We start from the raw sequence: 229034 nt of genomic DNA, 5'->3' as shown, positions 1-229034 counted from the left end.
CGCGTCGAGAGCGAGAGCGGGAAAGATCAGCCCGATCAGCAGGGGAACCGAGACCGATTCGGTCAGCGAAGACGCCACCAGGGCGGTGATCAGGCCCACGAGCGTCGAACGCACCAGGGTCGCGGTGTTCGCGGGGCCGAACCGTGCGGCGCCGCTGCGCCGCAACCCTCTGGTCAGCAGCGCGTTGGAGACGCCAAGGTAGAGGAGCCCGGCGATCCACCCGGCGGTGGACAGAGCATCCATCATCGAAACGATGATGAGGCCGATCGTGCCCCCGATGAACGACCAGAGCGGAGCAAGATGAACTTTCTGCATGGTCCGCCTCGTTTCCTCTGCATGGGTACCACTCATGACACGTGTTCGGCCCACCCGGCGGTTCAATCGCGGAGCGCGGCGGCATGACCGACCGCAAGGGAGCGATCGAGGCAGAGGCGTTCTGGGTCGAGGAGCCCGGTCGTGGTGCCCTCCGCACCGAGGAGATTCGCGACCGCGGTCCCGGCGAGGTGCTCGTGCGCACCCTGTACACGGGCATCAGCCGCGGCACCGAGGCCCTCGTCTTCCGCGGTGAGGTGCCTCCGAGCGAGCACGAGCGCATGCGCGCGCCCTTCCAGGGAGGCGATTTTCCCGGCCCCGTCAAGTACGGCTACCTCAACGTGGGCGTCGTCGAGCACGGTCCGCCCGAACTCGAGGGGCGGACCGTCTTCACCCTGTTCCCGCACCAGTCCCGATTCGTCATCCCCGCCTCGGCGGTCACCCTCGTGCCCGAGGGCGTTCCCGCGCGCCGGGCCGTCCTGGCGGGTGCGGTCGAGACCGCGGTGAACGTGCTGTGGGATGCGGCGCCCCTCGTCGGTGACCGGGTCAGCGTGATCGGGGGCGGGCTGATCGGCACGAATGTCGCGCTCCTGCTCGCCGGCATCCCCGGCATCGATCTCGTCGTCGTCGACGGCGACCACGCGAAAGCGGATCTGTGCCGCTCGCTCGATATCCGGTACGCACCGCCCGAGGCGGCCCCGACCGACCGCGACCTCGTCATCGAGACGAGCGGCTCGGGGGAGGGCCTGCAGCTCGCCCTCGCGTGTGCCGCCTTCGAGGGCGAGATCGTGGTGGCGAGCTGGTTCGGCGACCGCTCCGTGAGCCTTCCCCTGGGCGGCGCGTTCCACTCGCGGCGCCTGACGATCCGTTCCAGCCAGGTCGGCGCTGTCTCGCCGCGCCGCAGCGGCCGCCGCACCACCACCGATCGACTCTCGCTCGCGCTCGGGATGCTGGTCGACCCCCGCTTCGACGCCGTGCTCACCGGCAGCTCGCCGTGGCGCGACCTGCCGACCGTCATGTCGGCCATCGCCGCGGGGACGGCGCCCGGACTGTGCCACACGATCGACTGGAGCGACGCATGACCTATTCGGTGACGGTCCGGGATCACATGATGATCGCCCACAGCCTGGCCGGCGAGATGTTCGGCCCGGCGCAGGCGCTGCACGGGGCGACCTTCGTCGTGGACGCGACCTTCCGCGCCTCGACGCTCGACGAGAACGGCGTCGTCGTCGACATGGGTCGCGCCGCAGGCGAGCTGCGGAGCATCCTGTCGGCGCTCACGTACCGCAATCTCGACGACGACCCCGCGTTCAGGGGCAGGAACACGACGACCGAGATGCTGTGCGGCGCCGTGGCGGGGCGCCTCGCCGACGCGGTGCGAGAAGGGCGGCTGGGCCGGGCCGATGGGGTCACGGCGCTGGAGGTCACGATGCACGAATCTCACATCGCCTGGGCCTCGTACGAGATGACGCTATGAACGCGGTACCGGGCGGCGCCGTCTACTTCCTCGTGCCCGAGGGTGTAGACGATCCGCTTCGGGTGAGCGGCGGCAACGTCTTCGATCGGCGCGTGGCTGCGGGTCTGTCGGCGATCGGGTGGGACGTCCGTGAGATCGTCGCAGGATCGGCCGAGTCCGTCATGCAAGCCCTGGCCGACGTGCCGGATGGTGCGATCGCTCTCATCGACGGACTTGTCGCCGGTCGTGCCTCCGCGGCGATCGAGGGGAGCGCTGAGCGACTGCGGATCGTCGTCCTCGCCCATATGATCTCGGCGGCGTTCCCCGAGGCTGATCCGCACTTGATCGAGGGAGAGCACCGCGCGCTCCGCGCAGCGGCCAGGGTCATCGTGACGAGCTCATGGACCCGTGACGAACTCGTCGGCCGCGAGCTGATTCCGCCCGAGCAGATCACGATCGCCCTCCCGGGCGCGGACCGTGCCGAGGTCGGCGCGGGAACGAGGGGCGGCTGTGCCCTGCTGTGCGTCGGTGTCGTCGCGCCCCACAAAGGACAGGACATCCTGATCGAGGCGCTCGCCGGGTTGCGCGCCACCCCGACATGGCGGTGCACGATCGTCGGGTCTGCCGCCGCCGACCCCACGTTCGCGGCACAACTGGCCGAGCGCGTGGACGACCTCGGCATCGCGGATCGGATCACGATGGCCGGCGTCCTGGGCGCGAGCGACCTGGACGCCGCTTACCGGGGCACCGACCTCCTCGTCGCCCCCTCGCGCACCGAGAGCTACGGCATGGCCATCGCCGATGCGCTGGGCCGCGGCATCCCCGTCGTGGCCAGCCGGGTCGGGGGCATACCCCTCACGGTCGCGCCCGGCCGGTCGGCGGTGTTGGTGCCGCCGGAGCCGTGGGCGCTCAGCAGGGCGCTGGATCGATGGATGCTGGACGCCGGACTGCGCACCCGGTTGAAGGATGAAGCGCTGGCGGCACGCGATAGCCTCCCGCGCTGGAGCGACACTGTCGAACGGGTCGCTGAGACGCTCGGGGGGCTTCGGTGAGGTGGTCGCCGAGGATCCGTGCGCTCGTGCGCACGGCGATCGGCCTGGCCCTGATGACGGCGATCGCGGTGCACGTCGGAGCGGAGCCGTTCATCCAGGGTCTCACCGCGGTCTCGCCCCCCGCGATCGGGGCGGCGCTCCTTCTGGCAGCGGTCGCCACCGCTGCGGCATCGTGGCGGTGGAGGGTGATCGCCGCTCGACTGGGCGTGGGCCTCGGGTGGACCGAAGCGGCAACGTCGTATTACCGCTCGCAATTCCTCAACACCGTGCTGCCCGGCGGTGTGCTCGGTGACGTCGACCGCGCTGTCTCCCACGGGCGCAGCACGGGGCAGATCGCCCAGGCTTCGCGTGCTGTGGCGATCGAGCGATCGGCGGGAATGATCGTGCAGCTGGTGATCGCCGCGGTGGCGCTGGTATCGCTCGGACTGTCGGCATACGCTCCCGCTGTGGGAGTGCTGCTGCTCGTACTCGTGGTCGCCTCCGGGGCCGTGGTCCTCACGGCGCGCGCGAGCGCGCGCGTGCGCGCCGTGCTCGTGCGCGAGCTGGCGATGCTCCGCGTCGCCCTGGGCGACCTCCGGACGCTCGTGACCGTGAGCGCAGCATCCACCGTCGTCGTGGCGTGCCACGTCGCGACGTTCGTCGTCGCGTGCCTGGCGGTCGGGGTGGCCGCGGGCCCCGTGCAACTGGCAGCGGTCGCGCTCATCGCCGTCGTCGCCGCGTCGATCCCGCTCAATCTCGGGGGGTGGGGTCCCCGCGAAGGAGCAGCTGCGTGGGCCTTCAGCGTTCTCGGACTCGGCACGGCGACCGGGATCGCCGCCTCGACGGCATTCGGTGTGCTCGCGATGATCGCCGTCGCCCCGGGTCTGCTCGTGGTCGCGGCATCCGCCCTTCGCCGTCGACGCGCGCGCGCACGCTCACGCGACACGAGGCTGGTCGCGCCGTGAACCGCCCGTACGTCACGCTCAGCTGTGCGATGTCGATAGACGGCTACCTCGACAGTGAGGCGCCGCGCCGGCTCGCGATGTCGAACGCGGCCGACTTCGACCGTGTCGACCAGCTCCGTGCCGAGAGCGACGCCGTCATGGTCGGCGCATCCACCGTCCGTCGCGACGACCCGCGGCTGCTGGTCCGCAGCGAAGAACGGCGGATGCTCCGCCGCGCGTCCGGGTTGCCGTCATCGCCAATGAAGGTGACGGTGACCTGCAGCGGGGATCTGCCCCCCGCATCCGCGTTCTTCCAGGTCGGCGACGGCGACAAACTCGTCTACTGCCCGCGGTCCGCCGAGCGCCGCCTCCGCGGCGAAATCGGCGATCTGGCCACGGTCATCCCGCTCGGCGAGCAGGTCACGATGCCGGCTGTTGCCCACGACCTCGCCGGGCGGGGGGTGAGCCGGCTGCTGATCGAGGGCGGTGGGCATGTCCACACCCAGTTCCTGGTCGATGACCTGGTCGATGACCTGCAGCTGGTGATCGCGCCCTTCTTCGTGGGAGAGTCGCGCGCACCCCGGTTCGTCGGTGCCGGGAGATTCCCCTGGACCGCCGCGCGTCGTGCCGAGCTCGCCGACACGCGCCGGATCGGCGACGTCGTGCTGCTGCGCTACGCGCTGTCGGAACGGTTCGACCCCGCCGCCGGCCTGTGGGAGCAGGCCATCCGCGTGCACGCGGGCGCATGATGCCGACAGGGGGACATCGGTCTGCCCATCGCCCATCAGCGTCGGTGGCGACGGTCGTTGCGCTCGCGGTCCTCGTGATCGTGCCGCTGCTGCCGGACGCTCTCGGCGCCCTGCCGGCCGGCGCGATCGTCGGGTTCCCGGGGGAATCGATCGCCGTCGTGCTGCTGCTGCTCGTGGTCCCATCGATGATCGCGCGCCGCATCATCGCCGGCGCCTTCGGCGCCATCGTCGTGCTCGCGATCCTGGTCGCCGCGCTCGACCTCGGGTTCGAGTCGAACGTCAACCGCCCGTTCAACCCCGTGGATGACTGGTCGGGAGTCATCAGCGGCGCGGGTGTCGTCGGCGATGCGACCGGCGTGGGTGGCCTGATCCTGATCGTGATCGCCATCGTTGTCGTTGCGGTGGGCGTGGCTTACGCGCTGGCACGCGCCGCTCTGCGGGTCGCTCGGGTGATCTGCCGATGCGGCCGTGACGGCAGCATCGCGGCGACGGTCGTCACCGCGACGTGGGTGGTCTGCGCGGTGCTGGGTGCCCAAGTCGTTCCGGCCGTGCCGGGCATTCCGGTCGCAGCATCCCCGATCACGCGGACGCTCGAGAACGTCACGTCGCAGACGGCGGCGAGCATCCGCGAAGACGCGCAGTTCCGCGCAGCGCTGGGCTCAGATCCGGCGGTCAGCATCCCGTCCGGTGATCTGCTCTCGGCGCTCGCCGGAAAGGACGTCGTGGTTGCGTTCATCGAGAGCTACGGAAGAACCGCCGTTCAGGGCACCCCGTTCTCGGCGGGAGTCGACCGCGTGTTGCAGGCAGGTGGCGCCCAACTCGCCGCTGACGGATACTCATCGCGCAGCGCGTTCCTCACCTCGTCCACCTTCGGCGGGATCAGCTGGCTCGCGCACTCGACGCTGCAGAGCGGAACCTGGGTCGACTCGCAGCAGAAGTACGACACTCTGACCTCGAGCGACCGCCTCACCCTGACCCGGGCGTTCGGGCAGGCGGGCTGGCGCACCGTCGCGGTCGTGCCCTCGAACGAGGAGGACTGGTCCGTCGGCCATTCGTTCTACGGCTACGACAGCATCAGCGATTCACGCAACATGGGCTACGCCGGGCCCTCCTTCAGCTACGCGCACATGCCCGACCAGTACACGTGGCAGCGCTTCTACGACCAGGAGCTCGCCCACCCGCACGCGCCGGTCATGGCCGAGATCGACTTCGTGTCGTCGCACACACCGTGGACTCCGCTGCCTTCCCTCGTACCGTGGCCCGAGGTCGGCGACGGCTCGGTGTTCGATCCGCAGCCCGCCGAGGGGCTCTCGCCCGCGCAGGCGTGGACCGATCCGCAGACCGTGCAGAGGTTGTACGGGCAATCGGTCGAGTACAGCCTCTCGGCGCTGATCTCATTCCTGCACACGTACCCGCAGCCGAACCTCGTGCTCGTGGTCCTCGGCGATCACCAGCCCGCACGCATCGTGAGCGGTGCGGATGCCGGCTACGACGTGCCGATCACGATCATCGCCCAAGACCCGAAGGTGGTCGGCCTCACCGATTCGTGGCAGTGGGAGGACGGCATGCTCCCCTCGCCGGATGCACCGGTCTGGCGGATGGATCGCTTCCGTGATCGGTTCCTCGACGCGTTCAGCGGCGCTCGCAGTCCTTGAGGAGTTGGCATACTCCGCGGAGCGACGTGCGGGCGTACCCCTGCATCCCAAATTCAACTCCCGCACGGGACAGAAGGGCATCGCGTGTATTGATGGAGCGCTGCTGAACAGCCATGCCGCTTTTACCTCTCGCTACTTCGACTCGAAGCCACGACGGCCGGTCGAGCCGCCGGGTCGTGGCCCGATCGAGCTCTTCCGTCAGAGCTGAGAGCCGACCTTCGAGGGCAACTGGACTAGCTCGCAGCGCGCAAAAATATATCACAATACCGAAATCGTTCCGCGGGATGAATGGGTAGCAAGGGTCGAGGCCTCTCCGCCTACAGCCCGCGAGCGTGCGGGCAAGCGGCTCGGCATAGGCTGAAGCGGTGCGCATCCGGCTCGACATCGCCTACGACGGCACGCACTTCCGCGGCTGGGCCACGCAGCCGGGTCTGCGCACCGTCCAGGGCACGCTCGAGCCCGCGCTCGCCCGCATCCTCGGCGGGGCACCGCGCCTCGTGGTCGCCGGGCGGACGGATGCCGGAGTCCACGCCACCGGTCAGGTCGCCCACGTCGATCTCGACGACGACCAGGCGGCACGCCTGATCCGACCAGGGCGGGAGGCAGCATCCCTCGAAGGGAATCCGCACATCGCAGCGCTCGCCGGCCGGCTGCGCGGCGTGCTCGGCGCGTACGCCGACGTCACCGTCACGGCCACGAGCCTCGCCCCCGAGGGTTTCGACGCGCGCTTCTCGGCCGTGTGGCGCCGTTACGAGTACCGGCTCGCCGATGATCGCACCGGCTACGACCCGCTCGAGCGCCATCGCACCACGAGGGTCCGCGGCGTGCTCGACGAGAGGGCGATGGATGCCGCCGCTCGCTCGCTGATCGGACTCCACGACTTCGCCGCCTACTGCAAGCCGCGCGAGGAGGCGACGACGATCCGCACCCTGCTGGACTACTCGTGGACACGCGGGGCCGACGGCACGCTCACCGCAGATGTGCGCGCAGACGCGTTCTGCCACAGCATGGTGCGAGCGCTGGTCGGGGCGTGCGTCGCCGTCGGGCACGGGCGCCTCGCCGTCGACGACGTCGCCGTGCTGCGCGACGAGGCCGTGCGCACGAGCGAGTTCGCCGTACTCGCCGCTCGCGGTCTCACCCTCACCGCCGTGGGCTACCCGGCCGACGATCTGCTCGCCTCGCGTGCCAACCAGACGCGCAATCGCCGCGACCGTGAATAGCCGGAAACGACACCTCGACGTTGCCTGTGGAGTATCGATGATTCGGGATGCTGTCACCCGCGCGAGCCCGGACGGTTCTAGGCTGGGGGCGCTATGAAGGTCATTTCGTACAACCTCCGCAAGCATCGCGCCGCAGGAGAGCTCGCCGGACTGGTCGAGCGTCACGCGGTCGATGTGCTGTGTCTGCAGGAGTGCGACACGACCGACATTCCCGACGAACTCGCCGGGCTTCGACTGGCGGATTCGACCCAGCGCAACCGCCTGGGGCTGGCGGTCTACTACCGCGAAAATACGTTCCGCGCGGTCGAGGTGCGCGCGCTCGCACTGAAGAAGTCGCTGCACGACTATGTGCTCAAGCCCGCAGAGGAACGACTCCTCGGCGTGCGGCTGCACGACATCGACGCGGGTAAAGACGTGATCGTCGCCTCGTTCCACGCCGCGCCGCTGACGGCGCTGAACTCGCTGCGCCGGCACCAGATCCGCACAGCGCTGACCGAGCTCGGCGCGCTGGGCTCCGGCATCCCGATCCTGATGGTCGGCGACTACAACTACCCGGTCTTCAAAGAGAACCTCGGGCAGAAGGTGCGCGAGCACGGGTATGAGCTGACCTTGAGCGACGCACGCACGTACACGCGATACCGGTTCTTCCGGGGGCACTACGACTTCGCCACGTCGGTCGGGTTCGAGATCGACAAGGTGCGCACGCTTCCGCAGGGGCTCAGCGATCATCTGCCGATCCTCGTGACCGCCCAGATCGGCGCGACGTCAGGCGAGTCGGTCGCCGCAGGCGTGGCCTGACCCGCCGCGCCGGCGTTCCGCGATCAGCGTGAGGCGGTTGTGCAGACGGCCTCGGGCGCGGACGTCGACGTGATCGTCGGCGTCACGTCTGCGATGAGCCGCGGAGCGCTCGGGCCTACGGTCCGCACTGCGACGGTCGCCGTGGTCGAGGCGCCAGGGGCCAGGTCGGTACTGAACGTCAGAACTTGCCGCCCGTCGTGCGTGGCCGTGCCGAAGCCTCCGCCCGAGCTCAGCGTGGAATCGGTCACGATGAAGCCCTGCGGGAGGTAGATGTACCCCACGGTGCGTGCGACGCCGGGTGCGAGACCGAAGACCCCGCCTCCCGTGATGTACGAGGGCAGGTTGGCGGCGTCGGCAGGTGCCCCGTTGGCGAGGGTCAGAGTGAGGGTGGCGGTTCCCGTGGCGGTGCCGACAGCATCCAGAGTGCACGAATTCCATGTGAGCTGCGTGTCGGCGGTGACGTAGTAGTCCATCTTCGAACCCGTGCCGTCGTTGAGGTAGGCGCCGAAGGTGGCGGTCTGCGCGTTCGTTTCGGGCAGTGCCCCGGCGAGCGTCGTCTCAGCGATGCGCGCCTGCTCGTCGGGGTGCGCGCTCCACATCAGCAGGCGGTGCTCGGAGCCGGCCCGCGTGAGGGCCGTGAGCAGCGCGACCGGGTCTGCTCCGCCCTGCGACAGCGCTGCGAAGACCGATGACGCAGCCGCGGCGAAGAAGGCGTCCTGCTCTGCCGGGTCTTCGTAGCGCAGGTACACCTCGTTGAGGAGGAGCGAGACGGCGTTGTCGGACGTGAGTACGTCGCCCGTGGGCAGCGTTACGGGGCCGGTCGCCTGCAGCAGGTAGGAGAGGGCGACGGGGTCGAGCGCGAGCACTCCGTCGACCTGTTGCCCGAACTCGCGCGCCCACATGGCCTGGGCGAGGGGAGCGGCGACGGTGAAGTCGGGCACCTGCGTGACATTCTGGATCCACCGGCCCGGCCGCTGCCCGTAGATGGCCTCCACTTCGGGTGGCAGCGGAAGGATCGACTCGTCGTACCGCGGGAAGTTGCCCGATGAGGCCTGCCGGCTGAGGGTCATGGCTCCGTCGTCGGTGTGGATGACGGCCATCGCGCCCGGGATCCCGCCGAGCGATCGCCACTCGGCGTTGTTCTGGAAGAGCACGAGGTAGTCGCGGGGCCCCGAGCCCCCGAGCATGCTCGGCAGCAGCTCTGTCGCTCGGGCGAGCGCGTCGGTGCCTGCGGCGGCCTCGTCGAGCAGTGCGGAGATCTCGTCGACCGACAAGCGCAGGGGTGCGACGAGCGGTGCCGTATCGATCGCGCGGACGGATGCTGCGGCTGTCGTGATGCCTTCTGCGCCGGTGGTCGCGGCATCCTGGATCGAGACGAAGCTGCTCACATCGATGCGTCCGCCCTGCGGTCGGATCGAGTCGGCCGAGAAGGTCGCGGCGACATCTGCCAGGGGAGTGAGCGACGTGCTGACGACGTCGTCGAGCGATGCGGCGACGGTCGAGAACGCGGAGAGCTGCGGCCCCAGCCACGGTGTCAGCTCGGCGAGCCGCCAGATCGGATCGCTCGTGAGCGAGTGTGCCGCCGACGTGTCGTCGCGGAGCCCGGCGATCGCCACGGCAGCGGTCTCGGGGTTGCTGAGATCGGCCCGGATACCGCTCGTGGCGGCTTGCGCGTCGCGCAGGTGCGAGTACGCGAGTGCGCCGCGGACCCCGACCCAGGCGATGATCGCGACGGTGATGATCAGCAGCGCGCCGAGGATGGCGGCGACCACGATCCCCGCGGTGCGCGCAGGGCGCGGCAGCACAGGTTCGCTCATGCGACAACTCTAAAGGCCGTGCCCGCCGCGCCCTGCCGCAGGCCCAGGCCTCACAGCACCCTCCAATGGTGCGTGCCTAGCGTGAGGGGGTGACTCTTCCGCTCCCCGAGCCGACGTTCTCCGCGACTCTGTCTGAGATGCGGGCGATCCGCGACGAGTTCCAGCGGTTTCTGCTCGAGTACCAGTTCGGGCTCAAAGAGGTCGAGACCAAGATCGCGATCCTGCGCGACGAGTTTCTGCACATGCACGACTACAACCCGATCGAGCACGTCTCGAGCCGGGTCAAGTCGCCCGACAGCATCGCCGAGAAGGTCGAGCGCAAGGGCATCGAGCCGGACTTCCCCTCGATCCGCGAGAACATCACGGATGTCGCGGGCATCCGCGTGACCGTCAGTTTCGTTGCCGACGCGTACCGGCTGTTCGGTCTGCTCACCCAGCAGGACGACATCACCGTGCGCACCGTCAAGGACTACATCGCAGAGCCGAAGGCCAACGGCTACAAGAGCCTGCATGTGATCGTCGAAGTGCCCGTCTTCCTCTCGACCGGCCGGGTGGATGTGCCCGTCGAGGTGCAGTTCCGCACGATCGCGATGGATTTCTGGGCCAGCCTCGAGCACAAGATCTACTACAAGTTCGATCGCCAGGTGCCCGCGCATCTGCTGGACAGCCTGAAGGATGCTGCCGACACGGCCGCCGAGCTCGACTCGCGCATGGAGCGCCTGCACCGCGAGGTGCACGCCGCCGAGCAGTTGAACCCGCGAACGCTCACGGTGTAGCTGTACTGCCCGCCCAGGCCGTACATCTCGTGCGACGCGCTCCATCAGGCGGATCAGCGACCGGCGGCATTTCCGGGCGCCTGGGGTAGAGTTGCGAGCCATAGCTGCTGGGGAGCTGCTGAATGGACACGCTGGGGTGGGTAATCCTGGGCGTCGGCCTCTGGGTCGTCGCCTCAATCGTCGTTGCCGTCTTTATCGGCCGGGTGATCGCGCGGCGCGACCGGCGTGAGCCGCCGTAGATGTAAGACCCTACGCAGACCCCTCGTCGACCGACCCAGCTTCAAACCCGGATCGAGTCCACATGTTCGCGATACCAAGCCACGGTGCGCTCAAGACCTTCGGACAGCGAGATCTTCGAGGTCCACCCTGCATCAGCGAGTTTCGACACGTCGAGCAGCTTCTGCGGGGTTCCATCGGGTTTGGACGTATCCCAATGTGTCTCGCCATCGAACCCGACCACGTGGGCGATCGTCTCGGCGATCTCCCGAATCGTGACGTCAGAACCAGTCCCCACGTTCACCTGGCCGGGCCCGTCGTAGTGCTCTAGAAGGTGCAGGCACGCGTCGGCCATATCGTCGGCGTGAAGGAACTCGCGGCGAGGCGTTCCGGTGCCCCAGTTCGTGACGGCTCCCGCACCTGATCGAGCAGCTTCGTCGTAACGGCGGATCAATGCCGGCAGCACGTGTGACCCCGCGGGCGAGAAGTTGTCGTTCGGGCCATAGAGATTCGTCGGCATGGCCGAGATCCAGGGCAACCCGTACTGGCGGCGCACCGCCTGAGTCTGCAGGATTCCCGCGATCTTCGCGATCGCGTAGGAGTCGTTCGTCTCTTCGAGATGTCCGGTCAGCAGCGAGTCTTCGCGGATCGGTTGCGCGGCGAACTTCGGGTAAATACACGACGAACCAAGGAAGAGTACGCGCTCGACGTCGTTCTCGAGCGCTGCATCGAGCACGTTCACCTGAATACGCATGTTGTCGCTGAGAAAGTCGACGGGATAGGTGCTGTTCGCGAGAATCCCGCCCACCTTCGCCGCCGCCAGCACGACGTACTTCGGCTTGATCTCGCCCATGTAGGAGAAGACGGCGTCGCGATCCTTGAGGTCGAGTTCGGCTGACGGCTTGCCTACCAGACGGTCGAAGCCGGATGCCTCCAGCTTGCGCCAGATCGCCGAGCCGACGAGCCCGCGGTGGCCCGCGACGTAAAACGTCGCGTCGCGGTCGAGTTCGGCAGGCGTATATTCCACCCCGTCTGCGGCGCTCATACCGTCGCCCAATCCGTCAGCGCGACCTTGTCGATCCAGGGACGGCCGGCGTGCTCAAGGGCTTCGATGTCGGCATCGACCATGAGCGTTGCAAGCTCACGGCCGTCGACGGTGGGCACCCAACCCAGCTCGTCGCGTGCCTTCGAAGGGTCGCCGATGAGGGCATCGACCTCGGTTGGCCGCAGGTACCGCTCGTCGAAGCGGACGTGCTTCTCCCAATCGAGACCGGCATGGCTGAACGAGATCTCGAGGAACTCCCGCACAGTGATGCCGACGCCGGTAGCCAGTACGTAGTCATCGGGTGTGTCGGACTGCAGCATGCGCCACATGCCCTCGACGTACTCGGCGGCGTAGCCCCAGTCGCGGACCGAGTCGAGGTTTCCCATGTAGACGACGTCTTGTTTGCCCGCCTTGATCGCCGCCACTGCGCGTGTGATCTTTCGGGTCACAAAAGTCTCGCCACGCCGCGGCGACTCGTGATTGAACAGAATGCCGTTGACCGCGAACATGTCGTACGCCTCGCGGTAGTTCTTGGTGATCCAGTAGCTGTAGAGCTTGGCTGCGGCATAGGGTGAGCGCGGGTAGAACGGGGTGGTCTCGTTTTGCGGCGGCGGCGTAGCGCCGTACAGTTCCGACGACGAGGCCTGGTAGTAGCGCGTATGGATGCCCGAGAGGCGGACTGCTTCGAGCAGTCGGATGCTGCCGGTACCCGTCGTGTCGGCGGTGTGCTCGGGCTCGTCGAATGAAACTCGCACGTGCGACTGGGCAGCCAGGTTGTAGACCTCGTCGGGATTGATCTCCGCCATGAGCGTGACTAGGCGCGCACCATCGCTCAGATCCCCGTAGTGCAGGAAGAGCCTCGCGGAAGGGTCGTGTGGGTCGACGTAAAGATGATCGATCCGGCTTGTGTTGAAGGTGGAGGCACGGCGGATGAGGCCGTGCACTTCGTAGCCCTTCGCGAGCAGCAGTTCGGCGAGGTATGAGCCGTCCTGTCCAGTGATTCCAGTGATGAGGGCGCGTTTCGGCATGAGGGGAACTCCGAACGATGGGGTGGGGGAGGGTCGTGCGTATTCGGTTTTGGGGGAAGCGAAAGTGAGTGGCTAACTCCGCGGAGTCCGAACATCCCCATCGATGAGCCGTTGGAGCATAGTAGCGAATCGATCGATCGCGCATGTTTCATTCCGCAAAGTGCGTCGGTTCCGCGGGCCGATCCGACGGGGGAGGCAACGTCGATTGAGCTCTGATCGGTGCATGCGCCTGCACCTCATTTCAGTCAGGGAAACCATAGGCTCTGAGGTGCTGGTCGGCTGCAAGCTCCCAGTCTCGTGCGCGCAGGTCGGGTGCACCACGCATGAATCTCTGGTCTGTCGCTTGGATGGCACGTAGCAGATCGGCCCCCGTGAGGGCGCCTGCGTACATCTGAACCCATGACGGGCCAACCTCTCGCGCGAGCTTCTCGTTGGTCTGATTCCGCGGAACGAGAACGGGCCTGTCAAGCGACAACGCGGTGAGCACGGCTCCCGAATTCAGCATCCGCTCATAGGGGAGGACGACGAGTTGCGCTCGTTCGATTCGCTCCGTGAGCTCGGGGTCCTCGAGGAAGCGCAGCTCGGCGTGCAGGCCAGGAATCCGTGACTGAGCGTCTTCAATTTGAGCTCGTAGCGCTTCATCCTGGGATGCGCCCGCAATGCACAAGGAGATCGACGAGTCGGTCGGGATCTCTTCGAAGGCCTCAATCAGTCTTTCCACCCCTTTGTAGGGTCGCACTTGGCCGAAGAGGAGCAGCGATCCACTCAGCGCAACGCTATCTGCGGCCCGCCAGGGCCCGTACCAGTCGATAAAGTGCCCGTGCGGGATTGCCGTGATCTGATCGGCCGGGATGCCCAGAGCATCCACCGTCTCATCTTGGTTCAACACGATCCATCGTGTGGTCGCGCGATCGAGAAGGTGCAGCACTCCAGACTCGAGACGCGACCCGGATTCGTGGGGAGAGACGTTGTGCAGTGTGCGAACGATGGTCACGCGAGCAAGACGCAGTCGACACACCAACGCAGCGAGCAGGATCGAGGAGGCGAAACGTCGCCACTTGCTCCGTCCTCGGACCAACGTTTCCGGCCAGTGAACATGGAATACGTCGTAGCTCCCAAAGAATGCCGTCTTCCATCCGAAGTACAGGAGCACTGCGCGCTCGACCAGGGCCCGCGAGAGCAACTGAACGTAGGGATTCGACTCTGACGAAGGGGTGCGGAATGAGAAGAGAACTCGCACTCTTCGATCCGTCATCAGAGACGCCTCTGCGAGATATCGCGCAAGTATTTCGCGTACTGCTTCGCGTACGCCCGCGGATCCGTTCGACGAATCGCTGCGTCTCGAGAACGTTCGATCAGTTCGATGTCGGCGGTCAACGCGTTTTGGATGGCGTGAGCGGCTGCTCGGTCGTCTGCGGGATCGAAGACGTACCCCGTCTGCCCGTCGACCACGAGTTCGGAAGCTCCACCGACAGAGGGGACTGCCACGGGGACGCCCCTGAGTTGAGCTTCGAGGATTGTTCTTCCCAGCGCTTCGCGCCCGTTCGTAACAAGCAACGCGTCGATGCCATCCATGGCAGTGCTGTTGTTCACTCGCCCGGTGAAAATGACGCGATCACCCAGAGTCGTTTCCGCGAGACTCTTGAAGGCACGTTCGTACGCGGTGCCGGCGGAGCTCGCAGTGCCTTTGATAATGAGCCGCACTGTTTCGGGGAGCCTGGCTAGCGCGCGGAGTGCCAATTCGAGATTCTTATCGGGATCGATTCGGCCGACGATGCCGACCCGACCGCGGTCTGGCTCGGCAGAGCGGCGGGACACGGTCGATTCAGAGTCCGCTATCGGACGGCCGAGAACGGCGGTGCTGGCGCGAGGCTGCAACTGGGACGCCGCAAACGCACTGATCGCGATCACGCCGTCGAAAGCGGAAGCCGCGACTTTGAGTTTTAATCTGCCTGCTCGGGTCGGGAGGAAGTCGTGGAGATCAAGCACCGCCGCCGGCCGCCCGCGTCCGAAAATGCCCATAGCGGCAAGCGGTGCCAGATCGATGCTGAAAATGACCTTTACATCAGGTCGCGCAGCTGTGGGATCCACGCTGTCAGCGTGACGCGCCCACCACAATGCGTCCGCGATCCGGCCACCTTCCGCCGGCGGCATCAATTGGGCAGGGGCGCCGACCTCGCTCACCCACCGCGTCACCAGGTTGGCATTCCGAGTCCACAGCGTGGGCACCACCCCGAAGTCGGGCAAGTATCGAGCGAGCGTAAGGAGACTCTCCTCGGCTCCCCATGCATCGACGGCGCTGGACACGAAGGTCGCCCTGACCAGCGTTCTTTCGAAGCTCACGACGTCCTCCACGGCTCACATGTGCGGAATACCTGGTCGCAGGCCTCCGCCGCCAGAGTAGACGGTGGATGTAACACGTTCGTTTCTCGCTCTGCGAGATCCTCCTAGACCAGGACGATCCTCCTTGCCCGGATCCGATCTTGAGGTTCCTGAAATCAATTCGACCAAAGGGCCCGGTATGGTGACCCCCGCACGGTTCGACAGGACGGAGGCAGTATGAGCGACGACATCGGAGCACCCGCGGCGATTTCGAAGGTATTCCTTGTGGTCGAGACATCTCCGTCCGCACAGGCACCAGGGAAAGCCCGCAGGCACGCACATATCGTTGCATGGCTGGCGGATCGAGATCAGACCACTGAGTCCCTTTCGCTGCTGCCTGAGACCGTCCGCAACGCAGGGCTGATCAGGCGATTCCTCGGCGTCCTGTTGGGGCTTCCCGGTGTCATCCGTCATACGAGACGAGGGGATACGCTCTACTTTCTCGGTCTGGGTGAGGTCCACTTGCTCATGGCAGCGGCGATCACTGCAATCTTCGGCCGGACGGTGATCTACGACGCATGCGACAGCTGGGTCTTGCAGCTGGCCGCCCGGGAGGAGGCTGGCGCTGGCGCGCGGGCGTTTATGTCGCGCGCGGGCGCCGCTCTGCAGCGGATCGCGCCGCGTCGGCTTGCAGTCTCATACATCTCGGCACGCGACGCCGACGCGGACCGGGCTGCCGGCATCCTCGCGCGGCGCGCGGTGCATGTGATCCCCCCGATGCTCCCCGAAACTCTACGAAACCTTCCTGAAGTCGTCCGCGGACGCGTGGACAGAATTGTGGCTGGGGTCGACATGCGGTCCTTCCATAACCTCTCCGGCTTCGAGGAGCTGCGCGAGGGATGGGAGAGTATTCGTGCAGAGAATCCTGGCGTGGTGCTGGAATTGTTCGGCCTGGGCCTTCCCGAGGTGATAGCCGAGGGAGTGATCGTGCGCGGCTGGGCACCGTCACTCAGCGAGCTATATGTCGGAAACACTGCGGTATTCATCACCAACCAGGGCGGGAGCGGCGTGCCGAACAAGCTTGTCGAGGCAGTCGCTGCTAGGCGGCCCGTCGTTATTCATCACCGGTCTATGGGGCTCGTAGAGCCAGGACCGTGGGTTTTCCCCTATGAGACGAACCTGGCGGAGCAACTTTCCAATCTCCTTCGGCTCGAACTTGAGCCAGACGCTTCGAACTACCCACGTCTCGCCGCGAGCATGGGGGACGATAGTGGGTCACAGGAATGAGCACCACCAACGCCACAGTCACCGTCGCCGCACGTCGATCGCCCGTCGCCACCATCGCGCCCGCCCAGCCGGTCGGGTCGATCAGGTCGGTGGTTGTGCTTGGTGTGCTCGTCATCGCGCTTCAGCGGATCGGGATTCCGGTAGGCGCCTTCTCGATTCCCGTCTCTGCGGTCATCGTTCTCGTTTTCGTCGTGGTCATGCTGTCGCGTCGTCAAGCGAGAATCTCGCCGACGCGGACCGTCATGATGCTCCTGTTCGCGGCGGCGGGCTTCGCAACCGCTATAGCGAACGATGGCGGTACCAGCATGATCTCCAGCCTCGCGTTCGCGCTTGCCCTCTGGACCCCCGCAATCGTCGTTGAAGCCCCAAGCGGGGCTGGGTCCGGCGCTATTCCGAGCTCCTTTGCCCTGGGCATGGTCGCCGCAACTGCTCTAGGCGGTGTACTCGGAGCGGTGCAGTCCGGATGGTCTCTAGTGACGGGCAACTTCTTCGATCCGCTCGCGGCGTTACCCGCAGCCCTTCTCATTCCCGGGTACAAGTCCGCGCAGTCAATCGACTACGGCGGAAGCTGGATGAAGGCGAACGGTGTCCTCTTCCTCGAGCCGTCGTTCCTGTCGCTCTTCTCGGCCCTCGCGCTGCTCGTCATAGTGGCAGGCATGGTCAAGCTGCCGCCCGGAGCGCGGGGCTGGACGGTGACGGCACTCATCGTTGGTCTGTTCACATCTGTCGCGATCTCTGGAGTGCTTGTCATCCCCGCCATCGTGATTGCGGTGCTCCGCTCGGTCCGGACCGTTCTCCTCGCCATCGTGGTCTCGATCGGTGTGTACTGCTTGGTCTCGGTCGTCCCGGTCGCGCAAGCGTTCATCAATCGACTCTTCTTTCTCAGAGGGAGCAATGACGCGCGACTGACGAGACCGTATGAGGAGTTGTTAGGCGTGTGGGTCGACGGTCCGATCTGGTTCGGATACGGTCCCGGAACGGCACGCGATCTCGCTGATCTTCTCACGGCGGGCAGCTGGCAGACGGAGGTCACCACCCCTACGATCGCCAAGCTCCTGTTCGAGTACGGGATTGTAGGTGGCGGGGTCTGGCTCGTGCTGGTCACATCAATACTGGTGATGTCCGGGGCGCCGTTTGCCGTGAAGCTCGGTTTCGGAATCGCATTGCTCATCCCGACAGATGGGCTTACAAGTCACGTGATCGTGCCGTCCTTTATCTTCATCTTGATGGCGATGGCGGCGCACAACTCCAGACACGTCGCGACGCGCGTCCCGCCTCTCATCAAAATGTCCCAGTCGCGGGCTCGAGTAACGCAGAGCCTCGAATGAACGCGTTGGATATCAGAGGGGTCGAACTTGTGCACTGGGACCCGCCCCGCAGACTCACGCGTGGCAGGATCGGACGACTTCTGCCCCCGGTCGGTCGAGTCAACAACTTCGGAGACAAGCTGGGTCCCGCTCTCGCAGGCCTTCTCGCGGCCGGACTTCCGGAGGCGACCGAGCCCTCGCGCCTGCTCACCGTTGGATCGATCATGCATTTCGCCCGCGACGGTGATGTCATCTGGGGCACGGGTGTGAACGGCAAGGTGCCCCGCGAACAAATCTCCGCGCGAAGACTCGATGTGCGTGCGGTGCGAGGACCGATCACTGCGAATTTTCTCAGAGGACTCGGGATCCGCGTGCCTGATGTGTTCGGAGACCCCGGATTGCTCGCGCCTGCGCTCCTCGGGATCAGCCGCGCGCATCAACCCGCTCTCGAGTTGACTTCCCTTCCAAACCTCCACGACGCGCGGCGTTGGCGGTCCCAACCCGGATTCCTCGACCCTCGCGGGGACTACGTGCGGATCATCCGTCGGATTGCCGAGAGCGCCCATGTGGTGACGTCGTCGCTCCACGGGATCGTGATCGCCGACGCGCTCGGTGTGCCCGTGTCCTTCGTCAAACCCGGCGAGGAAGATCTGCTCAAGTACGAAGACTACTTCGAGGGCACGGGCAGAAGACTGCCGTACGTGAGCGAGACGCCCGCGGACGCTCCGGATCACGCAGTACCTCCGCTTGAGTGGGATGCAGCAACCCTCTTGGAGTCGTTCCCCCGCGATCTCTGGCAGCGCCAAAGTGCCCACCAAACCTCCCCCGGCTGATCCTCGCAACACGTTCACTGCACCGCCCTCAGAAGGAGCCCCCCATCCTTTCCGCTGACATCGAATACCTGGACAGTCTGAGAGCCTCCGTCATCGACGCGCTCAAGGTCGCTATCGGAACATCCCGCGAAGTGGCGATCGTTGACGCTCCGAATCAACGAAACGTCGGAGACTCTCTCATCTGGGCCGGTGAGCTGGCCTTCCTCGCACGGATGGGGTTGCGCATAAAATACGTGGCCGATCTGTGGTCGTACGATCCGAGAGCGCTCCGCAGGGCGCTCCCTGAAGGCGGAGTCGTCCTACTGCACGGTGGAGGCAACTTCGGTGACCTCTGGATCGGGCACCAGCTGATCAGGGAAGAGGTTATCCGCGACCTCCCGGACTACCGGATCGTTCAGCTTCCGCAGTCGATCTACTTCAAAGACGAGGCGCGCGCCGCCGCCGCGGATAAGGTCATGGGCGCTCACCCTGACCTGCACATCCTCATCCGTGACAGCCTCTCCATGGAACGCGCGGAGAAGCAACTGCCTTCCCTCGACGTCAGATTCTGTGCAGATATGGCGTTGGGGTGGGATCCGCCCCAACGCCCGTCCTCCTCTGCGGAAAAGACCGATGTCGTGGTCATTGCACGCGAAGACATGGAGGCGTCGTCCGGTCTTGCGGAGATCGGACCCCTCTGGCTCGACGGAACGCCCGTACATGTGACGGACTGGTACCCACGGGGCGCGATGGCGGTGCAATGGCGGCTCGCTCGCGGGGGATCCCTTGCCTGTAGGACGTACGTCAAGATTCGGCGGCGAGTACCAGCCTTGCCCGCAGGGGCGCCGGACCGGGTTGGCGGTTGGGCACTTGACAACGTCAACCGCGTTAATGTCGCGGGTGCGGTAAAGCTGTATGGCTCTGCCCGAGCCGTCGTCACGGACCGGCTGCACGCCCATGTGCTCTCCGCCCTTCTGGGTGTGCCCCACGTCGCCTTGGACAACAGCTACGGGAAGGTGAGCGGCATTTATCGCGACTACACGGGCGGCTTCTCTACCGCTCACTACGCAAGAAGCCTGCCTGAAGCGCAGAGCTTGGCGCGGGAGTTGGTGGCACAGAAATGATCGCGTTCGTCACATCCATTCGTCATCCCGATAATTCGGCTTCATACAGCAGGGTGGAACACTTGCTCGAAGACACCCTGCGCTCAGTCGCCGGGCAGATCGATCAGGATTTCGTCGTCATCGTGGTGGGCAACCAAGCCCCGAGCTTCCCCCTTCCGGAGCGAACTGTGTTCGTTCCGGTGGACTTTCCCGCGCCCGCGCCACCGACTGGACCGCGCACCGCACGGGCTCCATTCGTGTGGGACAAAGGCACGAAGATCGGTGTCGGGCTCATCGCGGCGCGGAGTTACTCCCCGGACTTCGTCATGATCTTCGATGCGGACGACTTCGTGAGCCGGCGGCTATCCGGCTTCGTCAAGGATCATGCGAACGGTCAGGGATGGGTCCTCGAGAACGGCTGGATGTACTCGGGCTCCCGCGGCGTCTTCCGGGCGATTCCTCGATTCAATCGCACATGTGGGACATCCTTCATCCTTCCGTTCGATGCCTATTCGGTCCCCTCCGATGTCGGGGTGGGAGCAGACCAGCAGACCATTGCTGCCGCTTATGGAGAAATCCTCTTCACCATAATGGGCGCCCACCGGGACGCGGTCGAATGGCATGAAGCCCACGGACGGAATCTCCAAGTTCTGCCCTTCAGGGGCGCCGTGTACCACGTCGATACCGGCGAAAACCACTCAGGAAAGTCGATGGCCGGAATCGCTTTCCCAGCCACCAGAAAGCTGCTGCGTGAATTTGGCATCCGCGACAACCGAAGCCTGGTCAAACGTGCCTGGAGCTCATTCGGGCCAAGACCGATCGCGGAGACATCGAAGGCTATTGCGAGAAGGGCAACCCGAAGGTGACAAGCTCGCGCCGCCGAGCACGCGTATTGATCGGCGGGTGAAGCCTCTATGAGCGACGACGACGATCTCCGTCGACGGGCCACCCGATCGGTCGGATGGGTTGTGGCCGAACGGTGGTCGTCGCGACTTGTCACGGTTCTCGTGCTGGCCGTCTTGACCCGCCTCCTCACCCCGTCGGAATTCGGAGTGATTTCGCTCGCGACTTCGATTTTCGCCGTGCTCCAGGTCTTCGTCGACTCGGGACTGAGCAAGACACTCATCCAGAAGCGCAGACTCGACCCGAAAGATGCCTCGACGGCATTTTGGACCTCATTCGGCGTCAGTGTGATTCTCGGGACCGGACTGGTACTGACCGCTGCCCCGATCTCGAGCGCGTTCGGTGAACCACAACTCGCGCCTGTCCTCCAGGCGATGAGCGTTCTGTTTCCGCTGAGCGCCCTCTCGCAGGTTCCTGCGGCGCTCCTCGAACGCGAACTGGACTTCAAACCGCTCTCGATCAGGCAATTCATCGGGACCGTGTGCGGCGCTGCGGTCGCGATCCCGCTGGCTCTGGTAGGCGGTGGAATCTGGGCACTCGTGGCACAGACCGTCGTCAGTGCGCTCGCAGCCGTCATCGCGCTTTGGTCCTCTACGCCTTGGCGACCAAGGTTCGAGTACTCATTCGATTCACTCCGCTCGCTGTGGCGCATCGGCGGCTCGATTCTTGCGATCGACCTCCTTGACGCTATCCAAGCCAACATCGACAAGATCGTCATCGGGGCACTTTTCTCGCCTCAGGAACTCGGCTACTACTTCATCGCCCAGCGCGTCGGCACAATTCTGATAGAACTCGTGACGTCCGTCTTGTCGAGAGTGTCCTTCACGACGTTCTCCCGCGTGCAGGATGATCGAATACGTCTGAATCGCATCTTCCGGCAGCTGACCTTCGTTGCGGCAGCGGCGAGCATTGCGATCTTCGGCCTCGTCGCAACGCTCGCCCCGCAACTCGTCGCATTCCTGTTCGGACCGCAATGGACAGATGCGGTCCCGATCATTTGGATTCTCGCGCCGGGCTGGGCGTTGGGGGCGGTCATGTACTTCGACCGAAACGTGTTACTCGCAACGTCCCACGCGGGATCCGCACTTGTGCTTGCCATCGTTCAGAATGTGGTCGGTACTGCGCTCGTGTTCTTGCTGGCCCCGTTCGGCGTGCTGGGCATCGCATTCTCACGACTTGCGCGATTCATCATCTGGCCCGTGCGGCTCGTCGTCCTCAAACGCGCTGCCGGTGTGGACATCGGAAAGTACGTCTCGCAGTTGACGAGGTGCGTCGTGGCTTCCATCGTGCCGTTCGGTGTCATCATCGGTCTTCAGTTCACTCCGTGGGCGACTGCGCCAGCGCCATTCTGGACGTTTGCCTGCCCAGTCGCCGTCATCGCTCTTGTCGCTTACGGCGCCCTATTGTGGGTTCTCGCCGGAGAGGAGAATCGCACTGTTCTGCGAGCCGTCTGGGCTGACCTCACCGCACGACTTCGACGCCGCTAGCCGTGATCTCTCGTCTGTTGTGTAGGGGGAGCGGTCACTCGTGAAGAGCCATCACGAGGCCCTGATCTCATCCCGTCAAGCAACGCGAGAAACTTGGTGATCGCAACGTCTCGACCAAGCTGTTCTTGCCGATATCGCAATCCAGCCGCACCAAGAGCTGCGCTACGGTGTGGGTCACGACTGAGCTCCACGATCATTCGAACCAGTTCGTCGGGATTTCCGCCGTCGACGACGACCCCTCCGCCCGAACGCTCGATCTCTTCTGCGGTAACGCTGTCGCGGTGTGTGGAAGCGATCACAGGGAGGCCGGTGGCGAAATAGCTTGTGAGCTTGCTCGGTACCGACATCTCTCTTACGTCTGGCAGTTCGTTGACGAGTAGGGCGTCCGCAGCAGTCAGGGTGCTGAAGAACAGTTCATCGGGCAGCGGATCCAAGAACTGGATCGTCGACACCCCTTGCCCCATCTTCTCGAGGGTCTCGCGTTGATTCCCATCGCCGAGTAGCACGAATCGGATTGGAAGTGCACGCCGTTCTGCGATCTTTGCGGCTTCGACGACATTCGCGAGGCCCTGTTTGAGCCCTTGGTTTCCGGCGTGCAAGACAACGTACTCGTCGCGCCGCCAGCCAAGCGAGTCACGGTCGGCGGGGTCGGCTGCAGAAGCCTGAATGTGGGACCAATTCCGAATCGTGGCTACCTTAGCGTCGCTGACACCCAGGCTGTCGATCACGAAGCGAGTGAATCGTTCGTGGATCGAAACGACCCGGTCGGCTCCGCGCAGCATCGACGACTCGACGCGCGATATCGCCGCGGCTGCCCGACCACCCGCTGTGCCAGTCTCTTTGACTCCCAGTGTGTAGAGGTCTTGAACCCAGACCACCCACGGTGCGCGAGAGCGTTTGGGGCGCCACGAAAGTCGCCGTGAGGCGAGAGCTGCGTGAAACATGGCGGGCGACACGAAAATTGCGGCATCGGCGCCATGAAGGCCCTCTACAAATGCTGCAGCGCCTGCGGTCAGCTCGGAAATCAGTCGCTTCAATGCCGTGGGGCGTGCCGGAATGTAGTGCCGGAGCCGAATCACATTCACCCCGGAGTCATTCGTCGCGGAGCGCCCCGGACCGTAACCTTTATATCGTTGCCAGCCTGGGTAGAACGGCTGGGAGGTAATCACCGTCACGTCATGTCCCGCGGATGCCAGCCCATTCACAAGGTCAGCCACGTAAGGGGCATTTCCGGTCGGCTCCGGGGCGTAGTGGAGTGAAACCACAGCTATTCGCATACTTTCGGGGTGCTTTCATACGTTGTGGTGGCGAGATCGGAAGCAGGTCTCAGAGGAAGTGGCTAGTGAGCGCTCTCGCCCGGTAGAAGAACTGCTCTTGCGGTCTTGGCCAAGATCGCGACATCGCCGATCAAGGTCCAGTTCTCCACGTAGTAGAGGTCGAGACGCACCGTCTGTTCCCAATCCAGCGTGCTGCGACCACTTACCTGCCACAGCCCTGTGATGCCCGGCCGGGCGAGCAGTCTTCTTCGGGCCGCGCTCGTGTAGAGAGCCACCTCGGCCGCGATCTGGGGTCGTGGTCCGACCAGGCTCATAGAGCCGCCAAGTACGTTGAACAGCTGTGGCAGCTCGTCGAGCGAGTACTTGCGGATCACCTTTCCGATGGGGGTGATCCGGGGATCGTTCTTCACCTTGAAGAGGGGGGTTTCACTCGTCCCCTGCGCCGCGAGAAGCGCGGCGAGCTCTTTGTCAGCCCCGACACGCATGGACCGGAACTTGAGCATGTGGAACGGCGCCCCGTTGATCCCCACACGTTCCTGCTTGTACAGAAGGGGTCCCTTGCTCGTGAGCTTGACGGCAGCCGCGACCATGAGGAGAACCGGCGAGAGCAGGAGAGTGATGACCGACGTGACGATCACGTCGAAGGATCGCTTGGTGAAGCGTTGCCCGTTCGTGAAACGCGGAGTCTCGACGTGAATGAGCGGCAGGCCGGCGACCGGCCGAGTGTGGAGCCGCGGACCCGCGATGTCGGTGATGCTCGGAGCGAGGACCAGATGTTGCTTGCCGGCCTCGAGGCTCCAGGAGATTTCCTTCACCTTGTCGGGCGGGAGGTCATCCGTGCTGGTGACAGCGATGGTGTCGGCTCGGGTCGCCTGCATCGCCCGCTGGACAGCATCCACGCTTCCCATGATGGGAATATCTGTGCCTTCGATCGTCTCGGCCACCTTGCCGGACGGGACGCACGCCCCGACGACGTGATAGCCGGCGCCGGGTACGCGTCGCAGCTCGCGGGCGATCTGCGCAACGGATGCACGCGATCCCACCAGGAGGACCCTTGCCACGTACTTGCCCTGCACCCGCTGTACCAGCAGCCACTGTCGCCACAACCACCGTTCGAGAAGAAGTATCAGGACACCGAGCGGGAGGCTGATGAAGAGAAAGCCGCGTGCGAGGTCGACCCGGAGGAGAAATGCCGCGATCGCTACCAGTCCGAACAGGCGGAAGCTTGCGTTCACTATGCGGGTGTACTCGGCGAGCCCGGCACCGATCACACGATGGCTGCGTGAGTCGGCGAATGACAGTGCCCACATCCAGAGAATCACGAGGATTGCCGAGAACACCCAGTAGGAGATCTCGTCGAACCGGCTGTCGTCGCGCATCGCCACCTGGGCGTTGCCGGTGCCGAACCAGATGATCTGCGTGCCGTAGACGACCCAGATCAGGGCGAGCAGGTCGGTGACCCAGAGGAGGGTGCCGTAGCGCCGCCGCCACGGTGGTGCGGCCGCCCCGGCCAGATACGGCGCGGGCACCGACCCGGTGTCGGTGGTGCGCGCGGGCGACGCGTCGGTCTGGATCTTCGCAGCAGCTGCGAGATCGTCCGTCGCGTTCGTAGATGTTTCATCGGTACGCGGCGACAACGATGTCGCGTCAACCTGAAGATCCGGCGTCATCCCGACTCCTTCCCGTCGACGCCCAATCCCTTCCCCGCTGGCACGCTAGCAGGCGTTTGTGACACGCACGTGACGCACGGTGTCGGTGTGACGTCGAACGTCAGGTGACGGGTCGCTGCACGAGGAGTGGCGGGGCGCTGGCGGGCAGGACGAACACCACGATGCCGCGACGTGCGGTCGACCGTCGTGCTGCGTGATCCTCCCCAGGGGCGCTGCAGGGAGGCCGCGATCATGTCGCCGGGGGAGAGTCGGGGCGGGGGCGACGGCGCTCCGCGCGGCGCTCTGCGCGGCGCTCCGCGACCGGCGGCGGCGGTGTGGGGTCCGCGGTGTACCCGTACCCGTATCCGTACCCGTAGCTGTAGTACGAGTCGGGTCCGCGCGTGGGCACCATCGACATGACGACGCCCGCGACCTTCGCGTCAACGGTCACCAGGGCGTCGATCGCGCCCTCGAGCTGCCGCTTGTTGGTGCGGCCGGCGGCCACCACGACGATCGCGCCACTCGTGGTCCGCGCGAGGATCGCGGCATCCGTCACCGGAAGAAGCGGGGGAGCGTCGCACAGCACCACGTCGAAGTCGCGCTCGAACGCCTCGAGAAGGTTCTGCATCTGGCTCGAGCCGAGCAGTTCGCTCGGATTGGGCGGGATCTTGCCGGCCGGCAGCACGAACAGGCTGCGCTGGCCCCACGGCAGCATGACGTCGGCCACCGTGGCCCGACCGATGAGCACGTCGGTGAGGCCCGCTCCGCCCTCGATCCCGAGGTACTCGGCGACCTTCGGCCTGCGCAGATCGGTGTCGATCAGGGCGACCCGCTTGCCTGCGTCGGCCAGCGCGATCGCCAGGTTGATCGTCGAGGTCGTCTTGCCCTCGGTGGGCACGCTCGAGGTGATGACGAAGCTGGCCCGGCCGCCCATGTCCAGGAACTGCAGATTGGTGCGGAGAGCCCGGAACGACTCGGAGCGGGGGCTGTGCGGGTCGTCGTGCACGATGAGAGGCCGCTCTTTGGCTTTCGCGTCATACGCGATCGCGCCGATGATCGGGGCCTCGGTGACGTGCTCGACATCGCGCTGCGTGCGGATGCGGGTGTCGAGCACCGCGCGAAGCACCGCGAATCCGATGCCGAGCGCGAGGCCGATCAAGGCACCGAGCGCGATGTTGAGCGGCACGTTGGGGCTCGAGGGAACGGAGGGCGCCGTCGCATCCTGCACGCGGGTCAGCCGCACGGGGCTCGTGCTCCCGCCGTTGGGCGTCTCGATCTTCTCGACCTGCGAGGTCAGGCTCGCCGCGAGTGCGTTGGCGGTGTCGGCGGCGCGTACCGGGTCGGAATCGGTGACCGAGATCGTGATGAGCGTGGTGTTCAGCGGCGAGGTCGCGGTGATGTCTTTGCTCAGCGTCGCCGCCGTCTGGTCGAGGCCGAGCTCGGTGATCACCGGCTCGATGACGAGGGGCGTCTTGACGAGGTTCACGTACGTCTCGACGCGCGCCTGGGTGAAGTTGGATCCTTGCTGCAGCTCCTGGACGGTGCCACCCGCCTGAGTGGAGACGAACACAGTGCTGGATGCTGTGTAGACGGGCGTTCGTGTGAGGGAGAAGACGGCCGCGACACCCACCCCGAGGAGGGTGGCGATGACGATGACTGCCCAGTTCTTGCGGAGGATGCGGATGTAATCGCTGAGCTCCATGGTGCCTCTCGAGGTGCATCGCACGGGCGGGGGACCCCGTGACGTGCTGGTCATCCTGCCACACGCGTTTTCCGGGATTGTTACGAAACGACGCGTACGACGACCGGTGCCGCGCATCGTGACGGCATCGTTAGTCGCCCCTACCGCGGGTCGGCCAACCCGAGGCGAAGAGTGCGGACCACCGCATCCACCGCCGGAATCAGCTGTGCGGCGGCGAGTTCGTACGTGCGCATCGAGCGGCCGTAGGGGTCGATCACATCCTCGTCCTCGGGGACCACGGGGGTGGCTGCGAGGCCGCGGTATGATCCGACGAGCCCGGCGATCGCGCGGACGCGGGCGGCAGCATCCGGTCCCGCCTCACCGGTCACGCGGCGCACCTCGTCGTCGGGAACCTGCGCGGCGATACGGGCGAACTCGCGGATCGTGAACGTCACCCGCGTGCGGGAGGGCGCCAGCTCGACCACTTCGCGCCGATGGTCGCGAGTCATCGTGAGGATCAGATCGGGGCTCAGCAGCTGCGCCTCGGTGAGCGAGCGCGACCGATGGGCCTGCGCTTCGGCGCTCGCGACGCCCGACGCGACCGCGATCTGCACGGCCTCAGGCGTCATCGTCGCGTCGCGGAGGCCGCGTGTGCCCGCGCTCGAGACGTTCGCGGGCAGGGGCTTCAGCCGCTCGCGCAGCAGCAGCTCGGCCAGCGGAGAGCGGCAGATGTTGCCGGTGCAGACGGTCAAGAGCTCGAACACCCGGTGCCTTCCCCGAGATCGGCGCCGGGTAGCGTGGGCGCGTGTCCGAATACTCTAGCGACGCCGGCGAGACGGTCGACGCCACTCCGCCGGCCCCCTCGCCCGGTGCGGTGACGGAGTCGAAGAAGCGTGTCCGCACGCCGCGCACCGACTGGCGGCAGGGCGGGCGCACCGTGCTCGCGTGGCGCGACTGGCTGCTGGCACTCGCGCTGGTGTCGCTGGGCGTCGGGGTGATGGTCGGGGCTCTGCTGTCGGCCGCGTCGCCGTCGGCGGCGGGTTCCGTCGCGGCACTCGTGATCGTCTGGATCGGGATGCTGGTGCCCGTCGTGTGGGCGTTCACCCGGTCGCGACCGGCCGGACTGCTCCGCTTCCGCGCGATCGATCTGCTGTGGGGCGTCGGGCTCGCATTCGTGCTGCGGCTCGCGCAGGGCCGGCTGACCGTCGCACTCGGCGGATCCGCCGCGCTGCCGTCGTACCCCCTCGTCGACGGCGGGCTGTCGCCGGAGTGGTGGTTCACCGAGGCGCTCGGGGCCATCATCATCTCGCCGGTGCTCGAGGAGTTCTTCTTCCGCGCCGTGCTGATCGTCGCGCTCTTCACCATCCTGCGCCGGTCGATGGGCCGGCCGGTAGCGGGTCTCGTCGCGGTGCTCGTCAGCACGTTGGCGTTCGTGCTCGTGCACGTCGTCGACGGGGGTGGGGCTGTCGATCAGCTCGTGGCCACCGGAATCCTGGGGCTCGTGTGCGGCGCGCTCGTGGTGCTGACCGGGCGGATCTGGGGCGCGGTCCTGGTCCATGTGCTGTACGGCCTGAGCTTCGTCGCGCTCGCCCTGGCGGGCACGTTCCTGGGCTGAACGGCCCGGTTTCGCACCCGATCGTCTTGAGGTTCTGTTCATCTACCGGAGACGATTCGTTACATCCGCGAAACTGAAGATTTGGTGTGAGCGCCGACAACCTATGTACTGTGGATGCAGAGGGATCCGAACCCTTCGAGTGTTCCAGCGTCGTCGCAGTCTCTTGTCCGCACCCGCCAAACCACCCGGGGGATCTCCCAAAATGTTCAAAAAAACCGCAGCAGTACTCTTCGTGGCCGGTGCCCTCCTCCTGAGCGGCGCCGCAGCAGCCAACGCATCCACGTACCCCGTCGGGGCCGGCGGATTCGTGAGTGACACCACGCCCGCACCCGGTCAGCCCATCACTCTGACCGCCAACATCCCGGCCGACTCGCCTCAGGACTTCGCGGTCTTCACCCTCACGGGTGACCCGGGTGGAGCGACGCTCGCGTCGATCGTCCGCGCCGCGGCACCCGCCGGTCTGCAGAAGCCGGTCGTCAACGGCACCTCGTCGGCCGTCTTCACCGCCAACAACGAAGGCACCTTCACGGTCGCCGCGTTCGACTCGAACGGCCGCCAGGTCGCTTCGTTCGAGCTCGTCGTCTCGGCGGCCAACGCGGATGGCGGCCTCGGCTCGACCGACGGCGGCAGCGCCCTCCCCGCGACAGGTGGCGCTGTGCCGCTGACCGCGATCTGGATCGGTGTCGGCGCCGTGGGCATGGGCAGCATCGCTGTCGTGGCCGCGGTCGCACGTCGCCGCGCGCAGAGCAACCACTGACCCACGTGATGACGATGACCCCGGACGAGAGTCCGGGGTCATCGTCGCATCTCGTCCCGGCACCGGCCTATGCGAGGCCGTGGCCCGCACTCCTGGTCGCGGCCGTGGGATTCATCGCTGCGGCCCTTCTCATCGCGGGGTATCCCTCGATCCGGCTCGCGTGGATCACGACCCCGAGCTGGGTGCAATCGCTGCTCGACCTCGTGATCCTGTCGCTTCCGCTCGTCGTCGCTGTCTTCGCAGCCGCGGCCGTCGGCTCGCGTCTCGGTATCGCGTCAGCGCTCGGGATCCGCGCCTGGCGGTGGAGCGACGTCGTCGCCGGCGCGGGGATCGCGCTCGTGGTGCGAGCTGCCGTCGAGCTGATCGCACCGACGGTCGGGTCGATCACGGGACCGCTCAGCGGAGGGGATGCCGGAGCCCAGGCCGCGAACGCGATCATCATCGTCGTCGGGGCCGCGCTCATCTCGCCGGTGGTCGAAGAGACCTTCTTCCGCGGCGTGGTGGTGCGGGCGCTGGGCGACGGTCTGCGCTCCGTCGGCCCGGCGATCGCGGGAACCGTGGCGGTCGCCGTGTCGACCGGGGCCTTCGTCGCGCTGCACGCCGTATCGTGGGGCGCGAGCATACCGGTGGCGGCTCTGGTCGGGACGGCGGGAGTGGGGCTGGGCACCAGCATCCTGGTCGTGCTCACCGGCCGCCTCGGTGGGGCGATCATCGCTCACATCGTCTTCAATACCCTCGGGGTAGTTCTTCTGCTCCTCTAAGAGAGGTCGTACCTCATGGTCGCCAACCGCAAGGCCCTCCGCTGGACGGCCCCGCTCGCGCTGGCCGCCGCCCTGTCGCTGGCTGCGTGCAGCACACCGCCGTGGGCGACTCCTTCTTCTTCGTCGGCGACTCCCACCGCCTCGGTGTCGCCCGCGCAGCCCGTGCCCAACGATCTGTCGACCGGTGCGACCGCACGGTCGCTCACGACCGGCCCCCTGGCAGTGAGCATCAACTACTGGTCGACCCTGTCGATGGACAAGTGGAATCCGGGAGCGCTCAAGCCCGTGAGCCTGTCGCTCATCACGAAGATCACACCGAACGACGGCCAGAAGGTGTACCTGCAGCGCGCGACGATGATCGCGACGCCCGCGTCGGCGACGCAGACCTTCGACCCGCTGAGCCCCCAGGTCGACAGTGCGACTACCAGCCCTGGCTACCTCGTGCTCGATCCGTACAGCTATTCGCAGACGTTCACCGTGGGCCCCACCCCCGAGGGCGCCACGTACGTGACGCTCGACTTCACCTACGAGTTCCTCGTGCAATCGACGCCCACATCGACCGAATACGCGAAGCAGACGGCGACCGACACGATCACGGTCGCGGTCACGCCATAGGGGTCACGCCATAGGGGTCATGCCCGACCGGTCACGCCCGAGGGGTTGCGCGACCCAGCAGCGCTTACGCGGGTGATCGAGGAGTGCGCGCCAGCGAGCGTATCGAGATCGCGGTCGAGATCGAGATCGCGGTCGCGGTCGCGAAGCGCATCGGCTCCTCCCCAACACGGGTTCGACCGCCGGATTCTCCACAGTGGGTCGTACGTATGTTCGAGGGTGCGAGGTTTCTGAGACGATGAATCATGCGTTTTTCAGCCGAGCTCGAGGGGCACGTCACGACGCTCGTATCGCGCGTCGAGCTCAGCGTCGAGTCTGAACGGCTGCTCGATTCGGTGCGTCGGATGAGTGACGCCGATGTCGTCGCGACGGCGGGCGCAGCATCCGACCTTCTCCACTGCGGCGAGCGGCTGCTGGCGGTGACGGCCGCGGTGATCTCGGAGCGGTCGGCGCGCGAGCGCGGGTCGGACGGGATCGCGGCGGGGCGCGGCCATCGCTCTCCCGTGTCACTGGTGCAGGCGATCGCGGGGAGTACGCGTGCGGATGCGACGCGCGTGGTGCGGCTCAGTCGCTGCTCGAGGGTGGTCCAGCCGACGCGACCGAGCCCGCGATGGTGGCCGAGCCGAGTCGGCCGTGGGACGACGTGCTGCGCAGCGCGATGCTCGATGGCCGGCTTGCTCCGGCTCGTGTCGAGGCGATCCTGCGGGGGCTGGGTCGGCCGCCCGCGCGCGCTGACGCTTCGGATTCCGCGGCGGCCCGTGAGGTGTGGGCGCTGGCGGCGGAGCAGCTGTTGGCCGAGGCATCCGAGCTCCCCGTCGAGGAGGTGGCGCGGCGCGCGCGTCAGGTGCGGGACGCGCTGGATCCGGCGGGTACCGAAGAGCGCTTCGCGCGCCGTTATGCGCAGCGGGCGTTTCGGATGTGGACCGATGCCGACGGCGTGCATCACGGCCGCATCGCCTTCGACGACGAGGGCTACGCGTGGGTGCAAAGCATGGTGGATGCCGCGATGCGGCCTCGACGTGGGGGCCCGCGCTTCGTCGACTCCACCGAGCGGCAGGCGGCGGCCGGTTTGGCGGCCGACCCTCGCTCCAACGACCAGATCGTGTACGACCTCGCGATGGATGTGTGGCGCGCAGGCATGCTCGCGAAGGCGTCCGACGTGTACGGCGCGCGTCAGCCCGGTGTGCGGATGATCGTGGTGGCCGGTGCCGTCGGGCCGCGGGACGCGTTCGGGCGGCTGTTGGCCGCAGCGCACCTCGAAGACGGCGGCGACGCGCTACCCGGCACGGTGCTGGAGCGTTCGCTGTGCTCCACCGGGTACGTGGAGGTCACGGTCGACGGGTGCGGCAACCCGCTGGATGTCGGTCGCGAGCAGCGCGTCTATACGCCGAAGCAGCGCATCGCGCTCGCTGCTCGCGATGGCGGATGCGTGTGGCCCGGGTGCGGGGTCCCCGCGTCGTACTGCGAAGCTCACCACTGCGACCACTGGTGGCGTGACAAGGGGCGCACCGACATCGATCGCGGCGTTCTGCTGTGCCGATTCCACCACCTGCTGCTGCACAACGCGGGTGCGCGGATGACACGGGAGGGACGGGGTCCGTTCGTGCTCTGGCGGCCAGGATGTGCGCCCATGGAGCTGACATCGAGGTCGGCGGTGAAGTGGGCGTGGGATCCTCCACCTCAAACAGTGCGTGCGGGCTGGCGCGTGGCCCCGCCAACCCGTGACCCTGCGAACGCGCAGCCGGGAGGGTCAACGGCGCCGTGATCGAGCAGCCAGGGCCGGTGAGGGTTTCGAGATCGCGGAAAGGGCGGTCGTCATACGGTCGGCGTGCGGGTATCCACGCGAACCCACCGGTCGCCGCCCTGAAGCTGCGCTTGTTCGGTGGCGCGCGCGGCGGCCTCGGTGACCGTGGGGTAATCATCGACCTGCGGGTCGATCTTGATGATGCCGGCGCTCGCCGTGATGCGAAGGGTGGTCGGACCGCCATCCGGCGGCGCTCCGATCGAGTTGAGCACCGACCGGACCCTCAAGCGCACCGCTTCGGACGGCTGTGCGACGAACACGGTGACATGCCCTGGTGCGATCCGGAACAGATCGGCATCGGCCGGAAAGGCGTCGGCGACCGTATCCTCGAGGCGCCGCACCATCGTGGAGAACGCGGCATCGCCCGTCGCCTCGCGAAGGTCCACGACGTCATCGAGCCGGATGTCGACGAACGACCAGTTCTGCTCCGACCGCTTTGCGGCACGCAGCAGCTTCTCGCGAACGATCGGGCGCATGACCACCTCGGGGAAGAAGTCGTCGACCGCCTCGAGGATGTCGGCCGCGCCGGCACGCCTATTGGCGAGGAACAGCAGACTCACGGTCACGCAGATGATGTAGCAGGTCGTCGCCAGAACCACTCCGCGGACGAAGTCGAGGTCACCGGTCGAGCCCGCAGCCAGGGTGGAATGGATCACACCGACCAGGCCCAGCAGGAGCAGGACGGCAGACCCGGCGACCAGCGGTACCCCGAATCTCGAACCGCGGAATGCCCCATGAAGGACCTCGACCGCACCCAGGCCCGCCCCGATCGCGGCCGCCAGGATCAGAACCGTGAAGACGACGAAGCCATAGGGCTGCCCCGCGGTCGCCCACAGGATCAACACGGAGGCGAAGGACTGCACGATACCGGTCCATACGAACGCGCGCTTGCCCTGCAGCACGCGCAGGCCCGACCAGACGAGGGCCGGAAGACCGAAACTGAGCCCGATCGCCACGGGCTGCAGCAGCACGTCCGCTCCGAGCGCCGCGGAGGTCATCGATCCGTACGATGCGAGCAGGGCGAGGAGATACCCGTATGTCCAGTAGCGGGTCGCCCTGCCCGGGCGGGCGAGCAATCCGAGCCAGATCATGAGCGCGACGCACACGGTGACCACGCCGGTCTGCATGACCACGAGGTCGCTCAACTCGTTCACAGCATCAGGCATCCGTCGTCGTCCTTCCCTGCGGATCCTCGACGGTGAGTCCGGGGTGGTCGAACTCGATGGCCGGATCGTCATCAAGCCCGATCCGGTCTGCGGGAATGGTGACGGTGACCGTGGTGCCGCGCCCCGGCATGCTGCGCACGTCCAGCGAGCCGTCGTGCTGCGCGACGAGCGACTGCACGATCCCCATGCCCAGACCCGTTCCGATGATGGTGCTGGCCTGCGCCGCCGCGGAGCGGAAGTAGGGCTCGAAGATGCGAGCCACCTCATCGGGTTCCATGCCCATGCCGGTGTCGCTGATGCGCAGCACGGCGAGCGGGCGGCCCGACGGGTCGGCGGCGATGTCGGGCTCGGCATCCGCCGCGACAAAGACCTCGACCGTGACCCGGCCACCCTTCGGCGTGTACTTGACCGCGTTGCTCACGAGGTTGTCACTGACCTGCCGCAGGCGGAACGCGTCGCCCTGCACGAAGACGTCGGGGTCGGCGGCGAACGTCAGGTGCACGCCCGACGCCTCGGCGGTGGGAACGAAGGAGTCCACGGAGTCCGAGACGACCTTCGCGAGGTCGGTCGTCGACATCGCCGCCTCTTCGAGTTGGGCGTGACGACCCGCGCCCAGCATCTGGCCGGCCAGGGTCATCATGCGCTCGGCCGCCGAGTTGATCGCCTCGATGCGCTCGCGCACACGAGGGCCGATGCTGCCGTCTTCGAGCACGAGATCGGAGTAGCCGATCACGGTGGTGAGCGGATTGCGCAATTCGTGCGATACCCGCGTGGCCAGGCTGTCGCGCGCTCGTTCGGCGCTGACCATCGCGGTGATGTCGTGGGCGATCAGGAGGGATTCACCCGAGGCGAGCCCCCGATCGTCCGCGAGGCGGAGCGACGTGAGGGACAGCGCCCGCCATGAGCCGTCCGCGCTGAACAACCACGTGCGAACGTCGTCGAACTGCTTGCCGCCCCGGGCGCGCATGATCGGACGCTCGGGATTCGTGAGCGGCGATCCACGATAGTCGTCGTACTCCACCGAGCGGGCCGCGAACGTGGTGTCGGCCGGGTTGATGTCGTAAAGGGTGCGATAGGCCGGGTTCGCCTCGAGGATCTCGCCGCTCGCCGAGAGCCGCACGACGCCGACGTCGAGTGTCCCGAGCATGCGAGAGAGCTCGCGCTCCTGGCGTGTCGAGCGGATGAGCGTCTCGTTCAGCTTGTTCGCCTCGCGACGCAGCAGTCGCTTGAACGCGCGCGTCTGTCGAGCCGCCAGCTGGGTGCTGATCGCGATGAACGAGAGCGAGAGGGCGACGACGACCAGTCGCAGCGTGCCGCTCGAGTCTTCCGGATGCTGGATCTCTTCCAGTCCGATCATGACGATCACCGTGCCCAGCGCCGTCCCGGTGGCCCCCAGCGGGAAGTGCGACGCGATCCATGTCACGGGAAACAGCCACAGGAACGCGAGGGCCTGTGTCGTGTCGTGCGTCATGATGCCCACGGCGACGATGTCCAGGAGCGGAACCACGAGCACCGCGAGGGGAGGCAGGTTCTGCCACGGCAGAGCCAGCGCGACAGCGGTGATGACGACGATCATCGACACGCCGATCGTGAACGTCAAGTGGTTCAGCGTCTCCGGCGTGAGCGTCTGCACGAGCAGCACGACGACCACCACCACGATCCCGAGGAGAAGCTGCGAGAGCCAGATCGAGTGGGTGCGAGTGTCGAGGGGCGTGCGGTCGGCCATCCTGGTCACCTCGCCTGGAACGCGGTCACGCGACGCGCGGCTGCGCGGGAGCGCCGGGCGAAGCGATGCAGGTCTGCGGGATCCTTTATGTCGAGCCTCTCCACGAGCAGGTCGGGCGGCTCCGTGGGTGCCCATCGGGGGAGGGCGCGCTCATACGCCGCCTGCAGCCGCGTGCCGATGGCCTCGAGGTCGAGGCCCGAGCCGAATTGGATGGTCACGAGCACCTTCGGTGCCGCCCTGCCGATCACGCTTCCGTCGGGCATCGTGGCGACGGTGGCCCGAGTGAGCGCATCGGTGATCGCGAGCGCCCACGCGCGCCCGAACGCCGCGCGGTGAAGCGTGAGGTCCGGCACCGATGTGGCGATCGTCGTGAAGGCACTCCCCTGAGACATGAGTGCGTCGATCCAGTCGGTGAGGGCGTCGGCGCCGACGACCTGCGAGGGCTGCGCATCGCCCGAACTGCGGAGGATCAGGATCACGCCGATCGTTGTCGCCGCAACGGCAGCGGCGGCGACGATCGTACTCGTCGCCGCGCCGAGAGTGTCCAGCACGAGCGCCGAATCGGCACCCGCGATCGCCATCGCGCTGAGGCGCACGAGGCAATAGAGGCCGTATACCCCTGCGCTGCCCCCGACGAGCCATCGAGCCGCGAGGGGCAGGGTCGTCGCACGCGCACACGTGAGAGCGATCACGGCGCTGAGGAAGGTGAGCACGACGAGCTTCGCGAAGGTGCCGGCGTCCGGAGAGACGAAGAATGTGATCGCACCGACGCCGACGGCGAGCAGAGCGATCGGGGCGATGAAGGTGCGCCCTTTGCCGGCAGCTCGACGGATCGTGGCGACCATGAGGCCGAGCGCGAGAGGCATCGTCACATCGGCGATCACGAGGGGGACGATGAGATCGAAGTCGGAGCCCGACATCGCGTACGAGAGCGTCGAGAGCGTCGCCGCGCACGCGGCGAGAACCGCCAGACTCTGCATCCTCAGCCAGCCTGCGTCGGCCGAGCGTGAACCCTTGTCCGTGGAGAGCACCACGGCCAGGGCGATGCAGCACGCCACCGTGAGGGCGACCGTGTACACCGTGATCATCCGTCGCCCCCGAGCTGTCGTGTGTTGGGTCGGACGCGAGTCGCTCGCTCGGCGGCGGGCGAACCGCGCTCAGCAAATCTTGAGGATTCGTTGAGGCCGCCTCGGCAGAGAACGCACGCTACGTGGAGGTCAGCATAGCAAGATCGGTATCACGAGAGATGCTCCGGCATCCACCTCCGGTACGGGCTGACGATGCCCCGGACCCTCCCCTTCATTCCGCGCCACATCGCCTCCGACCGAGAGACTCGCCATGACCAGCACTCCTGAACTGCCCGCTGTCAGCCGCAGCGAGCTGGCTCTGCGTTCGCGCTCGAAGGCTCCCGTCGTCGTTCCTCAGGAGCCGGTGTACAGCCACGCGTTCCCCGAGGACTTCGACTCGGTGTTCGAGGGATCCTCGACCCAGCGGTCGACGATCGGATGCGTCATACCGGCCTACAACGAAGAGGAATCGATCGCCCAGGTGATCGAGGGCCTCCTGTCGCAGACCCGCGTGCCCGACGTGATCCACGTGGTCGTCAACAACACCACAGACAAGACCGTCGCGCTCGCCTCGCAGTTCGCCGGCCCGCACGAAATCACCACCGAGCTCGGTGAGCAGTTCACCGAGGTCTTCGTGCACGACATCGGCAAGAACCCCGACAAGAAGGTGGGCGCGCTCAACTACGGCTACTCGCTCGTCGAGGGCTACGACTACCTGCTCGGCGTCGACGGAGACACGATCGCAGAGAACCACGCGGTCGAGAACCTCGAGACCGAGATCATCTCCGACACCCGCATCGGCGGCATCTCGGCGATCTACACGATCGACAACAAGCCCTTCAAGGGGCTCGCTTCGTTCCTGATCAGCGGCCAGCGCTCGCAGTTCGCGGCGTTCAACCTGCAGAACCTGCTGCGCGGCCGCAACATGGCCGTCCTCGGTGGGCAGTTCTCGGTCTTCTCGACCCAGGCGCTGCGCGAGGTGATGGAGGCCAACCATCAGTCGACGCCGTGGGTCAAGGACAGCGAGGTCGAGGACTCGCTCCTGTCGCTGCAGATCAAGAGCGCCGGCTACCTCACCAAGATCAGCCCGATCGCGCGCGCGGACGTGGGCGGGATGACGACCCTCAGCGGCCTCGACGCGCAGCAGGTCAAGTGGACGTACGGCGCGATCGAGCTCATGTGGCCCGGTCAGCGAGGCGACACCAAGGGCCAGCCGTTCCACCCGAACCTGCGCATCCGCTGGTTCGAGAACTTCGGCATGCTGACGAACCTGTTCGTGCGCCTCGCGTTCATCCTGCTGCTGGCCGGTTCGCTCTCCCTGAACGCGTTCGTGTTCTCGCCGATCTGGCTCGTCCCGATCGCGATGGCCGTGCTGCTGAACCTGCGCATGGCGTTCACGATGCAGTCCCGCACGCGCAAGGACGTCTTGTTCGCACTCCTGATCGTGCCCGCCGAGCTCTACATGTGGATCCGGCTCTCGCACTTCGCACGCGCATGGACCCGCTTCCTCTCGAAGAAGAAGGTCGACAACTGGGCGATGCAGGCCAAGGCCGAGAAGGGCGGCGGCCTCGGACACTGGACGCCGTTCGTCGTCACCGCCGCCGTGCTCGTCACGATCGCGATCATCTGGATGATGCTCGGCCCCGTGGTTCAGTCGACGATCCTCTGGATCGGCTGGCCCATCGTCGGTGCCGTCACGGTCCTGCAGACCCTCATGATGTTCACGAAGCTGGTGCGCCGCCAGCACGGATATAAGGTCTGAGCGGACACATGTAAATAGAATCGCTCACTGCCGGGCGGAGTCTCTTACTCGGGGGAGGAATGAGACGGCCGCAGCGTCATACCGGGGGAGGTGTGACGTCGGAAGTGAGTCGGTAACCGACGCCCCGTACGGTCTCGATGAATCGAGGCTGTACGGGGTTGTCGCCGATCTTGCGCCGCAGATTCGTCATGTGCGCTTCGATCGCCCGCTTGTCCGCATCGCCGACGAAGTAGGTCGTCACGTACGACTCGCCGCGCAGCACCAGCGTGAGATCTGCCTTGCTGCGCACGCGACGCCGCGATTCCATCAGCGCGGCGAGCAGGTCGAACTCGGTGCGGGTGAGATCGATCTCCTCACCGTCGATCAGCACGATCCGGCTGTCGAGGTCGAGGCGCAGATTGCGGTGCACGAGCCAGTCGCCGTCACCGTGGTCGATCACGCCGACGGCTCCGCTCGTGCCCGAGTCGCCGAACACCGCGGATTCCTGCGGGCCGGCTGTCGACGGTACGACGACCGGGGCAGCGGGGCGCTGAGCTGCGCCGCTGATCTCGGACGTGCTGATGCTCGCGGTCGCCGTGGACGGCCGCGCGCCGGGGAAGGACGGCCCGGCGCTCTCCTGCGTGCGCACCGGCGCGGCGACCGTGGCGCCGGCTCCGGCACGGGGCCGACGCAGCATCGCCTCGACGCGGGCGCGGAACTCGCGCGGGCGGAACGGTTTGGTGATGTACTCGTCGGCTCCGGCGCTCAGGCCGAGTACGACATCCGCCTCTTCGCCCATCGCGGTGATCATGATGATGTACGTGTCGCTCTGAGCGCGGATGCGGCGTGCGGCCTCGATGCCATCGAGACCGGGCATGTTGACATCGAGCGTCGTGATCAGAGGCTGGTACGACAGGACCGCACGGATGCCGTCGATCCCGTTGCCGACGGACACGGTCGAGAAGCCGGCGGCTTCGAGCACCTCGACGAGAAGGTGACGCAGATCGGCATCGTCTTCGACGATCACCGCGGTGCGGCCTGGAGGGCTCGTATCTGTCATTCAGATGCTCCATTCAAGCAAGTTCGGCGCCGGGGGAGGCTCGGGCTCTGGGCCCTCCGCTGAAAGGGAAAGGAGTGCTGGAATTCGAATTCTTGCACACCTGAGCGCGCCGGTCGGATGTGTCCCCCGCATGGGGGACACGGTCATCGAGCGGTGTTGCGGGTCAGCTCGACGGCGGACTGCGCCCACCACGTCCCGGCCGCGGGGCCGCCATTGCACGTACCGTCGCTTTCGCCCGGCGGTTTGATCCAGAGGTTGAGGTCGACGACATCGTCGCCGCTCGTGCCGCCCGCTTCGCCGATGAGCCGGCCCGACGGATTGCACCATTCGCCGTTGGACCCCGCTCCGTTGCGCGATGTGTCGATCACCGCGTGGGCTCCGTCCAACAGAGCCGACACCTTGTGCGCATAGGCGACCTCGTCACCGAGGGCGTTGTAATTCGAGACATTGGTCGCGAAACCGCGGACGCGTTCGACCCCGGCCTGCCGCAGGAGATCCGCCATCTGGTCGGCGGGCAGCCAGGAGGAATGGCCTCCGTCGAGATAGATCCACGTGTTGTCGGCGACGAGGTCGCCGATCGCGGACTGCAGCTGGGTCACGCGGGCATCGACATTTCCGCACTGCGGTGCGAGGGCGAGCGAGTCGGGTTCGAGCATGACGATCGTCGTGACCTCGGGTACCGCCTTCAGCGCGGTGCCGATCTCGGCGACCCAGGTCTCGTAGTCGGCCGGCGCGAGACCGCCGGCGGAGTACTGTCCGCAGTCGCGCTCCGGCAGGCCGTAGACCACGAGCGTGAGTGCGGCATCCGCCGCCTTGGCCTCGTCGAGGAGCGCAGCGACGGTCGCGCCGACGGCACCGATCCCACTGTGCTCGGGGGTCAGCCATACGGCAGTGGGCTGAGCGGCGAGGTAGGCGGCCGCGGTGGCGGCATCCGTCCCCTTCGGTGCCGTGGCGGATGCTTTCGCCGCCGCGGTGTCGGAGGGCACCGAGAGCGCCATCCCGGGGTGAGGAGCCTTCGACGCCGCGGGCTGCGAGGCCGCCACGACGACGCCGATCACGACCCCGATGACCGCGAGGATCGCGACGACGAGGACGGCGAGGATGATCGCGCGCCGGCGCCGCCGTGCGCGGCGCGGCCCTGCGGGCGGCGCCGGCGCCCACGCATAGCTCTGCGCCGGGGTCTCGGACTCGCCGTTGGTCACGAGGTCGAGCCTACGGGCGGCCCATGCCGTAGTAGGTCCAGCCGGCGGCGCGCCAGGCGGCAGCATCCAATCCGTTGCGTCCGTCGATCACGATGCGTCCGGTGGCCAGCGAGCCCGCGTGCGACGGATCGAGCTCGCGGCGGTACTCGTCCCATTCGGTCACGAGGATGATCGCGTCGGCGCCGCGGATGGCCTCGTCGCGATCGTGCACGTAATTGAGCTGCGGGTGGATGCGGCGCGCGTTCTCGATCGCGGCGGGATCGGTCACGGTGACCCAGGCGCCGAGACCGTGGAGGCGGACGGCGACATCCAGCGCCGGCGAGTCGCGCACGTCGTCGCTGTGCGGCTTGAACGCCGCGCCGAGCACGGTGATGTTCTTCTTGAAGACGCCACCGCCGAGTGAGGCGACGGCCAGTTCGACCGCACGCTCGCGGCGGCGGAGGTTGATCGCGTCGACCTCGCGGAGGAACGCGACCGATTCGCCGCGGCCGAGTTCTTCGGCGCGGGCCGCGAAAGCGCGGATGTCTTTCGGCAGGCATCCGCCGCCAAAGCCGATGCCGGCGCCGAGGAAGCGACGGCCGATGCGGGCGTCGTGCCCGATCGCGTCGGCGAGCTGGGTGACGTCGGCGCCCGTGACCTCGGCGATCTCGGCCATCGCGTTGATGAACGAGATCTTGGTGGCCAGGAACGCGTTGGCGGCGACCTTGACGAGCTCGGCCGTCGGGCGGTCGGTCACGATGAACGGCGTGTTCTTCGCGACGGCGGGGTGGTAGACCTCCCGCAGGATGTCCGCGGCGCGCTCGCCGTCGCTGTCGGGCGTTCCGGTGGTGGGGTCGATCGTGACGCCCACGACGAGCCGGTCGGGGTCGACCGTGTCCTGCACGGCCCAGCCCTCGCGCAGGAACTCGGGATTCCACACGAGCGTCGCGCCGGTGGCCTCGATGCGCGGGGCGAGTTCTGCCGAGGTGCCCACCGGGACGGTCGACTTGCCCGCGACCAGGTCGCCCTCGCTCAGATAGGGCAGCAGGCCGTCGATCGCGGCGTTGACGTACGTGAGGTCGGCGGCGTAGCCGTCCTTCTGCTGCGGCGTGCCGACGCCCACGAAATGGACTTTCGCGCCCTTCGCCCGAGACATGTCGGTCGTGAAGGTCAGTCGGCCCGACGCGATGCCCTCGGTCAGGATCTCCTGCAGGCCCGGTTCGAAGAACGGCGCCTCACCCCGGCTGAGGGTGTCGATCTTTCGTGCGTCCACGTCGATGCCGACGACGTCATGCCCGATCGACGCCATCGCTGCCGCGTGCACGGCTCCGAGATACCCACAGCCGATGACCGACATACGCATGAAAGCTCCTCGATAGCTCGTGAGTGCTGGTGCAGTTGCTACTGAACGAGTTCCCTTACTACCAGAGTCGTGTTTCATGCGAGGTTCGCCTGCGTCGCGGCGCGACGCTTCCGCGGACCCCGGAGGTCGCTCGCACACCGGGGCATACACTCGGCCCATGGACGAAGCCGAACAGATGGCCCACCAGCTCGAACGCCTGGTGGGAGACCCCATCGCCGATGCGGTGCAGGGCTTCGTCCGCGTCGTCTCGGTGAGCGAGCCCGTGGGCCGCTTCGGCTATCTCAGCTGCACGATCCGGCTCGCGACCGAGGCAGACGGCATCCCCGAGACCTTCATCGACACCGAGATCGCCACGCGGCGCAAGTGGTGGCCGAAGGTCGGGCAGCGGCTGCCGGCCCGCATCGCGAGATCGCAGCCCGATCGGGTCGACATCAACTGGGATGCTCTGGCCCCCCGCTCCGAGCGCTAGCGCCCCCGCCTCCCCATTTCTTCCCGCGAGACCGGATAGGTGCGACGAGACGGTGGGGATCTGCGGCGGTCTCGTGGCGTCCATGCCGTCTCGCGGATGAGTGCGACGCTCAGCGGAGGGAGGCGGGGTCGGGATCGTTCCAGTTCTGGATCGATTGCACCACCCAGAACGCCAGGAACAGCAGAAGCGCGATCACCTCGCCGACCAGCACCCCGTACGTTCCGCCCGACCGCGTCGCGCCGAACACCGCCAGCACCAGCACGTCGATGACAAGCGCGATGGAGATCACGATGTACGACCCGCGCACCCACCCCGCGACCGGCCGGCGCCCCGCAGGCCAGAACGCCTCGGCGAACGCGACGGCCGCAACAAGCGCGAAGAACACCGCCGCCGCGACATAGTGCGCCCACTGCAGGAACTCCGCACGCCACAGGCCCCACGTGAGACCGACGACGGCCAGAACGATGACGGCGAGGGTGAGCGACAGCATCCCTCCCGCCCGGTCGACCTGCCCGAAGGCGATCAGCACACCGGCGAGCACCGCGATCATCGCGCCCACGACGAGGTAGGTGATGACGCCGTTGTCGGCGTCCGCTGCCCACGCACTCGGCACGCACCCGCTCGCGCACGCGACCGCGACGCCCGGCACCTCGCCCGGCGCAATGACGGTCGGCACGATCGCGATGAGCGGCACGAACAGTGCGGCCGCGTCGAGCAGTACACGCTGGACCCCTCTGCCGGAGAGTGCGAAGAGGAGGGCGGATGCTGCCACCAGCGCCCCCGCGAACATCGTGTGCGCCGGCGTGTAGGCGTAGTGGCTGAGGGAGCGGAGGACCCCGAACTGAGGGATCTCGACCGCAGCGGCGACGAGGATGACCACGACGGTCAGCGCGATCGCGATCCGCAGGTAGCGGTAGGTGCGCTGCAGCGACGTGGTCGGTCCGAGGATCATGGGCCCCACGATCCCCGAGGGCGAGGGTTGCGTCAAACGCGCGAGCGGAAAAGTGAAGCGGCCCGGGGGTCTGGGGGAGCCACGGGCCGCTCTTCCGCGGATCAGGTAACCCGATTACCGTGATCGTGCGGGTGAAATGAGAGCAATCTGGGGGATGCCCTCGATACAACCGTAGATGGACGTCAACATCCTGTCTGTCCCCACTTCGGTGGACACGTGGGGGCGTGGTCGGGATCTCGATACGCTCGCCGGGTGCTCGCTCACCGATCACCCCGTCGAGAGCGGTTTGGATCGGGGATCCGCATGCCGTAAGCTTGACCCTTGGTGTCTGCGCCCTGCTGGCCAGCACTGCGAACGTGAGCCCTCCACTGGCGTGTTCCGTCGCATCTCGACAGGCTCGATGACCGGAAATCGGCTCGACGGCCGCGAGTGCGGAGAACCACCCCGGAGCGGGATTCACGAACATCTCCGTTCGAATCAAGAAAGCAGCACTATTGTGACGCGCACGTACACCCCCAAGGCTGGCGAAGCCCAGCGCGAGTGGTTGATCATCGACGCCACCGACGTCGTTCTCGGCCGACTCGCGAGCCACGCGGCAGCACTCCTTCGCGGCAAGCACAAGGCGACCTTCGCCAACCACATGGACATGGGCGACTTCGTCATCATCATCAACGCCGACAAGGTGGCGCTGACCGGACAGAAGCTCCAGAAGAAGAAGGCCTACCGCCACTCAGGCTACCCGGGCGGCCTGAAGTCGGTCACCTACGAAGAGCTCCTCGCGAAGAGCCCCGAGCGCGCCGTCGAGAAGGCAGTGCGCGGCATGCTTCCGAAGAACAGCCTGGGCGCTCAGCAGCTCAGCAAGCTCAAGGTCTACCGCGGCGCGGAGCACCCCCACGGTGCCCAGCAGCCCAAGGCCTTCATCCTCGACCAGGTCGCCCAGTAAGCGCCTCCCAGACTGACTAAGGACATACTCGTGGCGAAGATCACTGATTCCGTCGACAGCGCGGACACCACCGAAGCACCCGAGAGCTACTCGACCGAGACCCCGGTCGACCAGGAAGCGGTGAGCGCCCCGCGCCCCGTGCTCAGCGTTCCCGGCGCAGCCGTGGGCCGCCGCAAGCAGGCCATCGCCCGCGTGCGCATCGTCCCCGGCTCCGGCACCATCACGGTGAACGGGCGCACGCTCGAGGACTACTTCCCGAACAAGCTCCACCAGCAGCTCATCAACGACCCGTTCACGGTGCTCAACCTCGCGGGCGCGTACGACGTCATCGCCCGCATCTCGGGTGGTGGCCCCTCGGGTCAGGCCGGCGCGCTGCGCCTCGGCATCGCCCGTTCGCTGAACCAGGTCGACGAGGAGAACAACCGCGCGACGCTGAAGAAGGCCGGATTCCTTTCGCGCGACGCGCGCGTCAAGGAGCGCAAGAAGGCCGGTCTCAAGAAGGCGCGCAAGGCTCCTCAGTACTCGAAGCGCTGATCGGCTCCGTTCCGATGCCGCTGTTCGGCACGGACGGCGTGCGGGGGCTGGCCAACGGCCCCCTCACCGCCGACCTCGCGCTCACCCTGGCCCAGGCGGCAGCTGTCGTCCTGGGCCAGGGCCGCACCGCCGAGGCGCGGCGCGCGGCAGGCAAGCGGCTCACGGCCGTGGTGGCGCGCGACCCGCGAGTCTCGGGCGAGTTCCTCGCTGCCGCCGTGTGCGCCGGTCTCGCCTCGTCCGGCGTCGACGTGCTCGAAGCGGGCGTCCTGCCCACCCCCGCACTGGCATTCCTGATCGCCGACCACGACGCCGACTTCGGCGTCATGGTCTCGGCATCGCACAACCCCGCGCCCGACAACGGCATCAAGATCTTCGCGCGCGGCGGAGTGAAGCTCCCCGACATCGTCGAGCAGCGCATCGAAGCGGCGCTGGGCGCACCCAAGCTGCAGCCCACCGGCGCCGGCGTCGGGCGCATCCGCCGCTTCGCCGACGCCGAAGACCGCTACGTCGTGCACCTGCTGGCGTCGCTCCCGCACCGCCTGGACGGGATCCATGTGGTGCTCGACTGCGCGCACGGCGCAGCATCCGGTGTCTCTCCCGAGACCTTCCGTGACGCCGGCGCGCGCGTCACCGTGATCGGCGCCGACCCCGACGGCTGGAACATCAACGACGGCGTCGGCTCGACGCATCTCGACGTGCTCTCGGCCGCGGTGCTCGAGCACGGCGCCGACGTCGGCATCGCCCACGACGGCGACGCCGACAGGTGCCTCGCGGTCGACGCCACCGGCAAGGTCGTCGACGGCGACCAGATCATGGCGATCCTCGCCGTCGCGATGAAACAGCGCGGGCACCTCGTGGACGACACGCTCGTGGCCACGGTCATGAGCAACCTCGGCCTGCACAGGGCGATGGACGACCACGGCATCCGCGTGCTCCAGACCGCCGTCGGCGACCGCTATGTGCTGGAAGAGATGAATGCCGGCGGCTACTCGCTCGGCGGAGAGCAGTCGGGGCACGTCATCATGAGCGAGTTCGCCACGACCGGCGACGGCCTGCTCACCGGCCTGCACCTCGTCGCCGAGATGGCGCGCACCCGCTCGTCGCTGGCCGAGCTCGCATCGGTCATGACGGTCTACCCGCAGGTGCTCATCAACGTGCGCGACGTGGATCGCACCCGCGCCGCGACCGATCAGGGAGTGGCGGACGCTGTCGCCGCCGCAACCGCCGCGCTCGGCGACACGGGCCGCGTGCTGCTGCGTGCGTCCGGAACCGAGCAGCTCGTGCGGGTGATGGTCGAGGCGGCCGACGTCCACGCGGCCCAGACGCACGCCGATGCGCTGGCGACTGTCGTGCGGGAGCGACTCGCCCTCTGAAGCCGCCGGTGAGCCTCAGTCGACGGTCTCGAGGTAGCGCAGCAGCACACCTTCGCGCAGCGCCCACGGACTCACCTCGAGCTGCTCGACATCGAGCGCCTTCATCGCCGCGTGCAGCACGACCGCACCCCCGACGATCTGGAACGTGCGCTCCGGGGTGATTCCCGGCAGCTGCTGGCGCGCTTCGGCGGGCATGGCCGCCATCCGCGGAATCCAGCTCTTCAGCGCCGCACGGGTCAGCACCATGCGGTCTTCGTCGGCCCACCCCGGCTGCACGGTGCCCGCGAGACGTGCAAGGGAGCGGATCGTCTTGGACGAACCGACGACATGATCGTGCGAGGGATGCTCCGCCAGCGCGTCGCGAACGACGGCGAGCTGTTCACCGGCGTAGGCGCGAAGTCGTCGGAGCTGCTCATCGGAGGGCGGGTCGTCGGGCAGGAATCCGACCGTGACACGGCCGGCGCCGAGCGGCACCGACAGGGCGACGTCGGGAACCTCGTTCGCCCCGACCGCGACCTCCAGCGAGCCGCCCCCGATGTCGAGCATGAGGATGTCGCCGGCCGACCACCCGAACCACCGCCGGATCGCCAAGAAGGTGTAGCGCGCCTCACCCGGGCCGTCCAGCACCTGCAGGGGGACGCCGGTGAGCGCCTCGATGCGCCTGATCACCGCGGGGCCGTTGGTGGCTTCGCGCAGGGCCGATGTGGCGATCGTGAGGAAGGCCTCGACCCCCTCGGCCTCGGCCGCTGCGCGCGCCTCGGCGGCAGCATCCTCCAGAGCGGCGATACCCACGGCGTTGATGGCGCCGTCGGGGTCGAGGAAGCGCATCAGCCGCAGCACGCGCCGGAACGAGGTCGAGGTCACGGGGCGCACCCCCGGGCGAGCGTCAGCGACGAGCAGGTTCACGGTGTTGGAACCGATGTCGAGGACTCCGAGGCGCACGTGATGATCGTACTGGCGGCCGTCGGTGCGCTCAGCCGGGCGGGCAGGGGGTGAGCGCGGCCTTCACGAATGCCGTCGACTGGTAGAGGTACTGGTACGCCCAGGCCGAGAGCGTCAGGTGCTCGTCGATGCCGACGACGGTGACCTTCCCCGGGTAGCACTTGTCGAAGATGTACCGGGTGCGTGCGACGTGCGGCGTGAAGGTGATCACGATCACGGTCTGCACGTCGTGGTCCGCGGCGTACGCGGCCAGCATCGCTGTTTCGCCCTTCGTCGTGAAGGGGAGCGGACTCTCGCACGTGACTGCGAGGTCGGTGCAGACGGCCAGGTCGGCTGCCGACTTCCGGTCACCCGGCGGCGAGACCGAGATCAGGGCGGCATCGGCGATTCCGTCGTGTCGCATCGCTTCCTCCAGAGCGATGCGTGCGGGGCTCGGGGGTCCGATCACGTAGATCAGATCGGCCTTTTCGGCGGTCTCCGCCGGAGGGAACACGTACAGGGGGAGGCCCGCCAGTGCGATCAGGACCACACCTGCGACGGCGGTGAGGAGCAGCGAAGGGATGCTCCGCAGCGCCCGAGGATCGATCCAGCGCACGTTCGACTTCATCCCTCCACCTCTCACAGGGACGACGACGGCCACGTACCGCCCATCGTAGGGCGTCACGGCGACCCGATCGTGCGCGGGTGACCGTGCGCGGCGGGCCGCGGCATCCGTCACCCGATACGATGGCGCGATGGCCGCCGAAGACGCCGCGACGGCGGCTCCGCCCGCGCATTCCCTGTACCGCGAGATCGACCGTGCGGAGTGGGCGCGCCTGGCGGCCGGCATCCCGCAGCCGCTGACCGAGACGGAAGTCGTCCAGCTGCGTGGCCTGGGTGACCGCCTCGACCTCGCCGAGGTGCACGAGGTGTACCTGCCGCTGAGCCGGCTGCTGAGCCTGTACGCCCTGTCGAACAAGCGGCTCGGCGTCGAGACCAGCGCGTTCCTGCGCGAACCCGACACGACCACGCCGTTCGTCGTCGCCGTCGCGGGTTCGGTCGCCGTGGGCAAGTCGACGATCGCCCGTCTTCTGCGCGAGCTCATGAGCCGGTGGCCGGACACCCCGCGGGTCGAGCTCGTCACGACCGACGGATTCCTCTACCCCAACGCCGAGCTCGAGCGTCGCGGCATCATGGACCGCAAAGGCTTCCCGGAATCGTACGATCGGCGCGCGCTCCTGTCGTTCCTCACCGAGGTCAAGAGCGGTGCGCCCGAAGTGCGGGCGCCGTTCTATTCGCACATGAAATACGACATCGTGCCCGACGCGCATGTCACCGTGCGCCGCCCGGATGTCGTGATCGTCGAGGGGCTCAACGTGCTCGCCCCGCCGCCTACGCCCAACGACGTGGCGGTGAGCGAGCTGTTCGACTTCTCGATCTACGTGGATGCGGCGACCGAGCACATCACCTCGTGGTTCGTCGACCGATTCCTCGCGCTGCAGCAGGGCGCGTTCAACAACCCCAGCTCGTTCTTCAACGTGTTCGCGCATCTGTCGGCAGACGAGGCGGTGCAGACCGCCCTGGGTTACTGGAACGACATCAACCTCCCGAACCTCGAAGAGAACGTGCTGCCGACGAAGCACCGCGCGACCCTGGTCCTGCAGAAGGCTGCCGACCACGCGGTGGAGCGTGTGCTGCTCCGCAAGGTCTAGCCACGCTCGCGCGCTTCTCATCTCATCGCCGCGAGACCGGATGTGCGCCGCGAGACCGAGGTGAACCGTCACCCTCTCGTCGCGCCTATCCGGTCTCGCGGGCTGGGCGGAGGGGCCGGGATTCGTTCAGGCTCCTTGCATACCCCGGCTCGTACCATGGAGGCCATGTGCGGAATCGTGGGATACGTCGGGCCTCGGCAGAGTGAGAGCATCCTCCTGGCGGGCCTCGCTCGTCTCGAGTATCGCGGGTACGACTCGGCCGGCATCGCCGTGATCGACGGTGACGGGCACCTCGGGATGCGCAAGCGTGCCGGCAAGCTCAAGGTGCTCCGCGACGACCTCGGATCGGATCCCCTGCCCGACGGCACGACCGGCATCGGCCACACGCGGTGGGCGACGCACGGCGGACCCACTGACGGCAACGCCCACCCGCACCTCGCCGACGACGACAAGCTCGCGCTGATCCACAACGGGATCATCGAGAACTTCGCCGAGATCAAGGCCGAACTCGTCTCCGAGGGCTACGCGTTCCGCAGCGAGACCGACACGGAGGCCGCCGCGATCCTTCTCGGCCGCGAGTACCACGCGGCCGGCGAAGACCTCGAAGCCGCGTTCCGCGCCGTGGTCACCCGGCTGGACGGGGCCTTCACCCTCCTCGCGATGCACCAGGACCACCCCGGTCTCGTCGTGGCCGCCCGGCGCAACTCGCCGCTCGTGATCGGCCTGGGCGAGGGCGAGAACTTCCTCGGCTCGGATGTCGCGGCGTTCGTCGAGCACACGCGCAACGCGCTGGCGATCGGCCAGGATCAGATCGTCGCGATCACGCCGGGCGGCGTGACGGTCACCGACTTCACCGGCGAGCCGGTCGAGGTCGAGCCTTTCGAAGTGCTGTGGGATGCTGCAGCCGCCGACAAGGGCGGCTGGTCGAGCTTCATGGCCAAGGAGATCAGTGAAGAGCCCGAGGCGGTCGCCAACACGATCCGCGGGCGCGTGAAGGACGGCCAGGTGGTCATCCCGGAGCTGGACGGTCTGGACGAGCTCTTCTCCGGCATCACCCGAGTCATCATCATCGCGTGCGGCACGGCCGCGTACGCCGGCCAGGTCGGCAAGTACGCGATCGAGCAGTGGGCGCGCGTGCCGGTCGACGTCGAGCTCGCCCACGAGTTCCGCTACCGCGACCCGGTGATCGGGGACGACACGCTGATCGTCTCGATCAGTCAGTCGGGCGAGACGATGGACACCCTCATGGCGGTCAAGTACGCGCGCGAGCGCGGCGCCAAGACGCTGTCGATCTGCAACACCCAGGGCGCGACGATCCCGCGCGAGTCGGACGCGATCGTCTACACCCATGCCGGCCCCGAGGTCGCTGTCGCTTCGACGAAGGCTTTCGTCGCGCAGATCACCGCGCTCTACCTGCTCGGGCTGCACGTCGGGCGCGTCCGCGGATCGCTCGGAGCGACCGAGGCCGCACAGCACGTGCTCGAGCTCGAGAGCATCCCCGACAAGATCCGTCAGATCCTGGAAGACGAGCAGGGCCACATCGAGCAGCTCGCCCACTGGATGGCCGATACCCGCTCGGTGCTGTTCCTCGGTCGCCATGTCGGCTACCCGATCGCGATGGAGGGCGCGCTCAAGCTCAAGGAGCTCGCCTACATCCATGCCGAAGGCTTCGCCGCGGGCGAGCTCAAGCACGGCCCGATCGCCCTCATCGAGCCCGGACAGCCGGTGTTCGTCATCGTGCCGTCGCCCCGCGGGTCTGCGGTGCTGCATCCCAAGGTGGTCTCGACGATCGAAGAGATCCGGGCGCGCGGAGCGCGCGTGATCGCGATCGCCGAGGCGGGCGATGCCGCGGTGCTGCCGTACGCGGATGAGGTGCTCCGGATTCCGTTGGCCGGTCCGCTCTTCGAGCCGCTCCTGGCCGTCGTGCCGCTCCACATCTACGCGATGGGCCTGTCCACAGCCAAGGGACTGGACGTCGATCAGCCGCGCAACCTGGCCAAGTCGGTCACCGTCGAGTAGCGGCATCCGCGGGTCGTCCGCGACCGTTGTCCGCGCGCAGACCTGCACAACGCAGGATCGATGTGGCCGACGTACGCGCCGAGACGCGGAATTCCGGCGGTGGTCTTCTCCGCGCGGGCCGGTCGTCCTGCGTTGTGCGCGCCGGGCGGACGATAAAGTGGCGGAGGCCGCGACCGCGGCGGAAAGCAGGGGTGCGATGATCGTCGGCATCGGCGTGGACCTCGTCGACATCCCCCGATTCGAGCGGTCGCTCGCACGGACCCCGAGGCTGCTCGAGCGGCTCTTCGCCCCCGCTGAACGCGTGCTTCCGCCACGCTCGCTCGCCGCGCGATATGCCGCGAAAGAGGCCCTGATCAAGGCGCTGGGCGGCTCGGAGGGCGTGCACTGGACCGAGATCGAGATCACGCCCGAGCCATCCGGACGCCCGTGGTTCACGCTCACCGGATCGACGGCCGCGGTCATCGAGGAGCGGGGGATCTCGAGCATCCATCTGTCGATGAGCCACGACGCGGGGCTCGCGACCGCCTACGTCGTCGCAGAGTCGGCGGGGGTGAGCGCATGAGCCGCCTGCCCGACGGGGTCATGCGCGAGGCCACCATCGATGTCGGCGCGATCACCGCGAACGTGCGGCAGCTCCGGCGGCTCACCCAGGCCGAGATCATCGCCGTCGTCAAGGCCGACGGCTACGGTCACGGCGCGGTGCGCTCGGCCGTCGCCGCGCTCGCCGGCGGCGCGAACCGCCTCGGAGTCGCCGACATCGCGGAGGCTCTGGCCCTGCGCCGCGCGGGGATCAGCGAACCGATCCTCGCGTGGCTCCACGCCCCGGGCGCCTCGTTCGCCGAGGCCGCGGGCGCCGGTATCGAACTGGGCATCTCGACCTTCGACCAGCTGATCGCCGCGGCGGCCGGCGCCTCGCACGACCGTCCCGTCGGCGTGCACCTCAAGCTCGAGACCGGTCTGTCGCGCAACGGCATCGCGCCCGAGGACTACCGCATCGTGTTCTCGGAGGCCGCACGCCTGGAGCGGATCGGCAAGCTCCGCGTCATCGGACTGTTCAGCCACCTCTCCAACGCATCGGCTGACGACGACCGAGCCGCGCTGCGACTGTTTCACGAGGGGGCGGGGGTCGCGGCATCCGCAGGGCTCGCGCCACCTCTTCGGCATATCGCCGCGACGCACGCCGCCCTCGCCCTGCCCGAGTCGCGCCTCGGCTGCGTGCGGATCGGCCTCGGGATCTACGGTCTGTCGCCGTTCGCCGACCGCACCTCCGCCGACCTCGGTCTTCGTCCCGCGATGACGGTGCGCGCCGCAGTCGCCGCCGTGCGGCGCGTGGGGGCGGGGCAGGGCGTCTCGTACGGCTACGACTACCGCACCGACCGCGAGACGACGCTCGCGCTCGTGCCTCTCGGCTATGCCGACGGGATGCCGCGGCAGGCGTCCGGCGCGGGCCCCGTGATGATCGGCGGACGCACGTTCCGGGCCGCGGGCCGCATCGCGATGGACCAGTTCATCGTCGACGTCGGGGACCACCCCGTCGCGATCGGCGACGAAGCCATCGTCTTCGGCGATCCGACGCTGGGCGTGCCCTCCGCCGAGGCATGGGCGGATGCGGCGGGCACGATCAACTGGGAGATCGTCACGCGCATCGGGCCGCGGGTGACGCGCCGGCAGGTCTCGGCGTGAGCCTCGACGCTCTCGCCGGTACCCGCGAGATCTCGACGGCGGCCGAGATGGAAGCCTGGGGCGAGCAGCTCGGACGGATGCTCCGACCCGGCGACCTCGTCGTGCTCACCGGCCCGCTCGGGGCGGGCAAGACCACGCTCACGCGCGGGATCGCAGACGGGCTCGGCGTGCGCGGACCCGTGCAGAGCCCGACCTTCGTGATCGCCCGCACCCACCCGTCCCTCGTGGGCGGCGCACCGCTCGTGCATGTCGACGCGTACCGCCTGGGCTCGGCGCTGGAACTGGACGACCTCGACATCGACGTCGAGTCGTCGGTCGTGATCGTCGAATGGGGTCGGGGGATGGTCGACGGCCTCCGCGACACGTGGTGGGAGATCAAGCTCGAGCGCCCGGTCGGTGGCCGGGGGGCCGACACCGCGTGCGGTGACATCTCGCGGGCGGCGGCCGCGCTCGACGCCGATGTCCCGCGCGTCGTGACGCTCAGTCGGCGGCCGTAGGCTGGGCCGCCCTCGCACGACGGGCCGGTCATGTCGGTGAGAGTTCGTGGGGCGGGCGTGTCTGCCAGCTGGCGGACACGGGGTGCGGGTTCACATGGAGATCAGATCGCGCGCCGGCAGAGACGCTGCATCCGCCGCAGAAGCAGGCGCCTGCCGACGCATGCCCGCCAGCGCGGAGATCACGGCAAGAACGGCCGCGGGGCGTTCGACCTGCGCGAAATGCCCCGCGTCGTCGAGGGCGACCTCGTGGAAGCCCGGAATGAAGGCGGCGAAAGTCGCCGCATCCGCCGCTCCCGCGAAGACGTCGACGACGCCACGGACGGCTCCCACCGGGCAGGTGATCCGGCGCCACGTCGACGTGTCGTAGGTGCCAGCGAGGGCTGCGGCGCGAGCGAACGCGGAGGGACGCACCTCTGCGGCGAGGGCGTCGATCACCGAGGAGTGGACGGTCGACGGGTGCGCGAACAGCGGCGCTGACAGGTGGCGCAGAGCGCCGACGCGGTTGAGAAGACGGACCACCGCCCGGCCCGGGCGGCCGAGGAGTGCGAAGAGTCGCATCGTCAGCAGCATCCCGGCGAAGGGTGCGAGACGGAGTCCGCCGCGCACCGGGCGCCGCACGGCGTCGATCACTCCGGCCCCGCTGGGTGAGATGAGCGCGACGCTCAGAGTGGCGGCCGGCGCCGCAGCGGCGAGGTCGAGCGCGACGAACCCGCCGAGGGAATGGCCGACGACGCGCCACGAGGTGTAGCCGAGGGCGCGGGCCACGTCGATGATGGCCTCAGATACGTCGCGAACCGAGGCGGTCGACGGCAGGTCGCCGCTCTCGCCCCACCCGGGCAGGTCGGGGATGATCACGTCACCCAGGGGCGAACCCGTGCGGTCGGATGCGGCGAGCAACGGCGTCCACGTGGTCCACGAGCCCGCTGCGCCATGGAGGAGGATCGTCGCGGTCGTGGTGTCGGGGGTCCGTCGTCCGGCGCGGACGACGATCCGGCCGACGCGGGTCGGCACCGTCGCGCGCCGCAGTCCGAGGGAACGCTCATGGTCGGTGAGAGCGGGGGAGCGGCGCGAGGTGGGCATGTCTGTTGTTCGGCGCGGACGGCACAGCGGTTTGGCTCGCGGGAGTTCGCCTGCGCGTCGGGGATGCGGGAGGTCGAGGAAGCGCTGTGGAGCGCGACTACCCTGGGAGGGTGAGTCTCAGCCCGGCATCCGCGAACCCGCCCGCAGGCTCTGCGCGCCCGGCATCCGCGATCCTGAGCATCGACACGTCGGTCGGAACCGCGGTGTCGATCGTCGAGTCCGACGGAGTCGTCCTGTCGGTCGCCGCGAGCCCGAATCCGCTCGGCCATGCCGAGGTGATCGGCGGATTGCTCGTGCGGGCGCTGGCGGAAGCATCCCTCACGGCGGCCGGCATCGCCCATGTCGCCGCGGGCATGGGGCCCGGGCCGTTCACCGGCCTGCGGGTCGGGATCGCCGCCGCCCGCACCTTCGCCCAGGGCCGGGGGGTGCCCGTCGTGCCGGTCGTGAGCCATGACGCGATCGCCCTCGAGGTCTTCCTCGCCGACGCGCTGACGGATGCTGAGACCCCGCGTTTCGCGGTCGTCACCGATGCGCGACGCCGCGAGTTCGCGTACTCCGTCTACGACGGCATCGACGACGACGGGCTGCCGATCCGCTCTGCCGGCCCTGAGCTCATCGCCCGCGATGCTCTCGACGAGCGGCTCGCGGCCCTCGGCGCCCGGCGCCACGATGCCGCGGCGGTTCCCGCGGCGATGCTGGGGCTCGCCGCATCCCGTGCGCTCGGGGCCGGCCGCACGATCGGACCCGACGACGCCCTGTACCTGCGCTCGCCGGACGTGACGGTGTCGGCGGGGCCGAAGCGGGTCACACCGTGAGCATCCGGAGGGCAACGACTGCCGACCTCGGGGCGATCATGACGCTCGAGCGGGCCTCGTTCCCGACCGACGCCTGGTCGGACGCGATGATGCGCGAAGAGCTGTCGTCGCCGCACGGCTGGTACGTCGTCGATGAGTCGGCCGGAACTGTCGTGGGGTATGCCGGGCTCCGTGCACCGCGCGGGTCGTCCGACGCCGACGTGCAGACGATCGCGATCGCCGAGGCATCCAGGGGCCGCGGCCGAGGCCGTGCCCTGCTGACCGCGCTGCTCGCGGAGGCGGCAGAGCGCGCGGTGAAGCAGGTGTTCCTCGAGGTGCGCGCCGACAATCCCGTGGCCGAGGCGCTGTATGCGTCGGAGGGATTCGCCGAGATCGGGCGGCGGCCCCACTACTACCAGCCCGATGACGTCGATGCGATCGTCATGCAGCTCGACGTCCGCGTCTGGGTGCACGCCCGGGCCGGTCGCACGGCCGAGACCACTCTGAACGACACCGGCGCTGAGAGGGCGGAAGCGCCCGAATCTCCCGGCGCTTCGACGCCGGCGGACGGTGACCGGCCCAAGTCCGACGCGGGAGCGTGCACGTGAACCGCGACGAACCCCTCGTGCTCGGCATCGAGACGAGCTGCGATGAAACCGGGATCGGGATCGTCCGCGGCCGGACGCTCTTGAGCAACACGATCGCCAGCAGCATGGAGGAGCACGCCCGCTACGGCGGAGTCGTGCCCGAGGTCGCCGCCCGCGCCCACCTCGAGGCGCTGCAGCCGGCGATCGCGGCGGCGCTCGCCGAGGCATCCGTCTCGCTCGACGAGCTCGATGCGGTCGCGGTGACGAGCGGGCCCGGCCTCGCCGGTGCCCTCATGGTCGGCATCGGGGCGGCCAAAGCGCTCGCCGTCTCGCTCGACCGGCCGCTGTACGCGGTCAACCACCTCGTCGGGCACATCGCCGCCGACATCCTCGACGCCGACGCACCCCCGATCGAGTACCCCACCGTCGCGCTGCTCGTGAGCGGGGGGCACACCTCGCTGCTGCTGGTCCGCGACCTGACGACCGACGTCGAACTGCTCGGCGAGACCGTGGACGACGCCGCAGGCGAGGCGTTCGACAAGGTCGCGCGTCTGCTGGGGCTTCCCTACCCGGGAGGTCCCGAGATCGATCGGGCGGCTCGTGACGGCGACCCCACGGCCATCCCGTTCCCGCGAGGCCTTTCGCGCGCGTCCGACATGGACAAGCACCGCTACGACTTCTCGTTCTCGGGGCTCAAGACCGCCGTCGCCAGATTCACCGAGCAGCAGCAGGCCGCGGGGGTCGAGGTCCCGGTCGCCGACGTCGCGGCGAGCTTCCGCGAGGCGGTCGTCGATGTGCTCATCACGAAGGCCCTCGACGCGTGCGCCCGCTTCGATGTGCCGCGCCTGCTGCTCGGCGGGGGCGTCATCGCCAACCGGCGTCTTCGCGAGGTCGCGACGCTGCGAGCGGATGCTGCGGGCGTCGCCCTCCGGATCCCCCCGCTGTCGCTGTGCACCGACAACGGGGCGATGATCGCGGGGCTCGCGGCCGAGCTCATCCGGTCGGGTCGTCCGGCGTCGACGCTGGGGTTCGGCGCGGACTCGACGCTGCCTGTCACCGAGATCCAGGTGGCCGAAGACCTCGACGCGGGAGGGGGCCGATGAACGACCCCGACGGCGTGCCGGCCGCAGAGCCGGGCCCACCGCCTCGCCTCCGTCGGGATCTCAGCCCCGCGCCCCGCCTCGATCCTCCGCTGCTGGACAGCCCGAGCGCCGACGTCGAAGCGGCCGCCCAGACCTCGGTGCTCCCCGGTGAGCACCGAGGCGGCTTCTCGCGGCTCTTCACCGCCCCGGTCGGAGTGGCCGAGCAGGCGCACGTCGACCCCGACGAGCAGGAGGAATGGGAGACTGTCGAGCCACCGCGCCTCTACCGTGGGATCGCCGGCTGGGCGCTGGCCTGCTCGATCGTCGCCCTGATCACGTCTCTCTTCGTCGGCTGGGGCTTTCCGGTTGGCGTCATGGGGGTGATCGCAGGGATCGTGTCGCTCCGCCGCCCCGTCGAGAGCCGCGCCGTCGCGATCTGGGCGGTCGTGCTCGGGAGCGTCTCGGTGCTGTACAGCGCCGGCTGGCTGGTCTGGGCCGCGATCCAGCTGCAGGCGGGCTGATCTCGATACGCTCGCAAGCTCGCTGCTCGATCACCGCGGGTATCGCGGTCACGCCGCGATTCGGTCGGCGAGGATCGCCGTACGCGTGCCACCGACGCGCGTGAGGAGGAGGGTCGCCGACGCGTCACCGCGCAGCTTGAGCGTCTTGCGGAGCGCGGCGGGGTCGATATCCACTCCGCGCTTCTTGATCTCGAGGATGCCGATTCCGCGCTCCCGCAGCGTGGCGCCGAGCGCCTTCGTGTCGGCGGGCAGCACCTCGCGCACCCGGAACGATGAGACGAACGGGCTCGTGAGGGCCTCATCGCCGGTCAGGTAGGCGATGCCCGGCGCGAGCATTCCGGCTCCCAGCGCCCGCGCGACGTCGCCGATCAGGCGAGCCCGGATGACCGCGCCGTCGGGCTCGTGCACGAACGCGCCGAGCGCGCGCACCGGCTCGTCGAGGGCATCCGCTGCGCTCGTCAGCTCCCACGAGCGATCACCACGGGTCACGAGCGCCGCGCGACCCACCCCTGGTCTGGCCAGCGCCCCCGACCACAGCACGAGTTCGATCGTCGATCCGTCGGCGCTCACCCACTGAGCCTCGACGCCGTCGGGAATCGCTCCGCGATCGAATCCCGGCCCGAGCTTGATCCCGGTCGGCACCCGCGCCGCGAGCGCGAATGCCCACTCGAGCGACGGCGTGTAGTCCTCGGCGCGGAGCCGCGTGGTCTCGGAGTGACCGGCCGTACGCCGAGCCGGGTCGAGCCAGATACCGCGTGACGCGGCGGATGCGGTCGCCTCGGCCTCCTCCGCACGCCCCTGCTTCACCGTCACCGCGTCGCCGAACGGAGCCAGGTTGTACGCGGCGATCGCCGCAGTGACCTCGTCGGCGTCGACCGCTTCGACGCGCAGGCCGAGCCCGGCGAAGCCGAGCGCGTCGCCGCCGATGCCGCACCCCAGGTCGGCGACGGTCGTGATGCCGGCATCACGGAACCGCGCTGCGTGGCGCGCCGCCACCGAGAGGCGGGTGGCCTGTTCGAGCCCCGCGCGGGTGAACAGCATCCGCTCGGCGAACTCGCCGAACTTGACGCGCGCACGCACGCGCAGCCGCGCCTGCCCCACGACGGCCGAGACCAGGGCGGGCGGGTGGCCGGCCGCGCGCAACCGCGAGACGGCCCGTGTGACATCGGCGGCGGATTCCACGGGGGGCAAGGCGTCCAGCAGTCGGAGTCCCTCGGGGGTCAGCAGCGCTGCGAACTCTTCGAGGTCCATCCCGCCAGCCTATGCGCGTTGCGCCCGGGGGAACGAGGCCGCCGCCGGGCGAGAGCGGAGCCGAAATGACGGCCGAACACCACAGCCGAACATGACAGTGAATTGGCACTCGCGTTGCACGAGTGCCAGCACTTGCCTACACTGGCGTTAGCACTCTCATGCAGTGGGTGCTAATCAGACTTCGTGTCAAGATCTCAAGAAAGCAGAGGTAGACCGTGACGGTTTCCACTCAGGTTTCCATCAAGCCGCTCGAGGACCGCATCGTCATCCGTCAGGTCGAGGCTGAGCAGACCACCTCCAGCGGTCTGGTCATCCCCGACACCGCCAAGGAGAAGCCCCAGGAGGGCGAGGTCGTGGCGGTCGGCCCCGGTCGCATCGACGACAACGGCAACCGCGTTCCGCTCGACGTCGCGGTCGGCGACCGTGTGATCTACAGCAAGTACGGCGGAACCGAGGTCAAGTTCGGCGCCGACGAGTTCCTCGTGCTCTCCGCTCGCGACGTGCTCGCCGTGGTTGTGCGCTGACCCGCGATAACCCGTAGACAGAAGGACCCGGATGCTGCGGCATCCGGGTCCTTCTTCGTTCGGCGGCCTGCCGCCCGCTGGCGGGAATCGAGCGACCTTCGGCAGAGACCCGACGTCCGGCCTCTCTCCGGACGGGCTCGCAGCCGTCGGTCCGCCCTAGTGTGGAAGAGTGACCGTCGACACCGCTCCCGCTCGGGAGAGGACTCTCGGCGGCGCCTACGCCCTCCTGGCATACGTTCTCTGGGGCTTCCTGCCCCTCTACTTCCTCGCACTCGCACCGATCGGGCCGTTCGAGCTCGTCGCGTGGCGCGTGCTCCTCTCCCTCGTCTTCTGCGCGCTGCTGCTGACGGTGACCCGCGGCTGGGTGGCCCTCGGGCGAATCATGCGCCAGCCGCGCCTGCTCGGACTCACCGCGCTCGCCGGGGTCCTGATCTACATCAACTGGCAGGTCTTCGTGCTCGCGGCCCTGTCGGGGCATGTGATCGAGACGAGCCTCGGGTACTTCGTCAACCCGATCGTGACCGTGCTCCTTGGCGTCCTCCTGCTCCGCGAGCGACTGCGGACCCTGCAATGGGTCGCGATCGGGATCGCGGCGATCGCGGTCGGGGTGATCGTGGTCGGCTACGGCACCTTCCCGTGGATCGCGATCGCCCTCGCCCTGTCGTTCGGCACGTACGGACTCGTCAAGAAGACCATCGGACCCTCCGTGGACGCGGTCAGCGGCCTGACCCTCGAGACCATGTGGCTGATGCCCGTCGCGGTCCTGACGCTGGTCGTGGTCTCCTCGATCGGCGGGATCACGGCGTTCTCGGAGGGTCCGTGGCACATCGTGCTCCTTCTCGGCGCCGGAGTCATCACCGCGGTGCCCCTGCTGCTGTTCGCCTCGGGCGCGCGACGCGTGCCGCTCTCCGTCATGGGACTGCTGCAGTTCGTGACGCCCATCATGCAGTTCGTCATCGGCGCGTGGCTGCTCGGTGAGCCGATGTCGCCCGAACGCTGGGTCGGGTTCGGGCTCGTGTGGCTCGCCCTCGTGCTGCTGACCGTCGACTCGCTGTCGGCATCGCGCCGCCCGCGCACAAGGACCGATGCGTCGGACGTCGCCGAACTGACCTGAACGATCTCGCCCCGTGCTGCGCCGGGCAGCAGCATCCCGGTCTGCGAGATTCCTCCTTCATAACGATTTCGTCGCAGATCGTGAACGATTGCCCGAGTGAAACATGTTTGTGACACATGCGGGATAGCTTGGCGCGCAAGCGGACGAGGGGAAGTGGTTCCTGCACGCCGCGCACTCACCCGAAAGGACAGAGCCACATGGTTCATCCCAAGAAAGCCCTCGTGGCGGCGGCAGCCCTCGTGGGCGCCGCAACTCTCGTGCTGGCAGGATGCTCGAGCTCGAGCACTCCGACCAGCAGCGGCAGTGCAAGCTCGACGGCCCCGGCACAAGCCGATCCCGCCGCCGCGTGCAAGCCCGGAACGGTCGGCACCGGACCCCTCACGGTCGCGACGATCCTCCCGCAGACCGGCTCGCTCGCGTACCTGAACCCGCCCGCCGAGGCAGGCTACGGCCTTGCCGTGCAGGACATCAACGCCGCGGGCGGCGTGCTCAGCCAGCCGATCGTCGTCGCACCGATCACCGACTCGGGCGCTTCGAGCGACCTGTCGATCTCGACCGCTTCGGCGGCCCAGATCGCCAGCTCTGACGCGCAGGTCGTGCTCGGCGCCGAATCGTCCAGCGTCACGCTGAACTTCGTCGACACGATCACCTCCAAGTGCAAGGTGCAGATCTCGCCGGCCAACACGGCGACCGCGCTCAGCGGCTACTCCAGCTACTACTTCCGGACCGCACCGCCGGACACGGTGCAGGGTTCGGCTCTCGGCAACCTGATCGTCGGCGACGGCGTCTCGAACGTCGCGTTCATCGTCTTCAACGACGCGTACGGCACCGGCCTGCGCGATGTCGCGGAGAAGACGATCACGGACGCGGGCGGCAAGGTCGTCTACGGCGCCAAGGGGCAGGGCCAGGAGTTCGCCCCCGGCCAGAAGACGTTCTCGTCCGAGGTCTCGGCCGCCATCGCAGCCAAGCCCGACGCGATCGTCATCCTCGCGTTCGACGAGACCAAGCAGATCGTTCCCGAGCTGCAGGCGCAGGGCTGGGACATGTCGAAGGTCTACATGGTCGACGGCAACACGGCTGACTACAGCAAGGACTTCGCCGCCGGCACCCTGACGAACTCGCAGGGCACGATCCCCGGTGCGCAGCCCGACCCCACCTTCCGCCAGGCGCTGATCGACTTCTACAAGACGTCCGCCAACGCTGATCTGAAGGACTTCTCGTACGCTCCCGAGTCGTACGACGCCATCGTCCTGGCGGCGCTGGCCGCCGAGAAGGGCAAGGGCACGGACGGTCCGACGATCCAGGCGAACCTCGCCGCGGTCTCGGGCGACACGAACGGCGAGAAGTGCACCGACTTCGCCGCGTGCCTTGCGCTGATCAAGGCAGGCAAGGACATCTCGTACGTCGGAAAGGCGGGCATCGGCCCGTTCAACGACCAGAACGACCCGTCCAGCGCCTACATCGGCATCTACAAGTACGACGCGAACAACGTGCCGGTCTTCCAGAAGTCGGTTCAGGGTTCCGCTGAGTAACTGATCTGAACGACGGAGGGGCGGGTGCTTCGGCATCCGCCCCTCTTTCGTGCCCGGGCTCCGTGGCGGGGACGCACATCCGGGAGGACGGGAGGGATGGGGAAGGGCTCAGGGGGCCTCAGGACCGCACAGCGGCACCATCGGTCCTCCCGGATGTACGCCGCGCGGGGAACCCGGAGACGACGGAGGGGGCGGATGCCGACAGCATCCGCCCCCTCCGCCGTTCAGGGTCAGTGACCCGCGGCGTCCTCCACGTCGGTGGCGAGGGTGCCGAGGTACAGCTCGATGACCTTCGGGTCTTTGGCCAGGTCGCGGCCCGTGCCCTCGTACGCGTTCCGGCCCTGGTCGAGGACGTACGCGCGGTCGCAGATCTGGAGACAGCGACGCGCGTTCTGCTCGACCATGATGATCGTCACGCCGGTCTTGTTGATCTCACGCGTGCGGATGAAGGTCTCGTCCTGTCGAACGGGCGAGAGGCCGGCGCTCGGTTCATCCAGCAGCAGCACCTTGGGGTTCATCATGAGCGCCCGCGCCATCGCCACAGACTGCCGCTCGCCGCCGGAGAGCGAACCGGCGCGCTGACTGCGCCGCTCGCCGAGGACCGGGAACAGCTCCCAGATCTCGGAGACGCGCTTGGTGAACTCCTTGGGCTTGAGGTACATGCCCATCTGCATGTTCTCTTCGATCGTGAGCGACGGGAACACGTTGTTGGTCTGCGGCACGAAGCCGATCCCCGCGCGCACGAGGCTGTTGGCCTTGTGGTTGGTGATGTCTTCGCCCGCGAGCGTGACGGTGCCGCTGGTCACGGTCACCAGGCCGAAGAGGGCTTTCAGGAGGGTCGACTTTCCTGCGCCGTTGGGGCCGATGATTCCCACGAGCTCGCCCTGGAATGCTTCGAGGGTGCAGTCGTTGAGGATGTTGACGCCCGGGATGTACCCGGCGATCAGGCTGTCGGCCTTGACCACCGGCGTGCCGGTGTGCGTCGTGGATGTGGTGGCCGCGTCGGTCATCGCGATTCCTCCTCGGCTTCGACCTCGGCCTCGACCTGCTGCTCGATCTTGTCGATCAGTCCGGTGGTCAGGGCGGCATCGTCACCCAGATCGGTGTCGTGGTAGGCGCCGAGGTAGGCGTCGATCACGGCGGGGTTCTTCATCACGAGCTCGGGGGCGCCCTCGGCGACGATCTCGCCCTGGGCCATCACGACGACCCAGTCCGAGATGTGGCGGACCATGTGCATGTCGTGCTCGACGAACAAGACGGTGGTTCCGTCGTCGCGGAGCGCCCTGATGTGCTCGAGCAGGCTCTGCGTGAGTGCCGGGTTCACCCCGGCCATCGGCTCGTCGAGCATGATCATCAGGGGGTCGCTCATGAGCGCCCGGGCCATCTCGAGCAGCTTCTTCTGGCCGCCCGACAGGCTCCCCGCCATGTCGTCCCGCTTCGTGTCGAGCTTGAATCGCGACAGCAGCTCTTCGGCCTTCAGCGTGTTCGCCTTCTCGGCCTTCGACCACAGCGCGGGAATCAGGCCCACCGCGAGGTTCTCACCCGGGTTTCCGCTCGCTCCGATCAGCATGTTCTCGATCACCGTCATGCGAGACAGCGCCTTGGTGAGCTGGAACGTGCGCACCATTCCGGCACGCGCGACTTTGGATGCTGCGGTGTTGCCGAGCGTGCGGCCGTCGAACGACCAGCGCGCGGCGTCTTCGCTGGGCGGACCGCCGAACAGGCGCTTGGCGCTCGAGGGTTTGTCGAACCCGGTGATGAGGTTGAAGAACGTCGTCTTCCCCGCCCCGTTGGGCCCGATGAGCGCGGTGATCGCGCCCCGCTGCACCTCGAGGTGGTCCACGTCGACGGCCGTCATGCCGCCGAAGTGGCGCGTGATGTTGTCGACGACCAGGATCGGGTCGGGCTTGGCCGAGCCGGGCGTCTCGGGGACGGTCGACAGCTGCGCGCGGATCGATGTGGTGATCGGGCCGAGGTCAGGCATTGAAACTCAGCTCCTTCTTGTTTCCGAGTATGCCCTGTGGTCGGAAGATCACCAGGAGCATGAGGGCGACGCCGATGAGAACCCACGACATCGCCTGGGTCTGCTGGGCGTTCAGGACGGAGGCGGGCACGAATTCGCCCGCGACCTGCACGATCGCGACGCGGACCACGAAGAAGATGATCGCGCCCAGGAGCGGTCCGAAGATCGTCGCGGCACCGCCGAGGAGCATCACGGTCCACAGGTTGAAGGTCAGCGTGCGGCTAAAGCCGTCCGGCTGGACGGAGGCCGGAAGCACGATGAGCACGCCGCCGATGCCGCCGAGCACGCCGCCGATGATGAGCGACTGCATCTTGTAGGAGTACGAGCTCTTGCCGAGGCTGCGCACCGCATCCTCGTCTTCGCGGATGCCCTTGAGGACACGCCCCCAGGGGCTGCGCATCGCGAGGAACGTGAAGAGCAGGAACACCGCGACCAGGCCCCATGCGACGAGCCGCGTCCACCAGTCGTTGCCGCTGCCCGGGTCGGTGTTCGGGTAGTTGAACCACAGGATCTGCGTGTTGCCCGGGGGCAGCGGCGACAGGTCGGTGAACGGACCGCGGTAGGTCGGTCCGACCAGGCCCGTCGATCCGCCCGTCACGTTCGCCAGCGCCGCGAGCCGCCCGACCATTCGCACGATCTCGGCCGCGCAGATCGTCACGATCGCCAGGTAGTCGCCCCGCAGGCGCAGTGTGGGCACACCGAGGATGAAGGCGAAGGCCACGCACGCCACGATCGAGACCAGGAGGGCGAGCCAGAACCCGCCACCGGCGATGACGGTGAGGGCGAAGCCGTATGCGCCGAGGAGCATGAAGCCGGCCTGGCCCATGTTCATCAGCCCGGTGAATCCGAAGTGGATGTTCAGGCCGATCGCGGCGATGACGTATGCCGCCGTGACCGGCGCGATCGCCGTCTCGGACAGCTGCATGAAAAGGGAACCCCAGAAGTCCATCTCTGTTCCTCCTTAGCCGACTCGCTCGCGGCGGCCGAAGATGCCCTGTGGTCTGACCAGCAGGATGAGAATGAGCAGCGCAAGCGCCGTCGCGTACTTGAGATCGCCGGGCAGCCAGATGTTGGTCAGCTCGACGATGAGGCCGATGATCATGGCGCCGGCGAAGGCGCCGAACGCCGTACCGAGGCCACCGAGGGTGACGGCCGCGAACAGGAGCAGCAGCAGCTGGCCACCCGTCTCCCATCCGACGCCGTTGAGGACCAGTCCCAGCAGCACGCCCGAGAGGCCCGCAAGGCCCGCACCGATCGTCCAGACTCCGCGGATGACCCGATCCACGTCGATCCCCGACGCCGATGCGAGCGCCGGGTTGTCCGACACCGCACGGGTCGCCCGCCCGAAGCGAGTGAAGAGGAGGCCGAGTCCCACTGCCGCGATCGCGACGATCGCGATCGCCATCGCGATGTACGACTGGACCGTGAGGGTGATCCCGAGCAGGGTCACCGTCTGCGGCGTCGACCGGTCGATGCGGACGGTGCCTGCGCCGATCCAGAGCTGCAGGACGTACTGGAGGGCGATCGACAGGCCGATCGAGACGATCATCATCTGCGTCAGGCTGAGGCGCTTCTTTCGCAGCGGACGCCAGAGTCCGGCATCCTGAACCCATCCGAACCCGGCCATCACCACCACCGCGGCCAGGCCCGCGAGCCACAGGTTCTCCCCGAAGATCGGCATGAAGAACCAGGCCAGCACGCCGCCGAGGCTCACCATCTCGCCCTGGGCGAAGTTGCTGAGGCCGGTCGTTCCGAAGACCAGGGACAGGCCCAGCGCTGCGAGGGCGAGCAGAAGGCCGAGCCGGATGCCCTGGGCGAACTGCTGCCAGAACCGCTGCCAGTCGAATCCGCCGGACGAGGCGGCGGCGCCGTCGGCGCTGTTGCTCAGGTTGAAGATGGCGGAGGAGTTGGACCCGAGCGCCGCAGCGACCGTGCGGGTCTCGTCGCTCGCGAGGAACTGCCCGTCGGGAAGCGACTCCTTATCGATCTTCACGACGTAGGAGCCGTCCTTCGTCACGGCGAAGACCCATTTGCCGGTGTCGTCCGTCGTCGTGGACGGGTTCGTGGCGGCGGGACCGGTGATCGTCAGCTTCACCCCGCTCGCAGGCTTGCCATCGCTCGTGCGGATGGTGCCCTGGATGCAGGCGGTGGTGGCGTTGGCGGTGCACACCTCGGCCGCGCGCGCGGGGCTCGCGGGTACGAGGAGTGTGAGCAGAAGGCCTATGGCGACGACCAGAGCGGCGATGCCGGCCGCTCGGCGTCGCGATGAGACCAACCTGTGCGCAAGTTGCACGGTCATCGTCCTCCACGGGTATCAGAGAAAGCATGAGTGCAGGACGGCACGCGTGCTTGTCGAAGAACACTAGGACTCGCATGTGTCAGGGGTGTTTCGACCCTCCGCTCATTGGGCACCGTTCATCAGCATCGATGGCGCCGCCCTCAGGAGGAGGTGGGGGAATCATACCTACTCCGGACCCGATATCAGGACTCTGTCGGGAATACCTCCAAGCCTCGGCCGTTAGAATCGCTACGCGGGAAATCTCCGCGACTTCGCCCGTCTGACACCTCCGGTGTGGCCGTATTGGAGAACGCATGGATCAGCACGACCCTTTCGGATTCGTCGGACTCACGTATGACGACGTGCTGCTCCTTCCCGGCCACACGGATGTCATCCCGAGCGAGGCCGACACCTCGTCGCGCGTGAGCCGCCGGATCACGGTCGCGACGCCGCTCCTGTCCAGCGCGATGGACACCGTGACCGAAGCCCGGCTGGCGATCGCGATCGCGCGCGAGGGCGGACTCGGCATCCTGCACCGCAATCTGTCGATCGAAGACCAGGCGTCGCAGGTCGACCGTGTGAAGCGCAGCGAGTCGGGCATGATCACCGATCCGATCACGACCACACCCGATGCCACGATCGACGAGGTCGAAGCGCTGTGCGCCCAGTTCCGCATCTCGGGGCTGCCCGTGGTCGACGCCGACGGTCGCCTCGCGGGCATCGTCACCAACCGCGACATGCGCTTCGTCTCGGCCTTCGAGCGGTCGACCACCCTGGTCAGAGACGTCATGACCAGCGATGGCCTCGTGACCGCGCCGGTCGGCATCGGAGCCAACGACGTGATCGCGCTCTTCGCCAAGCACCGCGTCGAGAAGCTGCCGCTGATCGACGATGACGGCCGGCTCGCGGGCCTCATCACGGTCAAGGACTTCGACAAGAGCGAGAAGTACCCTCTCGCCACGAAGGACGAGCACGGGCGCCTGCGCGTGGGCGCGGCGATCGGCTTCTTCGGCGACGCCTGGGAGCGAGCCGAGGCTCTTCGTGATGCGGGCGTCGATGTGATCGTCGTCGACACCGCCAACGGGCAGTCGCAGGGCGTCATCGACATCGTCAAGCGACTCAAGGCGGATGCGTCCTTCGAGCACATCGACGTCATCGGCGGCAACGTCGCGACCCGGGAGGGCGCGCAGGCGCTCATCGACGCGGGAGTGGATGCTGTCAAGGTCGGCGTCGGACCGGGTTCGATCTGCACGACACGTATCGTCGCCGGCGTCGGTGTGCCGCAGGTCACCGCCATCTACGAGGCTTACCTCGCCGCGCGCGAGGCGGGCATCCCCGTGATCGCCGACGGCGGCCTGCAGTATTCCGGCGACATCGCGAAGGCGCTCGTCGCCGGCGCCGACACCGTCATGCTCGGGTCGCTCCTTGCCGGCACCGACGAATCGCCCGGCGAGATCGTCTTCCAGGGCGGCAAGCAGTTCAAGCTGTACCGCGGCATGGGTTCGCTCGGAGCCATGCAGACCCGTGGCAAGCAGACGTCCTACTCGAAGGACCGGTATTTCCAGGCGGATGTGCCCAGCGACGACAAGCTGATCCCCGAGGGCATCGAGGGGCAGGTCGCCTATCGCGGCCCCGTCTCGGCCGTCGCGTATCAGCTGGTGGGCGGCCTGCGTCAGTCGATGTTCTACGTCGGAGCGCGCACGATCGATGAACTCAAGGCGAAGGGCAAGTTCGTCCGTATCACGGCTGCCGGGCTGAAGGAGTCGCACCCGCACGACGTGCAGATCGTCGTGGAGGCGCCTAACTACAAGCGCTAGGCCGGCGCCCGCTACCGTGTCTTCATGGCAAAGGAGCGGCCGGCCCCGACGTACTATTCCACGGCACGCCTGGAGGCGTACACCGACGGCGTCTTCGCGATCGCGGCGACCCTGCTCGTCCTCGACCTGACCACGGCCGCCCTCGGGCAGATTCAGACCGATGCCGAGCTGTGGGCCGCGCTCGCGCGGATGTGGCCCAGCTTCATGAGCTTCGGCGTGAGTTTCGCGCTGCTGAGCGGGCTGTGGTTCATCCATCTCGGGCAGTTCCGCGGGATCGCCCGCGTCGACGTCACCCTGGTCTGGCTCAACGCCGCCCGGCTGCTGTTCGTCGTGCTGATCCCCTTCACTACGAGCCTGGTGTCGGACTATTCCACGTTCTACGCCGGACGGATGCTGCTTCCGATCAACTTCTTCTTCGCGGCGCTTTTCGGCCACCTCTCGTGGCGGTGGGCGGCGGCGCGGCACGGGCACCTGCTCACTCCGGACGCGGCAGCCGACATCCCCACGGAGGGAGCGGGGGGTCTGGCCGCCGTCATCTGCGGAGCGATCGCCGCAGTCGCCTCGCCCTGGCTCGGGTCCTGGGGCTTCTGCGCGTACTTCCTCAACGGCCCCCTCACGGCGCTCTTGCGACGACGTGCGATGCGACGTGCGGCGGCTGGGGCATCCTGACCCTCAGGTCCCGCGCACTGGCCGTGACACCGGGCCCCGGATAGACTGATCGGCTCGCCATCGCCGAGCCACCCACTCCTGATCGCGGGTGCGACGGACCGAAAGCATCGACGTGGGATACATCGACATCAACGGCGTCTCTTTCGTGCTCCCGGACGGACGCCCGTTGCTGGACGAGGTCACCTTCCGCGTCGGCGAGGGCTCGACCACCGCCCTCATCGGCCCGAACGGCGCGGGTAAGTCGACGCTGCTGCGTATCGTCCGGGGCGACGAACGCGCCCACGGCGGCGCGGTGTCCATCGGCGGCGGTCTCGGCGTCATGGACCAGTTCGTCGGTCACGGGCGAGACGGCACGACCGTGCACGACCTGCTCATCGAGGTTGCGCCGGTACGTGTGCGGGGGGCTGCGGAGGAGCTCGAGGCAGCCGAACTCGCCATCATCGAGCGCGACCACACCGACACCCAGCTCCGGTACGCGTCGGCGCTGGCAGATTATGCGGACGCCGGTGGGTACGAGCACGAGACCGTCTGGGACCGGTGCACGACGGCAGCCCTCGGGCTGCCGTTCGAGCGGGCTCGGTTCCGTTCGCTGTCGACGCTGTCGGGTGGCGAGCAGAAGCGACTCGTGCTCGAGGCGCTCCTGCGCGGACCCGACGACGTGCTGCTGCTGGACGAGCCCGACAACTACCTCGACGTTCCCGCCAAACGCTGGCTCGAGGCGCAGCTGAAGGCGACGCCGAAGACGGTGCTCCTCGTCTCGCACGACCGCGAACTGCTGGCGTGTGCGACCGACCGCATCGTGACCCTCGAGGCCGGCGCAGCCGGCAGCACCGCGTGGGTGCACGGTGGATCCTTCCGCACCTACGCCGCGGCCCGCGAGGAGCGGATGAGCCGACTCGACGAGCTGCGCCGGCGCTGGGACGAGGAGCACACCAAGCTCCGCACGCTGGTCGCGACCATGCGCGCCAAAGCGACGGCGAGCGACGAGTTCGCCTCGCGGTATCGAGCGGCACAGACACGCCTCGCACGCTTCGAAGCCGCGGGGCCGCCGGAGGAGCGCCCACCTGAGCAGGACCTCCAGCTGCGCCTGCGCGGCGCGCGCACCGGTAAGCGGGCCGTCATCGCCGAGAAGCTCGAACTCACCGGCCTCATGAAGCCGTTCGACCTCGAGGTGTGGTTCGGTGACCGCGTCGCGGTGCTGGGTTCGAACGGATCAGGAAAGTCGCACTTCCTGCGGATGCTCGCGCGCGGCGGCAGCGAACCGGACGCGCGGCTCGGCCATCGCACGAGCGTAGGTTCCGGCCTCGAGCCCGTCGCGCACACCGGGCGTGCGGTGCTCGGTGCGAGAGTGGTGCCCGGATGGTTCGCGCAGACCCACCGGCATCCGGAGTTCACGGGCAGGACGCTGCTCGATCTGCTGCACCGCGGCGACGACGACCGGCAGGGCATGGCGCGGGAAGCGGCGAGTTCGGCGCTGGACCGCTACGGGTTGGTCGGCCAGGCGCAACAGTCGTTCGAGACGCTGTCCGGCGGGCAGCAGGCCAGGTTCCAGATTCTCCTGCTCGAGCTGTCTGGCACGACGTTGCTGCTTCTGGACGAGCCCACCGACAACCTCGACCTCGCCTCCGCCGAAGCCCTCGAACTCGCGCTCGCGCGCTTCGAGGGGACGGTGCTCGCCGTCACCCACGACCGATGGTTCGCCCGATCCTTCGACCGATTTCTCGTCTTCGGAGCCGACGGCGACGTCTACGAGGCCGACGAGCCGGTGTGGGAAGAGGGGCGGGTCGCGCGAGCCAGGTGAGAAGGCGGTCGTGTCTCCCCGCCGCACGCCTCGACTTCTCTGCTCTCGCTCCTGCGTTTGTCGTGCACAACGCAGGACCGATCCCTCGATTAAGGGGCCCAGAGTGGCCTGGGGCTCGATATCGAAGGATCGGTCCTGCGTTGTGCACCGGCGGGAGGTGGAAGGAGCCGGGAGGTGGAAGGAGGCGGGAGGTGGAAGGAGCCGGTGACGCGGTGTCAGGCCTCGACGAGCGCCGGAGTGTCGGATGCCGGGGCCACCTCATCCTCCTCCGGCGCCGTCGAGCGGCCCGCGGGCAGCCACAGCGCCACGATCATGCCGACGAACAGCACCACGGCGCCCGTCATGACGGCCGGGCGGGCGGCGTCGACGTAGAGGTCGGGCGCGAGCTGCCCGCCGGCCCCCACGAAGATCGCGGTCATGACGGCGGTGCCGAGGGCGACGCCGATCTCGCGGACCGTCGAGTTGACTCCGGACGCTTTCGCGTGGTCGATGACCCCCAGCGTGGCCAGCAGGGCGGTCGCCGACGGGGCGAAGACCAGACCCATCCCGACGCCGGCGAGGATGAAGGGCACGACGAGGGCCGCGTAGTCCAGATCGGTCGACAGCACCAGCGCCAGCCAGGCCAGGGCCACGCCCTGCAGGAAGAGCCCGCTGACGAGCAAGAGCCTCGTTCCGACGCGGGGCGCGAAGATTCCCGCGAGGGGTGCGACGATCATGGGCGCCAGCGTCCACGGGGTGGTCTGCACGGCGGCCTGGAGAGGCGTGGAGCCCTGTACGACCTGCATGTACTGGATGAGGATGAAGATCGCGCCGAACGTGCCGAAGCTGAACGCGAAGCCGACGACGTTCGTGACAGAGAATGATCGGTCGCGGAAGAGCCGAAGCGGCATGAGCGGGGCCCGCGAACGTGTCTGCCAGAACAGGAATGCCGCGATCAGCACCGCGCCCAGGGCGAGCTCGGTCACCACGGGCACCGATGACCAGCCGTCGTCGTTGCCGCGGACGATTCCCAGAACGATGGCCAGCACCCCCGCGCCGGCCAGCGCAGCGCCGAGTACGTCGATGCGTTGACGGGCGCCGAAGTCGTTGCGCAGGGCGAAGAATGCGAGCGGGATGGCGATGACCGCGACAGGCACGTTGAGCCAGAAGATCGCCTGCCAGTTCCATCCCGACATGACCGCGCCGCCGACGAGGGGGCCGACCGCGACGCCGAGGCCCGAGATGCCGCCCCATATGCCGATCGCGAGCGGCCTGCGCTCGGCGGTGACACCGCCGGCGAGGAGGGCGAGGGAGAGAGGGAGCACGCCGGCGCCGCCGAAGCCTTGGACGGCCCTCGCGACGATGAGCTGGGTCGGATCGGTGCTCAGCGCAGCCGCGACGGACCCGGCAGCGAAGATGCCGATCCCGATCAGGAAGACCGTACGCCGCCCGAACCGGTCGCCGAGGGCGGAGGCGATGAGGATCGTGCTCGCGAAGGCCAGCGTGTATGCGTTGACGAACCACTGCAGCTGCTCGACCGTCGCGCCGAGCTCGGCGTGCAGCACGGGCAGCGCGTTGGTCATGACCAGGTTGTCGAGGGTCGCCATGAACATCGGGAGGGATGCGGCAGCGATGACGAGCCCGAACGGACGGGTCCTGCGGCCGTCCGCGGCGCGGGGGGAAAGGGACATGACTGATCCTTCTTCTCGTCTGGGGCAACCGTTGTAATCGGATGATTACTTGCTTCTGCTCAATGTAGTAATCGACTGATAACATGTCAAGCGTGAGTGAGAGAACCAGCCAGGATGCCTCGCGCCGTCTCAGTTCGGAGGAGCGTCGCGCGCAGATCATCGAAGCGGCGATCGCCGTGTTCGGCGCCCGCGGGTACGTCGGGACGACGACCGACGAGGTTGCTCGGGCGGCATCCGTCAGCCAGCCCTACGTGGTGCGACTGTTCGGCACGAAAGAGAACCTGTTCCTCGCCGCGCTCCAGGATGCGCTCGATCGTCTGCTGGCCGCGTTCCGCTCCGCGCCGCGCGGCGATGACCTGCAGGCTCGCAGTGACGCGATGGGCGCGGCCTACCTCGGGCTCCTCGAGGTGCGGGGGCTGCACCAGATCCTCTCGCACGCCTTCCTGCTCGGCTCCCACCCCGTGATCGGTCCGCGTGCGCGCGAGGGGTTCGCCCAGGTCTGGCGCTACCTGCGCGACGATCCGGCCGAGGGCGGGGCCGGGTTCTCGGCCGAGGAGGCGCAGAAGTTCCTCGCGGCAGGGATGCTCATCAACACGATGGTGGGGCTCCGCATCACCGACGAGTACGGCGCGGACACGGGCATGACCGAGCTGTTCAACGAGTGCTTCCCGGTGAGCATCGATTACGTGCTCGGCGTCGCTCCGCGCGTCGACGAGCTCTGGTGAGCGAACAGCCGGCTTGTCGGACCCGCACGGGTAGGCTGGTCGGGTGAGCATGGAGATCGAGGTCGGACGCGCCAAACGCGCCCGCCGCGCCTATACCTTCGACGACATCGCCGTCGTCCCGTCGCGGCGCACGCGCAACCCGGAAGACGTCTCGACCGCATGGACGATCGACGCCTTCTCGTTCGCGATCCCCGTCATCGGCGCCCCGATGGACTCGGTGGTCAGCCCCCGCACGGCCATCATGCTCGGACAGCTCGGCGGTCTGGGCGTGCTCGACCTCGAAGGCTTGTGGACCCGGTACGACGACCCCACGCCGCTGCTGGCCGAGATCGCCGGCCTCGAGAAGGCCGCAGCCACACGGCGGATGCAGGAGCTGTACTCCGAGCCGATCAAGCCCGAGCTGGTTCGCGACCGCCTCGCCGAGATCCGCGCCGCCGGCGTCACCGTCGCCGGTGCCCTCACGCCGCAGCGCACGCAGGAGCTCTACGAGACCGTCGTCGCCGCGGGCGTCGACCTCTTCGTGATCCGCGGCACCACGGTCTCGGCCGAGCACGTCTCGTCGGTGGATCAGCCGCTCAACCTCAAGAAGTTCATCTACGACCTCGACGTGCCGGTGATCGTCGGCGGCGCCGCCACCTACACCGCAGCGCTGCACCTCATGCGCACGGGCGCCGCAGGCGTCCTCGTCGGATTCGGCGGGGGAGCAGCATCCACCACTCGTGCCACCCTCGGCCTGCATGCGCCGATGGCCACCGCGGTCGCCGATGTCGCGGGCGCGCGGCGCGACTATCTCGACGAGTCGGGCGGCCGGTACGTGCACGTCATCGCCGACGGCGGCGTGGGCACCTCGGGTGACATCGTCAAAGCGCTCGCGATGGGAGCGGATGCGGTCATGCTCGGCGTCGCGCTCGCACGCGCGACCGACGCCCCTGGTCTCGGCTACCACTGGGGACCCGAGTCGCACCACCCGCAGCTCCCGCGCGGCAGGCGCGTCCGGGTAGACCAGGTCGCACCGCTCGAGGGCATCCTCTACGGTCCGGCGCCGGTCGCCGACGGCACGGCCAACCTGATCGGCGCACTCAAGAAGTCGATGGCCACGACCGGCTACTCCGACCTCAAAGAGTTCCAGCGGGTCGAAGTCGTCGTCGCGCCCTACAGCACGACATGACCCCCGCAGACCTCGACGCCTCGACGGGCGCGGCGACCTCGGGTCTGCCGGTGTTCCCGCCGACGCTGCGCGAGGTGCTGCTGCGGCCGCGATGGCTCGGGATGCTGGCGCTCTGCCTCGTGGTCGCGGGAGTGTTCGCGTGGCTCGGTCAGTGGCAGCTCGGCCGCGCCCTCCAGACCGACCCGACCCCGCCAGGAGCCACCGAGCAGGTCGAGCCCATCGCCGATGTCGTGGCGCCGGGCGCGTATCTGCCCGAGCCGCTCGTCGGCCAGCGCGTGACGGTCACCGGCACGTGGGTGCCCGGGGACTTCCTCGTCGTCGGCTCGCGCTTCAACAACGGCACCGAGGGTTACTGGGTGACCGGCCAGCTGCGCGTCACGCCCGATGCGAGCAGCACCGGACCCACATCGATCGCCGTCGCGATCGGGTGGGCGCCGAACCTGGATGTCGCGCACACCGCGATCGACGGCCTGCAGCGGGAGGCCTCGGCCCCCGATGCCGCGCAGAACCCGGTAGAGGTCGTCGGCCGGATCATCTCCGACGAAGGTCCGGCCCTCCCGCGGCATGACATCGACCCGCAGACGATGACGAGCATGTCGCCGGCCGCTCTCCTCGGGCAGTGGCACGACGTCGCCGGGCTCAGCGTGTACCGCCCCTACCTCGCGTCGCAGGTCGCGCCCCAGCCGCTCGCCGACATCGCCTCTCCGCCTCCGCCGACGGGGTCGACCGTCAACTGGCTCAACATCTTCTACGCCGCGGAGTGGGCGGTCTTCGCGGGCTTCGCGTTCTATCTCTGGTACCGGTTGGGGCGCGACGCCTGGGAGCGCGAAGTGGAAGAGATCGAGGATGCGGCGGACGCGGCATCCTCGGGCGAGGGCGCGGAAAGCCGCGGGTAGACTGGGTGGCATGGCCCGCGCCCCGAAACTCGCCTCGTTCCCGGCCATCCGCGGTGCGCTGAAGTTCTACCAGATCTGCTCGGTCATCACCGGCGTCGGTCTGCTTCTGCTGTGCACCGAGATGGTTTTGAAGTACACCCCGCTGCACGTCGAGCTGTTCCTCGGCGGGTCAGGCGGATTCCTGTGGTTCGCGCCGGTCGTCGAGGGTCCCGAGGGAATGGTCTCCACGGGAGATGGCGTCAATCTCTCACTCGGCATCCTCATCGTGCACGGCTGGTTCTACGTCGTGTACCTGTTCTCGTGCTTCCGCATCTGGAGCCTCATGCGCTGGCACTTCGCGCGCTTCCTGCTGCTCGCGGCGGGTGGCATCGTCCCGCTGCTGTCGTTCTTCATGGAGGCCCGGGTCGCCCACGATGTGAAGCGCTACCTCGCCGAGCGCGAGGCGGCAGAGCTGCACAGCCACGCGGAACACTCCGCACTGACCCACGCGATCCCCACGACGACAAGCACGGAGAACCAGCGTTGACCGACCATACCGAGACCGACCAGCGCCCCGTTCTCGTCGTCGACTTCGGCGCGCAGTACGCGCAGCTGATCGCGCGGCGCGTGCGCGAAGCCGGCGTGTACAGCGAGATCGTGCCGCACACGGCCACTGCTGCCGACATCGCGGCCCGCAACCCGGTCGGCATCATCCTCTCCGGCGGGCCGTCATCGGTCTATGAACCGGGCGCGCCCACCCTCGACCCCGGCGTGCTCGAGCTCGGACTCCCCACGCTCGGCATCTGCTACGGGTTCCAGGTGATGGCCCAGCAGCTCGGCGGCGAAGTGGCGAACACGGGCCTGCGCGAATACGGGGCGACGGACGCTGAGCTCACCGGTGACGGGGGCACGCTGCTGGGCGGCCAGCCGCCCGCCCAGAACGTCTGGATGAGCCACGGCGACCAGGTCTCCAAGGCGCCCGAGGGCTTCACCGTGCTGGCGTCGACGCCGGCCACGCCCGTGGCCGCTTTCGGTGACGATGAGCGTCGCCTCTACGGCGTGCAGTGGCATCCCGAGGTCAAGCACACCGACTTCGGCCAGCGCGTGATCGAGAACTTCCTGCACCAGGGGGCGGGGCTCGCCGCCGACTGGAACTCGGGCAACGTCATCGCCGAGCAGGTGGCGCGTATCCGCGAGCAGGTCGGCTCGGGTCGGGTGATCTGCGGCCTGTCGGGCGGGGTCGACTCTGCCGTGGCGGCCGCCCTCGTCCACGAGGCAGTCGGCGACCAGCTGGTGTGCATCTTCGTCGACCACGGTCTGCTGCGCAAGAACGAGCGTGAGCAGGTCGAGAACGACTACGTGGCCTCGACCGGTGTCCGCCTCGTCACGGTCGACGCACGAGAGCAGTTCCTGACCGCCCTGGCCGGCGTCAGCGACCCCGAGCAGAAGCGCAAGATCATCGGCCGCGAGTTCATTCGCACGTTCGAGGCCGCCGAGAAGGCCCTCGTCGCCGAGGCGGCAGCCGACGGCGAGCCGATCCGCTTCCTCGTGCAGGGCACGCTGTACCCGGACGTCGTCGAGTCCGGCGGCGGCACCGGCACCGCGAACATCAAGTCGCATCACAACGTCGGCGGTCTTCCCGAAGACCTGCAATTCGAGCTCGTCGAGCCCCTCCGCACCCTGTTCAAGGACGAGGTGCGTGCGATCGGCCGTGAGCTGGGCCTGCCCGAGGTGATCGTCGGCCGGCAGCCGTTTCCGGGGCCGGGCCTCGGCATCCGGATCGTGGGTGAGGTCACCGCTGACAACCTCGAGATTCTGCGTGAAGCCGACGCCATCGCTCGCGAGGAGCTGACCCGCGCCGGATTGGATGCCGAGATCTGGCAGTGCCCCGTGGTGCTGCTGGCCGGAGTCCGGTCCGTCGGCGTGCAGGGCGATGGCCGCACGTACGGTCACCCGATCGTGCTGCGCCCGGTCTCGTCGGAAGACGCGATGACAGCGGACTGGACGCGGCTGCCCTATGACGTGCTGGCCCGGATCTCGAACCGCATCACGAACGAGGTGCGCGAGGTCAACCGTGTGGTGCTCGACGTGACGAGCAAGCCGCCGGGCACCATCGAGTGGGAGTGACGCACCGTTGTCAGGAGGGAGAGGCCGTGCAGTGAAGCGTCACCTGGACCCAGTTTCTCTTGGATCCGTAGTTCTTCGCGGAGGATAGCCCGGCCCCCGCACCAACCCACGCTCCCCCGTCATTTGCGATCGCGTCGACATTGGCGTCTATTCCCTTGCCTCCGGTCCGGATCTCGACACCGAGTGGGAGGCGCCACCCGCTTTTATCGTTGTACCTCGTCTTGTTCAGGTACGGGGCGGCAACAGGGCAGAACACCTTCGGGAATCGCACTTCATCCCACTTGTTGAGGTAGTACTTCTCGCCTTCCACCGTGTATTCGACCGCGGCCTGGGCACCCTCGCTCGTGGGTGCGGCGGTCGCGGCCACAGGCAGTCCGCCGATGAGCACGGCAGCGATGAGCGCGCCGGCCCCCCATCGAGCAAAGAGAACTCTGTGAATCATGACGACTCCATCCTTTACCTGACTAATATATCAGAATGCTGGATGTGCTGCCACCCCCGCGACACCCGGCGATGGCCGGGCGAAGTCGTCAGACGGTGATCATCTGAAACGCGCCCGGTGCAAGGTCGACCTGCCGGGGAGCAGCGCCGGTGAAGTCGGTGGCCGCGAGGTTGACGGCCATGGGCGTGGGGTTCGCCTGCGTCCGCACGATGTAGCGCCCAGCGGTCAGGCTGGCGATGCTCGACCACTTGGTTTGATCGTCCTGTTCGAGACCGGTGCCGCTGACTCCGCTCATCATGCCGATGGGAATGTCGAAGTTGTTGAGCGCGTGCAGGCTGAGCTGCTCGAGGTTGTCGGCATCCGCCGCCGGTTTCAGGGTCATCACGTACGCCGTCGCGCGGAGGTAGCGACCCGCGCTCCCGGAGTCTCCGGGGAGGCCGACGAAGCCCTGACCCTGCGAGAGCGGTGCGAACTCGACGCCGTTGACCGTGACCGGAGCGGGGTTCGCGGCGGTGAGCCGAGGCATCGTCGATCCGATCTCGTTCTCGTGCCGCACCACGAGCACGCCGTCCCTCGACACGACGACGTCGTATCGTCGCCGCGTGTCGAGCCGCGCCGCGTCGGGTCGAGGTCATGTACGAATCAGCGCCGTGGGGCAGGATGGGACACGTGAGCACGCGCTATCTGAAGCCGACCGCCATGGACGCCGTCTTCAACCGCGCCGTCGGGTGGCTGACCCGGATCGGGCTCCCGCTGGCGGGTAGCCGCGTGCTCTCGGTGCGGGGGCGCACGAGCGGGGAGTGGCGCTCGACGCCGGTCAATCCGATCCGGCTCGCGGGGGAGCGCTATCTCGTCTCGCCCCGCGGTCACACGCAGTGGGTCCGCAACATCCGCGTCTCGGGTGAGGGGCGCCTGACGGCCGGCCGCCGGGTGGAGGAATTCCGGATCGAAGAGATCCCCGACGACCAGAAGCCTCCGATCCTGCGGGCGTATCTGACGGCCTGGGCGTGGGAGGTCGGCCGGTTCTTCGAGAACGTCGACAAGGACTCGCCCGACGAGCGCCTGCTCGAGATCGCACCGGGGTTCCCTGTCTTCCGGGTGCTCCCGCACGGCGCGTGACGACGACACCGATGACGGCGACACCGATGGCGGCCTTTCCGGACGCCGAGTACCTGATCCTCTCCAGCCGACTCATCCCCGACATGGATGGCGGCTACACGTTCGCGACGCTCGCCCGCGCACGGCAGATGGCGGCTGCCGGGGTCGACGGCGGTCGCGGACCGCTGCTCCTCACCGTCGATCCCGGCTCGATCACCGACCATGCCCGGCATCGCGCCGTCCTCGCCGGGCGCGACCTGCTGCTCGATATCGATCGCATGCGCAACCTGTTCGACGAGTCGGCCGATCCGCGCGGTGGCGCCGCCGAATGGCTGCGCGCCGCCGTCCATGCGGGTGACCCCGACCCGGCCCTGGAGTACCGCCGGGTCGCGGATGCAGAGGGCCGCCCCGTCATCTCGCTCCCGGTCATCGCGAACGACCCCGACTGGCACATCAGCACCGCCCCCGTCGCCGTGCACGCCGCAGACGGTGGGGTCATCGGTGTGCTCGACGGTTTCGGTGCCCTCTACCGCGCCTGGCTCGACCACGTCGTGGCCGAGGTGCGAGGTTCGGACTCGTCACGGCCCGTCGTGGTGCTGTGCGAATCGCGTCAGCTCGGCGAGCTCCTCGTCGGGTGGGACGACGCGCACGCCCGGCTGCTGCACACGATCCACACGAGCCACCTCGAGGCCCCGTACACGCCTGACGCACCGGTGAACGCGCTCTGGCAGCGGTGGTTCACCGTTGCCGATCGGTTCGATGCGGTGCTCTGGCCGACGACGGCGCAGCGCGACGATGTGCGCGCGCGGTTCGGAGGGGCCGACGCGCACGTCGTGGTGCCACAGGCCGTGGCGGCGCCGCATGGCGTCACCCCCGCCCACGAGCGCGTGCGCGGCCGGGTGGCGATGCTCAACCGGCTCGCCCCGGGCAAGCGCATCGACCAGGCGATCCGCGCCTTCGCCGGGGTGGTGGCCGCGGTGCCCGAGGCGACACTCGACATCTTCGGCGAGGGAGCCCTCCGCGGCCGGCTGCAGCAGCTCATCGACGATCTCGGGCTCGGGGCCCACGTCATGCTGCACGGAAACACGACTGATCCCGGATCGGTGCTGGACGAGGCATCCGTCTTCCTGTCCACCTCCGCGTACGAAGGCCAAGGTCTCTCGCTCGCCGAGGCGCTCGCTCACGGTTGCCCCGTGGTGGCCTACGACGTGCGGTACGGGCCGCGCGAGGCACTCGCCGGCGGGGGCGGCGTGCTCGTGCCCGACGGCGACGAGGAGGCGCTCGTCGCGGCGCTCGTGCGTGTGCTGAGCGACCCCGGCGAGCACGCGCGGCTCGTGGCCGAGGCATCCGATTCGGCCCGTCGCCTGGACCCCCCGCACGTGATGGATGCTCTGGCCACCGCCGTGCGCGACGCCCTCGCTCGCCCGATCAGGCGCTGAGTCCGTCCCTCGCGCTGCACAACGCAGGACGGATCCCGGGTCAGCGCGGTCGGCTCCGCGGAATTCCGGGACGGGCCCGTCCGCGCCGCGCCCTCGATCCTGCGTTGTGCAGCGGAGGGACCGGTCAGAGGGCTCCGGTGGCCGCCGTCTCGCGCACGCGCGGGGTGCCGTCGAAGATCAGGAGGCGGTCGGCGAGCTTGTCGATGAAGAACCGATCGTGGCTCACGACGACCACCGCGCCCGGGAAGTGCGCGAGTGCGCGCTCCATGACCTGCGTGCTCGTGATGTCGAGGTGGTTGGTCGGTTCGTCGAGCACGATGACCGCAGCGCCGGACAGCAGGCACTGGGCGATCGCGACGCGTGCGCGCTGCCCGCCCGAAAGCGTGCCGATGCGCTTCTGCAGATCGGCCTCGGAGAACTGCAGCATCGCGAGGAAGCGCGCGACGCTCTTCTTCGTCGCCGAGAACGCGAGCGAGTCGGGGTAGGCGTTCACCGCATGACCGACCGTGTCTTCGAGGTTCAACTCGGCGAACACCCGGTTGTACGACACGAACCGGGCGCCCTTGGCCCATCGCACCGTCCCTGAGTCGGGCGCGGTCTCGCCGGTGAGCACGTCGAGGAGGGTCGACTTGCCCGAGCCGTTGGATCCGACCACCGCGACCCGGTCGCCGCGATGCAGGCTGAAGGTGAGTGCTTCGAACAAGGGCTCGCCGCCGAACCCCTTGCCGAGGCCTTCGACGGTCAGCAGGTCGTTGCTGACGCGAAGCCCCTCGTAGATACCGGTGATGATCTGGTCGATCGGGCGCGGTGCCTGCTTCTTCTTGATGTCGGCCAGGCGCCGGGCGATCGCGTTCGCCGGGTTGCGGGCCGCCTCGCGGCGCGCGGCGCTCGCCGCCTGCTCGTAGGCGAGCAGCTCCTCCTCGTGGGCGAACTGCTTCTCGAGCATCTTGAGCCGCGACTGCTTCGCCTGTACGTAGTCGGTGTAGTCGCCTTCGTAGTCCTGCAGGCGGTTGTTCTCGATCTCGACGATGCGCGTGACCACGCCGTCGAGGAACTGCCGGTCGTGCGAGACGACCAGCACGGCACCCGCGAAGTTCTGCAGCCATCCCTCGATCCACGTGACGCCCTCGAGATCGAGGAAGTTCGTCGGTTCGTCCAGCAGCAGCACATCGGGGTTCTGGATGAGCAGCAGGGCGAGCGCCGCGCGGTTTCCCCATCCGCCCGACAAACGGCCGACCGGCAGCGCGCGTCGCTCGTCGTCGAAGCCCAGCCGGGTCAGCACCGTGTCGATCGTGTTCTCGTATGTCCAGGCGCCGAGGCGATCCATGGCCTCCAGCAGCTCGCCCTGCTCGGCGAGCACGCGGTTCATCTCGGTGTCCGTCATCGGTTCGGCGAACTGCAGGCCGATCTCATCGAGGCGGGCCTGCGTGCGGTGCACGTCGGCGAAGTGTGCGCTCAGAAGCTCGAGGATGCTCTGCTCGCCGTCCAGCTCGGAGAACTGCGAGAAGTACCCGATCGTCGTGCCGAGCGTGACATCGACGGTGCCGGTCGTGGGCTCCTGTCGCCCGAGGATCAGCTCGAGGATCGTGGACTTGCCCGTGCCGTTCTTGCCGATCAGCCCGACGCGGTCACCCGCGCGGAGCTTCAGGAACGCGTCGCGGACCACCACTCGCCCGTCGTAGTCCTTGCTGACGTCGTTCAGGCGGATGAGGCTCACAGGGGTCCAGACTACGTGCCGCCTACTCGCTCCCCGGCCAGGTCTTGCCCGCCCACGGGTCGTAGTCGGCCAGCAGCGTCCCCTGCTCGGGGCGCTGCGCCTCGGGGACGTGCTGCAGATTCACGCGTACGCGGTACCAGAGCGAGCTCGACCCGCGCATCCCGTCCACGAGCACGTCGGCGGGATGCAGCATCCCCGACACGGACGGATGCTGCGCCCGCCACTCCTCGAGGGCTCGGAGTGCCTCGGGCTTGGTCTTGGTGCGGGCGATTTCGATCAGCGGCATGGTCGACGCGCGCCGCCCGGACCCGTCGCCGGCGCGTGGCGGTTTCTCCGCAGGGCCCAGCTCCTTCGCCAGGGCGAGCAGGGCATCGAGTGAGCCGGCCGACTCGTCGATGCCGGAGTGCGGGTCTCCGATCGACGCGTAGCGTTCTGGCACGGTCAGCACCGTGAACTCCTCCGGGCGGCGCACCCGAACCTCGTCCCAGTCGAGCGGCGTCGACACACGCGCGTCGGCCAACGGGCGCACCGAGTACGCGGATGCCACGGTGCGGTCCTTCGCATTCTGGTTGAAGTCGACGAACACGCTCTCGCCGCGCTCCTCCTTCCACCACCGTGCGGTGGCGAGCCCGGGCGCCCGATTCTCGACCTCGCGCGCGAGGGTCTCGGCGGCAAGACGCACCTGCCGGAAGTCCCACTCCGGCCGGATGCGGACAACGATGTGCAGCCCCCTCGACCCGCTCGTCTTGGGCCAGCCGATCAGGCCGTGGTCATCGAGCACCTCGCGGGCGACCATCGCGACATCGACGATCTGACTCCAGTCCACACCGGGCATGGGGTCGAGGTCGACGCGCAGCTCGTCGGGGTGATCCAGATCCTCGGCGCGCACCGGGTGCGGATTGAGGTCGAGGCACCCGAGGTTGATCACCCACGCGAGACCGGCGGCATCCCGGATCACGGTCTCTTCGGCCGATGTCCCGCGGGCGTAGTGCAGCGTGGCGGTGTCGATGTATTCGGGATGGTTCTCGGGCACGCGCTTCTGGAAGAACGCCTCCTGCGTGATGCCCTTCACGAACCGCTTGAGCACCATCGGGCGACCGCCGGCGCCCCGCAGCGCGCCGTCGGCCACCGAGAGGTAGTAGGTGACGAGGTCGAGCTTGGTGAGTCCCGGCTCGGGGAAGACGATCTTGTCGGGGCTCGAGACGCGGACGTCGTGGCCCCCGACCTCGATCGTGGTGTCTTTGCGCGCAGCCGGGCTCACGCCTGCCACGCTAGCCGCAGACGGATGCTGCGGCCAGCGTGGCAGGCGCTCTGCCAATGCCGAACCGGCTTCAGAAGACGAGTACCCCCGCGGTCGCCTTCGAGCCGGCGACCGTGTCGGAGCCCGCGTACGTGACAGTCAGCGACTTCAGTCCCCAGCTCGAGAAGCCGGTGATCGATACGTTCGCCGTACCGTTCGTGAGCGTTCCGGTGCCGACGGTCTGGCCGTTGGATGTGATCGTCACCGGGCCATCGACGCGGACTCCGCCGTTCGCAACCGCCACGACGAGCACGTTCGAGGTCTGCCCCTTGCGCACGATGAGGTTCGTGTTCAGCGCGAACGTGGTCGACTTCGCCTTCGCCACCACGACGTCGACCGTGGTGGACGAGGGTGCGACGGTCGATGATCCCGCGTAGGCGACCGTCAACGTCTGCGTACCCGGAAGGAGGGCCTTGGCGCCGAGCGTCACCGTGGCCTTGCCCGCAGCCAGAGTGGCGGTGCCGAGAGTGGTGCCCCCGGCATCCGTCACCGTGACCGTGCCGGTCGGCGTCTGGCCCGGCGAGGCGACCGTCACGGCGATCTTCGCGCCCGTGCCGTATTGCGCGGGGGAGGCGGTCGCGGTGACCGTGCTCGCCGGCAGGCTGACCTGAAGGGGGATGACGGAGCGGGTGCCCGACGGTGCCGCATCGAGGATCAGGTAGCCCGCCCCCGATGCGGTGGTCGGCAGCGTGATCGACAGGGTCGCCGCGCCACCGCTCACGGTCGCCGTGCCCACGGGCACCGCACCGGTTCCGTCGGCCGACGTGCCGAAGCTCGCGGTGAGCGTCGTGTTCGCCGGTGCGCCCGAGCTCGTCAGATCGAGGTTCGACACCGAGAACGACTGCGTCGACCCTGCGGCCGGTGCGGTGTTCAGCCCCGACACCGATACGCCATGCTTGGCGAAGCTCGGGCTGACGGGCTGGTGCGACCCCAGGTAGGCGATCCATGCGTCACGGTCGATGAGACCCGAGTCGCGCAGGTTGGTCGCCTGCGTGAACACGCGGAAGTTGTCACCGCCGCCGGAGGCGGTCGTGCCGAGCCCGGTGAGGAAGGTGAAGGTGCCGATGCGGTACGTCGCCGCAGGATCGATCGGAGTGCCGTTGAGCATCATCGACGTGATCCGGCTGCCCTCGGGAAGAGCGGCGTCGAACGTGTAGGTGAAGCCCGAATTGGTTCCGAGCTGCAGGTACGAACGCGTGGGCACGTTGCCTGCCGCGTCGCGCTGCCACTGCTGCTCGAGCATCGTCTTGACCTGCGCGCCCGTCATGTCGACCGTGGCGAGGTTGTTGATGAACGGGAGGATGCCGTTGGCCTCTGCGTAGAGGATCCGGCCGTCGGCGTCGGCCGGGTTGGCCGCATCCTTCGCGTACAGCAGCTCGGCTCGCAGGCCTCCGGGGTTGACGACGGTGATCTGGGCACCGCCGCGGTCGGGTGGCGAGAGAGTGGCCAGCAGCGCGTCGGCGACCAGGTTCCCGAGCGTCGACTCCTTACCTCGATCGTCACGGTTCGTCGTCGCGATCGGGAGAGAGGGATTGGGTCTGGCCGTCGTGATGTCGGCGGACAGTGTGCCGACCGGCTGGTTGCCGATCACGGCGGCGGCGGCGAGGGCATTGTCGACGGTCGTCTTGACCGCGCTGAGGGACGGGTACTGGCTGATGAGGGTCGCATCGTCGGTCGTGACCCGCGGGACGTTCTTCACCGTGTAGCCGCTCACCGCCTTGGTGTCGCGCTCGACGGTCAGCTGGATCTGGCCCACGTTCGCGGCGTAGTTGCCGGTCTGGAGAACCGGCCGGGTCTGGCCCGTGGTCGATCCGGGGACGGGCGCCTGGTACGCGTACGCCTGGTGGGTGTGTCCGTTGATGATCGCCGAGACCTTCGGCGACGTGGTGTTCACGATGTTCGCGAAGACGGGGCTGATCGCCTCGTTCGCGGTGAGGGACTGAGCGCCATCGGTCGCGCCCTCGTGGAAGCTCGCGATGATGACATCGGCCTCGCCGTTGGCGGGGTTGCCGTCGGTGAGCTGGTCGGCGACGCGGTTGACCGCAGCGACGGGGTCGCCGAAGGTCAGGTCGCTCACACCGCTCGGCGAGACGAGGGTGGGCGTCTCCTGCGTGACGGCGCCGATGACGGCGACGTTGAGGCCACCGGCCTGGTAGATGCCGTACTCGGGGAGGGCGGGGGTGTCGGTGCCGGCGAGGTAGACGTTCGCGCCGAGGTAATCCCACTTCGCGTTGGTCCCGTCGTTGATGACGCGATTCTTCAGGTCGTCCCAGCCCTGATCGAACTCGTGGTTGCCGACCGCCGAAGCGACCATGCCGAGTTCGTTGAAGACATCGATCGTCGGCTGGTCCTGCGCGACGGCCGATGCGAACTCGGAGGCGCCGATGAAGTCGCCGGCTCCGACGAGCAGGGTGTTGGCACCGTTCGCGCCGTCTGCTGCGCGGAGGCCCTCGATCGTGCCCGCGAACTTCACGGTGTTGCTGTTGATCCGACCGTGGAAGTCGTTCACGGTCAGGATGTTGAGAGTGACGGGGTCGGCCGCCTGAGCGGGGACCGCGATGCCGGCCACTGCGATGCCTGCGACGATCGCGACGGCGCCTGCGCCGACCCGCAATCCTCTACTGCCTCTGGGAATTGCCATCGTCCTGCTTTCGTTCCGGTGCTGCTGGGGGAGAGAGGCCGGAGCATCGAAACGGGATGCGACGCGGGGTCGCGCGATGTCCGACCCGACCGACGCTAGCCAGATCCGCGGCGACCTACAAGGAAACGGCAGATGACGGGGCGGGGGTTGACACCTGCTCCTCCGCCGGAACGACGATGGGGCCGCCCTTTCGGACGACCCCATCGATGAAAACTGTCTAGTTGCTGCCCCTGGCAATCGCGAGGATGCGCAGGATCTCGACGTACAGCCAGACGACCGTGACCATGATGCCGAAGGCGCCGAGCCATGCGAACTGGCGCGGCGCACCGTTGCGCACGCCCTGCTGCACATTGTCGAAGTCGAGCACGAGCGAGTACGCGGCCATGATCACGACGAGGACGCCGATGATGAGTCCGAGCGGAATGCCGAAGACCTTGTTGCTCAGCAGGCCGAAGGCACCACCGGCGATCGGCACGTTGAAGATCATCAGACCGACGTTGATGAGCGAGAAGACGAGGTAGCCGATCATCGCGATCATGAAGACCTTCGTGGCCTTCTTGGATGCGCGGACCTTGCCGCTCGCGAACAGAGCGAGGGTGACGCCGACGACCGCGAAGGTCGCGAGCGTCGCCTGAATGACGATGCCCGGGTAGATCATGTTGAAGAACGCCGAGATGCCGCCGACGAAGAGGCCCTCGAATGCGGCATAGGCGAAGATCAGCCCGGGGCGGACCTTCTTGCGCGACGTGAAGATGACGACCATCGCGAGCACGAAGCCGCCCAGAGCGCCGACGATCCACGGGAGGATCGTGGGCTGGCCGGTGGTGGGGACGGTCGACATCGTCCAGATCCAGCCCGCAACCGCGGTCACCAGGAGGATCGCGAAGAGGCCGACGGTCTTCCAGACCGTGTCTTCGATCGTCATGCGACCGGTCTCGACCGCGCCGGCCGGCGGGGCGGCGAAAGCGCCCTCGAGCTGCGCGTTGGTCGCCGCATCCACCGTCGCGTGCTGAGCCGCGGCGGTCTGCGTCTGCGCGCCGTACGGGGCGGGCGGCGTGTTCGTCGGGTACTGCTGACCCGCCTTCGGCTCTTGGAAGGCCGGGTTGTTGAACGCGGGGTTGTTGAGGGCCACTGCTCTCACACTCCAAAGTAGGGTTTCACAGCCCTGTGCTGTATATCCACGATAGCCGAAGGCCGGCCGCAGAACGCAGGCGGCGGCTGGGAGTGGGCCCAGAGCGGGCATCCCGTTAGCCTGAAGCCGTGGCCCGCACCCGACCGCTCGTGATCGGTCATCGCGGCGCTCCCGGCTATCGCCCGGAGCACACCCGCACTTCGTACGAGCTCGCGATCTCGATGGGCGTGGATGCTGTCGAGCCCGACGTCGTCGTGTCGAGGGACGGCGTGCTCGTGGTGCGGCACGAGAACGAGATCGGATCGACGACGGATGTGGCCGAGCATCCGGAATTCGCCGACCGGCGCACGACCAGATCCATCGACGGTGAGGCATTGACCGGATGGTTCACCGAGGACTTCACGTGGGACGAACTGGTGACGCTCCGGTGCCGCGAGCGGCTGCCGCTCCTGCGGCCGGGGAGCGCCTCGCACGACGATGCGGAGCCGATGCTGCGACTGCGTGACCTGCTCGACCTCGTGCGAGAGGCGTCGTTCTCGCGAGGCCGAGAGATCGGCATCGTGCTCGAGATCAAGCACGCCACCCACTTCGGTGCGCAGGGGTGGGATGTCGCGGGACTCGTGGATGCCGAGCTGCGCGCGGCCGGCTGGGGGAGCGGAGCTCATCCTCTGGTCATCGAGTCGTTCGAACAGACGGTCCTCGAGCGGGTGCGTGACCGCGGTATCCGCGCGTCGTACGTCTACCTGCTCGCCGGTGAGGGGCGGCCGTTCGACCTTGTCGTGCGAGATGGCGACGCCGCTCCGACCTACGTGCAGACCGCGTCGCCCGCGGGGCTCGACCTGCTTGCGGGGAGGTTCGACGGCATCAGCGTCGACAAGGCCCTGATCGTCGATCACCCGGCGTCGCGCGTCGTCGACGATGCGCACGCGCGAGGTCTGCAGATCTACACGTGGACGTGCCGACCGGAGAACGCGTTCCTGAGTCCTCGGTTCCGTCGTCCGGGCGCGGACGCGGCGTTCGGCGATTACGAGGGCGAGTGGACGGCGATCCGGGATGCCGGCATCGACGGCGTCTTCGTCGATCACGCCGACCTCGGGGTCGCGTTCTTCGGAGGCTGACAGCATCCGGTGCCGGCTCCTCGCCGGCCCCGCTCAGCGCAGGCCGAGTGCGCTCGAGATCCGGGCCAGTGCCGGCAGCACGTCCGAGCTGGCCGGGAGCACCTGCACGCACACGTGATCCGCGCCGGCATCGAGGTGCGCGCGCACCGCGGTCGCGAGATCGCCCGCCGTGCCGTGCGCAACGATCTCGTCGACGAGGTGATCGCTGCCGGGGGCGGCGATGTCATCGTCGGCGAACCCGCCGCGCTGCATGTTGGAGGTGTAGTTGCTCATCTTGAGGTAGTTGGCGAGGAACCTGCGCGCGGTGGCCCTGGCCGAGGCGACATCCTCGTCGAGCACGACCGTCTGCTCCGGCGCCACGATCGCGTCGGGGCCGAGCGCGGCACGCGCCTCGGCGGTCTGGGCGGGAACGGTGAGGTAGGGGTGCGTTCCCGCGCTCCGCTCCGCGGCGACCCGGATCATCCGGGGACCGAGGGCCGAAAGCACCCGCGCCTCGACGGGCACGCCGTGCGCGTCGAGCACGTCGAGGAACGCGTTCATCGCCGCGATCGGCCGAACCCGTTCCGGCGTCGCCTCACGATGACCCGTGCCGATGCCCAGCAGCATCCGCCCGGGGTGACGCGCTTCAATGCGGTGGAAGGATGCGGCGAGCTCGACGGGGTCCGCCTTCCAGATGTTGACGATGCCCGTCGCCACCACGACGCGTTCGGTCGCGTCGAGGAGCTGTTCTGCGGCGTGGAGGTCGGCCGGGGGCGAGCTGCCCTGCCAGATCGCGCCGTAGCCGAGCGCTTCGACGGCGGCGGCCATCGGCGCGTCGATCGCGCTGTAGCCGCGCCACACTCCGACCGTGCCGAGAGGCAGGCTCACCGGTAGTTGACGAACTGCAGGTCGACGTCGAGGTCGGCTGCCTTCAGCAGCCGCTGGACCTCCTGGAGATCGTCGCGGCTCTTGGACTGCACGCGCAGCTCATCGCCCTGGATCTGCGACTTCACGCCCTTGGGGCCCTCGTCGCGGATGATCTTGCCGATCTTCTTGGCGTTCTCCTGCGAGATGCCATCCTTGATCGTCGAGGTGATGCGGTACTCCTTGCCGCTTGCGAACGGCTCACCCGATTCAAGGCTCTTCAGCGAGATGCCTCGTTTGATGAGCTTGGACTGGAACACGTCGAGCACGGCCAATGCGCGCTCCTCGGTGCTCGCCTTGATGAGCACCGACTCGCCGCTCCACTCGACCGAGGCGCCGGTGCCTTTGAAGTCGTAGCGCTGCTCGATCTCTTTGCGAGCCTGGTTGAGGGCGTTCTCGGCCTCCTGGTGATCCACCTTGGAGACGATGTCGAATGAAGAATCAGCCATGGCGGCAAGTCTAACGGCGGGGCCGGATGCAGCATCCGAGACTCTTCCTGTCATTCCACATGTTCGGCGAGCCCTCTGCCGGTAGCGTGAAGCGGACATGTTCCGCACCACCTCTGCCCTCGCGGCGCTCGCCGTCGTGGCGCTCGCGCTGACCGCATGTACGGCGCCGCCGCCGGTGCCCGCTGTCGCCGCGGACGCGCCGCGCGACGTCGGCGTGGAACTGTTCGAACTGCCGTGGACCTCGGTCGCGCAGGAGTGCGAGAAGACCGTCGGGCCGAACGGCTTCGCCTGGGTGCTCACCTCGCCCGCGCAAGAGCATGTCGCGGGCGATCAGTGGTGGACCTCGTATCAGCCCGTCGGGTACGCGATCGATTCGAAGCTCGGCACGCGGACCGAGTTCGCCGATATGGTCGCCCGCTGCACCGCGGCCGGAGTCAAGGTGATCACGACCGCTGTCGCGGTCGACGCCCCGCCCGCGTCCGGCGAGTCCGCGCAGATCGATGCCGATTCAGCGGCCCCCGGAGGATCCGCGACCGACTCGCCGACGTCGACGGGGTCGCCCACGGCGACGCCGTCGCCGAGCCCCGTGGTCGCGCCTCCCGAGCTCGTCGCCTACCTCGAAGACCTGCTGGCGCTGGGCGTCGCGGGGTTCCGCATCGAAGGAGCGTTCGGCGCCGACGGCATCGCGTCGGTGCCGGCAGACGAGGTGCAGGCCGTGGCCGACGCCCTGCCGTCGGGGACCATCCTCATGAGCGACCTCGCGAACGACGGTCCCGTGCCCCCGGTCCGGGAGACGTACTCCGGTGCGAGCCGGATCTTCGAGTACCAGTACGGCGGAGAGCTCGGCGCGCAGCTGTCGGTCGGCGCGTTGCACGACCCCGCGCTCGTGGATCCTCGACCCGCACATGTGCCGTCGGCATCCGCGGTGGTCTTCATCGATGACCACACCTCCGAGCGCGCAGACGCAGCGATCACCTACCGGGACGGGCCCCTGTACCTGCTCGCCAACGTGCTCGTGCTGGCGGATGACTATGGCATGCCCATGATCTCGTCGGGGTACGCGTTCGGATCGCGCGACGCAGGTCCGCCCACCTCCGCCGACGGCGCCGTGCTGCCCGCGTCGTGCGAGGGCCTGACCGAACCGCGCACGATGCTCTCCGACGGCGACAGGATCTGCCCCCAGGCGTGGACGGCGATCGCCGGGATGCTGGCCTGGCGATCGGCCGTCGGCGACGCACCGCGCGTCGCCGCGTCCAAGGGCGGCGACCTGTACGGCTTCGAGCGGGCGGGGCGAGGCGTCGTCGCCGTCAACCCGGGCGGGACGGAGGGCTGGGTCATCGTGCCCACCTCGATGCCCGACGGCGAGTACTGCGACGTGATCACGGGTGGGGCGGATGCTCTTGCCGACGGCGCCTGCGCGGGGGAGGTCTACAAGGTCGACAACGGCTCCGTGACGTTCCACCTACGCGCGCTGAGCGCAGCGGCGATCGACCTGAACACGCTGCTCCCATGACCGTGGATCCGGCGCGAGAGGGTGGCGGCAGCATCCGTCGTTCGTAGACTTGCTGCAGACGCGAGGAGGTCGCATGCGCCCTATGACGGAGGAAGACGTCCGGGAGTCGTTCGTCAACGCGAGTCAGGACGATCTTCGACTGGTCGCGGTCGCGCACGATTTCGTCTTGACCGACTGGGATCATCTCGACTTCCTGGCATGGCGCGATCCCGAGACACGAGGCCGCGGGTACCTCCTCATCGAGGTCGACGGGCGTGCGGTCGGCATCGTGCTGCGTGCGGCCCAGACGACATCGCGTGCACGCTCGGGCCTGTGCAACCTGTGCCACACGATGCAGCCCGCCGATCAGGTGTCGCTTTTCACGGCGCGCAAGGCCGGCGACGCCGGCAGGGATGGAGACACCGTGGGCACGTACATGTGCGCCGACCTCTCGTGTCACGAGAACGTGCGGCTGGCCGCGCCGCTGGCCCCGAGCGAGATCCGAACGAGCGTCGATCGGCGCATCGACGGTACCCGCCGCCGGACCGAGGCGTTCGTCGAGCGCGTGCTCGACTCGGTGCGGAGCGACGCGTGAGCGGGCGAGTCGTCGTCATCGGCGACGCCCTGATCGACGAGCTGCGCGACGACCACGGCGTGCGCGAGTTCGTCGGGGGCGCCGCTCTCAACGTCGCGGTCGGCATCGCGCGCCTCGGCGTACCGGCGACCCTCATCGCGATGGTCGGCGACGACGAGGCCGGTGCGCATATCCGCAGCTACCTGGCCGACTTCGACGTCGAGCTGCTCGCCTCGCCGTCGCCCTACGGATCGTCGCGCGCGGTGAGCGTGCGGGAAGGCGGCGCCGAGCCGCACTACGAATTCAACGAGGCTGCGCAGAACCGCGCCGTGCGCTTCGGAGATGCGGAACGGGCCGCGATCGCGGATGCTCCGGTCGTCGTGATCAGCTGCTTCCCCTTCGACGATGTCGCCCAGACACTGCAACTCGCCTCCGCGGTCGCCGGCGCGCACCTGGCGATCGATCCCAACCCGAGGTCGGACATGCTGACGGACCGGGTCGAGTTCGTCCGCGGGTTCGAATCGCTCGCGACCCGGGCGGCGCTCGTCAAGGTCGGCGATGACGACGCGGCGTTGCTCTACGACGCTCCGCTCGATGAACTGCGCGCCCGCCTCGTCGACCTCGGCGTCCAAGCCGTGGTGGCGACGCAGGGCGCGGGCGGGGCGTCCATCGAAGCCGGCGACATCGTCGTCACCCGCCCGATCTCGCACCTGCCCGGTGACATCGTCGACACGATGGGCGGCGGGGATGCTGTGCTCGCCGTCGTCGCAGCTGCGCTCGTGGGCGGGGCTCCCACCGATGAGGACGAGTGGGCGGGCGTGCTGAAGAACGCGATGGATGTCGCGGCGGCGACCTGTCGGTACGAAGGAGCGCTGCTGCGGCTCCCGTCATCGCTCAACGGGATCGACCTCGACCGGATCGGCACGTAGGCCTTGTGGAACGAGAAAGCCCCGGCGCTGCGATTCCGCAGCTGACCGGGGCTTTCTTCTGTCTGAGACAGGGTGGCGAGTGAGGGATTCGAACCCCCGAAGGCTACGCCGGCTGATTTACAGTCAGATCCCTTTGGCCGCTTGGGTAACTCGCCAGTGCGCACCCGCCCGGCTTTCTCAGTCGATCGGAGGCGCGACTAGCCATATTACAACGACTGGCGAGGTCGCTGAAATCGACTCCTCCCCAGGGTGGTGGCGTCGCGGCATCCTCCACTTCTTCGGGTGGGCCTCCCGTTCGTGAGAGGGCCCGTGACAGGATGATCGAGCGGGCGAAGGCCCGCATCGAGAGAGGATCGCCATGAGTGCGCCCGCCCCCCATCCCCCCGCGTCGCCCGCTGACGGCGCGCCCACGTCGCTCGTGCGCGTCGCGATCTGGGTCGCGATCGGTGCGCTCATCGCCGCCGCTCTCGTCTGTGTCGTCTGGGTGCTGGTCGGCTCGGCGAACGGCATCATCGGGCGCGCGTTTCTGACGATCCTGCTGCTGGCCGCGTTCGCGGGGGTAGCGATCCTCGACGCGCACCTGGCACCGCGCCGACCGGCATGGTTCGCACTGACGAGCATGATCGTCTGGGTCGTGACGCTGCTCATCGGGGCATTCATGATCTGGATGCCGCAGCCGCCGTACAGCTTCGGGCTCGGGCGCTTGTTCGCCTTCCTCGTGATCGTCCTGATCCTGCAGCTCGCGGTGCTGCACGTACGCCTCTACACGAAGTCGTTCCAGCGGCACGTCACCGCGTTCACGAGCACGATCGCCTACATCACGATCGGCCTGGTGGCGCTGCTCGCGCTCCTTCTCGTGCTGCCGCTCATGCTCAGCGACTACATCGACTTCGTCGACGGGTACTGGCGAGTCGTGGTCGCGATCACGATCCTCGCCGCCGTGGGTACCGCTCTGATCCCGCTCATGAACGTGCTGTTCGCGCCCAAGAAGCCGCACACTGCGCCCCTCGCGCCGCACCAGTACGCACCTGTGGCCTGGCCGACGTATGTCGACGGCATCACGCCGCTGCCCGTACTGCCCGACGGCACGCCCGACTGGAACGCGTACTACACCGGGCACCCCTCGACCCCGCCGCAGGCGATCGCCCCGCCGCCGTACGCAGCTCCGCAGACCGGTGAATGGCCGGCGCCGGCGGGTCAGCATCCGCCTGAGACACCGGCACCCGTTGCCGCTCAGCCACGTGCGGTCGCCACGGGCTGGGTCGCGCCGACCACCCCGGCTCCGGCTGCGCCGCCCGCGGCAGCGCCCGACGGTTACCAGGGCTACCCGCCGCCCCCGCCCCTCCCGCCCCAGCAGTAGCGGGGTACGGGGCCGGCCGCCAGAAGTTCGTGCCCGCACGCGCTTCAGCCCGCGAGTATCTCCAGGGCCGCCATCGCTGCGCTGTGCCCACCGAGCCCGCTGACGGCACCGCCGCGACGCGAGGCTGAGCCGCACAGGAGGATCCGCGGGTGCGCGGTTGCCACACCCCACCGCTGCGCAGGGGTCTCGAGCGGCTCATCGTCCTCCGCCCATGGCCACGACAAGGCGCCGTGGAAGATGTCGCCTCCGGTCATGCCGAGCGACTCCTCGAGGTCCGCCGTAGTCCGCGCTTCGATGCACGGCGTGCCGTCCGGCGCCTCGTATATGCAGTCGGCGATCGGCTCGGCGAGCACCGCGTCGAGCGAGCGCTGAGCGGACTGGAGGACGGCTGCGCGGGCGGCGGCAGCATCCGCTTCCTTCACGAGCCGATGCGGCACCTGGAGGCCGAACAGGGTGAGGGTCTGCGCGCCCTGCGCCCGCAGCTCCGGTCCGAGGATCGATGGGTCGGTGAGCGAATGACAGTAGATCTCGGCGGGAAGCGGATCAGGGATCGCGCCGCTGGACGCGGTGGCGAACGCCGCATCGAGCTGCGACAGGGTCTCGTTGATGTGGAACGTGCCGCCGAACGCGGCCTCGGGCGCGACCGACGTGTCGTGCAGGCGGGGGAGCCGGCTCAGCAGCATGTTGACCTTGACCTGTGCGCCCTCAGGCCCCGGTGCGTGATCGACCGGTGTTCCGTCGCCGGCCGCGAGAAGAGCGTCGAGAATCGTCGGGCCCACCCCGCTCAGCACGAGCCGCGCCTGGAACGTCGCAGGGTCTGCACCTCCCACGCGCACTTCGCCGTCTGCGGTGACCGATTCGACGGGCGAGCCCGTGCGCAGCTCTGCGCCGGCGCTCCGGGCGGCGCGCTCGAGCTCGCCGCTGACCCGCCCCATACCCCCGACCGGCACGTCCCAATCGCCGGTGCCGCCGCCGATCACGTGGTAGACGAAGCAACGGTTCTGACGGAGGCTCGCATCGTCCGACGAGGCGAACGTGCCGATCAGCCCATCAGTGAGCGCGATCCCCTGGGATATGTCGGTGCCGAGGTCGGCGCGCAGCATGCCGCCCAGAGGCTGCTCGAACACCTGCTCCCACAGCACCTCATCGCCCACGCGTGTCCGCATCGCCGAGCGCCGCACGAGCGGCTCGGTCATGAGGGGGAACAGTGCCGGACCGAGCGCTGCGATGCGGCGCTGGAAGTCGGTGAACCGCCCCGCCTCGGCCGCGTCTCCCGTGGTGCGTGCGAACGAGGCCGCGGTCGCTGCGCGGTCGGCGTTGTCGACGAGGATGCCGCGAGTGGGATCGGATGGGTCGGGGGTGTACGACGCGTAGCGCCGGCGGCGCAGTTCGATCGTCAGACCGAGATCGTCGATGATCCGCCGGGGGAGCAGACTCACCAGGTACGAATAGCGAGAGAGCGCAGCATCCACTCCCCGCCACGGGCGCTCCGAGACGGCCGCGCCGCCCAGGTGGTCGAGGCGCTCGAGCACCAGGACGCTCCGGCCCGCCCGGGCCAGGTAGGCGGCGGCGACCAGCGCGTTGTGGCCGCCGCCGACGATCACGACATCGTGCGTGGACGCGGTGGAGACCGGGCGAGTGCTCATTCGCCCACGCTAATCGGATGCCGCTGTTTCCTGGCAGTCCGAGCGATAGCGTGAGGGCATGCCCGCCGTCGAAGACCTCGAGTCGCTCGCCATCGAACTCGCTCGCGAGGCGGGTGAGCTCGCGCGCCGACGCCGGACGGAGGGCGTTGCGATCGCCGCGACCAAATCGGCGCTCGCCGACATCGTGACGGAGGCCGATCGCGAGGTCGAGGCATTGATCCGCGAGCGGCTCGCCGCCGAACGCCCCGGCGACGGGTTCCTCGGTGAGGAATCCGCGGCTGAGCGCGGGACCACGCCGTACACGTGGGTGGTCGACCCGATCGACGGGACGGTCAACTACGCCTATGGGATCCCCGCCTATGCGGTGAGCATCGCGGTCGTCTCGGGCGAGCCGGACCCCCAGCTGTGGACCGCCGATGCCGGGGTCGTGTTCGGCCCGGCGAGTGGGGAATTGTTCCACGCGGCGCGCGGCCGAGGCGCCTGGCTTCACGGGCAGCGGCTGGCGGTGAACGCTGAGCCCTCCGCCGCCGGTGCACTGCTGGCCACCGGGTTCGGGTACGACCCTGCCACGCACGCGGGCGACCTCGCCCGGGTCGCGCGGGTCATGCCGCTCGCCCGGGACCTCCGTCGCATCGGCAGTGCGGCCCTCGATCTCGCCTACGTCGCGGCCGGCCGTCTCGACGGCTATTTCGAGCGAGGGCTGAACCCTTGGGATCATGCCGCAGGCGCACTCCTCGTCGTCGAGGCCGGGGGAGTGATCGGCGGGTCGCCGGGAGGGCGCCCGGGTCGCGGCATGACCGTCGCGACGGGGCCCGCGCTCTTCGAAAAACTTCTCGAAGCCGCTCTCGCCGCATGATTCCGCGGCTCGACGGACGTATCCGTACTCTGACGGCCTCTCGCACATGACATTCTCAGTGTCAACCGGGTAGTGTTTATCCGATCGTTACTTTCGCTGCCCCGAACGGCGAACGGTGATCCGAAGCCCGAAGTCCGACCTCGTTGCCCCCCGAGCGACCACGACCTGAGAGCCCTTCCGCTTGTCTTTCGATCCCTCTCCGGCTGATGCTGCGCCCACCCGACGCTCCAGCCGCACCCCTTCCGCGGCCCCATCGGTGCCGGTAGAGGCTGCAGGGACCTCACGTTCCGCGCTGCGGCGTCGAGCGGGCCAGAGCGCTTCCGCCCGCCCCGCAGTCGTGTGGGGTCGCGCGACCGAGGCCGACGCGGTCGACGTCGATACGGTCGCCAGTGACATCGCAAGCGGTCATTCGACACCCGGTGAGTCGACATCCGGTCAGTCGACATCCGGTCAGTCGACATCCGGTCAGTCGACAGCCGCGGCATCCGTCGTGCCCGACCCGGTCTCGCTCGATGCCGTCACGCTCGATGCCGTCACGCTCGACACACTGACGGTCCCCGTCGCAGTCCCGGCGGTGACGACGGCGACGGACGACGCGATTTCCGCGCCCTCCCACACGGGGGTGCCGCTCAGCCGGCGTGCGCGCCGGGCCCCCGTCCAGGCGACGACAGTGCCCGAAGCCGTCCCCGATGCGCAGGCCGAGACCGCGACGAGCGTGGATGCCCGCATCTCCACTCCCTCCCCCGAGCCGGCCATCGCCGCCGATGCGTTCACGGTCGCAGGCGCGTCGAGCACCGAGGTTCCCGCGCCGGCGAAGGCCATGAGCGACACGCTCGACGCCGACGCGCTGGCGTCTTCGGCGATGCCCTTCGAACTGCTCGAGCCCGATTTCGCCTCGAGCACCGACGATCTGCCGGACGCGGCGACCACCACCTTCTCGGACGTGCGCGTCGACGAGCCCGATGCTTCGCACGTCGACGAGTTCGAGCGTGCAGCGCGTCTGTTCGCCTTCACCGGAGAGACCCCCGTCCAGTCTCCGGCCGCCCAGGCGACCGCGAACCACACCGCGAAGCGCCCGCACCGGAAGGTGCGTGGTGCAGCGTTCCGTCGGATGGCAACGGCGTCGTTCTCGGTCGGCGTGATGGGCCTCGTCGGACTCCTCGCGGTCGGCATGACGACCCCCGCCGCAGCCGTGGCCGCGGCGAGCGGCACGATCACTCCCGCATCCGTCGTCGCCCCGGCGGGCGATGTGGCGGGAGCGGGCGGGCAGATCCAGGCGTATGTCGCGCCCGCGGAGGCGCAGAGCGCTGCCATCCAGCGCGACGACAACTTCGAGACCGGCACCCTCGTCGAGATGGCCGGCGTCGCCGGTATCTCCAACCCGTCGAGCTCGGTCTTCACCAACAACCCCAACTGCCCGATCCAGTGGCCTTTCGCGGTCGGCGTCGGCATGAGCTACGGGTTCGGCATGCGTGACGGCACCATGCACGAGGGCATCGACTTCACCCCGGGCGACGGCGCGCACATCCAGGCCATCGACCACGGTGTCGTGCGCATCTCGACCGACAGCGGTGGCAACTACGGCGTCACGATCGTGATCGACCACATCGTCGACGGTGCGCTCGTCTCGAGCCGGTACGCCCACATGCAGTACGGCTCACGTCAGGTGCAGGTCGGCGACACGGTCGAGGTAGGGGAGTACATCGGTCGCACGGGCGACACGGGGTACTCGTTCGGAGCGCACACGCACTTCGAGATCCTGGCCGGCGGCACCACGGCGATCGACCCGCTGCCGTGGCTCAAGCAGCACGCCACGTGCTGACCTGAATTCTTGAGGACGCCGCGCCTCTGGTATTCTCTTCTGGTTGCCCGGGCTTGCCCGGGAACGCCCCGATAGCTCAGTGGTAGAGCACTTCCATGGTAAGGAAGGGGTCGACAGTTCAATCCTGTCTCGGGGCTCGGAGCCTCCGTTTCGACCACGGATGCTGTGCGGCGGGGTAGCTCAGTTGGTGAGAGCGCACGACTCATAATCGTGAGGTCGCGGGTTCAAGCCCCGCTCCCGCTACCGAAGAAGTCCCCGGTCGACGCGTCTTCATCAGCGACCTGAACCGGCGCCGGGACGGTCGCTCCGTCGCATGACGCCGACGACCGCCTTTCGTGGCTGTTCGCTCCCGCATTCAGGGCCCTCCATGACACGGGCCTCCGCGCATCCTGCGTGAGTTCTCGTGCCGGATCGTGTCGGCACTCTTCGTCGTCCCGCGAGGGGGACGCGGAGTGTGCCACGCGATCTTTCTCGTTGCGCCGCGACTCAGAAACATTTAGTCTCGTTCAACGAGATCTAATCTCGTTATACGAACACAGGATTACGAGGCACACAATGAGTTCGCATTCGCTCTCGAAGTCGGGGAACCCCGCTGACGGGCCTTCTCGTGCATGATTTCTGGTCGCCGCGGCATCGGCCCGCGTTTGGCCTGTGGATCAAACTCCCCGCGCCCGAGGTCTTGGAGGTGCTGGCTCCCTCGGGGATCGACTTCGTGGTGCTCGATGGAGAGCACGGAGCGCTCGACACACGGAGCATCTCGGCGATGATCGGCCTGGGGCGGGCCATGGGGCTGACGGTCTTCGTCAGGGTCGCCGGTCACGCGCGGGCCGACATTCAACCGGCCCTCGATGCCGGCGCCGACGGTGTGTTCGTGCCGCATGTCGACAGTGCGGCACTTGCCGCGCAGGTCGTCGACGTCTGTCGATTCCCTCCTGCCGGAAGTCGCTCGGCGAGCCTCGCCACTCGCGCCGGTGGGTGGGGTCGAATGCAGTCGGCCGACTATCTTCGACGAGGGTCGGATGTCATCATCGTCGCGCAGGTGGAGTCGCCGGCCGCGGTGGAAGCCGTCTCCGAGATCACCGCCGTCGCGGGGCTCGACGCGATCTTCGTCGGACCGTACGACCTTGCGCTGACGTCCGGATTGAGCCCCGCGGATCCGGAGTTTCACAGGCTGGTCGAGAGCGCGGAGAGCGCGCGAGGTCCGGCGGTGATCGGCAGCACCGCTGCGGGCGCCGACGAGGTGCGACTGCTCGCAGAGCGCGGCTACTCCTTCGTGGTGGTCGGTGCTGACACGTCCATTCTGGGTGCCGGCGCGCAGTCGCTCCTCTCAGAGTTCGGCGAGGGGGCTGCGGCATGAATGATCGTGCCGAGCACGAGGATGCGGTGCGCGCCCGACTGTCGGCCCTGCTGGCGGAGTTCTGGTTCGATGTCGACCACAACGGGGGTTCAGGGGCCGCGGGCTACTTCACCCCGGACGCACGCCTTCGCTTCGAGGAGGCATCGTTCCGAGGCACGGCCCAGATCGCCGAGGTGTACCGCGCCCGTGCGGCGAGAGGACCACGGGTATCTCGGCATCTCGTCACGAACGTTCATGTCCTCGAATCCGAGAGCGGCCGCGCACGCACGGTCTCCGCGCTCCTCCTCTTCGCTGAGGACGGCCACGCGCCACGACCGAGGATCCTTCCCGCGCTCGTCGCGGATGTCTGGGACGAGTTCGAGTTCATCGAGGGTCGGTGGCTCATCAACGCGCGCTGGATCCGAAACCAGTTCCTCGAATCGAGCGACGACCTCGCGGTGCCCGTGAAGTGACCAAGCCACGCCTGATGGGAAGTAAGAGATGCGATTGAACAAGGTGATCGGCCTGCTCGAAGCGGGCGACGTGGTGTTCGGCACGATCCCGAGCGACGACGAGAACGAACTCCGCGCGATCGGCAGAAGTGCGTACGACATGCTGATGATCGAGACCGAGCACACGGGCTTCAGCGGGCGGACGCTCCAGAGAACGCTCCAGGGCCTGCTCGACCGCCGCGAGCTGGTGGAGGGCGGCACGCTGGCGCCGCGAGTCACACCGTTCGTCCGCACGCCCGCCAATGCGCGCGAGCACAACGAGTGGCTCATCAAGCAGACGCTCGACGCAGGCGCATTCGGGCTCGTCCTTCCTCACCTGGACAGCGTCGAGGCTGCGCAGGCGGCCGTCGGCGCCGCACGCTACCCGCAGGCGAACGGGGTCGCCGATTTCGAGCCGCACGGACATCGGGGTTGGGCGGGTTCGATGTGCGCCGCGCCGTCCTACTGGGGGCTTCCCGCATCCGAGTACTACCGGGTCGCCGACGTCTGGCCGCTGGATCCGGCAGGTGAGGTCCTGCTCATGGGCATCGTCGAAAGCACGGAGGGCATCGAAGCGTTGCCCGACATTCTGCGCAGAGTGAAAGGCATCGGCGCCATCTGGGCGGGGATCGGAGATCTATCCGTCTCGATGGGCTTCGCGGGCGCTCCCACGAAAGAGGTCGAAGCGGCTTTGCAGCGGATCCTCGACATCTGCGTCGATGCCGGCGTTCCGTGCGCAGCTCCCACGAACGCGACCATGACCCCGGAGGATCGCATCGATCAGGGATTCCGCATCGTGTTGTCTCGTCCGAGCCTCAGCTTCGCCGCGCTCGATCGCGGAATGACGCACGTCGGGCGAGGGTGACGAATTGGATATCCGTGGCGAGACATACGAACTCGTCGTCGACTCCGTGACGCGGGAGGCGCGTGACGTCGTCGGCGTAAGGATGAAAGACCCCACTGGGGTGGAACTGCCGCCTTGGACTCCCGGGGCTCACATAGACATCTGCCTGCCGAGTGGGCTCATCCGGCAATATTCGCTGTGCGGCGACCCCGCCGATCGCACCTCCTACCGCGTTGCCGTTCTTCGCGAGGAGGCGGGAAGGGGCGGGTCCGCGGAATTGCACTCACTGGCGACAGCCGGAGGATCATTGCGCGTGCGCGGCCCACGCAATCACTTCGAGCTGGAAGAGACGCAACCTTACGTCTTCATCGCGGGCGGAATCGGAATCACACCGATCCTCAGCATGGCGGCGTCGATGCCGCCCGATGCCGATTGGCAACTCCACTACGCCGGTCGGTCCCGGTCCACGATGGCGCTGCTCGATGAGGCCCTCGCGCTCGGGGCGGAAAGGGTTCGCATCTACCCCCGGGACGAGGGGCAACGACTCGATCTCGACGGAATCCTTGCCGGAATTGACCCGACCGCGGCGATCTATGCCTGCGGGCCGCCAGGGCTCCTGAAAGAGCTCGAGCTCTGCAGGGATGCCCGTGCGCCCGGGGTCGCTTTGCACACCGAGCGATTCGTCCCGTCGGAGGAGCCGCGACAGGTGCCACCGGACGAGTCGGACGACACCTCGTTCGAGGTGGAGCTTGTTCGCTCGAACCTGACCTTGAGGGTCCCGATCGGGCGATCGGTACTGTCTGTCATCCGTGACGCGGTGCCGGGTGTGCCGTTCTCGTGCGAGGAAGGCTATTGCGGCAGCTGCGAGACGCGGGTCGTAGAGGGCATTCCTGACCACCGCGACGAGATCCTGACGGAGGACGAGCGAGAAGCGAGCAAGACGATGATGACCTGCGTCAGCCGCTCTTGCACTCCTCGGCTCGTCTTGGATCTGTGAGCTACCGCGGGAAACCATTCCATGGTAACTTCGCTCGAACGCACATAATGAGATGACGTCTCGTAATACGAGACATCCGAGATCCACGCGACGAAATAGCCCTTCCCACTCAAAGGAGAGAAAAGAATGAGCTTGACCCCCAGCACCACAGCAAAGCTCCGGCGCACTGCCCTGGTCGCGGTACTGACCGCCGCGATGTTCACGCTTGGCGCGTGTGCTTCGGCCGGCGCCCCAGCGCCGTCCGCCACGGGTTCGGGTTCCGTCCCGGATCAGAGCACGCCGGTTGCTGCGCTCTCGGTGGTCACACCGAACGCCGACCCCAGCACCGTCGCGAATCTGTTCCTCGCAAAGAACCTCGGCTACTTCGTCGACCAGAATGTGGATGTCAACATCATCAACGGGGCCGGTGCCGCCGGGGCGTCTCTGCTGGTCTCCGGTGAGGCAGACATGCTGTTGTCCTCGACGACGATCGGGTTCCCGCTCGCGGCGCAGGGGCAGCCGATCAGTGTCGTCTTCAGCGATGTCGGTGGCGGACTGGGAGCCGCGCTCTCCGTTGCGACAGGTTCTCCGGTCAAGAAGCTGCAGGACCTTTCCGGTAAGAAGGTCGGCACGATCGGCACAACGGGTGCGACGTACGGGTTCGCCAACTATCTGTCGAAGCTCGTTGTCACCGAGGGTGGGCAGCCCTTCGAACTCGTCGCATTCAACGACGCCGCGACGATGAACAACTCGCTCATTTCGGGGTCGGTCGATGCAGTGAGCTCCAGTACCGGCACGATCGCCGCTCTCGTGGCCAACAATCAGGCACGGATCATCGTCGACACCTCGAAGCTCGATCAGCGTGATGAATACATCGGCAGCGAGTACACGATCGACACGGGCTACATCGGATTGAAGGGAAATCTCGATACCAAGCGCGAGTCCGTGGTCCGGTTCCTCGAGGCCCTCACCCGAGCCAACCTCTACCTCAACACGCACACCCCGGAGGAGATATCCAAGATCCTCGCGAACGACGCGACGTTCTCGGCGCTCGACACGAGCGCGATCTCGGCATCCGTGATCGCCCGGTTCCCCTTCTACACGCCGTACAACGGGTACATCTCGGAAGAGGCGTGGGACGACACGCTCGCGTGGTTCTCCAAGTGGGACATCCCCACCCTGGGTGATGTGGCCAACAACGAGAGCTTCTCGTACGCGAACATCGTCGACATGTCCTACCTGACCGAGGCCCAGGATCGTCTCGGGCCCGACGCGCTGGCGCCCGAGGGGGGACCGGCGGCAACCCCGACGCCTACACCGAGCAGTTAGTCGAGGCCTCGCGAGGAGTCGCGTTCCTGCACACGTCCGGAACGCGGCTCCCTCGCAGTTCCCTCGAACGTCCATGCTTCACCTCAAAGGAGAGAGCCGATGAGCACGCACACAGACCTGAACCACACCACGGGCGGCTCCTCCGCTGGATCGCCCGATGGCTCCATTCCACCGGTGCTTTCAGTGAATGACCTGCGCTATTCCTATCCGGCGCGACGCTCACAAGCCCCCGTCCTCGCCGTCGAGAACGTCAGCCTCAAGATCGCCCCGGGAACGATCACCAGCATCGTGGGCCCGTCCGGGTGCGGCAAGTCGACGCTGCTCTCCTTGATCGCGGGGCTGCAGCCTCCCGACAGCGGAACCGTCGCCTGGACCCCTACCGAAACGCACGACCTCATTGCGAAGAAGCAGCGGCTCTTCACGATGGTCTTCCAGAAGGACACTGTTCTCCCCTGGTTGAAAGTCGACTCCAACATCGGGTGGGGACTGAGATTCCTCGACATGACCGCGACCGAGCGCGAGGCGCGTGTCGCGCAGCTACTCGAGCTCGTCGGGCTCACCGACTTCCGCAAGTCGTACCCCTACCAGCTCTCAGGCGGGATGCGCCGCCGGGTCGCGTTCCTCACCGGAGTGGCGCCGATGCCGCAGGTGATGCTCCTCGACGAACCGTTCTCCGCCCTTGATGAACCGACGCGCGTCAACATCCACGTAGAAGTCATGCGGATCGTCGCCGAACTGGGGATGGCCGTGATCCTGGTCACGCATGACCTCAGCGAGGCGATCACGATGTCGGACCGCGTGTGCATCCTGACCAAGCGACCGGCTCGAGTCGCGAGGGTCTTCGATCTGCCCTTCGGTCGCGACAGGGATGTGCGCGCACTGAGAGAGACCGACGAATACCAAGAGCTCTACAAGCAGATGTGGCATGAGCTGAATGTGCAGAGCGGGTTCGCGTCTCCGGCGGTCGCGTCGTGAGCATGGTTGTGCTCGAGCCGGAGGCCCGACCTCGTCGCAGGTCGCGATGGTTCACGCGACTGCGGGTCACTCAAGTGGCCTTCTTGATCGCGATCCTCGCGGCCTGGCAGTTCCTCCCCTCGATTGCGCCGCTGGCTGCTCAGTTCAGAGTGTTCAACCGGTTCTTCATCGGCTCTCCGCTGGGAGTCGTGGATCGGATCGGCGCTCTGCTGGCCGGGTCGCCCCTGTATCCGATGGCGCTCCCCTTGCTGGGCGTGACAATCCGCGACGCAGTGATCGGAATAGTCATCGGCGTCGCGTTCGGCGCGCTCGTCGGTCTGCTGTTGAGCGCCAGTCCGCTGGGGGCGAATGTCTTCCGTCCGTTCATCGCCACATTGTCGGCGGTGCCGCGGATCGCCTTCATTCCGATCGTGGTCGTGATCGCCGGACCCACGAGTCAGTCATCGATCATCGTTTCCGCGCTCGTAGTCTTCTTCGCCACATTCTTCAACGCGTTCGAAGGCGGTCGCTCGGTCAAACCGGAACTCCTCGACAACGTCTACCTGCTCGGCGCGCGTCCGTTCGAATCGATGATGCGCGTGCGGTTGCCATTCGTCCTCGCGTGGACCGTCGTCGCACTGCCCGCTGCGGCAGGATTCGGGCTGGTGGGGACCGTCGTCACGCAGGTGCTCACCGGGGTCCCGGGCATCGGTCAGCTCTTGATCACCTCGATGCAGGCTGCTGATGCGACAACGACGATCGCATTGGCGATCCTGCTCGGCGCCCTCGGTCTCGGCCTGACTGGGATCGCGACACTCTTGCGGCGAACGCTCCTGTTCTGGTGGGTGGAAGGGGCGGCATCGTGACCGTCATCGGAACAACCGATGCGCGCCCTGACGCGCGCGCCACCGACGTCCAGATCGCCACCCTGATCCCGAGCGTGCGCCGCAGGCGGCGCGGCGGAGAGCCCAGCCGTTCCCTCGTCTTGTCGATCCAGGTGGCCGTGATCGCCCTGTTCCTTGCGGCATGGGAGTGGCTTCCGACCATTCCGGCGATCAGCCAGAACATTCTCGTCCTCAACAGCGACTACGTGAGCTCACCGAGCCTTGTCATCGCACGCGTGGGCGAGCTGATGTTCGGCGAGGGCTCTGCGGTCCTCTGGTCTGCGCTCGGCACCACGCTGCTCGGCACCTTCTATGGACTCGTGGTCGGCACGCTCGTCGGCACGATCGGTGGTCTGCTCCTGAGTCAGAACCCCTTCGCGGCGCAAGTGGCGAGGCCGTACATAGCTCTCTTGAACGCGATTCCCCTGATCGCCTTCCTTCCGATCATCGTGGTCATCTTCGGGATCTCGATCACCGCGACCTCTGTCGCCGCCGGTCTGCTCGTGGTGTGCCTCGTGTTCTTCAATGCTCTCGAGGGTGGGATGTCGGTGCGTTCGGAGATCCTCTCCAATTCGACCCTGCTGGGGGCCGGGCCCGGATCGATCATGCTGCGAGTCCGTTTCCCGTATGTGCTCGCATGGGTGTTGGCGGTCCTGCCAGCGGCGATGTCATTCGCGCTCGTCGGCGTGGTCGCGACCGAATTCATGGTCGGCGTGCCGGGGATCGGCCAGCTCATCACGCTCGCTCTGTCCTTCGACGACACCACGCTCACGATCGCCCTCGCGGTAATACTCGGCCTGACCGGGGTCGTGCTGTACGCCGTGCTCACGGAGGTTCAGCGGCGTGCCATGCACTGGTGGGGCAAATAGCTCACGGTGTGGTCACTATGCGAGATATCATCTCGTAAAGTGAGACAATCGAGTGCAAGATTGATTCAATGGAGGATCGTGGACTACACACCGGAGACAGGTCACGGGTTTCCGCACGACCCGTTCAAGAGCCTCACTGTGCCGCGTCCGATCGGATGGATCTCGACCAGGTCGACGGCGGGGGTCGACAACCTCGCGCCGTTCAGTCATTTCCAGAACGTGATGGGCCGACCGCCGATGGTGATGTTCGCCGCCACGCAATCTCCGTTGGGAGGTCGCAAGGACACCGTCCGCAACGCCGAGGAGACTGGCTGGTTCGTCTGGAACATGGCGACGTGGGATCTACGCGACGCCGTCAACAGGTCGAGCGTCGCCGCGCCGTGGGGTGTGGATGAGTTCACGCTCGCTGGACTGACGAAGGCACCCTCGATCGAGTCGGCAGTCTCTCGCGTCGCCGAGTCTCCCTGCCATTTCGAATGCCGGTACCTTCAGACCATCCGTCTGCCGGGCGGCGGTGTGGATGCCGTAGACATGGTGATCGGGCAAGTGACCCGAGTGCACATCGCGGACCACGTCATTCAGGCGGACGGCAAGGTCGATATTCCGCTGATCAAGCCGCTCGCCCGCCTCGGATACTACGACTATGCGGTCGTAGAGAGCGTCTTCGAGATGAAGCCGCCCCCTGCCTACGCCCATGACACCCTGGGCGTCGTCGGAATGGACTTCTGAAGAGGGATGGTTGATCCGATGACCGAGAACGGCCCGACCACCTTTGTGTTCGTACATGGGTCCTGGCATAGCGGCGAGTCCTGGGAACGAGTGGCGCGTCCACTCCGTGCGGCCGGCCACACGGTGTTCGCGCCCGACCTCACCGGCCACGGGCGCCACGCCGCCGCGATGACGCCGAAGGTAGGACTGTCCACCCACGTCGATGACATCGTGCGGTTGATTCGCGATGAGGAGCTCAGGGACGTCGTGCTGGTCGGACACAGTTATGGCGGAGCGGTCATCACGTGTGCGGCCGAGGAGTTGCCCGAGCGCATCGCGCGGCTCATCTACATCGACGCCGTGGTACCTGAGAACGGCGAGAGCACAGTCGACGTCATGCCCGAAGTCTTCACGCCGTTCATCGAGGCAGCCCTCGTCTCGGCCGCGCCGTGGCTGATGCCGCCGCCCCAGCAGTCGCCCGCAGGACTGTTCGGAATCACGGACCCCAGTGACATCGAATGGGTCCGATCCACCCTGACTCCACAGTCCGTCCTCAGCTGGATGGAGCGCGCTCGTCTGGACAACCGGCGAGCGACGGCGATTCCGCGGTCGCACATCCACTGCGCCCTGCACCCGCGCGCAGACGCTCGACGTCCGGTGCCCCCGATCCAACCCAATGGCACTCCGGCCGATGTCTGGGAGATCCAGAGCGGGCACGACTGCATGGTCATCGCGCCCTCGGAGCTCGTGGAGTTGCTTCTGACCATCGCGACCGACAACCGATCAATCATGGAGAACCCGAGATGACCGTCATCTTCCTGCATCCCATCGGCCTCGACGGCCACAGCTTCCAATTCGTCACCAGCGCCCGGTTCGAAGATGCGGTGCGATACGACATGCTTTGGCACGGCGGCCGCGAACGGCCTTCGGATCCGCTCAGCATGAGAGCGTTCGCCGAGGATATCCTCGAGAACAACCCGGGTGAACTCGACCTGGTCGGCGTATCGATGGGCGGGTCAGTCGCCCAGGAGATCGCGTTGAACTGGCCCGAGCGTGTGCGCTCCGTCGTGATCGCGTGTTCGTCCGCCGGCGGCGGCGGTGGTGTCGTCCACAAGGAGCGCGCGGAAACCACCGAGCGCTTGGGGATGGAGGGGATGCTCGCCTCCACGCTCGAGCGGTGGTTCGTGCCAGAGGCTCGCGAGCTCGGAGCAGGGCACCCCGGTATCGCGTATGCGACCCAACGTCTGCTCAGCGATGATCCCGCGTCCTTCGCCGCTGCGTGGCGAGCACTCGGTGACGCCGACTTCGGACGGAGGCTGGGCGAGCTCAGCATGCCGATCACAGTCCTGCACGCGGCATCCGATGCCTCGGTGTCGCTGGAGCGCAACGAGAAGCTCGCCGCGGACATCCCGGGTGCCCGGCTCATCGTGATCCCGGGTTCGCACATGGTCCACCTTGCAGAACCCGACCTTTTCGCCGAGGCGGTTTCCGATCATCTCGACTGGGTTGCACGTGTCCGATGAACAACCGGTGGGGATCGGGCGACGGGCGTCGTTGCTGAGCGGCCTCAAGGTCGTCGATCTCACTCATTTCCTTGCCGGTCCATTCGGGAGCATGGTGCTCGCGGACATGGGCGCCGACGTGCTGAAGGTGGAGCAGATCACGGGTGACTCGACCCGTCGCACGCCTCCCTATTTCTTCGAAGGCGACAGCGCCTATTTCCTGTCGGTGAATCGAAACAAGAGGTCGATCGCCCTCAATCTGCGCGCAGCCGAGGGCCGCGCAGTGCTGCTGCGGATCGTTGCCGAAGCCGACATCATCCTCGACAACATGCGCTCGGAGCAGCGAGAACGACTGGGACTCACTTTCGAGGACCTGAAAGAGGTGAATCCCCGAATCATCAGCTGCTCGATCAACGGCTTCGGTTCGGATGGTCCGTACAATCGTCGCCCGGCATACGACATCATCGTCGAGGCACTCAGCGGCGTCATGAGTCTGACCGGCCCCGTCGGCGGACCGAGCGTGCGCGCGGGGGTGCCGATCGGTGACATCACTGCCGGGCTGTACGCCGCGATCGCCGCTCTCGGAGGGCTCGAACACCTGCGCCGTACGGGCCAGGGCCAGCACATCGATGTGAGCATGCTCGATTCTCAGATCAGTCTGCTCTCGTACCTCGCCCAGTATCACCTCACGGGTGGTCTCGTGCCCACGCACCAGGGCAGGGCGCACGTCTCGATACCGACGTACAACACCTTCGCCACGAAGGACGGCAGCGAGATCGTCATCGCGGCCAACACGCAGGAAATGTGGCGGGCGCTCTGCGTCGCTCTCGGCCGCCCCGACCTGGTCGACGATCCCCGTTTCGGCACCGGCGCCGACCGCCTCGTGCATCAGGGAGAGCTGCTCCCGATCCTCCAAGGCGAATTCATGAAGTGGACGGCGGAGGAGCTCGATAGGGCGTTGGTGGATGCCGAAGTGCCGGTCGCTCCCATCAACGGCGTCGACGTCGCCCTGGCCAATGTGCAGGTGCGTCACCGCAACATGGTCGTGAAGGTCCGGCATCGCAGCGGCAAGGACTTCCTCACGGTGGGAACGCCACTCAAACCCGACGACGCTCACGGGGAGGAGTTCTCGTCGCCACCGGCGCTGGGGGCCGACACCGCCTCGGTGCTCATGTCGCTCGGCTACACGAAGGACGACGTATCCGAACTCGCGCGCGACGGAATCGTCGGTCTCGTCGATGGCTGATCCCATGAGCATCGCGATCGCCGGGATCGGAGCCACCGAGCAGGGGCGTATTCCCGACGAGAGCGGCGATGCGATCGCGGTGCGCGCGGCGCTCTCAGCGCTTGCCGATGCCGGCCTCGATCGCTCGCAGATCGACGGCCTCGTGACGTGCAAACCGCCCCGCGCAGCGGTGCGCACGGGGGTAGACGAGGACATCGGCCACATGCTCGGCATCAACCCGGCCTTCTCTACGACGCTCGATTACGGTGCCTGCGGATTCTCTCTGCACGTGGCGGCGATGGCGATCCTCAGCGGTCTCGCTTCGACTGTGCTGCTCACCTACGGCACCAATCAGAGAAGCGCCGGGACGAGCTTCGCCGTGCCGATCGGAGGTTCCGCCGACTGGTCGGCCTTGTCGGGGTTCCTTCATGTGGCCGGGCCAGCGGCGATGGCTGCCAGGAGGCACATGCACCTCTACGGCACGACCGAGGAACAGCTGGGGTGGGTGGCCGTCGCCCAGCGCGAGTGGGCGGTCAGGAACCCCCGTGCGATCTTCCGCGAGGAGATGACCATCGACGACTACCTGGCCACCCCTTATGTTGTCGCGCCGCTGCGCCGCTCAGACCTCACCATGATCTCTGATGGTGGAGCCGCGGTGATCATGACCTCGGCCGAGCGCGCACGAGACCTGCCACAGATCCCTGTGTACATCGCCTCGATGGCACAGCAGTCAGCGCTTCGCGGCGATCAGAATCCGGACAAGCTGATGCGGCCATGGATCGCCGACATCGCTCGTCGGCTGTACGCACGAGTGGGGATGTCGGCCGCCGACGTCGACATCGCCTACCTCCAGGATGCGACGTCGGTGTGGGTGCTGCAGATGCTCGAGTGGTACGGCTTCTGCGGTCTCGGGGAGGCAGGTGCCTTCCTCGCCGAGGGTCACACGCGCCCCGGTGGACGATTGCCCGTGAATACGAGCGGCGGACAGCTGTCCGAGGCGTACATGTGGAACTGGCTCCATCTCCATGAGGCGGTGACGCAATTGCGTGGACGGGCGGGCGGTCGCCAGGTGCCCGGGGCCGGCGTCGCCCTGCACGCGCAGACGCACGACTTCTTCAAGGGTGCCGCGACCCTCCTGTCGACGGATCCGAACAGATGAGCGACATAGACAAGCCGCTCCCTCGCACGGATGACCCGCTCACCGCTCCGTTCTGGACAGCGACCCGCGAGCATCGGCTCGTCGTCCAGCGCTGCGCGGATTGTTCCTACCTGCGCTGGCCTCCCGCGCCGGTGTGCCCGGAATGCGGGTCCCCGAGCGCGACGTGGACCCCCGTGAGCACCGCCGGAACGCTCTGGAGCTACGCCGAGTACCACCGGGCCTTCAGCCCGGCGTGGGTCGGGGATCTGCCCTATACCGTCGGGCTGATCCAGCTCGAGGACGGTCCCAGGATGTACGGCACGATGATCGGCGAGCCGGGATCCTTGCGGATCGACGAGGAGACGCGTCCCGTCTTCGTCGACGTGACCCCGACGGTGACATTGGTGCACTGGCGGATGGCAGAGAGGAACCCATCATGACCATGGACACCGCAGGCTCCGATGTGACATCGGCAGCTCTGGAAGAACTGCTCGAGATCCGGGCCGGCGGCGCGCTCGAATCCGGCGAGGTGGTGATCGAAGGCGCAGACCCGTTCTTCCGCGTCCCTCACCGGGTCGGCAGCGCAACAGCGGCTGCTCTCGCTGCAGTGGGAGTCGCGGCGAACGATCTCTGGGAGCAGCGCACGGGCAGGCGCCAGCGCGTGGGTGTCTCCGTCGCCGAGGCCGCCGCCTCGTTGAAGACGGTCGACTACACGATGGAACGCGGGCCATCGGGTGAGTTCGAGCCGATCCCTCGTCCCGACGGACAAGCCCGCACCGCCGCGCTGATCAAGCCGTGGCCGACGCGGGACGGCCGCTGGTTCCTCCCGCATTTCACGCTCCCTCACCTCAGGGAGAAGGTTCTGGGGGTGCTGGCGTGCGAGGCGACGCCGGAGAGCGTCGGGGGGGCGATCGCGAAGTGGGATGCCGAAGACCTCGATCAGGCCATCGCCGATGCGGGTGCGTGTGGTGGCATCGTGCGCTCACCCGCCGAATGGCATCGCCATCCTCAGGGCGCTTATCTGTCCACGCTCCCGGTAGTGGAGATCGAGCGACGGGGGGAGTCGGCGGCGGAGCCGCTACCGGACGGGGACCGGCCGTTGTCCGGCATCCGCGTATTGGACCTGACCCGCATCCTCGCCGGGCCGATGGCCGGTCGTACGCTCGCGGAACACGGTGCCGACGTGCTCATGGTGACCGCGCCGGACCTGCCTCAGATCGCCGAGCACGTCCGCGATACGAGTCACGGCAAACGGAGCTCATTTCTCGACCTCAAGACGCGATCCGGCGTGGAGCGGCTCACTGAGCTCGTCAGGACCGCCGACGTCGTGATCGACGGCTACCGACCGGGCAGGGTCGGCGAACTCGGCTTCGACCTGCAGACCCTGTTCGATCTTCGACCCGGTCTGGTGCACCTCAACATCACCTGCTACGGCAACGGCGGTCCTTTCCGCGAGCGGGGCGGATGGGACCAGGTGGCCCAGGCCGTGTCAGGGATGTGTCACGAGAACGGTCGGCTGTCGGGCGCGGGGCGACCCGCGTTGAGCTTCCCCCCGACGTGCGACTACGACACGGGCTACCTCGGCGCCTATGGAGTCATGCTCGCCCTCGGCCGCCGAGGAAGGGAGGGCGGGAGCTACGCGGTCAACGTCTCGCTGTGTCAGACGGCACTATATGTGCAGCGGCGGGGGGTCGTCGACGGATTCGCCGACGCACCCAATGTCTTGTCCAGCGCTGGCGCAGACCGACGATACGTCATCGAGCCCGATACGAGCTACGGGACGCTCAAGACGCTGGGCCCGGTGCTGGACATGTCGGAGACCGCCCCGCATTGGTCGCGCCCGACTCCACGGCTCGGCGGAGATGAACCGAAATGGATGCCACGAGAGGAACGGCGATGAAGGCTGTGGTGATGGTGGATTACGGCGGTCTCGAAGTGCTGCGGATCGCGGATCTGGACGCGCCCGTCCCTGAGGCACACGAGGTGCTCGTCGAGGTGCACGCCGCCAGCATCAACGGGGCCGACGTCAAGCTCCGCAGCGGTGCCACGCGATATGACCAGATGTCGTTTCCGCACATCATGGGGCGAGACTTCGCGGGTGTCGTGAGGAAGGCGCCTTTCGGTTCTGATCTCAGAGTCGGCCAGGATGTGTACGGCGTCTGCCAGCGCGGCACAGATGGCGGCCAGGCCGAACAGATTGCGATCGAGGCTGCCATCGTGGCCCCGATGCCCCCCGGCATAGACCACACTCAAGCGGCGGCTATCGCCTTGACCGGCCTCACGGCGCTGTACGCCCTCGACGATGTGGGCGGCGTGTCTGCGGGTCAGCGTGTGCTCGTTCAGGGCGGCGCAGGCGGCGTGGGCAGCTTCGCGGTCCAGCTCGCCAAGCATCTCGGCGCGGACGTCACCACGACGGCGAGTGCGGCGAACCACGAATATGTCCGATCGTTGGGCGCGGACGAGGTGATCGACTACCGCGCCACGGACGTCGCCGACCTCGGCCGGCGATTCGACCTCGTCTTTGACACGGTCGGTGGTGACGTGCAACGCGGTTCCGCGGCGGTCGTGAGGCCCGGGGGAGCCCTCGTCCATTGCGCTGCCGGGCCGGAGGCGTCGTCGCCGAGCCGCTCGGACATCGCGGTGATACGCCCGGAAGTAGTCCGCGACCGCGCACATCTGGAACGGATCAGCGACCTCATCGGGGCCGGGGCCGTGCGTCCCCCTGCGATCACCCGATTTCCGATGGCCGATGTCGCCGAGGCCCATCGGCTGAGCGAGGGACGACATCTCCAAGGCAAGCTCGTGCTCGAAATGCGGTAACCCTCTGCTCTCAGTCTCGTGCCTTCCGGGCCGCGCGGTAGCGGTGCAGGATCGGCTCGGTATACCCGCTCGGTTGGTCGAGCCCGGCCAGTACCAGGTCGCGCGCGGCTGTGAACGCCAGACCGTCGAAGTCGGGGCTCATCGCCCGGTACGCGGGGTCGCCGGAATTCTGCATGTCCACGATGGTCGCCATGCGCCTCAGGGTCTGCTCGATCTGTTCGAGAGTGACCACCCGGTGGAGCAGCCAGTTTGCGACATGCTGCGAGGAGATCCTGCAGGTCGCGCGATCCTCCATGAGCGCGACACCATGAATGTCGGGAACTTTCGAGCATCCCACCCCCGCGTCGATCCACCGCACCACATATCCGAGGATGCTCTGGAGATTGTTGTCGAGTTCGGCTTGGCGTTGGTTGGAGGGCCACTCCGCCGGATCACCGAGCGGTATCGTCAGCAGGTCTCGCATGGTCGCGCGGCGTCCGCCGGCGAGCTGCCGCTGCCGGGCGTCCACATCCACCCGGTGGTAGTGGATCGCGTGCAGAGTCGCCGCCGTCGGCGATGGCACCCAGGCGCAGGTCGCCCCCGCCAGTGGATGAGCGATCTTCGTCTGCAGCATGTCGGCCATATTGTCGGGGGCCGCCCACATGCCCTTGCCGATCTGGGCTCGACCTCGAAGACCGCACGCGAGCCCGATGTCGACGTTGGAGTCCTCGTATGCGGCGATCCACTCCTGAGCGCGCATGTCGTTCTTGGGGACCATCGGCCCGGCCATCGTCGAGGTGTGGATCTCGTCCCCGGTGCGGTCGAGGAACCCCGTGTTGATGAAGGCGATGCGGTCCGCGGCCGCCCGGATGCACGCCTTGAGGTTGAGGGTCGTGCGGCGCTCCTCATCCATGATCCCGATCTTGATCGTGAGCGGAGCGAATCCGAGCACGTCTTCGACGCGACTGAGAAGCTCGACCGAGAGCGCGACCTCCTCCGGGCCATGCAGTTTGGGCTTGACGACGTAGATCGAGCCCGTGCGAGAGTTGGTGCCACGGGCCGCGCCCCGGAGGTCGTGCGCGCTCCCCAGCCCGGTCACGAGCGCGTCGAGAATACCCTCGGAGACTTCCTCACCGTCACGGTCCAGAACCGCGTTGGTCGTCATCAGATGGCCGACCTGCCTGATGAACAGCAGGGCTCGCCCGTGGAGCGTTCGTGCCTCGCCGTCAACGGATACGCAGGTACGATCCGGGTTCATCGATCGGTTGAAGGTCTGACCGTTCTTCGTCACGACCGCGGAAAGGGTTCCCTGCATCAGCAGAAGCCAGTTCCGATATCCGAGAATCTTGTCGTCGACATCCACCGCCGTCACGGAGTCTTCGAGGTCCATGATGGTGGACACCGCCGATTCGAGCACGATGTCGGCGACTCCCGCGGAATCTGCGGAGCCGATCGCGCTCGCGCGGTCGATGCGAAGCTCGATGTGAAGACCGTTGTTCACGAAGACGAGCACAGTAGGAGACTCACGCGAGCCCCGGTAGCCGACGAACTGGGATGGGTCGACGAGTCGGCTTTCGCGTCCGTCGACGATGACTCGAACGCCCTGCTCGTCGACCGCGTAAGACGTGGCCCGGGAATGGGAACCAGCCGGGAGGGGAACGGCGTCGTCGAGGAACTGGCGACCGCGACGGACGACTTCGGCACCGCGGACCGGATTGTAGGTCCGGCCCCGTGCGAGCTCCGCTGCGTCCGAGACCGCGTCGGTGCCGTACAGCGCGTCGTACAGCGATCCCCACCGCGCATTTGCGGCATTGACCGCGAACCGGGCGTTCAGGAGCGGCACGACGAGTTGCGGCCCCGCCTGCGAGGAGACCTCCGTGTCCACTCCGGCTGTCGTGACCTGGAAGTCTTCCGGCTCCTCGACGAGGTAGCCGATTCCGCGCAGGAACTGCTCATACTCTGCGGGGTCGGGAGCGCCCTGTCGTTCCCGGTGGTAGGAGTCGATGAGTTCCTGCAGAAGATTTCGGCGGGCGAGCAGGTCACGTATGCGTGGACCGAAATCATGGATGATGGCGTCAGCGCCCGCCCAGAAGGTAGCCGAGTCGACGCCCGATCCCGGGAGGGCCTCGCCTTCGATGAAGTGGTACAGCGGCTCGGCGACCTTGAGTCCTCCGACGTCGACGTGCGTCACCAGCGTGTCTGCCTAGGCGACCGGCGACGCGGACGGGCGGAGGAACGCCGTGCGCTTAGCCAGCCATCGCTCGGGGATCGCCGAGCCCCATTCGTCGACGGCGCGCTGATCGTCGAGTGACCACACCTGCGCCTCCCTCCACCGGGGGTCGTCGCCGATCGAGATCATCCCCGAGTCGAGCTCGACGAGCAGACCGGAGGCGTCCTCGGTGTAGGCGAAGACGCTGCCTCCTGTGCCGTGACGGCCCATGCCCCACACGAGGTAGTGCGAGTCATCCACGTAGTTGTCGACGCGAGCGATCAGACCTTCGACGGTTTCGTAGTCGAATGCGATGTGATGCAGCTTCGGTTCGCCTTGCAGGATCGCCACTCCGTGATGGGGCGCGTTGAAGACGGGGCAGTGCAGCCATGCGAGAAACGGGTCGTCCTTGCTTCCGATCCAATCGGAGGGCAGCAGGCCGAATGCGGCGGTGAAGAACTCCATCATCGGCGCAACCTCCGGCACGGCGATGTTGAAATGCGAGAACCGGAACGGGCGTTGCGGTGTGGTGGGGACCGGCGGGGGAACCGGGGCCATCCCGGTGTACAGCTTCACCCCGTATCCCGACGGTATCTCGAGCACATGAGCGGCATCCACGCCGGGATGGGCGAGGGGACCGATGTCGACCGCCCCCGCGGCGACCGCCGTCGCGACGTGCTCCGAGAGGTCCCCATCCACTTCGAGGTTGAGGTGACGAAGAGCCGCTTCACGAGTCGCGGACTGATGGAGGATGAGGTCGTGGTGGCGGGCGTCAGCGCGAAGGTATGCCGTGCTTCCATCTGACTCGGTCGCCTCGAGGCCGACCTTCTCCACGAAGAATCTGAGGGATGCTGACAGGTCCGGCACATCGAGTGTGATCGATCCGACGCGTGTGATCATTGACGGTTGCCCTTCGGCTCGGCAGGGCGACCGCCGACGACGGCTCCCACGCGGCGGTTCGGGCCGCGCCAGCCCATCATCACGCAGTTTTGTTCGCATTTCAAGATCTGGTCTCGCAGAACGAGACCATCTGTCAAGGAAGCACGGCGGTGATCTCGCGCGCCGCCGCCATGACAGCGCCCGCGGTGTCATCGATCGTGTCGTCCTGGTAGTGGTGTCCCAGGCCGGCGACGGAGATCGCACACACCAGCCCGCCGGAGCTGTCCCGCACGGGTACGCCGAGCGAGAGCACCCCCTCGGTCAGGGCGGCTCTATTGAGCGACCAGCCGCGTTGTCTCGCGACGGCGATATGCGACCTGATCTCGTCGTCGGAGACCACTCCGAGGCGAGTGCGGCGCTCGCCGCCCTGCGCGAGATATCGCTCCACTTCGGAATCGGGAAGAGCGGACAGGAGAGCCTCGGCGGCCGCACCGGCGTGCATCGGCAGCCAATCGCCGATCTTCCACCCGAAGACTTCGATCTCGGGACCCGGAATTCGGTGCACGTATCGGGCGCCGAATCCCTCTCGGACGGCGAGCGACACCGTCTGGCGTGTGACCGCCGAGAGGTGCCGCATGATGGGGTCGGCCAGGTCGACCAAGGCCATGCCCGCCCGTACCGCTTCCCCGTACTGCAGGAACTTGACACCCAGCCGATACCGGCCGGTGAGCGCGTCACGGTAGAGAAGTCCAGCTTGCTCGAGCGATGTCAGTAGCCGGAAGGCCGTGCTTCTATTCGAGTCGATCGCTGCTGCCGCATCGGTGGGCGTCAGCCCGTTCGGAGCAAGCATGAGTGCATCCAGTACATGCACTGCCTTGTCGATCACGGCGATGCGTGATCCGTTGGACCGCTCAGGGCTGTCAGGGCCGTCGACATACGACATCTTCCCCACACCTTCCTCATCAGTCGGTGCGAGTCGCCACCTCGCACATCCCTGTTGCACGACACTCCGGCTCGAAGTATATTCGGAGAGCATTGCGAGACGCCATCTCGTAATGCAAAACATACCTAAGGGGCCCGCCAATGACGTCAGACCGATCCACCGCCGCCACTGCCCGCGCGGTGCGACCTCCGCAGTTCTTCGAGTTCAGCGGTGAACTGCTCGCGGCGCATGCGGCCGGCACGCTGTCGCCGGGATGGACCTTCTCAGGCGAGCACTCGTGGATCTATCGCGCACAGAATTTCGTCGTGGACATCACCTGGCTGGACAAGGGGCAGGCCGAGGAGCGGATTTCAGGCCCGGAGGAACACGCTCTGCTGGTCGTGGACGACGTCGCGGTCAGCGTCGCATCCGGCGACGAGGCTGCGGCCACTCTCTCGGGACCGGTGCTCGCGATCGTGCCGCCCGGTCCGACTCATATTGAGTGCACGCGGCCGGGATTCATCGTGCGGGTGTACTCATGCCGCGACGAACGAATCGCTTCGCGCGCGCACAATGACGCCGCCTATGTGAATCCGAATCCTTCCGTTGCGCCCCTCCCGAGCGAGCCGACTCGGCCCATGTCCGCCGGCATCCGCGCATACGCGATGGACGACATCCCCCGCGACCCCGACCGATTCGGCCGCATCTTCCGAACGGAGACGCTCATGATCAACTGGTTCGAGCCCCAGATCGGCCCGCGCAGCACAGACCACCTCACCCCCCACAGCCACGACGACTTCGAACAGGCATCCGTCACGATGGTGGGTGAATTCGTGCACCATGTCCGCCGTCCTTGGAGCGAACGCCTCTCGGACTGGCGATCCGACGAGCACGTGCAGGTCAACAGCCCGTCGGTGACGATCATCCCTCCCGGCAACATACACACGACGCGTGCGGTGGGTCCCGGCGCACATCAGTTGATCGACATCTTCGCGCCACCACGGCGGGACTTCATCGACCGTGGCTGGGTGCTGAATCAGGCCGACTACGAAACCCTTCCCACTCTCAGCGAAAGGACGCCATCATGACCGGAGTCGTTCCCCCCGAGCCGACGATTCAGACGCTCAGCCCCTTCGAAACCGGACCGGACACTCCGGCCGGTCGCTGGCTGCGGGCCTTCTGGCAACCGGTATTCCGCTCCGAGGACCTCCCCGCAGGGGTTGCGAAGCCGATCACGATCATGAGCGAGGACTTCACCCTGTATCGGGGCGAGGAGGGGACCGCTGTCGTCACTCAGGCGCTCTGCCCCCACCGGTTGACGAAGCTGTCCATCGGCACGGTCGAGGGCGATTCCCTCCGATGCAAGTTCCACGGCTGGAAGTACGGGCCCGACGGACAATGCACCGAGGCGCCTCTGCAGGGCGAGAATCTCATCAGACGCATCCGGCTCACGACGTATCCCGTCACCGAGATCTACGGGCTGATCTTCGTCTACTTCGGTGACGGCGACGCGCCGCCGTTCCCTGACATCGAGAAGTTCTCGCGCGAGCACGGCCACGACATGATGTCGGCACCCCTCGTTTTCAACCGTGTCTACCGTCGGTATTGCAACTACTACATCAACACCGAGAACACGATCGACCACGCTCACGTTCCCTACACGCACGCGATTTCAGCCAACCCGACCCTCACCAAGGTGGGATTCTCGCCCGACCTCGCAGTTGTTCGCGATATCACGGTCGAACGACTGCCCTACGGCGTGCGCGTCGTCGACACCGATGACGGCCAGCACGCCAATTCGGCCGTGCTGCTTCCGAACGTCATGCACCTGCAGGTGGGCCAACGCATCGGCTGGCTCGAGAACCTCTCGTGGCGTGTGCCGATCGACGACGAGTCGCACCGGACGTTCTCGATCGAGGCCATCCACACCGACGAAGAGGGGGCCAAGGTCTGGCGCGAGCGGCAGGCGCAGCTGCAGCACGAGGTCGCCAAGTACCCGTTGACGGAGGACATCGCCGAGATGATCATCCGCGGCGAGAAGACGTTGATGGACTTCGTCGACCACCCCCGTCTGGCGAACATCGAGGACGCGCTCACCCAGCAGGCGATGCGGTTCATCACCGATGCAGACCGACAGAACCTCGCCCAGTCCGACAAGGGCGTGCTTCAGCTGCGCAGGATGTTCATGAGTCGCCTCGCCGACTTCATCGCGGGGGATCCATCAGCAACCGTGAGTTGGTGAAACGACAACGGGTCGCGTCGGAACTCATCTCGGTGATGCGAATCGGGATCACGGCATTGAGTCGGGTGTCCCGTCGTCCGGAGGAGGAGGAAAGGTGCCCCCGATCACAGAACGGACCCCTCGTCCCGGTGGCCTGGGGGACCGCGGGACGAGGGGGCCTAACCGGCCGGTTTAGGTCGACAATAGTGCCAGCGAGAGAGCGGAACTCTTCGAACGGTCGCGTGTCGTAGCGGCATAGTCCTCTCCGGCGGGACGCCTCAACGAACCCACCTCGGCGGGACCATTCAGCGCGGCGGCTCGATGAGGCTCAGGAACTCCCTCATCAGGGCCGATCCTCTCTCGGCGTGAGCGTACGCCGCGCTGACGGTCCAGACCGGGTCGCGCTCGTCGATCAGGCTCAGCGTATGGAGCTCGGCGGCGATCGCCTTGCGGGACACCGATTGCGGCACGATGGCCAGAGCGAGACCTCGGTTGATCATGTCGATGAGGGCGTGGATGTCGCTCACCGTGAAGGCCACGCGGCGGACGATCTTGCGCTTCGCGAGCAGTTCGTCCGTGACGACGCGGATCGCCCAGGTGTCGTCGAGGTCGATGAAGGTGCGATCCTGCAGTTCTTCCAATGACACCGACTTCTGCGACGCGAGCGGGTGATCGGGCGGGGTGAGCGCCACGAGGGGCTCGGTGGCGAGCGTCACATGATCGAGACCAGTGAGCCGCAGCCGGGCATCGGTCGTCTCCGGCGTGCCGGCGACGAATGCGAGATCGATCTCACCGTCGCGCATCTTCCTGAGCAGCTCGCCGCTCCCCGCCTGGGTGAACGTGATCTCGACCTCGCGGTGCCGGCGGTGAAACCGCTCGACGAGCTCGGGCACGTTCACCGAGCCGAGGCACTGCTCGGCCCCGACGCGCAATGATCCGGTGAATTTGCCCACCGTCGCCGTCACGGCGTCTCTGCCGGCATCCGCCTCCGCGAGCAGCCGACGCGCGTGGGGATACAGGGCGCGGCCCGCGGTCGTGAGCTCGACGCGGCGGGTGGTGCGCACGAACAGCTTCGCGTTGAGGTCGTGTTCCAGAGTCTTGATCGCCGCGGACAGACCGGACTGCGACACGCGCGTGAGCTCGGCAGCGCGCGTGAACTGATTCTCTTCAGCGAGTGCAACGAAGTACTCCATCTGCCTCAGATCCACTGTGCACCCCACATTCATGAATGATCGTTCTGGAAGAGACAATATTCTTCTGTTGGACAGATGACAAACGCGGTCGTAACTTGGGACTCGCAGGAATGAATCCGCAACTCTCGAGGAGAACCACGCATGAATAGTCGATCGATCGGCCCCGTATCCGTCAGTGAGATCGGGCTGGGTGGTATGCCGATGTCGATCGAAGGCCGCCCAGACGAGGACCGCGCGATCGCCACGATCCACGCGGCGCTCGACGCCGGCGTCACCCTGATCGACACCGCGGACGCGTATCACCGGGATGCGGACGAGGTCGGCCACAACGAGCTCCTCATCGCGAAGGCCCTGGCCTCCTACGGCGGCGACACCTCAGAGGTCCTGGTCGCGACCAAAGGCGGTCACCTCCGTCCGGGCGACGGCAGCTGGACGCTCAACGGGCACCCCGACTATCTGAAGCAGGCCGCGAAGGCGTCCGCGCAGCGGCTCGGCGTCGAGGCGATCGGGCTCTATCAGTTCCACCGGCCGGACCCGAGCGTCGACTACGCCGAGTCGGTGGGCGCACTGACCGACCTGCTGGACGAGGGCGTCATCCGCATGGCGGGGATCTCGAACGCGAACGTCGACCAGATCCGTCTCGCACAGGAGATCCTCGGCGGTCGTCTCGTGTCCGTGCAGAACCAGTTCTCGCCGGCGTTCCGGTCCAGCCAGGTAGAGCTGGAGCTGTGCGCCGAGCTGGGCATCGCGTTCCTGCCCTGGAGCCCGCTCGGCGGCATCTCGCGGGCGAGCACGCTCGCCGGCAAGGGCGCCGCGTTCGAGCGCATCGGCGCCGAACTCGGGGTCAGCTCACAGCAGGTCTGCCTCGCCTGGGAACTCGCGCTCGCCCCCGTCGTCATCCCGATTCCCGGCGCGTCGCGACCTGCCAGCATCCAGGATTCTGTGCGGGCGTCGGAGATCACGCTCACCGACGAGCAGATGCGGGAGCTGTCGGCATGAGCTCCACACCGCGGAAGGACGGCTATCGCACTCTCGGGCGGAGCGGCGCCGTCGTGTTCGAGCAGGCACTCGGGACGATGACATTCGGGGCCGAGGCAGACGAGACGACGTCGCACGCGATCATCGACGCCTACGTCGCGGCGGGAGGCAACTTCATCGACACGGCCGACGTCTACAGCTCGGGCACCAGCGAGCAGATCATCGGACGATGGATCGCCGCGCACCCGACCGACGCGGCGCAGATGGTCATCGCGACGAAGGGACGATTCCCGATGGGCGCCGGGCCCAACGACCTCGGAACCTCGCGGCGCCACCTGCGCGTCGCGCTGGACGATTCCCTGCGTCGCCTGGGCGTCGAGCACATCGATCTTTACCAGATGCATGCGTGGGATGCGATCACCCCCCTCGACGAGACCCTCCGGTTCCTCGACGATGCGATCACGCAGGGGAAGATCGGCTACTACGGGTTCTCGAACTTCACCGGGTGGCAGCTTACGAAGGCCGTGGCCCTCGCCGCGCAGCACCGCTGGAGCGCTCCGGTCACGCTGCAGCCGCAGTACAGCCTTCTCGTGCGCGGGATCGAGCACGAGATCGTGCCCGCGGCCCTCGACGCACACGTCGGGCTGCTGCCCTGGTCGCCTCTCGGCGGCGGGTGGCTGAGCGGGAAATATCGGCGCGACGTTCCGCCGACCGGCAGCACCCGACTCGGCGAGAACCCCGAGCGCGGTATGGAGGCGTGGAAGCAGCGCAACACGAGTGACCGAACCTGGCAGATCATCGACGAGGTCACACGCGTCGCCGACGCGCACGGTGTCTCAGCCTCGCAGGTGGCCTTGGCATGGCTGTCGGCCCAGCCGGGAGTGACCTCCGTCATCCTCGGTGCTCGCTCGGTCCAGCAGCTCCGCGACAACATGGGGGCGGTCGACCTCGACCTGGATCCCGCCGAGCTGGAGGCCCTCACGGTTGTGAGCGCACCTCCGGCCGACGACTACCCCTACGGTGCACCAGGGGTCGCTCAGCGGCACCGCAACATCCACGGCGGCCGATGACGGCTCGCGCCTGACGGCCTCTGAGGTTCGCCGCGACGTCGATGTCCGGTCTTCCGCGCGCACAACGCAGGATCGATCGGCGGTTGACCGGGCTGCGCGCGGCGTGTCGGCGTCTCTGAGGGGCATTGGTCCTGCGTTGTGCGCGAGTCCGGGCCCCGACACGCCCGCAGCTGGGCGGTCCGGCGCGAGGTCAGGACGAGGGGGAGCCCGCGGCGGAGGGCGGGGATGCCTCGCCTGCTCCCGCGCCGACGCTCACGCCCGAAGGTGAGTTGGCGGCCTTCACCAGATCGCGAAGGAAAGCGGGATCGAGGGGCTCGGCGACCGCGCCGTCGAACTCGAAGCGCAGCGCCATCGATGGCTGCAGCCACACCGTCGTGCGGTCGCCGTCCTCGGAGGGCGAATGAGCCCACGTCAGCGTGAAGCTCTCCCCGCGCCGGAACTTCGTGATCACGACGGCCTGCAGATGCGTGAGGAGTCTGTCCGGCAGGTCGATCGCATCCGTGTCGTCACCGTAGTAGATCGTGCCCATCAAGACCTCGCTCGCGTCGCACGCGGATCGACTCGCATGACTCCACATCCTATGAGCCGAGCGGGCGAAACGGCGGCCGTCACGCCCGCATCGGCGGAGCGTGGGGGATCGGGATGGGCTTGGTCCCCCCGGGTGATCGCGACTCCCACATCACGAGGTCGGTCATCGCGACCTCTGCGGTCGTGTACACGTGCGGCAGCGGAATCCCGGGCTGCCATGAGACCTCGACGTGGTCGTCTTCGGCCCTGACGATGACAGCGACGAGGTCGTCCCGCTCGGTCGCGATCTCCCACACGTCGCCGCCGCGCTCCACGAGCGTGAACCGGCCCTGGTGTGCAGGTGGCATCCGTTGCCTCCGGGCATCGTCGATCGCGGTTTCGTGTGAGAGGCGAGGTTTTGTGTGACGGGTCGACTGTAAGACGACCCCCATGCGGTGCCACCGGCCTTGACGAACTCGGCTCCGCGAGGTACCCGGGCGCGGCGAGCACCCGCATCAGAGGCGCTTGTCAAGTCCCCGTCTGAGATCCGAAGCGCGAACTACCGTCGCAATCAGGAGGTGGCTGACATGGCTACGACAGAGAAGGCGAAGACCCCGACCCGGCGCACGGCAGCGGGAGGTGCGGGAGCGAAGGTGACGCGACGCCAGAATGCGGAGAAGGGCTTCGTCGCCTCGAAGGCACTCGACGATCGGCTTCAGGCTGTGCTGGTCGACCTGCTCGAGCTTGCGATGCAGGGCAAGCAGGCGCACTGGAACGTCGTGGGCCGCAACTTCCGCGACACGCACCGCATCCTCGACGAGATCATCGAGGCTGCGCGCGAGTTCAGCGACACGGTCGCCGAGCGGATGCGCGCGCTGCACGCGGTGCCCGACGGCAGAAGCGATGTCGTCGCGGCCACGACCACGCTTCCCGAGTACCCGCAGGGCGAGATCGACACGAGCGAGACCGTCGACCTGATCACGGTGCGACTCGAGGCGACCGTCGGCACGATTCGCGGAGTGCACGACGACGTCGACGAAGAAGACCCGACGAGCGCCGATATCCTCCACGCGATCATCGAGAAGCTCGAGCAGTTCGCCTGGATGGTCAGCGCTGAGAACCGCACGCCGGCAGCGTCACGCTGAGATGCGGCCCGCGGTACGCGTTCCCGTGCTGACGCCGGGTGGTGAGCCGAGCCCTGTCGCGCAGTCCGTCACTGACAGCGCTCGGGGCGTGCCGGGGCTGGGGGCCGACGTCGAGACCACGCTGGAATGGTGTCTCGGGGTAGGCAGGGTCGCGCCTCGCGTCGGCGAGGGCGCGACCCCCGATCTGTGGGAGATCCTTGCCGGCATCGCGGCGATGGACGTGTCGGCGGCGCGGATGCTCGAGCCGCACCTCGACGCGCTGAGCATCCTTCATGAGGCGGGGGTCGATTTCGGGATCGGGGCTGACGAGTGGGGCGTTGCGGCGGTCGGCGCGGGCGACGAGTCCACGTGGGGAGTGTTCGCGGCCGAAGGCCCCGGAGTGCGGCTCGACGCGCGTCAGGTGGAGGGCAGCTGGCGGCTGACCGGCACCAAGCCGTGGTGCTCGCTCGCCTCGCACGTGTCGCACGCGCTGGTCACGGCGTTCGTCGACGACACGCATCGACGGCTGTTCGCGGTGGGGATGCGGTCGGCGGGGGTGCATCCGCGCCGCGGCGAGTGGTTCGCACGGGGCCTCCCGCACGTCGTGAGCAGCCCGGTCGACTTCGACGACGTGGAGGCGGTCCCCGTCGGGGCCGACGGGTGGTATCTGTCGCGCCCCGGTTTCGCCCGCGGGGGCATGTCGGTCGCCGCGTGCTGGTGGGGTGCGGCCGAGGGCGTCGCTGCGGCGCTCGTCGCTCCGGCATCGTCCGAGCGCGCCGATCAACTCTCGCTTGTATACCTCGGGCGAGTCGACGCCGCGCTCTGGGGCGCGCGTGCGACGCTCGCAGAGGCCGCCCGCGCGATCGATGATGATCGCGTGGGCGTGGACGAGAAGCTGCTCGCCGAAAGGGTTCGGGCGGTGGTGGCGGATGCCGCGACATCGACGCTGGCAGAGGCGGATGCCGCCCTCGGTCCGGCTCCGCTCGTGTCGGATCCCGACCACGCACGACGGGTCGCCGACCTCCACCTCTACCTCCGTCAGCATCACGGACTCCGCGACGTCGCCCGCATCGGTCGCTCGCTCGCGTCGGGGGGACGATGATGGCGTCGTTCAGCCATCTCGATCCGGGCACGGCCGAAGCCGTCTGGCTCGTCGACCGCCGGCTGAGCGCGCTTCCGGGAATCGATGGCGCACGCGGGATGCCGGAGGCGCATCCCGGAGACGCGGGCGGGGGAGAAGCGCCCGGATCGATCACCGCACTCGTCGTGGTCGCCGCCCATCCCGACGACGAGACGCTCGGAGCGGCCGGGCTCATGCGTGCCGTGGCCGAGGCCGGTGGCCGGGTGACGGTGGTGATAGCCACCGACGGTGAGCGATCGCATCCCGCGTCGCCGACGCACTCGCCGGCCGTACTCGCCGAGATCCGTCGGCGGGAGGTCGCGGCCGCGGTCGCCGTCGTGGCGCCGGCAGCCGAGATCCGCTTCCTCGGCATCGGCGACGGCACGCTGCGGCAGAACGCGGCACGCCTGCGTGACGCCGTGGCCGACATCCTGGACTCGTCGGCACCGGATGCTCGAACAGGCACGGTCGTCGTCGCGCCGTGGTCGGGCGACGGGCACGCCGACCACTCGGCCGCAGCGCAGGCGTGTGCCGAGGTGTGTGCGGGGCGAGGCATCACCCACCTCGGCTACCCGATCTGGCTCTGGCATTGGGGCAGCCGGGACGACGTTCCGTGGGCCGACGCGTTCGCGCTCCCGCTGAGCGCGGAGGCGCGCACGGCCAAGCGCCGCTCGATCGCTCTGCACACATCTCAGATCGCGCCGCTCTCGGACGCCGTGGGCGACGAGGCCGTCGTGCACGACGGGATGCGCGCGCACTTCGACCGCGATGTCGAGGTCTACCTGCGCGAGCACCCCGCCGAGTCGCTGTCTGGGGACTGGTTCGACGAGTTCTACCGACGCAACGACGAGGACCCGTGGGGGTTCGAGACGCGATGGTACGAAGAGCGCAAGCGCAGCATCCTGCTCGCGTCGCTGCCTCGGCACGACCTCGGCCGGGTGCTCGAGGTCGGGTGCGCCACCGGCCTGATCACGCGCCAGCTCGCTCGCCGCGCGAACCGGGTGGTCGCGCTCGACCCGGCGGAGGCAGCGCTGGATGTCGCGCGCGACCGCCTCCGCGATCGAAGCGCGGCCGGAGTCGGGCGCCGGGGCGACGTCGCCTTCGTACACGGTCAGGTACCGCGCGATTGGCCGACGGGCCGGTACGACACGATCGTGCTGTCGGAGGTGGGCTATTACCTCGATGCCGCCGATCTCGCCGAGACGATCCGCCTGATCGAGCGCGACCTGAGCGGCGATGGATTCCTCATCGCCTGCCATTGGCGGCATCCGGTGCGCGAATACCCGCAGACCGGTGATGCGGTGCACGCCGCGCTCCGTGCCGTGCGCGACTTGGAAGCGATCGCCCGGCATGAGGAGCGCGACTTCGTGCTCGAGGTGTTCGGCCGCGCACCCGCACGCTCCGTCGCCCAGCGCGAAGGGCTCGTATGAGCGTCGACGCCGTCACCCGCGTCATCGTCGTCGTGCCGGTGCACAACGAGGAGGATCTTCTCGACGCGTGCCTGGGCGCGCTGAGCGCCGCGGTGCACAGGACAGAGCGCGCCGGGCTCGCCTGCGACGTCCGCGTGGTGCTCGACGATTGCACGGATGCCTCGGCCACCCTCGCCCTCAGCTACCCCTTCACGGTCTCGACGATCCGCGCGTCGATGGTCGGCGCCGCGCGCGCCCACGGTGTGGTCACCGCGCTCGCCGACCTCGGCGACGTTGATCTGCATCGTGTCTGGATCGCGAACACCGATGCCGACTCGCAGGTGCCTCCGCAGTGGATCGTCGACCAGGTCCGCATCGCCGCTCTCGGCACGGACGTGGTGCTCGGTGGCGTGCGTCCCGACTTCGCCGATCTGACCCCCGTGCACCGGCGCCATTGGCTCCGCACGCACCCTCGGGGGGTCCCGACGGGCAATGTGCACGGCGCGAATCTCGGAATCCGGGCCGATGCGTATGTCCTGGCCGGCGGCTTCCCCGCCGTCGCCGAGCACGAGGATGTTCAACTGGTCGAGCGCGCGCGTGTCGCCGGCGCCCGCATCGGGACGAGTGCGCATGCTCCGGTGGTCACCTCGGGTCGCCAGATCGGCCGCACGCCCGGCGGCTACGCCGCGTTCGTCCGTACGCTCGCCGCCGATCTGGAGCGACGCACGGTCGACGCGGAGTGAGTCCCGGTCAGTCCTCCTTCGTTGGGCGCGTCCGCCTCTTGCAGACCTGACGCTTCTCGTCAATGGCCCCCCTCCTCGGGCAGGGGAGGCGAAGACTGAAGGCGAAGACGCGGATGCAGCGACAAGGAGTCCATGGTGAGTGCACGGTTCGGGTACACGTTGATGACGGAGCAGAGCGGTCCGCGGGAGCTCGTGGGGTATGCCACGGCGGCAGAGGCTCTCGGTTTCGACTTCGAGGTGTCGAGCGATCACTTCACGCCATGGCTCACGACCCAGGGGCACTCGCCGAACGCGTGGGTCACTCTCGGCGCTGTCGCGCAGGCGACCTCGACCGTGGAGCTCATGACGTACGTCACGTGCCCGACGATGCGCTACCACCCCGCGGTCGTCGCGCAGCAGTCCGCGACGCTCCAGCTCCTGTCGGAGGGGCGTTTCACGCTCGGGCTCGGGTCGGGTGAGAACCTGAACGAGCACGTGGTCGGCGAAGGCTGGCCCGCCGTCCAGGTCCGCCAGGCGATGCTCGAAGAGGCCATGCACCTGATCCGTGAACTGCACTCGGGTGAGCTCGTCACCTGGGAGGGCGACTACTTCCGCGTCGACTCGGCACGGATCTGGGATGCTCCCGACACGCCGGTCCCGCTCGCTGTGGCGGTCTCGGGCGACAGCTCGATCGAGCGGTTCAGCGATCTCGCCGATCACCTGGTCGCTGTCGAGCCCGACGCGGACCTGCTCACCGCCTGGGACGAGGCGCACGGACCCGGCTCCCGGAAGATCGGCCAGATGCCGATCAGCTGGGACCCCGACGAGAAGGCGGCCATCGCCCGCGCCCACGACCAGTTCCGCTGGTTCGCCGGAGGATGGTCGGTCAATGCCGACCTGCCCACGCCGGCCGGATTCGCGGGGGCCAGTCAGTTCGTGCGTCCCGAAGACGTCGCCGACGCGATCCCCTGCGGACCGGACCTCGACAAGATCGTCGCCGGCGTCAAGGAATACCTCGATGCCGGTTTCACGGACGTCGCGCTCGTGCAGGTCGGCGACGAGGCGCAGTCCCGATTCCTCGACGAAGCCGCCGGGCCCCTCCTCGAGAAGCTCCGCGCCCTCTGACCCGCCCGCACACCCACAACCCCACGACATCAGGAGAAACATGAAATCCTTCGGCACCTGGATCCTCATCATCGCGATCGGCGCGACAGCCTACGTGCTCGGCGCCAAGGCCGGCAGGTCTCGCTATCGCGAGGTGGTTCACGCCGCCAAGACGTTCTGGAACGACCCCACCGTGGCGAAGGCTCGCACGCGCGCCGTCAAGAGCGCGAAGAAGGCGACGGCGACAGCATCCAAGAATGCGGAGAAGGCGCGAAAGCGCGCGGTGAAGAAGATCCAGAAGGCACTCTGATCACCGGAGAAGGGGTGGGCCCCACCTGTCACGAGACCTCTGAACAGGCGATCGTCCTGCGTCCCATCCGCACGTCGGATGCGGGGGAGGTGCTCACCGTGCAGCGCGCGGCATTCGTCTCGGAGGCGCAGATCTACGGCGACCCCTCGCAGGGTCCGCTGGTGCAGACGCTCGAGCAGCTGACCGCGGAGCTGGAGGATGCGGGCGGCTTCGTGGCGCTTCTGGGTGAGCGCATCGTCGGTGCGATCCGCACGAGCGAGGGCGACGATGTGCTGCTGATCGGGCGCATCGCGATCGCACCCGACATGCAGGGCAGAGGAATCGGTCGGCGCTTGCTGGCCGAGGCGGAGGAATCGTCGACGAGCTCCGTCGCGGAGCTGTTCACCGGCAGCCTCAGTGAGGCGAACATCGCGCTCTACGAGAAGTGCGGCTACCGCGAGTCGACCCGGATCGACAACGGCGACGGCACAGCCCAGGTCTTCATGCGCAAGCCCCTGCGCACCCTCGCACCCCTCGCACCCCCCGCACCCCTCGTTCCCTCCCGCGAGACCGGATAGGCGCCGCGAGAAGGTAAGCGTCTGCCCCGGTCTCGTGCCGCATATCCGGTCTCGCGGGGAATATGCGGGCGAAAACAGAGCGGGTGCTCGGGATTCGGTTTAGAGTGGCTGCGGGGCGCACACCGATGGTGCGCCGGACGATCGCGGAGGTGCGATGGATCCCGTCAGTGCGCCGCGGGCCCGACGAGCGCGCGGGCCCTACGCCAAGACGGCTGCCACACGGGCGGCGATCCTCGATGCGGCACTGGAGGTGTTCGCCGAGGCCGGGTACCGCGGCGGATCGCTGCGCCACATCGCCGAACGCGTCGGGATGAGCGAGCCCGCTCTCATGCACCACTTCCATTCGAAGGCGGGGTTGCTGCAGGGGGTGCTCGACCATCGCGACCAGCGTTCGTATGCCATCGCACCGATCGACCGGCTGCCCGGCGAACAGTCGATCCGGGGACTCATCGCGCTCGTGCGCCACAACGCCTCGACGCCGGGCGTGGTCGAGCTCTATGCGATCCTCGCCGCGGAGGCGACGTCGGACTCCCACCCCGCTCACGGCTACTTCGTCAGTCGGTACGAGTTCGTGCGCGCGTCGATCGTCGATTCCTTCCGCCAGCTCGAAGAAGAGGGGCAGCTGGCGGCCGGGGTGACACCGCAGAGTGCGGCCGACGCGACGATCGCCATCATGGACGGACTCCAGGTGCAGTGGCTGCTCGATCGCGGCGCGCTCGACATGGCCGACGAGCTGGCCGCCTTTCTCAGGATCATCACGCGCCTCGAGCTCTGACCGGCACGCCCGGCCGTGTCGGGTAGCCTGCTGAGGCGCCACGCGCGGAAGGAACAACGGATGCCCCATCCCGACGCGGAATCGACCGCAGCCCCCCTCGGCGATGCCGAGTACACCGTCGCGACAGACGGAGCCTGCCAGCGCAACCCCGGACCTGCCGGCTGGGCGTGGGTCGGCGAAGACGGGGAATGGGCCGCGGGCTCGCTCCTGCACGGCACGAACAACATCGGCGAGCTGCTCGCGCTCCTCCACGCGGTGCGCGACCACGCGCACATCGCGCGGCTGCGGGTGCAGGCCGACTCCACCTATGCGCTGGACACGTATCGCTCGTGGATGGACAACCACGCCCGGCGCGGGTGGAAGACGACGACGGGTGCGCCGACGAAGAACGCCGACATCCTGCGCGAGATGATCGACGCGCGCGACGCGCGCCGGGCCGCCGGGCTCCCCGATGTGATCCTCGAGCACGTCCGCGGCCACTCGGGCCACCGCCTCAACGGATGGGCGGACGAGCGGGCGGTGCGCGCAGCGCAGCACGGCGCCGAGGGGCGCGAGGGCGTCTGGTACTCGCGCGGGGGTCACCCGCGCATCGACGTCACCGCGGACGCGCCGAAGGCGGGAGAAGACAAGCCCCGACGCGCACGGGCGTCGCGCTGAGCCGATCGCTCAGAGCTCGGCGTCGACGAACGTCCGGAAGAAGCCGCGCAGCTCGTGCGACATGTCCATCAGCTCGCGGTTGAGCAACCACTGCACCTGTAGCCCGTCCATCATGGCGATCGTCGCGATCGCCGCGCCTTCGGGCGTGACCCCGCGCAGGAGTCGGCGCTCGCCGTCGAGCACGCGGAACGCGCGCGTGAGCACGATCCGCGTGTTCTCGTAACGGGACGTGAAGTAGTCGTGTGCGGGGTGATCCGGCGCGGTCGCCTCGGCCGAGAGCACGCAATAGAGCTCCACCACGCCCGGAATGGTCGCGTTGTAGCTTGCGAGCTCGATCAGCCCTCGCAAGGTGAGCGTCCCCGCCTCTTCCTCCCCGGGGAGCATGCTCTCGGAATGATGGTCGCGCCGCTCCAGCACGGCCGCGAGCAGTTCCGGCTTGCTCGGGAAGTGATGCAGAAGTCCCGGTTCGCTCATCCCGACGCGGAGGGCGACCTCCCTGATCGACCCCGATCGGTAGCCGGACTCGGCGAACACCTCGAGCGCAGCATCCAGGATCGCCTCGCGCGTCTGCTTCGTCTTGGCGTATTCCCCGCGCGGCTTGCGAGTGCGGGGCGGAGTCTCGGGCTCGCTCATGATGAGGACACGATAGCGGTTTGATAACGAAAACCGAGTCATCTGAAGATTTTTGGCCTAAAACCTAGTGAACACTCGGGATTGGTGATAATTTCCTCGATCAGAGGCGCACCAGAGGCGGAGCGTCCAGGAGAAGGGACCAAGGATGTTCCGTTGGAAATCCACAGCTGCTGTTCTCGCGATCGCGGCGCTCGCGCTCACCGGTTGCGCCGGCGGCGGGAGCGGTGACGGTTCGGGCGGTAGCGGCGGCACGCTGACGCTCGGCGCGATCACCGCCCCCACGACGTTCGATCCCGCGGGGTCGGAATGGGGCAACCGCGCGCCGTTCTACCAGGCCGTGTTCGACACGCTCCTGCTCGCGACCCCCGAAGGCGAGATCAAGCCGTGGCTCGCGACCGACTGGTCGTACAACGACGACAACACCGTGCTGACCCTCACCCTCCGCGATGACGTCACGTTCACGGACGGCTCGAAGCTCACCGGAGACGTGGTCGTGCAGAACCTCGAGCGCTTCAAGGCCGGCACGTCGCCGGACGCGGGCTACTTCGCCGGGGTGTCGGGCTTCACCGCCCCGGACGACAAGACCGTCGTCATCACGATGAGCGCGCCCGACCCGGCCATGCTCAACTACCTCACCCGTGACCCGGGTCTCGTCGGCTCCGCCGCATCGCTCACGAGCGCGGATGTCGCGACCACCCCCGTCGGCTCGGGACCTTACATGCTCGACACCGCTGCGACGGTGACCGGCACCAGCTACTCGTACAAGAAGAACCCCGACTACTGGAACAAGGATGCGCAGCACTACGACAACCTCGTCATCAACGTGCTCAGCGACCCGACCGCCGCGCTCAACGCGATCAAGGCCGGTGAGGCCAACGGCGTCAAGCTCGCCAACAACGATGCGCTGACCGAGGTCGAGGCCGCGGGCTGGACCGTCAACTCGAACGAGCTCGACTTCCAGGGCCTGCTGCTCCTGGACCGCGCGGGTTCGATGGACCCCGCACTCGGCAACGTCAAGGTGCGCCAGGCGATCAACTACGCGTTCGATCGCGCCGGCCTGCTGAAGGCGCTCCAGACCGATCACGGCACGGTGACCACGCAGGTGTTCCCCGAGACGTCGGCCGCATACGACCCGTCGCTGGACAGCTACTACGACTACGACCCGGCGAAGGCGAAGGAGCTTCTGGCCGAGGCGGGTTACCCGAACGGGCTGACGATCGCCATGCCGACAGTCTCCGTGCTCGGTGCGACCACCTACACGCTGGTCGCCCAGCAGCTTGCGGACGTCGGCATCACGGTGCAGGCGACGGACGTCGCGGTGGGCAACTTCATCGCCGACATGCTGGCGCCGAAGTACCCGGCCACGTTCATGGCGCTGGAGCAGAACCCCGACTGGCAGCTGATCCAGTTCATGATCGCTCCCACTGCGGTGTTCAACCCCTTCAAGTACCAGGACCCGCAGGTCGACGACTACATCACGCAGATCCAGTACGGTGACGCGGCCACGCAGGCCTCTGTCGCGAAGGAGCTGAACAAGTACATCGTCGAGCAGGCCTGGTTCGCCCCCTTCTACCGTGTGCAGGGCAGCTTCGCGACGGACGCCAACACGACCGTCGAGATGCTCCCGACCAACGCGTACCCCGCGATCTACGACTTCGTCCCGAAGCAGTAGCACCGCGCCGGCCCGCCCGAGCGATCGGGCGGGCCGGCCCATACCCGTACCTCTACACAGGAGTAGGAGAGCGCATGCTCAGCTTCATTCTGCGCCGCGTGCTGTCGGGCATCGTGCTGGTCGTCGTGATCACGGTGATCGCCTTCACGCTGCTCTACCTCGGCAGTGGCAACATCGCTCGCACGATTCTCGGCCAGAACGCCTCCGACGAACTCGTCGCGCAGAAAGCCGCTGAGCTCGGGCTCGACCGGCCCCTGTACGTGCAGTTCTGGGACTGGCTCACCTCCGCGGTGACCGGAGACCTGGGCAGGTCATGGTTCAACGGCCAGCTCGTCTCGGTCCAGCTCGCCAGCCGGCTCTCGGTCACGCTGTCGATCGTGATCGGCGCGATCCTGCTCGCCGCGATCTTCTCCGTCGTCTTCGGCATCCTCGCCGCCCGCCGCGGCGGATGGGTCGACGGAACCGTGCAGTTCATCTCGATCATCGGCTTCGCGATCCCCGGCTTCCTGATCGCGCTCTTCCTCGTCCTCGTGTTCGCCGTCAATCTGCACTGGTTCAAGGCGACCGGATACATCCCCATAACGACGTCGTTCACGGGTTGGCTGAGCAGCGTCACGCTGCCGATCATCGCCCTCTCGCTCGGAGCGATCGCCTCGATCGCCCAGCAGGTCCGCGGCTCGGTGCTCGACGGCGTCAGCCGTGACTACGTGCGGACGCTCCGCAGTCGCGGCCTCAGCTCCAACCGCGTCGTGTACAAGCACGTGCTGCGCAACGCCGGCGGCCCCGCGCTCTCCCTCCTGGCCGTCCAGTTCATCGGCATGATCGGCGGCGCCGTCATCGTCGAGCAGATCTTCGCCCTGCCCGGCATCGGATCGCTCACCGTGCAGGCGACGACGTCCGGCGACATCCCCGTCGTGATGGGGATCGTCATCGTGACCGCGATCATCGCCGTCGTCGTCAACCTCGTGATCGACCTCGCACAGGCTGCACTCAACCCGAAGGTCCGACTGTCATGACCGCTATCGAAGTCCCGACGTCCATCCCCGCGACGAGCACCAGCCCGCACCTCTTCCGCAGGCTGCTGCGCAGACCGCTGTCGCTGATCTCGCTGATCTTCCTCGCGATCGTCGTCCTCATCGCCTTCATCGGCCCGCTCATCGCCCCTTACGACCCCAATCTCGCGTCGCTGCAGCTGATCCTGGCGCCCCCGAGCCCGGAGCACCTCCTCGGCGCCGACAGTGCCGGCCGCGATGTGCTCTCGCGTCTCCTCGTGGCCACCCAGGTCAGCGTCGCGGCCGCCGTCCTCGCCGTCGTCGTCTCGCTGGTCTTCGGTGTCACCTCCGGCCTCCTCGCCGGGTACTACCAGGGCTGGTTCGACAACGTCGCCTCGTGGTTCACCTCGCTCGTGATGGCTCTTCCCGGCATGGTCGTGCTGCTCGCGGCACGCGCCGTGCTCGGCCCCTCGGTGTGGATCTCGATGGTCATCTTCGGCATCATCCTGGCGCCGGCCTACTTCCGGCTCGTCTACACGTCGGTCACGGCCGTGCGATCGGAGCTCTTCGTCGACGCCGCACGGGTCTCCGGTCTCAGCGACGCCCGCATCATCGGTCGCCACGTGCTGTCGGTCGTTCGTGCGCCGATCATCATCCAGACCGCGATCGTGGCGGGCATCGCGATCGCGATCCAGTCCGGCCTCGAGTTCCTCGGGCTCGGTGACACGTCGGTCCCGACCTGGGGATCGATGCTCAACGATGCGTTCGCGAACATCTACAAGCAGCCGCTGCTCATGCTGTGGCCCTCGCTCGCGATCGGTCTGACCAGCGTCGCGCTGACACTGCTCGCCAACGGCATGCGCGACGTCCTGGAGCGCACGATCGTCGTCCGCCGCAAGCGTCGCAGGGCCGTGACCACCCTCACCGGCTCGGTCGCCGCGGTCACGACGGCGACGAGCGTCACCGACCTCGACGACAGTTTCGACATCGTGCTGGCTGACGGTGGCACGGCGGAGGGCGACCCGATCCGGCACGCCGACGACGAGCAGTCCGCCCTGCGCTCCCGCGAGGTCGTGCTCAGTATCAAGGATCTGCGCGTGGGCTACGGCCAGAGCGACGGCAGCACGACCGAGGTCGTGCACGGCGTCTCGCTCGAGATCCGCAAGGGCGAGGTGCACGGTTTGATCGGCGAATCCGGTTCGGGCAAGTCGCAGACCGCGTTCGCCGTGCTCGGGCTCCTCCCCAAGGGCGGAAGCGTCACGGGCGGAACGATCGAGTACGAGGGCACCCAGCTGCAGAACGGCTCGGATGCTGTGTACAGCGGCATCCGGGGCCGAAGGATCGCCTACATCCCGCAGGAGCCGATGTCGAACCTCGACGCGTCGTTCACGATCGGCAGCCAGCTCGTCGAGCCCCTGCGCGTCACCCTGGGGATGACGAAGAAGGAAGCGACCGACAAGGCGCTCTCGCTCCTCGAGCGCGTGGGCATCCCGCAGCCGCTGCGCACCTTCAAGGCCTATCCGTTCGAGGTCTCGGGCGGCATGGCCCAGCGCGTGCTGATCGCGGGGGCGGTCTCGACCGACCCCGATCTGATCATCGCCGACGAGCCGACCACCGCGCTCGACGTCACGGTGCAGGCCGAGGTTCTCGACCTCCTGCGCGATCTGCAGGCCGAGCGCCAGATGGCGATGCTGCTGGTCACGCACAACTTCGGGGTCGTCGCCGACCTGTGCGACCGTGTGACTGTCATGCAGAGCGGCCTGTTCGTCGAGACCGGTCCGGTGCGCGCCATCTTCAACCACCCCGAGCACCCGTACACGAAGTCGCTGCTGGACGCGATCCTGGACGAGGGTCCGGCTCGGCCGGCCCTCGCGGCGTCCGCCTCGAAGGGAGTCCGATCATGACCGATCCGCTGCTCACCGTCGACGACCTCGTCGTCGAATACCCGGGCAAGGGATTCCGCGCGAAGCCGTTCCAGGCCCTGAAGGGCGTCTCGATCGACATCCTTCCCGGCGAGACGCTCGGCCTGGTGGGGGAATCGGGGTCGGGCAAGACGACACTCGGTCGCGCCGTGCTGGGCCTCGCGCCCGTCACCGGCGGCACGATCACGTACGACGGCCAGGACATCAGCCATCTGGGCCGCCGCGACCGGCGCACGCTCAGCTCCGAGATCCAGGTCGTCTTCCAAGATCCGTACTCGTCGCTGAACCCGTCGCTCACGATCGAGCAGATCCTCGCCGAGCCGCTCCAGGCGCGCGGCGTCGCCGCCACTGCCGCCAAATCGCGTGTGCACGAACTGCTCGACCAGGTCGGCCTGCCGGGCGACGCCCGCAGCCGTCTCCCGCGCGAGTTCTCGGGCGGTCAACGCCAGCGCATCGCGATCGCGCGCGCTCTGGCGCTGGACCCGAAGCTCATCGTCTGCGATGAGCCGGTATCGGCTCTCGACCTGTCGACGCAGGCGCGCGTGCTGGACCTCTTCATCGAGATCCAGAACCGCACCGGCGTGGCCTACCTGTTCATCACCCACGACCTCGCGGTGGTCCGGCACATCAGCCACCGCGTCGCGGTGATGTACCGGGGCGAGATCGTCGAGACAGGTGACGGAGATCAGGTCACCTCCAGACCGCAGCATCCGTACACGCAGCGTCTCTTCATGGCCGCGCCGATGCCCGACCCCGACAAGCAGGAGAAGCGTCGCACCGACCGCCGCGCCTTCCTGGACGCCGAGAAGCTCGCCTCGTAGATCTCCCCGCATTCCACCGCACCGCGCCCGCACGAGAACGTGCGGGCGCGGCATCCCATCGCCCTTCACCGCTTCCAAGGAGCCCGCAATGACCGCGTCGACCGACCACCTGCTGCCGCTGCTGGAGCGATTGAGCCTCGAAGAGAAGGTGTCGCTCATCCAGGGCGCCGACTTCTGGACCACCGTGCCCCTGCCGTCGATCGGCCTGCGGGCCATGACCCTCTCTGACGGGCCGGCCGGCGTCCGCGGTCCGCGCTGGGACGAGCGCGAGCCCTCGCTCAACCTGCCGTCGGCATCGGCGCTGGCCGCATCGTGGGATGACGACATCGCCTATCGGTACGGGGCGGTCGCCGCAGCCGAGGCGCGGCGCAAGAACGTCGACGTCGTGCTCGGCCCGACGATCAACCTGCACCGCTCGCCGCTGGGCGGCCGTCACTTCGAGTGCTTCAGCGAAGACCCCGAGCTCACGGGTGCGCTGGCCGAGGCGTACGTACGAGGAATGCAGGACAACGGGGTCGCAGCGACCCCCAAGCACTATGTCGCCAACGATTCGGAGACCGACCGCTTCACGGTCGACGTGCGGGTGGATGAGCGCGCGCTCCGCGAGCTGTACCTCGCGCCGTTCGAGCGCGCGGTGAGCGCCGGAGCCTGGGCGCTCATGAGCGCCTACAACTCGGTCGACGGCGTCACGATGACCGAGAACGACCTGCTCGAGACGCCCCTGAACTCGGAATGGGGTTTCGACGGGATCGTCGTCTCGGACTGGACCGCCGTGCGCAGCCTCGACGCGATCTCCGCCGCGCAGGACCTCGCGATGCCCGGGCCCGCGCCGGCGTGGGCCGATGTCGTCGCGGCCGTGCGTGACGGTCGCCTGAACGAGGCCGATGTCGACCGCAAGGTTCTGCGCATGCTGCTCCTCGCCGAGCGCGTCGGCGCCCTCGACGGTGCGACACCCCGGGCGATCGCCCCTGTGGACGGCGTCGCGTTCACCCGCGAGGCCGAGATCGAAGGCACCGTGCTCGTGCGCAACGAGGGCATTCTTCCGCTGGATGCGGCATCCCTGCGTTCCGTCGCCGTGATCGGCCACAACGCGCGCGACGCCCGCACCCAGGGTGGCGGCAGCGCCACCGTGCTGCCCGAGCGCATCACGTCGCCGCTGGACGGCATCCGCGCCGCGCTCGCCGGAGCCGACGTGTCGTATTCGCTCGGCGCGATCGTGCAGGAGGGCGTGGCCGAGCTGCCGCTCGCGCGCATGCAGAATCCGGTCACCGGCGAGCCGGGAGCGCGGGTCGAGTTCCTGGATGCTGCCGGCACGGTGCTCTTCGCCGAAGACCGCCGCGCGACCGCGCTGGTGTGGTTCGGCGGCGACGCCCCTGTGACTGCGTCGTCCACGCTCGTCGTGCGCACGCGCTACACCCCCGAGGAGTCCGGCACGATCCTCCTCGGCTTCGCCGGCGGCGGGCACGCGAGGGTCTTCGTCGACGGGCGGCTCGTCGTCGATGACACCCCGATCATCACCGGCACGGACCTCGGCGCGGCATTCCTCAATCCGCCCTCGGCGACCGCCCCGGTCGCCGTCACCGCCGGCGAGTCCATCGAGATCCGTGCCGAATTCCTCATGGGGTCGAACGATTCCGCCCTGCAGGGTGTCTTCAGCGCCACCGTCGGCATCGCACCCGACGACTCCGACCCCGACGAACTCATCGCCCGTGCGGTGGCTGCGGCCGCCGCATCCGATGTCGCGATCGTGGTCGTCGGCACGAACTCGAAGGTCGAGTCCGAGGGCTACGACCGCACAGATCTGAACCTTCCCGGCCGGCAGGACGACCTCGTGCGGGCGGTGGCTGCGGCCAACCCACGCACCGTCGTGGTCGTCAACGCCGGATCGCCCGTCGTCATGCCGTGGCGCGACGACGTCGCGGCGGTCGTGCTCGGTTGGTTCGGCGGGCAGGAGTTCGGCGCCGCCCTCGCCGACGTACTCACCGGAGAGGCCGAGCCCGGTGGCCGCCTCCCCACTTCGTGGCCCGCCGCGCTCGCCGATGTGCCCGTCACCGGGGTGACACCCACGGACGGCACCCTCACGTACGACGAGAGCATCCACATCGGCTATCGCGCGTGGCTGCGTGCCGGGGCGACCCCGGCTTACGCTTTCGGGCATGGCCTGGGCTACACGACTTGGTCGTGGGATTCGATCGAGGCCGACGGCGACGGGGTCGTCGTGACGCTCACCAACACGGGTGACCGCGCGGGCAAGCAGGTCGTCCAGGTCTACGCCGAGCGGTCGCGGTCCGATGTCGACCGGCCCGTGCGCTGGCTCGTGGGCTTCGCCGTCGTCCGCGCGGAGGCAGGCCAGACCGTGACGGCCCGCATCACGATTCCGGAACGCCGGCTCGCGCACTGGAGCGGCGGATGGGTGGTCGAACCGGGCGAGTTCACGCTGCACGCGGGAGCATCGGTCGGCGAACTGCCCCTCCAGATCGTTCGCGCGACGGCCGAGGTCGCAGCGTGAGCACGCACGATCTGTCCGGCCCCGCGACGGGCATCGCCGACGATCGCCTCGGCGAGATCGCCCAGCGGCTGGACGGGATGCTCGCGGGCGACGCCGATCTGTCCGACTGACATGCGAAACGAGGAATCCGCGTGACCACGCTCCACAACCCCGTCCTGAACGGCTTTCACCCCGATCCGAGTGTCGTACGGGTGGGGGACGAGTGGTTCCTCGCGACCTCGAGCTTCGAATACCTCCCCGGCATCCCGATCCATCGCTCGCGAGATTTCGAGAACTGGGAGCTGATCGGGCATGTCGGTGCGACACCCGAGGTCTTCGGCATCGGCGATGTGCCGACGTCGGGCGGCGTCTGGGCGCCGACGATCCGCTATCGAGACGGGCTCTTCCACCTCGTGGTCACGGTCGCCATGGGCCGCGGGATGCTGCACTTCACCGCGACGGACGCCGCGGGTCCGTGGAGCGACGGTGACGTCATCCTGAGCGCGGACGGGGCGGGCAGCATCAACGGCATCGACCCCGACATCGCCTGGGCCGATGACGGCACCGCCTACATCACGTACTCCGGCCTCATCCTCACCGAGACTCCCGGAGGCCCCTCGATCGGCACGCACCTCGGCATCCAGCAGGTGAAGGTCGACCTCGACGACCACATCGCGCTCGAAGAGCCGCGGTCGCTGTGGTCGGGCACGGGCGGCCAGTTCCCCGAAGCCCCGCACCTCTACCAGGTGGGCGCAACGTGGTATCTCATGATCGCGGAGGGCGGCACCGAGCGCGGGCACAGCATCAGCATCGCCCGCAGCGCCGGCCCCGAAGGGCCCTTCGAGACCGCGCCGCAGAACCCGCTCGTCTCGGCGCGGTCGACCATCCGGCCCGTGCAGAACACCGGCCACGGCGATCTCGTCATCGGTCCCGGCGGCGAGTGGTTCTGCATCATGCTGGGTGTGCGTCCGCGTAGCGGCACGCGCGCGTTCTCCGCCCTCGGCCGCGAGACCTTCGTCTCGCCCGTGCAGTGGCACCAGAACGGCTGGCCGACGATCGCGCCGGTGCTGCTGAACCCCCGCCCCGGTACGCGGGTCGCGCTCGACTTCTCGCCCGACGCCGGGCTGGACGGCGAATGGCTGGCGATCCGACGCCCGACCTCGGCCATCGCTGACCTCTCCGCGCGCCCGGGCCGGCTGACCCTGCACGGTGACGGCTCGACGCTCGACGACCCTCGCCCCGTGTTCCTCGGGCGGCGCCAGGAGCATCTGACCAACAGTGTGACCGTGACGATCGACGCGTCGGCGGGCGTCGGCGGGCTCGGCGTGCGCTATGACGAGCGCTTCCACCTCGAGGTGGAGGTGGGCGGGGGAGCCGTCAGGGCCCGGGCGGTGGTGGGGGATCTCCGCCAGGAGTGGACGCATCAGCCCGCGAACGGTCCGATCGCTCTCCACATCGACTCGGTGAAGCCCGACGGGCAGGGTGGCTTCGTCCGCACGAGCGACCTCTTCCGCCTGGCGGCCACGATCGGGGGGCAGCGCATCGAGCTCGCCGAGGTGGACGGCAGATTCCTGTCGTCCGAGACGACCGAGTCGTTCACCGGCCGCGTGATCGGAATGTACGCCGTGTCCGGCGATGTATCGTTTCACTCCTGGATCGCCGAAGGAGACGACGAATGACTTCCGCACGCGTGGCCACCGTGCGCGCCGAACTGCGCGACGACACCCACCTGGTCGCCACGCCGCGCCCGCGCCTGACCTGGACGGTCGAAACCGACGAGACCGGCTGGGAGCAGGCATCCGTCGACGTACGCTGCACCGGGGGGAATGCCGGCGACGACGAAGTCACGATCGACGGCCGCGACAGCGTGCTGATCGACTGGCCGTTCACCCCGCTCGCGGTCGGCCAAGCGCGGGCGATCTCGGTGCGTGTGCGCGCGACGAGTGGCACGCAGACCGAGTGGAGCGCGCCGACCTGGGTCGAGGCGGCGTTCCTCGGTGACGACGAGTGGGTGGCGCAGCCCATCGGGCTCGCGGATGCCGTGCGCCCGGGGCAACCCGTCCTGCTGCGGACCGCGTTCCATCTCGACCGCCCTGTGGAGCGCGCCACGCTCCTGTGGACCGCACTCGGCTCCGCCGAGCCCGAGATCAACGGCAGCCCCGTGTCTGAGGACGTGCTCGCCCCCGGGTGGACGAGCTACCGCGACCGCCTGATCCACGAGACCGTCGATGTCACGGCCCTCGTCCGCGAGGGCGAGAACGTGCTCGCGGCGACGCTGGCGGGGGCCTGGTACACCGAGAAGTACGGCTTCTTCGTCTACACGGATCAGGTCTACGGCGACCAGCCGAGCTTCCTCGCGCAGCTGCGCGTCGAGTACTCCGACGGGTCGGTGCACACCGTCGCCCCCACCGGCGACGGCTGGCGGGCCCACGGTGAGGGCCCGATCGTCGACAGCGGCATCTACGCGGGCGAGCACCAAGACCTCCGGCGCGCGATCGGCGACTGGTCGATCCCGGGATTCGACGCATCGGAATGGCCGGCCGCCCGCGTCGGCGCAGTCACCCGGCCCGGGTACGAGAACGTGCCCGTGCCCGAGGCCCGCATCGCCCCGCCTGTCCGGCGCATCGAGACCCGCGCCGTCGCCGACGTGCTCACCTCGCCCACGGGCGGTCTCATCCTCGACTTCGGGCAGAACCTCGTCGGGCGACTCCGCCTGCGCGTCACCGCGACGGCGGGGCAGCGCGTCACCGTGCGGCACGCCGAAGTGCTCGACGAGGGCGAGCTCGCCCTCCGGCCGCTGCGCAACTCGGCCTCGACCGCCACGTTCGATCTCGCCGACGGCGAGCAGACGCTCGAGTCGCGGTTCACCTTCCACGGGTTCCGCTACGCGCAGATCGAGGGATGGCCCGGCGACTTCGATCCGGCCGACGTCGAAGCTGTCGTGCTGCACACCGACATGACCCGCACGGGGTGGTTCACGTCGTCCGATCCGATGATCAACCGGCTGCACGAGAACGTCGTGTGGGGTATGCGCGGCAACTTCCTGTCGATCCCGACAGACTGCCCGCAGCGCGACGAGCGACTGGGCTGGACGGGCGACATCCAGGTCTTCAGCCCCACAGCGGCCTACCTCTACGACAGCGACGCGTTCCTCACCTCGTGGCTGCGCGACCTCGCGCACGAGCAGTCGCACAACGGCGGCGACGTCAGCCTCGTCGTCCCCGCCGCCCTCGCGAGCCTCGGCGGGGGACTGGGCGCCACCGCGGCGTGGGGCGACGCCGCGACCGTCGTCCCCTCGGTGCTGCACCACTCGTACGGCGATCTCGGCGTGCTCCGCGACCAGTACCCGAGCATGAAGGCCTGGGTCGACTGCGTCGCCGCGCAGGCGGGGGAGTCGGGCCTGTGGGCCGGCCGGATGCAGCTGGGCGACTGGCTCGATCCGTCGGCGCCGCCCGACAAGCCCGGTCAGGCCAAGGTCGACGGCGACATCGTCGCGACCGCGTACTTCGCCCGCTCCCTGCGGCAGGTCGCCGACGCGGCCCGGCTGCTCGGTGAGACCGACGACGTCGCCCGCTACACGGCGCTCGCCGACCGGTCGCGCGACGCGTTCGTCGCCGAGTACGTCACTCCGGCCGGCCGCATGATGAGCGACGCCCCCACCGCCTACGCGCTGGCGCTCGAGTTCGGCCTGGTGACCCGGCCCCACCTGCGCGAGGCACTCGCACAGCGCCTCGCCGAGGTCGTCCGCGAGGGCGGCTATCGCATCGCGACCGGTTTCGTCGGCACGCCCCTGGTGACGGATGCTCTGGCCAAGGGCGGTCATCTGGATGCCGCCGCCCGGCTCCTGCTGCAGACCGAGAACCCCTCGTGGCTGTACCCGGTGACGATGGGCGCGACCACGATCTGGGAGCGGTGGGACAGCCTCCTCCCCGACGGGAGCGTCAACCCGGGCGAGATGACCTCGTTCAACCACTACGCCCTCGGTGCCGTAGCCGACTGGCTGCACCGCACCGTCGCGGGGCTCGCGCCGGAAGAGCCCGGATACCGGATGCTCCGCATCGCGCCGCGGCCGCTGACGGAATTCGACCACGCCTCCGCGTCGCTGCGGACCCCGTACGGCCCTGCCTCGGTGGCATGGCGACGGGACGGCACCGAGATCGTCGTGTCGGCAGAGGTGCCGCCCAACACGCGCGCGATCGTCGACCTGCCCGGCGGTGTTCCGCACGCGGTCGGCTCCGGAAACCACGAGTGGCGGTTCACCCCCGAGAAGCCCGCGGCCCGCAGCATCCGCTTCGATCTCGATTCGTCGCTCGCCGATGTGATCGACGACCCGCGCGCCTACCGCGCCCTCCTCGACACGCTCGCTGCGCACGACCCGGCGAAGGCCTCGAGCGTGCGGGACGAGACGCTCTGGGGCACGGGCCGGTCGGTCCGCACGGCGCTCATGTTCACTCCACCCGACCTGGTCGCCGCCGTCGAAGACGCGCTGGCGACCGTGCCGGCTGCGACCGATCGATCCTGAGGAGCACGATGTTCGACCGCGCATCCACATTCGGCGAGACGATCGACAGCCCCGGCGGCAGGGCGGTGCTGGAGACCTTCCTCCCCGGCGTCGCGGCGTCGCCGATGGCGCTGCAGTTCCGTGACATCCGGCTCGGGCAGCTGATCGCGATCGTGCCGGGGCTCGACGACCCCGACACGCGCGACGGCTTCTGGGCCGCCCTGGCCGACGTCGGCGACGGCATCGACTCCCGTGCGCCGTACAGTCCCGCCGTCGAGCCCGATCCGGACTACGAGGGCGAGGCGGTGGCCGCAGCATCCGCCCGTGTGACGATCCCCGCTCCGACGCCGCGGTGGGGCGTCGTCGAGGTGCGGATCGACGGACCGCGTCACGGCAATCCGTTCGTCGACGTCGAGCTCGACGCCGTCTTCCGGCACGGTGATCGCGAGCTGCGGGTGGGTGGCTTCTACGACGATGACGGCGTCTACCTGCTGCGCCTGCTCGCCGAGGAAGAGGGGGAGTGGACCTTCACGACCCGCTCCACCGCACGCTCTCTGGACGGGCTCACCGGAGCGGTCGTCGTCACGGCGCCCGCTCCAGGAACCCACGGTCCCGTGCGGGTCGACGGCTTTCACTTCCGTCACGCCGACGGCACACGGCACCGCCCGCTCGGTACGACCGCGTACGCCTGGACCCACCAGCCGGCCGAGATGCAGGAGCAGACCCTCGCCACCCTCGGAGCCGGCCCGTTCACCAAGATGCGGATGTGCATCTTCCCCAAGTCGTACCTGTACAACGCGAACGAACCGGCCGACTTCCCCTTCGTGGGCTCGCTCGCCGACGGGTTCGATCTCGAGCGCTTCGACGCCGCGCACTTCCGCAACCTCGAGCGACGGATCGCCCAGCTCGGCGAACTCGGCATCGAGGCCGACCTCATCCTCTTCCACGCATATGACCGGTGGGGGTTCGCCGATCTCGGCCCGGCGGTCGACGAGCGCTACCTCCGCTATGTCGTCCGCCGCCTCGCGGCCTACGCGAACGTGTGGTGGTCGATGGCGAACGAGTACGACCTGCTCTGGGCGAAGGACGAAGCGGACTGGGAGCGCCTGGCCGCCGTCGTCGGCGCCGAAGACCCGCACGGCCACCTCAACTCGATCCACAACTGCCGGCCGTTCTACGACTACTCGCGCCCGTGGATCACGCACTGCAGCGTCCAGCGCGTCGACGTGTACCGCACCGCGGAGAACACCGACGAGTGGCGCGAGCGCTGGGGCAAGCCGATCGTGATCGACGAATGCGCCTACGAGGGCGACATCGATCAGGGGTGGGGCAACATCACCGGCGAAGAGCTCACGCGACGATTCTGGGAGGGAGCGATCCGCGGCGGCTACGTCGGACACGGCGAGACCTACCTGAATGATCGCGAAGAGCTGTGGTGGTCGAAGGGGGGAGTGCTCGAAGGCACGTCGCCCGATCGCATCGCCTTCCTCGAGAGCGTCCTCGCCGATGCCCCGGACGGCGTGCTCGATCCGCTCCCGTCCGACTGGGACGTACCCTGGGGCGGGTCGGGCGAGGAATACCGGATCGGATACTTCGGGTTCAACCGCCCGCGCTTCCGCAACGTCGTGCTGCCGGCGGGACGCCGTTTCCACGTGGAAGTGATCGACACCTGGAACATGACGATCGAGCGCATGCCGGAGACTCAGGCCGACTCGGTGCGCGTCGAACTGCCCGGTCGGCAGTTCATGGCGATCCGCCTCATCGCGGCCTGATCGCGCGCCGATAGGGTGGGTTCAGCGTCGCACGCGGCGCAGGAAGCGAGGCGGTCATGACGACGACACCCCCCGGCTGGTACGACGACGGGCACGGCGCTCAGCGGTGGTGGGACGGCACGCAGTGGACCGCGCACGTGCACACTCCGGATGCTGCGGCCCCGCCGACCACAGGGACCTCCGCCGCTCAGGCCGGCTACCCCGTCGCCCCCGCCCAGGCCGGCTACCCCGCCGACTACTCCGGTGGCGGCGCCTTCATCGCGGCCACCGAGCCGCGCAGATCGAAGCTCTGGATCCTCTGGGTGGTGCTCGGCGTCGTGATCCTCGGGATCGTCGTCCTCGCGGCGATCCTCATCCCGATCTTCATCGGGATGTTCTCGCACGCCGTCTCGTCGGCCACCTCGGGCGCGACCTCCGGCGGTACGTCCACCAGTGCTCCGACGACGTCGAGCGCCGACCAAGAGGACGCCGTCGCGGCTGTGAAGATGTACGACCAGGCCTGGGCGACCGCGGACTGCGACAAGCTCTTCACGTCGACGACCACTGCGTTCCGCGACGCGAACCAGTTGTCGGACTGTCCCACGTTCCAGTCGATCTCGAACGACTTCACGGATACGAAGGACAACTACCTCCTCACCGTGGACGACGTCGAGTCGAGCGGCGCGACGATCATCGTCTACACGACCGAGACCTACGACGCGCTCTACGACGATGCGGGCAATCTGCTCGACACCCCCGAGCCGTACGGCAACTACTTCACCTACACACTCGTCCGCGACGGCGAGCTGTGGGCGATCGACACCGTCGAGTCCGTGACGAACTGACGTGACGGGAACCTCAGACCGCACGCCCCGCGCCCCCCGCACCGCCGGCTTCGTCTTCGCCTGCCTGGGGATCGGGCTGGCCGCAGGCCTCCTGTCCGGACTCTTCGGCGTCGGCGGCGGCACGGTCATCGTCCCCCTCCTCGTCCTCCTCCTGAAGTTCGACCAGCGCCTCGCGGCGGGCACATCGCTCGCCGCGATCGTTCCGACGGCGACGGTCGGGGTGATCTCCTACGCTCTGCACGGCTCGGTGGCCTGGATCCCCGCCGTGATCCTCGCCGTGGGTGCCGTGATCGGCGCCCAGATCGGCACGTGGCTGCTGCCGCGCATATCCCAGACTGCTCTGAGGTGGGGGTTCGTCGCCTTCCTCGCGGTGGTCATCGTGACGCTGTTCGTCGTCGTCCCTTCGCGCGACGCCACGCTCGATCTCACCGTGCTGACGATCATCGGTCTCATCGCGCTCGGTCTGGTCACCGGCGTCCTCGCCGGCCTCCTCGGGGTCGGTGGCGGAGTGGTCGTCGTGCCGGCACTGATGCTGCTGTTCGGCACGAGCGACCTGATCGCCAAGGGCACCTCGCTCCTCATGATGATCCCGACCGCGCTCTCCGGCACGATCGGCAACGTCCGCAGGCGCAATGTCGACCTGCTCGCCGCGGTCCTCGTCGGCGCGGCCGCGTGCACCACCACCGCGCTCGGGGCCTGGATCGCGACGCTCGTCGATCCGCTGCTCGGCAATATCCTGTTCGCCGCGTTCCTGACCTTCATCGCCGTGCAGATGGCGATCCGCGCCGTCCGGGGTCGCACCCGCTGACCGCATCCGCCCCTCCTCTTCATCGCGAACGCCGCTGAAGATCCGACGCCCCGAAGGGGCGGGTGCGCGCTCGATAGGATGGGGGGATGCCGGTCAACCCATCGCTCGTCGACCGGGCGTTCCCGCCCACCCCTGCCTACCTCGTCGGTCGCGAGAAGGTGCGCGAGTTCGCCCGTGCCGTCTTCGCCGACGATCCCCAGCACTTCGACCCCGCCGCGGCGCGGGCCCTCGGCTACCCGGACGTCGTCGCACCGCCCACGTTCGCGATGGTCGTGCAGGATGTGACGCTGCAGCAGCTGCTCGCCGAACCCGACTCGGGCATCGTCCTGTCGCGGATCCTGCACGGCGAGCAGCGGTTCCGCTATTCGCGCCCGATCGTCGCGGGCGACGAGCTGACCGGAAACCTGCGGATCACCTCGATACGCGCCGTCGGCGGCAACGCGATGGTCACGTGCGAGGCCGAGATCACGGATGCGCAGGGTGCCCACGTCGTCACGACGACGTCGTTGCTGGTCGTCGGCGAGGACGCCGCGTGAGCGCCCTCGAGGTCGGCACCGTCGTCGCGGAGCGCGACGTCCATCTCACGCGGGAGTCGCTCGTGCGCTACGCGGGCGCGTCGGGCGACTTCAACCCGATCCACTACCGCGACGACGTCGCCGTGGCGATGGGGCTCCCGGGCGTGCTCGCCCACGGGATGCTCACCATGGGCCTCGCCGTCGAGACGCTGGTCGGCTGGCTGGGCGACTCGGGCCGCATCCTCGAATACGGCGTGCGCTTCCCGAAGCCGGTCATCGTCGACCCCGCCGAGGGCGCGACCGTGCACGTGGTCGCCTCTGTCGGCGCCGTCGACGACGACACCGCCCGGATCGATCTCAAGGTCACTCACGGCGAGACAGCGGTGCTCGGGCGCGCGCAGGTGCGTGTGCGGCTCGTCTAGCGGATGCCGATGACCGACGTCGAACCGATCCCGCTCGCGGAGCTCACGACACTGCGCACGGGTGGCGCACCCGCTCGCATGATCGACGCGCACACTCGTGACGAACTCGTCGAGGCGCTTCGCGAGACGTGGGCGGATGCGGAACCGTGGCTCGTGCTCGGCGGGGGATCGAACCTCTTCGTCGGTGACGAGCCGTTCGCCGGCACGGTCGTGCGCGTCCTCACGAGCGGCATCGAGCGGCTTCCGGCCGCACGCCCCGGGTTCGTCCGGCTGAAGGTGCAGGCCGGGCACTCGTGGGACGACCTCGTCGCCTACGCGGTCGGCGAGGGTCTTGCCGGGATCGCCGCGATGTCGGGCATCCCCGGTACGGTCGGTGCGGCGCCGGTGCAGAACATCGGCGCCTACGGCCAGGAGATCGCCGAGACGCTCGTCGAGGTCGAGCTGATCGACGAAGAGACGGGCGAGGTGTCGGTCGTCCCGGTCGCCGATCTCGGTCTCGGCTTCCGCACGTCGGTGCTCAAGCACCACTACGGGTCGCTTCCGCAGCGTCCCGCGGTCATCCTGTCCGCCACGTTCGAGCTCGCCGAGGTGGGCTCCGGCGATCTGCCCGTCCGCGGCGAGCAGCTTCGGACGGCGCTGGGGCTCGGGCCCACAGCATCCGTGTCACTCGGATGGATCCGCGATCACGTGCTCGAGACGCGGCGGCGCAAGGGGATGGTGCTCGACGACAGCGACCCCGACACCCGCAGCGCGGGCTCGTTCTTCCAGAACGCGATCGTCTCGGCCGCCTTCGCGCGGACGCTTCCCGACGCGTGCCCCCGATGGCCGCTCCGCGCGCTCCTCGACCCGGTCACCGTCATCCCCCTCGATGTGTACGACGGCGTCGTGCCGCACCCGATCTCGGGCGAGTCCGACGTGAAGGTCAGCGCGGCATGGCTCATCGAACATGCCGGGGTGCGCAAGGGGTTCTCGCTGCCGCGCTCGCGCGCGGCGGTCTCGAGCAAGCACGCCCTCGCCCTCACGAATCGGGGTGACGGCACCGCGGCCGAGCTCGCCGAGCTCGCCCGGTTCATCCAGGGTCGGGTGCAGTCGGAGTTCGGACTGATCCTGCAGCCCGAACCCGTCCTGGTCGGCGTCGAGCTCTAGCCCTCCGCCGTTCCGAAGAGCCTCTGCAGGCGCTGCACGCCCTCCAGCAGCTGGTCGTCGCCCAGGGCGTATGACAGGCGGAGATAGCCGCTCGGGCCGAACGCTTCGCCCGGGACGGCCGCGACCTCGGCTTTGTCGAGGATGAGGTCGGCCAGCTCGAGGCTCGTCGTCGGGGTGATCCCCTCCCATTCCCTGCCCAGCAGGCCCCGCACGTCGGGGTAGACGTAGAACGCCCCGAGCGGGGTCGGCACGGTCATGCCCGGGATCTTCGACAGTTCGGCGACGATGAGCTGCCGGCGGCGATCGAACGCCGCGCGGAACCCCTCGGCCTCGGTCTGCGGCCCCGTGAGGGCCGCCAGAGCCGCGCGCTGGGCGATGTTGTTGACGTTGCTCGACAGATGCGACTGCAGGTTGGCGGCGAGCGTGATCGCGCGCTTCGGCCCGATCATCCAGCCCACGCGCCACCCCGTCATGGCGTAGGTCTTGGCGACGCCGTTGACGAGGATGGTCTGCTCGGCCAGGGCGGGTACCGCCTCGACGATCGATACGGCGCGCACGCCGTCGTAGACGAGGTTCTGGTAGATCTCGTCGGTGATGACCCAGATGCCGTTCGCCAGGGCCCACTCGCCGATCGCCCTGGTCTGCTCGGGCGAGTACACCGATCCGGTCGGGTTCGACGGCGACACGAAGACGAGCACGGTCGTGCGGTCGGTGCGGGCGGCCTCGAGCTGCTCGACGGTGACCAGGTAGTCCTGGTCGGCGTCGGCGAAGACCTCGACCGGGACGCCGTCGGCGAGCCGGATCGCCTCGGGATACGTCGTCCAGTAAGGCGCCGGCAGCAGCACTTCGTCGCCCGGGTTCACGACCGCCTGGAACGCCTGGTACACCGCCTGCTTGCCGCCGTTGGTGACGACGATGCGGGATGCATCGACGTCGAGTCCCGAGTCGCGCAGCGTCTTGACGGCGATGGCCTCGCGGAGCACCGGCAGGCCGGCCGCCGGCGTGTAGCGGAAGTTCTTGGGGTCGTGGAGGGCCTCGGCCGCGGCATCCACGATGAATTGCGGTGTCGCGAAATCGGGCTCGCCCGCCGCATAGCTGATCACGGGGCGCCCGGCGGCCTGGAGGGCCTTGGCCTTGGCGTCGACCTTGAGCGTCGCTGATTCGGCGATCGCGCTGAGCTTGCGGGAGAGGGCGGGGATGCTGTCTGTCACGCCGTCCAGCGTACCCGGGCGCTCACAACCGTCGCGAGACGCGGCCCCGGCACCATCCCTGGGGTCAGGAAGGTTCCGGAGCCGCGTCTCGCGGATGAGGAGTCAGCTGAACTGGCTCATCGTGTTGTGCTGACCGCCGGCCTTGAGGGCGGCGTCACCGGCGAAGTACTCCTTGTGGTTGTCGCCGATGTCGCTGCCCGCCATGTTCTGGTGCTTGACGGTGGCGATCCCCTCGCGGATCTCGCGGCGCTGCACGCCCTTCACGTACGCGAGCATCCCCTCCTCGCCGAAGTACCCCTTCGCGAGGTCATCGGTCGACAAGGCCGCTGTGTGGTAGGTCGGGAGCGTGATCAGGTGGTGGAAGATGCCCGCGCGCGCCGACCCGTCGCGCTGGAACGTGCGGATCTTCTCGTCCGCCAGCCGTGCCAGCTCGGTGTCGTCGTACTCGACGTTCATCAGGTCGCCGCGGTCGTAGGCCGCGACATCCTCGCCCTGTTCGACCAGCAGGTCGTAGGCCTGCTGCCGGAAGCTGAGCGTCCAGTTGAACGACGGGCTGTTGTTGTAGACGAGCTTCGCATTCGGGATCTCTTCGCGGATCGCGTCCACCATGGCGGCGATCTGCTCCACGTGCGGCTTCTCGGTCTCGATCCAGAGCAGGTCGGCACCGTTGCGCAGCGACGTGATGCAGTCGAGTACGACACGCTCCTCACCGGTTCCCGGGCGGAACTGGTACAGGTTGCTGGCGAGACGCTTCGGGCGCATCAGCGCGCCACCCCGCTTGATCACGACGTCGCCGTTGCCGAGTTCGGCCTCCGAGATCTCTTCGGCGTCGAGGAACGAGTTGTACCGGTCGCCCAGGTCACCCGGTTCGTTCGTGACGGCGAGCTTCTGCGTGAGGCCGGCGCCGAGGGAGTCGGTCCGGGCGACGATGATGCCGTTGTCGATGCCGAGCTCGAGGAACGCGTAACGCACCGCCGTGAGCTTGGCGATGAAGTCCTCGTGCGGCACCGTGACCTTGCCGTCCTGGTGGCCGCACTGCTTCTCGTCCGACACCTGGTTCTCGATCTGGATGGCGCACGCGCCCGCCTCGATCATCTTCTTGGCCAGAAGGTAGGTGGCCTCGGGGTTGCCGAAGCCGGCGTCGATATCGGCGATGATCGGCACGACGTGGGTCTCGTAGTTGTCGATCTGCGACTGGATGAACTCGACCGCGGTGTCGTCGCCCGCGGCGCGCGCACCGTCGAGCTTCGTGAAGAGCAGGTCGAGCTCGCGGGCGTCGGCCTGCCGCAGGAACGTGTACAGCTCCTGGATCAGAGCCGGGACCGAGGTCTTCTCGTGCATCGACTGGTCGGGAAGCGGGCCGAACTCGGAACGGAGCGCGGCGACCATCCACCCCGACAGGTACAGGTACCGCTTGTTCGTCGTCTTGAGGTGCTTCTTGATCGAGATCAGCTTCTGCTGCCCGATGAAGCCGTGCCAGACCCCGAGCGACTGCGTGTACACCGAAGAGTCGGCGTCGTACTCGTCCATGTCGCGGCGCATGATGTCGGCCGTGTACTGGGCGATCTCGAGCCCGGTGCGGAATCGGTTCTGCGCCCGCATGCGGGCGGCGGACTCGGGGTCGATGGCATCCCAGCTCGAGCCGTGCTGCGCTCTGAGGGCACGGACGGCCTCGATGTCGTCGCGGTACGTGTTCATGATCTTTCCTTTGCGGGAGGTTCGGTCGGCTGGCATGAGCCGAGGTCGGTGGAGATCACTCGAGCTCGATGAGGAAGCGCGAGTAGGCGGGCAGTGTCAGGAAGGCGGGGAACTCCTGCCCCAGGGCGACGTCGCGGAAGATCTCCGCCGCGTCGTCGAAGCGATCGCCGTCACGGCGCTCGACCTCGCCGAGCACCTGGCCGATCAGTTCTTCGACGTAATCGCGGGTGATCGGTGTGCCGTCTTCGGTGCGGCGATCCTGATGGATCCACTGCCACACCTGCGAGCGCGAGATCTCGGCGGTCGCGGCATCCTCCATGAGGTTGTCGATCGCGACGGCGCCGAGGCCCCGCAACCACGCCTCGAGGTACCTGATCGCCACCGACACGTTCGCATGCACGCCGGCGGCCGTCACCGGGCGTCCGATGTGCACATCGAGCAGATCGGATGCCGTCACCTCCACGTCGTCGCGCTGACGGTCGACCTGGTTCGGCCTGTCGCCGAGCACCGCGTCGAACTCGGCCATCGCCGTCGGGATCAGGTCGGGGTGGGCCACCCACGTGCCGTCGAAGCCGTCGCCGGCCTCGCGCTTCTTGTCGGCGGCGACCTTCTCGAACGCACGCGCCGTGACCTCGGGGTCTCTGCGGTTCGGGATGAACGCGCTCATCCCGCCGATCGCGAACGCCCCGCGCTTGTGGCACGTCTTGACGAGCAGCTCCGTGTAGGCGCGCATGAACGGCACCGTCATCGTCACCTCGCTGCGATCGGGGAGCACGAACCGCGCGCCCCTGCCGCGGTAGTTCTTGATGATCGAGAAGATGTAGTCCCACCGGCCGGCGTTCAGGCCCGCGATGTGGTCGCGCAGCTCGTAGAGGATCTCCTCCATCTCGAATGCGGCCGGCAGCGTCTCGATGAGCACTGTCGCGCGGATCGTGCCGTGCAGGATGCCGATGTACTCCTCGCTGAACGAGAAGACGTCGTCCCACAGCTTCGCCTCTTCGCTGGACTCGAGCTTCGCGATGTAGAAGTACGGCCCGCGACCGTTCGCGATCAGACGCGCCGCGTTGTGGAAGAAGTAGAGCCCGAAGTCGACGAGCGAGCCCGAGGTCGCGAGCGCCCGGCCGGTGCGGTCGGTGAACTGCAGGTGCGCCTCGGACAGGTGCCACCCGCGGGGGCGCATCACGATCGTCGGTGTCTGCTCGGCGGTCACCGCGTACGTCTTTCCTTCGGGGCTGGTGAAGCTGAGCTCGCCGCGGATCGCGTCGCGCAGCGACAGCTGGCCCTCGATGACGTTCTTCCACGTGGGCGAGGTCGCGTCCTCCTGGTCGGCGAGCCACACCTTCGCGCCCGAGTTCAGGGCGTTGATCGTCATCTTCGGATCGGTCGGTCCCGTGATCTCGACGCGGCGGTCCTCAAGGCCTGGGCCTGCTCCCGCAACGCGCCACTCGGTGTCGTGGCGGATGTGCGCGGTGTCGTCGCGGAATCGAGGGTCGTGTCCGTTGCCGATCTCGAAACGGCGGCGCATCCGGTCGGCGAGCCGGTCGTGGCGGCGGCCGCCGAAGCGCTGGTGCAGTTCGGCGAGGAACACGAGTGCCTCGGGGGTGAGGATCTCGTCGTAGCGCGGACCGAGGCGACCCAGGATCTCGATGGACGGTTCGTGGGTCTGGAGGGGGATCGGCGCGGTGCGCGTGCGCATCGGGGTGGCGGTTGCAGGTGTCATGGTCCTGTCTTCCTGTGAGCGTGTACGGAGAATTCGGGAGTGCCGCTTTCCGGCTGCGTGTGCGGGTGCGGGCTGCTCGTGATCCGTGGTGCGAATCAACCGGCGGTGGGTCGTGTGTCCACTCTGCGAGAAGTTCCGCGGCTGATCCGGCCATATAGGCTGTGAAGAACGTGGATATTTCTGCTTCTGTGACAGAATCGCCACATGCAGACCGACATGAACCCGGTTTCCGCCCTCGACGTCGACGACGATCGAGAGGTGGATTCACTGACGATCGGCCGCCGCATCCGCCAATTGCGCTCCGAGCGCGGCATGACGCTGGAAGAGCTCGCGGCCACGGTCGACCGTGCGCCGAGTCAGCTCTCGATGATCGAGAACGGCCGGCGCGAGCCGAAGCTCACCCTCTTGCAGGCGATCGCCCGCGCGCTCGGGACGACGCTCGACGCACTCCTGGAGACCGAGCCCCTCGACGAGCGCTCGACGCTCGAGATCGGTCTCGAACGGGCGATGCGCGGACCGACCTTCCAAGCTCTCGGCATCCCGCCGTTCCGCATCGGCAAGACCGTGCCGACCGAGGCTCTCAAGACCATGCTCGCGCTGCAGGGCGAGATCGATCGCCTGCGCGACGAACGCGCCGCGACGCCGGAGGAGGCACGTCGAGCGAATGTGGCGCTCCGCCGCCTCATGCGCACGCAGGACAACTACTTCCCCGACCTCGAGACCCAGGCCCGCGGCATCCTCTCCGCGGTCGATCACCCGGGCGGGCCGCTCACGCAGCGCACCGCGAGCGACATCGCGGCGCATCTCGGCTTCACCCTGCACTACGTCCCCGACCTGCCGCAGACCACCCGGAGCGTGGCCGACCTGAAGAACGGCCGGCTGTACCTCTCGAGCAGGCTGACCGCGAAGGGCGATCCGCGGACGGCAGTGCTGCAGGCGCTCTCGTCGCGGATGCTCGGGCACTCCGAGCCGACGTCCTACGCGGAGTTCCTGCGCCAGCGGGTCGAGACCAACTATCTGACCGGCGCGCTGCTGATCCCCGAAGAGCACGCCGTGCCGTTCCTCACGGACGCGAAGGCGGCGAGGTCGATCTCGATCGAAGACCTCCGCGACGCGTACTCGGTGTCGTACGAGACGGCCGCGCACCGATTCACGAACCTCGCGACCGTGCACCTCGGCATCCCGGTGCATTTCCTCAAGGTGCACGAGTCGGGCACGATCACGAAGTCGTACGAGAACGACGACGTCAACTTCCCGACCGATCGCCTGGGTTCCAGCGAAGGGCAGATGTGCTGCCGTCGCTGGACGAGCCGCGTCGTGTTCGACGTCGACGACAAGTTCAACCCGTACTACCAGTACACCGACACGGGCAACGGCACGTATTGGTGCACCGCCCGGGTCGAGGCCTCCAGCGAGGGGGCCCACTCGGTGAGCGTCGGGGTGCGCTTCGACGACACGAAGTGGTTCCTCGGGCGCGATACCCAGAACCGCGGCGTCTCGAAGCATTCCGTCGAGGTGTGCTGCCGACGGGCTCCTGCGGCGCTCGAGTCGGCGTGGCGCGATCAGTCATGGCCGAACGTCCGCACCCCGCGGACGCTGCTGGCGACGCTGCCGACGGGGGCGTTCCCCGGCGTCGACACGACCGACGTATACGAGTTCCTCGAGGCGCACGCCCCGCGCTGACCCGAGCTACATGTACACGCCGAAGGACGGATGAGGCACGAATAGCCGATTCGGGCCGGAATCGGCCGCTTCTGCCCCGCGCGTCCTTCCGGATGTCCGTCGAGCCCGGGTCACCCGTCGCCGAGGGCCCGTAGCGCGGCCCAGAGCTCGGCGCGGGCCGCGAATGTGCCGAGGTCGCGACCGAGTACACGCTCGGCGAGGCCGATCCGCGCCCGGACGGTGTGCCGGTGCACGCCCAGCGCGCGCGCGGATGCCTCGTGCGAGCCGTCGGCGTCGAGCCACGCCCGCAAAGTGTCGATGAGGGCGGTGCCGTGCGCCGCGTCGTGCTCTCGGAGCGGGGCGAGCGCGCTGCGCGCGAGAACGCGGGCTTCGTCGGTGGCGAGCGCCGCCAGCACCCCGCCGCGTGCGACATCGCCGTAGCGGCGGAGCCCCGCGCCCGTGCTCGACCGCAGCGCGACCTGCGCCTGACGCACCCCCTCGGCGAAGCCGTCGTAGCCGGCCGGCGCCGAGAGTCCGAGCGCGAGCTCGAAGCGCTCGGCGAGCTCGACGAGCACGCTCTCGTCGGTGCTCGGCACCACGACGACGAAGCCTTCGCCGGCGTTCTCGAAGGTGCCCCGCCCGAAGAAGAGAGCCCCCCGGCGCTCATCGGCACGCAGTTCCAGCAGCTCGGCGATCGCATCGACGCGGGACGCCACGACCTCCGTCACCGCGATCGTCACGGGCGCCGTGGGAAGCGGCCCCCACAGGTCGCGCGAGATGCGCCGCGCGAGGGTCGAGTCGTCGGCGAGGAGCGACTGGACCAGGCCCGCGCGCAGCATCCCGCGTGCGCGGCTCAGGCCCTGGTTCTGCTCGAACGCGAGACCGGCCATCGCGATCACGGCGGTGACGACGCCGCGGCCCTCCTGGTCGAGTTCGCCGGCGGCGATCGCGATCACTCCGCGCAGATGTCCGCCCCGGCCGAGCGTCTGCAGAGAGAAAGGCGTGTCGCCGATGTGCAGGGCCGATCCGGCGCGCGCGCCGCGGCGGAGCACCGCGCCGACCTCCGCTTGCAGCTCGTCGCGCACGGCCGGGTCGAGCCCGTGGGCCGGGTGCTCGCGCGTGAGGACCCCCGACGCGTCGAACAGGCCCACCCACGTGTCGAGCTGGCGGGCGAGTTCTGCCAGGGTCGCGCCGAGCCCGTCTGGGCGGAGGGCGGCCAGCGCGATCGCGCGCTGCGCGGCCAGCGCCCAGCTCCGGCGAGCGTAGGCCTGCGCCGCCACCGCCTCGGCGTTCGCGCGCGCCACCGCGATGAAGGGCGTGCGGTAGGGCACTTCGAACAGCGGCATCCCGATCGCCCGGCACGATGCGATGAGGGCCTGGGGTATGCCCTCGCGAACGACCTCGGTGCCGAAGCCGAGCGCGACGACGCCGCGGGCATGCAGCCGCCGCACGTACGCCTCGACGGCGCTGTCGTCGGCATGGTTCGTGTCGGAGACGCCGAGGAACTGGGTGCCGGTGGTCAGGAGCGCGAGCCCCTCGGAGAGGAACGGCGTGGGGTCGGCGAGGTCCGAGCTGTGCACCCATCGCACGGGCCGGTCGAGCGCTCCGGGCGCGAGGTCCTTCGGCTCGCCCTCCAGCCGCAGCGCGAGATCCCGCCGGCGCAGAAGCGCCCGCAGTGTGGGCGCGTCATCGCTCGCGTCCATCGCACCCTCGCTCTCCGCAGAACCGACGTCTGAACTGTACCGAACGTACAGTTGCCGATCGAGGTTATACGACCTGGAGAGTGCGGATGCGGCATCCCCCGCCCTACGCTCGCGAACATGAGCGCCTCCACCACTGTCGCCGCACCCCTCTCGACGCCGCCCCTGGGCGGCCCCTCGCTGCCGCAGGAGAGGCGTCTGGTCACGAGCATCCCCGGTCCGCGCTCGCAGGAACTGCTCGACCGCAAGGCGGACGCGGTCGCCTCGGGCGTCGGCCACACCGTTCCGATCCAGGCCGTCGCCGCCGGCGGAGGCGTCGTCGTCGACGCCGACGGGAACTCGCTGATCGACCTGGGCTCGGGTATCGCCGTCACGACGCTCGGCAATGCGCACTCGAAGGTCGTCGCGGCCGTGCAGGCGCAGGTGGCGCAGTTCACGCACACGTGCTTCATGATCTCGCCGTACGAGTCGTACGTCGCCGTGGCCGAGGCGCTGAACCGCATCACTCCCGGTGACCACGCCAAGAAGACGGCCCTGTTCAACTCGGGGGCAGAAGCCGTCGAGAACGCGATCAAGGTGGCCCGCAAATACACCGGCAAGCAGGCCGTCGTCGCATTCGACCACGCCTACCACGGCCGCACGAACCTCACGATGGCGCTGACCGCGAAGGCGATGCCGTACAAGAGCGGCTTCGGTCCGTTCGCCTCGGAGATCTATCGCGCGCCCCTCTCCTACCCTTATCGTGACGGGCTGTCCGGTCCGGATGCCGCGGCCAAGGCGATCTCCCTCATCGAGAAGCAGATCGGTGCGGGCAACCTCGCGGCCGTGATCATCGAGCCGATCCAGGGCGAGGGCGGGTTCATCGTCCCGGCCGACGGCTTCCTGCCCACCCTGGTGGAGTGGTGCCGCGCGAACGACGTCGTCTTCATCGCCGACGAGGTGCAGACCGGCTTCGCCCGGACGGGCTCAATGTTCGCGAGCGAGCAGTTCGGGATCATCCCCGACCTGATCACGGCTGCCAAGGGCATCGCTGGGGGGCTTCCCTTGGCGGCCGTGACCGGCCGCGCCGAGATCATGGACGCCTCGCACACCGGCGGACTCGGCGGCACGTACGGCGGCAACCCGATCGCGTGCGCTGCGGCGCTCGCCGCGATCGACGCGTTCGAGAACGACGGTCTCATCGAGCGCGCGAACGAGGTCGGCGAGATCCTGACCGGGCGTCTCACGGCCCTGCAGGCCGCCGACCCGCGGGTCGGCGATGTGCGCGGGCGGGGTGCCATGGTGGCGGCCGAGTTCGTGCATCCCGAAACGAAGGAACCGGATGCTGCGCTCACCGCCGCGGTCGCCAAGGCGTGCATCGCCGACGGTGTGATCGTGCTGACGTGCGGCACCTACGGCAACGTCATCCGATTCCTGCCGCCCCTGTCGATCCCCGACGCGCTGCTGAACGAGGGGCTCGATATCGTGGCCTCAGCCCTCGCAGCTCAGTAGCCCGTACCTCGAACCCCGCTGAACCCGCAGCATCCCGCACCAATGGAGGAGCACCGCATGACTGAGATCACCCGAGACGTCGTCATCATCGGAGCGGGAGCCGCCGGGCTCACCGCGGCGAACGACCTCAAGCGCGCGGGGCTCTCGGTCGCCGTGCTCGAGGCCCGCGACCGCGTCGGCGGCCGCCTGTGGACCGACGTGATCGACGGCGCGATGCTCGAGATCGGCGGTCAGTGGGTGTCGCCCGATCAGGATGCGCTGATCGAGACGGTCGCCGAGCTCGGCCTCGAGACCTACAGCCGCTACCGCGACGGCGAGAGCGTCTACATCAATGCCGCAGGTGAGCTGACGCGCTTCACGGGCGACATCTTCCCCGTGCCCCCGGCCACCGAGAAGATCATGGTCGACCTCATCGACCGGCTGGACGCCATGGTCGCCCAGATGGACCCCGATCGCCCGTGGGAGCATCCCGACGCGGAGGCGCTCGACAAGATCTCGTTCGAGGCGTGGCTGTACGAGCAGACCGACGACAAAGAGGCGGTCGACAACATCGCCCTGTTCATCGCCGGGGCGATGCTCACCAAGCCGCCGCACGCATTCTCGGCGCTGCAGGCGCTGCTCATGGCGGCCAGCGCAGGGAGCTTCACCCACCTCGTCGACGCCGACTTCATCCTCGACAAGCGCGTGGTGGGCGGTCTGCAGCAGGTTCCGCTCCTCCTGGCCGAGCGCCTGGGCGACGATGTGTTCCTCGGGCAGGCCGTGCGCACGCTCGAGTACTCCGACGGCGGGGTGACCGCGATCTCGGACGCTTCGACGGGCTCAGCCGGGACCGGCATGACGGTGCGCGCGCGGTACGCGATCCTCGCGCTCGCGCCCGTGCTCTACGACCGCATCTCGTTCGTTCCGCCTCTCCCGCGCTTGCAGCACCAGCTGCACCAGCATCTCTCGATGGGCTTCGTCATCAAGGTGCACGCGGTGTACGAGACGCCGTTCTGGCGCGACAAGGGGCTCTCCGGCACGGCGTTCAGCCCCTACGAGCTCTCGCACGAGGCGTACGACAACTCCAATCACGGCGACACCCGCGGCACGCTCGTCGGCTTCGTCTCGGACCAGCACGCCGATGACGTTTTCCGCCTGTCGGCCGATGAGCGCAAGCAGCGAATCCTCGAGTCGCTCTCGCACTACTACGGGCCCGAAGCCCTCGAACCCGTCGTGTACTACGAAAGCGACTGGGGGAGCGAGGAGTGGACGCGCGGAGCCTACGCCGCCAGCTTCGACCTGGGCGGACTTCACCGCTATGGCGCCGACCTGCGCACGCCGGTCGGCCCGATCCACTTCGCCTGCAGCGACCTCGCGGGCGCCGGCTACCAGCACGTCGACGGCGCCATACGGATGGGACGGGTCGCGGCGGAGGCGATCATCGGTCAGGCTCGCGCGTGAGCGGCCGGATCGTCGTCGGGTACACCGCGACGGATGCCGGGGCGGACGCCGTCGCCGTCGGTGCGCGGCTGGCCGCGGCATCCGATGCGGAACTCGATCTGGTCATGGTGCTCCCCGAGTACGAGCGCAGCGTCATCACCCCGCCCGACGCCGGCTACGACTCTCATCTGCGCGAGCGCGCCGCCGGCTGGCTCGCCGACGCGTCGTCGATGGTGGGGGATGCCGTGCCCCACCGCACGCACGTCCGCTATGGCGAGTCGTTCGCCGAGGGGCTGCTGGCGACAGCTGACGAACTCGGCGCGAGCCACATCGTGGTCGGTGCGGCCAACGGCGGACTGCGCGGGCGCCATCGCCTGGGCACCGTCGCGACCGAGCTGCTGCATTCCTCCGACGTGCCCGTCGTCCTGGCCCCCGAAGGCTCGCGGCGCATCGATCCGACCACGGGCATCACGCGCATCACCGCCGCTCTCGGCACGAGGCCGGGGGCCGACGCCCTGCTCGAAGAGGCGGTCGCGCTCGCGACGGCCACGCGCGCCGAGCTGCGGCTCATCTCGCTCGTCACGGTCGACCTGCCCTCGGGCGTCGATACGGGCGTGATCCGCGTCGTCGGCGCGGCCCACGCCGACGAGGTCCTCTCCCGTGCGCGGGACTCGCTCCCCGGTGGAATCGAATCCGAGGCCGTCGCCGCCGAGGGCGACAGCATCGAGGATGCCGTCACCCACCTGGGCTGGGAGCCCGGCGAGATCGCCGTGGTGGGCTCGAGTCGTCTCGCCCAGCCGCGGCGCCTGTTCCTCGGTTCCACCGCCGCCAAAATGCTCCACGAACTGCCTGTGCCGATGATCGTCGTACCCCGCACGCGCAAGCCTGCAGACAAGACCGCACTCGAGCCCGCACTCGAAGGAGAGAAGCGATGAGCGCTCAGGAAGAAGCAGTACCCCTGGCTCCGGCGACCGGGGACAAGCCCGGCGGGCTGTCAGGCAAGGGCCTGAGTGCAGGCACGGTGGGACTGATCGGCGCCGTCGTCATCGGCATCTCGTGCATCGCTCCGGCCTATACGCTTACGGCCGCGCTCGGCCCCACCGTCTCGGAAGTCGGCTTCCAGGTTCCCGCGATCATCCTGCTCGGGTTCATCCCGATGCTCCTGGTCGCCTTCGGCTATCGCGAACTCAACAACCGCATGCCCGACTCCGGGACGTCCTTCACGTGGGCGACGCGGGCATTCGGTCCATGGATCGGCTGGATGGCCGGGTGGGGGCTGATCGCCGCGACGATCCTCGTGCTCTCGAACCTCGCCGGCATCGCGGTGGACTTCCTCTTCCTGCTGATCGCGCAGCTCTCGGGCAATCCCGACATCGCCGATCTCGCGAGCAACCCGTTCATCAACGTCACGGTGTGCCTGCTGTTCATGGCGGGGGCGACGATGGTGTCGTACCGCGACATGCAGACGACGCAGAAGCTGCAGTACTTCCTCGTGGGCTTCCAGGTGCTCGTCCTGCTCCTTTTCGCCGGCGCGGCGATCTTCGAGACGCTGGGTGGCAACGCGTTCGACGCGTCGACCTTCGAATGGTCGTGGTTCAACCCGTTCGCCGTCTCGTCGATCGGCACGCTCGTGGCGGGGCTGTCGCTTTCGATCTTCATCTTCTGGGGGTGGGATGTCACCCTCACGATGAACGAGGAGACGAAGGATCCCGACAAGACGCCGGGGCGCGCAGCCACCATCACCGTCGTGACGATCGTGGTGCTCTACCTGCTGCTCGCGATCTCGCTGCTCATGTACGCCGGCACCGGTACGGGCGAGTTCGGTCTGGGTAATCCCGACATCCAGGACAACGTGTTCTTCGCGCTCGCCGGGCCGATCCTCGGTCCGCTCGCCTTCCTCGTGTCGCTCGCCGTGCTCACCAGCTCCGCATCATCCCTGCAGTCCACTTTCGTCTCGCCCGCCCGCACACTCCTGGCGATGGGCCACTACGGGGCGCTGCCGTCGCGCTTCTCGGCGGTCAGCCCGCGGTTCTTCACCCCGGGCTACGCGACGATCGTGTCGGCGATCGTGGCATCCGTCTTCTACGCGGTGATGCGGTTCATCAGTGAGAACGTGCTGTGGGACACGATCACGGCCCTCGGCATGATGATCTGCTTCTACTACGGCCTCACCGCGTTCGCGTGCGTCTGGTACTTCCGCAAGCAGTGGTTCGACTCGATGCGCAACGTGTTCTTCACGTTCCTGTTCCCGCTCGTGGGCGGCGCGATCCTCGCGTTCCTCTTCGTGCGCACCCTCATCGACAGCATGGATCCCGACTACGGCAGCGGCTCCAACGTCGCGGGCGTCGGACTCGTCTTCATCCTCGGCGTCACGGTCATCCTGCTCGGTGTCATCGTCATGATCTGGCAGGCCATCAAGCGCCCGGCCTTCTTCCGAGGCGAGACCCTCTCGCTCGACGCTCCGGCGAGCATCCGCCGGTCGCGTCGCTGAGTCCATCCACGAACGGAGATCCACTCATGTCCGATTACGCGGTCGTCAACCCGGCGACGGGCCAGACTCTCGCCACCTACCCTCTCGCCACCGCGGAAGAACTCGAGAAGGCGCTGCAGACGGCGGATGCCGTCGCCCAGGGCTGGGCGCGTACGTCGACCGTCGCCGAACGGGCCGGCCTGATCCGTCGTGCGGCCGAGCTGCACCGCGAGCGGCGCGACGAGCTCGCCGCCACGATCGTGCGCGAGATGGGCAAGCCGCTCGCCGCCGCGCTGGGCGAGGTCGATTTCGCAGCCGACATCACCGAGTTCTACGCCGACAACGCTGAGAAGATCATGCAGGATCAGCCGATCGACATCCTCGGCGAGGGCACCGCGGTCATCCGCCGCTCCGCGCTCGGGGTCCTGCTGGGCATCATGCCGTGGAACTTCCCGTATTACCAGGTGGCCCGATTCGCGGCGCCGAACCTCCTGATCGGAAACCCGATCCTGCTCAAGCACGCACCGCAGTGCCCCGAATCCTCGGCGGCGATCGAGGCGATCTACCACGATGCCGGGTTCCCCGAGGGGGCGTACACGAACCTGTACATCACGAACGAGCAGGCGGCCGAGGTCATCGCCGACCGCCGCGTGCACGGGGTGTCGGTCACGGGCTCGGAGCGCGCAGGTGCCGCCGTCGCCGAGACGGCCGGGCGCAACCTCAAGAAGGTCGTGCTCGAACTCGGCGGGTCGGATCCCTTCATCCTGCTCTCCACCGACGATCTCGACGGCGCCGTGCAGGCGGCCGTCGAGGCGCGCCTGGACAATACGGGCCAGTCCTGCAACGCCGCCAAGCGCTTCATCGTCGCCGACGACCTGTACGAGCCGTTCCTCGAGAAGTTCACCGCCGCGATGCGCGGCGCGAAAGTGGGCGACCCCCTCGCAGACGACACCGTGCTCGGCCCGCTCTCATCTCTCACCGCGGCCGAGCGGCTCGCCGAACAGGTCGACAGGGCGGTCGCGCAGGGCGCGACGCTCGTGACCGGCGGTGTGCGCGACGGCGCCTTCTACCCCGGTACGGTGCTGACGGACGTGACACCTGAGATGGATGCCTACCGCGAGGAGTTCTTCGGACCCGTCGGTGTCGTCTATCGCGTCGCCGACGAGGACGAAGCGGTCAAGGTCGCCAATGACACCCCGTTCGGGCTGGGCTCGTACGTGTTCACGACCGACGACGAGCAGGCGCAGCGCATCGCCGACAAGATCGACGCGGGTATGGTCTACGTCAATCTGGTGCTGGCCGATTCGCCCGAGCTGCCGTTCGGTGGGGTCAAGCGCAGCGGGACGGGTCGCGAGATGGGTCTGCTCGCCGCGGACGAGTTCGTGAACAAGAAGCTCGTCCGCGTCGGCCCGTAGTCATTCCGGTCGTTGAGCGAGGAGCGCAGCGACGAGTCGAAACGTGTCTGGGGTGCGTTTCGTCTCGCTTCGCTCGCTCAACGGCCGGGGTGGTGTTTTCGGTCGTTGAGTGAGGAGCGCATCGAAGAGTCGAAACGTGTCCGGGGGTGCGTTTCGTCTCGCTTCGCTCGCTCAACGGCCGGGGTGGTGTTTCGGTCGTTGAGTGAGGAGCGCAGCGAAGAGTCGAAACGTGTCCGGGGGTGCGTTTCGTCTCGCTTCGCTCGCTCAACGGCCGGGGTGGTGTTTCGGTCGTTGAGCGAGGAGCGCAGCGACGAGTCGAAACGTGGTGTCGGCGGCAGCGCCTACCGTCTCGGCATGACACGTACATTCTTCGCTGCGCCGACGGCACCTTCTATGCCGGCAGCACCCGAGATCTCGAGGTGAGGCTCGAGCAGCATCGCACCGGGTTCGGGAGCGAGTACACGAGACGGCGGTTGCCGGTCACGCTCGCCTGGAGCTACCGTTTCGACCGCATCGACGAGGCGTTCGCATGGGAGAAGCGCATTCAGGGCTGGAGCCACGCGAAGCGAGAGGCGTTCATCGGCGGCGGTATCGATGCCATTCGAGGATGGAGTAGCCGGAGCAGGAGCCGCAGCGGCCACGGGTAGCGTTTCGGCTCGCTTCGCTCGCGGGACGTCGGTCGTTGAGCGAGGAGCGCAGCGATGAGTCGAAACGTGCCCGGGGGTGCGTTTCGTCTCGCTTCGCTCGCTCAACGGCCGGGGTGGTGTGTCTCGCAGGTTCGCCACGCTTCGACCCATGCCGTACACTTGAGCGTGCAGTTGAAGTCTGCATTCTTTCGCCGTGCCCGCCGATCGGGCAGTCACTTTTTCGGGAGTGAAGGCACAGGAGTGTGGGCGGATCGAGGCCGATCGGCCTCTAGGGCGGTAGCTCAATTGGCAGAGCAGCGGTCTCCAAAACCGCAGGTTGCAGGTTCGATTCCTGTCCGCCCTGCGCGTCAGCCGAAGCTGACACATGGAAGGTAATCAGGTGGGTTCGATGGTCCAGGATGAGCCGAAGGGCGAGGTCGTCGCCAAGAGTGACGCCCCGCGAGCGAAGAAGCCGAACGTCTTCGCGCGCATCGCGCTGTTCATCCGTCAGGTCTTCGCCGAGCTTCGCAAGGTCGTCACCCCCACTCGTCAGGAGCTCGTGAAGTTCACGGGTGTCGTGCTCGGGTTCGTCGTTGTGATGATGGCGCTCGTCTACGGTCTGGACGTGCTGTTCGTGTGGATCACGACCGTCGTCTTCGGTGTTCCCACCGCCACACCCTGAGCTACGTGCTGAGCCCATCCGCGGGCGGGAAGCCTCGTGCCGAGGCGTCTTCACCCACGAAGGAAGAGAATCCCATTGTCTGAGAGATACACCGACGACGCCGACTGGGCGACCGCCGCCGAACAGTCCTCCGAGGACGACGAGGCGCAAGAGGGCAATGTCCTCGCCGCTGAGGAGCGGTCCGTCGAGTCGGCCGAGCACCTCGCGATCCATGTCGTGGACGACGAGGACGAGGAAGACGATTCCGACCTGGACGACATCGACATCGACGACCCGGAGGCCGACGCGATCGTGAACGACGCCCTGAACATCGACGAGGCCGCCGAGGTCGAAGCGGCCGCCGAGGTCCTCACCGACTCGCTCGCCGAAGAAGAGGCCGAGTACGTGGCCGAGCACGCCGACGACGTGACCCCTTACGACGGCCCCGACATCAACGGCGACGACGACGCACCCGTGCTCGACGAGGACTTCGTGGAGGAGGTGGATGCGGCGGCCTCCGTCGTCGACGAGGCCGAGGCATCCGTCTCACCCGCCGATGCAGCCGAGGCGCCGACCGATCTCGACGCGGCCGACGACGAGGACGCCGATCCGTACGACGCGTTCCGCGCCGAGCTTCGTTCGCTTCCGGGCAAGTGGTACGTCCTGCACTCCTACGCCGGTTTCGAGCGCAAGGTGAAGGCCAACATCGAGCAGCGCAAGTCGACGCTCGAGGTCGAAGAGGACATCTACCAGATCGAGGTCCCGATGGAGGACGTCGTCGAGATCAAGAACGGTCAGCGCAAGATGGTCACGCGCGTTCGGATCCCCGGCTACGTGCTCGTCCGCATGGAGCTGAATGAAGACACCTGGTCGGTCGTGCGTCACACCCCCGGCGTCACCGGCTTCGTGGGCAACGCCCACAACCCGACTCCGCTGCGGTTCGAAGAGGCCTTCAACATGCTGAAGAGCCTTGTCGAGATCAAGGAAGTGGCTCCGGCGAAGGCTGGTGCCGCCAAGGGCGCCAATGCCGTGCAGCGCAGCATCGTCACCGAGGTCGACTTCGAGGTCGGCGAGACGATCACGATCAAGGAGGGCTCGTTCGCGGGTCTTCCTGGCACGATCAGCGAGATCAAGCCGGAGAGCGGCAAGCTCACCGTGCTCGTGTCGCTCTTCGAGCGCGAGACTCCGGTCGAGCTCTCGTTCGACCAGGTCAACAAGCAGTAGCGATTCCTTCGGCGCAGTCCCGAAGCTCGCGTACGAAACGCCCCGCCCGGTTCGCCCGGCGGGGCGTTTCGTCGTGTGGTCCGGACAGCTCCGGGCCGGTCAGACGGAGGCGGCCAGGAGCGCGCCCGAGCGCGCGCGGATCTGCTCGGGCGCGTCCGCGTCGCCGCGCTGGTACGCGATCAGGCAGTTGAGGAACAGCCCGTCAAAAAGGGCGTACGCCGTTTCGCGATCGATCGAGGGCTCGGTGTCGCGCAGTTGCGCATGCCGCTGCACCACCGCCCAGACCATGTCGGCGAGCAGGTCGTCGAGCGCGACGATCGTCTCGCGGAAGCCCTCTTCGAACAGCGCCTGATTGCGCAGGTCGTACCAGAGTCTGTGCATGACGGATTCGTCGCGCAGTGTCGCCGAGATCTCGACGCCGAATCTCGCGATCAGCTCGCCGGCGGTGGTGGAGCTCTCCACGATCGGGTCGTAACGGCGGGCGCACTCCGACTTGTACTCCCAGATGGCCTGGGCGATCAGGTCGTCCTTGCCGTCGAAGTAGTAGTGCAGGATGCCGGTGGAAAGGTCTGTCCTGGCGGAGATGTCTCGCAGCCCGGTGCGGGCGAAACCCTGCTCGGCGATGGTCACGAGGGCGGTGGCGGCGAGTTCGCGCCTCCGGTCTGCGAACTTGTTCGCGCCGGTGCGCGCGGCGCGGTCGGTGCGCGCGCTGGAGGCGGTTCCCACTGTCGACGTACTCATGGGTCTCTCCTTCCCGATGTTGCGTCGATGATACGCGTCGGTCGCAGCGTCGCCGAGCGATTCGCCCCAGGTTTTGGACGACTGTCCGAATTTTCCTTGTCACCTGTCCAGTTATCTGGTGTGCTGATCCCACCCCTTTCAATGTCGAAAGAAACTGGAGAAGTCATGACCTCAGATCTGACGGGAGCCCGAGTGCTCGTCACCGGAGGAGCGGGCGGGTTGGGCCTTCGAACCGCCCGGGCCATCCTCGCCGGCGGCGGTGCGGTCGCCATCGCCGACATCAACGAGGAGGCCGGAGCGGAGGCTGCCGCCGCCCTCGCGCAGGACGGTGCCACGGCGGTCTTCGTCGCACTGGATGTGACCGACGACGCATCGTGGGAACGCGCGAGCACGGAGGCGGTCGATGCGCTCGGCGGACTCACCGGCGTGGTGAACAACGCGGGGATCGAGATCTCCGACCTGTTCGTCGACCTGAACCCCGATTCGATGCGCAAGATCCTCGAGGTGAACGTGCTCGGCACCGCGCTGGGCATCAAACACGCGTTCCGGGCGATGCGACCCGGCGGCTCTGCGGGCTCGGGCGGTGTGATCGTCAATATCGCCTCGGTCGCCGCCACGATCGCGTTCCCGGGGATCGCCGCGTACTCCGCCTCGAAATCCGCCGTCGACCGCCTCACCAAGGTGGCGGCCGCCGAATCGGGACGCCTGGGGTACGGCGTCCGCGTGAATACGGTCTGCCCGGGTCTCGTCCCCAATGCGATGGGGGCCCAGCTCGCCGTCGACATGGAGCGCCTCGGCCTGTTCCCCTCGGTCGACGATGCGGTCGGCGCTGTGGTCTCGCTGACCCCGTTGGGCCGCCTCGCGACCGAGGACGACATCGCCAACGGCGTCGCGTTCCTCCTCTCGGAGGACGCGGCGTTCATCAATGGCGTGACGCTGTCCATCGACGGCGCAATGGGAATGTGAGGCTCGGGAATGGGTACGGATAAGCCGGTCGTCGTCTACGGCGTCAGCGGGTACACGGGGCGCCTGATCTGCGAATACCTCCGCGAACTCGGCGTGCCGTTCGTGGCCGCGGGGCGCGACGCGGAGCGCGTGCGCGCAGTGGTCGAGAAGATCCCGGGCATCGAGACGGCCGACTACGAGATCGTGGGTGTCGAGAACGACGCGGATGCTCTGGCCGCCGCCTTCGACGGCGCGAGGGTGATCTGCAACACGGCAGGGCCCTTCATCAAGTTCGGCCCCGAGGTGGTGCAGGCGGCGCTGCGAATCGGTGCCCACTACACAGACACGACGGGGGAGCAGGACTGGGTGCTCCACGCCCGCGACACATGGGGCGACGACTTCGCCGCCGCGGGGCTGCTCCTGTCGCCAGGCATCGCGCACATGTACACGGTGAGCGAGATCGCCGCGAACATCGCCCTGGAGCCGGGCGGGTACGACACGCTCGACATCCTCGTGCTGTGGAAGGGCCTGCCGACATATGCGTCGACGCAGACGATCTTCACGATCCTCAAGGCGCACTGGTACTACCTCGAGCAGAACAAGCTCGTCGAGTGGGACCACACGTCGGCGTTCGATGTCCCGGTTCCCGGCTACCACGAACTGGCGATCGCCGTGCCATGGGGTGGGATGTCGCACCCGATCTGGTTCCAGAACGATCCCCGCGTCGGAAACGTCCGCGCGATCGGGGGCGTGCTCAACCGCGCCGTCATGGAGGGGGTCGGGCAGACCGTGCAGATGTTCGAGGAGCAGCTGAAGCCGCTCGATCAGGAGGCGCAGGAGAAGGCCCTCGGCGACATCGCCGCGTCGCTGCAGGCCGACATGCCGCCGCGCGAGAACCCTCGGCTCAACCGATCCGTCGATTCGGTGCACGCCTCGGGCCCGCTCGGGCGCTCGCACGTGGTCATCCACGGCAACAGCAACTACAAGCAGACGGGCCTCCTGCAGGCCTTCGCCGCGTACTCGCTGATCCAGCAGGCGCCGCACCGGGTGGGCTTCGCCTCGGCGTGCCAGGCGTTCGGGTACACCGAGCTCCTCGGTCAGCTGCGGGGCTTCGGCCTCGTCTCCGCCCCGGTCATCACCCGCGTCTGACGGACGGGGTGTCGTCCGTTCCCCCGCGGGCGGCACCCCCCCTGGAGATCCTCATGCACTTCGCAACGCTTGCCGACGCCCGTGCCGAACGGGCGCCCGCCGCCCCCGCCATCAGCGACGAGGCCGGCGCACTCACCAACGCCGAGCTGCTCACTCGGACGGAGCAGGTGGCTGCCGCCCTCGAAGACCGGGGGATCGCGCACGGCGATGTCGTCGCGGTCTTCCTCCCCAATCGGGTCGAGCTCATCCTCGTGCTGCTGGCAGCCTGGCGGCTCGGGGCGGTCGTGACCCCGATCAACCCGGTGCTCGGCCCCACAGAGACCGCTTACCAGGTCACGGATGCGGCGGCGAAGCTCGTCGTCGCAGAGGCGGAGCGCGACGACCTCTCCGTGCCGACGTTGACTCTCGACGCCATCCGGGCGACCCCCGAGCGCCACGTTGCCGTCGCCGACGGTCTCGCCGGCGACGATCTCGCGCTGCTCATCTACACGAGCGGCACGACGGGCAGCCCGAAGGGTGTGATGCTCACGCACGGCAATCTCGATGCGATGACCGCGTCGTTCATCGAGTGGTTCGAGATGGACGAACGCGACCATGGTCTGCTCATCCTTCCCCTCTTCCACGCGAACGGGATCGTGCTCGGCACACTGTCGCCGCTGCGCGCGGGCGGCCGGGTCACGATCTCGCGGCGATTCGTGCGCGACCGCTTCTTCGCCGATGTCGAGCGCTACCGCCCGACATTCTTCTCGGCTGTGCCCGCGATCTATGCGATGCTCAACTCCGCGGCAGACGAGGTGCATCCGGATCTGTCGTCGGTGAGGTTCGCCGTGTGCGGGGCGGCACCCATGCCGGCCGAAGCGATCCGGCGCTTCGAGGAGCACTTCGACGTCAAGATCGTGGAGGGGTACGGGTTGTCCGAGACGACGACGGCATCGACGATCAATCCGCTCCACGGCGTGCGCAAACCGGGGACGGTCGGGCTGCCCCTCCCCGGCCAGCGTGTCGCGGTGGTCGACGCGTCGGGTGCGGAGGTCGCGCAGGGCGAGACGGGCGAAGTCGTCATCGCGGGCCCCGTGGTGATGGCGGGCTACCTGGGCCGGCCGGATGAGACGGCCCGCACGATCCTGGACGGCTGGCTCCACACCGGCGACATCGGCCGCTTCGACGAGGACGGCTACCTGCAGATCGTCGACCGGATCAAGGACATGATCATCCGCGGCGGCGAGAACGTCTATCCCAAAGAGATCGAGAACGCGTTCTACTCCCATCCCGACGTCCACGAGGTCGCGGTCGTCGGGGCGCCCCACGCGGTGTTCGGCGAGGTTCCGGTGGCGTTCGTGTCGCTACGCGATGGAGCGGCCGTGACGGCGGACGAGCTTTCGGCCCACGTCGCAGCGATCCTCGCCGCGTACAAGCGGCCGACCCGCATCACCCTCGTGGACGAGATCCCGAAGAACCCGGTGGGCAAGATCGACAAGCCCGCGCTGCGTAAACGGGTGCGGGATTCGGCCGACCAGTGAGGTAGACTTGACCGGTTTGTGCGTGCTTTCGCGCGCGCACGAACTCACCGCTGTCCGGAGATGCCGGACGTGCGGGAGAGCGGATGCTCCGGCATCCACTCGATGAGAGGAAGAGGAAATGGCACCTAAGAAGAGGGTGACCGGCCTGATCAAGCTCCAGATCAAGGCCGGCGCCGCCAACCCGGCACCGCCGATCGGCCCCGCGCTCGGTCAGCACGGCGTCAACATCATGGAGTTCTGCAAGGCGTACAACGCGGCGACGGAAGCCCAGCGCGGCAACGTCATCCCCGTTGAGATCACCGTGTACGAGGACCGCAGCTTCACGTTCATCCTGAAGACGCCCCCGGCCGCAGAGCTCATCAAGAAGGCTGCCGGCGTGGCCAAGGGCTCGCCGACGCCGCACACGACCAAGGTGGCCAAGCTCACCAAGGCTCAGGTGCGCGAGATCGCCGACGTCAAGCAGCCCGACCTGAACGCGAACGACATCGAGGCCGCCTCGAAGATCATCGCCGGCACCGCCCGTTCCATGGGCATCACGGTCGAGGACTGAGGGGGATAAGGGAAATGGCTACGAAGTCCAAGGCCTACCAGGCCGCTGCGGCGAAGATCGACGCAGACAAGTTCTACACGCCCACCGAGGCCGTCGTCCTCGCGAAGGAGACCGGCTCGGCGAAGTTCGACTCGACCGTCGAGGTCGCGCTCAAGCTCGCCGTCGACCCCCGCAAGGCAGACCAGATGGTGCGCGGCACCGTCATCCTGCCGCACGGCACGGGCAAGACCGCCCGCGTCATCGTGTTCGCCACCGGCCCGGCTGCTGAGGCCGCCATCGCCGCAGGCGCAGACGAGGTCGGCGGGGCCGAGCTCATCGAGAAGGTCGCGGGCGGCTACACGTCGTTCGACGCCGCCGTCTCGACTCCCGAGCTCATGGGCCAGGTCGGTCGTCTCGGAAAGGTGCTGGGCCCCCGCGGCCTGATGCCGAACCCGAAGACCGGCACCGTGACCCCGAACCCGGCCAAGGCCGTGGAAGAGATCAAGGGCGGAAAGATCGAGTTCCGCGTCGACAAGCACGCCAACGTGCACTTCGTCGTGGGCAAGGCATCGTTCAGCGAGCAGCAGCTCGACGACAACTTCAAGGCCGCTCTCGAAGAGATCGTGCGTCTGAAGCCGTCCAGCGCCAAGGGCCGCTACATCCAGAAGGGTGCGGTGTCGACGACGTTCGGCCCCGGCATCCCGCTGGACGTCAGCTCGTTCTGACACCCGCTCTCTCCGAAGGGCCCCTCCGCACGGAGGGGCCCTTCGTGGTTCACGCCGTGTCGCGCACGTCGAATCCCTGACCGCCGATCGGTTCGACCTCCGTGACGCGTGCGGCATCGACCCGCGACCCCGGGGGGCCTTCGGCCATCCAGGCCAGCATCTCGTCGACGGCGTCACCCGGCCCCTCGATCTCGGCCTCGACGGTGCCGTCGGGTCGGTTGCGCACCCAGCCGGTCACGCGGGCCTCTCTCGCGATCATCCGGGCGGTGTAGCGGTAACCGACGCCCTGCACCTGGCCGGATACGATCACGTGCACGCGTCTCATGCGCCCATCCTGCCGTGGACGACGCGAACGAGGGAATGGCAGGATGCTCCCATGGGAACCGTCGATGAGTACCTCGCCGGCCTGAGCGCCGGCGATCGAGATGCGGTGGCGCGGGTCTACGACATCGCCCGCGACGAGGTGACCCATCTCGAGCAGGGCACGGGGTACGGCATGCCGGCTCTGGTCTATCGCGGAAAGCCGCTGATCTCGGTGATGCGCGCGCAGAAGCACATCGGAATCTATCCGTTCAGCCCTGCGGCCGTGAGCGCCGTCGCGGAGGCGGTGGAAAGCGTGCCGGCCACGAGTCAGAACAAGGGGACGATCCGGTTCCAGCCCGAGCATCCGCTCCCCGAATCGCTCATCCGCGCTCTCGTGACCGCGCGCAGGGAGCAGATCGACGGCTGAGCGTCGATCAGTGGGGGAGGACGAGGCTGATCGCGATCCCGATCATGACGACCGCGATGATCCCGTCCAGGACCCGCCACGCCCGCGGGGTCGACAGCCAGCGCCCCAGGTGGCGCGCGCCGAGGGCGAGACCGAAGAACCACAGGATGCTCGCGATCATGGCGCCCGCCGCGAAGACCCAGCGCGCATCGCCGTGCGTGCTGGCGACCGAACCGAGCAGGAACACCGTGTCGAGGTAGACGTGGGGGTTCAGCCACGTGAGTGCGAGACACGTGAGGACGACGGGAACAAGCGTGCTCGACGCGACCGTGGACCGTGCGCGAGACGCGCCCCCGGCACCTTCGCCCGGCCCCCGGAGGTGCCGGGGGCGCGTCTCGCGGTCGGCGCTGGCGTCCAGGGCCTCACCGCTCGGGCGCCATGCGCGGCGGGCGGCGAGCAGGCCGTAGACGAGGAGGAATGCGGCGCCCGACCAGCGCACCACGTCGATCAGCCACGGCACAGCGTGCAGCACGAGGCCCACCCCCGACACTCCAAGCGCGATGAGCACGGCGTCGGACACGGCGCAGATGGTCGCGACGACCACGACGTGCTCGCGCCGGATGCCCTGGCGCAGCACGAACAGGTTCTGCGCGCCGATCGCGACGATGAGCGACAGCCCGAGGCCGAGGCCGGCGAGCAGGGGGGTGGTCATGGAATCAGGCTAAGTGGGGCCCGATGATTCAGTACAGCTAAGGAATCTTGTGAGGCATTAGCCTGATTGATGTGCGCATTCCGTTCGATCTCGCCGAGACCCTCACCACCGTCCTCGACGAGGGGAGCATGGATGCGGCTGCCCGTCGCCTCCACGTCACGCCGTCCGCGGTCAGCCAGCGGATCAAGGCGCTCGAGGAACTGCTCGGGAGGGTGCTGCTGGTGCGCGCCAAACCTGCGCGAGCCACGGCGGCCGGCGAGTCGATCGTCCGCCTCTCGCGTCAAGCACTTCTCCTCGAGCACGACACCCTGTCCGAACTCGGGGCGGATGAGGGTTCCGCGTCGCCGATGAGCATCCCCCTCGCGGTGAATGCCGATTCCCTCGCGACGTGGTTCCTCCCTCCCCTCGAGCGGCTCAGCGCGGCGCGGCGCGTCGTCTTCTCGCTGCACCGCGACGATCAGGACTTCACCGCCGGGCTGCTCGAATCGGGCACCGTGATGGGTGCGGTGACCTCCCGCGAGACCCCCGTGGCCGGCTGCCGGGTGAGCGCTCTCGGGCCGATGCGCTACGAAGCCGTCGCGAACGCGCGATTCGCCGCCCGCTGGTTCGCCGACGGTGCCACCGCCGATGCGCTGGAGTCCGCCCCCGTGGTCGATTTCGATCGCCGTGACGATCTGCAGACCAGATGGCTGACCCTGCAGGGTGCGGACCCTGCGCGGCCGCCGCGGCACCACGTTCCCGCTTCCCATGATTTCGCGACCGCTGTGCTTCGCGGGCTCGGCTGGGGACTGCTGCCCCGCTTCCAGTCCGAGCGCGCACTTCAGACGGGAGAACTCGTGCTGCTCGGCGGTCCGCCGATCGATGTGCCGCTCTTCTGGCAGCAGTGGAATCTGCGCTCCCCGCTCCTGGATGCCGTTGCCGACGAGATCGTCACCGAGGGCAGGCGCGCGCTGGCCGCGGGATGAGCCGCAGCATCCGATCGGGTCGGCCGTCTCGGTCAGTCGTCGCTCACGCGGAGCACGATCTTGCCGCGGGTGTGGCCCTGCTCGAGCTCGGCATGGGCGGCCGCGGCGTCGGCGAGGGGATACACCTTGTCGATGTAGACCTGCACGGCACCCGAGTCCAGCAGCCGTCCGATCGTGGCCAGTGCGCCGCCGTCCGGGATGACCTTGTAGCCGGTCGCCCGTACGCCCGCCTCACGTGCGGCGTCGGCATATCCCGGCCATGACCCGGTCGGTACGACGACGATGAGGCCGCCTTTCCGCAGGACGCCCAACGAACGCGTGCCGGTCTGGTCGTGGACGTTTCCGACGAGGTCGATGACGACATCCACCTCCGAGACGACCTCCTCGAAGCGGCTCGTCGTGTAGTCGATCACGACGGAAGCCCCGAGCTCTCGCAGCCACGACGCATTGTGCGCCGATCCGGTCGCCGTCACATGCGCGCCGAAGTAGGCGGCGAACTGAACGGCGAAATGGCCGACGCCACCACTTCCGGCATGGATCAGCATCCGCTGCCCTTCGTGCGCGCGGGCCGTCTCGACGACGAGGCCCCACGCCGTGAGAGCCGCCAGCGGAACCCCGGCCGCCTCGACGTGCGAGAGCGAGGTGGGCTTGCGCGCCACCGACAGCGACGGCACGACGGCGTACTCGGCGTAGCTGCCGCCCGAGCGAGGGAAAGGCACCGTGCCGAAGACGGGGGTACCCGGTGGGAAGGCGTGCGACTCGTACGGCGCCTTCACGACCACTCCGCTGAAATCGAACCCCAGCGCCTGTGGGAATTCGTGGATCGCGCCGGAGACGCCCGCTCCTCCGCGGGTCTTGGCATCGATGGGGTTCACCCCTGCCGCCACGATCCGCACCAGCAGTTCGCTGAGTACGGGCGCGGGCACCGGCAGCTCAGCCTCATGAAGCACCGTCGGAGCGCCCACGCCGTCGATGACGGCGGCGCGCATCGACTCGGGAGGCTCAGGACTGGTCACCGGGTCGAGATCGTGAGTGGATGCTGGTCGCGGCGGCCGGAATCTCATCGGTCGCTCCCTCCCGCGTGCGTGTCGGCGTCGGCAGCACTGGTGCCTTGGATGGACCCAGTCAACAGGGCCATTGTCTCGACGGTGTTACGCGGGTGCTACCGTGCGGCAAAGCCTCGGCGGGGCCGGCGGCACGCCGGGAGCTGCGCGGTTGTCCGGATGGTCGCGCGCAACGGCCGGCTCAGGGAGCGGTGCCGCCGGTGAGAGCGTGCAGGAGACGCGTGAGGTTCTGGATGTCGCCGACCTCCCAGTCCGACAGGGCTTTGAGCAGACTGTCCTCCTGCGGCTGCCGCGCTGCCGCGAGTCGCTCATGACCGAGCGGGGTCGCTGACAGGATGCTGGACCGTCCGTCCGCGGGATCGGGTGTCCGCTCGATGAGTCCCAGCTGCTCGAGCTCGCGCACCGTTCGGCTGATCTGGCCTTTGTCGGCCATGAGAGTGTCGACGAGCGTCGACTGGGTGATGCTCTCGCGGTTGACGATGGTCGTGAAGACCTTGTATGCGCCCGGAAGCATACCCGGGCTCACCCGGTCGGCATTCGCCATGATGATGCGGCGCACCCTGTTGAGCAGCTCGCTGAACTCGGCCTCGAGGGCGCGCACCGCTTCGGTGCGCGCCTCTCGGGTCTCGCCCGGGGCGGGGGTCGAGTCAGTCATCGTGGTCTCCGGCATCCCGATCGAGACTACCGCCGGTCCGCGCGGGCCTCGGGCGAAGCATCCACTCGCTCGTCATCTGCGTTCACCGTGACGGTGCCCGTGGCGCTCAGCGCATCCATGCCCTCCGGCACGGACACGGTCGCGAAGTCCGCCTCGCTGGCCTGGATGCGCTCGCTCGTCGTCATCCGCAGGAGCGGCTTGTTCGGGAGGAACACGATCGCGATCAGGCTGAGGATGGCGAACGGCACGGCGATGAGGAAGGCGTGCGAGATGCCCTGCGCGTAGATGTCCTCGAACACGACGCGGAGCGTCTCGGGCATCGCCGACACCTTGGGGATGGTGCCCGACTGCAGCTGGGCCGCCCACACCGAGGCCTGGTCGCCGAGACCGGCGATCGCGGCGCCGATGTCGTCCTTGCGGTCGGCGACGAGCTCGGTGACGCGCGCGGCCAGCGCGGCGCCCATGACCGACACTCCGATCGTGCCGCCGAGGCTCCGGAAGAACGTCACGCCCGAGCTCGCCACGCCGATCTGCGTCGGGTTCGTCGTATTCTGCACGATGAGCACGAGGTTCTGCATCGTCATCCCGACGCCGGCGCCGAGCAGGAACATGTAGAGCGACACGACGGCGAAGTCGGTGTCGTAGTGGATCGTCGACAGCAGGAACGATCCCGCGATGAGCAGCACGCCGCCGGTGATGAGGAACGGCTTCCACCGACCGAACCGGGTGATGAGGGCGCCGACGCCGATCGAGGCGAGCAGCAGGCCCGCGATCATCGGGATCGTCATGAGGCCGGCCTCGGTGGGCGTGGCCCCTCGGGCGAGTTGCATGAACTGGCTGAGGAACACGGATGCTCCGAACATCGCGATGCCGGTGGCGATCGAGGCGATGACGGCAAGCGTGAAGGTCAGGTTGCGGAACAGAGTGAGCGGGATCAGCGGTTCTGCGACGCGCATCTCGGCGACGACGAACAGGATCGTGGCGATGATCGCCCCCCCGACCATGAGGACGGTCTCCGTGCTCCACCAGTCGAAGCTGCTGCCGGCCAGGCTGATCCAGACGAGCAGAAGCGACACGGCGGTGGAGAGCAGCACGATGCCGAGGTAGTCGATGCGCACCGTGCGCTTCACGAGCACCGAGACGTGCAGCGTGCGCTGGATGATGACGAGCGCGGCGATCGCGAACGGCAGCGCGACGTAGAAGTTCCAGCGCCAGCCCAGCGTGTCGGTGATGAGTCCGCCGAGGAGGGGGCCACCGACCGTGGCGACGGCCATCACGGCACCGAACAGGCCCATGTAGCGGCCGCGTTCGCGGGGGCTGATGATGTCGGCCATCAGCACCTGGCTGAGCGCGGCCAGGCCGCCGGCGCCGATGCCCTGCACCGCGCGGAAGGCGATGAGGGTGGTGGTGTCCTGCGAGAACCCGGCGGCCGCGGTGGCCAGCACGAAGATCACGATGGCGAGCTGGAAGAGCAGCTTGCGGTTGAAGAGGTCGGCGAGCTTTCCCCACACCGGGGTCGAGATCGCCGTGGTGAGCAGGGTCGCAGTGACGACCCAGGTGAAGGCGACCTGATCGCCGTTGAGGTCGTGGATGATGACGGGCAGCGAGGTCGAGACGACGGTCGAGGCGAGCATCGAGACGAACATGCCGAGCAGAAGCCCGGAGAGCGCCTGGAGCACCTGACGATGCGACATCTTCGGCTTCTCGGCGATGTCCGCGGGCAGCGCGGAGGGAGTGGCCATGAGTGCGGCTTTCTGGAACGGTGGGCGGTGGCCCGGATGCTGTGCGACGGCGACGACGATGGCGATGGCGCTGTGGTTGACGAAGGTCAACTATATCTAGATCGTTGACGTGTGTCAACTATGAGTGAGAAGGCGCGACGATACCGCACCGACCGGCGGGGCATGGCGGTGCGAAGAAGGCGGGGTGGGAGTCAGTCGGCGAGGGCCAGTGCGCGGAAGGGCTGACGGGCGGCGACGAGTCGCGGCATCCGTCGTTCCTGCTCTTCTTGTTCGTGTGCCACCGGCCCGCCCCGCGTCGTACGGCGATGCAGTTCGTCGATGAGCGCGGTCGCGAGAGACACCAGGCGGGCGATCTCGACCTCGTCGCGCTCGACCCACGCGCACTTCGGCTCGTCGCCGACAGGGACGAACGCGTCGTGCTCTTCCCACGCGACGAGAGTGCGCTCGGCGCCGATGACATGCTGCTGCCACCACACCTGCCGGAGGTACGACCGGGGGATGCTGCGCCACGCCTTCTTCGTCGTCTTGATCTCGCACAGCGTGACGTGCCCCGCCGCGTCGACCACGATGCCGTCGGGGGTGGCGAGGTGGCGCTTCTCCACGACGGCGTGGAACAGGGCGCTGGAGGGGAGGATGCCGTGGGTGGCAGCGACCCATGAAGCGATCTCCGGCTCGCGGCGCCGACCGTGGTCGGTGTAGGCGTTGCCCGAGAAGCCGCTGCCCATGAGCTTGGCGTCCGCCGCGCGGGCGATCGCGTTCTCGGAGGTGAGCGAGGCGACATCCGTCGCGGTGATCCCTCGCGACCTGGCCCGCGTCCACGCGACCCGGTCACGCGAGTCCGCGACGATGCGTGCGGCGAGTTCGGGGGTCACCGTTCGAGGTTAGCCCCGTGCCGCGACATCCGCCCCCCGCGACACCCCCGCCCCCCGCTCCCGCCCCTTTCTCGCCGGAAGGGAGGATTTGGCGCCGCCGGGCGGGTCGCGTAAGCTGGACCACAGCCAAAGACCGCCGGTCATTGGAGTGCGTGTGAACGGACTCCGATCGAAGCTCTGCAACACAGGGGCCCGCGCAGGTGTACGAATGATTCTCCTCGAGATCCAGCTCCGTGCGCTTGCGCCGGAGCTTTTTTGTTTCCCTGCCGACAGGACCGGATGCTGAGGCCGACGCTCCGCCACCGCGGCGCGTCACGTACACACAAGGAGTGGCCATGGCGCAGAAGGATGCATCGGTCGCCGAGCTCACGAAGAACTTCGAGGACTCGACCGCCGTTCTGCTGACCGAGTACCGCGGTCTGACGGTTGCGGAGCTCAAGCAGCTTCGCAACGACATCCGTCAGGACGCGGAATACGCCGTGGTGAAGAACACGCTGACCAAGATCGCCGCGAACAACGCGGGGATCTCGTCGCTGGACGAAGACCTCAAGGGTCCTTCGGCCATCGCTTTCGTGCACGGCGACCCTGTCGCCGTCGCGAAGGGGCTGCGTGCCTTCGCCAAGGCACACCCTCACCTCGTGATCAAGGGCGGCTACTTCGACGGTGCCCCCCTGAGCGCGGATGAGGTCAACAAGCTCGCTGACCTCGAGAGCCGTGAAGTCCTGCTGGCGAAGCTCGCCGGTGCGATGAAGGCCTCGCTGTTCGGCGCCGCATATCTGTTCAACGCACCGCTGTCGAAGGCCGTTCGCACGGTCGACGCGCTGCGTGAGAAGCAGGAGTCCGCAGCCTAGGCTCCCGCCCGGCACTGCGGTTGATTCGAATACCCAACAAGGAGAAACATCATGGCAAAGCTCACCACTGACGAGCTTCTCGACGCCTTCAAGGAGCTCACGCTCATCGAGCTCAGCGAGTTCGTCAAGAAGTTCGAGGAGACCTTCGAGGTCACCGCCGCCGCTCCGGTCGCCGTTGCCGGCCCCGCCGCAGCGGGTGCCGCTCCGGCCGAAGAGGTCGAGGAGCAGACGGCGTTCGACGTCGTGCTCGAGGCCGCAGGCGAGAAGAAGATCCAGGTCATCAAGGTCGTCCGCGAGCTCACCTCGCTCGGCCTCGGCGAGGCCAAGGCCGTCGTCGACGGTGCACCCAAGGCCGTTCTGGAGGGCGTCTCGAAGGAGGCGGCCGACAAGGGCAAGGCTGCTCTCGAAGAGGCCGGCGCGACCGTTACCGTCAAGTAACGACACCGCATGTCGTCGACTCACTGAGTCGAAGAAGACCCGGATGCCTCGGCATCCGGGTCTTCTGCTGTCCGATGCAGCCCCCTCAGGCGCGGCGCGATCAGCGCGGGCGGGTGGATCAGCGCGGCCGCGTGCCCGCCTCGATCGCGGAGGACGCGCGATCGACGGGCCCCGTCGAGCTGCGCACGATCAGCCTCGCCGGCAGGGCGACGCTCGGCACGGGCGCGCTCGGGTCGGCGATGTGCCTCAACAGGAGCTCCACGGCGGTCATGCCCTGCTCGCGCGGCAGCTGTGCGAGGGTCGTGAGAGAGAACACGTCGGCGAACTCGTGGTCATCGACGCCGACGACACTGAGGTCGCTCGGGACCTGGATGCCGAGCCGGCGTGCGGCGATGATCGCGCCGATGGCGACTTCGTCGCACGCGCAGACCAGGCCGGTGGGGCGACGTTTCGTATCGCCCAGGAAGTCGACGGATGCCGCGTACCCGCCGGGGAGGGTGATGTCGCACTCGATGTGCCTGGCGTATTCCGCGAGACCCGCGTCCGCCATCGCCGACATGTAGCCCTCGAGCCTCCGGCGATCCCAGTGCGCCCAATGCGGCTCCGTCCCGCCGATGAAGGCGATGTGACGGTGGCCCAGGCCGATGAGGTGCTCGGTCGCACGACGGCCCGCGTCGCGGTCGTCGATCGAGATCGTGCCGGGGTCGTTCGCGTCGCCCACCACGCTGATCATCGGGCGATCGATCGCCTGAAGCCGCTCGATCTCGTTGTCCTGAGGCTCGAGACCGACGGCGATCAGTCCGTCGAACCGCTTGCGCGCGAGGAAATCGTCGAAGATCCGCGCGCGGCCTGTCGTTCCGGGACGCGAGTCGTAGAGCGTCAGATCCAGGCCGTGGTCGAGCAGTGCGTCCTGGATACCCTCGAGCACCTCGGCAAGGAACCAGCGTGTGACCGACGGCATGATCACGCCGATGTTCCGGGTCCGCCCCGTGACAAGGCTGGCGGCGTTGGAGGAGGCGACGTAGTCCAGAGCGCGCGCGGCGTCCTGCACCTTGGCGCGGGTCTCCGCTGAGACGTAGCCGTTGCCGGTCAATGCCCGGCTCGCCGTGGCTTTGGAGACGCCCGCGAGGCGGGCGACGTCCGAGATTCCGCTCACAGGGCTCCTCCCTCCATCGGGCGGCGCGGACTCGCGACCGCTTTCGACAGTAGTCATTTCCCGGGAAAAATGGAACCGATTTCACACCGTCGTGAGTGTCTCATTCCCGGGCAACCACGACCCTGAGGGGAGGTTATCGAGTTGTGATGCGAACGCCTTGCGAAGCACTGCCGCATCGCTTAGCGTTTGCATGGAATCGGTTCCCTACGAACCGATAGGGGTCCCTTCCCGAGCGTGCCCACAGAGCGTGCCCACGCAGCGTGCATCGTCACGCGAAACTCAACGAGGAGAAGTAATGAATGGAATGCGATCATCATTCCGCCGCCGCGCAATCGTCGGAATCGGCTTCGCGGCGATCGCTGCGCTGACTCTGGCGGGGTGTGCAGAAGGCGGCTCCAGCAGCAGCCCGTCTGAGTCCATCTCGGGTCAGACCGTCAAGATCTCCGGCGGCATCACCGGTGCCGAGGCGGACGCGCTGAACGCGTCGTTCGAGCAGTTCACGGCCGACACGGGTGTCAAGGTGGAGTACACCGGCGACAAGAGCTTCGAAGGCAACATCGTCACCAAGGTGACCGGTGGCTCCGCCCCCGACATCGCCATCGTGCCGCAGCCCGGTCTGCTCAAGTCGCTCGTCGCGACCGGAGATGTCAAGGAGGCACCCGCGAGCGTCGTCGCGAACGTCGACAAGAACTGGTCGCCCGACTGGAAGACGTACGGCACGATCGACGGCAAGTTCTACTCCGCGCCGATGCTCGCGAACATCAAGGGCTACGTCTGGTACTCGCCCGCCTCCTTCAAGAAGTGGGGCGTCGAGGTTCCGAAGACGTGGGACGAGTTGCTCACCCTCACCAAGACGATCCAGGAGAAGACCGGAACCGCACCGTGGTGCGCCGGTTTCGCTTCGGGTGACGCATCCGGTTGGCCGGGCACGGACTGGGTCGAAGACCTCGTCCTCCGCCAGTCCGGAGCCGACGTCTACGACAAGTGGGTCGCCGGTGACGTCAAGTTCACCGACCCGCAGATCTCGGACGCCTTCACGGCGGTCGGCCAGATCCTGCTCAACCCCAGCTACGTCAACGCCGGCTTCGGCGACGTCAAGAGCATCAACTCGACGGCGTTCGGCGACGTTGCGGCGAAGGTCGCAGACGGTTCGTGCGCACTGACGCACCAGGCATCCTTCCTGTCCTCGAACTTCCTCGAGGTCAAGACGGCGTCCGGTGCGGCTCCGACGATCGCGCCCGACGGTGACGTCTACGCCTTCGTGCTCCCCGGCATCAAGGAGGGCGCCAACACGATCGAGGTCGGTGGCGAGTTCGTCACCGGGTTCTCGGACAACGCGGCCACCCAGGCGGTTCTCGAGTACATGTCCACGCCTGAGTTCGCGAACGCGCGCGTCAAGCTGGGCGGCGTCATCTCCGCCAACCTGAATGCCGACCCGAAGCTGGCATCGAGCGAGTTCCTCACGGAGGCCATGACCCTCCTGCAGGACCCCAACACGACGGTCCGTTTCGACGCGTCGGACCTCATGCCGGCAACGGTCGGGTCGGGTTCGTTCTGGAAGGGAATGGTGAGCTGGATCGACGGTAAGGACCAGGCCACCGTGCTCAGCGATATCCAGGCCGGTTACGCCAACTAGCAGTCACTTCTGCCGCTGACCCGTTCGCTTCCGAGCGACAACGGTCGGCAGAATCGGGGGTCGCTCGCATCGACGAGCGGCCCCCGATTCGGAGGCCCCCACGCCTCCTTCGCTCCCATGCATTGCGCAATGGCGTGGACACGGGCATTCTGATCACTCCCGGAGTCCATAGACGTACTCGGAAGGGCACCAATGTCTGACACCAAAATCAAAGAGGAGGCCCCTCCGACGAGGGCCGCCGACAAGGAACGCGCGCGAAGCGCGGCCAACAACCCGCGCACCACCCGGATCGTCGTAGCGATCGCGCTGATCCTCATCGTCGCCCTTTTCCTGTTCATGGTCACGCGGCCCTCGGCCGAGACCAAGCCGACCACGCTCGGCTTCTCGCTGAACAGCTTCTTCATCTGGCTGGGGTCGATGGGCCCGCTCGTGCAGATCCCGGTCGTGCTGATCGTGTTCGGCGCGGTCGTGGGGCTGATCCTGCTCCTGATCGAGTACGCCCCCCGCTACGGCCGCGGCTACTTCTGGCTGCGGCTGGTCGCCTGCTTCGCGATCCCGATCATCGCGTTCATGCTCCTGCGTCCGTACCAGAACGCCGTCATCTACGTGCTCGCGATCGCCGTGCTGCTGGGCGGCATCCTGTTCTACGCCGACTACCGGTCGCAGCAGGGCGCGGGCTATCTGTTCCAGCTCGTGATCTTCTCGGCGCCGGCGGCGATCCTTCTGCTGATCGGGCTCATCTACCCGGCGATCGCCACCTTCGTCCAGTCGTTCTTCGACAAGACCGGAGCGAACTTCGTCGGCCTCGAGAACTACGGCTGGGTCTTCACCAACCCTGAAGGCTTCTGGTCGGTGATCAACACGATCATCTGGGTGCTCGTGGCCCCCGCGTTCGCCACCGCCGTCGGGCTCGCGTACGCCGTGTTCATCGACCGGGCGCGCGGCGAGAAGTTCCTCAAGATCCTGATCTTCATGCCCTTCGCGATCTCGTTCGTGGGCGCAGGCATCATCTGGAAGTTCATGTACGACTACCGCCAGGGGGAGCAGATCGGACTCCTGAACGCGATCGTCACCGCGTTCGGCGGGCAGCCCGTGTCGTGGCTGGATGCACAGCCGCTCATCAACAGCCTCCTGCTGATGGTCGTGTTCATCTGGTCGCAGACGGGCCTCGCGATGGTCATCCTCTCGGCTGCGATCAAGGCGGTCCCGCCGGAGCAGATGGAGGCGGCCGAGCTCGACGGCACGAACGCGTGGCAGCGTTTCGTCAACGTGACCGTCCCCGGCATCCGCTCGTCGATCGTCGTCGTGGTCACCACGGTGGCCATCGGGGCGTTGAAGATCTACGACATCGTCGCCGTCATGACCGGCGGGCGGGCCAACACCACCGTGCTGGCGTTCGAGATGGTCAACCAGCAGCAGCGATTCCAGAGCTACGGCCACTCCGCGGCCCTCGCCGTGGTGCTGTTCATCTTCGTGATCCCGCTCATCGTCTTCAACATCGTCCAGATCAGGAAGCAGAGGGAAGTGCGATGACCATCGAGGTAATCGAGCCTGTCCTCGACCAGCGCACCGCGCGCCAGGTCGCGCGCGACACCCGCAAGCACGAAGCCATGGCGCAGAAGCGCCTGACGTCGAAAGGGGCGACGATCGCCGCCGTGGCGATCGCGTTCCTCTGGACGATCCCGACGTTCGGACTGTTCGTGACATCGTTCCGCCCCGGTGCGGATTCGCAGGACACCGGATGGTGGACGGTCTTCACGAACCCCGACTTCACTCTCGGGAACTACCAGGCGGCCCTCACGTCGGGCGGAACCGCTCTCACGCTGGGGCAGTCGTTCCTGAACTCGCTGGCGATCACGATCCCCGTCGTGTTCTTCGCCCTCGCCGTCTCATCGCTCTTGGCCTACGCCTTCGCCTGGATCGACTTCAAGGGCAAGAACATCGCTTTCGTGGCGGTCTTCGCGCTCCAGATCGTCCCGCTCCAGATGGCACTCGTGCCGCTGCTGAGCCTGTTCTCCCGGGGTCTCACGATCAACGGCGTGACGATCTTCCCCGGGTTCGATCTGCGTGACGTCGACCACAGCTTCGCCACGGTGTGGATCGCACACACGATCTTCGCCATCCCGCTGGCGGTGTTCCTGCTGCACAACTTCATCGCCGAGATCCCGAGCGAGGTCATCGAGGCCGCGCGCGTGGACGGGGCAGGCCACGGCCAGATCTTCTTCCGGATGATCATCCCGCTGGCTGCTCCCGCGCTCGCGTCGTACGCGGTGCTGCAGTTCATCTGGGTGTGGAACGACCTGCTGGTCGCGACGATCTTCGCGCCGTCGTCGTCTCTGCCGATGACGCAATCGCTCAACTCGCTCTCGGGCACGTGGGGCAACCAGTGGTACCTGCAGTCGGCCGGAACGTTCCTGTCGATCCTCGTTCCGCTGATCGTCTTCTTCGCCCTCCAGCGGTTCTTCGTCCGTGGCCTGCTCGCGGGGGCGACAAAGGGGTAACTCCCGGCAGACCACGCGGCGAACCATGCCGTCACCCGAAGCCTGAATCGCCTAGGGTGGCGGCATGGATGCCTCAACGGCGGCGACTCTCGATCGCGACGAGTCCATCGACCCGACGATCGGACTGAGCGCCGCCCAGGTGCGGGAACGCGCCGACGCGGGGCGCACGAATGCCTACAAGGCCGATTCGAGCCGCAGCGTCTGGAACATCGTCAGGGCGAACGTCTTCACCCTCTTCAACGGGATCGTGTTCGTCTGCTTCTTCATCCTGTTCGTGCTGGGCCGGTGGCAGGACGCGTTGTTCGGTCTCGCCGCCTTCGCGAACGCCATCATCGGCTCCGCGCAGGAATTCCGGGCCAAAGCGGCCCTCGACCGGCTAGCGCTCCTGAACGCCCCGCAGGCACGCGTCCGCCGCGATGGTGCCGAGTCGGACATCCTGCCCGGCGCGGTCGTGATCGACGACATCCTGGTGCTCCGCACGGGCGATCAGGTACCCGCCGACGCGACCATCGTCCGCAGCCGGGCGCTCCAGATCGACGAGTCGATGCTGACCGGCGAGTCGGATGCGGTCGACAAGAAGCCCGGCGACGACGCGCTCTCCGGGTCCGTCGTGGTGGCGGGGGAGGGCGATGCGCGCGTCGTGCGGGTGGGCGCCGATTCGTACGCCAACAAGTTCGCCGACGAGGCCAAGCGGTTCTCGCTCGTGTCATCCGAGCTTCGGAACTCGATCAACCGCGTGCTGAAGTTCATGAGCTGGGCGATCGGGCCGATCGGGCTGCTCGTCTTCAACGCGCAGGTCATGGTCGCGGGTGGTTACGTCGCGGCGTGGGAGAGCGGACAGTGGGTGCAGGCCGTGGTCAACACGATCGCGTCGCTCACCGCCATGATCCCGCTGGGGCTGGTGCTGATGACCTCGATCGCGTTCGCGGTCGGCGCCACCAAACTCGCTTCCCAGCAGGTGCTCGTGAACGAGCTCCCGGCGGTGGAGGGCTTGGCGCGGGTCGATGTGATCTGTCTCGACAAGACCGGCACGCTCACGGCGGGCGAGATCGAGTTCGACGCCGTCCGCGAACTCGACGATCCCGCTCCGGGGTGGCAGCAGGTGCTCGCCTGGTACGGATCCGCTCCCGACGCCAACGCGACGGCCCGATGCCTGCGCGAGCCGTACCCGGTGACCGAGGCGCTGGCCCCGGCCGCGGGCATCCCCTTCTCGTCCGCACGCAAGTGGAGCGCGGTCTCGTTCGCGGCAGGCGGCACCGCCGCCGGCACGTGGGTACTGGGGGCTCCCGAGATGGTGTTCGGCGACGACGCGTCCGACCCGCGGAGCCCGCTCGGCAGCATCGTGACGGCGCTGGCGTCAACGGGAAAGCGCACGCTCGTGCTCGGCCACTCCGTCTCGATGCTGACCCCGGCCGACGTCGACGCCGAACGACTGCCGGGCGAGGCCACGCCGGTCGCCGTACTGACGTTCCGCGAACAGGTCCGGCCCGATGCGGCCCAGACCCTGGAGTACTTCCGCCGGCAGGGTGTCGGCATCCGGATCATCTCGGGCGACAACCCGCGCACCGTCGCGGCCATCGCGAGGGACCTGGGGCTGGACGTCGCCGAGGGCTTCGATGCCCGCAGGCTTCCCACGGATGAGAAGGAGCTGGGCGACGTCCTCGATCAGCACACCGTCTTCGGCCGCGTCACACCGGATCAGAAGAAGGCGATGGTCGTCGCGCTGCAGGCCAAGGGGCACACCGTCGCCATGACCGGTGACGGCGTCAACGATGCGCTCGCGATCAAGACCGCCGACATCGGCATCGCCATGAACTCCGGATCGGCAGCGACCAAGGCTGTCGCTCGTCTCGTGCTGCTGGACGGTCAGTTCTCGCATCTCCCCGACGTCGTCGCAGAGGGCAGGCAGGTCATCGCGAACATCGAGCGGGTCTCCATGCTGTTCCTGACCAAGACCGTCTACGCGACGGGGCTCGCGATCCTGTTCGGGCTCCTCGTCATGGAGTTCCCGTTCCTTCCGCGTCAGCTGTCCATCACCGATGGGCTGACGATCGGCATCCCGGCCTTCTTCCTCGCGCTGCTGCCGAACACGCAGCGTTACATCCCGGGGTTCCTGCGACGGTCGCTCTCGTTCGCCATCCCCGCGGGCATCATCATCGCGATCGCGCTCACGCTGTACACCCGAGGGGCGATGGCACTGGAGGTCCCCGAGCCCCAGTTGCGCACGGGAGCGACGATCATCCTCGCCGTCGTCGGCATCTGGGTGCTGACCGTGCTGTCACGCCCCATCACCAGGGTCAAGGTCCTCGTGATCGGGGCGATGTTCATCGCGCTCGTCGGCGTCTTCACGATTCCGCTTCTGACCGAGTTCTTCCAGCTCGTCGACCCCGGCCGTGAGGCGGCCTACCTCGTCGCACTCGTCACGGTGCTCACGATCGGGGCGATCGAGATCGTGCGGTTCTTCCACCGTCGCTTCGTCGCGAGGTCGATCGAGAAGGCGACCCCGCCGCGCACCGTGACCCGCTGATTCGCTGTGCCTGAGGGTGCCCCCGGCGCACGGATGGCCCGCTGGGTCAGGATGCCGCGGCGCCGGCGCCGCTCGCGGGCACGGGGCGGAAGAAGCGCGCGCCCGGCGGCAGCCACACGACGGCGATGACGAGCAGCTCGAAAACGATCTGGATCGTCGCCGTCACGTCCCACGTGTCGGCGTCGACGATCGTCAGCACGTGCAGGACGATCTGGATGCCGAAGTAGACGGTGATGAGAATGCGGGCGAACCTGCTTCCCCGCGACAGGCCGGAGGCGATCGCGACGGTCAGCAGACCGAGCAGGATCGTGCCGGCGCCGAGGAGCGACACCGTGAGGATCGCCGCGTCGCCCTGCACGTCGTACCGGCTGAGCAGGATCAGCAGACCCAGGGCAGCATTGCCGAGACCGCTGACGTACACCACGACGATCGCGAGCGTCACGATGACGGGGCGCCGCCGCACCTCAGCGGTGGCCGTTGCGGGGTGCGGGGCACCGTCGATGCCGGGGGGAGTGCCGGTGTCGGTCATCACGCGACCACTGTATCGCCGCGTCGATCGCCGGGTGTCAGCGGCAGCCCAGGCGCGCCTGGATCGAATGCATCGCGTCGATCTCGGCGAGCTGGCCGGCCTTCATCGCGGCGGCGACTTCGAGCACGCGCGGCTGGGAGCCGCGCGCGAGTACCGCGTCGGCCATCGGGATGGCGCCCTCGTGGTGGCGGATCATCAGATCCAGGAACAGGCAGTCGGCCGGTGTGCCGGTGGCCTGCGCGAGTGCGGTGAGCTCGGCATCCGTCGCCATCCCCATCGCGGCCCGCAGGTCGGCGTCGCTGGTCGGGGATGCGGCAGACCCGTGGCCGGCGTGATCGGCGTCCGACATCCACGACATCAGCGGGCCCCCGCTCTGGGGAAGCCCCCAGCTCACGAGCCAGTCGTACATCTCGCCCTTCTGCGCGGACTGGGCGGTCGCGATGTCGTACGAGAGCGTGCGGAGCTCGTCGTCGTCGGTCTTGCGGTAGATCTGCATCGCCATATCGACCGCCTGCGCGTGGTGCACCTGCATGTCGCGGGCGAAGCCGGCATCGGCCGAGTCTGACGCCGGCGTCGCCGGGGTTCCTGCGCCGAACGCCGTGAAGCGCCCGATCGCGAAGGCCACGGCCGCGATCGCGAGGCATGCGATCAGCACCTGCGGCCAGCGCCGGGGTCGCCGCTCCGGCGTTGTGCCCTCGGTCGCTGTCGCCTCGGTGGGCCCGCTCTCACTCACCGGAGCTACTGCTTGCCCGGACCGTCGATCGCGCCCGTGCAGAGGGCGTTCGGCTCGGGAACCGTCTGGCTGCGCCAGTACTCCTCGAAGAAGGCCGGGATGCGGGCATCGGTCGCCGAATCGAGCTTGAGCTGGTGGTTCCATCCGCTGAGGACGATCGGCGAGTCGAGCCCCTCGTACGGTGAGAGGATCACGTAGCTCGAGGGCAGCTGGCGCTTCAGCGCGGACAGGTCGTCGCCCGCGACCTTCGAGGCATCGTAGGTGACCCAGATCGCGCCGTGCTCCAGTGAGTGCACCGCGTTCTCGGGGGTCTGCGGCTGATCGTAGATGCCGCAGTTGAGCCAATACGGGTTGTGCGGGCCGCCGGCAGGCGGCGACTGGGGATAGTCGACGGTTCCCTGTACATGCTCCGAGGTGTTCGTGAACGTCTCCACGCCCTCGATCGTCGCCCCGGTGCCTCCGGCCGAATAGCTCGGCGCCGCCGGTGGGGCCAGGAGGAAGGATGCCGCGACCACCGCGATCACCGCGATCGCGGCTGTCGAGCCGACGACCCACCACACGATCTTCCCGCGGCGGCGCTTCGCGAGCTGCTTCTGGTACTCGGCGAGCTTCTTCTGCCGGGCCTGCTCGCGCTGCTCCTTGACGGTGAGGGTGATCTTCGCCTGGGTGGCCGGGTTTCCGCTCGCGCGTTGGGGCGGCGTCGCCTCGGGCTTTCCGGCGGGTGGCTTTCCGGCGGGTGGGTTCGGGGTCATTCTCGTGGCCTCGTCGTTCGGTCGGAAGTCGGTCGGTTCGGGACGTATTCAGCCTAAACGAGCGCGTCCGGGAGCGGCCTGAGCGCGTATCGCTCTGTCGCAGGGGGAGTGCCAATGGCCTGAATTGGCCGTCGCGGGCTGGCGCAGCATCCGATATGATGGAACTTCGAATCGATTCGATGCTGCTCGATCCGCCTCTCTGCCGCCCGCCGCCCTCCGCCTTTCTGCGCCCCGCGGTACCTGCCCCGAAACCGAAGTGACTCGCCCGTGCTCGACACCGCATCCATCCCCACCGCTCGTCCCGCAGACGTCGATCCGGCGACCGCACCCGTCCGCTCGGCTCGAGATACCGCCACCGGCGCGATTCGCACGCTCGGATCGAATCCGGCTACGGCGCCGATCATGCTGCACCCCGGCGACGCGATCTCCCACGCGCGGCGCGTCGTGTACATCGTGCTGCTCGGAGCGCTCACCGCGCTCGGTCCGTTCACGGTCGATCTGTACCTTCCGGCGTTCCCGGTGCTGGAGGCTGATTTCCAGACGACGGCCGCGGCGATCCAGCTGACGCTCACGGGCACGATGCTCGGCTTCGCACTGGGGCAGCTGATCGTCGGGCCCCTCAGCGACAAGGTCGGTCGCCGCATCCCGCTCCTGGCCGCCACCACTCTGCACGTCGTGGCGAGCACGGCAGCGGCTCTCGCGCCCTCGCTGGTCCTCCTCGGCGGCGCACGCGTCTTCATGGGCATGGGGGCCGCGGCCGGAGGCGTCGTGGCGATGGCGATCGTGCGCGACCTCTTCGGCGGGCGAAGACTGGTGGTGATGCTGTCGCGTCTCGCGCTCGTCTCGGGCGTCGCGCCCGTGATCGCGCCCCTGATCGGGTCGGCCCTTCTCGCGGTCATGCCGTGGCGCGGGATCTTCGTCGTCCTCGCGATCTACGGCGCGCTGATGCTGATCTTCTCGCTGTTCCTCGTGCCCGAGACCCTCCCCAAGGCGCGTCGCGGCGGCGGACCCGGCACCTCGGTGATGCAGCGCTACAAGAGCGTCTTCTCCGACCGGGTGTTCATCGGCGTGCTGATCGTGGGAGCGATGTCGTTCAGCGGTCTGTTCTCGTATCTGTCCAGCTCGTCCTTCCTCTTCCAGGTGACCTTCGGATTCGATGCGCAGCAATACGGCCTCCTGTTCGCCGTGAACTCCGTCGGCGTCGTCGCCGGTGTGCAGGTGGCGTCCCGGCTCGCCGCACGCTTCGGGCCCCAGTGGGTGATGGCCTATTCGACGAGCTTGATGCTGATCGCCTCCACGGCGATCATCGTTCTTGACCAGCTCGGAGCGGGCATCTGGGGAGTCATGGTGCCCCTCTTCGTCTTCATGACCGCGTTCGGCTTCACCATGCCGTGCGTGCAGGTGCTCGCCCTCGACCGGCACGGCAAGGCAGCAGGCACGGCGGCATCGCTCATCGGCGCCACGAACTTCGGCATCGCCGCCCTCATCTCGCCGATCGTCGGATGGATCGCTCGGGATGCGGGAATCACCCCCACCACGATGGCGATGGTCATGGTCGGATGCGGCATCATCGGCGCTCTCGCCCTCTGGACGATCGTCCGCCCGCGCACGATCGGCCTGCTCACCCCGTAGTGGCGCTCAGCGCACCGGCTGCAGCACGAACAGGCGCACGACCCGCCCTGAGGCGCGTTCGTACTCCCGGTAGCCCGGCCACTGACGCTCGATGCGCGCCCAGACGGCGTCGCGCTCGCCGTCGGGCACGCGCGAGGCGTGAACCGCCATCCGCCTTCCGCGGACGGTGATCGCCGCATCCGGATGTGCGATGAGATTCGTCGACCAGGCCGGGTGCCGACCGTCGGCGAAATTCGAGCCGGCGACGATCGCGCGCCCGTGCCCGTCGGGGGTGTACATGAGGACCGCGTCGCGCGGCTCGTCCGATTTCGCGCCGCGCGTGTGCAGGACCAGCGAGGGCACGAGGATCGCACTGACCTGCACGCGGCCACCCGTCGCCCGCGCGAGGAACCGCTCGAGCGGCGGGAGCAGCACGGGTGCCCACCGACGGAAGAGTCGCGTGTGGGTGAGCGGGGCGACGACCCGGCGCACGATGTCGACGATGGCTGGCATCAGCCCATTGTGGCGCGTCCCGCGAATCCGCGTGAGGGGCTGGCATGATGTCGAGATGGATGCTCCAGCCCGCCTCACCCGACGCACCGAGCTGTGGGTCGGCGGCGTGCTCCTTGCGGCCGCGGTCGCGCTCGGGGCGTGGATCTTCGTCCTCCGCGGCAACAGGCCCTTCGCGATCGACTCCTGGTGGAACCAGCTCCTGTTCGCGTCGCGCAACGACGCTCTGCTCGCGGTGTCATACGCGATGAACTGGCTGGGCGGAGGATGGTTCGGGATCATCGGGATGCCGGTCATCGTCGTCTGCCTGCTCCTGATCCTCCGAAGGCCTTGGTCGGCGGTGTACTTCATCGTCGCGATCGCGGGCAGCGCGCTCTTCGTGCAGGTGCTCAAGCACTCGTTCGGACGCGCACGACCGGAAGACATCGTCGTGGTGTCGGATTACGGTTCCTTCCCGTCGGGGCATGTCGCCAACGCCACCACGATCGTGGTGGCACTGTTCGTGATCTTCCCCAGGGTCTGGGTCGCGATCGTCGGGGCCGCCTGGGTGGTGGTGATGGCCTTCTCACGGACGTACCTCGGCGCGCACTGGCTGAGCGACACGGTCGGGGGCGCCCTGGCAGGGGCCGCCGCGGCCCTCTTGATGGCGGCGGCCTTCGGGACGCTCCTCGCCCGGGAGCGCGATTTCCGGATGCGGCGCCCCGTGCCGCCATCGCACTCGCCGCTCTAGGCTGTGGGCATGACCGCGCCAGAGCCGTCCGATCCCGCTGTCGTCGATCCTGCTGTCGTCGATCCTGCTGTCGCAGCGGCCGAGGCAGAACTCGCCCGGCTCCAGGCCGAAGCCGACGCCGCCGAGGCGCAGCTGAAGGCCGCGCAGGCCAGAGCCGCGCTTGCGGCGGCGCAGGCCGAAGCCGCGAAGGCGAAGGCCGGAGCCGGGGCCGGGGCTGCTGAGCCTCCTGCCGTTGCCACGCCCGTTGTCGTGGCTGAGCCTGCTGTGGTGCCTGAGCGTGCGGCGGTTGCTGAGCCTCCCGCCGTGGCTGAGCCTGCGGGAGTGCCGGGGCCGCCGGTCGCGCCGGTCGCTCCGGTCGCTCCACCGACGGGCTCCGAAACCGAGGGGCCGCTCGACGCGGAGCAAATCGCCGCGATCGTGAAGGGCTACACGTTCGAAGACACCACGCTCGACCTCGGGGCGCTCATGAACGGCGATCCTGTCGCGGACGCGCAGATCCGCATCCCGCTGGGGATGATGAACCGGCATGGGCTCGTGGCCGGCGCGACCGGGACGGGCAAGACCCGCACGCTGCAGGGTCTCGCCGAGCAACTCGCCGCCAAGGGGGTGCCTGTGTTCGCCGCCGACATCAAGGGCGACCTGTCGGGTGTGGCGACCCCGGGGGAGTCGAACGAGAAACTCCTCGCCCGCACCCGGGCGATCGGTCAGGACTGGACGCCGGAGGCGTCGGTCACGGAGTACTTCGCCCTCGGTGGTATCGGGAAGGGCGTGCCCGTGCGGGCGACCGTCAGCGGCTTCGGGCCGCTGCTGCTGAGCAAGGTGCTCGGGCTCAACGAGACGCAGGAGTCGAGTCTCGGTCTCGTCTTCCACTACGCCGACGCCAACGGCCTCGCCTTGGTGGATCTGTCGGATCTGCGCGCAGTGCTCGCCTACCTCACGAGCGAAGAGGGCAAGAGCGAGCTGAAGAATCTCGGCGGTCTCTCGCCCGCGACGGCGGGCGTCATCCTCCGCGAACTCATCACCTTCGCCGACGGGGGCGCCGACGTGTTCTTCGGCGAGCCCGAGTTCGCGGTGAGCGAGTTCCTGCGCACCGCGCCCGACGGCCGCGGCATCATCAGCCTCCTGGAGGTGCCGGGCGTCGCCGACAAGCCGGCGCTGTTCTCGACCTTCCTCATGTACCTCCTCGCGGAGCTGTTCGAGATGCTCCCCGAGGTCGGCGACCTCGACAAGCCGAAGCTCGTGTTCTTCTTCGATGAGGCGCACCTGCTTTTCAAGGACGCGTCGAAGTCCTTCCTGTCGGCGATCACCCAGACCGTGCGACTCATCCGCTCCAAAGGGGTCGGGGTGTTCTTCGTCACGCAGACTCCGAAGGATGTCCCGTCCGACGTTCTCGCCCAGCTCGGGTCGCGCGTGCAGCACGCGCTCCGTGCGTTCACGCCGGACGATGCGAAGGCGCTGCGGGCGACAGTCGGCACCTACCCGCGCTCGGGATACGACCTCGAGCGCGTCCTGCAGGAGCTCGGCACAGGCGAGGCGATCGTGACGGTGATGAGTGAGAAGGGCGCGCCGACTCCGGTCGCCTGGACGCGCCTCCGCGCGCCGCAGGGGCTCATGTCGCCGACGCCCGACGCCGCGATCGAGGCGGCGGTCGCCGCATCCCCCCTCATGGCGAAGTACGGCACGGCGATCGATCGCGAGTCGGCCAGAGAGATCCTCACCGCGCGCATGAACGCCGCCGAGCAGGCCGCGGCCGCCGAGGAGGCGGCGCTCGCGCAGGCCAAGGCGGACGCCGAGTTCGCCAAGCAGCAGGCGGCGGCCGACAAGGCGAAGGCCGCGGCCGACAAGAAGGCGCAGGCCGAGTACGACAGGCTGCTGAAGAAGACCGCGGGAACGACCCGCACATCGCGCACCACCCAGAAGTCGCCGATCGAGCAGGTGCTGAACTCGAAGTCGACGCAGACGATCCTCAACGGCGTGATCCGGGGCCTCTTCGGCAACGGCAGGCGGTGAGGTGAGAAGCAGAGTTTTCCACACCTTTCTGCGATCGCGATCGAATGTCGTAGATATGTTCTAATCTCGAGACATGTTCGTCGATGCGCCAGCGCCCTGCGACTCGCAGGGTTCGGGTGACCACGACGTTGCCGGCGCATACATGGCATTCGCGCCCGACACGTTGGATCACCTGATAGAGCTCGCGGATGTGGCGACCATGCAGGCCGCGCAGCGGTTGATCGGCGCCGACCTGCTGCGCCGTGAAGCTCTCGCCGATGCGGCGCGTCTCGGTCGGACGCTCACCGAGGTGGTGGAGCGGTCGGTGCGGTTGGAGATCGCCGCCGCACTGCGCATCACCGAGGGCGAGGCGGGCGGGATGCTGGCGATGGGCGAGGCGCTGGTCGACAGGTATCCGGCGGTGCTCAATTCCTTCGCCGCTGCCCGGATGACGGAGCGGCACGCGCGTGCGCTGGTGGAGGCTCTCGACGTGGTCGAGCCGGAATTCCGCGCGCAGGTCGTGCCGGCGGCGATCGAACTTGCTGAGACGCTGCCCGTCGGGAGCTTCAGTCGACGGTTGCGCACGCTGATCGAGACGGTGCGTGCGCAGACGCTGACGGAGCGGCACGAGCAGGCTCTGCAACGGCGCCGAGTGGTGCTCCAACCCGATCACGACGGCATGGCGTGGATCATGGCGTTGGTTCCTGCTGTCGAGGCACAGGCGATCTGGGGGCGGGCGACCACCATGGCGAAAGCGATCCTCGCCCGCGGGGGCGAGTCGCGAACCCTCGATCAGATCCGCGCCGATGTGGTGGCTGACCTGCTCATCGAGGGTGAGAACGCGATGCACCCGGCCGAGGCGCGCGGCATCCGCGCGACCGTCGCTGTCACGGTGCCCGCCCTCGCCCTCCTCGATGATGCCCCGTCCGGATCCGAGCCCGCGGTCGTCGAGGGCGTGGGGCCCATTTCTATCGAACGAGCACGCGAGCTGTGCGGGGGAGCGGACGGGTGGATGCGGGTGCTCACCCATCCCGAGACCGGGATGGTCCTCTCCGTCGGGCGCGATCGTTACCGGCCGCCACCCGCGCTGCGACGGCTCGTGAAGTGGCGCGCCGATCGCTGCATGGCGCCGGGGTGCGGCATCCCCGCCTCGCGGTGCGAGATCGATCATCGCGTCGCGTGGGAGGACGGCGGACAAACGTGCCTCGGCAATCTCAATCCGTTCTGCAAGGGCCATCACATCGTCAAACACCATGGCGGGTGGACGGTTCGCGACGTCGGCGGCAGCTACGGCGCGGTCGAGTGGACGTCCCCGGCGGGTCGGCGCTACGTCGTGGAGCCCGAACGGCGGGTGCCGGTGTTCCGCGCGCCACGTGAAACCGGTCCGCCGGCCTGATGATCGGCGGCGATCCTGGCCGGGTGGTTGGGCCTACTCGTCGCCGGGGAGAGCCGGCGCGGGGATGTGGGCGTTCTTCGGCGTCGTCACGATGAGATGTGCGACCAACGCCGTCCAGCCCGTCTGGTGGGCGGCGCCCAGCCCCATGCCGGTGTCGCCGTGGAAGTATTCGTGGAACGCGATGTTGTCTTTCCACCGCGGATCGGTCGCGAGGAGGTCGTACCAGCCGTGCACGGGCCGGCGCCCGTCTGCATCAGGCAGTAAGATCGAGACGAGGCGCTGGGCGACAGCATCCGCCGCGTGGCCCACACTCATCCGCGAGCCGGAGCCGGTGGGAAACTCGACGATCATCTCTCCGGGGGCGAGCCTCGCGAAGTCGTGGAGCGACTCGACCAGCAGCACGTTCAAGGGCATCCAGATCGGGCCCCTCCAATTGGAGTTCCCGCCGAACAGTCCGGTCGCCGACTCGGCCGGCTCATAGTCGACCGACGCGAGGTCTCCCGCCACCTCGACCTCGAATGGATGGTCGCGATGCCATGCCGAGATCGAGCGGATGCCGTAGCGGCTGAGCAGAGCAGACTCGTCGAACACGCTCGACAACACGCGTGTGAGCCGGTCGGGCGGGACGAGAGTGAGCAGCCGGTGACGGATGCCGTCGATGTCGCGGATCTGGAACATGTCGGCGTACTCGGGGTGGTTCCCCAGGAACCACAGTCCACGCTCGCGGAATTCCGGGAGGGCGCCGCCGATGTCGTCGACGTCGTAGGCGAGAACCGCACGGAGGGGGACGAGGCCGACGAGCGAGCGCACCTTGAGCGCGACGTCGGTGCCGTCGGCCAGGTGCAGCACGTCGTAGTAGAAGGCGTCGTCGTCGTCCCACATCAGGCCGTCGTTGGTCGCGTGCGCGATCGCCAGGAAGTGCTCGAGGAATTTCGTCGCGACGCCTTCGTACGCGTTATCGTGCAGCGCGAGACGCAGCGCGATGTCGAGCATGTCGAGCGCATACATCGCCATCCAGCCGCTCGCGTCGGCCTGCTCGATGTAGCCGACGGATGCGGGCAGCTTCGAGCGATCAACGGGTGCGATGTTGTCGAGGCCCATGAAGCCGCCCTCGAAGAGATTGTCGCTCTCGCGGTCCTTGTTGTTCACCCACCACGTGAAGTTGATCAGGAGCTTGTGGAAGATCGCCCCGAGGAAGGCGAAGTCGCGACGGCCGTCGATCTCGAAGACACGGATGGCGGCCCATGCGTGCACCGGCGGGTTGACGTCGGAGAAGTTCCACTCGTAGGCGGGTAGCTGCCCGTTCGGGTGCATGTACCACTCGCGCAGCAGCAGGATCAGCTGCTGTTTGGCGAACTGCGGATCGATGTGGGCGAGCGTGACGCAGTGGAACGCGAGATCCCACGCGGCGTACCAGGGGTACTCCCACGGGTCGGGCATCAAGATGACGTCGTGGTTGTGCACGTGCGGCCAGGCGCCGTTGCGGACGCCGCCCCGGCCGGGCGGCGGTGCGGGCTGCCCCGGGTCGCCGGTGATCCAGCGCGTGACGTCGTAGTGGTAGAACTGCTTCCCCCACAGCAGGCCGGCGAAGGCCTGGCGGGCGACCAGGTACTCCTCCGGGCTTCGCTCAGCGGGGATCACCCCGGCGTAGAACGCGTCTGCCTCGGCTCGGCGGGCTGCAATGATCGCGTCGAACCCGTCCGCGTCGAACCCGTCCGCGTCGAACCCGTCCGCCGGTTCGAGAGGCGACGCCACCACCGCCGACTGGTCGAGGCCGGCATCCGTCGGCTCGCCGCCGACGAGACGCACCCGGATGCTCGTGCTCCCGCCTGCCGGCACCGTCACGGTGTAGTGCAGGGCTGCCTTGGTGCCGTGCCGGTCGGGATTCACGGTCGCCGCGCCGCTCACCACGTGATCGTTGATGCCATCCTTTGGGTAGGGAGTGCGATTCCCCGCCCCGAACAGGAGAGCCTCGTTGGTCTCGTTGTCGCAGAACAGCGGGTCGGGCGAGCCCGCGCCGCTGAGGACGAGCGGGCCCGAACGTGAGTGCTGCCCGATGATCCGCCCGGCATCCCACCGCAGGTCGGGTGTGGGGTTGTCGTCGCCCCACGCCCAGGTGTTGCGGAACCAGAGCGTGGGCAGCACATGCAGGGTCGCCTCATCGGAGCTGGGGTTTTCGACCGTGATGTTCATCAGCAGGTCGCGCGGACCTGCTTTGGCGTAGTCGACGGTCACGATCCAGTAGCGGTCGTCGTCGAAGGCGCCGGTGTCGACGAGCTCGTACTCGGGCTCATCCTTGCCGCGCCGCGCATTCTCGGCGATGAGGTCGCCGTACGGGAACTCGCGCTGCGGGTAGTGGTACCGCCACGTGTTCCACGAGTGCGTCGGGGTGCCGTCGAGGTACCACCAGTACTCCTTGACGTCTTCGCCGTGGTTGCCCTGCGGGCCGGTCAGGCCGAACATCCGCTCCTTGAGGATCGGATCGACGCCGTTCCACAGGCCGAGCGACAGGCACCAGTTCTGCCCCTCATCGCAGAATCCGGCCATCCCGTCTTCATTCCACCGGTACGCGCGGGAGCGCGCGTGCTCGTGGGGGAAGTAGTCCCAGGCCTCCCCGTCGGCGCTGTAGTCCTCGCGGACCGTTCCCCACGCCCGTTCGGACAGGTACGGCCCCCAGTCGCGCCACGGCACCTGATCCGCTTCGGCCAATCTCGCGGACTCGCTCGTGCCGTCGGGGGCGCCGTCCTCGGTGCCGTCGTCTGCGGTGATCGTGGGGTCGGCCATGTCAGCTCCTGTTCGCCGCATCTGCAGTGTATTGGGGCAGACGGATGTCGGCGCGGACGGGTATCGGTGCGGACGGGTATCGGTGCGGACGGGTATCGGTGCGGACGTGTCGCGCGTCGCCGTACCCCCCGTCCGGCGGGAATAGCATGAGCTCATGGCAAAGCGGCCACCGGCACAAGACATCGACGAGACGAAGCTGCACTTCACGGAGACGAAGAAGGTCGCCGTCGGCGTGCCCGCGGTGCTGCACGCGCTGAAGATCTCGAATGACCAGATGGGCATCGTCCGCAGCGTCGAGACGCTGATGCGGGTCAACCAGAAGGACGGCTTCGACTGCCCGGGGTGCGCATGGCCCGAGGAGGACAAGCGGCACATCGCCGAATTCTGCGAAAACGGGGCCAAGGCGGTCGCCGAAGAGGCGACGATCCGCCGGGTGACCCCGGAGTTCTTCGCCGAACACTCGATTGACGAACTCCGCGGGCACGACGACTGGTGGCTGGGGCAGCAGGGCCGGCTGACGCATCCGATGATCCTCGAGGAGGGCGCGACCCACTACCGCCCCATCTCATGGGATGGCGCTCTGAGCGAGGTGGCCGGGGCTCTCCGCGGGCTCGACGACCCGGACGAGGCGATCTTCTACACTTCCGGCCGTACCTCCAACGAGGCGGCGTTCCTGTATCAGCTGCTCGTGCGCGGCCTCGGAACGAACAACCTGCCGGACTGCTCGAACATGTGCCACGAGTCGTCGGGATCCGCGCTCACCGAGACGATCGGCATCGGCAAGGGGACGGTGTCGATCGAAGACATCCACAAGGCCGATCTGCTCATCGTGGCGGGGCAGAACCCCGGAACGAATCATCCGCGGATGCTCAGCGCACTCGAGAAGGCCAAGCAGAACGGCGCGAAGATCATCGCCGTGAACCCCCTTCCCGAGGCGGGTCTGATGCGCTTCGAGAATCCCCAGACGGTCCGAGGTGTCGCGTTCGGCGGAACGAAGCTCGCCGACCGGTTCGTGCAGATCCGCCTCGGCGGCGATCAGGCCCTGTTCCAGGCGATCGGCAAGCATCTGCTCGAGGCACAAGCCCGGACGGGCGATGTGCTCGACCAGGATTTCATCGCCGCGCATACGAGCGGGTTCGAGGCCTACCGTCAGGCGATGGCCGACGTGTCGTGGGCAGATCTGGTCACGGCCACGGGCATCCCCGAGAACGACCTCCGCGAAGTGGGCGAGGCGGTGCGCGCCTCGAATGCCACGATCGTCTGCTGGGCGATGGGCCTCACTCAGCACAAGCACTCGGTGGCGACTCTCCGCGACGTCGTGAACGTCCTGCTCCTGCAGGGCGATATGGGTAAGCCCGGCGCAGGCGTGTGCCCCGTGCGCGGCCACTCCAACGTGCAGGGCGACCGCACGATGGGGATCTACGAGAAGCCGTCCGAGCAGTTCCTCGACGCCCTCGACGCCGAGTTCGGCTTCGCATCACCCCGTGAGCACGGTCACGACACCGTCGCGGCGATCCGCGCGATGCGCGACGGGCGAGCCCGGTTCTTCATGGGCATGGGCGGCAACTTCGTCAGCGCCACGCCCGACACCGCGGTGGTCGAAGCGGCGATGACGAACATGGCGCTGACCGTGCAGGTCTCGACCAAGCTCAACCGCTCGCACGTCGTGACCGGAAGACGCGCGATCATCCTCCCGACGCTCGGCCGCACCGATCGCGACCGCCGCGGCGGCCGCGAGCAGCGCGTGTCGGTCGAAGACTCGATGGGTGCCGTGCACTCGTCCCGCGGGCGCCTTTCGCCCCCGTCGGAGGAGCTCCTCAGCGAGGTCGCGATCGTGTCGAGGCTGTGCGGGCTCCTGTTCGGATCGGATGCCGCGGCACGGCCCACCCCGTCGAGCGCGGCTCCGAGTGCCGTCGAGGTCGACCTCGGTCACCCGCAGCGCCGCGCCGACGAAGAGGCCGACGGTCCCGACCCGGCGGGGCTCCAGCATCCCGCCAACGTCCCCCGCGCGGACTGGGCGGCGCTCGAGGCGGACTACAGCCTCATCCGGGGACACATCGCCGCCGTCATCCCCGGATTCGAGGACTACGACCAGCGGATCGACAAGGGGCGGACGTTCTTCCTCCCGAACGGTCCGCGCGACGAGCGCCGGTTCGCCACCGAGGACGGACGCGCCCGGTTCACGGTCAACGAGCTCGAGTATCCGCACATCCCGAGCGGGCGCCTCCTGCTCCAGACGCTCCGATCGCACGATCAGTACAACACCACGATCTACGGCAAGGACGATCGCTACCGCGGAATCCACGGCGGGCGGCGGGTCGTCCTGGTCAACGTCGACGACATCGAGCAGGTCGGGTTCGCCGAAGGCGACATCGTCGATCTCGTCTCGGAGTGGCGCGACGGCGTCGAGCGGCGGGCCGAAGAGTTCCGCATCGTCGCGTACTCCACACCGCGCGGGAACGCGGCGGCCTACTACCCCGAGACGAACGTGCTCGTGCCGCTGGACTCGACGGCCGACGTCAGCGGGACGCCGACGTCGAAGTCGGTTGTGATCCGGCTCGAGCGCCGCGGCGCGTGACCGCATCAGTCGCAGCGGGCGTGGCCGGGTCAGCCTGATCAGTCGATCGGGCGTGGCCGGATCAGCCTGGTCAGTCGAGCGGGCGTGGCCGGATCAGCCTGATCAGTCGAGCGGGCGTGACCGGATCAGCCTGATCAGTCAGTCGGGCCTGACCGCATCGGTCGATCGGGCCTGATCTTCGCCCTCTCGCCAGCCTGCGGCGAGCGAGGTGATCTCAGCGACCGCCCGGCGGGCGTCTTCGGGTGAGCCTCCCGCTCTGCCGGCTGCGAGGCCTGCGACGAACGCACTCAGCGGCGCCGCCGGGCGCGCGACCCCGTTCGCCACGTCCCGCGCGAGATCGAGGACCAATGCGATCGGGATGTCGTCGGACCCCAAGCCGAACAGCGCCTGAAGTGCAGCCGACCAGTCGTCCAGCGCCGCGGGAGGCAGATGCTCGGTCATGGATCTCTCCTTCGCTCGGTCTCACGTGCACCGGCACCCCGTCCGGCGGCGTCCCGTGCCCTGTTCAGATCGTCCCACGTGTCGATGTCCATCGCCGGGTCCATCGCCGGGTCCATAGCCGGGTCCATCGCCGGGTCCATCGCCGGGTCCATCGCCGGGTCCATCGCCGGGTCCATCGCCGGGTCCATCGCCGGGTCCATCGCCGGGTCCATCGCCGGGTCCATCGCAGGGTCCATGGCTCGGTCTGATGCCCACTCCGATGCCGACTCCGATGCCGACTCTGATGCCGGGTTCGATCCCGGGTGCGATCTCGGGTCCGATCTCGGGTCCGATGTCGGTATCCGCGTGATCGTCAGCGGAGCGAGCAGCGACCGGACCGATGCATCACGCCCTTGCTGGGGAAGTTCGGCCGCGGCGGAGCACAGCGCGTCTGTGCGGTACAGCCCGATGAGCCACTGCGTCCGACCGGCCGCATCGACGAGGCACGCGCCGTCGCCCTCGAACGGCGCGCCGCACAGGATATGTACCGCGGCCGCCACGTGCGGCAGGTCGCACGCGAGCACGAGGGTGCGCGGTGCCGTCACGAACGGCAGCGCGGCGATGACGGCCGCGGCGGGTCCGCCGAACGGCGGATCCTCCCGCACCCATCTGATGACCGAACCCGCGCTCGCGGTCGGGCCCACGGCGATGATCGGATGCGCGCCGACCCTCCGAGCCGCGGCGATCGCGGCATCCAGAAGCGTCGTTCCGCCGACCTCGAGCTGCGGCTTGTCGACGCCGCCCATCCGCGTGCCCCGACCGCCGGCGAGGAGGACCGCCCCGATGTCAGTCCCCGATGCGACCATCACGGGAGCAGCATGACATCGAGTAGGTCCCCGGCATGGACGTCGCCGACTCCGACGGGGACGACGGCGTACCCTGCGGCGCCCGCGAGCCCGGCGGCGCGCGACGAACCCTCAGCGGCGGCCGGGGTGACCCCGTCCTCGACCAAGACGACGGGCATGTACTGCACTCGCTCGCGACGCGAGCGCCAGCCCGTTGCTGCGGGGAGGCGCAGCATCCGCCGGTCGGTCCGTGTGCGCCCCTGCATTGCGAGAAGGGCAGGGCGTACGAAGACTTCGAACGACACCGCCGCGCTCTGCGGATTTCCGGGGAGGCCGAACAACAGGGGGTGTCCTGCGGCGAACCCCTGCGGTCGGCCCGGCTGCATCGCGACCCGCACGAACGTCATCTCGGCGAGCGCGGTTCTCACGACTTCGAACGCTCCCGCGCTCACTCCGCCCGAGGTGATGACCGCATCCGACCCACTCGTTGCGGCGTCGTGGATGGCAGCGCGGAGGTCGTCGTCGACGTCGCGCACGCGCCTCTGCAGGATCACCTCCGCCCCCGCAGCACGGGCCTGCGCCGACAGCAGTAGTGAATTCGACTCGGGGATCTGCGCACGGCCGATCGCCGATCCCGGCGCGACGAGCTCGTCGCCGGTCGCGATGACGGCCACCCGCGGACGGCGACTCACCGACACGACCGGAACGCCCGCCGTTGCGATCGCCGACAGCTGCAGCGGCCCGAGCTCGACGCCTGCGGGGATGAGTTCGGTACCGGCTGCGGCATCCTCGCCTCGACGACGGATGTGGGCGCCGATGCGGCGCGGGGCTTCCACGACTCGCGCCGTGCCGAGCGAATCGGCCAGGCCCCCGCCGGTCGCCTCGAAGGGCACGACGGTGTCGGCGCCCGAGGGGAGGGGCGCTCCCGTCATGATCCGCACGGCCTCGCCGGGTCCGCACACGGCCTCGTACGGGCTGCCGGCGGCCAGATCGCCGACGACACGGAGAAGCGCGGGGGATGCTGCGCTCGCGGCCGCGACGTCGGTGAAGCGGACCGCGAACCCGTCCATTGCCGAGTTGTCGAACGGCGGCAGGTCGATGGCGGCACGGACGGGCGCAGCGAGCGTGTAGGCCTGTGCCTCGGCGAGCGGAAGCGTGAGGTGATCGAGGCGCCGCACCGCGGCGAGGATCGTTCGCCGGTGCTCGTCGACCGTCCGCTCGTCGCGGTCTGAGGACTCCGCGACGGCGTCGAGTCTCGGGCTCACGGCCATGTCCTCAGGCTATCGGTCGGCCCGGCGGGCCGGGCGGGCTCGCGCGCGCGTAGGCTGACGACATGGGTCGGATCACCGTCCGGCGGCCCGTGACGAAGCTCACGCTGGGCGCCGAAGCAGTACGCCGCGCCGATACGCTCGCGGTCGAGGAACCACTGGAGATCCGTGTCGGCGGTCTGTCGCTCGCCGTCACGATGCGCACTCCGGGCAACGACGTCGAGCTCGCCGCCGGCTTCTTGGTATCCGAGGGGGTGATCTCGGCCGGGGAGCAGTTCCGGTCGGCGATCCACTGCGGCGGCCCCGGAACGGGCGGCACGGCGACGGGCGGCGCGGCGACGGGCGGGCCGTTTGCGAGCATCGCGGTCGGAGCGCCGGGAATCCTCGAGCAGGCGCAGGGAAATACGTACAACATCCTCGATGTGACGCTCGCGCCGGGTGTCCGCCCGCCGGACCCGGAGCTCGCGCGCGCCTTCTACACGACGAGTTCGTGCGGGCTGTGCGGAAAGGCGTCGATCGATGCGGTCGAGACGGTGTCGAGCTACGACGTCGCGGGCGACGCGGTGATCGTCGACCCCGCTCTCCTCACGATCCTGCCCGATGCGCTCCGCGCCCAGCAGGCGGTATTCGACAAGACCGGTGGCCTCCACGCCGCCGGCCTCTTCGATGCGGCTACCGGCGAGCTGCTGGTGCTGCGCGAAGACGTCGGCAGACACAACGCGGTCGACAAGGTGATCGGCTGGGCGGTCCTGAACGACCGTCTGCCGCTGCGCGGAGTCGTGCTGCAGGTGTCGGGGCGCGCGAGCTTCGAGCTCGTGCAGAAAGCGGTGATGGCCGGCATCCCGATCCTGGCCGCGGTCTCGGCCCCCTCTTCGCTCGCGGTCGAACTCGCGGCATCCTCGGGGCTGACCCTGATCGGCTTCTTGAGGGGCTCGTCGATGAACATCTACTCGCGCGACGATCGTGTGACCGACGCGTCGCTGGGTGCTTCGATCAGTCGCAGAGAACAGTCTTAAAACCGACGGAGCATATTCTGATATATTGGCCCTGTGGATAGAGCATCACTGCGTGGCATGGCGAAGATCGCCGCACTCTCACTCGTGGCGTGTGCGGCTCTGGTCGGGATCGCCGCCCCGGCGAACGCCACGGAATCGACGGCTGTGGAACGCCAAATACGCTTTGCTCCGATCGAGCTGGATTATTACCTCAGCCGGTATGTCCTGCCCCGAACGACGTGTCCCGCCGAGGCACCGTACTTGAGTAGGACGAAGTTCCCGTCGGAAATCGGGTGGGAGATCCCATCGGGCGTCGAAGTGACCCCATCCGGCAGGATCGATGCCCAGATCCGCGCCCACGCGGGGGAGGAGGGCCGGGGCGTCATCGGCGGTCCGGAATCCTCCGTGATGAACCTGGCGTTCGCGACGAATACGGTGGTCACCATCACTGTGCACTGCACCAGCGCGCCGTAGGGCGTCCCCGTGGGGCGAGGTCACTGGCGCCGCGTCAACCCCTCCCTCTGTGTCAGGTCCAGCGCCTAAAGTGCGTACATGACCGACCTCACCGCGCCCACGGGCCGTGAAGAACAACTCCGGGCCGTGCCCCGCGTGGACGGCACCGCCCCGCGCGCGCTGGTCTTCGGATCGACCGGATACATCGGCGGGCGCCTCGTGCCCCGGCTCCTCGCCGGCGGGTATCGCGTCCGCGTGCTCGCCCGTGACCCTGCGCGGGTCGCGGCCTACGAGTGGGGATCCGACGTCGAGGTCGTGGCGGGAGACGCGCAGGACGAGGAATCCGTCCGCGACGCGGTGCAGGATGTCGACGTCCTCTACTACCTCGTCCACTCGATGTCGGCCGGCAAGGACTTCGAACGGACCGATCACGATGCGGCGGAGAACATCGCGGCCGCCGCGGCGGCTGCCGGGGTCCGCCGCATCGTGTACCTGGGCGGACTGCATCCCGACGATGCGAAGCTGTCACCGCATCTGCGGTCGCGCGTGGAGGTGGGCGAGATCCTGCTCGCGTCGGGAGTGCCCACGCTCGTGCTGCAGGCGGGCGTGGTCATAGGGTCGGGATCGGCGTCGTTCGAGATGGTGCGCCACCTCACCGAGGTGCTGCCCTACATGCCTGCCCCCAAATGGGTGCGCAACTTCATCCAGCCGATCGCCGTGCGCGACGTCATGTACTACCTGCTCGGTGCGGCGCGGGTCGACACCGACGTCAATCGGGCCGTGGACATCGGCGGTCCGGATGTCTTGCGCTACGGCCAGATGATGAACGGCTACGCCGTGGAAGCCGGGCTTCGCCAGCGCGCGATCGCCGCGCTCCCGGTCCTCACTCCGCGCCTCGCCTCGCACTGGGTGAACCTCGTCACCCCCGTCCCCCGGTCGATCGCACGGCCGCTCGTCGAGTCGCTGCAGAACGACTGCGTCATGAAGAACCACGACATCGACGAGCTGGTCCCGCCGCCGGCCGAAGGGCTCACTCCCTACCGCCGGGCGGTCTCGCTCGCGCTCGGCCGCGTGCGCGACGACGACATCGAGACGAGCTGGCAGGATTCCGAGGTTCTGGGTGTGCCGAGCGACCCTCTCGCGAACGACCCCGACTGGGCGGGTCGCACGGTCTTCACCGACGTCCGCAGCGCCGAGACCTCGGCGGATCCGCAGGCGCTGTGGAAAGTGATCGAGGCGATCGGCGGGGAGAACGGGTGGTACTCGTCGCCCCTGCTGTGGGCGGTTCGCGGCTGGATGGACAGGCTCGTCGGGGGAGTGGGCCTCGCTCGCGGCCGCCGCAGCCGTGCGCGGCTGACGGTCGGCGATGCACTCGACTTCTGGCGCGTCGAGGCGATCGAGCCGGGAAGGCTCCTGCGACTGCGCGCCGAGATGAAGGTGCCGGGCAGCGCGTGGTTGGAACTGCGGGCCACCCCGACCGACGGCGGGTCGACGTACGACCAGCGCGCTGTCTTCTTCCCCCTCGGGCTGGCGGGGCGCCTGTACTGGCTCGCGGTGCTGCCGTTCCACGGCTTCATCTTCCGTGGCATGGCCAACCGCATCACCGCAGCGGCGGAGCAGATCACCACGGAGCAGATCACCACGGAGCAGATCACCACGGAGCAGATGAGCGCGGAGAAGATCAGCGCTGAGCAGACGACCGAGGCGCAGACGTCCGGAGAGCAGCCGGCTGAGCAGCCCGGCGACCAGGCCGCGGCCTAGGCTGAACGTATGACCCACCCGCAGGACCCGCGCCTCGCCGCGGCCATCACGGTCTCGGACCGATCGGCGGCAGGGGAGCGCGACGACCGCAGTGGCCCCGCCGTGGTCGCCGCCCTCCGCGAGGCGGGGTATTCGTGCGCCGGCGCGACGATCGTGCCGGACGGCGCCGACAGCGTCGCGCAGGCGCTGCTCGCGGCGGTCGCCGACGGCGCACGGCTCATCGTCACGTCCGGCGGCACCGGTGTGTCGCCCCGCGATCGCACTCCCGAGGGCACGCGAGGGGTATTGACCCGCGAGATCCCCGGTATCGCCGAAGAGCTCCGCCGTGTCGGTGCCGCCGAGAAGCCGGCGGGGATGCTGTCGCGCGGTCTCGCCGGAGTGATCGACGCGTCCGGCGAATCGGCGGGTGCCCTCGTGGTCAATCTCCCCGGTTCGCCCGCGGCCGTGGCATCCGGGATGCCCCTGATCCTCTCGGTCGCACGCCACGTGATCGATCAGCTCGACGGGTCCGACCACTGATGCCGTCGCAGGTGAGGCTCGCACGCATCAGCGCCGATCCGCTCGTGCTGCAGGAGCACCTCGACGCGATCGACGATGCGACCGCGGGGGCCGTCACGACGTTCGTGGGTCGTGTGCGCGACCATGATCCGGATGCGGCGGGCGCCGTCGTCGCGCTCGAGTACTCCGCTCACCCCGACGCCGAGAAGACGCTCCACGCCATCGCGGAGCAGGCGGGGACAGAGGCCACGGGTGCGCTCGTCGCCGTGAGCCATCGCGTGGGCCGGCTCGAGGTCGGCGACGCCGCGGTCGTGATCGCGGTCGCCGCATCTCACCGCGCCGAGGCGTTCGAGGTCTGCCGCGAGGTCATCGAGGCGATCAAGACCGACCTGCCGGTGTGGAAGCGTCAGATCGAGGCCGACGGCACGACCGCCTGGAAGGGCCTCGGCGGCTGAGACCGGCCGCGCCCGGCTCGGTCACCCGCCGGCGAACGGCGGCAGCACGTCGATGACATCGTCCGCCGTGAGCGCGCGCGTGTCGTCGGTGCGTTCGCCGGTCACCAATACCGCGCACCGCGGCAGGATGGGCGCCAGTGCGGGGTGATCGGCGCTCAGCGCGAGTCGCAGCGCGCCGAGCGTGGCTTCGCTGCGCATCTCTTCGTCAACGCCGGAGGCTTCACGAGCGGCGGCGAAATAGCGGACGAGGGTCATCGGTCACACACCGTCCGAGCGCTGCCACGGGCCGGACTTGCCGCCGGTCTTGGCGATGATCCGCACGTGCTCGATCGAAGTCGCCTTGTCGAGACCCTTCACCATGTCGACGATCGCGAGCGCCGCGACCGAGACGGCGGTGAGCGCCTCCATCTCGACGCCCGTGCGGTCGGCCGTGCGGACCGTGGCCTCGATGGCGACCCCGTCGTCTTCGACCACGAGGTCGACGGACGCTCCGTGGACGCCGATCACGTGAGCCAGGGGAAGGAGCGCGGGGGTCTGCTTCGCCGCCTGGATGCCGGCGATCCGCGCGACGGCGAGCACATCGCCCTTCGGCACCGAGCCGTCGCGGAGCGCCGCAACGATCTCGGATGAACACCGCACGAAACCGCGTGCCGTCGCGGAGCGCACCGTGGGCTGCTTGTCGGTGACGTCGACCATGCGGGCGTGCCCCGCAGCATCCAGATGCGTGAAACTCATGACAACAGCATGACATCGACCATGTCACCGGCGGCGACCTGATCGACGTCGGCGGGGATCACCGCGAGCGCCTCGGCACGGCCGAGTCCGCCGGCAAGGTGCGAGCCGGAGCCGCCGGCGGTCGCCGGCCGCACCGTCCACCGCGCCGGGTCGCTCCGATCGATCGCCGCGGGGAGGTACTGGCGGCGGCCGGGCGGTGTGCGCCAGCCCTCCGCAGCGGTCATCCGGAGCGCAGGACGGACGATGTCGGTCCGGCCCTGCATCGTGAGCAGAGCGGGCCGGACGAACGTTTCGAACGACACCGCGACGCTGACCGGGTTGCCGGGCAGGCCGAAGACCAGCATCCCGTTCCCGAGCCGTCCGAAAGCCTGCGGCTTGCCCGGCTGCATCGCGACACGGGCGAACTCGACCTCGCCGCCGTGTCGATTTCCGGGGCCGAAGGTATCTTTCACGACCTCATACGCGCCGGCGCTGACGCCACCAGAGGTCACCACGACATCCGCGCCGCGGGCGGATGCTTCGGCCAACGCGGCTCGGAGGGCTTGGACATCGTCGGCCACGCTCGTGCGGAGCACGACCTCGGCACCGGTGTCGGCGGCGAGATCGGCGAGAAGGAGCGAGTTGGAATCGGGGATCTGCCCACGCCCGAGCGGGGAGCCGGGCTCGACGAGCTCTGATCCGGTCGAGATGACCGCCACCCGTGGTGCCCGCGTCACGACCAGTTCGGCGATGCCCGCCGCTGCGCACGCCGACACCTGATAGCCGCCCAGGCGCACACCCGCGGCTACGACGACGTCGCCGGTCTCGATATCGGCGCCGCGGCGCCGGCGGTATGCACCCGCGCCGGGGGCTACGAGCACGACCACCTCGTCGATCGTGCCCTCGAGGCCCCCCGCGGTGTCTTCGAACGGCACGATCGAATCGGCAGACGTCGGAATCGCCGAGCCGGTCATGATGCGCGCGGCCTCGCCGGGCGCGAGCGCGGGATCGATCGCACTTCCCGCCGGGATGTCGGCCACCACGCGCAGCCGGACGGGCGAGTCGGATGACGCCGACTCGACGTCCTCGTGGCGGACCGCGAAGCCGTCCATCGCCGAATTGTCGAACGCGGGGATGTCGATCCTGGCCGTCGCCGCCTCGGCGAGCGTTCGACCGAACGCCTCGGCGAGCGGCACGCGGATGCTCTCCACCGGGCGCACAGCGTCCAACACGATCCTCAGCTGATCCTCGACGGTGCGCAGGTCGTTCGCCGGTGTGCCGGCGGTCATCGTGTCACCGCGACCGCAACCGCCACCCCGACGGGGTTCGACCGCGCGGCCTCCCACGCCTGCATGCCGCCGTCAACCACGGTGGCCTCCACGCCGACCGAGAGGAGGGCGGCAGCGGCCCGCCGCGCCCGCATCCCCATCGCGCACACGACCAGCACGGGGCCGGGCGCGGCGGCGGACGGGTCGGCCAGAAGAGCGGCGAGCGGCACAGACACGGCACCGTCGATCATCCCGGCGGCCAGCTCGCCGGGCTCTCGCACATCGATCACGCGCATGCCCGCGGCGATCGCCTCGGACGCCTCGGCGACCGACATCTCAGGCGGCGGCGCGGCAGGTGGCACAGGTGTGGGTGGGGCGTCCTGCGAAACCGCCGAACTGCTCGTCCGGAGGGGGATCTCGACCTGACGGGCGGCGAGGCCGTCGAGCACGAGGACGCGCCCGAGCAGGGGCTCTCCGATGCCGGCGATGAGCTTGATCGCCTCGGTCGCCATCAGCGCGCCGACCTGCAGGCACAGCGCACCGAGCACGCCGACGGCCGCGCACGTGGGGGCGTCATCGGCGCTGCCGATCGGGTACAGATCGCGCAGCAGAACCGGCGATCCGGATGTCGGAGCCGACCAGAACACCGTGACCTGCGCGTCGAACGACTGGATCGCTCCCCAGACGACGGGGATCCCGAGCGCTTCGGCGCCGGCGGCGACCGCTTCGCGCGTGGGAAAGGTGTCGGAGCCGTCGAGCACGAGGTCTGCTCCGGCAAGGAGGGCGGCGGCGTTGGCCTGCGTCAGCCGCTCGCGGACGGCGCGGACGCGCGTCTCCGGTGAGAGACCGGCCGCGGCGCGCTCGGCGCTCGCGGTCTTCGGCGCGCCGACGTCGCCCAGGGTGTGCAGCACCTGCCGCTGGAGGTTCGACAGTTCGACCACGTCGTCATCGATGACGGTGAGGGTACCGACGCCCGCGGCGGCGAGAGCGAGGATCGCGGGCGACCCGAGCCCACCCGCGCCGACGATCGCGACGTGTGCGGCCGCGAGCCTGCGCTGCCCGATCTCACCGAGCGCGACGAGCGAGGAGTGTCGCGCGGTCCGGGCTCGTTCGGCGGCGGTCAGCTCGGCGACAGGTGCGACCAGCGGGGGGATGGGCATCTTTTCAGGGTAGTCGCGCTCTTCCCGCCCGGGGTCGGGGTGCGACGGCGAGACGAGGACGGCGCCACCGATCCGCGAATGCGGTGAAAAGTCGACCCGATGTACGTATCTGCGGAGATAGGCTGAGAATATGGCCTCGTACAGAATCTCGGAAGCGGCCCGACTCCTCGGCGTGAGCGACGACACCGTGCGACGCTGGATCGATCAGGGCGTGCTCGAGGCGACGAATGCGTCCCCCGTCGAGATACCTGGCGAGGCGCTCGCAGCCCGAGCCGTGGAGCATCTCGTGGCACCGGCAGATCCGACCGACGTGCTCTCGAGCGCCCGCAACCGCTTCGTCGGGATCGTGACCCGCATCCAGTCCGACACCGTGATGGCCCAGGTCGACATTCAGGCCGGCCCCCACCGCGTGGTGTCGCTGCTCTCGTCTGAAGCGGTGCGCGACCTCGGACTCGAGGTCGGATCGCTCGCCGTCGCGGTCGTGAAGGCCACCAACGTCATTATCGAAACCCCGAAGGCCTGAGCCGTGCGTCGCCGCTCGCTGCTCGTGGCTGCTGCCGCGGCATCCCTCGCGCTCGCCCTCACCGCATGCGCATCACCAGCAGGTAAGACCCCCACCGAGACGACCGGCGTCGCGCCGACCGCGAACGCGACGTCGCCGCTCACCGGCGAGGTCACCGTCTACGCGGCCGCATCGCTGCGTGCCGCCTTCGACCGGATCTCGGCAGCCTTCGTCGCCGAGAACCCCGGCGTGAGGGTGCCCCCGATCGTGTACGACGGCTCGAGCACCCTCGCGACCCAGATCATCGAGGGCGCGGACGTCGACGTGTTCGCGTCGGCCGATCAGAAGAACATGACGAAGGTGTCGGATGCCTCGCTCACGGCGGGACCCCCGGAGCTGTTCGCGACCAACACACTCGTGATCGCCGTGCCGAGGGGCAACCCGGCGGGGATCACGGCGCTCGCCGATCTCGCTGCGCCGGGAACGGCCGTCGTGCTGTGCGCTCCCGAAGTGCCGTGCGGGGCAGCATCCCAGACTCTCCTCGGCAACGCGGGCGTGATTGTGACGCCGGCCAGCCTCGAGCAGAACGTGACCGCGGTGCTGACGAAGGTGGCGGCGGGCGAGGCCGACGCCGGGCTCGTCTACGCGACCGATGTCATCGGCGACGACGAGGTCGAATCGATCGTGCCCGACGGCGCGGCTGCCGTCGTCAACACCTATCCGATCGCGACCCTCACCTCATCGAGGAACGGCACGTCCTCGACGAACGAGGCAGCCGCCGCGTTCGTTGCTTTCGTCACCGGGCCCGAGGGGCAGCGCATCCTCGCAGATCTGGGATTCGGCGCCCCGTGAGAGGCTGAGGAGCATGACACGGCGGCTGCGGCGGGGTCGAGAGCTCGACGGCTTCGTGCCCCGGATCCTTGCGCTCCCGGCTCTCGTCGGCCTCGCCCTGCTGGTCGTGCCGCTCGCCGCACTCGTCGCACGCGTGGAGTGGTCGACGCTCTGGGCCGATATCACCGCCCCCGCCGCGCTGGAGGCGCTGTGGCTCTCGGTGAGGACGGGCCTGATCGCGACCGTGATCTGCCTCGTGCTGGGCGTGCCGCTCGCGCTGTGGATCGCACGGAGCGGGCCGCGCAGCGCCGGGGTCCTCCGCGCCCTCGTGACCGTGCCGCTCGTGCTGCCCCCGATGGTCGGCGGCGTCGCCCTTCTCTTCCTGTTCGGACGCAACGGCGCGCTGGGGCAGCTGCTGGACGCCTGGTGGGGCATCCGCGTCCCCTTCACGACGCCCGCGGTCGTGCTTGCCCAGACCTTCGTCGCGCTGCCGTTCCTCGTGCTGGCGGTCGAGGGATCGCTCCGCACGGCGGGCATCGAGTACGAGCGCACCGCAGCGACCCTCGGCGCCGGGCGGTGGACGATCCTCCGGCGGGTGACGCTGCCGCTGGCCGCGCCCGGACTGGTCGCCGGCACGGTGCTGTGCTTCGCCCGGGCGATCGGCGAGTTCGGGGCGACCGCGCTGTTCGCCGGCAACGCCCCAGGGGTGACTCAGACGATGCCCCTCGCGATCTACACCGCGTTCAACGGGTCGGGGGTCGGGCAGGGCACCGCCGTCGCGCTCAGCCTGCTGCTGCTGGTGACCGCGCTCGCGGTGCTCCTGCTCGTGCGCGCATGGCGGCCGGGGGCATCCCGATGAAGGGCGCTCCGAAGGTCGGCGCCGTCCTCGCGGCGGACGTGGTCGTGCAGCGCTCCGGCACGTATCGGCTGGACGCCGCGCTGCGCGCCGAGCCCGGCGAGGTCGTCGCGATCATGGGCCCGAGCGGTGCGGGCAAATCGACGCTCCTGGGCGCCATCGCCGGCGTCGTGCGTCTCAGTGCGGGCACGGTCCAGATCGGGGGCGAGATCGTGGCATCCCCTCGGCGCAGTGTGCCGCCTTCGCGCCGGGGTGCGGTGCTCCTCGGCCAGGAGCCGCGGCTCTTCCCGCACATGTCGGCCCGCGAGAACGTCGCGTTCGGGCTGAGGGCCCGCGGGGCGCGCAAAGAGGATGCCGGGAGTGCCGCGGACGACTGGCTGTGGCGCGTCGGGCTCCCGGGAGCGGGTGACCATCGCCCCAGCGAGCTGTCGGGCGGCCAGCAGCAGCGCGTGGCGGTGGCGCGGGCACTCGCGGTCGAGCCTCGCGTACTGCTGCTGGACGAGCCCCTCACTTCGCTGGACTCGGAGACGGCGGGTGAGATCCGCGCAATGATCTCCGAGCAGCTCGCCCAGTCGCGGGCGACCGTCATCATGGTGACCCACGACGTCATCGACGCGACAGCGATGGCGCACCGCCTGGTCGTGATCGAGGCGGGGCGGGTAACGCAGGAGGGCGCCGTGCGCGACGTGCTCCGGTCGCCCGCCACCCGCTTCGTCGCGTCGATCGCGGGGGTCAACCGCATCGAGGGCCGCGCGGCGGGGGGCCACTGGCACACCGCCGATGCCGTTCCCCGGGTCGTCATCGCCGGTACGGCGTCCGGCGCGAGCGCAGAGGGAATGGCCGAGTCGGTCGCCGAGTCGATCGCAGACGGGGAACGGCTCGCGGCGGTCTTCCGGCCGGGTGCGGTGCGGCTGGAGGCTCTCCCCGACGCGTCCTGGACGGGGGCCCTCCGCCTTGCGGCAGATACTCCTCCGGCTCCCGGAGAGTGGCTGGCCCGGGTCGTCCGGCTCGAGCAGAACCTCGGTGGCGTGCGCGTGCACACCGCCGCACCGCCGGTCGCCGTCGACATCCCGGTCGACGAGGCGGCCGCCCTGCGGCTGGCCACGGGCACGATCGTCCGGCTGCACGTCGCGGCCGCGGACGTGCGTCTGCAGCCCATCCCGGCGGCATCGCCCCCGGTCGAGGCCGCGCCCTAGACTCGGCGGATGCCGAGCATCCGTCCCTTCCGTCCCGGCGACGAGTCCGCGCTCGCCGATATCTGCCTGCGCACCGCGGATGCCGGAGGCGACGCCACCGGAGTCTTCGAGGACGATGCGATCTGGGCCGAGATCTTCGTGCTGCCCTATGTCGCCCGGCATCCGGATCTGGCCTTCGTGGTCGAGGCCGACGACCGTCGCGTCGTCGGCTACATCGTGGGGACGCCCGACACGGACGCGTTCGAAGCGTGGTTCCGCGACGAGTGGTGGCCCGAGCACGGCGCGCGCTGGCCGCGCTCCGGTGCGGGGCGCACCCGTCAGGCCGCCACGCTCCGGTACGCCGACGCCCGCCGGCCCGGCGCGGAGCCCTTCAGCGCCGAGTACCCCGCGCACCTCCACATCGACCTTCTGCCCGAGACGCAGGGCGGGGGATGGGGGCGCCGCCTGATCGAGACGTTCGTCGAGGCGCTCCGCCGCCGCGGGGTGACCGGCTTGCACCTCGTCGCCTCCGACGCCAACCTCGGGGCGATCGCGTTCTACCCGAGGGTCGGCTTCACGCCGATCCCGTCGCATAAGGGCACGCGGGCGTTCGGGATGGCGCTGGGGCCTCCCCGCTGACGCGGCGGGCATCAGCCGACGGTCAGGTCGCGGACGCGCCGCCGCTCGCGCAGTGCGTAAGCGGGGCGGCCGGGCGCGGCATCCCGCACCTCCGTCTTGGAGCGCCCATCCTCTGTCCAGCCGTGGCGCTCGTAGAAGGATGCCGCCCTCTCGTTGCCGTCGAGCACCCACAGGTGCGCGATGGTGAAGCTCAGGCGCAGCGCGCGTTCGACCTCGGTCATCAGCGCGTGACCGACGCCCGTCGCCCATCGGTCGGGCACGGCGTACAGGGCGTAGAGCTCGCCTTCATCCGCCGCTTCGCGGGAGGGGCCGTACGACGCCCACCCGACCGCGACGCCGTCGGATTCCGCGATCAGATCGACGCCCCGCGGGTCGGCGTGGTACTCGGTCCACAGCTCGGCGCGCCGCGTGCTCTCGCGCTCGATGTCCATGGCGTCCAGCACGTCCTGTTCGATCAGACCCGCGTAGGCCACCCGCCAGCTCGAGATCCGGACGGCGGCGATGGCCCTCGCATCGTCGATCGTGGCGGGGCGGACGGTCAGCACTCGTCGACGCTACCGGGCCGCGGCCGCAACCGGTGGCGCTGCACGGAACGCCACGACCGCGTCGGCCATCGTGTCGTAGTACGCGTCCTCGCCGAGGAGAGCCGTGATGCCGCAGCGGTCGAGGTGCACCCGCACGCTGGGGGCGACGTTCGCCAGCGCCAGCCTTACGCCCCGGTCTTCGAGCTCGCTGGAGGCTTGGAGCAGCGTCTCGCCCCCGCTGTAGTCGATGTCGGACATCGCCGAGGCGTCGATCACGAGCCACCGCACCGCCGGTGCACCGTCGCCGACGAGGGTCAGCATCTCTTCATTGAAGCGATTGGCGTTCGCGAAGTAGAGGCTCGCGGCGAACCGGTAGACGACGAGTCCCGGTTCGCTCGTGGTGCCCGCCGCGACCGGGACGGTCTGGCTCATCTCCTGGCTGCGGGTGATGATCACGCCGTCGGTCGGCCGGTAGCCGTGGCTCAGGTGCGTGATGATCGAGAGGATGATCGCAAGGATGATCGCCTGCTCGACGCCCACCGTCACGACTACGAGCGCCGTCAGCACCGCCACCACGAACTCGCCGCGGCGCACGCGCCACACGTGCCGGAGACCGTCGACGTCGATCAGCTCGACGCCGATGAGGAACACCACCGCGGCGAGCACCGCAGTGGGCATGAACGCGAGCGGGGCTGTGAGGAACAGCAGCACGAGCAGCACGATGACCGCCGTCGTCAGCTGCGCGATCTGCGAGCGGCCGCCCGCGCCCGTGACCATCTGGGTCTTGGTCGGGCTGCCGTTCACGACGAACGTTCCCGTCAGCCCGGCCGACACGTTGGCGAGCGACAGGCCGACGAGGTCGGTGTTCTCGGAGAACTGCTCCTCGAACTTGGCCGCGTAGGCGCGCGACGTGGCCGCGCTCTGCGCGAGGATCACGACGAACAGTGCCACGGCCGTGCTCAGCAGGGGAGGGAGCTCAGCCCACGTGATGCCCGGTATGCCGAACTGAGGCAGTCCGCTCGGCACATGCCCGAGCGTGGCGACGCCGAGTGAGGCGAGATCGAACTTCCAGCTGACGAAGATCGCACCCACCACCGCGATGAGTGCGCCGGGCACGCTCGGCGCGAAGATCTTCGTCGCGAGGGCCAGCACGAGGACCGCGACCGACACCCAGATCGTGGGCCCGTTCACCGCGCCGATGTCGGCCATCGTGGCGGCGAACTTCTCGAGTGTGCCGCTCGAACCGGGCCAGATCTTCGTGAAGGTCGGAGCGGGGATGCCGAGCATGTCGCCCACCTGACCGAGCGCGACCTGGATTCCGACGCCGGTGAGGAAGCCGATCAGGACGCTGCGCGAGAGGAAGTCGGCGATGAAACCGAGCCGGGCGATCCGGGCGAGGATGAGCAGCAGCCCGGTGATGATCGCGAGCGCTCCGGCGAGCTGGATGTACTGCGGCGAGGCGATCGGGGCGAGCCCCGCGAGTCCGGCGGCCATGATCGCCGCGGTCGCCGAGTCGGCGCCGACCACGAGATGCCGTGACGAGCCGATCAACGCGAAGACGGCGATCGGGATCAGGATCGTGTAGAGACCGGTGATGACCGGCATACCGGCGATGGAGGTGTAGCCCATCACCTCGGGGATGCCGAGCGCGGCGAGGGTCGCTCCGGCGGCGATGTCGGCGGGCACCCGCTTGAGCGAGATCGGCACGATGCCCTGCAGGACGGGCAGGCGCCTCCGAGCGGGCGCGGGGTGCGAGGCTGACATGCCTGGATGCTACGGCCGACGCACCGCGTGCGACTCGCCCGGTGAGGATGATTCGCCTCAGAACGGCGAGGTCAGGCTGTGATCCGGCCGTTCTCGATGTGCACGACGCGATCCACCGACCCCGTGGGCACCGTCACGTGCGAAATGAGCACCACCGCCTGATCCGCTCCGACTGCTCCCAGCAGATCGGTGAGGAGCGCGTCGGACGCCGCCGGATCGACTCCCGCCGTCGGCTCGTCGAGCACCAGCACGGGGAAGCCGCGCAGCAGAGCCCGAGCCAGCGCGATCCGCTGCGCCTGGCCGCCCGACACGAGCGCTCCGCGTTCGCCGACCCGCGCATCCAGACCGCCTCGCTCCTGCAGCCACGCCCCGAGGCCCACGCGATCGAGCGCCTCGACCAGTTCGGCGTCCGTCGCCGTCTCGCGTGCGAAGAGCAGGTTCTGGCGGACATCCTCGTCGAAGAGCATCGGATGCTGTTCGCACAGCCCGACCGTGAGCCGCACGTCGTCGGATGCGAGCGTCTGGACTTCCCGCCCGCCGATCTCGTAGACGCCCGAGACGTCGAGGAATCGCACGAGCGCGTGCGCCAGTGTCGACTTTCCTGCGCCGCTCGAGCCCACCACCAGGAGACGCTCGCCGGGGCGCACGTCGAGATCGATGTCACGCAGCGAGGGGCTCGTGGCCCCAGGCCAGCGCGCCGAGACACCGCGCAGGCGCAGGCCCGCGCCGAGGGCGGGACCCTCGCCCGTGGGCTCGACGGTGTCGGCGACGAGACCCTCGGGCAGTCGCACCGGGACGGCATCGGCGATGCGCTCGGCCGACGTGCGGACCTGGCGCCAGGCCGATGCGGCGAGGGGGACGGCGGTGAAGACCTCGAACACGGCCATCGGCACGAGCACGACGATCGCGAGCTCCGGGCCGCCGAGGGTTCCCCCCGAGACGAGCGGCGCGCTGACGAGGACGGCCGCGATGGACGCGAAGCCGGCCAGGAGCGACACGACCGCGGCGGTGCCCGCCTGGGCACTCGCCCGATGGACGATCGCCCGGTGCAGCAGCGCGTCCGCAGCGAGGATCCGCCCGCGGCTGGCCTCTTCGGCTCCGTAGGCCGTCAGCACGTCCAGGCTGCCGAGGTGATCGGTGAGCGCATCGGCGAGCGCAGCGCGGCGTGGGGCGATCGCCAGTTCGGCCCGTGCGCCGGATGCCCAGCCCCACAGCGTCGCGGCGAGGCCCGCGGCCACGAGGCATCCGAGCATCGTGAGCGCGGCGGGCCACGACACGACCGCGACGAGCACGACCCCGCCCAGCGCGACCGTCGCCGATGCGACGAGCGGCTGAACCACCCGGAGCGGGAGGTTCTGCAGGTCGTCGACGTCGTCGACGAGGGCGCCGAGCACGGACCCGCGGCGCGTCCGCGTCAGTCCGTCGGGCGCGAGCGGGATCAGGCGGCGCACGAGAGAGGACCGCGACGAGGCGAGCTGACGCAGCGCGGCATCGTGGCTCGCGAGCCGCTCGGTGTAGCGGAACGCCGCGCGCGTCAGCGCGAACAGCCGCACTCCGACGACCGCGGCAGAGATGTAGAGCACGATCGGCTGCTCACTCGCCCGCACGATCAGCCACGCGCTGACGGCGAGGAGGGCTACGGCGGATGCTTCGGTCGCGAACGCCGACGCCGCGCCGGGCCAGAACCGTCGGAGCGGCGGCATCGCACCACGGAGGACCGACTCTTTGGTGGCCGACGCTGTCGTGGCCGACGCTGTCGTGGCCGACGCCGTTCTGGCCGACGCTGTTCTGGCCGACTCGGTCTTGCTCGTCACGCGTTCACCTCCGCCGGGAGGAGCGCCACGACACGGTCGGCGATCGACCGGGCGCTCGTGCGGTGCGACACGACGACGACAGCGGCGCCGGCATTCGCGAGTTCGCGGATGGATCGCCACATCCGCGCCTCCGTCTCGGCATCGAGCGCCGCGCTGGGTTCGTCGATCGCGAGCACGGGTGCCCGGCCGCGCAGGTGACGGTAGAAGGCGCGCGCCACCGCGACGCGCTGGGCTTGGCCGCCGGACAGACCGGACCCCTGCACGCCCAGCTCGAGGTCGGGATCGAGTTCGCCGGCGCACGCGCGCCGCAGGGCATCCCGCACGAGCACGGGGTCGGGGCGAGTGTCGCCGAGAGCGACGTTGTCGCCGATACGCCCCGCGATCAGGCCGGCCTGCTGCCCGGCCCACGCGAGCCAGTTCGGCGGGGCGAGGTCGCGCACGTCGTGCCCTCGCCAGGTCGCGGTCCCCTCGAACCGTGCGGCGCCGCTCAGCGCGGCGAGCAGGCTCGACTTGCCCGCGCCGCTGGGGCCCTCCACCAGCAGCACCTCGCCGCTCGCGACCTCGAGGTCGACGGGGGGCAGCACGCGTTCCCCCCGCATCACCCGTACGCCGCGGAGCGACAGCGTCCCACCCGAGTCGGGGGAATCGGCGTCTGTCACGTCCGTTCGACGGGGGGCCGCAGCATCCGCTCCCGCGGCATCCAGAACCGCGAAGACGTCGTCCGTCGCTGTGACCCCCTCGGCGGCGGCGTGGAACTGCACGCCCACCTGACGGATCGGGAGGTACGCCTCGGGAGCGAGCAGGAGGACGAACAGCCCCGCGACGAGGGTGAGCGACCCGTCGAGCAGACGGAAGCCGATCGTGACGGCGATGATCGCCACCGAGATGCTCGCGAGCAGCTCGAGCGCGAATCCGGAGAGGAACGAGACGCGCAGCACCCGCATCGTCTCGGTGCGATACCTCTCGGTGACCTGCTCGATGGATGCCGCTGCTCGGTGCTGACGGCCGAACACCTTGAGCGTCGACAAACCCTGCACCGTGTCGGCGAAACGCGCCGCGAGGGCATGCAGGGTGCGCCACTGCCGTTTCTGCACTGACCGCGTGGCCATACCGATCAGCACCATGAAGACGGGGATGAGGGGGAGGGTGAGGAGCACCGTCAAGCCGCTGATCCAGTCCTCCCACCACATCACGATGACGATGAGCGGCGTCGCGATCACCGTCTGGACGAGTTGCGGGAGGTAGCGGCCGAAGTAGGCCTCGAGGGCGTCCAGCCCGTGGCCCGCTGTCACGGCGAGCTGGGCCGAGTTGCGTGACGAGAGCCACCCCGGTCCGAGCGCGCCGACCGCGTCGACGAGCGCGCCTCGCAGCTGCGTCTGCACGGTGGCCGCAGCACGGGCGGCGACCGCGTCGCGTGCCCAGAGCAGAGCCGCGCGCAGCGAGACGGCGAGGGCGAGCAGGGCCAGCGTGGCGGCGAGGTCGAGGGCGGGCATCCCGTCGATCGCCCCGACGATCGCGCGCGTGAGCAGCCAGGCGAACGCGATGATCACGATCGCCTGGGCGCCGCCGATCAGGGCGATGACCACGAAGAATCCGCGAGAGGCTCTGGCGTAGCGCAGCAGACGGGGATCGACGGGACGGATGCTGTCGCGCGGCGCGTCAGCGGAATCCGAAGCCATGATTCGATCCTGCCTTACGGTCCGGCGCCGGCCGGACTGTTCCGTGTGCGGGCGGCTCAGTGCGCGAGCGCCGCGGCCTTCTCGATGCGCGAGCGCGAGACGCGCTTCCGGAACACCCAGTATGTCCACGCCTGGTACGCCAGCACGAGCGGAAGGAAGATGACCGCCGCCCAGGTCATGATGGTGAGCGTGTAGTCGGTGCTGGACGCGTTCTCGATCGTGAGGCTGTAAGCCGGGTCGGTGCTGGAGACCATCACGTTCGGGAACAGCGCGAACCAGAGCGTGAGCACCGCTGTCACGATCGTGACGGCGCCGAAACCGAACGCCCAGCCCTCGCGGTCGCGGAGGTTGAACAGGATCGACATGATCAGGCAGACCGCCGCGATGGCGGCGCACCCGATGACGGCCGCCATGAGGGGCGCGCCGTGCCCGGCGGCGATGAAGATCGTCCAGATCAGGAAGATCGCCGCCACGACGACCGTGATCATCCCCGACCTGCGCGCGAGGGCACGGGCGTCCTCGTGCACCTGACCGTCGGTCTTGAGCGCGACGAAGTAGACGCCGTGCGTGAAGAACAGCAGGAGCGTCGTGAGTCCGCCCAGCAGCCCGTACGGGTTGAGCAGGCTGAGGAGCGATCCGGTGAACTCGTGGCCGGCATCCATCGGCACGCCCTGCACGATGTTGGCCACCGCGACACCCCAGAGCAGCGCGGGCACCGCGGAGCCGACGACGATCATCGTGTCGAAGCCCTTCTTCCATCGCAGGCTGTCGCGCTGGTGGCGGTATTCGAACGACACTCCGCGCAGGATCAGTGCGAGCAGGATCAGCAGCAGGGGGAGGTAGAACCCGCTGAACATCGACGCGTACCACTCGGGGAAGGCGGCGAACAGGCACGCGCCCGCCACGATGACCCACGTCTCGTTGAGGTCCCACACGGGGCCGATCGTGTTGATGATCTGGCGGCGGCCGATGTCGTCCTTCCCGAGGAAGGGCAGCGACATCCCGACGCCGAAGTCGAACCCGTCGAGCACGAAGTAGCCGACGAAGAGCACTCCGACGATGAAGAACCAGACGTATGCGAGATCCATGGCGCGCTCCTAGTAGACCGTCGTCGGGGTGTCTTCGAGGGCATGATCCGTGGGATCCGGATCACCCGGGCCCGGGAGGGGGTCGGGCCCTTTGTGCGCCGTCTTCATGATGAGGCCGACCTCGACGAACGCGAGGATCGCGTAGATGGCGGTGAAAGCCACGAGTGAGATCAGCACGCTCCAGCCCGGCACGCTCGGCGAGACTCCGTCCTGCGTGAGCATGAGTCCGAACACGATCCACGGCTGTCTGCCCATCTCGGTGAAGACCCAGCCGACCAGGATGGCGAACAGCGATGCCGGCCAGGCCCAGATCGCCAGGCGCCACGCCCACGCGGGCACCTCGCGCTTGGCCTTCTTGCGGGTGAGCCACAGACCCACCACCGACACGAGGGCGGCGATGCCGCCGAGTCCGATCATCCAGCGGAACGACCAGTACGTGACCCAGAGGACGGGCGCGAAGTTGCCGTTCACCTGGTCGGCGAACTGCGGGAAGAGCTGCGTCGCGTAGGCGTTGTTGAGGTCGTTGATGCCTTCGACGCAGCCGTCGAGGGTGTGTGTCGACAGGAACGACAACAGATACGGAATGCGGATCGAGAAGAGCTCGGACGTACCGTCGGGTGTGCCCAGGGTGAAGATCGAGAACGAGGCGTCCGCACCGCAGGAAGTGTTGAACAGTGCTTCTGCCGCAGCCATCTTCATCGGCTGGGTCGAGACCATCACGAGCCCGAGCTGGTCGCCTGAGACGGCGACGCCGACGAAGGCGATGATCAGGCCCCACAGCCCGTAGCGCAGGGACGTGCGCATCATCTCGATGTTGCGGCGGCGCACGAGGTGCCATGCTGAGATCGAGACGATCACGCCCATCGTCATCATGAACGCGGCGAAGAGCGTGTGGGGGAGCGCGGCGAGGGCGACCGGGTTGGTGAGGACGGCCAGGAAGTCGGTCATCTCGGCGCGATGGCCGTCCGCGGCCATCTGGTAGCCCACCGGGTTCTGCATGAAGGCGTTGGCGGCGAGGATGAAGTACGCCGAGAACCACGCGCCGATCGTGGCGATCCAGATGCTCGCGAGGTGAAGGCCCTTGGGCAGTTTGTCCCAGCCGAAGATCCACAGCCCGATGAAGGTCGCCTCGAAGAAGAACGCCATGAGGCCCTCGAAGGCGAGGGGGGCGCCGAACACGTCGCCCACGAATCGCGAGTACGACGACCAGTTCATGCCGAACTGGAATTCCTGCACGATCCCGGTCACCACGCCCATGGCGAAGTTGATCAGGAAGATCTTGCCGAAGAAGCGCGTCAGGTGCAGCCATTTGATGTTCGCAGTGCGGAACCAGGCCGTCTGGAAGATCGCGACGGTCAGCGCCATGCCGAGGGTGAGCGGCACGAAGAGGAAATGGTAGAGCGTCGTGAGACCGAACTGCCAACGGGCCAGCAGCAGGGGGTCTAATAGGTCCACCGAGGTGCCTCCGATCACTCTGGGAGTGTGGTCTGACCACAGTACCATGTGGTCAGACCACACGTCAGGGGCAGTTCTCCCGTGCAGATCCAGGGTCGCAGAGAGTGCCAGACTCGCGCCAGATGGCGAGCCGTGAAAAACGACCCCGAGCGAGAGAGTCACGATTACGCTCGAAGAATGAGCGCGAGATGCACCCCGAGGTCGAGATCGTGACGGCGGTTCCCGTCATGATCGGCGTGCGCGCCCCCCTCCTTCAGGATCGAAGCAGGGTCGCCGACGGTGCCGCGCTCGGAACGGCCCTGGTCGACACGCACGGGCGCGTCCATCGCGACTTGCGGGTCTCGCTGACCGATCGCTGCTCGCTGCGCTGCACCTATTGCATGCCCGAACAGGGCAACGAGTGGCTGGCGCGGTCGAGCATCCTGAGCCTGGACGAGATCGAGCGGATCGCGCGCGTCGCCGCAGCGGACGGCGTGACGACTTTCCGCCTCACCGGCGGCGAGCCGCTGCTGCGCCCCGACATCGTCGATGTCGTGCGGCGCCTCGGCGCGATCGAGGGGCCAGGTGGCCCCGTGCAGCTGGCCATGACGACCAACGGCATCCGCCTCGCCGCCCTCCTGCCCGACCTGATCGACGCGGGGCTGCACCGCCTCAACATCAGCATCGACACGCTCGATCGTGAGCGGTTCCGCGAACTCACGCGGCGCGATCGGCTGGACGACGTGCTCGAAGGCATCGCGGCGGCCGCAGCATCCGGTCTTCGCCCGCTCAAGCTCAACACGGTCGCGATGCGGGGTGTCAACGACGACGAGCTGCCCGACCTCGTCGCCTTCGCCGTCGCCCACGGGGCCGAACTGCGGTTCATCGAGCAGATGCCGCTCGACGCGGGGCACACGTGGGATCGCGCGCAGATGGTCACGCGCGACGAGATCCTCGCCGCGCTCGCAGATCGATGGGAGCTCACACCGATACCGGGGCGCGGCGGTGCGCCGGCCGAGCGGTGGACCCTGGACGGCGGCCCGCACACGGTCGGCATCATCGCGTCCGTCACGGCGCCGTTCTGCGGCGATTGCGACCGCCTCAGGCTGACGGCCGATGGTCAGCTGCGCAACTGCCTCTTCTCCACGACCGAGTATGACCTCGTGCCGATCCTGCGGTCGGAGGACGCGTCGGACGACGACATCGACCGGATGCTGCGCTCATGCGTGCACGGCAAGCTCCCCGGTCATGCGATCAACGACCCCAGCTTCCTTCAGCCGGCGCGGGGCATGAACGCGATCGGCGGCTGAGCCGGGCGCCCGAGCGAGCCTCGTCAGGCGAAGCCGAACGCCGGCGGGAAGACGATCACGACGAGCATCGCCCACCCGAAGTAGACCGGCAGGTATCCCGTCTGCCAGCTTTCGAGGCGTCCGAACGGGGCGCGCCCGCGAACGAAGCCGAAGAGCCGCCAGGCCGACCACGCGAGGTTGATGAGCAGGATGAGATTGAGGCCGAGTGAGGCCACCTTGTTGGCGCTGAATCCGTAGGTGCCGATGCGCCCCATCATCGCGACGAGCACGATGAGGTCTACGACGATCGCGCTGCACACCATGAGCAGCTGCAGTCGCTCGAACCACGACGGCGGCGCGAGCGCGTCTCGGGCCGAGATCGCGTAGAGGAGAAGTGCCACCACCACGAGCAGCACGAGGTCGAAGCTGATGAGCAGGTCGCGCTGGGCGTCGATGACGTTCTGCTGCACAAGCCCCGCAACGATCAGAGCGAGGAGCAGCAGGGTGAACAGCGGCGTGAAGAGCTTCGTCAGCACCGGAGCGATGTTCTCGATCACCGCCTGCTTCGCCTCGACCAGCCACGCGGCGATCACGACCGCACCGGCGGCCCCGCACGGCAGGATCCAGTCGCTGACGAACAGGCCCGCGTTCACACCCACCGCCTGGAAGACAGCCACCGTCACCAGGCACAGCACGCCTCCGCCCAGCGCGATGAGCACGAAGTAGACGAACCACTCTCCCGTGAAGCGGATGAAGTCCATTCGCGCCCGTCCCGACCTCCAGTCGCCACCCGCGTACACGATGCCGACGGTGAGCCACAGTGCGACCGGGGCGTGCACCGCCACGAGCAGCTCGGTGGCCGCGTTCGCCGTGAACGGGTAGACGTTGACGACGACCGCGGTGACGGCGAAGACGGTTGCGACCACGGCGAGCGGGACGATGCGTACCCGGCGCCGGACCGCGAAGTAGGCAGCGAGGAAGGGAAGGACCAGCAGTGCGGCATTACAGGCGTAGAACTCGACCACCCCATTGGACGTCGGGGGCACACCGCCCGCGCCGAGGAGGACAGGAAGCTTGACAGCGAGAGCGGCGGCGACCCCGAATGCGATCGCAAGGACGAGTGCGGAGCGCGGGCGCACGGATTCCGATCGTCGATCAGCGGGCTCGCCGAGCACGAGCTGCTTCCAGAGGCGTTCGGAGTGCTCGGTGGCGAACTCTCGCGAGAGTGCGTCGACGCTGCCCATGCGCTTGACGGCGACGATGAACGCCTCGTCTCCGGCGAGCCCCGCATGCGAGAGATCATCGATCTGATCGCGGAGGTGGGCTTCGAGCTCTGCGACGTCGTTCGCCGCGATCGCGTCGCGCCTCGAGAGGAAGGACCGCCACGTCGAGATCTGGTTCTCGAGATCGTCGGGCGAAGACATGTCAGGCCAACCCCGGCAGGGCGCTCGAAGGCTGCGTTCCCTCGCCCCATGCTCGCTGCAGGGCGCGGCTCACGACGCTCCACTGGCGGCGCTGGTCGGCGAGCACCCGATGTCCGTCCGGGCTCAACCGGTAGTGGCGGCGGGGTCGGCCCGGCCCGTCGTCGCGCCACGCGGAGTCGACGTATCCGAGCTTCTCGAGCCGATGAAGAAGGGGGTACAGCATCCCGTCGCTCCACTCGAGCTCGCCGCCCGACAGCTCGGCCACGCGCTGAAGAATCGCGTAGCCGTACGATTCACCGTCGGCCAGGATCCCCAGCACCATGGGAGTCGCCGCCGCGGCGACGAGGTCTTTTCCGATGCGCATCGCTGCTCCGATCGGGCACGGGTTCCGTCATGGATAGCTAGGGATACAGGTTACCTAGAACCGGAATGTACCTAGAACTGCAAGGTATCTATAACTGCGAGGTACCTAGATCTGCAAGGTACCTAGAACTGCAATGTATCACTCCGCGGCACGCGAAGACAGAACCGCGTCTGATCAGCAGGCTATGCGGGAGCAGGCCAGCTGCACGATGCAGCCGCTGGGGACACCGTCCGTCCGCACCGCGATGGCACGGAGAGGGCCGCCCGCTTCGGCCAGTACGCCCTGCATGATTCCGAGGTGCACGGCGCAGAGCGTCTCGCGATGCCCGGACTGCGCCTCCTGGTGGGGGCATGGGGTCACGTCGAGGGTCAGATCGCGGCCGTCGAAAGCGGGCTCGAAGCCGGACTCTGCGAGGTTCTCGACGATCGCGTCGAGCTGGTGCAGCGCATCGGGCGCGAGATCCCGCGTGTCGGGTTCAGCGTCGGGGATCAGTCGTCGCATCAGGTCGCCGCGATCGGCCGCTGCGCGGACCTTCCGCCGCGCGACCGGGCTGGAGACTGCTTCCTCGCCCATGACCGCCGTGAACAGCACGCGCGGTCGACCGCGTGTGGTGCGGTGCTCGGTCGTCCTGACCACGAGTCCGTCGGCCTCGAGGCGCTGCAGGTGCTCGCGCACCGTGTTGGCGTGCAACCCGGTCTCGTCGGTGAGTTCGGCGATCGTCCGACGAGGCCGTTCGTGCAGAAGGCTCAGCAATTCGATCCGGCTGTAGCTGGAGATGGCGCTGTACCCGAGTGCCGTGGTGGACATGGCCTCATTATTCACGGACAACGTTTCGCGCGCGATGAAACCGTTCGACATCGAGAGACAGGGTCTCGATATCACGAGATGACCGCCGTCGACGCCGGCGAGCGTCGACGCCGGCGTGCGTCGACGCCGGCCAAGCGCCGATCCCGGCAGAGCGCCGGCGCCGACACCGGCCAAGCGCCGATCCCGGCAGAGCGCCGACGCCCGCGGTGCGCGCTCCAGCTCGACCTCCCTCGGTTCTTGCGGTCAGGCGGACGTCACCGTCCGCCACGTCGTGCACTCGGGTGGAGGGGGTGGATCCCACGCCCATTTCCACGCGGCCTTCGATGTCAGAGTGACGGGTGTCGCGCCGCCGGGCGGGTGAAGCAGGAAGTCTGCGCGGCCGTCACGGCTGATCTTCCATCCGTGGTTGTGGAGGGTCATATGGTGATGCCGGCACAGGAGGATGCCGCGGTCGATGTCCGTTCTCCCGCCTTCGGAGTACGGATCGATGTGGTGCGCCTCGCAATACGACGCCGGTCGGGTACACCCTGTCCACATGCAGCCCCCGTCGCGAGCGGCGAGGGCGAGGGTCTGCCTCGCCGTGTATGTCCGGTGGGTGCGTCCGAGGTCGAGTGGGTTGCCGTGCCGGTCGGTGGTGATGGTCACGGTGCCGGTCACGCAGATGGCCCGGTCGATGACGGATCCGGGGAGGGCATCGCCGCCGTTCTCGGCGTGGCCGGTGTCGATGAGTCGCCCGAATGCGTCTCGCGGACCTGCGATGTCGTTCACCATGACCAGACGCACTCCGGGTTGCCGGGTGCCGAACACATCGCTGGCGGTGGCGAGGGATCCGGCGCGAACGAGATCCATCAGCAGGTCGTAAGCGAGTTGTTCGTTCGTGCGGGGGTCATCGCGCAAGTGAGCGGCGGATTCGCGTTCGCCGGCGGTGACGAAGCGTGGTCCGCCGCGACGTGGCCGCAGCGCGGCGTCGAGGATGGCATCCACCCACAGACCCATTTCATCGTCATAAGTGATGCGGGCGTGGCGCTGCCCATCGGCATCGATCCATGCCCGGTAGGCCCGGTTCTCGTACCGTCTGGCGAAGCGCTCCTCGGCGCCGGTGGGGTCGAGCAGGTCCCGGATGATCCGCGCCCGCTTCCCGAGCTCTTCCACCGGCATCCCGGTCGCCTCGATGATGAGGCCCTCTGCCGCCAACGTCCACGCCTCGTTCACTGCCGACCGCGCAGCAGAGCGACCGGCGACGACAGGTTCACCGAGTCCGACCCGGATCGCGTCGGACTGCACGGAAGTCAACCTGCCGTCGAGCAGCGCGACCCGGAGCGGTTCATGCCATGGCGTAGATGGGAGCGCGGGCGCGGCGGCGGGATCGTCGCCGTCGGTCGAGTCCGGCACACGTTCGATCCCTTCCAGCAGCGCCACCCCGACCCGCACCTGCCGAGACGCGTCGGCTTTCGTTCCGCCGGTGATCGACTGGATCAAGGACGCAGGGGTCGCGAACCCCTGCCCTGCCGCGAGCCCGCCAGCCCCGTCTTCGCGCCGGGACCGTTGCGCGGCGACGCCCGCGAGCACGGCCTGCAACCGAGCGGCGTCATTGGCCAGAGCGGTCACGTCGGCCAGAGCATCCAATACCGACACATCACTCAACCGCACCGCGTGCGACGGCAGCGCCGAGACCTCGACATCGAGTTCATCCCACGCCGCGAGCCGGGCGACCCGGTCGCGGAGTGACGAGAGGATGTTCACATGTAGATAGTGGCAGCATCCTCAGACATTAGAATACAAATACGAGAACCTGTGGACAACCGGGTCACACGCGATCTCAGCGGTCACAGTGGAATCTCGTAGTGGATGAATCCCGTTCGCGTGGCCAGACGGTCGTACAGACGTCGGGCCGTGTGGTTGGTCTCGGCCGTCAGCCAGTAGACCTTGGACGAGCCGTTCTCCGC

General features: G+C 68.2%; 213 protein-coding genes and 4 tRNA genes (2 of these 217 running past the window's edge). 137 read left to right on the top strand and 80 right to left on the bottom strand.

The annotated features are described in order from the left end of the window. A protein-coding gene (locus F6B43_RS10260; protein ID WP_150448846.1) for a CDP-alcohol phosphatidyltransferase family protein crosses the window boundary here: on the bottom strand, positions 1-315 show its 5' end (the start). 429 nt of this gene lie to the left of the window's left edge; the window shows 315 of its 744 coding nt (coding positions 1-315); its start codon is at positions 313-315; its stop codon lies off the left edge, out of view. Between the two features lie 83 nt (positions 316-398). Here F6B43_RS10260 and F6B43_RS10255 point away from each other — a divergent pair, with 83 nt between their 5' ends. From F6B43_RS10255 to F6B43_RS10220, 8 genes are all read left to right on the top strand, one after another. Further along, positions 399-1394 (top strand): zinc-dependent alcohol dehydrogenase, encoded by a 996-nt coding sequence (locus tag F6B43_RS10255; RefSeq protein WP_150448845.1) that lies wholly within the window; start codon positions 399-401, stop codon positions 1392-1394. Further along, positions 1391-1789: a 6-pyruvoyl trahydropterin synthase family protein gene (locus tag F6B43_RS10250; RefSeq protein WP_150448844.1), complete on the top strand. Its 399-nt coding sequence runs from the start codon at positions 1391-1393 to the stop codon at positions 1787-1789. Before F6B43_RS10255 ends, F6B43_RS10250 begins: the two co-directional genes overlap by 4 nt. Then, positions 1786-2820 (top strand): glycosyltransferase family 4 protein, encoded by a 1035-nt coding sequence (locus F6B43_RS10245; protein WP_150448843.1) that lies wholly within the window; start codon positions 1786-1788, stop codon positions 2818-2820. The genes F6B43_RS10250 and F6B43_RS10245 overlap by 4 nt, the downstream gene beginning before the upstream one ends. Before the next feature lie 26 nt (positions 2821-2846). Continuing rightward, positions 2847-3764, top strand: coding sequence for a lysylphosphatidylglycerol synthase transmembrane domain-containing protein (locus tag F6B43_RS10240; RefSeq protein WP_150448842.1), 918 nt, complete (start codon positions 2847-2849; stop codon positions 3762-3764). Next, positions 3761-4492, top strand: a complete 732-nt coding sequence (locus F6B43_RS10235; protein ID WP_150448841.1) for a RibD family protein — start codon at positions 3761-3763, stop codon at positions 4490-4492. The genes F6B43_RS10240 and F6B43_RS10235 overlap by 4 nt, the downstream gene beginning before the upstream one ends. 44 nt (positions 4493-4536) lie before the next feature. Continuing rightward, positions 4537-6147 carry an alkaline phosphatase family protein gene (locus tag F6B43_RS10230; protein ID WP_150448840.1) on the top strand — a complete coding sequence of 537 codons (1611 nt, stop codon included), beginning with the start codon at positions 4537-4539 and terminating at the stop codon, positions 6145-6147. 365 nt (positions 6148-6512) lie between these two features. Further along, complete coding sequence (truA, locus tag F6B43_RS10225; protein ID WP_150448839.1) at positions 6513-7367, top strand: tRNA pseudouridine(38-40) synthase TruA; 855 nt, start codon at positions 6513-6515, stop codon at positions 7365-7367. 93 nt (positions 7368-7460) lie between these two features. Beyond that, entirely contained in the window at positions 7461-8165 is a 705-nt protein-coding gene (locus F6B43_RS10220) for an endonuclease/exonuclease/phosphatase family protein (RefSeq protein ID WP_150448838.1), read from the top strand. Between the two features lie 23 nt (positions 8166-8188). On the opposite strand, the gene F6B43_RS10215 is transcribed toward F6B43_RS10220, so the two are convergent. After that, a complete protein-coding gene (locus F6B43_RS10215) occupies positions 8189-9982 on the bottom strand; it encodes a DUF4012 domain-containing protein (protein ID WP_150448837.1) in 1794 nt (597 codons plus the stop codon). A gap of 137 nt (positions 9983-10119) precedes the next feature. On the opposite strand from F6B43_RS10215, the gene F6B43_RS10210 reads away from it, so the two are divergent. Next, entirely contained in the window at positions 10120-10758 is a 639-nt protein-coding gene (locus tag F6B43_RS10210) for a GTP pyrophosphokinase (RefSeq protein ID WP_150449538.1), read from the top strand. Positions 10759-11038: 280 nt separating this feature from the next. On the opposite strand, the gene F6B43_RS10205 is transcribed toward F6B43_RS10210, so the two are convergent. The 4 genes from F6B43_RS10205 to F6B43_RS10190 all read right to left on the bottom strand — a co-directional run bounded on the left by F6B43_RS10205 (position 11039) and on the right by F6B43_RS10190 (position 15390). Further along, complete coding sequence (locus tag F6B43_RS10205; protein ID WP_150448836.1) at positions 11039-12019, bottom strand: GDP-L-fucose synthase family protein; 981 nt, start codon at positions 12017-12019, stop codon at positions 11039-11041. Next, positions 12016-13047: a GDP-mannose 4,6-dehydratase gene (gmd, locus tag F6B43_RS10200; RefSeq protein WP_150448835.1), complete on the bottom strand. Its 1032-nt coding sequence runs from the start codon at positions 13045-13047 to the stop codon at positions 12016-12018. Before gmd ends, F6B43_RS10205 begins: the two co-directional genes overlap by 4 nt. Positions 13048-13288: 241 nt before the next feature. Beyond that, the gene (locus tag F6B43_RS10195; protein ID WP_150448834.1) at positions 13289-14302 is read right to left on the bottom strand and encodes a glycosyltransferase; all 1014 of its coding nucleotides are present in this window, start codon (positions 14300-14302) and stop codon (positions 13289-13291) included. Next, entirely contained in the window at positions 14302-15390 is a 1089-nt protein-coding gene (locus F6B43_RS10190; RefSeq protein WP_150448833.1) for a glycosyltransferase family 4 protein, read from the bottom strand. The genes F6B43_RS10195 and F6B43_RS10190 overlap by 1 nt, the downstream gene beginning before the upstream one ends. 216 nt (positions 15391-15606) lie before the next feature. On the opposite strand from F6B43_RS10190, the gene F6B43_RS10185 reads away from it, so the two are divergent. From F6B43_RS10185 to F6B43_RS10160, 6 genes are all read left to right on the top strand, one after another. Next, on the top strand, positions 15607-16656 hold the full coding sequence (locus F6B43_RS10185; RefSeq protein WP_150448832.1) for a glycosyltransferase: 1050 nt from the start codon (positions 15607-15609) through the stop codon (positions 16654-16656). Beyond that, a complete protein-coding gene (locus F6B43_RS10180) occupies positions 16653-17984 on the top strand; it encodes a hypothetical protein (protein WP_150448831.1) in 1332 nt (443 codons plus the stop codon). Before F6B43_RS10185 ends, F6B43_RS10180 begins: the two co-directional genes overlap by 4 nt. Positions 17985-17989: 5 nt before the next feature. Continuing rightward, positions 17990-18796 carry a polysaccharide pyruvyl transferase family protein gene (locus F6B43_RS10175; protein WP_246159904.1) on the top strand — a complete coding sequence of 269 codons (807 nt, stop codon included), beginning with the start codon at positions 17990-17992 and terminating at the stop codon, positions 18794-18796. A 131-nt stretch (positions 18797-18927) separates the two neighbouring features. Beyond that, positions 18928-19899, top strand: coding sequence for a polysaccharide pyruvyl transferase family protein (locus F6B43_RS10170; RefSeq protein WP_170285618.1), 972 nt, complete (start codon positions 18928-18930; stop codon positions 19897-19899). Continuing rightward, entirely contained in the window at positions 19896-20744 is an 849-nt protein-coding gene (locus F6B43_RS10165) for a glycosyltransferase family 2 protein (RefSeq protein WP_150448828.1), read from the top strand. Before F6B43_RS10170 ends, F6B43_RS10165 begins: the two co-directional genes overlap by 4 nt. Positions 20745-20792: 48 nt before the next feature. Then, the gene (locus F6B43_RS10160; protein ID WP_150448827.1) at positions 20793-22268 is read left to right on the top strand and encodes a lipopolysaccharide biosynthesis protein; all 1476 of its coding nucleotides are present in this window, start codon (positions 20793-20795) and stop codon (positions 22266-22268) included. On the opposite strand, the gene F6B43_RS10155 is transcribed toward F6B43_RS10160, so the two are convergent. The 4 genes from F6B43_RS10155 to F6B43_RS10140 all read right to left on the bottom strand — a co-directional run bounded on the left by F6B43_RS10155 (position 22265) and on the right by F6B43_RS10140 (position 27639). After that, a complete protein-coding gene (locus F6B43_RS10155; RefSeq protein ID WP_150448826.1) occupies positions 22265-23545 on the bottom strand; it encodes a glycosyltransferase family 4 protein in 1281 nt (426 codons plus the stop codon). The genes F6B43_RS10160 and F6B43_RS10155 overlap by 4 nt on opposite strands. A 62-nt stretch (positions 23546-23607) precedes the next feature. After that, entirely contained in the window at positions 23608-25215 is a 1608-nt protein-coding gene (locus F6B43_RS10150; protein ID WP_150448825.1) for a sugar transferase, read from the bottom strand. 229 nt (positions 25216-25444) lie between these two features. Beyond that, positions 25445-26896 carry a tyrosine-protein kinase domain-containing protein gene (locus F6B43_RS10145; RefSeq protein ID WP_150448824.1) on the bottom strand — a complete coding sequence of 484 codons (1452 nt, stop codon included), beginning with the start codon at positions 26894-26896 and terminating at the stop codon, positions 25445-25447. A 140-nt stretch (positions 26897-27036) separates the two neighbouring features. Beyond that, positions 27037-27639 carry an arsenate reductase/protein-tyrosine-phosphatase family protein gene (locus tag F6B43_RS10140; RefSeq protein ID WP_150448823.1) on the bottom strand — a complete coding sequence of 201 codons (603 nt, stop codon included), beginning with the start codon at positions 27637-27639 and terminating at the stop codon, positions 27037-27039. A 41-nt stretch (positions 27640-27680) separates the two neighbouring features. On the opposite strand from F6B43_RS10140, the gene F6B43_RS10135 reads away from it, so the two are divergent. From F6B43_RS10135 to F6B43_RS10120, 4 genes are all read left to right on the top strand, one after another. Further along, a complete protein-coding gene (locus F6B43_RS10135) occupies positions 27681-28490 on the top strand; it encodes a CPBP family intramembrane glutamic endopeptidase (protein WP_150448822.1) in 810 nt (269 codons plus the stop codon). A gap of 202 nt (positions 28491-28692) precedes the next feature. Then, positions 28693-29247, top strand: a complete 555-nt coding sequence (locus F6B43_RS10130; protein WP_150448821.1) for a hypothetical protein — start codon at positions 28693-28695, stop codon at positions 29245-29247. Positions 29248-29255: 8 nt separating this feature from the next. After that, positions 29256-30008: a CPBP family intramembrane glutamic endopeptidase gene (locus F6B43_RS10125; protein ID WP_150448820.1), complete on the top strand. Its 753-nt coding sequence runs from the start codon at positions 29256-29258 to the stop codon at positions 30006-30008. Between the two features lie 15 nt (positions 30009-30023). Further along, entirely contained in the window at positions 30024-30623 is a 600-nt protein-coding gene (locus F6B43_RS10120; RefSeq protein WP_150448819.1) for a hypothetical protein, read from the top strand. Positions 30624-30874: 251 nt separating this feature from the next. Here the strand turns inward: F6B43_RS10120 and F6B43_RS10115 are convergent, their stop codons facing one another. Further along, a complete protein-coding gene (locus F6B43_RS10115) occupies positions 30875-31114 on the bottom strand; it encodes a hypothetical protein (protein ID WP_150448818.1) in 240 nt (79 codons plus the stop codon). A gap of 116 nt (positions 31115-31230) precedes the next feature. On the opposite strand from F6B43_RS10115, the gene F6B43_RS10110 reads away from it, so the two are divergent. After that, complete coding sequence (locus tag F6B43_RS10110; RefSeq protein ID WP_150448817.1) at positions 31231-32385, top strand: HNH endonuclease signature motif containing protein; 1155 nt, start codon at positions 31231-31233, stop codon at positions 32383-32385. Between the two features lie 50 nt (positions 32386-32435). Here the strand turns inward: F6B43_RS10110 and F6B43_RS10105 are convergent, their stop codons facing one another. From F6B43_RS10105 to F6B43_RS19580, 3 genes are read right to left on the bottom strand one after another with little or no spacing between them, the layout of a single operon-like run. Next, positions 32436-33590: a nucleotidyl cyclase domain-containing protein gene (locus tag F6B43_RS10105; RefSeq protein WP_150448816.1), complete on the bottom strand. Its 1155-nt coding sequence runs from the start codon at positions 33588-33590 to the stop codon at positions 32436-32438. Then, on the bottom strand, positions 33583-35316 hold the full coding sequence (locus F6B43_RS10100) for a sensor histidine kinase (RefSeq protein WP_170285617.1): 1734 nt from the start codon (positions 35314-35316) through the stop codon (positions 33583-33585). Before F6B43_RS10100 ends, F6B43_RS10105 begins: the two co-directional genes overlap by 8 nt. Before the next feature lie 5 nt (positions 35317-35321). After that, entirely contained in the window at positions 35322-36404 is a 1083-nt protein-coding gene (locus tag F6B43_RS19580; protein WP_170285616.1) for a hypothetical protein, read from the bottom strand. 250 nt (positions 36405-36654) lie between these two features. Between F6B43_RS19580 and F6B43_RS10095 the strand changes: the two genes are divergently transcribed. After that, positions 36655-38145 (top strand): glycosyltransferase family 2 protein, encoded by a 1491-nt coding sequence (locus F6B43_RS10095; protein WP_150448814.1) that lies wholly within the window; start codon positions 36655-36657, stop codon positions 38143-38145. A gap of 76 nt (positions 38146-38221) precedes the next feature. Here the strand turns inward: F6B43_RS10095 and F6B43_RS10090 are convergent, their stop codons facing one another. The 3 genes from F6B43_RS10090 to F6B43_RS10080 form a co-directional block, all read right to left on the bottom strand. After that, on the bottom strand, positions 38222-39184 hold the full coding sequence (locus F6B43_RS10090; RefSeq protein WP_150448813.1) for a response regulator transcription factor: 963 nt from the start codon (positions 39182-39184) through the stop codon (positions 38222-38224). A 143-nt stretch (positions 39185-39327) separates the two neighbouring features. Further along, positions 39328-40386: a glycoside hydrolase family 6 protein gene (locus F6B43_RS10085; RefSeq protein ID WP_246159902.1), complete on the bottom strand. Its 1059-nt coding sequence runs from the start codon at positions 40384-40386 to the stop codon at positions 39328-39330. A gap of 10 nt (positions 40387-40396) precedes the next feature. Next, the gene (locus F6B43_RS10080; RefSeq protein ID WP_150448811.1) at positions 40397-41728 is read right to left on the bottom strand and encodes a UDP-glucose dehydrogenase family protein; all 1332 of its coding nucleotides are present in this window, start codon (positions 41726-41728) and stop codon (positions 40397-40399) included. 157 nt (positions 41729-41885) lie between these two features. Between F6B43_RS10080 and F6B43_RS10075 the strand changes: the two genes are divergently transcribed. Further along, positions 41886-42197: a hypothetical protein gene (locus F6B43_RS10075; RefSeq protein ID WP_150448810.1), complete on the top strand. Its 312-nt coding sequence runs from the start codon at positions 41886-41888 to the stop codon at positions 42195-42197. 109 nt (positions 42198-42306) lie between these two features. Here the strand turns inward: F6B43_RS10075 and F6B43_RS10070 are convergent, their stop codons facing one another. Then, on the bottom strand, positions 42307-43149 hold the full coding sequence (locus F6B43_RS10070; RefSeq protein WP_150448809.1) for a hypothetical protein: 843 nt from the start codon (positions 43147-43149) through the stop codon (positions 42307-42309). Between the two features lie 496 nt (positions 43150-43645). On the opposite strand from F6B43_RS10070, the gene rplM reads away from it, so the two are divergent. From rplM to glmM, 3 genes are read left to right on the top strand one after another with little or no spacing between them, the layout of a single operon-like run. Continuing rightward, entirely contained in the window at positions 43646-44092 is a 447-nt protein-coding gene (gene rplM, locus F6B43_RS10065) for a 50S ribosomal protein L13 (protein WP_150448808.1), read from the top strand. A 30-nt stretch (positions 44093-44122) separates the two neighbouring features. Next, entirely contained in the window at positions 44123-44626 is a 504-nt protein-coding gene (rpsI, locus tag F6B43_RS10060) for a 30S ribosomal protein S9 (protein WP_150448807.1), read from the top strand. 14 nt (positions 44627-44640) lie between these two features. Next, positions 44641-45999 carry a phosphoglucosamine mutase gene (glmM, locus tag F6B43_RS10055; RefSeq protein ID WP_150448806.1) on the top strand — a complete coding sequence of 453 codons (1359 nt, stop codon included), beginning with the start codon at positions 44641-44643 and terminating at the stop codon, positions 45997-45999. A 15-nt stretch (positions 46000-46014) separates the two neighbouring features. Here the strand turns inward: glmM and F6B43_RS10050 are convergent, their stop codons facing one another. Continuing rightward, positions 46015-46941 (bottom strand): Ppx/GppA family phosphatase, encoded by a 927-nt coding sequence (locus F6B43_RS10050; protein ID WP_150448805.1) that lies wholly within the window; start codon positions 46939-46941, stop codon positions 46015-46017. Positions 46942-46972: 31 nt separating this feature from the next. Continuing rightward, the gene (locus tag F6B43_RS10045; protein WP_150448804.1) at positions 46973-47548 is read right to left on the bottom strand and encodes a YdcF family protein; all 576 of its coding nucleotides are present in this window, start codon (positions 47546-47548) and stop codon (positions 46973-46975) included. Between the two features lie 127 nt (positions 47549-47675). Here F6B43_RS10045 and coaA point away from each other — a divergent pair, with 127 nt between their 5' ends. The 5 genes from coaA (at position 47676) to tsaE (ending at position 52831) form a co-directional block, all read left to right on the top strand. Continuing rightward, positions 47676-48632, top strand: a complete 957-nt coding sequence (gene coaA, locus F6B43_RS10040; protein WP_150448803.1) for a type I pantothenate kinase — start codon at positions 47676-47678, stop codon at positions 48630-48632. A gap of 165 nt (positions 48633-48797) precedes the next feature. Further along, a complete protein-coding gene (gene glmS / locus F6B43_RS10035; RefSeq protein WP_150448802.1) occupies positions 48798-50651 on the top strand; it encodes a glutamine--fructose-6-phosphate transaminase (isomerizing) in 1854 nt (617 codons plus the stop codon). Between the two features lie 196 nt (positions 50652-50847). Then, on the top strand, positions 50848-51213 hold the full coding sequence (locus F6B43_RS10030) for a holo-ACP synthase (protein ID WP_150448801.1): 366 nt from the start codon (positions 50848-50850) through the stop codon (positions 51211-51213). Beyond that, the gene (gene alr / locus F6B43_RS10025) at positions 51210-52334 is read left to right on the top strand and encodes an alanine racemase (protein WP_211368104.1); all 1125 of its coding nucleotides are present in this window, start codon (positions 51210-51212) and stop codon (positions 52332-52334) included. The genes F6B43_RS10030 and alr overlap by 4 nt, the downstream gene beginning before the upstream one ends. 47 nt (positions 52335-52381) lie before the next feature. Further along, positions 52382-52831, top strand: a complete 450-nt coding sequence (tsaE, locus tag F6B43_RS10020) for a tRNA (adenosine(37)-N6)-threonylcarbamoyltransferase complex ATPase subunit type 1 TsaE (RefSeq protein ID WP_246159961.1) — start codon at positions 52382-52384, stop codon at positions 52829-52831. 90 nt (positions 52832-52921) lie between these two features. Here tsaE and F6B43_RS10015 read toward each other — a convergent pair whose 3' ends face one another. Next, entirely contained in the window at positions 52922-53911 is a 990-nt protein-coding gene (locus tag F6B43_RS10015) for an alpha/beta fold hydrolase (RefSeq protein ID WP_150448799.1), read from the bottom strand. Positions 53912-54021: 110 nt separating this feature from the next. On the opposite strand from F6B43_RS10015, the gene tsaB reads away from it, so the two are divergent. From tsaB to F6B43_RS09995, 4 genes are read left to right on the top strand one after another with little or no spacing between them, the layout of a single operon-like run. Then, on the top strand, positions 54022-54726 hold the full coding sequence (tsaB, locus tag F6B43_RS10010; protein ID WP_246159901.1) for a tRNA (adenosine(37)-N6)-threonylcarbamoyltransferase complex dimerization subunit type 1 TsaB: 705 nt from the start codon (positions 54022-54024) through the stop codon (positions 54724-54726). After that, on the top strand, positions 54723-55313 hold the full coding sequence (gene rimI, locus F6B43_RS10005) for a ribosomal protein S18-alanine N-acetyltransferase (RefSeq protein WP_150448798.1): 591 nt from the start codon (positions 54723-54725) through the stop codon (positions 55311-55313). Before tsaB ends, rimI begins: the two co-directional genes overlap by 4 nt. Continuing rightward, complete coding sequence (tsaD, locus tag F6B43_RS10000; RefSeq protein ID WP_425486831.1) at positions 55304-56395, top strand: tRNA (adenosine(37)-N6)-threonylcarbamoyltransferase complex transferase subunit TsaD; 1092 nt, start codon at positions 55304-55306, stop codon at positions 56393-56395. Before rimI ends, tsaD begins: the two co-directional genes overlap by 10 nt. Further along, positions 56392-56895 (top strand): hypothetical protein, encoded by a 504-nt coding sequence (locus tag F6B43_RS09995; protein ID WP_246159900.1) that lies wholly within the window; start codon positions 56392-56394, stop codon positions 56893-56895. The genes tsaD and F6B43_RS09995 overlap by 4 nt, the downstream gene beginning before the upstream one ends. Before the next feature lie 48 nt (positions 56896-56943). On the opposite strand, the gene F6B43_RS09990 is transcribed toward F6B43_RS09995, so the two are convergent. After that, a complete protein-coding gene (locus F6B43_RS09990) occupies positions 56944-58146 on the bottom strand; it encodes a THUMP-like domain-containing protein (RefSeq protein ID WP_150448796.1) in 1203 nt (400 codons plus the stop codon). Between the two features lie 215 nt (positions 58147-58361). Here F6B43_RS09990 and groES point away from each other — a divergent pair, with 215 nt between their 5' ends. From groES to F6B43_RS09975, 3 genes are all read left to right on the top strand, one after another. After that, positions 58362-58670 (top strand): co-chaperone GroES, encoded by a 309-nt coding sequence (groES, locus tag F6B43_RS09985; protein WP_150448795.1) that lies wholly within the window; start codon positions 58362-58364, stop codon positions 58668-58670. A gap of 169 nt (positions 58671-58839) precedes the next feature. Next, the gene (rarD, locus tag F6B43_RS09980) at positions 58840-59784 is read left to right on the top strand and encodes an EamA family transporter RarD (RefSeq protein ID WP_150448794.1); all 945 of its coding nucleotides are present in this window, start codon (positions 58840-58842) and stop codon (positions 59782-59784) included. A 197-nt stretch (positions 59785-59981) separates the two neighbouring features. Continuing rightward, entirely contained in the window at positions 59982-61316 is a 1335-nt protein-coding gene (locus F6B43_RS09975) for an ABC transporter substrate-binding protein (protein ID WP_150448793.1), read from the top strand. A 230-nt stretch (positions 61317-61546) separates the two neighbouring features. Here F6B43_RS09975 and F6B43_RS09970 read toward each other — a convergent pair whose 3' ends face one another. The 4 genes from F6B43_RS09970 to F6B43_RS09955 are packed head-to-tail and all read right to left on the bottom strand — an operon-like array spanning position 61547 to position 65638. Further along, positions 61547-62326, bottom strand: coding sequence for an ABC transporter ATP-binding protein (locus tag F6B43_RS09970; protein ID WP_150448792.1), 780 nt, complete (start codon positions 62324-62326; stop codon positions 61547-61549). Continuing rightward, positions 62323-63300: an ABC transporter ATP-binding protein gene (locus F6B43_RS09965; RefSeq protein WP_150448791.1), complete on the bottom strand. Its 978-nt coding sequence runs from the start codon at positions 63298-63300 to the stop codon at positions 62323-62325. Before F6B43_RS09965 ends, F6B43_RS09970 begins: the two co-directional genes overlap by 4 nt. Beyond that, positions 63293-64288 carry a branched-chain amino acid ABC transporter permease gene (locus tag F6B43_RS09960; protein ID WP_150448790.1) on the bottom strand — a complete coding sequence of 332 codons (996 nt, stop codon included), beginning with the start codon at positions 64286-64288 and terminating at the stop codon, positions 63293-63295. Before F6B43_RS09960 ends, F6B43_RS09965 begins: the two co-directional genes overlap by 8 nt. Before the next feature lie 12 nt (positions 64289-64300). Continuing rightward, a complete protein-coding gene (locus F6B43_RS09955) occupies positions 64301-65638 on the bottom strand; it encodes a branched-chain amino acid ABC transporter permease (protein ID WP_150448789.1) in 1338 nt (445 codons plus the stop codon). A 293-nt stretch (positions 65639-65931) separates the two neighbouring features. Here F6B43_RS09955 and guaB point away from each other — a divergent pair, with 293 nt between their 5' ends. The 3 genes from guaB to F6B43_RS09940 all read left to right on the top strand — a co-directional run bounded on the left by guaB (position 65932) and on the right by F6B43_RS09940 (position 69904). Next, positions 65932-67434 (top strand): IMP dehydrogenase, encoded by a 1503-nt coding sequence (gene guaB, locus F6B43_RS09950; RefSeq protein ID WP_150448788.1) that lies wholly within the window; start codon positions 65932-65934, stop codon positions 67432-67434. A gap of 24 nt (positions 67435-67458) precedes the next feature. Continuing rightward, complete coding sequence (locus tag F6B43_RS09945) at positions 67459-68103, top strand: TMEM175 family protein (RefSeq protein ID WP_150448787.1); 645 nt, start codon at positions 67459-67461, stop codon at positions 68101-68103. Positions 68104-68215: 112 nt separating this feature from the next. Then, positions 68216-69904, top strand: a complete 1689-nt coding sequence (locus F6B43_RS09940) for an ABC-F family ATP-binding cassette domain-containing protein (RefSeq protein WP_150448786.1) — start codon at positions 68216-68218, stop codon at positions 69902-69904. Between the two features lie 215 nt (positions 69905-70119). On the opposite strand, the gene F6B43_RS09935 is transcribed toward F6B43_RS09940, so the two are convergent. Further along, the gene (locus F6B43_RS09935) at positions 70120-71574 is read right to left on the bottom strand and encodes a DHA2 family efflux MFS transporter permease subunit (protein WP_150448785.1); all 1455 of its coding nucleotides are present in this window, start codon (positions 71572-71574) and stop codon (positions 70120-70122) included. Positions 71575-71666: 92 nt separating this feature from the next. On the opposite strand from F6B43_RS09935, the gene F6B43_RS09930 reads away from it, so the two are divergent. The 5 genes from F6B43_RS09930 to guaA are packed head-to-tail and all read left to right on the top strand — an operon-like array spanning position 71667 to position 76469. Next, on the top strand, positions 71667-72299 hold the full coding sequence (locus tag F6B43_RS09930) for a TetR/AcrR family transcriptional regulator (protein WP_170285615.1): 633 nt from the start codon (positions 71667-71669) through the stop codon (positions 72297-72299). Between the two features lie 49 nt (positions 72300-72348). Further along, positions 72349-73467, top strand: coding sequence for a GuaB3 family IMP dehydrogenase-related protein (locus tag F6B43_RS09925; RefSeq protein ID WP_150449534.1), 1119 nt, complete (start codon positions 72349-72351; stop codon positions 73465-73467). Next, positions 73464-74363, top strand: coding sequence for an SURF1 family protein (locus tag F6B43_RS09920; RefSeq protein WP_150448783.1), 900 nt, complete (start codon positions 73464-73466; stop codon positions 74361-74363). The genes F6B43_RS09925 and F6B43_RS09920 overlap by 4 nt, the downstream gene beginning before the upstream one ends. Before the next feature lie 10 nt (positions 74364-74373). After that, positions 74374-74889 (top strand): DUF3817 domain-containing protein, encoded by a 516-nt coding sequence (locus F6B43_RS09915; RefSeq protein WP_150448782.1) that lies wholly within the window; start codon positions 74374-74376, stop codon positions 74887-74889. Further along, entirely contained in the window at positions 74886-76469 is a 1584-nt protein-coding gene (gene guaA / locus F6B43_RS09910; protein WP_150448781.1) for a glutamine-hydrolyzing GMP synthase, read from the top strand. The genes F6B43_RS09915 and guaA overlap by 4 nt, the downstream gene beginning before the upstream one ends. A 10-nt stretch (positions 76470-76479) precedes the next feature. Here guaA and F6B43_RS09905 read toward each other — a convergent pair whose 3' ends face one another. Both F6B43_RS09905 and F6B43_RS09900 read right to left on the bottom strand, forming a co-directional pair. Next, positions 76480-76911: a hypothetical protein gene (locus F6B43_RS09905; protein WP_150448780.1), complete on the bottom strand. Its 432-nt coding sequence runs from the start codon at positions 76909-76911 to the stop codon at positions 76480-76482. Between the two features lie 88 nt (positions 76912-76999). After that, positions 77000-77491, bottom strand: a complete 492-nt coding sequence (locus F6B43_RS09900; RefSeq protein WP_150448779.1) for a linear amide C-N hydrolase — start codon at positions 77489-77491, stop codon at positions 77000-77002. A gap of 89 nt (positions 77492-77580) precedes the next feature. Between F6B43_RS09900 and F6B43_RS09895 the strand changes: the two genes are divergently transcribed. Beyond that, complete coding sequence (locus tag F6B43_RS09895) at positions 77581-78030, top strand: nitroreductase/quinone reductase family protein (protein ID WP_211368103.1); 450 nt, start codon at positions 77581-77583, stop codon at positions 78028-78030. 11 nt (positions 78031-78041) lie between these two features. Beyond that, the gene (locus F6B43_RS09890) at positions 78042-79448 is read left to right on the top strand and encodes a glycosyltransferase (RefSeq protein WP_246159899.1); all 1407 of its coding nucleotides are present in this window, start codon (positions 78042-78044) and stop codon (positions 79446-79448) included. Between the two features lie 124 nt (positions 79449-79572). Here F6B43_RS09890 and F6B43_RS09885 read toward each other — a convergent pair whose 3' ends face one another. The 4 genes from F6B43_RS09885 to F6B43_RS09870 form a co-directional block, all read right to left on the bottom strand. Next, on the bottom strand, positions 79573-81165 hold the full coding sequence (locus F6B43_RS09885) for an ABC-F family ATP-binding cassette domain-containing protein (RefSeq protein ID WP_150448778.1): 1593 nt from the start codon (positions 81163-81165) through the stop codon (positions 79573-79575). Between the two features lie 22 nt (positions 81166-81187). Further along, positions 81188-82426 (bottom strand): non-homologous end-joining DNA ligase, encoded by a 1239-nt coding sequence (gene ligD / locus F6B43_RS09880; protein WP_150448777.1) that lies wholly within the window; start codon positions 82424-82426, stop codon positions 81188-81190. A gap of 70 nt (positions 82427-82496) precedes the next feature. Continuing rightward, a complete protein-coding gene (locus tag F6B43_RS09875) occupies positions 82497-85106 on the bottom strand; it encodes a 5'-nucleotidase C-terminal domain-containing protein (protein WP_170285614.1) in 2610 nt (869 codons plus the stop codon). A gap of 217 nt (positions 85107-85323) precedes the next feature. Further along, entirely contained in the window at positions 85324-86238 is a 915-nt protein-coding gene (locus F6B43_RS09870; RefSeq protein ID WP_150448775.1) for a Bax inhibitor-1/YccA family protein, read from the bottom strand. A 128-nt stretch (positions 86239-86366) separates the two neighbouring features. Between F6B43_RS09870 and F6B43_RS09865 the strand changes: the two genes are divergently transcribed. Continuing rightward, entirely contained in the window at positions 86367-87356 is a 990-nt protein-coding gene (locus F6B43_RS09865) for a glycerophosphodiester phosphodiesterase family protein (RefSeq protein WP_150448774.1), read from the top strand. 33 nt (positions 87357-87389) lie between these two features. Here F6B43_RS09865 and F6B43_RS09860 read toward each other — a convergent pair whose 3' ends face one another. Then, positions 87390-88223, bottom strand: coding sequence for a TIGR03620 family F420-dependent LLM class oxidoreductase (locus F6B43_RS09860; RefSeq protein WP_150448773.1), 834 nt, complete (start codon positions 88221-88223; stop codon positions 87390-87392). After that, positions 88220-88708, bottom strand: a complete 489-nt coding sequence (locus F6B43_RS09855; protein WP_150448772.1) for a YajQ family cyclic di-GMP-binding protein — start codon at positions 88706-88708, stop codon at positions 88220-88222. The genes F6B43_RS09860 and F6B43_RS09855 overlap by 4 nt, the downstream gene beginning before the upstream one ends. A gap of 97 nt (positions 88709-88805) precedes the next feature. Between F6B43_RS09855 and F6B43_RS09850 the strand changes: the two genes are divergently transcribed. The 3 genes from F6B43_RS09850 (at position 88806) to F6B43_RS09840 (ending at position 91703) form a co-directional block, all read left to right on the top strand. After that, on the top strand, positions 88806-90221 hold the full coding sequence (locus tag F6B43_RS09850) for an alpha amylase C-terminal domain-containing protein (protein ID WP_150448771.1): 1416 nt from the start codon (positions 88806-88808) through the stop codon (positions 90219-90221). 73 nt (positions 90222-90294) lie between these two features. Further along, positions 90295-90795 carry an FBP domain-containing protein gene (locus tag F6B43_RS09845; protein WP_150448770.1) on the top strand — a complete coding sequence of 167 codons (501 nt, stop codon included), beginning with the start codon at positions 90295-90297 and terminating at the stop codon, positions 90793-90795. Then, complete coding sequence (locus F6B43_RS09840; protein WP_150448769.1) at positions 90792-91703, top strand: PfkB family carbohydrate kinase; 912 nt, start codon at positions 90792-90794, stop codon at positions 91701-91703. The genes F6B43_RS09845 and F6B43_RS09840 overlap by 4 nt, the downstream gene beginning before the upstream one ends. Before the next feature lie 73 nt (positions 91704-91776). On the opposite strand, the gene F6B43_RS09835 is transcribed toward F6B43_RS09840, so the two are convergent. Beyond that, positions 91777-91858, bottom strand: a tRNA-Tyr gene (locus F6B43_RS09835). Positions 91859-92061: 203 nt separating this feature from the next. Between F6B43_RS09835 and F6B43_RS09830 the strand changes: the two genes are divergently transcribed. Next, entirely contained in the window at positions 92062-93063 is a 1002-nt protein-coding gene (locus F6B43_RS09830) for a hypothetical protein (protein WP_150448768.1), read from the top strand. Between the two features lie 44 nt (positions 93064-93107). Here F6B43_RS09830 and F6B43_RS09825 read toward each other — a convergent pair whose 3' ends face one another. Next, entirely contained in the window at positions 93108-94709 is a 1602-nt protein-coding gene (locus F6B43_RS09825; protein ID WP_150448767.1) for a phytoene desaturase family protein, read from the bottom strand. Between the two features lie 58 nt (positions 94710-94767). Here F6B43_RS09825 and F6B43_RS09820 point away from each other — a divergent pair, with 58 nt between their 5' ends. Then, positions 94768-95565, top strand: a complete 798-nt coding sequence (locus tag F6B43_RS09820; protein WP_150448766.1) for an inositol monophosphatase family protein — start codon at positions 94768-94770, stop codon at positions 95563-95565. 280 nt (positions 95566-95845) lie between these two features. On the opposite strand, the gene F6B43_RS20120 is transcribed toward F6B43_RS09820, so the two are convergent. Further along, positions 95846-96181: a pentapeptide repeat-containing protein gene (locus F6B43_RS20120; protein ID WP_425486830.1), complete on the bottom strand. Its 336-nt coding sequence runs from the start codon at positions 96179-96181 to the stop codon at positions 95846-95848. A gap of 204 nt (positions 96182-96385) precedes the next feature. Here F6B43_RS20120 and F6B43_RS20115 point away from each other — a divergent pair, with 204 nt between their 5' ends. From F6B43_RS20115 to F6B43_RS09725, 19 genes are all read left to right on the top strand, one after another. After that, complete coding sequence (locus F6B43_RS20115; protein WP_425486842.1) at positions 96386-97387, top strand: M23 family metallopeptidase; 1002 nt, start codon at positions 96386-96388, stop codon at positions 97385-97387. A 65-nt stretch (positions 97388-97452) separates the two neighbouring features. Further along, positions 97453-97524: transfer RNA gene (locus F6B43_RS09810), tRNA-Thr, on the top strand. Between the two features lie 32 nt (positions 97525-97556). Continuing rightward, positions 97557-97630 (top strand) — tRNA-Met (locus tag F6B43_RS09805). A 364-nt stretch (positions 97631-97994) separates the two neighbouring features. After that, positions 97995-98744, top strand: coding sequence for an HpcH/HpaI aldolase family protein (locus F6B43_RS09800; protein WP_170285613.1), 750 nt, complete (start codon positions 97995-97997; stop codon positions 98742-98744). Then, positions 98741-99196: a nuclear transport factor 2 family protein gene (locus F6B43_RS09795; protein WP_150448764.1), complete on the top strand. Its 456-nt coding sequence runs from the start codon at positions 98741-98743 to the stop codon at positions 99194-99196. The genes F6B43_RS09800 and F6B43_RS09795 overlap by 4 nt, the downstream gene beginning before the upstream one ends. 28 nt (positions 99197-99224) lie before the next feature. Beyond that, positions 99225-100079, top strand: a complete 855-nt coding sequence (locus F6B43_RS09790; RefSeq protein WP_150448763.1) for an HpcH/HpaI aldolase family protein — start codon at positions 99225-99227, stop codon at positions 100077-100079. A 292-nt stretch (positions 100080-100371) separates the two neighbouring features. Beyond that, on the top strand, positions 100372-101055 hold the full coding sequence (locus tag F6B43_RS09785) for a PDR/VanB family oxidoreductase (RefSeq protein ID WP_246159897.1): 684 nt from the start codon (positions 100372-100374) through the stop codon (positions 101053-101055). A gap of 126 nt (positions 101056-101181) precedes the next feature. Continuing rightward, a complete protein-coding gene (locus F6B43_RS09780; protein WP_150448762.1) occupies positions 101182-102363 on the top strand; it encodes an ABC transporter substrate-binding protein in 1182 nt (393 codons plus the stop codon). Positions 102364-102462: 99 nt separating this feature from the next. Then, the gene (locus tag F6B43_RS09775; RefSeq protein ID WP_150448761.1) at positions 102463-103338 is read left to right on the top strand and encodes an ABC transporter ATP-binding protein; all 876 of its coding nucleotides are present in this window, start codon (positions 102463-102465) and stop codon (positions 103336-103338) included. 74 nt (positions 103339-103412) lie between these two features. Next, positions 103413-104183, top strand: a complete 771-nt coding sequence (locus F6B43_RS09770) for an ABC transporter permease (protein WP_170285612.1) — start codon at positions 103413-103415, stop codon at positions 104181-104183. Next, positions 104180-105070, top strand: a complete 891-nt coding sequence (locus tag F6B43_RS09765) for an ABC transporter permease (protein WP_150448759.1) — start codon at positions 104180-104182, stop codon at positions 105068-105070. The genes F6B43_RS09770 and F6B43_RS09765 overlap by 4 nt, the downstream gene beginning before the upstream one ends. A 78-nt stretch (positions 105071-105148) precedes the next feature. Continuing rightward, positions 105149-105799 (top strand): flavin reductase family protein, encoded by a 651-nt coding sequence (locus F6B43_RS09760; protein ID WP_150448758.1) that lies wholly within the window; start codon positions 105149-105151, stop codon positions 105797-105799. A gap of 6 nt (positions 105800-105805) precedes the next feature. Continuing rightward, positions 105806-106585 carry an alpha/beta hydrolase gene (locus F6B43_RS09755; RefSeq protein WP_343030087.1) on the top strand — a complete coding sequence of 260 codons (780 nt, stop codon included), beginning with the start codon at positions 105806-105808 and terminating at the stop codon, positions 106583-106585. Beyond that, positions 106582-107301 (top strand): alpha/beta fold hydrolase, encoded by a 720-nt coding sequence (locus F6B43_RS09750; protein WP_150448756.1) that lies wholly within the window; start codon positions 106582-106584, stop codon positions 107299-107301. The genes F6B43_RS09755 and F6B43_RS09750 overlap by 4 nt, the downstream gene beginning before the upstream one ends. Further along, on the top strand, positions 107291-108526 hold the full coding sequence (locus F6B43_RS09745; protein ID WP_170285611.1) for a CaiB/BaiF CoA transferase family protein: 1236 nt from the start codon (positions 107291-107293) through the stop codon (positions 108524-108526). Before F6B43_RS09750 ends, F6B43_RS09745 begins: the two co-directional genes overlap by 11 nt. 4 nt (positions 108527-108530) lie before the next feature. Further along, entirely contained in the window at positions 108531-109664 is a 1134-nt protein-coding gene (locus tag F6B43_RS09740; protein ID WP_211368102.1) for a thiolase family protein, read from the top strand. Beyond that, entirely contained in the window at positions 109661-110083 is a 423-nt protein-coding gene (locus tag F6B43_RS09735) for a Zn-ribbon domain-containing OB-fold protein (RefSeq protein ID WP_150448753.1), read from the top strand. The genes F6B43_RS09740 and F6B43_RS09735 overlap by 4 nt, the downstream gene beginning before the upstream one ends. Further along, a complete protein-coding gene (locus tag F6B43_RS09730) occupies positions 110080-111543 on the top strand; it encodes a CoA transferase (protein WP_211368101.1) in 1464 nt (487 codons plus the stop codon). Before F6B43_RS09735 ends, F6B43_RS09730 begins: the two co-directional genes overlap by 4 nt. Next, complete coding sequence (locus tag F6B43_RS09725) at positions 111516-112463, top strand: NADP-dependent oxidoreductase (RefSeq protein ID WP_150448752.1); 948 nt, start codon at positions 111516-111518, stop codon at positions 112461-112463. Before F6B43_RS09730 ends, F6B43_RS09725 begins: the two co-directional genes overlap by 28 nt. 10 nt (positions 112464-112473) lie before the next feature. Here F6B43_RS09725 and F6B43_RS09720 read toward each other — a convergent pair whose 3' ends face one another. The 3 genes from F6B43_RS09720 to F6B43_RS09710 form a co-directional block, all read right to left on the bottom strand. Then, positions 112474-114633, bottom strand: a complete 2160-nt coding sequence (locus F6B43_RS09720; RefSeq protein ID WP_246159895.1) for a malate synthase G — start codon at positions 114631-114633, stop codon at positions 112474-112476. A gap of 12 nt (positions 114634-114645) precedes the next feature. Further along, on the bottom strand, positions 114646-115551 hold the full coding sequence (locus tag F6B43_RS09715; RefSeq protein WP_170285610.1) for a VOC family protein: 906 nt from the start codon (positions 115549-115551) through the stop codon (positions 114646-114648). A gap of 133 nt (positions 115552-115684) precedes the next feature. After that, positions 115685-116473, bottom strand: coding sequence for an IclR family transcriptional regulator (locus tag F6B43_RS09710; protein ID WP_170285609.1), 789 nt, complete (start codon positions 116471-116473; stop codon positions 115685-115687). A 140-nt stretch (positions 116474-116613) separates the two neighbouring features. Between F6B43_RS09710 and F6B43_RS09705 the strand changes: the two genes are divergently transcribed. Then, positions 116614-117540, top strand: coding sequence for a cupin domain-containing protein (locus F6B43_RS09705; RefSeq protein WP_150448748.1), 927 nt, complete (start codon positions 116614-116616; stop codon positions 117538-117540). Further along, positions 117537-118694, top strand: coding sequence for a Rieske 2Fe-2S domain-containing protein (locus F6B43_RS09700; protein WP_150448747.1), 1158 nt, complete (start codon positions 117537-117539; stop codon positions 118692-118694). Before F6B43_RS09705 ends, F6B43_RS09700 begins: the two co-directional genes overlap by 4 nt. Before the next feature lie 284 nt (positions 118695-118978). Here the strand turns inward: F6B43_RS09700 and F6B43_RS09695 are convergent, their stop codons facing one another. Beyond that, complete coding sequence (locus F6B43_RS09695) at positions 118979-119881, bottom strand: LysR family transcriptional regulator (protein WP_211368100.1); 903 nt, start codon at positions 119879-119881, stop codon at positions 118979-118981. Between the two features lie 126 nt (positions 119882-120007). On the opposite strand from F6B43_RS09695, the gene F6B43_RS09690 reads away from it, so the two are divergent. Beyond that, positions 120008-120865, top strand: coding sequence for an aldo/keto reductase (locus F6B43_RS09690; RefSeq protein ID WP_150448745.1), 858 nt, complete (start codon positions 120008-120010; stop codon positions 120863-120865). Next, on the top strand, positions 120862-121914 hold the full coding sequence (locus F6B43_RS09685; protein ID WP_150448744.1) for an aldo/keto reductase: 1053 nt from the start codon (positions 120862-120864) through the stop codon (positions 121912-121914). The genes F6B43_RS09690 and F6B43_RS09685 overlap by 4 nt, the downstream gene beginning before the upstream one ends. Positions 121915-122104: 190 nt before the next feature. Here the strand turns inward: F6B43_RS09685 and F6B43_RS09680 are convergent, their stop codons facing one another. Both F6B43_RS09680 and F6B43_RS09675 read right to left on the bottom strand, forming a co-directional pair. Beyond that, a complete protein-coding gene (locus tag F6B43_RS09680; RefSeq protein ID WP_150448743.1) occupies positions 122105-122443 on the bottom strand; it encodes a DUF7882 family protein in 339 nt (112 codons plus the stop codon). A gap of 79 nt (positions 122444-122522) precedes the next feature. Further along, the gene (locus tag F6B43_RS09675; RefSeq protein ID WP_150448742.1) at positions 122523-122789 is read right to left on the bottom strand and encodes a hypothetical protein; all 267 of its coding nucleotides are present in this window, start codon (positions 122787-122789) and stop codon (positions 122523-122525) included. Between the two features lie 219 nt (positions 122790-123008). Between F6B43_RS09675 and F6B43_RS09670 the strand changes: the two genes are divergently transcribed. The 9 genes from F6B43_RS09670 (at position 123009) to F6B43_RS09630 (ending at position 130199) form a co-directional block, all read left to right on the top strand. Further along, positions 123009-123566 (top strand): Dps family protein, encoded by a 558-nt coding sequence (locus F6B43_RS09670; protein WP_150448741.1) that lies wholly within the window; start codon positions 123009-123011, stop codon positions 123564-123566. A gap of 25 nt (positions 123567-123591) precedes the next feature. Continuing rightward, positions 123592-124647 (top strand): acyl-CoA dehydrogenase family protein, encoded by a 1056-nt coding sequence (locus F6B43_RS09665; protein ID WP_246159894.1) that lies wholly within the window; start codon positions 123592-123594, stop codon positions 124645-124647. Then, complete coding sequence (locus F6B43_RS09660) at positions 124647-126095, top strand: bifunctional PIG-L family deacetylase/class I SAM-dependent methyltransferase (protein WP_150448740.1); 1449 nt, start codon at positions 124647-124649, stop codon at positions 126093-126095. The genes F6B43_RS09665 and F6B43_RS09660 overlap by 1 nt, the downstream gene beginning before the upstream one ends. Then, positions 126092-126817 carry a glycosyltransferase gene (locus tag F6B43_RS09655; RefSeq protein WP_150448739.1) on the top strand — a complete coding sequence of 242 codons (726 nt, stop codon included), beginning with the start codon at positions 126092-126094 and terminating at the stop codon, positions 126815-126817. The genes F6B43_RS09660 and F6B43_RS09655 overlap by 4 nt, the downstream gene beginning before the upstream one ends. Positions 126818-126952: 135 nt before the next feature. Next, positions 126953-127921, top strand: a complete 969-nt coding sequence (locus F6B43_RS09650; protein ID WP_281349532.1) for an LLM class F420-dependent oxidoreductase — start codon at positions 126953-126955, stop codon at positions 127919-127921. A 40-nt stretch (positions 127922-127961) separates the two neighbouring features. Beyond that, a complete protein-coding gene (locus F6B43_RS09645) occupies positions 127962-128210 on the top strand; it encodes a hypothetical protein (protein ID WP_150448737.1) in 249 nt (82 codons plus the stop codon). A gap of 14 nt (positions 128211-128224) precedes the next feature. After that, positions 128225-128767: a GNAT family N-acetyltransferase gene (locus F6B43_RS09640; protein WP_246159893.1), complete on the top strand. Its 543-nt coding sequence runs from the start codon at positions 128225-128227 to the stop codon at positions 128765-128767. Positions 128768-128921: 154 nt separating this feature from the next. Continuing rightward, positions 128922-129542, top strand: coding sequence for a TetR/AcrR family transcriptional regulator (locus tag F6B43_RS09635; protein ID WP_150448736.1), 621 nt, complete (start codon positions 128922-128924; stop codon positions 129540-129542). A gap of 60 nt (positions 129543-129602) precedes the next feature. Further along, positions 129603-130199, top strand: a complete 597-nt coding sequence (locus F6B43_RS09630) for a ribonuclease H family protein (protein ID WP_150448735.1) — start codon at positions 129603-129605, stop codon at positions 130197-130199. 9 nt (positions 130200-130208) lie between these two features. On the opposite strand, the gene F6B43_RS09625 is transcribed toward F6B43_RS09630, so the two are convergent. Next, positions 130209-130832 carry a TetR/AcrR family transcriptional regulator gene (locus F6B43_RS09625; RefSeq protein WP_150448734.1) on the bottom strand — a complete coding sequence of 208 codons (624 nt, stop codon included), beginning with the start codon at positions 130830-130832 and terminating at the stop codon, positions 130209-130211. Between the two features lie 145 nt (positions 130833-130977). On the opposite strand from F6B43_RS09625, the gene F6B43_RS09620 reads away from it, so the two are divergent. The 13 genes from F6B43_RS09620 to F6B43_RS09560 all read left to right on the top strand — a co-directional run bounded on the left by F6B43_RS09620 (position 130978) and on the right by F6B43_RS09560 (position 148715). Further along, positions 130978-132504 carry an ABC transporter substrate-binding protein gene (locus F6B43_RS09620; RefSeq protein WP_150448733.1) on the top strand — a complete coding sequence of 509 codons (1527 nt, stop codon included), beginning with the start codon at positions 130978-130980 and terminating at the stop codon, positions 132502-132504. A gap of 74 nt (positions 132505-132578) precedes the next feature. Continuing rightward, positions 132579-133520 carry an ABC transporter permease gene (locus F6B43_RS09615; protein WP_150448732.1) on the top strand — a complete coding sequence of 314 codons (942 nt, stop codon included), beginning with the start codon at positions 132579-132581 and terminating at the stop codon, positions 133518-133520. After that, positions 133517-135400, top strand: a complete 1884-nt coding sequence (locus F6B43_RS09610) for a dipeptide/oligopeptide/nickel ABC transporter permease/ATP-binding protein (RefSeq protein ID WP_150448731.1) — start codon at positions 133517-133519, stop codon at positions 135398-135400. The genes F6B43_RS09615 and F6B43_RS09610 overlap by 4 nt, the downstream gene beginning before the upstream one ends. Beyond that, the gene (locus tag F6B43_RS09605) at positions 135397-136239 is read left to right on the top strand and encodes an ATP-binding cassette domain-containing protein (protein ID WP_150448730.1); all 843 of its coding nucleotides are present in this window, start codon (positions 135397-135399) and stop codon (positions 136237-136239) included. The genes F6B43_RS09610 and F6B43_RS09605 overlap by 4 nt, the downstream gene beginning before the upstream one ends. Before the next feature lie 88 nt (positions 136240-136327). Next, the gene (locus tag F6B43_RS09600) at positions 136328-138748 is read left to right on the top strand and encodes a glycoside hydrolase family 3 protein (RefSeq protein ID WP_150448729.1); all 2421 of its coding nucleotides are present in this window, start codon (positions 136328-136330) and stop codon (positions 138746-138748) included. Between the two features lie 131 nt (positions 138749-138879). Then, entirely contained in the window at positions 138880-140406 is a 1527-nt protein-coding gene (locus F6B43_RS09595; RefSeq protein ID WP_150448728.1) for a glycoside hydrolase family 43 protein, read from the top strand. Then, the gene (locus tag F6B43_RS09590) at positions 140403-143249 is read left to right on the top strand and encodes an alpha-L-rhamnosidase (RefSeq protein ID WP_150448727.1); all 2847 of its coding nucleotides are present in this window, start codon (positions 140403-140405) and stop codon (positions 143247-143249) included. The genes F6B43_RS09595 and F6B43_RS09590 overlap by 4 nt, the downstream gene beginning before the upstream one ends. Positions 143250-143257: 8 nt before the next feature. Beyond that, positions 143258-145000, top strand: coding sequence for a DUF5605 domain-containing protein (locus F6B43_RS09585; protein ID WP_150448726.1), 1743 nt, complete (start codon positions 143258-143260; stop codon positions 144998-145000). A gap of 56 nt (positions 145001-145056) precedes the next feature. Continuing rightward, complete coding sequence (locus F6B43_RS19880) at positions 145057-145824, top strand: DUF2510 domain-containing protein (RefSeq protein ID WP_150448725.1); 768 nt, start codon at positions 145057-145059, stop codon at positions 145822-145824. 1 nt (position 145825) lies between these two features. After that, positions 145826-146632, top strand: coding sequence for a sulfite exporter TauE/SafE family protein (locus tag F6B43_RS09575; protein WP_150448724.1), 807 nt, complete (start codon positions 145826-145828; stop codon positions 146630-146632). Positions 146633-146718: 86 nt separating this feature from the next. Beyond that, positions 146719-147168, top strand: a complete 450-nt coding sequence (locus F6B43_RS09570) for a MaoC family dehydratase N-terminal domain-containing protein (protein ID WP_150448723.1) — start codon at positions 146719-146721, stop codon at positions 147166-147168. Continuing rightward, entirely contained in the window at positions 147165-147569 is a 405-nt protein-coding gene (locus F6B43_RS09565; protein ID WP_150448722.1) for a MaoC/PaaZ C-terminal domain-containing protein, read from the top strand. Before F6B43_RS09570 ends, F6B43_RS09565 begins: the two co-directional genes overlap by 4 nt. Before the next feature lie 9 nt (positions 147570-147578). Then, positions 147579-148715: a UDP-N-acetylmuramate dehydrogenase gene (locus F6B43_RS09560; protein WP_150448721.1), complete on the top strand. Its 1137-nt coding sequence runs from the start codon at positions 147579-147581 to the stop codon at positions 148713-148715. On the opposite strand, the gene F6B43_RS09555 is transcribed toward F6B43_RS09560, so the two are convergent. The 3 genes from F6B43_RS09555 to aceB form a co-directional block, all read right to left on the bottom strand. Next, the gene (locus tag F6B43_RS09555; protein ID WP_150448720.1) at positions 148712-149926 is read right to left on the bottom strand and encodes a pyridoxal phosphate-dependent aminotransferase; all 1215 of its coding nucleotides are present in this window, start codon (positions 149924-149926) and stop codon (positions 148712-148714) included. The two genes, F6B43_RS09560 and F6B43_RS09555, sit on opposite strands and share 4 nt — an antisense overlap. 102 nt (positions 149927-150028) lie before the next feature. Then, the gene (locus tag F6B43_RS09550; RefSeq protein WP_150448719.1) at positions 150029-151624 is read right to left on the bottom strand and encodes an isocitrate lyase; all 1596 of its coding nucleotides are present in this window, start codon (positions 151622-151624) and stop codon (positions 150029-150031) included. Between the two features lie 55 nt (positions 151625-151679). After that, complete coding sequence (gene aceB, locus F6B43_RS09545) at positions 151680-153344, bottom strand: malate synthase A (protein WP_425486829.1); 1665 nt, start codon at positions 153342-153344, stop codon at positions 151680-151682. 204 nt (positions 153345-153548) lie between these two features. Between aceB and F6B43_RS09540 the strand changes: the two genes are divergently transcribed. After that, positions 153549-155027 (top strand): helix-turn-helix transcriptional regulator, encoded by a 1479-nt coding sequence (locus F6B43_RS09540; RefSeq protein ID WP_246159892.1) that lies wholly within the window; start codon positions 153549-153551, stop codon positions 155025-155027. Between the two features lie 110 nt (positions 155028-155137). On the opposite strand, the gene F6B43_RS09535 is transcribed toward F6B43_RS09540, so the two are convergent. Beyond that, positions 155138-156709, bottom strand: coding sequence for a PucR family transcriptional regulator (locus F6B43_RS09535; protein WP_150448718.1), 1572 nt, complete (start codon positions 156707-156709; stop codon positions 155138-155140). Between the two features lie 117 nt (positions 156710-156826). Between F6B43_RS09535 and gabT the strand changes: the two genes are divergently transcribed. From gabT to nusG, 9 genes are all read left to right on the top strand, one after another. Continuing rightward, positions 156827-158197, top strand: coding sequence for a 4-aminobutyrate--2-oxoglutarate transaminase (gabT, locus tag F6B43_RS09530; protein ID WP_150448717.1), 1371 nt, complete (start codon positions 156827-156829; stop codon positions 158195-158197). 57 nt (positions 158198-158254) lie between these two features. Then, the gene (locus tag F6B43_RS09525; RefSeq protein ID WP_150448716.1) at positions 158255-159637 is read left to right on the top strand and encodes a flavin monoamine oxidase family protein; all 1383 of its coding nucleotides are present in this window, start codon (positions 158255-158257) and stop codon (positions 159635-159637) included. After that, positions 159634-160551: a universal stress protein gene (locus tag F6B43_RS09520; RefSeq protein WP_150448715.1), complete on the top strand. Its 918-nt coding sequence runs from the start codon at positions 159634-159636 to the stop codon at positions 160549-160551. Before F6B43_RS09525 ends, F6B43_RS09520 begins: the two co-directional genes overlap by 4 nt. Continuing rightward, positions 160548-162107 carry an APC family permease gene (locus tag F6B43_RS09515; protein ID WP_150448714.1) on the top strand — a complete coding sequence of 520 codons (1560 nt, stop codon included), beginning with the start codon at positions 160548-160550 and terminating at the stop codon, positions 162105-162107. The genes F6B43_RS09520 and F6B43_RS09515 overlap by 4 nt, the downstream gene beginning before the upstream one ends. A gap of 26 nt (positions 162108-162133) precedes the next feature. Then, positions 162134-163501: an NAD-dependent succinate-semialdehyde dehydrogenase gene (locus F6B43_RS09510; RefSeq protein ID WP_150448713.1), complete on the top strand. Its 1368-nt coding sequence runs from the start codon at positions 162134-162136 to the stop codon at positions 163499-163501. A gap of 239 nt (positions 163502-163740) precedes the next feature. After that, a complete protein-coding gene (locus F6B43_RS20015; RefSeq protein ID WP_281349531.1) occupies positions 163741-164148 on the top strand; it encodes a GIY-YIG nuclease family protein in 408 nt (135 codons plus the stop codon). Between the two features lie 270 nt (positions 164149-164418). After that, a tRNA-Trp gene (locus F6B43_RS09500) sits at positions 164419-164491 on the top strand. Between the two features lie 45 nt (positions 164492-164536). Continuing rightward, positions 164537-164809, top strand: coding sequence for a preprotein translocase subunit SecE (secE, locus tag F6B43_RS09495; protein WP_150449523.1), 273 nt, complete (start codon positions 164537-164539; stop codon positions 164807-164809). A 75-nt stretch (positions 164810-164884) separates the two neighbouring features. Next, a complete protein-coding gene (gene nusG / locus F6B43_RS09490; RefSeq protein ID WP_150448712.1) occupies positions 164885-166012 on the top strand; it encodes a transcription termination/antitermination protein NusG in 1128 nt (375 codons plus the stop codon). A 99-nt stretch (positions 166013-166111) separates the two neighbouring features. Here nusG and F6B43_RS09485 read toward each other — a convergent pair whose 3' ends face one another. Next, positions 166112-166753 carry a TetR/AcrR family transcriptional regulator gene (locus F6B43_RS09485; protein ID WP_150448711.1) on the bottom strand — a complete coding sequence of 214 codons (642 nt, stop codon included), beginning with the start codon at positions 166751-166753 and terminating at the stop codon, positions 166112-166114. Between the two features lie 165 nt (positions 166754-166918). Between F6B43_RS09485 and F6B43_RS09480 the strand changes: the two genes are divergently transcribed. The 5 genes from F6B43_RS09480 to rplA all read left to right on the top strand — a co-directional run bounded on the left by F6B43_RS09480 (position 166919) and on the right by rplA (position 171621). Continuing rightward, on the top strand, positions 166919-167719 hold the full coding sequence (locus F6B43_RS09480) for an SDR family NAD(P)-dependent oxidoreductase (protein ID WP_150448710.1): 801 nt from the start codon (positions 166919-166921) through the stop codon (positions 167717-167719). A 9-nt stretch (positions 167720-167728) separates the two neighbouring features. Beyond that, entirely contained in the window at positions 167729-168847 is a 1119-nt protein-coding gene (locus F6B43_RS09475) for a DUF5938 domain-containing protein (protein WP_150448709.1), read from the top strand. Between the two features lie 53 nt (positions 168848-168900). Continuing rightward, positions 168901-170367: a class I adenylate-forming enzyme family protein gene (locus F6B43_RS09470; RefSeq protein WP_150448708.1), complete on the top strand. Its 1467-nt coding sequence runs from the start codon at positions 168901-168903 to the stop codon at positions 170365-170367. A gap of 118 nt (positions 170368-170485) precedes the next feature. Next, on the top strand, positions 170486-170917 hold the full coding sequence (gene rplK, locus F6B43_RS09465) for a 50S ribosomal protein L11 (RefSeq protein WP_150448707.1): 432 nt from the start codon (positions 170486-170488) through the stop codon (positions 170915-170917). 14 nt (positions 170918-170931) lie between these two features. After that, positions 170932-171621, top strand: a complete 690-nt coding sequence (gene rplA, locus F6B43_RS09460; RefSeq protein WP_150448706.1) for a 50S ribosomal protein L1 — start codon at positions 170932-170934, stop codon at positions 171619-171621. A 49-nt stretch (positions 171622-171670) separates the two neighbouring features. On the opposite strand, the gene F6B43_RS09455 is transcribed toward rplA, so the two are convergent. Further along, complete coding sequence (locus tag F6B43_RS09455; RefSeq protein WP_150448705.1) at positions 171671-171946, bottom strand: acylphosphatase; 276 nt, start codon at positions 171944-171946, stop codon at positions 171671-171673. A 51-nt stretch (positions 171947-171997) separates the two neighbouring features. Here F6B43_RS09455 and F6B43_RS09450 point away from each other — a divergent pair, with 51 nt between their 5' ends. Continuing rightward, positions 171998-172351: an iron chaperone gene (locus F6B43_RS09450; protein ID WP_150448704.1), complete on the top strand. Its 354-nt coding sequence runs from the start codon at positions 171998-172000 to the stop codon at positions 172349-172351. 7 nt (positions 172352-172358) lie between these two features. Here the strand turns inward: F6B43_RS09450 and lysE are convergent, their stop codons facing one another. Further along, positions 172359-173042: an L-lysine exporter gene (gene lysE, locus F6B43_RS09445; RefSeq protein WP_150448703.1), complete on the bottom strand. Its 684-nt coding sequence runs from the start codon at positions 173040-173042 to the stop codon at positions 172359-172361. 71 nt (positions 173043-173113) lie between these two features. Between lysE and F6B43_RS09440 the strand changes: the two genes are divergently transcribed. Continuing rightward, positions 173114-174007, top strand: coding sequence for a LysR family transcriptional regulator ArgP (locus tag F6B43_RS09440; protein WP_150448702.1), 894 nt, complete (start codon positions 173114-173116; stop codon positions 174005-174007). Between the two features lie 32 nt (positions 174008-174039). Here F6B43_RS09440 and F6B43_RS09435 read toward each other — a convergent pair whose 3' ends face one another. The 4 genes from F6B43_RS09435 to F6B43_RS09420 form a co-directional block, all read right to left on the bottom strand. Next, complete coding sequence (locus F6B43_RS09435; RefSeq protein ID WP_150448701.1) at positions 174040-175071, bottom strand: NADP-dependent oxidoreductase; 1032 nt, start codon at positions 175069-175071, stop codon at positions 174040-174042. A gap of 181 nt (positions 175072-175252) precedes the next feature. Further along, positions 175253-175726 (bottom strand): MarR family winged helix-turn-helix transcriptional regulator, encoded by a 474-nt coding sequence (locus F6B43_RS09430; RefSeq protein ID WP_150448700.1) that lies wholly within the window; start codon positions 175724-175726, stop codon positions 175253-175255. 26 nt (positions 175727-175752) lie between these two features. After that, positions 175753-177420 (bottom strand): MDR family MFS transporter, encoded by a 1668-nt coding sequence (locus F6B43_RS09425; protein WP_246159957.1) that lies wholly within the window; start codon positions 177418-177420, stop codon positions 175753-175755. A 239-nt stretch (positions 177421-177659) separates the two neighbouring features. Continuing rightward, positions 177660-178340 carry a YqaJ viral recombinase family protein gene (locus F6B43_RS09420; RefSeq protein ID WP_150448699.1) on the bottom strand — a complete coding sequence of 227 codons (681 nt, stop codon included), beginning with the start codon at positions 178338-178340 and terminating at the stop codon, positions 177660-177662. A 335-nt stretch (positions 178341-178675) separates the two neighbouring features. On the opposite strand from F6B43_RS09420, the gene rplJ reads away from it, so the two are divergent. Together rplJ and rplL are read left to right on the top strand one after the other, a co-directional pair. Then, positions 178676-179191: a 50S ribosomal protein L10 gene (rplJ, locus tag F6B43_RS09415; RefSeq protein WP_150448698.1), complete on the top strand. Its 516-nt coding sequence runs from the start codon at positions 178676-178678 to the stop codon at positions 179189-179191. 51 nt (positions 179192-179242) lie between these two features. Further along, positions 179243-179629, top strand: a complete 387-nt coding sequence (gene rplL / locus F6B43_RS09410) for a 50S ribosomal protein L7/L12 (protein ID WP_150448697.1) — start codon at positions 179243-179245, stop codon at positions 179627-179629. 118 nt (positions 179630-179747) lie between these two features. On the opposite strand, the gene F6B43_RS09405 is transcribed toward rplL, so the two are convergent. After that, a complete protein-coding gene (locus tag F6B43_RS09405; RefSeq protein WP_150448696.1) occupies positions 179748-180785 on the bottom strand; it encodes a LacI family DNA-binding transcriptional regulator in 1038 nt (345 codons plus the stop codon). Positions 180786-181089: 304 nt separating this feature from the next. Here F6B43_RS09405 and F6B43_RS09400 point away from each other — a divergent pair, with 304 nt between their 5' ends. The 4 genes from F6B43_RS09400 to F6B43_RS09385 all read left to right on the top strand — a co-directional run bounded on the left by F6B43_RS09400 (position 181090) and on the right by F6B43_RS09385 (position 187449). Then, on the top strand, positions 181090-182421 hold the full coding sequence (locus tag F6B43_RS09400) for an ABC transporter substrate-binding protein (RefSeq protein ID WP_246159891.1): 1332 nt from the start codon (positions 181090-181092) through the stop codon (positions 182419-182421). A gap of 192 nt (positions 182422-182613) precedes the next feature. Further along, the gene (locus tag F6B43_RS09395; RefSeq protein ID WP_425486828.1) at positions 182614-183954 is read left to right on the top strand and encodes a carbohydrate ABC transporter permease; all 1341 of its coding nucleotides are present in this window, start codon (positions 182614-182616) and stop codon (positions 183952-183954) included. Beyond that, positions 183951-184922, top strand: coding sequence for a carbohydrate ABC transporter permease (locus F6B43_RS09390; protein WP_150448694.1), 972 nt, complete (start codon positions 183951-183953; stop codon positions 184920-184922). The genes F6B43_RS09395 and F6B43_RS09390 overlap by 4 nt, the downstream gene beginning before the upstream one ends. Positions 184923-184986: 64 nt before the next feature. Further along, a complete protein-coding gene (locus tag F6B43_RS09385) occupies positions 184987-187449 on the top strand; it encodes an HAD-IC family P-type ATPase (RefSeq protein WP_150448693.1) in 2463 nt (820 codons plus the stop codon). A gap of 46 nt (positions 187450-187495) precedes the next feature. On the opposite strand, the gene F6B43_RS09380 is transcribed toward F6B43_RS09385, so the two are convergent. The 3 genes from F6B43_RS09380 to F6B43_RS09370 are packed head-to-tail and all read right to left on the bottom strand — an operon-like array spanning position 187496 to position 189463. Then, entirely contained in the window at positions 187496-187978 is a 483-nt protein-coding gene (locus tag F6B43_RS09380; RefSeq protein WP_246159956.1) for a hypothetical protein, read from the bottom strand. Between the two features lie 37 nt (positions 187979-188015). Then, complete coding sequence (locus tag F6B43_RS09375; RefSeq protein ID WP_211368099.1) at positions 188016-188711, bottom strand: DUF305 domain-containing protein; 696 nt, start codon at positions 188709-188711, stop codon at positions 188016-188018. Between the two features lie 5 nt (positions 188712-188716). Next, positions 188717-189463, bottom strand: a complete 747-nt coding sequence (locus F6B43_RS09370; RefSeq protein WP_150448692.1) for a thioredoxin-like domain-containing protein — start codon at positions 189461-189463, stop codon at positions 188717-188719. A gap of 267 nt (positions 189464-189730) precedes the next feature. Here F6B43_RS09370 and F6B43_RS09365 point away from each other — a divergent pair, with 267 nt between their 5' ends. Next, entirely contained in the window at positions 189731-191095 is a 1365-nt protein-coding gene (locus F6B43_RS09365; RefSeq protein ID WP_246159890.1) for a multidrug effflux MFS transporter, read from the top strand. A 6-nt stretch (positions 191096-191101) separates the two neighbouring features. Here the strand turns inward: F6B43_RS09365 and F6B43_RS09360 are convergent, their stop codons facing one another. Next, positions 191102-191587 (bottom strand): nitroreductase family deazaflavin-dependent oxidoreductase, encoded by a 486-nt coding sequence (locus F6B43_RS09360; protein ID WP_150448691.1) that lies wholly within the window; start codon positions 191585-191587, stop codon positions 191102-191104. A 55-nt stretch (positions 191588-191642) separates the two neighbouring features. Between F6B43_RS09360 and F6B43_RS09355 the strand changes: the two genes are divergently transcribed. The 3 genes from F6B43_RS09355 (at position 191643) to F6B43_RS09345 (ending at position 195699) form a co-directional block, all read left to right on the top strand. Beyond that, complete coding sequence (locus F6B43_RS09355; RefSeq protein WP_150448690.1) at positions 191643-192314, top strand: phosphatase PAP2 family protein; 672 nt, start codon at positions 191643-191645, stop codon at positions 192312-192314. 9 nt (positions 192315-192323) lie between these two features. Then, positions 192324-194324 carry a helicase HerA-like domain-containing protein gene (locus F6B43_RS09350; RefSeq protein WP_150448689.1) on the top strand — a complete coding sequence of 667 codons (2001 nt, stop codon included), beginning with the start codon at positions 192324-192326 and terminating at the stop codon, positions 194322-194324. Positions 194325-194397: 73 nt separating this feature from the next. Beyond that, positions 194398-195699, top strand: a complete 1302-nt coding sequence (locus F6B43_RS09345) for an HNH endonuclease signature motif containing protein (protein WP_150448688.1) — start codon at positions 194398-194400, stop codon at positions 195697-195699. A 33-nt stretch (positions 195700-195732) separates the two neighbouring features. On the opposite strand, the gene F6B43_RS09340 is transcribed toward F6B43_RS09345, so the two are convergent. Continuing rightward, complete coding sequence (locus F6B43_RS09340; protein ID WP_211368098.1) at positions 195733-198483, bottom strand: MGH1-like glycoside hydrolase domain-containing protein; 2751 nt, start codon at positions 198481-198483, stop codon at positions 195733-195735. 154 nt (positions 198484-198637) lie between these two features. Between F6B43_RS09340 and F6B43_RS09335 the strand changes: the two genes are divergently transcribed. After that, complete coding sequence (locus F6B43_RS09335) at positions 198638-201061, top strand: FdhF/YdeP family oxidoreductase (protein WP_150448686.1); 2424 nt, start codon at positions 198638-198640, stop codon at positions 201059-201061. A gap of 138 nt (positions 201062-201199) precedes the next feature. Here F6B43_RS09335 and F6B43_RS09330 read toward each other — a convergent pair whose 3' ends face one another. The 3 genes from F6B43_RS09330 to F6B43_RS09320 are packed head-to-tail and all read right to left on the bottom strand — an operon-like array spanning position 201200 to position 203597. Then, positions 201200-201502, bottom strand: a complete 303-nt coding sequence (locus F6B43_RS09330) for a DUF6457 domain-containing protein (RefSeq protein WP_150448685.1) — start codon at positions 201500-201502, stop codon at positions 201200-201202. Beyond that, positions 201499-202347 (bottom strand): molybdenum cofactor guanylyltransferase, encoded by an 849-nt coding sequence (gene mobA / locus F6B43_RS09325; RefSeq protein WP_150449517.1) that lies wholly within the window; start codon positions 202345-202347, stop codon positions 201499-201501. The genes F6B43_RS09330 and mobA overlap by 4 nt, the downstream gene beginning before the upstream one ends. Next, the gene (locus F6B43_RS09320) at positions 202347-203597 is read right to left on the bottom strand and encodes a molybdopterin molybdotransferase MoeA (protein ID WP_150448684.1); all 1251 of its coding nucleotides are present in this window, start codon (positions 203595-203597) and stop codon (positions 202347-202349) included. The genes mobA and F6B43_RS09320 overlap by 1 nt, the downstream gene beginning before the upstream one ends. A 62-nt stretch (positions 203598-203659) precedes the next feature. On the opposite strand from F6B43_RS09320, the gene fdhD reads away from it, so the two are divergent. The 5 genes from fdhD (at position 203660) to F6B43_RS09295 (ending at position 207756) form a co-directional block, all read left to right on the top strand. Then, a complete protein-coding gene (fdhD, locus tag F6B43_RS09315) occupies positions 203660-204610 on the top strand; it encodes a formate dehydrogenase accessory sulfurtransferase FdhD (protein WP_150448683.1) in 951 nt (316 codons plus the stop codon). Positions 204611-204667: 57 nt separating this feature from the next. Beyond that, the gene (locus F6B43_RS09310) at positions 204668-205063 is read left to right on the top strand and encodes a hypothetical protein (RefSeq protein ID WP_150448682.1); all 396 of its coding nucleotides are present in this window, start codon (positions 204668-204670) and stop codon (positions 205061-205063) included. A gap of 78 nt (positions 205064-205141) precedes the next feature. After that, a complete protein-coding gene (locus F6B43_RS09305) occupies positions 205142-206803 on the top strand; it encodes an SDR family oxidoreductase (protein WP_150448681.1) in 1662 nt (553 codons plus the stop codon). Between the two features lie 9 nt (positions 206804-206812). Beyond that, a complete protein-coding gene (locus F6B43_RS09300; RefSeq protein WP_150448680.1) occupies positions 206813-207322 on the top strand; it encodes a MogA/MoaB family molybdenum cofactor biosynthesis protein in 510 nt (169 codons plus the stop codon). Further along, the gene (locus F6B43_RS09295) at positions 207322-207756 is read left to right on the top strand and encodes a molybdenum cofactor biosynthesis protein MoaE (protein ID WP_150448679.1); all 435 of its coding nucleotides are present in this window, start codon (positions 207322-207324) and stop codon (positions 207754-207756) included. The genes F6B43_RS09300 and F6B43_RS09295 overlap by 1 nt, the downstream gene beginning before the upstream one ends. Before the next feature lie 21 nt (positions 207757-207777). Here F6B43_RS09295 and F6B43_RS09290 read toward each other — a convergent pair whose 3' ends face one another. From F6B43_RS09290 to F6B43_RS09275, 4 genes are read right to left on the bottom strand one after another with little or no spacing between them, the layout of a single operon-like run. Then, entirely contained in the window at positions 207778-208011 is a 234-nt protein-coding gene (locus tag F6B43_RS09290) for a MoaD/ThiS family protein (RefSeq protein WP_150448678.1), read from the bottom strand. 3 nt (positions 208012-208014) lie between these two features. Further along, a complete protein-coding gene (moaC, locus tag F6B43_RS09285) occupies positions 208015-208491 on the bottom strand; it encodes a cyclic pyranopterin monophosphate synthase MoaC (RefSeq protein ID WP_150448677.1) in 477 nt (158 codons plus the stop codon). Further along, complete coding sequence (locus tag F6B43_RS09280) at positions 208488-209759, bottom strand: molybdopterin molybdotransferase MoeA (protein WP_150448676.1); 1272 nt, start codon at positions 209757-209759, stop codon at positions 208488-208490. Before F6B43_RS09280 ends, moaC begins: the two co-directional genes overlap by 4 nt. Then, entirely contained in the window at positions 209756-210898 is a 1143-nt protein-coding gene (locus F6B43_RS09275; protein ID WP_150448675.1) for a ThiF family adenylyltransferase, read from the bottom strand. Before F6B43_RS09275 ends, F6B43_RS09280 begins: the two co-directional genes overlap by 4 nt. Before the next feature lie 130 nt (positions 210899-211028). Here F6B43_RS09275 and F6B43_RS09270 point away from each other — a divergent pair, with 130 nt between their 5' ends. From F6B43_RS09270 to F6B43_RS09250, 5 genes are read left to right on the top strand one after another with little or no spacing between them, the layout of a single operon-like run. Then, a complete protein-coding gene (locus tag F6B43_RS09270) occupies positions 211029-211421 on the top strand; it encodes a TOBE domain-containing protein (protein ID WP_150448674.1) in 393 nt (130 codons plus the stop codon). Positions 211422-211424: 3 nt separating this feature from the next. Beyond that, complete coding sequence (modA, locus tag F6B43_RS09265; RefSeq protein WP_150448673.1) at positions 211425-212252, top strand: molybdate ABC transporter substrate-binding protein; 828 nt, start codon at positions 211425-211427, stop codon at positions 212250-212252. Positions 212253-212265: 13 nt separating this feature from the next. Beyond that, positions 212266-213090 carry an ABC transporter permease gene (locus tag F6B43_RS09260; RefSeq protein WP_150448672.1) on the top strand — a complete coding sequence of 275 codons (825 nt, stop codon included), beginning with the start codon at positions 212266-212268 and terminating at the stop codon, positions 213088-213090. Further along, on the top strand, positions 213066-214283 hold the full coding sequence (locus tag F6B43_RS09255) for an ABC transporter ATP-binding protein (protein WP_246159889.1): 1218 nt from the start codon (positions 213066-213068) through the stop codon (positions 214281-214283). Before F6B43_RS09260 ends, F6B43_RS09255 begins: the two co-directional genes overlap by 25 nt. A gap of 9 nt (positions 214284-214292) precedes the next feature. Next, complete coding sequence (locus tag F6B43_RS09250; protein WP_150448671.1) at positions 214293-214901, top strand: GNAT family N-acetyltransferase; 609 nt, start codon at positions 214293-214295, stop codon at positions 214899-214901. Between the two features lie 11 nt (positions 214902-214912). On the opposite strand, the gene F6B43_RS09245 is transcribed toward F6B43_RS09250, so the two are convergent. The 6 genes from F6B43_RS09245 to F6B43_RS09220 form a co-directional block, all read right to left on the bottom strand. Beyond that, complete coding sequence (locus F6B43_RS09245) at positions 214913-215446, bottom strand: GNAT family N-acetyltransferase (protein ID WP_150448670.1); 534 nt, start codon at positions 215444-215446, stop codon at positions 214913-214915. A gap of 9 nt (positions 215447-215455) precedes the next feature. Next, on the bottom strand, positions 215456-217189 hold the full coding sequence (locus F6B43_RS09240; RefSeq protein WP_150448669.1) for a SulP family inorganic anion transporter: 1734 nt from the start codon (positions 217187-217189) through the stop codon (positions 215456-215458). Positions 217190-217260: 71 nt separating this feature from the next. After that, positions 217261-218892, bottom strand: a complete 1632-nt coding sequence (cydC, locus tag F6B43_RS09235; protein ID WP_150449515.1) for a thiol reductant ABC exporter subunit CydC — start codon at positions 218890-218892, stop codon at positions 217261-217263. 107 nt (positions 218893-218999) lie between these two features. Further along, entirely contained in the window at positions 219000-220682 is a 1683-nt protein-coding gene (gene cydD / locus F6B43_RS09230) for a thiol reductant ABC exporter subunit CydD (RefSeq protein WP_150448668.1), read from the bottom strand. 56 nt (positions 220683-220738) lie between these two features. Then, positions 220739-221770, bottom strand: a complete 1032-nt coding sequence (cydB, locus tag F6B43_RS09225) for a cytochrome d ubiquinol oxidase subunit II (protein ID WP_150448667.1) — start codon at positions 221768-221770, stop codon at positions 220739-220741. A 9-nt stretch (positions 221771-221779) separates the two neighbouring features. Beyond that, positions 221780-223225, bottom strand: coding sequence for a cytochrome ubiquinol oxidase subunit I (locus F6B43_RS09220; protein ID WP_150449514.1), 1446 nt, complete (start codon positions 223223-223225; stop codon positions 221780-221782). 209 nt (positions 223226-223434) lie between these two features. On the opposite strand from F6B43_RS09220, the gene moaA reads away from it, so the two are divergent. Next, the gene (gene moaA, locus F6B43_RS09215) at positions 223435-224514 is read left to right on the top strand and encodes a GTP 3',8-cyclase MoaA (RefSeq protein ID WP_425486841.1); all 1080 of its coding nucleotides are present in this window, start codon (positions 223435-223437) and stop codon (positions 224512-224514) included. 23 nt (positions 224515-224537) lie between these two features. Here the strand turns inward: moaA and F6B43_RS09210 are convergent, their stop codons facing one another. The 5 genes from F6B43_RS09210 to F6B43_RS09190 all read right to left on the bottom strand — a co-directional run. After that, complete coding sequence (locus tag F6B43_RS09210) at positions 224538-225917, bottom strand: permease prefix domain 1-containing protein (RefSeq protein ID WP_150448666.1); 1380 nt, start codon at positions 225915-225917, stop codon at positions 224538-224540. Position 225918: 1 nt separating this feature from the next. Further along, complete coding sequence (locus F6B43_RS09205) at positions 225919-226281, bottom strand: PadR family transcriptional regulator (protein WP_150448665.1); 363 nt, start codon at positions 226279-226281, stop codon at positions 225919-225921. A 174-nt stretch (positions 226282-226455) separates the two neighbouring features. Beyond that, on the bottom strand, positions 226456-227088 hold the full coding sequence (locus F6B43_RS09200) for a helix-turn-helix transcriptional regulator (RefSeq protein WP_150448664.1): 633 nt from the start codon (positions 227086-227088) through the stop codon (positions 226456-226458). Between the two features lie 243 nt (positions 227089-227331). After that, positions 227332-228831, bottom strand: coding sequence for an HNH endonuclease signature motif containing protein (locus F6B43_RS09195; protein WP_150448663.1), 1500 nt, complete (start codon positions 228829-228831; stop codon positions 227332-227334). Positions 228832-228914: 83 nt separating this feature from the next. Further along, positions 228915-229034 carry the end of a GNAT family N-acetyltransferase gene (locus F6B43_RS09190; RefSeq protein ID WP_150448662.1) on the bottom strand. The gene runs 324 nt beyond the window's last position, so 120 of the gene's 444 nt are visible here — the last part of the coding sequence; its start codon lies off the right edge, out of view — the gene reads right to left on this strand; it ends in the stop codon at positions 228915-228917.

Origin of the sequence: Microbacterium rhizomatis, assembly GCF_008710745.1 — a bacterium.
In the GTDB taxonomy this organism is placed as follows: domain Bacteria; phylum Actinomycetota; class Actinomycetes; order Actinomycetales; family Microbacteriaceae; genus Microbacterium; species Microbacterium rhizomatis.
This window is presented reverse-complemented; position numbering and strand designations above follow the sequence as displayed.

Coding starts and splice junctions, on each gene's coding strand:
- F6B43_RS10255 (WP_150448845.1), top strand. CDS start 399: ATGACCGACCGCAAGGGAGCGATCGAGGCAGAGGCGTTCTGGGTCGAG.
- F6B43_RS10250 (WP_150448844.1), top strand. CDS start 1,391: ATGACCTATTCGGTGACGGTCCGGGATCACATGATGATCGCCCACAGC.
- F6B43_RS10245 (WP_150448843.1), top strand. CDS start 1,786: ATGAACGCGGTACCGGGCGGCGCCGTCTACTTCCTCGTGCCCGAGGGT.
- F6B43_RS10220 (WP_150448838.1), top strand. CDS start 7,461: ATGAAGGTCATTTCGTACAACCTCCGCAAGCATCGCGCCGCAGGAGAG.
- F6B43_RS10215 (WP_150448837.1), bottom strand. CDS start 9,982: ATGAGCGAACCTGTGCTGCCGCGCCCTGCGCGCACCGCGGGGATCGTG.
- F6B43_RS10210 (WP_150449538.1), top strand. CDS start 10,120: ATGCGGGCGATCCGCGACGAGTTCCAGCGGTTTCTGCTCGAGTACCAG.
- F6B43_RS10205 (WP_150448836.1), bottom strand. CDS start 12,019: ATGAGCGCCGCAGACGGGGTGGAATATACGCCTGCCGAACTCGACCGC.
- gmd (WP_150448835.1), bottom strand. CDS start 13,047: ATGCCGAAACGCGCCCTCATCACTGGAATCACTGGACAGGACGGCTCA.
- F6B43_RS10195 (WP_150448834.1), bottom strand. CDS start 14,302: ATGACGGATCGAAGAGTGCGAGTTCTCTTCTCATTCCGCACCCCTTCG.
- F6B43_RS10185 (WP_150448832.1), top strand. CDS start 15,607: ATGAGCGACGACATCGGAGCACCCGCGGCGATTTCGAAGGTATTCCTT.
- F6B43_RS10180 (WP_150448831.1), top strand. CDS start 16,653: ATGAGCACCACCAACGCCACAGTCACCGTCGCCGCACGTCGATCGCCC.
- F6B43_RS10165 (WP_150448828.1), top strand. CDS start 19,896: ATGATCGCGTTCGTCACATCCATTCGTCATCCCGATAATTCGGCTTCA.
- F6B43_RS10160 (WP_150448827.1), top strand. CDS start 20,793: ATGAGCGACGACGACGATCTCCGTCGACGGGCCACCCGATCGGTCGGA.
- F6B43_RS10155 (WP_150448826.1), bottom strand. CDS start 23,545: ATGCGAATAGCTGTGGTTTCACTCCACTACGCCCCGGAGCCGACCGGA.
- F6B43_RS10150 (WP_150448825.1), bottom strand. CDS start 25,215: ATGACGCCGGATCTTCAGGTTGACGCGACATCGTTGTCGCCGCGTACC.
- F6B43_RS10145 (WP_150448824.1), bottom strand. CDS start 26,896: ATGGAGCTCAGCGATTACATCCGCATCCTCCGCAAGAACTGGGCAGTC.
- F6B43_RS10130 (WP_150448821.1), top strand. CDS start 28,693: ATGTTCAAAAAAACCGCAGCAGTACTCTTCGTGGCCGGTGCCCTCCTC.
- F6B43_RS10125 (WP_150448820.1), top strand. CDS start 29,256: ATGACGATGACCCCGGACGAGAGTCCGGGGTCATCGTCGCATCTCGTC.
- F6B43_RS10120 (WP_150448819.1), top strand. CDS start 30,024: ATGGTCGCCAACCGCAAGGCCCTCCGCTGGACGGCCCCGCTCGCGCTG.
- F6B43_RS10115 (WP_150448818.1), bottom strand. CDS start 31,114: ATGGCCGCGCCCCGCCGCGATCCCGTCCGACCCGCGCTCGCGCGCCGA.
- F6B43_RS10110 (WP_150448817.1), top strand. CDS start 31,231: ATGGTGGCCGAGCCGAGTCGGCCGTGGGACGACGTGCTGCGCAGCGCG.
- F6B43_RS10105 (WP_150448816.1), bottom strand. CDS start 33,590: ATGCCTGATGCTGTGAACGAGTTGAGCGACCTCGTGGTCATGCAGACC.
- F6B43_RS10100 (WP_170285617.1), bottom strand. CDS start 35,316: ATGGCCGACCGCACGCCCCTCGACACTCGCACCCACTCGATCTGGCTC.
- F6B43_RS19580 (WP_170285616.1), bottom strand. CDS start 36,404: ATGATCACGGTGTACACGGTCGCCCTCACGGTGGCGTGCTGCATCGCC.
- F6B43_RS10095 (WP_150448814.1), top strand. CDS start 36,655: ATGACCAGCACTCCTGAACTGCCCGCTGTCAGCCGCAGCGAGCTGGCT.
- F6B43_RS10090 (WP_150448813.1), bottom strand. CDS start 39,184: ATGACAGATACGAGCCCTCCAGGCCGCACCGCGGTGATCGTCGAAGAC.
- F6B43_RS10080 (WP_150448811.1), bottom strand. CDS start 41,728: ATGCGTATGTCGGTCATCGGCTGTGGGTATCTCGGAGCCGTGCACGCG.
- F6B43_RS10075 (WP_150448810.1), top strand. CDS start 41,886: ATGGACGAAGCCGAACAGATGGCCCACCAGCTCGAACGCCTGGTGGGA.
- F6B43_RS10070 (WP_150448809.1), bottom strand. CDS start 43,149: ATGATCCTCGGACCGACCACGTCGCTGCAGCGCACCTACCGCTACCTG.
- glmM (WP_150448806.1), top strand. CDS start 44,641: ATGCCGCTGTTCGGCACGGACGGCGTGCGGGGGCTGGCCAACGGCCCC.
- F6B43_RS10045 (WP_150448804.1), bottom strand. CDS start 47,548: ATGAAGTCGAACGTGCGCTGGATCGATCCTCGGGCGCTGCGGAGCATC.
- coaA (WP_150448803.1), top strand. CDS start 47,676: ATGGCCGCCGAAGACGCCGCGACGGCGGCTCCGCCCGCGCATTCCCTG.
- glmS (WP_150448802.1), top strand. CDS start 48,798: ATGTGCGGAATCGTGGGATACGTCGGGCCTCGGCAGAGTGAGAGCATC.
- F6B43_RS10030 (WP_150448801.1), top strand. CDS start 50,848: ATGATCGTCGGCATCGGCGTGGACCTCGTCGACATCCCCCGATTCGAG.
- alr (WP_211368104.1), top strand. CDS start 51,210: ATGAGCCGCCTGCCCGACGGGGTCATGCGCGAGGCCACCATCGATGTC.
- tsaE (WP_246159961.1), top strand. CDS start 52,382: ATGGAAGCCTGGGGCGAGCAGCTCGGACGGATGCTCCGACCCGGCGAC.
- F6B43_RS10015 (WP_150448799.1), bottom strand. CDS start 53,911: ATGCCCACCTCGCGCCGCTCCCCCGCTCTCACCGACCATGAGCGTTCC.
- F6B43_RS09995 (WP_246159900.1), top strand. CDS start 56,392: ATGAACGACCCCGACGGCGTGCCGGCCGCAGAGCCGGGCCCACCGCCT.
- F6B43_RS09990 (WP_150448796.1), bottom strand. CDS start 58,146: ATGGACCTCGAAGAGTTCGCAGCGCTGCTGACCCCCGAGGGACTCCGA.
- F6B43_RS09975 (WP_150448793.1), top strand. CDS start 59,982: ATGGTTCATCCCAAGAAAGCCCTCGTGGCGGCGGCAGCCCTCGTGGGC.
- F6B43_RS09970 (WP_150448792.1), bottom strand. CDS start 62,326: ATGACCGACGCGGCCACCACATCCACGACGCACACCGGCACGCCGGTG.
- F6B43_RS09965 (WP_150448791.1), bottom strand. CDS start 63,300: ATGCCTGACCTCGGCCCGATCACCACATCGATCCGCGCGCAGCTGTCG.
- F6B43_RS09960 (WP_150448790.1), bottom strand. CDS start 64,288: ATGGACTTCTGGGGTTCCCTTTTCATGCAGCTGTCCGAGACGGCGATC.
- F6B43_RS09955 (WP_150448789.1), bottom strand. CDS start 65,638: ATGACCGTGCAACTTGCGCACAGGTTGGTCTCATCGCGACGCCGAGCG.
- guaB (WP_150448788.1), top strand. CDS start 65,932: ATGGATCAGCACGACCCTTTCGGATTCGTCGGACTCACGTATGACGAC.
- F6B43_RS09945 (WP_150448787.1), top strand. CDS start 67,459: ATGGCAAAGGAGCGGCCGGCCCCGACGTACTATTCCACGGCACGCCTG.
- F6B43_RS09935 (WP_150448785.1), bottom strand. CDS start 71,574: ATGTCCCTTTCCCCCCGCGCCGCGGACGGCCGCAGGACCCGTCCGTTC.
- F6B43_RS09925 (WP_150449534.1), top strand. CDS start 72,349: ATGGAGATCGAGGTCGGACGCGCCAAACGCGCCCGCCGCGCCTATACC.
- F6B43_RS09920 (WP_150448783.1), top strand. CDS start 73,464: ATGACCCCCGCAGACCTCGACGCCTCGACGGGCGCGGCGACCTCGGGT.
- F6B43_RS09915 (WP_150448782.1), top strand. CDS start 74,374: ATGGCCCGCGCCCCGAAACTCGCCTCGTTCCCGGCCATCCGCGGTGCG.
- F6B43_RS09905 (WP_150448780.1), bottom strand. CDS start 76,911: ATGATTCACAGAGTTCTCTTTGCTCGATGGGGGGCCGGCGCGCTCATC.
- F6B43_RS09890 (WP_246159899.1), top strand. CDS start 78,042: ATGACGGCGACACCGATGGCGGCCTTTCCGGACGCCGAGTACCTGATC.
- F6B43_RS09875 (WP_170285614.1), bottom strand. CDS start 85,106: ATGGCAATTCCCAGAGGCAGTAGAGGATTGCGGGTCGGCGCAGGCGCC.
- F6B43_RS09855 (WP_150448772.1), bottom strand. CDS start 88,708: ATGGCTGATTCTTCATTCGACATCGTCTCCAAGGTGGATCACCAGGAG.
- F6B43_RS09850 (WP_150448771.1), top strand. CDS start 88,806: ATGTTCCGCACCACCTCTGCCCTCGCGGCGCTCGCCGTCGTGGCGCTC.
- F6B43_RS09845 (WP_150448770.1), top strand. CDS start 90,295: ATGCGCCCTATGACGGAGGAAGACGTCCGGGAGTCGTTCGTCAACGCG.
- F6B43_RS09830 (WP_150448768.1), top strand. CDS start 92,062: ATGAGTGCGCCCGCCCCCCATCCCCCCGCGTCGCCCGCTGACGGCGCG.
- F6B43_RS09825 (WP_150448767.1), bottom strand. CDS start 94,709: ATGAGCACTCGCCCGGTCTCCACCGCGTCCACGCACGATGTCGTGATC.
- F6B43_RS09820 (WP_150448766.1), top strand. CDS start 94,768: ATGCCCGCCGTCGAAGACCTCGAGTCGCTCGCCATCGAACTCGCTCGC.
- F6B43_RS20115 (WP_425486842.1), top strand. CDS start 96,386: ATGAGCGACACGCTCGACGCCGACGCGCTGGCGTCTTCGGCGATGCCC.
- F6B43_RS09795 (WP_150448764.1), top strand. CDS start 98,741: ATGAATGATCGTGCCGAGCACGAGGATGCGGTGCGCGCCCGACTGTCG.
- F6B43_RS09790 (WP_150448763.1), top strand. CDS start 99,225: ATGCGATTGAACAAGGTGATCGGCCTGCTCGAAGCGGGCGACGTGGTG.
- F6B43_RS09780 (WP_150448762.1), top strand. CDS start 101,182: ATGAGCTTGACCCCCAGCACCACAGCAAAGCTCCGGCGCACTGCCCTG.
- F6B43_RS09775 (WP_150448761.1), top strand. CDS start 102,463: ATGAGCACGCACACAGACCTGAACCACACCACGGGCGGCTCCTCCGCT.
- F6B43_RS09755 (WP_343030087.1), top strand. CDS start 105,806: ATGGTTGATCCGATGACCGAGAACGGCCCGACCACCTTTGTGTTCGTA.
- F6B43_RS09750 (WP_150448756.1), top strand. CDS start 106,582: ATGACCGTCATCTTCCTGCATCCCATCGGCCTCGACGGCCACAGCTTC.
- F6B43_RS09740 (WP_211368102.1), top strand. CDS start 108,531: ATGAGCATCGCGATCGCCGGGATCGGAGCCACCGAGCAGGGGCGTATT.
- F6B43_RS09735 (WP_150448753.1), top strand. CDS start 109,661: ATGAGCGACATAGACAAGCCGCTCCCTCGCACGGATGACCCGCTCACC.
- F6B43_RS09730 (WP_211368101.1), top strand. CDS start 110,080: ATGACCATGGACACCGCAGGCTCCGATGTGACATCGGCAGCTCTGGAA.
- F6B43_RS09725 (WP_150448752.1), top strand. CDS start 111,516: ATGGATGCCACGAGAGGAACGGCGATGAAGGCTGTGGTGATGGTGGAT.
- F6B43_RS09715 (WP_170285610.1), bottom strand. CDS start 115,551: ATGATCACACGCGTCGGATCGATCACACTCGATGTGCCGGACCTGTCA.
- F6B43_RS09710 (WP_170285609.1), bottom strand. CDS start 116,473: ATGTCGTATGTCGACGGCCCTGACAGCCCTGAGCGGTCCAACGGATCA.
- F6B43_RS09705 (WP_150448748.1), top strand. CDS start 116,614: ATGACGTCAGACCGATCCACCGCCGCCACTGCCCGCGCGGTGCGACCT.
- F6B43_RS09700 (WP_150448747.1), top strand. CDS start 117,537: ATGACCGGAGTCGTTCCCCCCGAGCCGACGATTCAGACGCTCAGCCCC.
- F6B43_RS09690 (WP_150448745.1), top strand. CDS start 120,008: ATGAATAGTCGATCGATCGGCCCCGTATCCGTCAGTGAGATCGGGCTG.
- F6B43_RS09685 (WP_150448744.1), top strand. CDS start 120,862: ATGAGCTCCACACCGCGGAAGGACGGCTATCGCACTCTCGGGCGGAGC.
- F6B43_RS09680 (WP_150448743.1), bottom strand. CDS start 122,443: ATGGGCACGATCTACTACGGTGACGACACGGATGCGATCGACCTGCCG.
- F6B43_RS09675 (WP_150448742.1), bottom strand. CDS start 122,789: ATGCCACCTGCACACCAGGGCCGGTTCACGCTCGTGGAGCGCGGCGGC.
- F6B43_RS09670 (WP_150448741.1), top strand. CDS start 123,009: ATGGCTACGACAGAGAAGGCGAAGACCCCGACCCGGCGCACGGCAGCG.
- F6B43_RS09660 (WP_150448740.1), top strand. CDS start 124,647: ATGGCGTCGTTCAGCCATCTCGATCCGGGCACGGCCGAAGCCGTCTGG.
- F6B43_RS09655 (WP_150448739.1), top strand. CDS start 126,092: ATGAGCGTCGACGCCGTCACCCGCGTCATCGTCGTCGTGCCGGTGCAC.
- F6B43_RS09645 (WP_150448737.1), top strand. CDS start 127,962: ATGAAATCCTTCGGCACCTGGATCCTCATCATCGCGATCGGCGCGACA.
- F6B43_RS09635 (WP_150448736.1), top strand. CDS start 128,922: ATGGATCCCGTCAGTGCGCCGCGGGCCCGACGAGCGCGCGGGCCCTAC.
- F6B43_RS09630 (WP_150448735.1), top strand. CDS start 129,603: ATGCCCCATCCCGACGCGGAATCGACCGCAGCCCCCCTCGGCGATGCC.
- F6B43_RS09625 (WP_150448734.1), bottom strand. CDS start 130,832: ATGAGCGAGCCCGAGACTCCGCCCCGCACTCGCAAGCCGCGCGGGGAA.
- F6B43_RS09620 (WP_150448733.1), top strand. CDS start 130,978: ATGTTCCGTTGGAAATCCACAGCTGCTGTTCTCGCGATCGCGGCGCTC.
- F6B43_RS09615 (WP_150448732.1), top strand. CDS start 132,579: ATGCTCAGCTTCATTCTGCGCCGCGTGCTGTCGGGCATCGTGCTGGTC.
- F6B43_RS09610 (WP_150448731.1), top strand. CDS start 133,517: ATGACCGCTATCGAAGTCCCGACGTCCATCCCCGCGACGAGCACCAGC.
- F6B43_RS09605 (WP_150448730.1), top strand. CDS start 135,397: ATGACCGATCCGCTGCTCACCGTCGACGACCTCGTCGTCGAATACCCG.
- F6B43_RS09600 (WP_150448729.1), top strand. CDS start 136,328: ATGACCGCGTCGACCGACCACCTGCTGCCGCTGCTGGAGCGATTGAGC.
- F6B43_RS09590 (WP_150448727.1), top strand. CDS start 140,403: ATGACTTCCGCACGCGTGGCCACCGTGCGCGCCGAACTGCGCGACGAC.
- F6B43_RS09585 (WP_150448726.1), top strand. CDS start 143,258: ATGTTCGACCGCGCATCCACATTCGGCGAGACGATCGACAGCCCCGGC.
- F6B43_RS19880 (WP_150448725.1), top strand. CDS start 145,057: ATGACGACGACACCCCCCGGCTGGTACGACGACGGGCACGGCGCTCAG.
- F6B43_RS09570 (WP_150448723.1), top strand. CDS start 146,719: ATGCCGGTCAACCCATCGCTCGTCGACCGGGCGTTCCCGCCCACCCCT.
- F6B43_RS09560 (WP_150448721.1), top strand. CDS start 147,579: ATGACCGACGTCGAACCGATCCCGCTCGCGGAGCTCACGACACTGCGC.
- F6B43_RS09550 (WP_150448719.1), bottom strand. CDS start 151,624: ATGAACACGTACCGCGACGACATCGAGGCCGTCCGTGCCCTCAGAGCG.
- aceB (WP_425486829.1), bottom strand. CDS start 153,344: ATGACACCTGCAACCGCCACCCCGATGCGCACGCGCACCGCGCCGATC.
- F6B43_RS09540 (WP_246159892.1), top strand. CDS start 153,549: ATGCAGACCGACATGAACCCGGTTTCCGCCCTCGACGTCGACGACGAT.
- F6B43_RS09535 (WP_150448718.1), bottom strand. CDS start 156,709: ATGGACGCGAGCGATGACGCGCCCACACTGCGGGCGCTTCTGCGCCGG.
- gabT (WP_150448717.1), top strand. CDS start 156,827: ATGAGCGCCTCCACCACTGTCGCCGCACCCCTCTCGACGCCGCCCCTG.
- F6B43_RS09525 (WP_150448716.1), top strand. CDS start 158,255: ATGACTGAGATCACCCGAGACGTCGTCATCATCGGAGCGGGAGCCGCC.
- F6B43_RS09515 (WP_150448714.1), top strand. CDS start 160,548: ATGAGCGCTCAGGAAGAAGCAGTACCCCTGGCTCCGGCGACCGGGGAC.
- F6B43_RS09510 (WP_150448713.1), top strand. CDS start 162,134: ATGTCCGATTACGCGGTCGTCAACCCGGCGACGGGCCAGACTCTCGCC.
- secE (WP_150449523.1), top strand. CDS start 164,537: ATGGTCCAGGATGAGCCGAAGGGCGAGGTCGTCGCCAAGAGTGACGCC.
- F6B43_RS09485 (WP_150448711.1), bottom strand. CDS start 166,753: ATGAGTACGTCGACAGTGGGAACCGCCTCCAGCGCGCGCACCGACCGC.
- F6B43_RS09480 (WP_150448710.1), top strand. CDS start 166,919: ATGACCTCAGATCTGACGGGAGCCCGAGTGCTCGTCACCGGAGGAGCG.
- F6B43_RS09475 (WP_150448709.1), top strand. CDS start 167,729: ATGGGTACGGATAAGCCGGTCGTCGTCTACGGCGTCAGCGGGTACACG.
- F6B43_RS09470 (WP_150448708.1), top strand. CDS start 168,901: ATGCACTTCGCAACGCTTGCCGACGCCCGTGCCGAACGGGCGCCCGCC.
- rplK (WP_150448707.1), top strand. CDS start 170,486: ATGGCACCTAAGAAGAGGGTGACCGGCCTGATCAAGCTCCAGATCAAG.
- rplA (WP_150448706.1), top strand. CDS start 170,932: ATGGCTACGAAGTCCAAGGCCTACCAGGCCGCTGCGGCGAAGATCGAC.
- F6B43_RS09455 (WP_150448705.1), bottom strand. CDS start 171,946: ATGAGACGCGTGCACGTGATCGTATCCGGCCAGGTGCAGGGCGTCGGT.
- F6B43_RS09450 (WP_150448704.1), top strand. CDS start 171,998: ATGGGAACCGTCGATGAGTACCTCGCCGGCCTGAGCGCCGGCGATCGA.
- lysE (WP_150448703.1), bottom strand. CDS start 173,042: ATGACCACCCCCCTGCTCGCCGGCCTCGGCCTCGGGCTGTCGCTCATC.
- F6B43_RS09435 (WP_150448701.1), bottom strand. CDS start 175,071: ATGAGATTCCGGCCGCCGCGACCAGCATCCACTCACGATCTCGACCCG.
- F6B43_RS09430 (WP_150448700.1), bottom strand. CDS start 175,726: ATGACTGACTCGACCCCCGCCCCGGGCGAGACCCGAGAGGCGCGCACC.
- F6B43_RS09425 (WP_246159957.1), bottom strand. CDS start 177,420: ATGTCGCATCGTCAGGTGCTCCAGGCGCTCTCCGGGCTTCTGCTCGGC.
- rplJ (WP_150448698.1), top strand. CDS start 178,676: ATGGCGCAGAAGGATGCATCGGTCGCCGAGCTCACGAAGAACTTCGAG.
- rplL (WP_150448697.1), top strand. CDS start 179,243: ATGGCAAAGCTCACCACTGACGAGCTTCTCGACGCCTTCAAGGAGCTC.
- F6B43_RS09400 (WP_246159891.1), top strand. CDS start 181,090: ATGCGATCATCATTCCGCCGCCGCGCAATCGTCGGAATCGGCTTCGCG.
- F6B43_RS09395 (WP_425486828.1), top strand. CDS start 182,614: ATGTCTGACACCAAAATCAAAGAGGAGGCCCCTCCGACGAGGGCCGCC.
- F6B43_RS09390 (WP_150448694.1), top strand. CDS start 183,951: ATGACCATCGAGGTAATCGAGCCTGTCCTCGACCAGCGCACCGCGCGC.
- F6B43_RS09385 (WP_150448693.1), top strand. CDS start 184,987: ATGGATGCCTCAACGGCGGCGACTCTCGATCGCGACGAGTCCATCGAC.
- F6B43_RS09380 (WP_246159956.1), bottom strand. CDS start 187,978: ATGACCGACACCGGCACTCCCCCCGGCATCGACGGTGCCCCGCACCCC.
- F6B43_RS09370 (WP_150448692.1), bottom strand. CDS start 189,463: ATGACCCCGAACCCACCCGCCGGAAAGCCACCCGCCGGAAAGCCCGAG.
- F6B43_RS09360 (WP_150448691.1), bottom strand. CDS start 191,587: ATGCCAGCCATCGTCGACATCGTGCGCCGGGTCGTCGCCCCGCTCACC.
- F6B43_RS09355 (WP_150448690.1), top strand. CDS start 191,643: ATGGATGCTCCAGCCCGCCTCACCCGACGCACCGAGCTGTGGGTCGGC.
- F6B43_RS09350 (WP_150448689.1), top strand. CDS start 192,324: ATGACCGCGCCAGAGCCGTCCGATCCCGCTGTCGTCGATCCTGCTGTC.
- F6B43_RS09345 (WP_150448688.1), top strand. CDS start 194,398: ATGTTCGTCGATGCGCCAGCGCCCTGCGACTCGCAGGGTTCGGGTGAC.
- F6B43_RS09340 (WP_211368098.1), bottom strand. CDS start 198,483: ATGGCCGACCCCACGATCACCGCAGACGACGGCACCGAGGACGGCGCC.
- F6B43_RS09335 (WP_150448686.1), top strand. CDS start 198,638: ATGGCAAAGCGGCCACCGGCACAAGACATCGACGAGACGAAGCTGCAC.
- F6B43_RS09330 (WP_150448685.1), bottom strand. CDS start 201,502: ATGACCGAGCATCTGCCTCCCGCGGCGCTGGACGACTGGTCGGCTGCA.
- mobA (WP_150449517.1), bottom strand. CDS start 202,347: ATGGTCGCATCGGGGACTGACATCGGGGCGGTCCTCCTCGCCGGCGGT.
- F6B43_RS09320 (WP_150448684.1), bottom strand. CDS start 203,597: ATGGCCGTGAGCCCGAGACTCGACGCCGTCGCGGAGTCCTCAGACCGC.
- fdhD (WP_150448683.1), top strand. CDS start 203,660: ATGGGTCGGATCACCGTCCGGCGGCCCGTGACGAAGCTCACGCTGGGC.
- F6B43_RS09310 (WP_150448682.1), top strand. CDS start 204,668: ATGGCGAAGATCGCCGCACTCTCACTCGTGGCGTGTGCGGCTCTGGTC.
- F6B43_RS09305 (WP_150448681.1), top strand. CDS start 205,142: ATGACCGACCTCACCGCGCCCACGGGCCGTGAAGAACAACTCCGGGCC.
- F6B43_RS09300 (WP_150448680.1), top strand. CDS start 206,813: ATGACCCACCCGCAGGACCCGCGCCTCGCCGCGGCCATCACGGTCTCG.
- F6B43_RS09295 (WP_150448679.1), top strand. CDS start 207,322: ATGCCGTCGCAGGTGAGGCTCGCACGCATCAGCGCCGATCCGCTCGTG.
- F6B43_RS09290 (WP_150448678.1), bottom strand. CDS start 208,011: ATGACCCTCGTCCGCTATTTCGCCGCCGCTCGTGAAGCCTCCGGCGTT.
- moaC (WP_150448677.1), bottom strand. CDS start 208,491: ATGAGTTTCACGCATCTGGATGCTGCGGGGCACGCCCGCATGGTCGAC.
- F6B43_RS09280 (WP_150448676.1), bottom strand. CDS start 209,759: ATGACCGCCGGCACACCGGCGAACGACCTGCGCACCGTCGAGGATCAG.
- F6B43_RS09275 (WP_150448675.1), bottom strand. CDS start 210,898: ATGCCCATCCCCCCGCTGGTCGCACCTGTCGCCGAGCTGACCGCCGCC.
- F6B43_RS09270 (WP_150448674.1), top strand. CDS start 211,029: ATGGCCTCGTACAGAATCTCGGAAGCGGCCCGACTCCTCGGCGTGAGC.
- F6B43_RS09260 (WP_150448672.1), top strand. CDS start 212,266: ATGACACGGCGGCTGCGGCGGGGTCGAGAGCTCGACGGCTTCGTGCCC.
- F6B43_RS09255 (WP_246159889.1), top strand. CDS start 213,066: ATGGCGGCCGGGGGCATCCCGATGAAGGGCGCTCCGAAGGTCGGCGCC.
- F6B43_RS09250 (WP_150448671.1), top strand. CDS start 214,293: ATGCCGAGCATCCGTCCCTTCCGTCCCGGCGACGAGTCCGCGCTCGCC.
- F6B43_RS09240 (WP_150448669.1), bottom strand. CDS start 217,189: ATGTCAGCCTCGCACCCCGCGCCCGCTCGGAGGCGCCTGCCCGTCCTG.
- cydC (WP_150449515.1), bottom strand. CDS start 218,892: ATGCCGCCGCTCCGACGGTTCTGGCCCGGCGCGGCGTCGGCGTTCGCG.
- cydD (WP_150448668.1), bottom strand. CDS start 220,682: ATGGCTTCGGATTCCGCTGACGCGCCGCGCGACAGCATCCGTCCCGTC.
- cydB (WP_150448667.1), bottom strand. CDS start 221,770: ATGGATCTCGCATACGTCTGGTTCTTCATCGTCGGAGTGCTCTTCGTC.
- F6B43_RS09210 (WP_150448666.1), bottom strand. CDS start 225,917: ATGTCTTCGCCCGACGATCTCGAGAACCAGATCTCGACGTGGCGGTCC.
- F6B43_RS09205 (WP_150448665.1), bottom strand. CDS start 226,281: ATGCGCATCGGAAAAGACCTCGTCGCCGCGGCGGCGACTCCCATGGTG.
- F6B43_RS09200 (WP_150448664.1), bottom strand. CDS start 227,088: ATGTCCACCACGGCACTCGGGTACAGCGCCATCTCCAGCTACAGCCGG.